222 protein-coding genes, 2 tRNA genes, 3 pseudogenes and 2 riboswitches (1 of these 229 running past the window's edge) are annotated in these 219,899 nt (G+C 66.3%); of the genes and pseudogenes, 141 read left to right on the forward strand and 86 right to left on the reverse strand.

Annotated elements, in window-relative coordinates:
• The 7 genes from AC3FNH_RS00005 to AC3FNH_RS00035 form a co-directional block, all read left to right on the forward strand.
• A partial coding sequence (locus AC3FNH_RS00005; RefSeq protein WP_488718663.1) for an acyl-CoA carboxylase biotin carboxyl carrier protein subunit occupies positions 1-826 on the forward strand: 826 nt, incomplete at its 5' end.
• Between the two features lie 100 nt (positions 827-926).
• Entirely contained in the window at positions 927-1,868 is a 942-nt protein-coding gene (locus AC3FNH_RS00010; protein ID WP_488718664.1) for a 2-hydroxyacid dehydrogenase, read from the forward strand.
• 40 nt (positions 1,869-1,908) lie between these two features.
• Complete coding sequence (locus tag AC3FNH_RS00015; protein ID WP_488718665.1) at positions 1,909-2,844, forward strand: hydroxymethylglutaryl-CoA lyase; 936 nt, start codon at positions 1,909-1,911, stop codon at positions 2,842-2,844.
• A 30-nt stretch (positions 2,845-2,874) separates the two neighbouring features.
• A complete protein-coding gene (locus AC3FNH_RS00020; protein WP_276099173.1) occupies positions 2,875-3,384 on the forward strand; it encodes a YbaK/EbsC family protein in 510 nt (169 codons plus the stop codon).
• The gene (locus AC3FNH_RS00025) at positions 3,381-3,809 is read left to right on the forward strand and encodes a thioesterase family protein (protein WP_488718666.1); all 429 of its coding nucleotides are present in this window, start codon (positions 3,381-3,383) and stop codon (positions 3,807-3,809) included. Before AC3FNH_RS00020 ends, AC3FNH_RS00025 begins: the two co-directional genes overlap by 4 nt.
• Before the next feature lie 4 nt (positions 3,810-3,813).
• On the forward strand, positions 3,814-4,050 hold the full coding sequence (locus AC3FNH_RS00030; protein ID WP_488718900.1) for a DUF1289 domain-containing protein: 237 nt from the start codon (positions 3,814-3,816) through the stop codon (positions 4,048-4,050).
• A 48-nt stretch (positions 4,051-4,098) separates the two neighbouring features.
• Positions 4,099-4,992: an MBL fold metallo-hydrolase gene (locus AC3FNH_RS00035; protein ID WP_488718901.1), complete on the forward strand. Its 894-nt coding sequence runs from the start codon at positions 4,099-4,101 to the stop codon at positions 4,990-4,992.
• 32 nt (positions 4,993-5,024) lie between these two features.
• Here the strand turns inward: AC3FNH_RS00035 and AC3FNH_RS00040 are convergent, their stop codons facing one another.
• The 6 genes from AC3FNH_RS00040 to AC3FNH_RS00065 all read right to left on the reverse strand — a co-directional run bounded on the left by AC3FNH_RS00040 (position 5,025) and on the right by AC3FNH_RS00065 (position 11,751).
• A complete protein-coding gene (locus AC3FNH_RS00040; RefSeq protein ID WP_488718667.1) occupies positions 5,025-7,154 on the reverse strand; it encodes a TonB-dependent receptor in 2,130 nt (709 codons plus the stop codon).
• 156 nt (positions 7,155-7,310) lie between these two features.
• On the reverse strand, positions 7,311-7,721 hold the full coding sequence (locus AC3FNH_RS00045) for a hypothetical protein (protein WP_488718668.1): 411 nt from the start codon (positions 7,719-7,721) through the stop codon (positions 7,311-7,313).
• Positions 7,711-8,910, reverse strand: a complete 1,200-nt coding sequence (locus AC3FNH_RS00050; RefSeq protein ID WP_488718669.1) for a GTP-binding protein — start codon at positions 8,908-8,910, stop codon at positions 7,711-7,713. The genes AC3FNH_RS00045 and AC3FNH_RS00050 overlap by 11 nt, the downstream gene beginning before the upstream one ends.
• Positions 8,911-9,106: 196 nt before the next feature.
• Entirely contained in the window at positions 9,107-9,793 is a 687-nt protein-coding gene (dksA, locus tag AC3FNH_RS00055; RefSeq protein WP_276099178.1) for an RNA polymerase-binding protein DksA, read from the reverse strand.
• A 316-nt stretch (positions 9,794-10,109) separates the two neighbouring features.
• The gene (locus AC3FNH_RS00060; protein ID WP_488718670.1) at positions 10,110-11,201 is read right to left on the reverse strand and encodes a CobW family GTP-binding protein; all 1,092 of its coding nucleotides are present in this window, start codon (positions 11,199-11,201) and stop codon (positions 10,110-10,112) included.
• A gap of 31 nt (positions 11,202-11,232) precedes the next feature.
• Complete coding sequence (locus tag AC3FNH_RS00065; RefSeq protein WP_488718671.1) at positions 11,233-11,751, reverse strand: Fur family transcriptional regulator; 519 nt, start codon at positions 11,749-11,751, stop codon at positions 11,233-11,235.
• A 184-nt stretch (positions 11,752-11,935) separates the two neighbouring features.
• On the opposite strand from AC3FNH_RS00065, the gene AC3FNH_RS00070 reads away from it, so the two are divergent.
• The 5 genes from AC3FNH_RS00070 (at position 11,936) to AC3FNH_RS00090 (ending at position 17,102) form a co-directional block, all read left to right on the forward strand.
• Complete coding sequence (locus AC3FNH_RS00070) at positions 11,936-12,835, forward strand: alpha/beta fold hydrolase (RefSeq protein WP_488718672.1); 900 nt, start codon at positions 11,936-11,938, stop codon at positions 12,833-12,835.
• Positions 12,836-13,084: 249 nt separating this feature from the next.
• Positions 13,085-14,071, forward strand: a complete 987-nt coding sequence (locus tag AC3FNH_RS00075; protein WP_276099182.1) for a tripartite tricarboxylate transporter substrate-binding protein — start codon at positions 13,085-13,087, stop codon at positions 14,069-14,071.
• Positions 14,072-14,307: 236 nt separating this feature from the next.
• Positions 14,308-14,844 carry an ATP-dependent protease subunit HslV gene (gene hslV / locus AC3FNH_RS00080; protein ID WP_211946918.1) on the forward strand — a complete coding sequence of 179 codons (537 nt, stop codon included), beginning with the start codon at positions 14,308-14,310 and terminating at the stop codon, positions 14,842-14,844.
• A gap of 50 nt (positions 14,845-14,894) precedes the next feature.
• On the forward strand, positions 14,895-16,226 hold the full coding sequence (hslU, locus tag AC3FNH_RS00085; protein WP_276099183.1) for an ATP-dependent protease ATPase subunit HslU: 1,332 nt from the start codon (positions 14,895-14,897) through the stop codon (positions 16,224-16,226).
• A 423-nt stretch (positions 16,227-16,649) separates the two neighbouring features.
• Positions 16,650-17,102, forward strand: coding sequence for a PA2169 family four-helix-bundle protein (locus AC3FNH_RS00090; RefSeq protein ID WP_276099184.1), 453 nt, complete (start codon positions 16,650-16,652; stop codon positions 17,100-17,102).
• Positions 17,103-17,239: 137 nt separating this feature from the next.
• On the opposite strand, the gene AC3FNH_RS00095 is transcribed toward AC3FNH_RS00090, so the two are convergent.
• The gene (locus AC3FNH_RS00095) at positions 17,240-17,737 is read right to left on the reverse strand and encodes a YcnI family copper-binding membrane protein (RefSeq protein WP_488718902.1); all 498 of its coding nucleotides are present in this window, start codon (positions 17,735-17,737) and stop codon (positions 17,240-17,242) included.
• A 330-nt stretch (positions 17,738-18,067) separates the two neighbouring features.
• Here AC3FNH_RS00095 and AC3FNH_RS00100 point away from each other — a divergent pair, with 330 nt between their 5' ends.
• Positions 18,068-18,364, forward strand: coding sequence for a hypothetical protein (locus AC3FNH_RS00100; RefSeq protein WP_276099186.1), 297 nt, complete (start codon positions 18,068-18,070; stop codon positions 18,362-18,364).
• A 15-nt stretch (positions 18,365-18,379) separates the two neighbouring features.
• Here AC3FNH_RS00100 and AC3FNH_RS00105 read toward each other — a convergent pair whose 3' ends face one another.
• The gene (locus tag AC3FNH_RS00105; RefSeq protein WP_276099187.1) at positions 18,380-18,991 is read right to left on the reverse strand and encodes a response regulator transcription factor; all 612 of its coding nucleotides are present in this window, start codon (positions 18,989-18,991) and stop codon (positions 18,380-18,382) included.
• Positions 18,988-20,343 carry an ATP-binding protein gene (locus tag AC3FNH_RS00110; RefSeq protein ID WP_276099188.1) on the reverse strand — a complete coding sequence of 452 codons (1,356 nt, stop codon included), beginning with the start codon at positions 20,341-20,343 and terminating at the stop codon, positions 18,988-18,990. The genes AC3FNH_RS00105 and AC3FNH_RS00110 overlap by 4 nt, the downstream gene beginning before the upstream one ends.
• A gap of 158 nt (positions 20,344-20,501) precedes the next feature.
• Here AC3FNH_RS00110 and AC3FNH_RS00115 point away from each other — a divergent pair, with 158 nt between their 5' ends.
• Both AC3FNH_RS00115 and AC3FNH_RS00120 read left to right on the forward strand, forming a co-directional pair.
• Positions 20,502-20,978 carry a copper chaperone PCu(A)C gene (locus AC3FNH_RS00115; protein WP_488718673.1) on the forward strand — a complete coding sequence of 159 codons (477 nt, stop codon included), beginning with the start codon at positions 20,502-20,504 and terminating at the stop codon, positions 20,976-20,978.
• 24 nt (positions 20,979-21,002) lie between these two features.
• Positions 21,003-21,185, forward strand: a complete 183-nt coding sequence (locus AC3FNH_RS00120; protein ID WP_276099190.1) for a hypothetical protein — start codon at positions 21,003-21,005, stop codon at positions 21,183-21,185.
• On the opposite strand, the gene AC3FNH_RS00125 is transcribed toward AC3FNH_RS00120, so the two are convergent.
• On the reverse strand, positions 21,149-22,084 hold the full coding sequence (locus AC3FNH_RS00125) for a LysR family transcriptional regulator (protein ID WP_276099191.1): 936 nt from the start codon (positions 22,082-22,084) through the stop codon (positions 21,149-21,151). The two genes, AC3FNH_RS00120 and AC3FNH_RS00125, sit on opposite strands and share 37 nt — an antisense overlap.
• Before the next feature lie 94 nt (positions 22,085-22,178).
• Between AC3FNH_RS00125 and AC3FNH_RS00130 the strand changes: the two genes are divergently transcribed.
• On the forward strand, positions 22,179-22,697 hold the full coding sequence (locus AC3FNH_RS00130; RefSeq protein WP_488718674.1) for a DMT family transporter: 519 nt from the start codon (positions 22,179-22,181) through the stop codon (positions 22,695-22,697).
• On the opposite strand, the gene AC3FNH_RS00135 is transcribed toward AC3FNH_RS00130, so the two are convergent.
• The 3 genes from AC3FNH_RS00135 to AC3FNH_RS00145 are packed head-to-tail and all read right to left on the reverse strand — an operon-like array spanning position 22,682 to position 23,739.
• Positions 22,682-22,900: a cysteine-rich CWC family protein gene (locus AC3FNH_RS00135; protein WP_488718675.1), complete on the reverse strand. Its 219-nt coding sequence runs from the start codon at positions 22,898-22,900 to the stop codon at positions 22,682-22,684. The two genes, AC3FNH_RS00130 and AC3FNH_RS00135, sit on opposite strands and share 16 nt — an antisense overlap.
• Positions 22,897-23,127: a zf-HC2 domain-containing protein gene (locus AC3FNH_RS00140; protein ID WP_488718676.1), complete on the reverse strand. Its 231-nt coding sequence runs from the start codon at positions 23,125-23,127 to the stop codon at positions 22,897-22,899. The genes AC3FNH_RS00135 and AC3FNH_RS00140 overlap by 4 nt, the downstream gene beginning before the upstream one ends.
• A gap of 18 nt (positions 23,128-23,145) precedes the next feature.
• Positions 23,146-23,739, reverse strand: coding sequence for a sigma-70 family RNA polymerase sigma factor (locus AC3FNH_RS00145; RefSeq protein WP_488718677.1), 594 nt, complete (start codon positions 23,737-23,739; stop codon positions 23,146-23,148).
• A gap of 257 nt (positions 23,740-23,996) precedes the next feature.
• On the opposite strand from AC3FNH_RS00145, the gene argB reads away from it, so the two are divergent.
• The 5 genes from argB (at position 23,997) to metW (ending at position 28,684) form a co-directional block, all read left to right on the forward strand.
• Complete coding sequence (gene argB, locus AC3FNH_RS00150; RefSeq protein WP_039008462.1) at positions 23,997-24,914, forward strand: acetylglutamate kinase; 918 nt, start codon at positions 23,997-23,999, stop codon at positions 24,912-24,914.
• 38 nt (positions 24,915-24,952) lie between these two features.
• The gene (locus AC3FNH_RS00155; protein WP_488718678.1) at positions 24,953-25,957 is read left to right on the forward strand and encodes a pyrimidine 5'-nucleotidase; all 1,005 of its coding nucleotides are present in this window, start codon (positions 24,953-24,955) and stop codon (positions 25,955-25,957) included.
• On the forward strand, positions 25,954-26,619 hold the full coding sequence (gene slmA, locus AC3FNH_RS00160; protein WP_488718679.1) for a nucleoid occlusion factor SlmA: 666 nt from the start codon (positions 25,954-25,956) through the stop codon (positions 26,617-26,619). Before AC3FNH_RS00155 ends, slmA begins: the two co-directional genes overlap by 4 nt.
• A gap of 284 nt (positions 26,620-26,903) precedes the next feature.
• Entirely contained in the window at positions 26,904-28,076 is a 1,173-nt protein-coding gene (metX, locus tag AC3FNH_RS00165; protein WP_488718680.1) for a homoserine O-succinyltransferase MetX, read from the forward strand.
• Positions 28,073-28,684, forward strand: a complete 612-nt coding sequence (gene metW, locus AC3FNH_RS00170) for a methionine biosynthesis protein MetW (protein WP_276099199.1) — start codon at positions 28,073-28,075, stop codon at positions 28,682-28,684. The genes metX and metW overlap by 4 nt, the downstream gene beginning before the upstream one ends.
• Before the next feature lie 11 nt (positions 28,685-28,695).
• On the opposite strand, the gene AC3FNH_RS00175 is transcribed toward metW, so the two are convergent.
• Positions 28,696-29,604, reverse strand: coding sequence for a LysR family transcriptional regulator (locus tag AC3FNH_RS00175; RefSeq protein WP_276099200.1), 909 nt, complete (start codon positions 29,602-29,604; stop codon positions 28,696-28,698).
• A gap of 110 nt (positions 29,605-29,714) precedes the next feature.
• Between AC3FNH_RS00175 and AC3FNH_RS00180 the strand changes: the two genes are divergently transcribed.
• Positions 29,715-30,602: a DMT family transporter gene (locus AC3FNH_RS00180; RefSeq protein ID WP_488718681.1), complete on the forward strand. Its 888-nt coding sequence runs from the start codon at positions 29,715-29,717 to the stop codon at positions 30,600-30,602.
• 73 nt (positions 30,603-30,675) lie between these two features.
• Complete coding sequence (locus AC3FNH_RS00185; RefSeq protein WP_488718682.1) at positions 30,676-31,527, forward strand: acyl-CoA thioesterase; 852 nt, start codon at positions 30,676-30,678, stop codon at positions 31,525-31,527.
• Between the two features lie 13 nt (positions 31,528-31,540).
• Here AC3FNH_RS00185 and AC3FNH_RS00190 read toward each other — a convergent pair whose 3' ends face one another.
• Positions 31,541-32,800, reverse strand: a complete 1,260-nt coding sequence (locus tag AC3FNH_RS00190; RefSeq protein WP_488718903.1) for a muropeptide transporter — start codon at positions 32,798-32,800, stop codon at positions 31,541-31,543.
• 121 nt (positions 32,801-32,921) lie between these two features.
• On the opposite strand from AC3FNH_RS00190, the gene AC3FNH_RS00195 reads away from it, so the two are divergent.
• A complete protein-coding gene (locus AC3FNH_RS00195; protein ID WP_488718683.1) occupies positions 32,922-33,887 on the forward strand; it encodes a M48 family metallopeptidase in 966 nt (321 codons plus the stop codon).
• 63 nt (positions 33,888-33,950) lie between these two features.
• Here the strand turns inward: AC3FNH_RS00195 and argC are convergent, their stop codons facing one another.
• Positions 33,951-34,898: an N-acetyl-gamma-glutamyl-phosphate reductase gene (gene argC, locus AC3FNH_RS00200; protein WP_276099204.1), complete on the reverse strand. Its 948-nt coding sequence runs from the start codon at positions 34,896-34,898 to the stop codon at positions 33,951-33,953.
• 214 nt (positions 34,899-35,112) lie between these two features.
• Entirely contained in the window at positions 35,113-35,889 is a 777-nt protein-coding gene (locus AC3FNH_RS00205) for an exodeoxyribonuclease III (protein ID WP_276099206.1), read from the reverse strand.
• Positions 35,890-35,919: 30 nt separating this feature from the next.
• Here AC3FNH_RS00205 and pyrE point away from each other — a divergent pair, with 30 nt between their 5' ends.
• Entirely contained in the window at positions 35,920-36,621 is a 702-nt protein-coding gene (pyrE, locus tag AC3FNH_RS00210; RefSeq protein WP_276099207.1) for an orotate phosphoribosyltransferase, read from the forward strand.
• 165 nt (positions 36,622-36,786) lie between these two features.
• Entirely contained in the window at positions 36,787-37,968 is a 1,182-nt protein-coding gene (locus tag AC3FNH_RS00215; protein WP_488718904.1) for a patatin-like phospholipase family protein, read from the forward strand.
• A 30-nt stretch (positions 37,969-37,998) separates the two neighbouring features.
• Here the strand turns inward: AC3FNH_RS00215 and AC3FNH_RS00220 are convergent, their stop codons facing one another.
• From AC3FNH_RS00220 to AC3FNH_RS00235, 4 genes are all read right to left on the reverse strand, one after another.
• The gene (locus AC3FNH_RS00220) at positions 37,999-38,808 is read right to left on the reverse strand and encodes a polyphosphate kinase 2 family protein (RefSeq protein WP_488718684.1); all 810 of its coding nucleotides are present in this window, start codon (positions 38,806-38,808) and stop codon (positions 37,999-38,001) included.
• Between the two features lie 106 nt (positions 38,809-38,914).
• Positions 38,915-39,781: a diaminopimelate epimerase gene (dapF, locus tag AC3FNH_RS00225; protein WP_276099210.1), complete on the reverse strand. Its 867-nt coding sequence runs from the start codon at positions 39,779-39,781 to the stop codon at positions 38,915-38,917.
• A gap of 43 nt (positions 39,782-39,824) precedes the next feature.
• On the reverse strand, positions 39,825-40,718 hold the full coding sequence (locus tag AC3FNH_RS00230; RefSeq protein WP_488718685.1) for a lipid A biosynthesis lauroyl acyltransferase: 894 nt from the start codon (positions 40,716-40,718) through the stop codon (positions 39,825-39,827).
• Positions 40,715-41,602 carry a lysophospholipid acyltransferase family protein gene (locus tag AC3FNH_RS00235; protein ID WP_488718686.1) on the reverse strand — a complete coding sequence of 296 codons (888 nt, stop codon included), beginning with the start codon at positions 41,600-41,602 and terminating at the stop codon, positions 40,715-40,717. The genes AC3FNH_RS00230 and AC3FNH_RS00235 overlap by 4 nt, the downstream gene beginning before the upstream one ends.
• 287 nt (positions 41,603-41,889) lie before the next feature.
• On the opposite strand from AC3FNH_RS00235, the gene metK reads away from it, so the two are divergent.
• The 3 genes from metK (at position 41,890) to AC3FNH_RS00250 (ending at position 45,987) form a co-directional block, all read left to right on the forward strand.
• The gene (gene metK, locus AC3FNH_RS00240) at positions 41,890-43,053 is read left to right on the forward strand and encodes a methionine adenosyltransferase (RefSeq protein ID WP_276099213.1); all 1,164 of its coding nucleotides are present in this window, start codon (positions 41,890-41,892) and stop codon (positions 43,051-43,053) included.
• A 191-nt stretch (positions 43,054-43,244) separates the two neighbouring features.
• Positions 43,245-44,156 (forward strand): Kdo hydroxylase KdoO, encoded by a 912-nt coding sequence (kdoO, locus tag AC3FNH_RS00245; RefSeq protein ID WP_488718687.1) that lies wholly within the window; start codon positions 43,245-43,247, stop codon positions 44,154-44,156.
• A 151-nt stretch (positions 44,157-44,307) separates the two neighbouring features.
• On the forward strand, positions 44,308-45,987 hold the full coding sequence (locus AC3FNH_RS00250) for a GMC family oxidoreductase (protein ID WP_488718688.1): 1,680 nt from the start codon (positions 44,308-44,310) through the stop codon (positions 45,985-45,987).
• A 27-nt stretch (positions 45,988-46,014) separates the two neighbouring features.
• Here the strand turns inward: AC3FNH_RS00250 and AC3FNH_RS00255 are convergent, their stop codons facing one another.
• Entirely contained in the window at positions 46,015-47,676 is a 1,662-nt protein-coding gene (locus AC3FNH_RS00255) for an acyl-CoA dehydrogenase family protein (protein WP_488718689.1), read from the reverse strand.
• Between the two features lie 198 nt (positions 47,677-47,874).
• Positions 47,875-47,977, forward strand: a riboswitch (TPP riboswitch).
• Between the two features lie 98 nt (positions 47,978-48,075).
• Between AC3FNH_RS00255 and thiC the strand changes: the two genes are divergently transcribed.
• From thiC to AC3FNH_RS00285, 6 genes are all read left to right on the forward strand, one after another.
• Positions 48,076-49,956 (forward strand): phosphomethylpyrimidine synthase ThiC, encoded by a 1,881-nt coding sequence (gene thiC, locus AC3FNH_RS00260; protein ID WP_276099217.1) that lies wholly within the window; start codon positions 48,076-48,078, stop codon positions 49,954-49,956.
• Between the two features lie 131 nt (positions 49,957-50,087).
• Positions 50,088-51,296 (forward strand): FAD-dependent oxidoreductase, encoded by a 1,209-nt coding sequence (locus tag AC3FNH_RS00265; protein WP_488718690.1) that lies wholly within the window; start codon positions 50,088-50,090, stop codon positions 51,294-51,296.
• A 10-nt stretch (positions 51,297-51,306) separates the two neighbouring features.
• Positions 51,307-51,504 (forward strand): sulfur carrier protein ThiS, encoded by a 198-nt coding sequence (gene thiS / locus AC3FNH_RS00270; protein ID WP_488718691.1) that lies wholly within the window; start codon positions 51,307-51,309, stop codon positions 51,502-51,504.
• 3 nt (positions 51,505-51,507) lie between these two features.
• Positions 51,508-52,344, forward strand: a complete 837-nt coding sequence (locus tag AC3FNH_RS00275) for a thiazole synthase (protein WP_276099220.1) — start codon at positions 51,508-51,510, stop codon at positions 52,342-52,344.
• Positions 52,341-53,477, forward strand: a complete 1,137-nt coding sequence (locus AC3FNH_RS00280; protein WP_488718692.1) for a thiamine phosphate synthase — start codon at positions 52,341-52,343, stop codon at positions 53,475-53,477. The genes AC3FNH_RS00275 and AC3FNH_RS00280 overlap by 4 nt, the downstream gene beginning before the upstream one ends.
• Positions 53,478-53,629: 152 nt before the next feature.
• Positions 53,630-54,082: a PaaI family thioesterase gene (locus AC3FNH_RS00285; protein WP_488718693.1), complete on the forward strand. Its 453-nt coding sequence runs from the start codon at positions 53,630-53,632 to the stop codon at positions 54,080-54,082.
• A gap of 1 nt (position 54,083) precedes the next feature.
• On the opposite strand, the gene AC3FNH_RS00290 is transcribed toward AC3FNH_RS00285, so the two are convergent.
• A complete protein-coding gene (locus AC3FNH_RS00290; protein ID WP_488718694.1) occupies positions 54,084-54,518 on the reverse strand; it encodes a PGDYG domain-containing protein in 435 nt (144 codons plus the stop codon).
• Between the two features lie 11 nt (positions 54,519-54,529).
• Complete coding sequence (thiD, locus tag AC3FNH_RS00295; RefSeq protein ID WP_488718695.1) at positions 54,530-55,366, reverse strand: bifunctional hydroxymethylpyrimidine kinase/phosphomethylpyrimidine kinase; 837 nt, start codon at positions 55,364-55,366, stop codon at positions 54,530-54,532.
• A gap of 70 nt (positions 55,367-55,436) precedes the next feature.
• A riboswitch (S-adenosyl-L-homocysteine riboswitch) is annotated at positions 55,437-55,518 on the forward strand.
• 119 nt (positions 55,519-55,637) lie between these two features.
• Here thiD and ahcY point away from each other — a divergent pair.
• The 5 genes from ahcY to AC3FNH_RS00320 all read left to right on the forward strand — a co-directional run bounded on the left by ahcY (position 55,638) and on the right by AC3FNH_RS00320 (position 59,535).
• Positions 55,638-57,071, forward strand: a complete 1,434-nt coding sequence (gene ahcY, locus AC3FNH_RS00300; protein ID WP_488718696.1) for an adenosylhomocysteinase — start codon at positions 55,638-55,640, stop codon at positions 57,069-57,071.
• Between the two features lie 76 nt (positions 57,072-57,147).
• Positions 57,148-57,498, forward strand: a complete 351-nt coding sequence (locus AC3FNH_RS00305; RefSeq protein WP_211954285.1) for a phage holin family protein — start codon at positions 57,148-57,150, stop codon at positions 57,496-57,498.
• A 60-nt stretch (positions 57,499-57,558) separates the two neighbouring features.
• Positions 57,559-58,389: a methylenetetrahydrofolate reductase [NAD(P)H] gene (gene metF, locus AC3FNH_RS00310; RefSeq protein WP_276100621.1), complete on the forward strand. Its 831-nt coding sequence runs from the start codon at positions 57,559-57,561 to the stop codon at positions 58,387-58,389.
• A gap of 2 nt (positions 58,390-58,391) precedes the next feature.
• Complete coding sequence (locus AC3FNH_RS00315; RefSeq protein ID WP_488718697.1) at positions 58,392-58,754, forward strand: TfoX/Sxy family protein; 363 nt, start codon at positions 58,392-58,394, stop codon at positions 58,752-58,754.
• Between the two features lie 37 nt (positions 58,755-58,791).
• On the forward strand, positions 58,792-59,535 hold the full coding sequence (locus AC3FNH_RS00320) for a Mut7-C RNAse domain-containing protein (protein ID WP_488718698.1): 744 nt from the start codon (positions 58,792-58,794) through the stop codon (positions 59,533-59,535).
• A 58-nt stretch (positions 59,536-59,593) separates the two neighbouring features.
• Here the strand turns inward: AC3FNH_RS00320 and AC3FNH_RS00325 are convergent, their stop codons facing one another.
• Positions 59,594-60,184, reverse strand: coding sequence for a 5-formyltetrahydrofolate cyclo-ligase (locus AC3FNH_RS00325; protein ID WP_276099229.1), 591 nt, complete (start codon positions 60,182-60,184; stop codon positions 59,594-59,596).
• 112 nt (positions 60,185-60,296) lie between these two features.
• On the opposite strand from AC3FNH_RS00325, the gene AC3FNH_RS00330 reads away from it, so the two are divergent.
• The 4 genes from AC3FNH_RS00330 to AC3FNH_RS00345 all read left to right on the forward strand — a co-directional run bounded on the left by AC3FNH_RS00330 (position 60,297) and on the right by AC3FNH_RS00345 (position 65,518).
• Entirely contained in the window at positions 60,297-62,255 is a 1,959-nt protein-coding gene (locus AC3FNH_RS00330; protein WP_488718699.1) for a lytic transglycosylase domain-containing protein, read from the forward strand.
• Between the two features lie 82 nt (positions 62,256-62,337).
• Complete coding sequence (locus tag AC3FNH_RS00335) at positions 62,338-63,360, forward strand: complex I NDUFA9 subunit family protein (RefSeq protein ID WP_276099231.1); 1,023 nt, start codon at positions 62,338-62,340, stop codon at positions 63,358-63,360.
• Positions 63,361-63,542: 182 nt separating this feature from the next.
• A complete protein-coding gene (locus AC3FNH_RS00340; protein WP_488718700.1) occupies positions 63,543-64,232 on the forward strand; it encodes a glutathione S-transferase family protein in 690 nt (229 codons plus the stop codon).
• A 38-nt stretch (positions 64,233-64,270) separates the two neighbouring features.
• Positions 64,271-65,518 (forward strand): multifunctional CCA addition/repair protein, encoded by a 1,248-nt coding sequence (locus AC3FNH_RS00345; protein ID WP_488718701.1) that lies wholly within the window; start codon positions 64,271-64,273, stop codon positions 65,516-65,518.
• Here AC3FNH_RS00345 and AC3FNH_RS00350 read toward each other — a convergent pair.
• Together AC3FNH_RS00350 and AC3FNH_RS00355 are read right to left on the reverse strand one after the other, a co-directional pair.
• The gene (locus tag AC3FNH_RS00350; protein WP_276099234.1) at positions 65,495-65,689 is read right to left on the reverse strand and encodes a DUF2905 domain-containing protein; all 195 of its coding nucleotides are present in this window, start codon (positions 65,687-65,689) and stop codon (positions 65,495-65,497) included. The two genes, AC3FNH_RS00345 and AC3FNH_RS00350, sit on opposite strands and share 24 nt — an antisense overlap.
• A 12-nt stretch (positions 65,690-65,701) precedes the next feature.
• Positions 65,702-66,904: a class I SAM-dependent methyltransferase gene (locus tag AC3FNH_RS00355; RefSeq protein WP_276099235.1), complete on the reverse strand. Its 1,203-nt coding sequence runs from the start codon at positions 66,902-66,904 to the stop codon at positions 65,702-65,704.
• Between the two features lie 15 nt (positions 66,905-66,919).
• Between AC3FNH_RS00355 and AC3FNH_RS00360 the strand changes: the two genes are divergently transcribed.
• The 3 genes from AC3FNH_RS00360 (at position 66,920) to ttcA (ending at position 69,235) form a co-directional block, all read left to right on the forward strand.
• On the forward strand, positions 66,920-67,744 hold the full coding sequence (locus AC3FNH_RS00360; protein WP_276099236.1) for an SDR family oxidoreductase: 825 nt from the start codon (positions 66,920-66,922) through the stop codon (positions 67,742-67,744).
• Positions 67,745-67,814: 70 nt separating this feature from the next.
• Positions 67,815-68,216 carry a dihydroneopterin aldolase gene (locus AC3FNH_RS00365; RefSeq protein WP_276099237.1) on the forward strand — a complete coding sequence of 134 codons (402 nt, stop codon included), beginning with the start codon at positions 67,815-67,817 and terminating at the stop codon, positions 68,214-68,216.
• Between the two features lie 80 nt (positions 68,217-68,296).
• Entirely contained in the window at positions 68,297-69,235 is a 939-nt protein-coding gene (gene ttcA / locus AC3FNH_RS00370; protein WP_488718702.1) for a tRNA 2-thiocytidine(32) synthetase TtcA, read from the forward strand.
• A gap of 68 nt (positions 69,236-69,303) precedes the next feature.
• On the opposite strand, the gene AC3FNH_RS00375 is transcribed toward ttcA, so the two are convergent.
• A complete protein-coding gene (locus AC3FNH_RS00375) occupies positions 69,304-70,131 on the reverse strand; it encodes a DUF6279 family lipoprotein (RefSeq protein WP_488718703.1) in 828 nt (275 codons plus the stop codon).
• A 318-nt stretch (positions 70,132-70,449) separates the two neighbouring features.
• Between AC3FNH_RS00375 and glmU the strand changes: the two genes are divergently transcribed.
• Together glmU and glmS are read left to right on the forward strand one after the other, a co-directional pair.
• Entirely contained in the window at positions 70,450-71,814 is a 1,365-nt protein-coding gene (gene glmU, locus AC3FNH_RS00380; RefSeq protein ID WP_488718704.1) for a bifunctional UDP-N-acetylglucosamine diphosphorylase/glucosamine-1-phosphate N-acetyltransferase GlmU, read from the forward strand.
• A 146-nt stretch (positions 71,815-71,960) separates the two neighbouring features.
• Positions 71,961-73,799, forward strand: coding sequence for a glutamine--fructose-6-phosphate transaminase (isomerizing) (glmS, locus tag AC3FNH_RS00385; RefSeq protein ID WP_276099241.1), 1,839 nt, complete (start codon positions 71,961-71,963; stop codon positions 73,797-73,799).
• 126 nt (positions 73,800-73,925) lie between these two features.
• On the opposite strand, the gene AC3FNH_RS00390 is transcribed toward glmS, so the two are convergent.
• From AC3FNH_RS00390 to AC3FNH_RS00405, 4 genes are all read right to left on the reverse strand, one after another.
• Positions 73,926-74,129 (reverse strand): YgaP family membrane protein, encoded by a 204-nt coding sequence (locus tag AC3FNH_RS00390; RefSeq protein ID WP_276099242.1) that lies wholly within the window; start codon positions 74,127-74,129, stop codon positions 73,926-73,928.
• 161 nt (positions 74,130-74,290) lie between these two features.
• The gene (locus AC3FNH_RS00395) at positions 74,291-74,722 is read right to left on the reverse strand and encodes a YeeE/YedE family protein (RefSeq protein ID WP_276099243.1); all 432 of its coding nucleotides are present in this window, start codon (positions 74,720-74,722) and stop codon (positions 74,291-74,293) included.
• A gap of 1 nt (position 74,723) precedes the next feature.
• The gene (locus AC3FNH_RS00400) at positions 74,724-75,158 is read right to left on the reverse strand and encodes a YeeE/YedE family protein (RefSeq protein ID WP_488718705.1); all 435 of its coding nucleotides are present in this window, start codon (positions 75,156-75,158) and stop codon (positions 74,724-74,726) included.
• Positions 75,152-75,490, reverse strand: coding sequence for an ArsR/SmtB family transcription factor (locus tag AC3FNH_RS00405; RefSeq protein ID WP_488718706.1), 339 nt, complete (start codon positions 75,488-75,490; stop codon positions 75,152-75,154). The genes AC3FNH_RS00400 and AC3FNH_RS00405 overlap by 7 nt, the downstream gene beginning before the upstream one ends.
• Before the next feature lie 177 nt (positions 75,491-75,667).
• Between AC3FNH_RS00405 and AC3FNH_RS00410 the strand changes: the two genes are divergently transcribed.
• A complete protein-coding gene (locus tag AC3FNH_RS00410) occupies positions 75,668-76,171 on the forward strand; it encodes a winged helix-turn-helix transcriptional regulator (RefSeq protein ID WP_488718707.1) in 504 nt (167 codons plus the stop codon).
• Between the two features lie 27 nt (positions 76,172-76,198).
• Here the strand turns inward: AC3FNH_RS00410 and AC3FNH_RS00415 are convergent, their stop codons facing one another.
• Entirely contained in the window at positions 76,199-77,665 is a 1,467-nt protein-coding gene (locus AC3FNH_RS00415; RefSeq protein ID WP_488718708.1) for an efflux transporter outer membrane subunit, read from the reverse strand.
• Positions 77,666-77,787: 122 nt separating this feature from the next.
• On the opposite strand from AC3FNH_RS00415, the gene AC3FNH_RS00420 reads away from it, so the two are divergent.
• From AC3FNH_RS00420 to AC3FNH_RS00435, 4 genes are read left to right on the forward strand one after another with little or no spacing between them, the layout of a single operon-like run.
• Positions 77,788-78,336, forward strand: coding sequence for a winged helix-turn-helix transcriptional regulator (locus AC3FNH_RS00420; protein WP_488718709.1), 549 nt, complete (start codon positions 77,788-77,790; stop codon positions 78,334-78,336).
• A complete protein-coding gene (locus tag AC3FNH_RS00425) occupies positions 78,333-79,439 on the forward strand; it encodes an HlyD family secretion protein (RefSeq protein WP_488718710.1) in 1,107 nt (368 codons plus the stop codon). Before AC3FNH_RS00420 ends, AC3FNH_RS00425 begins: the two co-directional genes overlap by 4 nt.
• A complete protein-coding gene (locus AC3FNH_RS00430) occupies positions 79,439-81,049 on the forward strand; it encodes a DHA2 family efflux MFS transporter permease subunit (RefSeq protein WP_276100622.1) in 1,611 nt (536 codons plus the stop codon). The genes AC3FNH_RS00425 and AC3FNH_RS00430 overlap by 1 nt, the downstream gene beginning before the upstream one ends.
• A gap of 29 nt (positions 81,050-81,078) precedes the next feature.
• A complete protein-coding gene (locus AC3FNH_RS00435; protein WP_276099250.1) occupies positions 81,079-81,282 on the forward strand; it encodes a hypothetical protein in 204 nt (67 codons plus the stop codon).
• A gap of 36 nt (positions 81,283-81,318) precedes the next feature.
• Here AC3FNH_RS00435 and AC3FNH_RS00440 read toward each other — a convergent pair whose 3' ends face one another.
• A complete protein-coding gene (locus AC3FNH_RS00440; protein WP_488718711.1) occupies positions 81,319-82,320 on the reverse strand; it encodes a LysR family transcriptional regulator in 1,002 nt (333 codons plus the stop codon).
• Positions 82,321-82,437: 117 nt separating this feature from the next.
• Between AC3FNH_RS00440 and AC3FNH_RS00445 the strand changes: the two genes are divergently transcribed.
• From AC3FNH_RS00445 to AC3FNH_RS00465, 5 genes and pseudogenes are all read left to right on the forward strand, one after another.
• On the forward strand, positions 82,438-83,418 hold the full coding sequence (locus AC3FNH_RS00445; protein ID WP_488718712.1) for a Bug family tripartite tricarboxylate transporter substrate binding protein: 981 nt from the start codon (positions 82,438-82,440) through the stop codon (positions 83,416-83,418).
• A 1-nt stretch (position 83,419) separates the two neighbouring features.
• Positions 83,420-83,671: a hypothetical protein gene (locus tag AC3FNH_RS00450; protein WP_488718713.1), complete on the forward strand. Its 252-nt coding sequence runs from the start codon at positions 83,420-83,422 to the stop codon at positions 83,669-83,671.
• A 77-nt stretch (positions 83,672-83,748) separates the two neighbouring features.
• The gene (gene bfr / locus AC3FNH_RS00455; protein WP_276099254.1) at positions 83,749-84,225 is read left to right on the forward strand and encodes a bacterioferritin; all 477 of its coding nucleotides are present in this window, start codon (positions 83,749-83,751) and stop codon (positions 84,223-84,225) included.
• Positions 84,226-84,314: 89 nt separating this feature from the next.
• Positions 84,315-84,389, forward strand: a tRNA-Cys gene (locus AC3FNH_RS00460).
• A 292-nt stretch (positions 84,390-84,681) separates the two neighbouring features.
• A pseudogene (locus AC3FNH_RS00465) lies at positions 84,682-85,126 on the forward strand (GNAT family N-acetyltransferase).
• A 47-nt stretch (positions 85,127-85,173) separates the two neighbouring features.
• Here AC3FNH_RS00465 and dmeF read toward each other — a convergent pair.
• Both dmeF and AC3FNH_RS00475 read right to left on the reverse strand, forming a co-directional pair.
• Positions 85,174-86,202 (reverse strand): CDF family Co(II)/Ni(II) efflux transporter DmeF, encoded by a 1,029-nt coding sequence (dmeF, locus tag AC3FNH_RS00470; RefSeq protein ID WP_488718714.1) that lies wholly within the window; start codon positions 86,200-86,202, stop codon positions 85,174-85,176.
• 339 nt (positions 86,203-86,541) lie between these two features.
• Positions 86,542-87,990 (reverse strand): aminotransferase-like domain-containing protein, encoded by a 1,449-nt coding sequence (locus tag AC3FNH_RS00475; RefSeq protein ID WP_488718715.1) that lies wholly within the window; start codon positions 87,988-87,990, stop codon positions 86,542-86,544.
• Between the two features lie 330 nt (positions 87,991-88,320).
• Between AC3FNH_RS00475 and aptA the strand changes: the two genes are divergently transcribed.
• The 3 genes from aptA (at position 88,321) to bcaP (ending at position 92,764) form a co-directional block, all read left to right on the forward strand.
• Positions 88,321-89,652 carry an omega-aminotransferase AptA gene (aptA, locus tag AC3FNH_RS00480; protein WP_488718716.1) on the forward strand — a complete coding sequence of 444 codons (1,332 nt, stop codon included), beginning with the start codon at positions 88,321-88,323 and terminating at the stop codon, positions 89,650-89,652.
• Positions 89,653-89,662: 10 nt separating this feature from the next.
• Positions 89,663-91,180 carry a CoA-acylating methylmalonate-semialdehyde dehydrogenase gene (locus tag AC3FNH_RS00485; RefSeq protein ID WP_276099259.1) on the forward strand — a complete coding sequence of 506 codons (1,518 nt, stop codon included), beginning with the start codon at positions 89,663-89,665 and terminating at the stop codon, positions 91,178-91,180.
• A 186-nt stretch (positions 91,181-91,366) separates the two neighbouring features.
• Positions 91,367-92,764 carry a branched-chain amino acid transporter BcaP gene (gene bcaP, locus AC3FNH_RS00490; RefSeq protein ID WP_276099260.1) on the forward strand — a complete coding sequence of 466 codons (1,398 nt, stop codon included), beginning with the start codon at positions 91,367-91,369 and terminating at the stop codon, positions 92,762-92,764.
• A gap of 13 nt (positions 92,765-92,777) precedes the next feature.
• On the opposite strand, the gene AC3FNH_RS00495 is transcribed toward bcaP, so the two are convergent.
• Positions 92,778-94,181, reverse strand: a complete 1,404-nt coding sequence (locus AC3FNH_RS00495) for an aminotransferase-like domain-containing protein (protein WP_276099261.1) — start codon at positions 94,179-94,181, stop codon at positions 92,778-92,780.
• Between the two features lie 140 nt (positions 94,182-94,321).
• Here AC3FNH_RS00495 and AC3FNH_RS00500 point away from each other — a divergent pair, with 140 nt between their 5' ends.
• Positions 94,322-94,660, forward strand: coding sequence for a DUF2917 domain-containing protein (locus AC3FNH_RS00500; RefSeq protein ID WP_276099262.1), 339 nt, complete (start codon positions 94,322-94,324; stop codon positions 94,658-94,660).
• A gap of 55 nt (positions 94,661-94,715) precedes the next feature.
• Here AC3FNH_RS00500 and AC3FNH_RS00505 read toward each other — a convergent pair whose 3' ends face one another.
• Together AC3FNH_RS00505 and AC3FNH_RS00510 are read right to left on the reverse strand one after the other, a co-directional pair.
• On the reverse strand, positions 94,716-95,018 hold the full coding sequence (locus tag AC3FNH_RS00505) for a HigA family addiction module antitoxin (RefSeq protein ID WP_211947004.1): 303 nt from the start codon (positions 95,016-95,018) through the stop codon (positions 94,716-94,718).
• A gap of 19 nt (positions 95,019-95,037) precedes the next feature.
• Complete coding sequence (locus AC3FNH_RS00510; protein ID WP_488718717.1) at positions 95,038-95,316, reverse strand: type II toxin-antitoxin system RelE/ParE family toxin; 279 nt, start codon at positions 95,314-95,316, stop codon at positions 95,038-95,040.
• A 227-nt stretch (positions 95,317-95,543) separates the two neighbouring features.
• Between AC3FNH_RS00510 and icmF the strand changes: the two genes are divergently transcribed.
• The 4 genes from icmF (at position 95,544) to AC3FNH_RS00530 (ending at position 100,861) form a co-directional block, all read left to right on the forward strand.
• The gene (gene icmF / locus AC3FNH_RS00515) at positions 95,544-98,825 is read left to right on the forward strand and encodes a fused isobutyryl-CoA mutase/GTPase IcmF (protein ID WP_488718718.1); all 3,282 of its coding nucleotides are present in this window, start codon (positions 95,544-95,546) and stop codon (positions 98,823-98,825) included.
• A gap of 122 nt (positions 98,826-98,947) precedes the next feature.
• Complete coding sequence (locus AC3FNH_RS00520) at positions 98,948-99,385, forward strand: HIT family protein (RefSeq protein ID WP_276099265.1); 438 nt, start codon at positions 98,948-98,950, stop codon at positions 99,383-99,385.
• 46 nt (positions 99,386-99,431) lie between these two features.
• Entirely contained in the window at positions 99,432-100,286 is an 855-nt protein-coding gene (locus AC3FNH_RS00525) for a 3-hydroxybutyryl-CoA dehydrogenase (RefSeq protein ID WP_488718719.1), read from the forward strand.
• Positions 100,287-100,489: 203 nt separating this feature from the next.
• Positions 100,490-100,861 carry a hypothetical protein gene (locus tag AC3FNH_RS00530; protein ID WP_488718720.1) on the forward strand — a complete coding sequence of 124 codons (372 nt, stop codon included), beginning with the start codon at positions 100,490-100,492 and terminating at the stop codon, positions 100,859-100,861.
• Between the two features lie 236 nt (positions 100,862-101,097).
• Here AC3FNH_RS00530 and AC3FNH_RS00535 read toward each other — a convergent pair whose 3' ends face one another.
• The 3 genes from AC3FNH_RS00535 to AC3FNH_RS00545 all read right to left on the reverse strand — a co-directional run bounded on the left by AC3FNH_RS00535 (position 101,098) and on the right by AC3FNH_RS00545 (position 102,876).
• Positions 101,098-101,652 carry a DUF2459 domain-containing protein gene (locus AC3FNH_RS00535; protein ID WP_488718721.1) on the reverse strand — a complete coding sequence of 185 codons (555 nt, stop codon included), beginning with the start codon at positions 101,650-101,652 and terminating at the stop codon, positions 101,098-101,100.
• A gap of 122 nt (positions 101,653-101,774) precedes the next feature.
• Positions 101,775-102,203, reverse strand: coding sequence for a DUF3293 domain-containing protein (locus AC3FNH_RS00540; protein ID WP_488718722.1), 429 nt, complete (start codon positions 102,201-102,203; stop codon positions 101,775-101,777).
• 4 nt (positions 102,204-102,207) lie between these two features.
• Positions 102,208-102,876 carry a Crp/Fnr family transcriptional regulator gene (locus tag AC3FNH_RS00545; protein WP_276099270.1) on the reverse strand — a complete coding sequence of 223 codons (669 nt, stop codon included), beginning with the start codon at positions 102,874-102,876 and terminating at the stop codon, positions 102,208-102,210.
• A 237-nt stretch (positions 102,877-103,113) separates the two neighbouring features.
• Between AC3FNH_RS00545 and AC3FNH_RS00550 the strand changes: the two genes are divergently transcribed.
• The 7 genes from AC3FNH_RS00550 to AC3FNH_RS00580 all read left to right on the forward strand — a co-directional run bounded on the left by AC3FNH_RS00550 (position 103,114) and on the right by AC3FNH_RS00580 (position 111,827).
• Positions 103,114-105,072: an AMP-dependent synthetase/ligase gene (locus AC3FNH_RS00550; protein ID WP_488718723.1), complete on the forward strand. Its 1,959-nt coding sequence runs from the start codon at positions 103,114-103,116 to the stop codon at positions 105,070-105,072.
• 16 nt (positions 105,073-105,088) lie between these two features.
• Positions 105,089-106,081 carry an ABC transporter ATP-binding protein gene (locus AC3FNH_RS00555; RefSeq protein WP_276099272.1) on the forward strand — a complete coding sequence of 331 codons (993 nt, stop codon included), beginning with the start codon at positions 105,089-105,091 and terminating at the stop codon, positions 106,079-106,081.
• A gap of 47 nt (positions 106,082-106,128) precedes the next feature.
• Complete coding sequence (locus AC3FNH_RS00560) at positions 106,129-107,043, forward strand: branched-chain amino acid ABC transporter permease (protein ID WP_276099273.1); 915 nt, start codon at positions 106,129-106,131, stop codon at positions 107,041-107,043.
• Between the two features lie 26 nt (positions 107,044-107,069).
• Positions 107,070-108,146, forward strand: coding sequence for a branched-chain amino acid ABC transporter permease (locus AC3FNH_RS00565; protein WP_276099274.1), 1,077 nt, complete (start codon positions 107,070-107,072; stop codon positions 108,144-108,146).
• Positions 108,147-108,229: 83 nt separating this feature from the next.
• On the forward strand, positions 108,230-109,567 hold the full coding sequence (locus AC3FNH_RS00570; RefSeq protein WP_488718724.1) for an ABC transporter substrate-binding protein: 1,338 nt from the start codon (positions 108,230-108,232) through the stop codon (positions 109,565-109,567).
• Between the two features lie 106 nt (positions 109,568-109,673).
• On the forward strand, positions 109,674-110,489 hold the full coding sequence (locus tag AC3FNH_RS00575; protein WP_488718725.1) for an ABC transporter ATP-binding protein: 816 nt from the start codon (positions 109,674-109,676) through the stop codon (positions 110,487-110,489).
• Between the two features lie 87 nt (positions 110,490-110,576).
• Positions 110,577-111,827, forward strand: coding sequence for a phenylacetate--CoA ligase family protein (locus tag AC3FNH_RS00580; protein WP_488718726.1), 1,251 nt, complete (start codon positions 110,577-110,579; stop codon positions 111,825-111,827).
• A 47-nt stretch (positions 111,828-111,874) separates the two neighbouring features.
• Here the strand turns inward: AC3FNH_RS00580 and AC3FNH_RS00585 are convergent, their stop codons facing one another.
• From AC3FNH_RS00585 to AC3FNH_RS00600, 4 genes are all read right to left on the reverse strand, one after another.
• Positions 111,875-112,774, reverse strand: coding sequence for a T6SS immunity protein Tli4 family protein (locus AC3FNH_RS00585; protein WP_488718727.1), 900 nt, complete (start codon positions 112,772-112,774; stop codon positions 111,875-111,877).
• Positions 112,771-114,561: a lipase family alpha/beta hydrolase gene (locus AC3FNH_RS00590; RefSeq protein ID WP_488718728.1), complete on the reverse strand. Its 1,791-nt coding sequence runs from the start codon at positions 114,559-114,561 to the stop codon at positions 112,771-112,773. Before AC3FNH_RS00590 ends, AC3FNH_RS00585 begins: the two co-directional genes overlap by 4 nt.
• Positions 114,562-114,832: 271 nt before the next feature.
• The gene (locus AC3FNH_RS00595; RefSeq protein WP_488718905.1) at positions 114,833-115,231 is read right to left on the reverse strand and encodes a YbaN family protein; all 399 of its coding nucleotides are present in this window, start codon (positions 115,229-115,231) and stop codon (positions 114,833-114,835) included.
• 63 nt (positions 115,232-115,294) lie between these two features.
• Positions 115,295-116,272: an NAD(P)H-dependent flavin oxidoreductase gene (locus tag AC3FNH_RS00600; protein WP_276099278.1), complete on the reverse strand. Its 978-nt coding sequence runs from the start codon at positions 116,270-116,272 to the stop codon at positions 115,295-115,297.
• Between the two features lie 224 nt (positions 116,273-116,496).
• Here AC3FNH_RS00600 and AC3FNH_RS00605 point away from each other — a divergent pair, with 224 nt between their 5' ends.
• Positions 116,497-117,495 carry a Bug family tripartite tricarboxylate transporter substrate binding protein gene (locus tag AC3FNH_RS00605; RefSeq protein ID WP_488718729.1) on the forward strand — a complete coding sequence of 333 codons (999 nt, stop codon included), beginning with the start codon at positions 116,497-116,499 and terminating at the stop codon, positions 117,493-117,495.
• Positions 117,496-117,516: 21 nt separating this feature from the next.
• Here the strand turns inward: AC3FNH_RS00605 and hcaD are convergent, their stop codons facing one another.
• The 5 genes from hcaD to hcaE are packed head-to-tail and all read right to left on the reverse strand — an operon-like array spanning position 117,517 to position 121,800.
• The gene (gene hcaD / locus AC3FNH_RS00610; protein ID WP_488718730.1) at positions 117,517-118,740 is read right to left on the reverse strand and encodes a 3-phenylpropionate/cinnamic acid dioxygenase ferredoxin--NAD(+) reductase subunit; all 1,224 of its coding nucleotides are present in this window, start codon (positions 118,738-118,740) and stop codon (positions 117,517-117,519) included.
• 15 nt (positions 118,741-118,755) lie between these two features.
• Positions 118,756-119,577: a 3-phenylpropionate-dihydrodiol/cinnamic acid-dihydrodiol dehydrogenase gene (hcaB, locus tag AC3FNH_RS00615; protein WP_276099281.1), complete on the reverse strand. Its 822-nt coding sequence runs from the start codon at positions 119,575-119,577 to the stop codon at positions 118,756-118,758.
• Entirely contained in the window at positions 119,574-119,894 is a 321-nt protein-coding gene (gene hcaC / locus AC3FNH_RS00620; RefSeq protein WP_488718731.1) for a 3-phenylpropionate/cinnamic acid dioxygenase ferredoxin subunit, read from the reverse strand. The genes hcaB and hcaC overlap by 4 nt, the downstream gene beginning before the upstream one ends.
• 2 nt (positions 119,895-119,896) lie before the next feature.
• Positions 119,897-120,448 (reverse strand): 3-phenylpropionate/cinnamic acid dioxygenase subunit beta, encoded by a 552-nt coding sequence (hcaF, locus tag AC3FNH_RS00625; RefSeq protein ID WP_488718732.1) that lies wholly within the window; start codon positions 120,446-120,448, stop codon positions 119,897-119,899.
• Positions 120,445-121,800 carry a 3-phenylpropionate/cinnamic acid dioxygenase subunit alpha gene (gene hcaE / locus AC3FNH_RS00630; protein ID WP_488718733.1) on the reverse strand — a complete coding sequence of 452 codons (1,356 nt, stop codon included), beginning with the start codon at positions 121,798-121,800 and terminating at the stop codon, positions 120,445-120,447. Before hcaE ends, hcaF begins: the two co-directional genes overlap by 4 nt.
• Before the next feature lie 121 nt (positions 121,801-121,921).
• Between hcaE and hcaR the strand changes: the two genes are divergently transcribed.
• The gene (gene hcaR, locus AC3FNH_RS00635; RefSeq protein WP_488718734.1) at positions 121,922-122,809 is read left to right on the forward strand and encodes a DNA-binding transcriptional regulator HcaR; all 888 of its coding nucleotides are present in this window, start codon (positions 121,922-121,924) and stop codon (positions 122,807-122,809) included.
• Positions 122,810-122,854: 45 nt separating this feature from the next.
• Here hcaR and AC3FNH_RS00640 read toward each other — a convergent pair whose 3' ends face one another.
• Positions 122,855-123,646 (reverse strand): DNA-binding transcriptional regulator, encoded by a 792-nt coding sequence (locus tag AC3FNH_RS00640; RefSeq protein WP_488718735.1) that lies wholly within the window; start codon positions 123,644-123,646, stop codon positions 122,855-122,857.
• A gap of 268 nt (positions 123,647-123,914) precedes the next feature.
• Here AC3FNH_RS00640 and AC3FNH_RS00645 point away from each other — a divergent pair, with 268 nt between their 5' ends.
• From AC3FNH_RS00645 to AC3FNH_RS00690, 10 genes are all read left to right on the forward strand, one after another.
• Positions 123,915-125,771, forward strand: a complete 1,857-nt coding sequence (locus AC3FNH_RS00645) for a bifunctional 3-(3-hydroxy-phenyl)propionate/3-hydroxycinnamic acid hydroxylase (protein ID WP_488718736.1) — start codon at positions 123,915-123,917, stop codon at positions 125,769-125,771.
• A 2-nt stretch (positions 125,772-125,773) separates the two neighbouring features.
• Positions 125,774-126,733, forward strand: coding sequence for a 3-carboxyethylcatechol 2,3-dioxygenase (locus AC3FNH_RS00650; protein WP_488718906.1), 960 nt, complete (start codon positions 125,774-125,776; stop codon positions 126,731-126,733).
• Positions 126,734-126,753: 20 nt separating this feature from the next.
• Positions 126,754-127,542 carry a 2-keto-4-pentenoate hydratase gene (gene mhpD, locus AC3FNH_RS00655; RefSeq protein WP_488718737.1) on the forward strand — a complete coding sequence of 263 codons (789 nt, stop codon included), beginning with the start codon at positions 126,754-126,756 and terminating at the stop codon, positions 127,540-127,542.
• A 159-nt stretch (positions 127,543-127,701) separates the two neighbouring features.
• Positions 127,702-128,967 carry a 3-(3-hydroxy-phenyl)propionate transporter MhpT gene (gene mhpT, locus AC3FNH_RS00660; RefSeq protein ID WP_488718738.1) on the forward strand — a complete coding sequence of 422 codons (1,266 nt, stop codon included), beginning with the start codon at positions 127,702-127,704 and terminating at the stop codon, positions 128,965-128,967.
• A 62-nt stretch (positions 128,968-129,029) separates the two neighbouring features.
• Positions 129,030-129,905 carry an alpha/beta fold hydrolase gene (locus AC3FNH_RS00665; RefSeq protein ID WP_276099290.1) on the forward strand — a complete coding sequence of 292 codons (876 nt, stop codon included), beginning with the start codon at positions 129,030-129,032 and terminating at the stop codon, positions 129,903-129,905.
• A gap of 166 nt (positions 129,906-130,071) precedes the next feature.
• Complete coding sequence (locus tag AC3FNH_RS00670) at positions 130,072-131,355, forward strand: amino acid ABC transporter substrate-binding protein (RefSeq protein WP_488718739.1); 1,284 nt, start codon at positions 130,072-130,074, stop codon at positions 131,353-131,355.
• A gap of 44 nt (positions 131,356-131,399) precedes the next feature.
• Positions 131,400-132,296 (forward strand): branched-chain amino acid ABC transporter permease, encoded by an 897-nt coding sequence (locus AC3FNH_RS00675; protein ID WP_276099292.1) that lies wholly within the window; start codon positions 131,400-131,402, stop codon positions 132,294-132,296.
• Positions 132,293-133,315, forward strand: coding sequence for a branched-chain amino acid ABC transporter permease (locus AC3FNH_RS00680; RefSeq protein ID WP_488718740.1), 1,023 nt, complete (start codon positions 132,293-132,295; stop codon positions 133,313-133,315). The genes AC3FNH_RS00675 and AC3FNH_RS00680 overlap by 4 nt, the downstream gene beginning before the upstream one ends.
• On the forward strand, positions 133,312-134,058 hold the full coding sequence (locus AC3FNH_RS00685) for an ABC transporter ATP-binding protein (protein WP_276099294.1): 747 nt from the start codon (positions 133,312-133,314) through the stop codon (positions 134,056-134,058). The genes AC3FNH_RS00680 and AC3FNH_RS00685 overlap by 4 nt, the downstream gene beginning before the upstream one ends.
• Positions 134,055-134,894 carry an ABC transporter ATP-binding protein gene (locus tag AC3FNH_RS00690; protein WP_488718741.1) on the forward strand — a complete coding sequence of 280 codons (840 nt, stop codon included), beginning with the start codon at positions 134,055-134,057 and terminating at the stop codon, positions 134,892-134,894. The genes AC3FNH_RS00685 and AC3FNH_RS00690 overlap by 4 nt, the downstream gene beginning before the upstream one ends.
• A 180-nt stretch (positions 134,895-135,074) precedes the next feature.
• Here the strand turns inward: AC3FNH_RS00690 and AC3FNH_RS00695 are convergent, their stop codons facing one another.
• From AC3FNH_RS00695 to AC3FNH_RS00705, 3 genes are all read right to left on the reverse strand, one after another.
• Positions 135,075-136,400 (reverse strand): sigma-54-dependent transcriptional regulator, encoded by a 1,326-nt coding sequence (locus tag AC3FNH_RS00695; protein WP_276099296.1) that lies wholly within the window; start codon positions 136,398-136,400, stop codon positions 135,075-135,077.
• Between the two features lie 8 nt (positions 136,401-136,408).
• Positions 136,409-138,388 carry a sensor histidine kinase gene (locus AC3FNH_RS00700; RefSeq protein ID WP_488718742.1) on the reverse strand — a complete coding sequence of 660 codons (1,980 nt, stop codon included), beginning with the start codon at positions 138,386-138,388 and terminating at the stop codon, positions 136,409-136,411.
• Positions 138,389-138,470: 82 nt separating this feature from the next.
• Positions 138,471-139,769 carry a dicarboxylate/amino acid:cation symporter gene (locus AC3FNH_RS00705; protein WP_488718743.1) on the reverse strand — a complete coding sequence of 433 codons (1,299 nt, stop codon included), beginning with the start codon at positions 139,767-139,769 and terminating at the stop codon, positions 138,471-138,473.
• Positions 139,770-140,174: 405 nt separating this feature from the next.
• Between AC3FNH_RS00705 and AC3FNH_RS00710 the strand changes: the two genes are divergently transcribed.
• From AC3FNH_RS00710 to AC3FNH_RS00730, 5 genes are all read left to right on the forward strand, one after another.
• Positions 140,175-140,495 carry a (2Fe-2S) ferredoxin domain-containing protein gene (locus AC3FNH_RS00710; protein ID WP_224081270.1) on the forward strand — a complete coding sequence of 107 codons (321 nt, stop codon included), beginning with the start codon at positions 140,175-140,177 and terminating at the stop codon, positions 140,493-140,495.
• Between the two features lie 140 nt (positions 140,496-140,635).
• Entirely contained in the window at positions 140,636-141,277 is a 642-nt protein-coding gene (locus AC3FNH_RS00715) for an alpha/beta hydrolase (protein WP_276099299.1), read from the forward strand.
• An 82-nt stretch (positions 141,278-141,359) separates the two neighbouring features.
• A complete protein-coding gene (locus AC3FNH_RS00720; protein ID WP_488718744.1) occupies positions 141,360-142,580 on the forward strand; it encodes a D-alanyl-D-alanine carboxypeptidase family protein in 1,221 nt (406 codons plus the stop codon).
• A 54-nt stretch (positions 142,581-142,634) separates the two neighbouring features.
• Positions 142,635-142,940, forward strand: coding sequence for a YbeD family protein (locus tag AC3FNH_RS00725; protein WP_276099301.1), 306 nt, complete (start codon positions 142,635-142,637; stop codon positions 142,938-142,940).
• Between the two features lie 214 nt (positions 142,941-143,154).
• On the forward strand, positions 143,155-144,351 hold the full coding sequence (locus AC3FNH_RS00730) for a class I SAM-dependent rRNA methyltransferase (RefSeq protein ID WP_488718745.1): 1,197 nt from the start codon (positions 143,155-143,157) through the stop codon (positions 144,349-144,351).
• 4 nt (positions 144,352-144,355) lie between these two features.
• Here AC3FNH_RS00730 and AC3FNH_RS00735 read toward each other — a convergent pair whose 3' ends face one another.
• The 3 genes from AC3FNH_RS00735 to AC3FNH_RS00745 form a co-directional block, all read right to left on the reverse strand.
• A complete protein-coding gene (locus AC3FNH_RS00735; RefSeq protein ID WP_488718746.1) occupies positions 144,356-146,473 on the reverse strand; it encodes an ATP-dependent helicase in 2,118 nt (705 codons plus the stop codon).
• Positions 146,474-146,636: 163 nt separating this feature from the next.
• Positions 146,637-147,173 carry a TlpA disulfide reductase family protein gene (locus AC3FNH_RS00740; RefSeq protein WP_276099304.1) on the reverse strand — a complete coding sequence of 179 codons (537 nt, stop codon included), beginning with the start codon at positions 147,171-147,173 and terminating at the stop codon, positions 146,637-146,639.
• 117 nt (positions 147,174-147,290) lie between these two features.
• The gene (locus AC3FNH_RS00745; protein ID WP_488718747.1) at positions 147,291-147,785 is read right to left on the reverse strand and encodes a SoxW family protein; all 495 of its coding nucleotides are present in this window, start codon (positions 147,783-147,785) and stop codon (positions 147,291-147,293) included.
• 130 nt (positions 147,786-147,915) lie between these two features.
• Here AC3FNH_RS00745 and AC3FNH_RS00750 point away from each other — a divergent pair, with 130 nt between their 5' ends.
• Both AC3FNH_RS00750 and AC3FNH_RS00755 read left to right on the forward strand, forming a co-directional pair.
• Positions 147,916-148,512, forward strand: a complete 597-nt coding sequence (locus AC3FNH_RS00750; RefSeq protein WP_276099306.1) for a hypothetical protein — start codon at positions 147,916-147,918, stop codon at positions 148,510-148,512.
• A 57-nt stretch (positions 148,513-148,569) separates the two neighbouring features.
• Positions 148,570-149,211 (forward strand): LysE family transporter, encoded by a 642-nt coding sequence (locus AC3FNH_RS00755; RefSeq protein WP_276100626.1) that lies wholly within the window; start codon positions 148,570-148,572, stop codon positions 149,209-149,211.
• Between the two features lie 231 nt (positions 149,212-149,442).
• Here AC3FNH_RS00755 and AC3FNH_RS00760 read toward each other — a convergent pair whose 3' ends face one another.
• On the reverse strand, positions 149,443-150,162 hold the full coding sequence (locus tag AC3FNH_RS00760; protein WP_276099308.1) for a GntR family transcriptional regulator: 720 nt from the start codon (positions 150,160-150,162) through the stop codon (positions 149,443-149,445).
• Here AC3FNH_RS00760 and AC3FNH_RS00765 point away from each other — a divergent pair.
• From AC3FNH_RS00765 to zwf, 5 genes are all read left to right on the forward strand, one after another.
• Entirely contained in the window at positions 150,152-150,481 is a 330-nt protein-coding gene (locus AC3FNH_RS00765) for a porin (RefSeq protein ID WP_488718748.1), read from the forward strand. The two genes, AC3FNH_RS00760 and AC3FNH_RS00765, sit on opposite strands and share 11 nt — an antisense overlap.
• Positions 150,408-150,866: a hypothetical protein gene (locus tag AC3FNH_RS00770; RefSeq protein ID WP_488718749.1), complete on the forward strand. Its 459-nt coding sequence runs from the start codon at positions 150,408-150,410 to the stop codon at positions 150,864-150,866. The genes AC3FNH_RS00765 and AC3FNH_RS00770 overlap by 74 nt, the downstream gene beginning before the upstream one ends.
• A gap of 30 nt (positions 150,867-150,896) precedes the next feature.
• Positions 150,897-152,000, forward strand: coding sequence for an N-acetylglucosamine-6-phosphate deacetylase (nagA, locus tag AC3FNH_RS00775; RefSeq protein WP_488718750.1), 1,104 nt, complete (start codon positions 150,897-150,899; stop codon positions 151,998-152,000).
• Positions 151,993-153,012, forward strand: coding sequence for an SIS domain-containing protein (locus tag AC3FNH_RS00780; RefSeq protein WP_488718907.1), 1,020 nt, complete (start codon positions 151,993-151,995; stop codon positions 153,010-153,012). The genes nagA and AC3FNH_RS00780 overlap by 8 nt, the downstream gene beginning before the upstream one ends.
• 83 nt (positions 153,013-153,095) lie before the next feature.
• Positions 153,096-154,583, forward strand: coding sequence for a glucose-6-phosphate dehydrogenase (zwf, locus tag AC3FNH_RS00785; protein ID WP_276099311.1), 1,488 nt, complete (start codon positions 153,096-153,098; stop codon positions 154,581-154,583).
• A gap of 40 nt (positions 154,584-154,623) precedes the next feature.
• Here the strand turns inward: zwf and AC3FNH_RS00790 are convergent.
• Positions 154,624-155,496, reverse strand: a pseudogene (locus AC3FNH_RS00790) (YifB family Mg chelatase-like AAA ATPase); the annotation flags it as partial.
• Between the two features lie 139 nt (positions 155,497-155,635).
• Here AC3FNH_RS00790 and AC3FNH_RS00795 point away from each other — a divergent pair.
• On the forward strand, positions 155,636-156,622 hold the full coding sequence (locus AC3FNH_RS00795) for a DUF2806 domain-containing protein (RefSeq protein WP_488718751.1): 987 nt from the start codon (positions 155,636-155,638) through the stop codon (positions 156,620-156,622).
• 182 nt (positions 156,623-156,804) lie between these two features.
• Here the strand turns inward: AC3FNH_RS00795 and AC3FNH_RS00800 are convergent, their stop codons facing one another.
• Positions 156,805-157,461, reverse strand: a complete 657-nt coding sequence (locus tag AC3FNH_RS00800; RefSeq protein WP_488718752.1) for a recombinase family protein — start codon at positions 157,459-157,461, stop codon at positions 156,805-156,807.
• Between the two features lie 167 nt (positions 157,462-157,628).
• Here AC3FNH_RS00800 and AC3FNH_RS00805 point away from each other — a divergent pair, with 167 nt between their 5' ends.
• Both AC3FNH_RS00805 and AC3FNH_RS00810 read left to right on the forward strand, forming a co-directional pair.
• Entirely contained in the window at positions 157,629-158,324 is a 696-nt protein-coding gene (locus tag AC3FNH_RS00805) for a hypothetical protein (protein WP_488718753.1), read from the forward strand.
• Positions 158,314-158,694 (forward strand): hypothetical protein, encoded by a 381-nt coding sequence (locus tag AC3FNH_RS00810; RefSeq protein WP_488718754.1) that lies wholly within the window; start codon positions 158,314-158,316, stop codon positions 158,692-158,694. The genes AC3FNH_RS00805 and AC3FNH_RS00810 overlap by 11 nt, the downstream gene beginning before the upstream one ends.
• Before the next feature lie 114 nt (positions 158,695-158,808).
• Here the strand turns inward: AC3FNH_RS00810 and AC3FNH_RS00815 are convergent, their stop codons facing one another.
• The 4 genes and pseudogenes from AC3FNH_RS00815 to AC3FNH_RS00830 form a co-directional block, all read right to left on the reverse strand.
• Positions 158,809-159,450 carry a YagK/YfjJ domain-containing protein gene (locus AC3FNH_RS00815; RefSeq protein ID WP_488718755.1) on the reverse strand — a complete coding sequence of 214 codons (642 nt, stop codon included), beginning with the start codon at positions 159,448-159,450 and terminating at the stop codon, positions 158,809-158,811.
• 589 nt (positions 159,451-160,039) lie between these two features.
• Positions 160,040-161,773 carry a recombinase family protein gene (locus AC3FNH_RS00820; protein WP_488718756.1) on the reverse strand — a complete coding sequence of 578 codons (1,734 nt, stop codon included), beginning with the start codon at positions 161,771-161,773 and terminating at the stop codon, positions 160,040-160,042.
• Positions 161,739-162,476: pseudogene (locus AC3FNH_RS00825) on the reverse strand (magnesium chelatase domain-containing protein); the annotation flags it as partial. The pseudogene AC3FNH_RS00825 and the gene AC3FNH_RS00820, both read right to left, overlap by 35 nt.
• Positions 162,477-162,579: 103 nt before the next feature.
• Positions 162,580-162,858: an accessory factor UbiK family protein gene (locus AC3FNH_RS00830; RefSeq protein WP_276099313.1), complete on the reverse strand. Its 279-nt coding sequence runs from the start codon at positions 162,856-162,858 to the stop codon at positions 162,580-162,582.
• 380 nt (positions 162,859-163,238) lie between these two features.
• Here AC3FNH_RS00830 and AC3FNH_RS00835 point away from each other — a divergent pair, with 380 nt between their 5' ends.
• From AC3FNH_RS00835 to mnmH, 11 genes are all read left to right on the forward strand, one after another.
• A complete protein-coding gene (locus AC3FNH_RS00835; RefSeq protein ID WP_276099314.1) occupies positions 163,239-164,042 on the forward strand; it encodes a TorF family putative porin in 804 nt (267 codons plus the stop codon).
• Between the two features lie 50 nt (positions 164,043-164,092).
• Positions 164,093-164,431, forward strand: coding sequence for a P-II family nitrogen regulator (locus AC3FNH_RS00840; RefSeq protein ID WP_276099315.1), 339 nt, complete (start codon positions 164,093-164,095; stop codon positions 164,429-164,431).
• Between the two features lie 26 nt (positions 164,432-164,457).
• Positions 164,458-166,008 carry an ammonium transporter gene (locus tag AC3FNH_RS00845; RefSeq protein ID WP_276099316.1) on the forward strand — a complete coding sequence of 517 codons (1,551 nt, stop codon included), beginning with the start codon at positions 164,458-164,460 and terminating at the stop codon, positions 166,006-166,008.
• A 471-nt stretch (positions 166,009-166,479) separates the two neighbouring features.
• The gene (gene gshA, locus AC3FNH_RS00850; RefSeq protein WP_276099317.1) at positions 166,480-167,775 is read left to right on the forward strand and encodes a glutamate--cysteine ligase; all 1,296 of its coding nucleotides are present in this window, start codon (positions 166,480-166,482) and stop codon (positions 167,773-167,775) included.
• 9 nt (positions 167,776-167,784) lie between these two features.
• Positions 167,785-168,738 carry a glutathione synthase gene (gshB, locus tag AC3FNH_RS00855; RefSeq protein WP_488718757.1) on the forward strand — a complete coding sequence of 318 codons (954 nt, stop codon included), beginning with the start codon at positions 167,785-167,787 and terminating at the stop codon, positions 168,736-168,738.
• A 126-nt stretch (positions 168,739-168,864) separates the two neighbouring features.
• Positions 168,865-169,320 (forward strand): PTS sugar transporter subunit IIA, encoded by a 456-nt coding sequence (locus AC3FNH_RS00860; protein WP_276099319.1) that lies wholly within the window; start codon positions 168,865-168,867, stop codon positions 169,318-169,320.
• Entirely contained in the window at positions 169,289-169,558 is a 270-nt protein-coding gene (locus AC3FNH_RS00865; protein WP_211958745.1) for an HPr family phosphocarrier protein, read from the forward strand. Before AC3FNH_RS00860 ends, AC3FNH_RS00865 begins: the two co-directional genes overlap by 32 nt.
• 49 nt (positions 169,559-169,607) lie before the next feature.
• Positions 169,608-171,368, forward strand: coding sequence for a phosphoenolpyruvate--protein phosphotransferase (gene ptsP / locus AC3FNH_RS00870; RefSeq protein WP_276099320.1), 1,761 nt, complete (start codon positions 169,608-169,610; stop codon positions 171,366-171,368).
• Positions 171,369-171,492: 124 nt separating this feature from the next.
• Positions 171,493-171,885 carry a (2Fe-2S)-binding protein gene (locus AC3FNH_RS00875; protein ID WP_488718758.1) on the forward strand — a complete coding sequence of 131 codons (393 nt, stop codon included), beginning with the start codon at positions 171,493-171,495 and terminating at the stop codon, positions 171,883-171,885.
• 125 nt (positions 171,886-172,010) lie between these two features.
• On the forward strand, positions 172,011-172,490 hold the full coding sequence (gene bfr / locus AC3FNH_RS00880) for a bacterioferritin (protein ID WP_010814835.1): 480 nt from the start codon (positions 172,011-172,013) through the stop codon (positions 172,488-172,490).
• A gap of 236 nt (positions 172,491-172,726) precedes the next feature.
• Positions 172,727-173,827, forward strand: coding sequence for a tRNA 2-selenouridine(34) synthase MnmH (gene mnmH, locus AC3FNH_RS00885; protein ID WP_488718759.1), 1,101 nt, complete (start codon positions 172,727-172,729; stop codon positions 173,825-173,827).
• Here mnmH and AC3FNH_RS00890 read toward each other — a convergent pair.
• The 3 genes from AC3FNH_RS00890 to gpmA all read right to left on the reverse strand — a co-directional run bounded on the left by AC3FNH_RS00890 (position 173,824) and on the right by gpmA (position 177,152).
• Positions 173,824-174,573: a HesA/MoeB/ThiF family protein gene (locus AC3FNH_RS00890; protein ID WP_276099323.1), complete on the reverse strand. Its 750-nt coding sequence runs from the start codon at positions 174,571-174,573 to the stop codon at positions 173,824-173,826. The two genes, mnmH and AC3FNH_RS00890, sit on opposite strands and share 4 nt — an antisense overlap.
• Positions 174,574-174,634: 61 nt before the next feature.
• Positions 174,635-176,233, reverse strand: coding sequence for a S41 family peptidase (locus AC3FNH_RS00895; protein WP_276099324.1), 1,599 nt, complete (start codon positions 176,231-176,233; stop codon positions 174,635-174,637).
• 172 nt (positions 176,234-176,405) lie between these two features.
• Positions 176,406-177,152 carry a 2,3-diphosphoglycerate-dependent phosphoglycerate mutase gene (gene gpmA / locus AC3FNH_RS00900; RefSeq protein WP_276099325.1) on the reverse strand — a complete coding sequence of 249 codons (747 nt, stop codon included), beginning with the start codon at positions 177,150-177,152 and terminating at the stop codon, positions 176,406-176,408.
• Positions 177,153-177,328: 176 nt separating this feature from the next.
• Here gpmA and AC3FNH_RS00905 point away from each other — a divergent pair, with 176 nt between their 5' ends.
• The 5 genes from AC3FNH_RS00905 (at position 177,329) to AC3FNH_RS00925 (ending at position 180,906) form a co-directional block, all read left to right on the forward strand.
• Entirely contained in the window at positions 177,329-177,742 is a 414-nt protein-coding gene (locus AC3FNH_RS00905) for a rhodanese-like domain-containing protein (RefSeq protein ID WP_276099326.1), read from the forward strand.
• A gap of 92 nt (positions 177,743-177,834) precedes the next feature.
• The gene (grxC, locus tag AC3FNH_RS00910) at positions 177,835-178,092 is read left to right on the forward strand and encodes a glutaredoxin 3 (RefSeq protein ID WP_276099327.1); all 258 of its coding nucleotides are present in this window, start codon (positions 177,835-177,837) and stop codon (positions 178,090-178,092) included.
• 151 nt (positions 178,093-178,243) lie between these two features.
• Complete coding sequence (gene secB, locus AC3FNH_RS00915) at positions 178,244-178,762, forward strand: protein-export chaperone SecB (protein ID WP_488718760.1); 519 nt, start codon at positions 178,244-178,246, stop codon at positions 178,760-178,762.
• 110 nt (positions 178,763-178,872) lie between these two features.
• A complete protein-coding gene (locus AC3FNH_RS00920; protein ID WP_488718761.1) occupies positions 178,873-179,889 on the forward strand; it encodes an NAD(P)H-dependent glycerol-3-phosphate dehydrogenase in 1,017 nt (338 codons plus the stop codon).
• Positions 179,890-179,931: 42 nt separating this feature from the next.
• Positions 179,932-180,906: a Bug family tripartite tricarboxylate transporter substrate binding protein gene (locus tag AC3FNH_RS00925; protein WP_488718762.1), complete on the forward strand. Its 975-nt coding sequence runs from the start codon at positions 179,932-179,934 to the stop codon at positions 180,904-180,906.
• A 9-nt stretch (positions 180,907-180,915) separates the two neighbouring features.
• Here the strand turns inward: AC3FNH_RS00925 and trmL are convergent, their stop codons facing one another.
• Both trmL and AC3FNH_RS00935 read right to left on the reverse strand, forming a co-directional pair.
• Positions 180,916-181,386: a tRNA (uridine(34)/cytosine(34)/5-carboxymethylaminomethyluridine(34)-2'-O)-methyltransferase TrmL gene (trmL, locus tag AC3FNH_RS00930; protein WP_488718763.1), complete on the reverse strand. Its 471-nt coding sequence runs from the start codon at positions 181,384-181,386 to the stop codon at positions 180,916-180,918.
• Positions 181,387-181,476: 90 nt separating this feature from the next.
• On the reverse strand, positions 181,477-182,166 hold the full coding sequence (locus AC3FNH_RS00935; protein ID WP_488718764.1) for a ComFC family protein: 690 nt from the start codon (positions 182,164-182,166) through the stop codon (positions 181,477-181,479).
• Between the two features lie 123 nt (positions 182,167-182,289).
• Between AC3FNH_RS00935 and AC3FNH_RS00940 the strand changes: the two genes are divergently transcribed.
• The 8 genes from AC3FNH_RS00940 to AC3FNH_RS00975 all read left to right on the forward strand — a co-directional run bounded on the left by AC3FNH_RS00940 (position 182,290) and on the right by AC3FNH_RS00975 (position 189,071).
• The gene (locus tag AC3FNH_RS00940) at positions 182,290-183,237 is read left to right on the forward strand and encodes a methyltransferase domain-containing protein (RefSeq protein WP_488718765.1); all 948 of its coding nucleotides are present in this window, start codon (positions 182,290-182,292) and stop codon (positions 183,235-183,237) included.
• Between the two features lie 292 nt (positions 183,238-183,529).
• On the forward strand, positions 183,530-184,039 hold the full coding sequence (locus tag AC3FNH_RS00945; protein WP_488718908.1) for a DUF2244 domain-containing protein: 510 nt from the start codon (positions 183,530-183,532) through the stop codon (positions 184,037-184,039).
• Positions 184,040-184,097: 58 nt separating this feature from the next.
• Positions 184,098-185,363, forward strand: a complete 1,266-nt coding sequence (gene coxB, locus AC3FNH_RS00950; protein WP_488718766.1) for a cytochrome c oxidase subunit II — start codon at positions 184,098-184,100, stop codon at positions 185,361-185,363.
• Positions 185,364-185,401: 38 nt separating this feature from the next.
• A complete protein-coding gene (ctaD, locus tag AC3FNH_RS00955; RefSeq protein WP_488718767.1) occupies positions 185,402-187,009 on the forward strand; it encodes a cytochrome c oxidase subunit I in 1,608 nt (535 codons plus the stop codon).
• A 63-nt stretch (positions 187,010-187,072) separates the two neighbouring features.
• Positions 187,073-187,216, forward strand: coding sequence for a cytochrome oxidase small assembly protein (locus AC3FNH_RS00960; protein ID WP_488718768.1), 144 nt, complete (start codon positions 187,073-187,075; stop codon positions 187,214-187,216).
• Positions 187,217-187,233: 17 nt separating this feature from the next.
• Entirely contained in the window at positions 187,234-187,860 is a 627-nt protein-coding gene (locus AC3FNH_RS00965; RefSeq protein WP_488718769.1) for a cytochrome c oxidase assembly protein, read from the forward strand.
• Between the two features lie 16 nt (positions 187,861-187,876).
• Positions 187,877-188,101 carry a DUF2970 domain-containing protein gene (locus tag AC3FNH_RS00970; protein ID WP_276099337.1) on the forward strand — a complete coding sequence of 75 codons (225 nt, stop codon included), beginning with the start codon at positions 187,877-187,879 and terminating at the stop codon, positions 188,099-188,101.
• Positions 188,102-188,210: 109 nt separating this feature from the next.
• Positions 188,211-189,071 (forward strand): cytochrome c oxidase subunit 3, encoded by an 861-nt coding sequence (locus AC3FNH_RS00975; RefSeq protein ID WP_276099338.1) that lies wholly within the window; start codon positions 188,211-188,213, stop codon positions 189,069-189,071.
• A gap of 127 nt (positions 189,072-189,198) precedes the next feature.
• On the opposite strand, the gene AC3FNH_RS00980 is transcribed toward AC3FNH_RS00975, so the two are convergent.
• On the reverse strand, positions 189,199-189,408 hold the full coding sequence (locus AC3FNH_RS00980; RefSeq protein ID WP_276099339.1) for a twin transmembrane helix small protein: 210 nt from the start codon (positions 189,406-189,408) through the stop codon (positions 189,199-189,201).
• 99 nt (positions 189,409-189,507) lie between these two features.
• Between AC3FNH_RS00980 and AC3FNH_RS00985 the strand changes: the two genes are divergently transcribed.
• From AC3FNH_RS00985 to AC3FNH_RS01005, 5 genes are all read left to right on the forward strand, one after another.
• A complete protein-coding gene (locus AC3FNH_RS00985; protein ID WP_276099340.1) occupies positions 189,508-190,263 on the forward strand; it encodes an SURF1 family protein in 756 nt (251 codons plus the stop codon).
• 76 nt (positions 190,264-190,339) lie between these two features.
• Positions 190,340-190,996 (forward strand): SCO family protein, encoded by a 657-nt coding sequence (locus AC3FNH_RS00990; RefSeq protein ID WP_488718770.1) that lies wholly within the window; start codon positions 190,340-190,342, stop codon positions 190,994-190,996.
• 12 nt (positions 190,997-191,008) lie between these two features.
• A complete protein-coding gene (locus AC3FNH_RS00995) occupies positions 191,009-192,112 on the forward strand; it encodes a COX15/CtaA family protein (RefSeq protein ID WP_488718771.1) in 1,104 nt (367 codons plus the stop codon).
• Positions 192,109-193,044, forward strand: a complete 936-nt coding sequence (gene cyoE / locus AC3FNH_RS01000; RefSeq protein WP_276099343.1) for a heme o synthase — start codon at positions 192,109-192,111, stop codon at positions 193,042-193,044. Before AC3FNH_RS00995 ends, cyoE begins: the two co-directional genes overlap by 4 nt.
• A 133-nt stretch (positions 193,045-193,177) precedes the next feature.
• Positions 193,178-193,798 (forward strand): SCO family protein, encoded by a 621-nt coding sequence (locus tag AC3FNH_RS01005; RefSeq protein ID WP_488718772.1) that lies wholly within the window; start codon positions 193,178-193,180, stop codon positions 193,796-193,798.
• Between the two features lie 160 nt (positions 193,799-193,958).
• On the opposite strand, the gene rpoH is transcribed toward AC3FNH_RS01005, so the two are convergent.
• Positions 193,959-194,888 carry an RNA polymerase sigma factor RpoH gene (gene rpoH / locus AC3FNH_RS01010; protein ID WP_488718773.1) on the reverse strand — a complete coding sequence of 310 codons (930 nt, stop codon included), beginning with the start codon at positions 194,886-194,888 and terminating at the stop codon, positions 193,959-193,961.
• A gap of 347 nt (positions 194,889-195,235) precedes the next feature.
• Here rpoH and AC3FNH_RS01015 point away from each other — a divergent pair, with 347 nt between their 5' ends.
• Entirely contained in the window at positions 195,236-196,111 is an 876-nt protein-coding gene (locus AC3FNH_RS01015; protein WP_276099346.1) for a pirin family protein, read from the forward strand.
• 7 nt (positions 196,112-196,118) lie between these two features.
• Here AC3FNH_RS01015 and ybiB read toward each other — a convergent pair whose 3' ends face one another.
• The 5 genes from ybiB to AC3FNH_RS01040 form a co-directional block, all read right to left on the reverse strand.
• The gene (gene ybiB / locus AC3FNH_RS01020; RefSeq protein ID WP_488718774.1) at positions 196,119-197,129 is read right to left on the reverse strand and encodes a DNA-binding protein YbiB; all 1,011 of its coding nucleotides are present in this window, start codon (positions 197,127-197,129) and stop codon (positions 196,119-196,121) included.
• A 90-nt stretch (positions 197,130-197,219) separates the two neighbouring features.
• Positions 197,220-198,023 (reverse strand): ABC transporter ATP-binding protein, encoded by an 804-nt coding sequence (locus AC3FNH_RS01025; RefSeq protein WP_488718775.1) that lies wholly within the window; start codon positions 198,021-198,023, stop codon positions 197,220-197,222.
• 32 nt (positions 198,024-198,055) lie between these two features.
• Complete coding sequence (gene ntrB / locus AC3FNH_RS01030) at positions 198,056-198,958, reverse strand: nitrate ABC transporter permease (RefSeq protein ID WP_488718776.1); 903 nt, start codon at positions 198,956-198,958, stop codon at positions 198,056-198,058.
• 61 nt (positions 198,959-199,019) lie between these two features.
• Positions 199,020-200,333, reverse strand: a complete 1,314-nt coding sequence (locus tag AC3FNH_RS01035) for a CmpA/NrtA family ABC transporter substrate-binding protein (RefSeq protein ID WP_276099350.1) — start codon at positions 200,331-200,333, stop codon at positions 199,020-199,022.
• Positions 200,334-200,690: 357 nt separating this feature from the next.
• On the reverse strand, positions 200,691-201,344 hold the full coding sequence (locus AC3FNH_RS01040) for an ANTAR domain-containing response regulator (protein ID WP_276099351.1): 654 nt from the start codon (positions 201,342-201,344) through the stop codon (positions 200,691-200,693).
• A gap of 216 nt (positions 201,345-201,560) precedes the next feature.
• On the opposite strand from AC3FNH_RS01040, the gene AC3FNH_RS01045 reads away from it, so the two are divergent.
• Complete coding sequence (locus AC3FNH_RS01045; protein ID WP_276099352.1) at positions 201,561-202,262, forward strand: fumarylacetoacetate hydrolase family protein; 702 nt, start codon at positions 201,561-201,563, stop codon at positions 202,260-202,262.
• A 4-nt stretch (positions 202,263-202,266) separates the two neighbouring features.
• Positions 202,267-202,914 carry a maleylacetoacetate isomerase gene (gene maiA / locus AC3FNH_RS01050; RefSeq protein ID WP_488718777.1) on the forward strand — a complete coding sequence of 216 codons (648 nt, stop codon included), beginning with the start codon at positions 202,267-202,269 and terminating at the stop codon, positions 202,912-202,914.
• Between the two features lie 67 nt (positions 202,915-202,981).
• Here the strand turns inward: maiA and ftsY are convergent, their stop codons facing one another.
• Complete coding sequence (ftsY, locus tag AC3FNH_RS01055) at positions 202,982-204,100, reverse strand: signal recognition particle-docking protein FtsY (protein WP_488718778.1); 1,119 nt, start codon at positions 204,098-204,100, stop codon at positions 202,982-202,984.
• Positions 204,101-204,294: 194 nt separating this feature from the next.
• Here ftsY and AC3FNH_RS01060 point away from each other — a divergent pair, with 194 nt between their 5' ends.
• The 5 genes from AC3FNH_RS01060 (at position 204,295) to AC3FNH_RS01080 (ending at position 208,985) form a co-directional block, all read left to right on the forward strand.
• Complete coding sequence (locus AC3FNH_RS01060) at positions 204,295-205,815, forward strand: M16 family metallopeptidase (protein WP_488718779.1); 1,521 nt, start codon at positions 204,295-204,297, stop codon at positions 205,813-205,815.
• 97 nt (positions 205,816-205,912) lie between these two features.
• A complete protein-coding gene (locus AC3FNH_RS01065) occupies positions 205,913-207,268 on the forward strand; it encodes a M16 family metallopeptidase (RefSeq protein ID WP_276100633.1) in 1,356 nt (451 codons plus the stop codon).
• Positions 207,269-207,350: 82 nt separating this feature from the next.
• A complete protein-coding gene (gene rsmD / locus AC3FNH_RS01070) occupies positions 207,351-207,995 on the forward strand; it encodes a 16S rRNA (guanine(966)-N(2))-methyltransferase RsmD (protein ID WP_276099356.1) in 645 nt (214 codons plus the stop codon).
• A gap of 174 nt (positions 207,996-208,169) precedes the next feature.
• Positions 208,170-208,655: a pantetheine-phosphate adenylyltransferase gene (gene coaD, locus AC3FNH_RS01075; RefSeq protein ID WP_276099357.1), complete on the forward strand. Its 486-nt coding sequence runs from the start codon at positions 208,170-208,172 to the stop codon at positions 208,653-208,655.
• Between the two features lie 69 nt (positions 208,656-208,724).
• Complete coding sequence (locus AC3FNH_RS01080) at positions 208,725-208,985, forward strand: YfhL family 4Fe-4S dicluster ferredoxin (RefSeq protein ID WP_011296529.1); 261 nt, start codon at positions 208,725-208,727, stop codon at positions 208,983-208,985.
• 68 nt (positions 208,986-209,053) lie between these two features.
• Here AC3FNH_RS01080 and pth read toward each other — a convergent pair whose 3' ends face one another.
• From pth to AC3FNH_RS01115, 7 genes are all read right to left on the reverse strand, one after another.
• On the reverse strand, positions 209,054-209,650 hold the full coding sequence (gene pth / locus AC3FNH_RS01085; RefSeq protein ID WP_276099358.1) for an aminoacyl-tRNA hydrolase: 597 nt from the start codon (positions 209,648-209,650) through the stop codon (positions 209,054-209,056).
• Positions 209,651-209,799: 149 nt separating this feature from the next.
• Positions 209,800-210,417 (reverse strand): 50S ribosomal protein L25/general stress protein Ctc, encoded by a 618-nt coding sequence (locus AC3FNH_RS01090; protein ID WP_276099359.1) that lies wholly within the window; start codon positions 210,415-210,417, stop codon positions 209,800-209,802.
• A gap of 132 nt (positions 210,418-210,549) precedes the next feature.
• A complete protein-coding gene (locus AC3FNH_RS01095; protein WP_276099360.1) occupies positions 210,550-211,503 on the reverse strand; it encodes a ribose-phosphate pyrophosphokinase in 954 nt (317 codons plus the stop codon).
• Positions 211,504-211,596: 93 nt separating this feature from the next.
• Positions 211,597-211,673 (reverse strand) — tRNA-Gln (locus AC3FNH_RS01100).
• 59 nt (positions 211,674-211,732) lie between these two features.
• A complete protein-coding gene (gene ispE, locus AC3FNH_RS01105) occupies positions 211,733-212,599 on the reverse strand; it encodes a 4-(cytidine 5'-diphospho)-2-C-methyl-D-erythritol kinase (protein ID WP_488718909.1) in 867 nt (288 codons plus the stop codon).
• 8 nt (positions 212,600-212,607) lie between these two features.
• Entirely contained in the window at positions 212,608-213,222 is a 615-nt protein-coding gene (gene lolB, locus AC3FNH_RS01110; RefSeq protein WP_488718780.1) for a lipoprotein insertase outer membrane protein LolB, read from the reverse strand.
• An 82-nt stretch (positions 213,223-213,304) separates the two neighbouring features.
• Entirely contained in the window at positions 213,305-215,149 is a 1,845-nt protein-coding gene (locus AC3FNH_RS01115; RefSeq protein WP_488718781.1) for a tetratricopeptide repeat protein, read from the reverse strand.
• A 139-nt stretch (positions 215,150-215,288) separates the two neighbouring features.
• Between AC3FNH_RS01115 and mutM the strand changes: the two genes are divergently transcribed.
• The 3 genes from mutM (at position 215,289) to mutY (ending at position 219,599) form a co-directional block, all read left to right on the forward strand.
• Positions 215,289-216,143 carry a bifunctional DNA-formamidopyrimidine glycosylase/DNA-(apurinic or apyrimidinic site) lyase gene (gene mutM, locus AC3FNH_RS01120; protein WP_488718782.1) on the forward strand — a complete coding sequence of 285 codons (855 nt, stop codon included), beginning with the start codon at positions 215,289-215,291 and terminating at the stop codon, positions 216,141-216,143.
• Between the two features lie 211 nt (positions 216,144-216,354).
• Positions 216,355-218,307: a dynamin family protein gene (locus tag AC3FNH_RS01125; RefSeq protein WP_276099365.1), complete on the forward strand. Its 1,953-nt coding sequence runs from the start codon at positions 216,355-216,357 to the stop codon at positions 218,305-218,307.
• A 113-nt stretch (positions 218,308-218,420) separates the two neighbouring features.
• Positions 218,421-219,599 carry an A/G-specific adenine glycosylase gene (gene mutY, locus AC3FNH_RS01130; RefSeq protein WP_488718783.1) on the forward strand — a complete coding sequence of 393 codons (1,179 nt, stop codon included), beginning with the start codon at positions 218,421-218,423 and terminating at the stop codon, positions 219,597-219,599.
• Positions 219,600-219,618: 19 nt separating this feature from the next.
• On the opposite strand, the gene AC3FNH_RS01135 is transcribed toward mutY, so the two are convergent.
• Positions 219,619-219,899, reverse strand: the final stretch of a protein-coding gene (locus AC3FNH_RS01135; protein WP_488718784.1) for an LON peptidase substrate-binding domain-containing protein. It continues 382 nt past the right edge of the window; the window shows 281 of its 663 coding nt (coding positions 383-663); the start codon falls outside the window, past its right edge; it ends in the stop codon at positions 219,619-219,621.

Raw genomic sequence — 219,899 nt, forward strand, 5'->3', positions numbered from 1 at the left:
GCTGATCGTGTGGGGCAAGGACCGCGACGAGGCGCTCGCGCGCATGCGCCAGGCGCTGGCGGCGTATCACGTGGTGGGCTTGTCGACCAACGTGGTGTTCCTGCAGCGACTGGTGAAATCCGAGGCGTTCCGCACGGCCGATCTCGACACGGGGCTGATCGAACGCAACGAGGCCACGCTGTTCCCGGCGCCCGCGCCGGTCGGCATGGAGATCATCGCGCTGGCGACTGCCGCGCTGCTCGACCGTGAAACGCGCGAGCGCCGCGTCGACGCGGCCGACCAGCATTCGCCGTGGACGCATGCCGGTGCGTGGCGCCTCAATAGCGGCGCCACGCGCACGCTGCGCTTCGCTTACGGCAGCCACACGCTGGACGTGATGCTGACCATGAACGAAAGGGGCAGCACGCTGATCTATGCCGACCAGGCGGCGCCGTTCCGGGCATCGTGCCATGCCGACGATGTCCGCGTGGACCTTGGCACGCGTCGCGCACATGGCCAGGTCCATGTGGAGGGCGATGATTTCCACATCTTCAACGCAGGACGCCACGCGGTGCTCGGCTGGCTCGACCCGCTCGCGCACGCGGGCGAGACCGAGGGCGAGGGCGGCAAGCTGACCGCGCCGATGCCGGGCAAGGTCATTGCCGTCATGGTCGAACCCGGTAGCACGGTCACGCGCGGCACGCCGCTGCTGGTGATGGAAGCAATGAAGATGGAGCACACCATCAGCGCGCCCGCCGACGGGGTCGTCAGCGAGATCCTGTACAGCGTGGGTGAGCAGGTGGCGGAAGGGGCGCAGTTGCTGGCGTTTGCAAGCGGGGAAGCCTGAGCCGGCGGCGGGCGCGGGGCGATTGCCGGCCACTGGCGGGCGCCGTCCCGCAACCTCTGCCAAAATGAACGATCCCGCCACGGAAGACCCGGAGTACCCCATGAAGTTGCAGTTGTACGTGCCAGACGGCCGCTATGAACCCTGGATCGAAGGCTTTGCGCAGGCGCTGCCCGAAGCCGAGTGCATCAAGTGGGAGGACAGCCAGGGGGAATCCGCCGACTACGCTGTGGTCTGGCGCCCGCCCGTGGAAATGCTGCGCGGCCGCACCGACCTGAAGGCGGTATTCAACCTTGGCGCCGGCGTGGACGGCATCCTGCGCCTGCGCGACCAGGACCCGGACGCGCTGCCGGCCGGCGTGCCGATCGTGCGGCTCGACGATGCGGGGATGGCCGCGCAGATGGCCGAGTACGTCACCTATGCCGTGCTGCGCTATTTCCGCCGGCTGGACGACTACGCCGCCCAGCAGCAGGCGGGCAACTGGAAGTTTCTCAAGCCGCACCGCCGCGCGGACTTCACCATTGGCGTGATGGGTGTCGGCACGCTGGGCACGCATATCGCGCAAACGCTGGCCGGGTTCGGCTTCCCGGTGCGTGGCTGGAGCCGCACCGCGCGCGCCGTCGAGGGCGTGGTGGGCTTTCATGGCGATGCCGGCCGCGCGCCGTTCCTGAGTGGCCTGCGCGTGCTGGTCAATGTCCTGCCGCTGACGCCGCAGACCGAAAACATCCTGAACGGCGAACTGTTCGGCAAGCTCGCGAAGGGCGCCTACGTGATCAATGTCGCGCGCGGCCAGCACCTGGTCGAAGCGGACCTGCTGGCGGCCGTGCAGGCCGGCCAGCTTGCCGGCGCGACGCTTGATGTTTTCCGTACCGAGCCGCTGCCCGCGGAGCACCCGTTCTGGCAGGAGCCGCGCATCACCCTCACGCCGCATATCTCGGCACTGACGCTGCGCGAGGACAGCATCGCGCAGATCGCTGGCAAGATCCGCGCGCTGCGGGCCGGCCAGCCGATCGCGGGCGTGGTCGACCTGCAGCGCGGCTACTGAACGGCCGCCACGCAAAGCACAACAGACATTGGAGACAGCCATGAACCTGCCCAACTACGTGAAGATCGTCGAGGTCGGGCCGCGCGACGGCCTGCAGAACGAAAAAGCCATGGTGCCGACCGACGTCAAGGTGGCATTGATCAACCAGCTGACCGAGGCCGGTTTCGTCAATATCGAGGCCGCGTCCTTTGTCTCGCCCAAGTGGGTGCCGCAGATGGCCGACGGCGCTGACGTGATGGCGCGTATCCAGCGCCGTCCCGGCACGCTGTATTCGGTGCTTACGCCCAATATGAAGGGCCTGGAGGGCGCGGTGGCGGCGGGGGCCGACGAGGTAGTGATCTTCGGCGCCGCCAGCGAGGCGTTCTCGCAGAAGAACATCAATTGCTCGATCGCTGAATCGATCGCGCGCTTCGAGCCCGTGGCCGCCGCCGCGAAGGACAAGAATATCCGGCTGCGCGGCAGCATCTCGTGCGCGCTCGGCTGCCCGTACCAGGGCGAGGTGCCGGTGAGCGCCGTGGTGGACGTGGTGCGCCGCATGCGCGCACTGGGCTGCGACGAGATCGATATTGCCGACACCATCGGCGTGGGCACGCCCGGCAAGGTGCAGGAGGTGATGCGCGCGGTCTCGGCGGAGTTTGCGCTCGACCGCCTGTCGGGGCATTTCCACGACACCTACGGCCAGGCGCTGTCGAACATCCTGGCCAGCATGGAAGTGGGCATCTCGATCTTCCATGCATCGGTGGCCGGCCTGGGCGGCTGCCCGTACGCCAAGGGCGCAACCGGCAACGTGGCCACCGAGGACGTGCTGTACATGCTGCACGGGCTGGGCATCCATACCGGCATCGACCTGGAGGCCGTGGTGCGGGCGGGCGACTACATCTCGCAGGCGATCGGCCGCGCCAACAACTCGCGCGTGGGCCGCGCGCTGCTGACCAAGTGGGCCGCTGCCAGCGACGCCGCGCCCATGTGCGCGTGAGCCAACGAAACGAATGACGAAGGAGCAAGAATGAGCCAGTCCGCTGACCAGGACGCCGTATTGCCGGAATCCGCACAGCGTGTCGCCGGCCTGCTGGCCGAACTCGGGCATGATCGCCCGGTGGTAATGCTGCCGGCCACCGGCAAGACATCTGCCGAGGCCGCCGCAGGCCTGGGCTGCAGCGTGGCGGAAATCGCCAAGTCGATCATCTTCCGGCGCGTCGAGGACGATGTGCCGGTGCTGGTGATCGCCAGTGGCAGCAATCGTGTCGATGAAGCCAAGGTGGCGGCGCGCGTTGGCGCGCTGGGCAAGGCCGACGCGAAGTTCGTGCGCGAGAAGACGGGCTATGCCATTGGCGGCGTCTGCCCGATCGGCCATGCGGTGGCGCCGGTCATGCTGCTCGACCAGGACCTGTTCCGCTATGACAGCCTGTGGGCCGCGGCCGGGCATCCGCACGCGGTGTTCAACCTGACGCCGCAGCAGCTGCAGCGGATGACCGGAGCGGAAGTGGCGGATGTCGCCCTGGGGGCGGCGGCATGAGCCCCGAACTGCGGCCCGGTTTTGAATTCTCGTGGCAGTACGTAGTACCGCGCAAGGCCACCGTGCCAAGCCTCTACGACGACATCCCGATGTGTACCGAGATGCCGGACGTGCTGGCCACCGGGTACATGGTCGGCATCATGGAGTGCGCCTGCCTGCAGGCACTGCGCGAGCACCTGGACTGGCCGCGCGAGCAGACGCTCGGCACGCTGGTCAGCTTTACGCACCTCGCCGCCACGCCGCCGGGCATGACCATCACGGTCAAGGGCCGGCTGGTGGAGGTGCACGGGCGCAGGCTGCGCTTTGAAGTCAGCGCCTGGGATGGCGAGGACAAGATCACCGAGGGCATGCACGAGCGCCACGTGATCGATGCCGCGCGCTTCAACCAGAAGATCGCCGCCAAGGCTGCCCGGGCGGCCGGCTGAAATGATGGAGCTGCCACCCTCCCTCATCAAGGACATTACGCGCCGGGCACGTTCGGCGCAGACCATGCAGCCGGTGCCTTCGCCATGCCGCAACGTGTGCCGCATGGACGCGGCCAGCGGCTATTGCGAAGGCTGCCTGCGCACCATCGACGAGATTGCCGGCTGGTCGGCCAGGACTGAGGACGACAAGCGCCGCATCTGGGCGCAGTTGCCTCAACGTGCCGCCTGGCTGGCCGGATAGGAGACCCTTGTCTTGAGCGACACCACGCCCCCGCCGTTGCCGGCCACCATGCGCGTCTTCGAGCGCGGCTGGCTGTCGGCCAACAACATCCTGTTCATCGATGGCGACGATACCGCGCTCGTGGACAGCGGCTACGTCACGCACGCGCCGCAGACGGTAGCGCTGGTTGAATCGGCGTTGCAGGGGCGCCCGCTGAAGCGGCTCATCAACACCCATCTGCATTCCGATCATTGCGGCGGCAATGCCGCGCTGCAGGCGCGCTGGCAGCCGCGGACGTCGATTCCCGCCGCCGAAGCGGCTGCCGTCGCGGCATGGGATGTCGATGCGCTGACCTACCAGGCCACCGGCCAGCAATGCGACCGCTTCACGTTCGATGCGCCGCTGCATGATGGGGACACGCTGTGTCTCGGCGGCATCGACTGGCAGGTCGTGGCCGCGCCGGGGCACGATCCGAATGCCGTGATGCTGTACGCGCCGCAGCCGCGCATCCTGATTGCCGGCGATGCGTTATGGAAAAACGGGTTCGGGGTGATCTTTCCCGAGCTGGAGGGGGAGAGCGGCTTTGCCGAACAGGCCGCCGTGCTCCAACGCATCGCGGAACTCGATGCGCGCGTGGTCATTCCGGGCCATGGCCGTCCTTTCACCGACGTGGCCGCGGCCGTCGAACGCGCGCGCGGCCGGCTGGCTTATCTCGGCGCCGATCCCCAGCGCAATGCGAGCCATGCGGTCAAGGTGCTGGTGAAGTTCAAGCTGCTCGAGGCGCAGCGTATGCATCGCGATGCCTTGCTGGCCTGGATGGAGGGGGCGCCGCTGATGGTGGCCATTCACCAACGGTTCATGGCGGGGCAGTCGATGGAGGGGATTCTGTCGCAGACGCTGCGGGCGTTGGCGGGGGTGAGGGCTCTGGCGGTTGAAGGGGAGGTTGTCGTGAATCTCGATTGAGAGGGGCGCCGGCGCCCCTCTCGACAGCATCCTCAGAACATCGTCCTGAATCCTACCTTCACACTTCTCCCCGGCAATGGCGCAATATCCCTGAGGATCGACGACGCATTGCGCGCCTCTTGGTTGGTCAGGTTGTCCCCGCGCAGGTAGACCAGCGTCTGCGTGCCGGAAGTCTTGAACTTGTAGGTGAGGGCCAGGCTCAGCAGCGTGTACGCGTCAGTGGGCGTGTCGTTGGCCGGCACGCGGGTCTGCTTCGCTGCATAAGTGACATCCACGCGCGCGCCCCAGGGGCCGGCGCCATAGACCAGCGCGCCGCCAAGGCGCAGTGGCGCCAGTCGCGGCAACGGTTCACCGGTATTGCGATTCTCGCCGCGCACGTAATCGGCCCGCGCCTCGAAATCCAGCGTATCGCTCGACGTCAGCATCTTCTGGAACAGCCGTGCCTTGCCTTCGGCCTCGAAGCCATATAGCGTGGCCGGCACGCCAAGGTACTGGAACTCGGGCAGCGAGCCGGGACTGCCCGGGGCGACGACATCGCCTGCATCGTCGCGCGCGCGGCCCGTGGACATCAGCGCCAGGTAGTTGGCGAAGCGGCTGTAGTAGCCCGATACGCTCGCGCTGTGCGGGCCGTACTTGTAGCGCATGCCTAGGTCGACGGAGGTGGCGCGCTCCTTGTTGGCGTTAGGGTCGCCCAGCTCCCATGCGCCGGTGGCCACGTGCGGCCCGTTGGCGTACAGCTCGTAGAAGGTCGGCGCGCGTTCGGTGTACGAGACATTGCTGGTCAGCGACCACAGCGAATTCAGCTTGTAGAGCAGGCCTGCCGAGGCACTGGTGGCGTTGAAGCTGCGGTTGGCATCGCTGAAGCGGTCATTGCCGTTGGCGCTGGCCCGGATGCCGCTGTGATCGAGCCGGCCACCGAAGTTGAGCTTGAAGTCGCCGGCGCTGTCGAGCGGCAGCTCTTCGAACACGAACAGCGCGGCGTTGTCGGTGTCGGTGCTCGGCACGAACGCTTCCTCGCCCAGGGCCGAAAACTGCGTGTGGCCAAACTGCGTGCCGACCACCCCGCTCATCCTGCCGATCTTGCCATGCTTGGCTTCGAAGCGCGCGTCCCAGCCCTGGTTCTTGAAGATGGTGCCGGTCTGGCCATCCTCGATTTCCTTGTGCTCGTAGTCCGTGTAGCTGAACTTGCCTTTGACCGATTCGATGATGCCGGAGGTGTTCGCTTGCAGGTTGCGTGCCTCGCCTTCGAGCGCAAAGCGGTCCTGCCGCATCTTCAGCCTTACGTCGTCCTCGGCCGGCGTGCCGTATTCGTTGCGGTAGGCGCTGTAGTTGGCGCCGATGAAGCCGTCGGCCCAGGTGTAGGAGCCGCCCAGCGAGCCGCCGTCCTGCTGCGCGCTGGTGTTGGGCAGGCGGCCGCTGGCCTCGGTCTCGCCCTCGGGCAGCGGCTGGCTGGCGCGCAGGCGGTCGCTGCGCGCGAAGCCGGGGATATGCAGGTCGCTGGTCTTGCGCGCGAACGCGTCGGCGTGGATCGCGAACTGGCCGTTGCCGGCCTCGACCAGCGCGCTGGCATTGCGCGCCACGTCGCCGCCGGCGGTGGCGCTCGCGTCGACCGCGCCGCCGATGCCTTCGATGGGCTCCTTTGGAATGCGGTTGTCGATCACGTTGACCACGCCGCCAATGGCATTGCCGCCATACATCAGCGCGGCCGGTCCGCGCACGACTTCAATGCGCTCGGCCACGAGCGGGTCGACCGGCACCGCGTGGTCATAGGACAGCGTCGAGGCATCGACCGTGGAGCCGCCGTTCTGCAGCACCTTGATGCGGTCGCCATCCAGGCCGCGGATCACCGGGCGGCTCGCGTTGGGACCGAAGTAGCTCGATGAAACGCCCGGCAGCTTGTCCAGCGTTTCGCCGAGCGTGCTGTTCTGGCGCAGCGACAGCGCATCGCCACTCAGCGAGGAGACTGGCGCGACCATGTCGTTCAGCTCGCTGCCGAGCGGGTTCGCGGTGACCACCACTTCCTTGAGGGTGGCGGCAGCGGGTGCGGTGCCGGTGGCGGGCTCGCTGGCGGTCTGGGCGAGCGCGCCGGTGGAGACAATCAGGGCAGCAATGGCTGCCAGCGGCGTGCGCCGCTGCATGGGGTGTTGCAGGGTAGAGAACATGGCTCGCGATTCGATGCGATGGCAATCGGGCGGACGGCCGCACCGGTGCCGGTATCGCGCGCGCCCCGCACGGCTGGGTGCGGGACCGGGCGCATGGCCGGCCGGCATGGGCGCACGCGTTCGTACTGTGGGCCGGCGGCATGGCCGCGGCCCGGATCAGGCGAAGGCGGGCGTATGCGCGGGCGGCGCGCGCGAGCGGAAGGGGTGGGCGGAAGGAAGGTCGGGCCAGCGCCAGGCCAGGTTGGCCGGCTTGACCGGTTTGCCGAAGGCCAACGTGAGCACCGGCAAATGGCCGCAATGGCTGTCGGCGACAGTGGCCCCGTCGAACAGTACGCACGAGTGGCCAGTCAGTTTCTGCGCGAACGGGCCGGCGTCGCCATGGTCGGCGGCGCTGGATTCGGCTGCCATGACCGACAGCCGCGTGCCCATCAGGCCACCGTGCACGACGCGGTGCGCGAGGCCGGCATGCTGCGCGCCCAGCAGGCACAGCACCAGCCACAGGGCGTGCCACGGCCCCGGGCCACGCGCGCGCAGTCGGTCGAGATGCCTGATGATCTCAGTGATCATGCGGGTGGCCACAGTCGCAGTCGCCATGCGCGTGGTCATGGCCGTGATGATGGCCGTGGTGATGGCCGTGGTCGTGATCGTGGTCCTTGTCGTCGAAGGCGTCTTCCCAGGCGGGGAACGGGTCGGCGTAAGTGGCCCAGGCATCGGCGCCGGCAGCCATCTCGGCGTCGGTCAGCAGGCAGGCGTCGAGGCACGCTTCCAGCGCGGCGCGGTCCAGGTCCAGGCCGACCAGCGCCAGTTCCTGGCGGCGGTCGCCGTAGGGGGCCGGCTGGCCATCGTCGAGCATGTCGGCCTCGAGCGCGGCGCGGTCCGCCGCGTCGGCTGGCCATTCGGACGGATCGAGCGCGGCCCACCATGCGCCCGCGGCGGCGGGACGGCATACGCCGCCTGACTGGGCCCAGTCACCGGCGATGCCCATGCGGCTGGCCAGCCAGAACAGGCCCTTGGAGCGCAGCACGCTGCCATGCTCGCGCATCCACTCGGTGTGGATCAGATCGGCAAAGCGGCCAGGGTGAAACGGCCGGCGGCGGCGGTAGACGAAGCCGCTGACGCCATGCGATTCGGGCAGCGGCTCGCCACGCTGCAGGGCCAGCCAGCCTGGCGCACCGGCGGTTTGCTCGAAATCGAAGCGGCCGGCGTCGAGCACGGTCGCGGCCGGGATCTTGCCGAAGCTTGCCGGGATAATTTCGGCGCGCGGATTGAACGCGCGCAGTATGGCTCCGAGCTGTGCGAGCGCGTCCGCGCTGACGAGGTCCGCCTTGTTCAGCACGATCACGTCGGCGAATTCGACCTGGGCGATCAGCACGTCGACCACGGTGCGGTCGTCCTCATCGCTGTCATCAGCATGCGGCCCGACGCGGTCACGCAGGAACTCGGCATCGTTGACGTCGCGCAGGAATGCCGACGCATCCACCACGGTGACCAGCGTGTCGAGACGCAGGGCCGTGCCGGCGCCGTGCTCGTCCTCGAACAGCACCGCCTCGGCGATTGCCATGGGATCTTCCGTGCCCGCGGTTTCGAGCAGCAAGAAGTCGAAGCTCCCGCTACCCGCCAGCCTGCTGGCCTCCGCCAGGTTGCCGGCCACACCCACGCGCTTGCCGACGTTGGCAGCCAGCAGGTGCTGCAGCAAGGTGGACTTGCCGGCACCAGTGAATCCGGACAGCACGGTAACGGGTAGGCGATCGGCCATGGGAATGAAAGAGGATGCGCGGGGCACGCAGTCAGGCGTGCCGGTTGTTATTGCAACAAAGTTGCGACTGTACCAGAAAGGCCCTGCCGCCGACAGCCGGCAGGCTTCCACCATGGTAGTGCCGTCACCGCGCCGCGACAAAGTAAAACGGCCCGGAGATCCGGGCCGTCAGGGGGGGCAGGAGCGGGCGCCCGGCTCAGTCGCCGAACAGCTTCTGGCGCAGTTCGCGGCGCTGCTGGGCTTCGAGCGACAGCGTGGCGGTCGGACGGGCGATCAGGCGCGGCACGCCGATGGGCTCGCCGGTTTCTTCGCACCAGCCGTAGTCGCCGGACTCGATGCGGGCGAGCGACTGCTCGACCTTCTTGAGCAGCTTGCGCTCGCGGTCGCGGGTGCGCAGCTCCAGCGCGTGCTCTTCCTCGATCGTGGCGCGGTCAGCCGGATCCGGCACGATGACCGTTTCGCGCAGGTGTTCCGTGGTCTGATCAGCGTTCTTCAGGATTTCGTCACGCAGCTGCTCAAGGCGATGCTTGAAGAAGGCGAGTTGCGCTTCGTTCATGTAATCCTTGTCGCTCATCTTCAGGATTTCAGCTTCAGTCAGAAGTTTGTTGCTGCTCATGGTTGCTGCTGATTCTCTTGTTGATCCGACCGGCGGCGTCTGGGTCCGCTCGGGTGCTGTGTCCGCGTGCTTGCGCGGGGCGGACGTTTCACTCTGGCTGGCTGCAGTCTTGCTGCTTCGCGGGCCTCCCTTGGCCTCGACCGCGCCGGCGTGAGCCTTACCGTCGCGGCGAGCTGGCGCAGCCTTCACAGACTGCGCCTTGAGCGTCTCTGCCGCGGCACTACCTGTCTTGCTGCGGCTTTCTTTCGTCTTTGTTGCGGCTGTCATGGGGACACCTCTCTCTCGCGTCGGTATGGAACGGCGCGTGCCGGGTACCCCAAGCGGAGGGCGGTCTCCGCACGAAGCCCTGCGACCGCACCTGCCGGCGACCTGCCTCGTGCTGACGACAACCGCCGCCCTGCAGACACTGGTGGCGGGAAAAAGGTGCGCCGCCAGTATCAAATCCGGCCTATTGTACTTGAACAAATTTTTCCAAGATACGGAAAAGGCCTAGCCATAACTTCGGTGTTTCCCCGGTACCCCGAACGGGGGACGTGCCGGAGACGACACGTAGCGAGGGGCCGCCATGGGGCGGCTGCCGCACTCAGGCCAGGCAGTTGGCCAGGCCCTTGAGAATGGCATCCCGGGGCAGGTCCACGCCGATGAACACCATCTTGGTGCCGGGAGTCTCCTCCTCCCACTTGGCGCCGACATCGCTGCCCATCAACTGGTGGACCCCCTGGAACACGACTTTCCGGTCCACACCCTCCATATATAGTACGCCCTTGTAGCGCAAGAGTTTTTCGCCGTAGACGGCCAGGATGCCGGACAGGAATTCCTCGAGCTTGCCATAGTGGAACGGCTTGTCGCTGCGGAAGACGAACGACGCGATGTGGTCGGTGTGGTGGTGGTGATTGTGGTGGTCGTGGCTGTGGTCATGGCCGCAGTCCGTGCCGCAGTGTTCGCCGTGCTCGTGGTCGTGGTCGTGGTCATGGCCATGATCGTGGTCATGGTCATGGTCATGGTCGTGGCCATCGGCGCTGAGGAACTCGGGGTCGATCTCCAGCTTGGCGTTCAGGTTGAAGCCGCGCAGGTCGAAGATCGTGTCGATCGGCGTTTCGCCGAAGTTGGCCTGGCGCATCGGCGCGCGCGGGTTCATGTGCAGCAGGCGGTGGCGCAGGTCGGCCACTTCGGCTTCGCTGACCAGGTCCGACTTGGTGATGAAGATGGCGTCGGCAAAGCCGACCTGGCGCTGGGCTTCTTCCTGCTTGTCGAGCTGCAGGTGGCCGTGCTTGGCGTCGACCAGCGTGATCACCGCGTCCAGCAGGTAGCGCGAGGCGATCTCGTCGTCCATGAAGAAGGTCTGCGCCACCGGACCGGGATTGGCCACGCCGGTGGTCTCGATGACGACGCGGTCGAAGTCGATCTCACCCGCGTCGCGCCGCGTCATCAGGTCCGACAGCGCCTGCACCAGGTCGCCCCGGATGGTGCAGCAGATGCAGCCGTTGCTCATCTGCACGATCTGCTCGCGGCCGTCCTGCACCAGGATCTCGTTGTCGATGTTTTCTTCGCCGAATTCGTTCTCGATGACGGCGATCTTCATGCCGTGCTGCTCGGTGAGGATGCGCTTGAGCAGCGTGGTCTTGCCGCTGCCGAGAAAGCCGGTCAGGATCGTGACCGGGATCAGTTTGGACATGGGTGGATTCTCCGGGGGAATAGGTGACGTCTCAGGACGTGCCGCCGGGGCGCCGCGTCATGCGCGCGCCGCAGTCGGCGCACACGCCGTTCACGGTCAGTTCGACATGTTCGATGGCAAAGCCGCTGGGTACGCGCGGTGCCGCGGGCTGGTCCGGCATGCTGGCGTCGTCAAGGCAGAACGTGCGGTCGCAGCGCGTGCAGTGGAAGTGGCTGTGCTGGCGATGCACCTCGGCGCGTGCCGCCTCGTGCTCGACCAGGCTGAAGCGGAACACGCGGTCGTTGCCGGCGCGCTTCTGCGCGACGCCTTGCTCCACCAGCCAGTCAAGGACTCGGTACACCGTTACGCGGTCGATGGCCTCGCCGTGTCCAGGCAGGTGGTCGATCACGGCCTGGTGGGTCAGGGGCTCGTCGCTGCCGATCAGGCAGGCGAGGATGCACAGCCGCGGCTGCGTCACGCGGGCGCCAAGCCGGCGCAGGCGTTCCTGGGCTGCTTCGAAGACGGCCGGCGCAGGCGGGGCGTCGGGCTGGCTCGGGGTGGGGCGGGTCATGCGGAGGATTTAACCATAGGCCCCGCGCTGTTGCAATTCAGTTGCGTGTGGCGTGCCGGCCCGGCGGCAGCGCATCGCGGGGTGGCCTGTGCCGGATACCCGATGCGGAGTTTGCGCCTATGATCGGCAAGGAGCGTACGGCTGCCACCAGCCCGCACCAGCGGGTACAGACCGGAGACAAGCGATGCTGAACGATGCAAGCGCGCTGCTGTTCCCCAACTTCGAACCCTTCCGGCGCCGGGTGGGTGACATCGAGATCGTCGGCGTAGAGGGCGGTTCGGGGCCGCCGCTGCTGCTGCTGCACGGGCACCCGCAGAGCCACCTGATCTGGCACAAGGTAGCGCCCGCGCTGGCCGATCATTTCACCGTCATCGCCACCGACCTGCGCGGCTACGGCAACAGCTCGGCGCCGGCCGGAAACGCCGGGCACGAGAATTACAGCAAGCGCGCCATGGCCCAGGACCAGGTCGACATCATGGCCGCGTTCGGCTTCCACCGCTTCGCGCTGTGCGGCCACGACCGCGGCGCGCGCGTGGCGCACCGCCTTGCCGTGGACCATCCGCAGGCGGTCGAGCGGCTGATGCTGCTCGACATCGCTCCGACGCTGGACATGTACGAGCGCACCAGCATGATGTTCGCCGCGGCGTACTGGCACTGGTTCTTCCTGATCCAGCCCGCGCCGTTCCCCGAGACGCTGCTCAACGCGGAACCCGATCTCTATCTGAACAAGCTGCTCGGGTTGCGCCATGCCGGCGTGTCGCCGTTCTCGCCGGATGCCATGGCGGCCTATGCCGCGGCCATGCGCGAGCCGGCGCGCGTGCACGCCATGTGCGAGGACTATCGCGCGGCAGCCACCATTGACCTCGAGCACGACCGCGCCGACCGCGAAGCCGGGCGCAACCTGGAGATGCCGTTGCGCGTGCTGTGGGGCGAACACGGCGTGGTGACGCGCTGCTTCGAGCCGCTGGCGCTGTGGGAAGCGCTCGGCACCCGCGTCAGCGGCAAGGCACTGGACTGCGGCCATTACATTCCGGAGGAATCGCCACAGCCGCTGCTGGAGGAAATGCTCGCCTTCTTCCGCTAGCGGGACCCCTCTTCTTTCTCCCAGTGGTATAGGGGCGCAGGCGGGTTAGCCCTGATTACGCCTGGATGTCTGCAATTGCTAACATCGACCCCCGGCCCGGGCCGCCATACAGGCGAAAGGGTCGCGCTGCCAACAGCCATGGTCGATCGCGCCACGGGACTACCCCACCTGATTGCGCACGGACCGCGTCACGACACGCGGCATCCGGCACCGGCAGCGCTTTGCAGACGGAAGGAACAGGAGAGCACTATGAAACGAGTTGCAAAGTTGGTCGCCGCGGTCGCGGCAATGGGCGCAATGGCCACACATGCCGGCGCGCAGGCACAGGAGTTTCCGGGCGGCAAGCCGATCTCGGCCGTGGTGCCGTTCTCGGCTGGCGGTCCGACCGACAAGGTAGCGCGCGAGCTGACTGCGATCATGTCCAAGCATCTGGGCACAACCGTCGTGATCGAGAACCTTGGTGGTGCGGGCGGAACCATCGGCGCCAAGAAGGTGGCCCAGTCCAAGAACGACGGCCACACGGTGCTGATCCACCATATCGGCATGGCCACGGCCCCCGCGCTGTACCGCAACCTGGGCTTCGATCCGCTCAAGGACTTCGAGATGATCGGCGAGATCGCCGACGTGCCGATGATCATGGTCGGCAACAAGCAGCTGCCGCCGAACAACTTCAAGGACCTGTTGCCGTACATCAAGGCCAACGCCAGCAAGCTGTCGCTGGCCAATGCCGGCATTGGTTCGGCCTCGCACCTGTGCGGCCTGCTGTTTCAGAGCGCGATCCAGACCGAGCTGACCACCGTACCGTACAAGGGTGCGGCGCCGGCGCTGACCGATATCCTGGGCGGCCAGGTCAACCTGCTGTGCGACCAGACCACCAACCTGGCCGGTCACCTCAAGGCCAACTCGGTCAAGCCGTACGCGGCCATGCAGGCACGCCGCGTGGAAGCGTTCAAGGATGTGCCGACCGCGCAGGAACAAGGCTTGCCGGGCATCGAAGTGAAGGTCTGGCACGCCATGTACGCGCCGAAGGGCACGCCGAAGCCGGTGATCGACAAGCTGTCGGCCGCGCTGCAGAAGTCCGTGACCGACCCGGCGTTCCGCGCCAAGATGGCCGAACTAGGTGCCGAAGCGGTGCCGGCGCAGCGCGCCACGCCGGATTCGCTGCGCAACTACCTGACCGCCGAGATCAACAAGTGGACCCCGGTGATCAAGAAGGCCGGCGTCTATGCCGACTGAGTGATGCGAGAGCCCCCGGGGCGCCCGTCCGTGCCCCGGTTCTTGCAAGCAAAAGGCCATGCCGCTGCGCATGGCCTTTTTGTTTTCGGCGTGCCGCCGAACGGCGCCGGGCGCGGTGGCGTCCTATATTGGTCTGATCGCGCGTCAGTCGGGCCGGCGATGCGGCGGCCGGCTGGCCCTTGAAACCGGCCCGGTGCGTCGCCACCTACCGTCCTGACATATTCACGGAAGCCACCATGGAACAGTATCACGGCACTACCATCGTCAGCGTCCGTCGCGGCAATCAGGTCGCGCTCGGCGGTGATGGTCAGGTCACACTCGGCAATATCGTGATGAAGGGCACCGCGCGCAAGGTGCGCCGCATCTACAACGGCAAGGTGCTGGTGGGGTTTGCCGGCAGCACGGCCGACGCGTTCTCGCTGCTGGACCGCTTCGAGGCCAAGCTGGAAAAGTACCAGGGCAACCTGACCCGCGCCGCGGTCGACCTCGCCAAGGACTGGCGTTCGGACCGCGCGCTGCGCCGGCTCGAGGCCATGCTGATTACCGCTGACCGCGACACCACGCTGGTCATCACGGGCAACGGCGACGTGCTCGATCCCGAGGGCGGCATCGCCGCGATCGGCTCGGGTGGCGCGTACGCGCAATCGGCCGCCAAGGCGCTGGTGGAAAACACCGAGCTCGCGCCCAAGGACGTGGTCGAGAAGGCGCTCACTATTGCCGGCGAACTCTGCATCTACACCAACACCAACTTCGTCATCGAAACGCTGGAATGAGCGCCGGCCGGCCCGCGCATGGGCCGGCCCGCCCCCACTGAACGGATACCATGTCGCATACCATGACCCCGTCGGAAATCGTTTCCGAACTCGACAAGCACATCATCGGCCAGAACAAGGCCAAGAAGGCCGTGGCCGTGGCGCTGCGCAACCGCTGGCGCCGCCAGCAGGTCGCGGAGCCGCTGCGCCAGGAAATCACGCCCAAGAACATCCTGATGATCGGCCCGACCGGCGTCGGCAAGACCGAGATCGCGCGCCGCCTGGCCAAGCTGGCCGACGCGCCCTTCATCAAGATCGAGGCGACCAAGTTCACGGAAGTCGGTTACGTCGGCCGCGACGTCGACACCATCGTGCGCGACCTGGCCGAGATGGCCATCAAGCAGACGCGCGAGTCCGAGATGAAGAAGGTGCGCACCAAGGCCGAGGACGCGGCCGAGGACCGCCTGCTCGACGTGCTGCTGCCGCCGCCGCGCGACATCGGCTTCTCGCAGCCCGAAGAGAAGGATTCCAACACGCGCCAGGTGTTCCGCAAGAAGCTGCGCGAAGGCCAGCTTGACGACAAGGACATCGAGCTCGAAGTTGCCGCCGGGCTGCCGAGCATGGACATCATGGGCCCGCCGGGCATGGAGGAAATGACCGAGCAGATCCGCTCGATGTTCGCCGGCATGGGGCAGGGCAAGAAGCATCGCCGCAAGATGAAGGTGAAGGAAGCCTTCAAGCTGCTGATCGATGAAGAGGCCGCCAAGCTCGTCAATGACGAAGAGCTCAAGCACAAGGCCATCGCCAACGTCGAGCAGAACGGCATCGTGTTCCTGGACGAGATCGACAAGATCGCCAACCGCAGCGAACTGGGTGGCGGCGAGGTGTCGCGCCAGGGCGTGCAGCGCGACCTGCTGCCGCTGGTGGAAGGCACCACGGTCAGCACGAAGTACGGGATGATCAAGACCGACCACATCCTGTTCATCGCGTCGGGCGCGTTCCACCTGTCCAAGCCGAGCGACCTGATCCCGGAACTGCAGGGCCGCTTCCCGATCCGCGTCGAGCTGGAGTCGCTGTCCGTGCAGGACTTCGAGGCCATCCTGACGCAGACCGACGCGAGCCTGACCAAGCAGTACCAGGCGCTGCTGAAGACCGAAGAGGTCGAGCTGCAGTTCGCGCCGGACGGCATCCGCCGGCTGGCCGAGATCGCGTTCTCGGTCAACGAGAAGGTCGAAAACATCGGCGCGCGCCGTCTGTACACGGTGATGGAGCGGCTGCTGGAAGACCTGTCGTTCCATGCGAGCAAGTCGTCGGGCGAGACTGTGACGATCGATGAAGCTTACGTGAATGATCGGCTGGGCGACCTTGCTGTCAACGAGGATCTGTCTCGATACGTGCTCTAAGCGGGTAGGCGGGTCGTGATCGGAGAGGGGTGTACCGGAGTGCGCCCTTTTTTGATCCTTCGCCGGATTGCGGGAATGGGGAAGGGTGGGGTTGAGCGCGCTTTTTGGTTACTTTTTGTCGCTCGGACAAAAAGTGACTCGCCGGCTACGCCGGCGAAACAGCAGCGCCTGCCAAGCACCCACATTACCCATTCCCCAAACCCTTGCCCTCATCCCCCCGCCATGCATTTCCTATCATGAAAAGGCGCCCGATCTCCGACGCAGTGACGGCGCAGGCAATCGGGTCCAGCGGTACACGGTCCATCGGTAGCGTCGGGGTTCACGAACGATGCACCCAGGGTCGGCCACACCGCGTGGCTCCTTTTCTTGCGAAGCCTGGAAAATGACGGAAAGGCCGTTCTCCGGGCGTGTTGGGAGAATTCCATGGACGTCAACCAGAAACAAACCGTGATCGCCCTGAACCAGCTGATCGAGGTCGACAGGGACAGCGAACTGGCCTGCATGGCCGGTGCCCGCGACGTACGCAATGCGGAGCTTCGCGACATCCTGGCCAGTACCGCGGAAACCTGCCGCGCCTCGGCCAAGGAGCTGCAATCGATGGTCAGCGCCATGGGCGGCGAACCATCGGACCGGGGCAGCATGAACGGCATGTTCGCGCGTAGCTGGATGGCCTTGCGCCATATGCTCTCGCCGAACGATGACGATGCGCTGCTGGGGCTGTGCGAGCGTGAGGAAGAAACAGCCAGGCGCCAGTACCAGTCCGTTCTGATGAAGCCGCTTCCGCCGGAGACTACGGCCGCGGTCCAGCGCCAGTATGACGCGCTGCGCCTGCACCACGAGCGGCTTCATGCCATGCGCGGCATGCAGATCCACTAGCACCAGCGCTACCAGCGGATACGGTCGTTCTAGATCCGTATCGGGATGAAGAAGGGGCAGCCGGATGCCGCGGCTGCCCCTTCTTCTTTTCGCCTCGGGCCCAAGCCGGAGGACCCGTTCACAGCGATGAGCCGACCCTAGTGCGAGTGCCCGTGCTCGTGTCCCGCAGGCGCCGCCACCTCCAGCTCCGCCGCCGGTGATTTCAGGTCGCGCGTGGTCTGGCCATCTGCCGGCACCTGGGTCCATTCGGTCGTGCCGTTCTCGCACTCCTGCACCACCGGGAAGTACAGTTTGCCGCCCTGTTCGGGCAGTTTCATCAGCATCACGAACTCGTCGAAATGCGCGTCGGCCAGCGTGCCGCCGAACCAGCGCAGCGTGCGCACGTCCTCAGTCATCAGCTTGCCGTGGGATTGGACGGGTTTGGCCAGCGGCGCGCGCCTGACCTCCAGTTGCCAGCCGGCCTTGGGCTGCGGGTGCGCTCCCTGCACGCCTTCGGGAACGGTGACGGTGATGGCGCGCGTGGCGCTGCCGTTGCAGCCATGGCCGACCATCAGCGCGCCCTTGAAGTAGCTGCCTGCCGCGGCCTGCTTCTGTTCAAAGACGATATGGGCCGATGCCGTGGCGGACAGCGCCATCAGCGTGGCCGGCACCAGCCACAGGCGCGCGTGCCGCCACCGGGAAAGCGGGAAATGCATGGAGTCCTCCTTGTCAGCCCGCCAGTCTAGCGTTGCGCGCGGCGCCGCGCGCCGGCGCCCGATGCGGCGTAGTGCCGCAGCCGGCCAGGCCGGTCCCTATGTCAGCGCCTCATGTCAGGGCGTATCGGCGTGCCACTTGCCGGTAAGGTTGGTAAGCATTGGTAAGCACGCTGGCGCACACCGGCCCGGCGATGCGACCCTTGCGCACCTTGAGCCGAATGGCAAATGCGGTAGCCGCCGCATGCGAACAACCTACTGGCAGGAGGAAACATGGTGAAGACTCAATTCAGCCGCGTGGTGGTGGTAACCACCGGGCTGCTGACCGCACTCGCAGCAGCGACTGCCTTTCTGTGCGTGCGTCCGGCGGACGCAGCCGCAGGCGCGCCGAAGCACGGCACCCTGGGCGCCGCGGCCGTCGCCGCAGCTACGCTTGCACTGCAATCCGGGGAGCTTTTCACGCTGGCGGACCGCCACGCGAGCGACGCCTTGCGCGTCGTTGCGCAGGGCGACGGTCCCGACGGCGCCGGCGATGCGCTCGAGTGGGACTACGTGCAGCTTCGCCTGTAAGGGATCGCCGCGGGCTCAGCGCGACACCGGGCGCTTGCCCAGCTTGCGCTGCAATGTGCGCCGATGCATGTTGAGCGCGCGCGCGGTCGCGGAGATATTGCCGCCGTGTTCGTTCAGGACGCGCTGGATATGCTCCCATTCGAGCCTGGCCACCGACAGCGGCACCGGCTCTTCCAGCGCGGCTTCCGCCGCATCCTCCGAGATGCCTGCCATCAGAGCCGTGAGGATCGAGTCCACATTCGCGGGTTTGGCCAGGTATTCATCCGCCCCTTGCTTGACCGCGGCGACCGCGGTGGCAATGCTCGCGTAGCCGGTCAGGACCAGGATGCGCGCATCCGGCAGCGCCTGGCGCAGCGGCCCCACCAGCTGCAGCCCGGATTCGGCCGCGGCCGTGCTGCCTGCTTCAGGCGGCGGGCCCAGGTGCAGGTCCAGCGTGACATACGCGAACGCCGTGCGCGCGGCCAGCGCCAGCGCCGTGCTGCCGTTGTGCGCGACCTGCACGGCGTAGCCGCGGCGTGTCAGCGCGCGGGCCAGCGTGCCGGAAAAGACGGCGTCATCGTCGATCACCAGAAAGGGCGAGCCTGCCGGCGCGGTCGCTTCGGGAACCGGGTGGTGGGTAACGGTCATGACGGATTGACTGCAAGAGAAGGAGAGGCCGGCACGCGCAGCTCGGCGATGGTGCCGCCGCCGGGGCGGTCCTGCCACGCGAGCCCGCCGCCCATCTGACGCGCACCGCTCTGCGCCAGGTACAGGCCAATGCCCTGGCCGCCATGCGGGCTGGCCACGGGCGCCTCGCCCAATTGCGCGCGCAGCGCGGGCGGAATGCCGTCGCCGTGGTCGCTGACGCGGAACGCGAGGCTGCCCTGCTCGAGGTCAATATCCAGTCGCAGCGGCATCTGTGCATGGCCGGCCGACTGCTGGCTGCGCGCGGCGTTGTCGAGCAGGATGGTCAGGATCTGTCCCACGCGGGCGGGCTCGATGGCGAGTTCGCCAGCCTGCGGCGAGGCACTGGCCTGCAGCGTGGCATTGGGATGGCGCAGCTGCCAGCGCTCGGCGAAGCTGCCCAGCCAGGCATCGATACACTGCGGCTCCAGCGTGGCCGGATCCTCGCGCAGGCGCGCCAGGATCGTGCGGCACAGCTCCAGTTGCTGCTCGACCGTCAGCAGGTCCGGCAGGTAGTCGGCCACTGGCGTGGCGCCGCGCGCGCGGTCCGAGGCATCGCCGCGCAGTTCACCGGCGATGACCGCCAGCGTCGCCAGCGGCGTGCCGATCTCGTGCGCAACGGCTGCCGCCTGGGCGTTGAGGTCTTCCACGCGCGCTTCGCGCAGCAATTGCTCGCGTGCCAGGTGCAGTTGCGCCTCGCGCTGTCGCAGCACGCCGGAAAGCCGTGCCACGAACAGCGCGATCATCACCGCGCTGGCCACGAAGTTCAGCCACATGCCGGCGAGGTGGTAGTTCACCGCCTTGTCCGGGTCGTGCAGGTCCAGCGGCAGGTATTCGAACAGTAGCACCGTGTAGCAGGCCAGCGCGTAGCACGCGAGCGCCACCACCTGCCGCCACGGCAGGATGGCCGCGGCGATGGCCAGCCCCGGCAGGTAGAACGAGACAAAGGGGTTGGTGGCGCCGCCGGTATAGAACAGGATCGCCGACAGCGCGGTCAGGTCTACGAGGAACTGTCCCATCAGCTCGGCTTCGCGGGGCGCCGAGCCGTGGCGGGTGTGCAGCCGCAGGCGCAGGCCGGTCAGCACGTTGAACAGTGCCTGCAGCGCGAAGACCACCAGCAGGGGGCTGGTCGGCAGGGCGACGCCGATAATCGGCTCGCACGACATCAGGCCCAGTGCCTGCCCGGCCAGCAGCGCCCAGCGCAGCCAGAACAGCCGGCGCAGGCTTACCAGGCTGGGGCGCGCGGCCGGGGTCGCCGGAAGCGGCGGCGAGCTGGTCAGGACTGGCGGGTGGGTCGCGGCGGAGACGGCATGCATGCCGCGAGTGTATCAATGCGGCCCCCGGGCACCGCCAAGTGCGACACCTTGCCGCATTGGTTGCCCGGTCCCGGCGCTGCCAGACTATCGGGTTATCCGCGTCGCCGGCACCAGCCGTCGGCGGCATGGTCTAATGTCTGCTTTCGGGAGAGCCTCACATGCAAGCCAAATTCCGCGCGGCCACGCTGGCCGCTTCGTTCGCTATGCTGGCCTCGGGCACCGCGCTCGCGCAGGTCGACGTCAGCAATGCCTGGGTGCGCGGCACGGTCCCGACCCAGACCGCATCGGGCGCCTTCATGGTGCTGCATGCGCATGAGAATGCAAAGCTGATCGGCGTGTCGTCGCCGGTCGGCGCGGCCGAGCTGCACGAGATGAAGATGGAAGGCAACGTCATGCGCATGCGCCAGGTCCAGTCGCTGGACCTGCCGAAGATGCAGGACGTGGAACTCAAGCCCGGCGGCTACCACGTGATGCTGACGGACCTGAAAGGCCAGCTCAAGAAGGGCGACACCGTGCCCATCACGCTGAAGATCGAGCAAGGCGGCAAGGTGATCGAGCAGAAGGTCAACGCCGAAGTGCGCGACATGGCCGCCAGCACGGCCAGCCAGGGCGGCCACGGCGATCACAAAAACTAAGCACGTCTGGACGGCGAGGTAGCAATGGCCAACAAGCAGCTTGGTACCCGCCAGAAGATGGTGTTCCGCGGCGGCACGGGCGCGCCGCCACCGCTGCGTGACAAGGGCGCCGGCCGCAAGCCGGGTCCGCCGCAAACGGTCAGCGCGGCAGGCAAGGCGCCGGTGCGGCGTCAGCCGCGCAAGCTGATTGGTTCGTCCGATTCCTGACTGGCCGCGGCAGCCTGCACGCGTTCGCGCAGCCAGGTATGGCCCGGATCGGCGTCCGTGCGGTCGTGCCAGATCATGCTGAAGGTGAAGTTCTCGAGCGCGAACGGCGGATCGAACACCGCGTAGCGCGGGTCTGCCTCCAGCGCCGCCAGGCTGCGGCGCGCCGTGGTCAGGACCAGGTTGGTACCCGCGATCAGCGCCGGCGCCACGCTCCAGTGCGGCACTACGCAGGCGATCTTGCGCCGTCCGCCAATTTTGGCCACGGCCGCGTCGATGGCATCGACGCGCTCGCTGTGCGTGGCTACCAGCACATGCGAACGCGCCAGGTAGGCCACCTGGTCCAGCCGGCCTGCGTCGCGCACTGTGGCCGCATCGACCGCGCACGCATAGCTTTCCTCGAACAGCGCGGCCGCGTGCACGTCTTCCGGCTGATGCGTGAAGACCCCCAGCGCCATGTCGATCTCGCCATCGGCCACCTGCGCGGTCATGGCTTCGCGGCTGGCCTGGGTCACCACCAGGTCGATATTCGGCGCCGCCTTGCGCACCGCGCGCAGCAGCCGCGGCAGCACCACCAGCGCGCCATAGTCCGACATGGCCAGGCGGAAGCTGCGGCGCGCCGTGGCCGGCTGGAATCCGCCCGGCCCGAGCAGGATGCGAACCTGCGCGAGCGCTTCGGCCAGTGGCCCGGCGATTTCATGGGCGCGCGCGCTCGGCACCAGGCCGCCTTTGCCGCGTACCAGGATGGGATCGTCGAGCAACTGGCGCAGGCGCCCGAGCGCGTGGCTGACCGCGGGCTGGCTCAGGTGCAGGCGCAGCGCGGCGCGCGAGATATGGCGTTCGGCCAGCAGTGCTTCCAGCACCACCAGCAGGTTCAGGTCGATTCCGCGTAGGCTATTCATTCTGCGAATAATAAACGTATGAAAGCAGAATTGGAAATTCATTCTGCGATATCTCACACTGTCAGGTATCGAATCTTGCCTTACGGAGTGCGCCATGCCTGGCACGACCTTACCCGCAAACCCGCTTCTCCCTCTTGCCACCGCCATGCTGGCTGGTGCCGCGATCCCGTTCCAGGCGGGCGCTAACGCCACGCTCGGCCGTGGGCTCGGGCATCCGCTCTGGGCCACCGTAGTGTCCCTGCTGGTCAGCCTTGCGGCGATCCTGCCGCTGCTGTGGTTCCTCAAGGTGCCGCTGCCCGCGCTGCCGCAGGCGGTTCGCCAGCCGCCGTGGATGTGGACCGGCGGCGTGCTCGGCGTGTTCTATATCACGACGGCGCTGCTCATGGCACCGCGTCTGGGAGCGGGGGGCTTTATTGCCGCGGTGGTCGCGGGTCAGGTGGCGGCGGCGCTGCTGGCCGATCACTTCGGGCTGGCTGGCTTTGCGGTGCGCGCGCTGACGCCGGCGCGCCTGGCCGGCGCGGCGCTGATCGTCGCCGGCATGGTGGTGATGCAGTGGAGTTCGGCGCACGACGCGCGGCCGCATGCGGCGCCGCCGCTTCAGTCCGGCGCCTGAGTTTCCGCCTGCCGCTTTTTCAGGCAGGCCGGGCACAGGCAATGCCGATCCGGCACGATCCTGCGCGCGGGCAGCAGCGGCTGGCTGGCGCACCAGCACTGGGGCAGTCCGGCCACGAAGCCGCACACGAAGCCCGCGCCGCACTCGCTGCAGTGTTCGACAGGACGAAGCTGGCCGGTGAGGACGGTGGATGGGTCGGTCATGACGGGTTCTCTGGCGGCTCATCGCCGTCCTGGCCCATGCGACGCATGGCCGTGCGCATCAGCCGCATCTGCGCGTCGAAGCGCGTGCAGGCCGCGCAGATCAGCAGATGGCCGCGCATGCGCAGGCGTTCCACCCAGCCTAACGGACGGTCCATGGCCTTCATGGTGAGGTGGTGGACCTCCTCGCAATCGGGCAGCAGGCGGTGAGGGCGTGGCGAGTCGGACATGGGTTCCTTGCGGGCGGGTCAGCGCGCCTTGCCGGCCTTGGGTGGCAGCCCGAACCAGTTCAGTTCCAGGCATTCGCGCAGGCGCATCCGGGCGCGGTACAGGATGACCCATACATTGGTCGCGCTGAGCTGCAGATCCTGACAGATTTCTTCGGTCTCGAGCTCCAGCCACTCGCGCATCATGAAAACGCGCGCTGTCTTCGCTGGCAGGCGATCGACGCAGGCCTGCAGCACCTCGAAGAACTCGCGCCGCTCCAACGTCCGGTCGGGGTCGCCCCAGTCGGACGGCATGTCCTGGTAGTGGCCGTTGCGGTTGAAGAGCGCGTCGAAGGCATCCTGCTCGGAGCGGGCCTCGCCGTCCTCGTCCGTGGCCAGGGCCAGGCGCACCTCGCGCCGGCCGCTGCGCAGCAGGTCGATGAGCTTGTGCTTGAGGATGCCGATCACGTAGGTCTTCAGCGCCGACTGGCCGGCAAAGCGCTCCGGATGTTCCAGCACGGCCAGCAGGGTGTCGGACACCGCATCCTCGGCCAGCGCCTCGTCGCGCAGCTGCAGCCGGGCAAAGCGCAGCAGGTGGGGGCGCAGGGACTCCAGGTCGGCGGTGTCGTGAGGCATCGGGGCGGCGTGGCGCGTGGGATTGGAGAGCTGTTGCGCAAAGATGACGCCGGCGCGCCGTGTCGTGCCCCACGCGGCGCATCGGGCCGGCTCGTGCGGGGCCTCCGGGGCCGGCTGTCCGCGCGCCGCGCGGATTCTTGTAAAATCGGCGCCTGCCGTGGTCCTATGGCGCACTTTCGGGCGATCCCCGCGAGTTTCCCACAGGTTTGCGGCAGATTTGCCATCATACCTGTTGAATCTCACGGATGTCCCAAGCCATGAACGCCGACAACCCCGGACCTGCCGCGACTGCGGTGGCCGCCATTGCCCCCGCCCTCAAAGCCGAGATCCTCGCCGAGGCGCTGCCCTATATCCGCAAGTTCCACGGCAAGACCATCGTGGTCAAGTACGGCGGCAATGCCATGACCGAGGAAAAGCTCAAGCACGGCTTCGCGCGCGACGTGATCCTGCTGAAGCTGGTCGGCATGAACCCGGTGGTGGTGCACGGCGGCGGTCCGCAGATCGATGAAGCGCTGAAGAAGGTCGGCAAGGTCGGCACCTTCGTGCAGGGCATGCGCGTCACCGACGAAGAGACCATGGAAGTGGTCGAGTGGGTGCTCGGCGGCGAAGTCCAGCAGGACATCGTGATGCTGATCAACCAGTACGGCGGCCAGGCCGTGGGCCTGACCGGCAAGGACGGCGGCCTGATCCGCGCCAAGCGCCTGCAGATGCCGGACCGCGAAAACCCGGGCGCCTTCATCGACATCGGCTACGTGGGCGACATCGAGGCGATCAACCCGGCCGTGGTCAAGGCGCTGCAGGACGACGCCTTCATCCCGGTGATCTCGCCGATCGGCTTCTCCGACGACGGCCAGGCCTACAACATCAACGCCGACGTGGTCGCCGGCAAGATGGCCGAGATCCTCAAGGCCGAGAAGCTGGTGATGATGACCAACATCCCGGGCGTGATGGACAAGAAGGGCAACCTGCTGACCGACCTGTCCGCGCGCGAGATCGAGGAACTGTTTGCCGACGGCACCATCTCGGGCGGCATGCTGCCGAAGATTTCGTCGGCGCTCGATGCCGCCAAGAGCGGCGTGCATTCGGTGCACATCATCGACGGCCGCATCGAGCATTCGCTGCTGCTGGAAATCCTGACCGAGCAGGCGTTCGGCACGATGATCCGCTCGCACTGAGCGGCATCCACGGGGTGGCGCCTGCCCGGCGCCGCCCGATGTCTTCCCCCCCATTGCAATTCCACCAGTCCGGCGTGTCATCCAGTCTTCCCAATCCGCGCCGCGTCAGGGCGCGCCTGCGCCGGCAACCGGCTGGCGACCAGTCCGGCGGCACGGTGTGGCTGTTCGACCTGGACAACACGCTGCACGATGCCTCGCATGCGATCTTCCCGGCGATCAACCGGCTGATGACCGCCTACGTGGCGCGCGTGCTCGGCTGCGACGAGGCCACCGCCAGCCGCGTGCGCGTCGACTACTGGCAGCGCTACGGGGCGACGCTGCTCGGCATGATCCGCCACCACGGCGTGGACCCGGCGGATTTCCTGCGCGCCGCGCACGAGTTCCCGGAACTGGCCGACATGGTGCGCGTGCGGCCCGGGCTGGCCGCGCACCTGCGCCGGCTGCCGGGGCGCAAGATCCTCGTCACCAACGCGCCGCAGGACTATGCGCGCGCGGTGCTGGACATTGCCGGCATCGGCCATTGCTTCGAGCGCGTGGTGGCCATCGAGCAGATGTGGGTGCACGGGCACCTGCGCCCCAAGCCCGACCGGCGCATGCTGCGCCGACTGCTGGCGCAGGCCGGCATTGCGCCGCACCGCGCCGTGCTGGTGGAAGACACGTTGTCACACCTCAAGCGCTACGCCGGCATGGGCATCCGCACCGCGTGGGTGACGGGCTACCTGCGCACGATCGCGCCTTCGCGCCCGCACGCGGCGCCCGCGCCCGAGACGGCCGGCAACCGCCGCGACGCCGCGGTGCGCTCGACGCTGGAGGCGGAAGACCGCCAGCACGCCAGCCATGCCGCGCAGGAGCACTCGGTGACGCTGGTCGCGGCCGAATCCCAGGTACCCCCCGCTGCCGGCGGCACGGCGCTGGCCCCGCAGTCACAGCCGGACCATGTCCCGCGCGTGCGGGCACGCGTGCCGAACCGGCCGGCCTTTGTGGACATAAAAGTACAATCGATGCACCAACTACAACGCAGATTGCGGAGAACCGGGTCATGATGGAAAGCAACGGAACACCGCCGGAGGCGGTCCTGCCGGACGGGCAGGACGCCGCGCAGGCCGCCGAGACCGCGCCGCCGGCGCGCAAGCGCCCGCGTCCGGGCGAGCGTCGTGTCCAGATCCTGCAGACGCTGGCCGCCATGCTCGAGCATCCGCGCGGGGAAAAGATCACCACCGCCGCGCTGGCCGCGCGCCTGAGCGTGTCGGAGGCGGCGCTGTACCGCCATTTCGCCAGCAAGGCGCAGATGTATGAAGGGCTGATCGCCTTCATCGAGCAGACCGTGTTCGGCCTGATCAACCAGATCACGACCAACGAAGAACACGGCCTGCGCCAGGTGCAGGCGATCGTGCGCATGCTGCTGTCGTTCGCCGAGAAGAACCCCGGCATGACGCGCGTGCTGACGGGCGAGGCGCTGGTGGGCGAGCACGAGCGCCTGCAGGAGCGCATCAACCAGATGGTCGACCGGATCGAGGCGTCGCTGCGCCAGTGCCTGAAGATCGCCGTGACGCAGGGTGCGTTCCCGGCCGATGCCGACATCGCGCTGCGCGGCGCGCTGGTCATGGCCTACGTGCAGGGCCAGTGGCACCGCTATGCCAAGAGCGGCTTCCGAAAGTCGCCCGGCGAGCGCGCGGAAGCGCAGCTGCGCGTGCTGCTTGGGTAGTTCGCGTCACGCCGCGCCGTTTGCTCCGTGGTTTGCTCTATAATCTGCCGGTCGCGCCGATTTGATGACTGGCTTGCGGGCGCGCTGCAGCCGGATGGTCCTGGAAAATCCTGGATTCTCCGTCTGCGAATATAAATGCGGCTAAAGAGGTTGGGTCGGCGCCCCCAGGCAGTATCGGGATTCACGCCGGCACGCGGAATACCGCGAACGCCCGACTTGGCTGCGACGCTTCATACGCACTGCCGGTCGGGTTTTTTTATGCCTGCTTTATGTGGGCCGATTCCATGACTGATGTCGCCTTGCCGCCTGCCGCGCTCACGCTGCCGAATGATTCCGTCGGCGTCGTCACGCCGCAGCGCATGCATTTCCAGGAGCCGCTGAAGCTGCGCAACGGCTCGTCGATCGCCGGCTATGACCTGATGGTCGAGACCTACGGCACGCTCAACGCCGACCGCTCCAATGCCGTGCTGGTCTGCCACGCGCTCAACGCGTCGCACCACGTGGCCGGCGTCTATGCGGACGATCCGCGTGACGTGGGCTGGTGGGACAACATGGTGGGCCCGGGCAAGCCGCTCGACACCAACCGCTTCTTCGTCATCGGCGTGAACAACCTGGGCTCGTGCTTCGGCTCCACGGGGCCGATGAGCACCAACCCCGCCACGGGCGTGCCCTATGGCGCGATGTTCCCGGTGGTGACGGTGGAGGACTGGGTCAACGCGCAGGCGCGCGTGGCCGACGCGTTCGGCATCACGCAGTTCGCCGCGGTCATGGGCGGCAGCCTCGGCGGCATGCAGGCGGTGGCCTGGAGCCTGATGTACCCGCAGCGCCTGCGCCACTGCATCGTGATCGCGTCCACGCCCAAGCTGTCGGCGCAGAACATCGCCTTCAACGAGGTGGCGCGCAGCTCGATCCTGTCGGACCCCGATTTCCACGGCGGCAACTACTACGCGCATGGCGTGAAGCCCAAGCGCGGCCTGCGCGTGGCGCGCATGATCGGTCATATCACCTACCTGTCGGATGAGGACATGGCCGAGAAATTCGGCCGCGAGCTGAAGTCCGAAGACATCCGCTTCTCGTTCGACGTCGAGTTCCAGGTGGAAAGCTACCTGCGCTACCAGGGCGACAAGTTCGCCGAGTACTTCGACGCCAACACCTATCTGCTGATCACGCGCGCGCTCGATTATTTCGACCCGGCGCTGGCCTACGGCGGCGACCTGACGCGCGCAATGGCGCAGACGCAGGCGAGCTTCCTCGTGGCGAGCTTCAGCACCGACTGGCGCTTCGCGCCGAACCGCAGCCGCGAGCTGGTCAAGGCGCTGCTCGACAACAAGCGCCCGGTCTCGTACGCCGAGATCGACGCGCCGCATGGCCACGACGCCTTCCTGCTGGACGATCCGCGCTACCACAACCTGATGCGTGCCTACTACGACCGCATCGCAGAGGAGATCGGCGCATGAACGCCCTGGCCAATCCGAACATCCTGGCGCTGCGGCCCGATTTCCGCGCGATTGCCCGCTGGGTCGAACCCAAGTCCACCGTGCTCGACCTCGGCTGCGGCGACGGCAGCCTGCTGCGCGTGCTGCAGGACGAACTCGAAGTGCAGGCCTACGGCATCGAGATCCGCGACGAAGGCGTGCTGTCCTGCGCGCAGAAGGGCGTCCATGTCATCCAGCAGAACCTGGAAGGCGGCCTGGCGCTGTTCGAGGACAAGAGCTTCGACACGGTGATCCTGTCGCAGACGCTGCAGACCATCCACAATACCGCGCAGGTGCTGCGCGACACGCTGCGCGTCGGGCGGGAGTGCATTGTCTCGTTCCCGAACTTTGGCTACTGGCCGCACCGACTGTCGGTGTTCCGCGGGCGCATGCCGGTGTCGGAATCGCTGCCGTACCAGTGGTACAACACGCCGAACGTGCGCGTGCTGACCATCAGCGACTTCGAGGCGCTGGCGCCCAAGGTGGGCCTGCGCGTGCTCGACCGCGTAGTCATGCACGAAGGCATCACCGTGAACTGGGGCGTGAACTGGCGCGGCAGCCTGGCGGTGTACCGGGTCTGCTCGGCCTGAGCGGACTGGCGTCAGGGAGCTGACGCCGTGTCGACCAGGTGGTCGACGAAGGCTCGCACCTTGGGCGGCACGTGCCGCGTGGGGGTGTACACCGCATAGGCGGTGCCGACATAGGGCTCCAGGATGTCCCAATCGTCTAGCACCGTGGCGAGCCGCCCGGCCGCCAGCCCGTCCGCGGCGGAAAAATCGGGCACCAGCCCGATGCCCGCGTCGCGTTCCACCATGGCAACGATCGCCACGCTGTTATTGAGCGTGAAGCGCGGCGGGATGCGCACGGTGACGTCATCGCCCGAGGCCCTGTGCCGCAGCGACCAGCGCTCGCCGAACGCGCCATAGCCCAGGTACAGGCAGCGCGCGTGCGGCAGGTCTTCGGGCCGCCCCGGCGCCCCGTGCTCGCGCACCCACGCCGGTGACGCCACCAGCCGGTAGCGCACCTCGCGCAATGGCCGCGCCACCAGGCCCGGCGGCAGTTCGCGCGCAATGCGGATCGCCACGTCCAGGCCTTCTTCCACCAGGTCCACCATGCGGTCGGCCAGCGTCACCTGCAGCTCCAGCGCCGGGTAGCGCGCCAGCAGCGCCGGCAGGCGCGGTGCCAGCCAGGTCTGCCCGAACACGACCGGGGCGCTGATGCGCAGCACGCCATGCGGCTCGCCGGCATGGTCGGTGCCAAGCGCGGAGACCTCGCGCGCGGCTGCCGTCATGCGCGCGCAGGCTGCATAGACGGCATGGCCGAGTTCGGTCAGGGCAAAGGCCCGCGTGGTGCGCTGCAGCAGGCTTGCGCCGAGCGTGGCTTCAAGCCGCGAGACATGGCGGCTGACGGCCGACGCAGTCATGCCCAGGTCCCGTGCGGCGGCGGAAAAGCTGCCGCATTCCACCACGCGTGCAAACACCGTCATCGCGTTCAGTGATGCAGCCTGCATAACGGGCTCCGCTTCTTGTGACTTGAAGTCAAATACTAATTGAGTTCCGGATGGATTGTTGACTGCCTGGCATGGTGGAACAATGCCGGCACGATTCACCGGAGCATTTCATGACATCTGAACAAGCGGGCGCCGGCGGCACCTGGCGCATGGTTGCCGCGATGGCGCTGTCGGGCACCATCGGCTGGTTCGTGGTCACCAGCGGCCAGCCAACCATCGACGTGGTGTTCTTCCGCTGCCTGTTCGGCGGCGCGTCGCTGCTCGGCGTGCTGACGCTGCAGCGCGGCTGGGTGCGGCTCGACAAGACGCGCCTGGGCTGGCTGGCGCTCGGCGGCGTGACGCTGATCCTCAACTGGCTGTGCCTGTTCTCGGCCTATGCCTACAGCGGGATCTCGATCGCCACCGTGGTCTATCACACCCAGCCGTTCTTCCTGCTTATCCTGACGGCCGTAGTCCAGCGCGAGCCGTTTCCGTTCGGCCGGCTGCCGTGGCTGCTGCTGGCATTCGCCGGCGTGATGCTGATCACGGGCCTGGAGCACGGCGCGCAGGGCCTGTCCATGCTGGCCGGGATCGGGCTGGCCATGCTCGCGGCGCTGCTGTACGCCATCACTACCATGGCGACGCGGCGGCTGCAGGGTATCCCGCCCGGCCAGATCGCCGGATTGCAGATGGTGATCGGCGTGCTTATGCTGGCGCCGCTGGCGCACCCGGCCTTGGCCAGCTTCGACGGGCGCGCATGGGGGGCGCTGCTGGCGCTTGGCCTGGTACATACCGGGTTCATGTACACGCTGCTCTATGGGGCCTTCCAGCGGCTGAACGTGGTGTCGATCGCGACGCTGTCGTTCGTCTACCCGCTGGTGGCCATCGTTATCGACGTGACGGTCTTCCATGTCGTGCTGGGCCCGCTGCAGCTCGCCGGCATGGGCCTGGTGCTGCTCGGCGTGATCGCGAACCAGCTTGGCTGGACGGTGCCGCTGCGGATCCGGGCCCGGGGCTGACGGCGGATTGGCATTGACGCGGACCCTGACTACGGCTAATGTAGGCAGCTATCGAACGACCGTGCTATTTGCCATGACTTCCGCGCCCCAGACTGTTACCGCCGCTGCCGCCGCCACGCTGCTGCACCCCTTTGACGACGCGCTCGTACTCGAGCCGGCCGGCGAGCATCGCTTCCTGGGCCGCACCACGCCGGCCTACTGGAACATGATCGGGCCGTTCGGCGGCATCACGGCGGCGACCTTGCTGCAGGCGGCCCTGCAGCATCCGCAGCGCCTGGGCGATCCGCTCGCGCTGACAGTCAACTTCGCGGGGCCGATCGCCGAAGGGCCGTTCGAGATCGAGGCGCGCCCCACGCGTACCAACCGCTCGACCCAGCACTGGCAGATCGAACTGCGCCAGGGCGACGCGGTGGCCACCACGGCCACCGCGGTGTTCTCGCTGCGGCGCGAGACGTGGTGGTGCGCGGAGGCGGTGCGGCCGGAAGCGCCTGCGGCCGATGAAGTGCCGGCCATGGCCGGGTTTGCGCCCGTGCGCTGGCTCAAGTCCTATGACGTGCGCCCGTTCCGCGGCGCCAAGCCGACCACCGAGCCGGGCACGGAACACCCTGACAGCCTGACGCAATTCTGGCTGCGCGACGAGCCGGCCCGCACGCCGGACTTCGCCGCCGTGGCCGCATGGTGCGACAGCTTCTATCCGCGCATCTTTCTCAAGCGCGCCGGTTTCGTGCCGGCGGGCACGGTGTCGCTGACCACCTATTTCCATGCCGATGCGGCCACGCTGGCCGCGCTCGGCGACAGCCACGTGCTGTGCAGCGCGCGGGCCCAGGTATTCCGCCAGGGCTTCTTCGACCAGAGCGCGCAGGTCTGGAGCGCAGGTGGCGAGTTGCTCGCCACGTCGCACCAGATCGTGTACTACAAGGAATAAGTCAGGGCCGGGGTCAGGCGATCGCTTCGCGCGCCTGGGCCTCGTAGCGATGGACGGTGCGGCGCATGGCCCAGAGCAGCAGCACGCCGGGCAGCGCCACCAGCACTGTGCCGAGGTAGAAGGGCGCCCAGCCCCAAGCTTCGACCATGTAGCCGGAGGTCGGCCCGACGTAGACGCGGCCCACCGAAGCCAGCGCCGACAGCAGCGCGTACTGCGTGGCCGAGAACGAGCGGTTGCACAGCGTCATCAGCAGCGCCACGAATGCCGCCGTGCCCATGCCGCCGCACAGGTTCTCGATCGCGATGGTCGCGCCCATCGACCACAGGTGCGGCGGCGTCACGGCCAGGATCCAGTAGCCCAGGTTGGACACCGCCTGCAGCACGCCGAACAGCATCAGCGAGCGGTACAGTCCCAGGCGCACCATCAGCGTACCGCCGAACAGCGCGCCGACGATGGTCGCGGCCAGCCCCAGCGTCTTGTTGACGATGCCGACTTCGCCGGCGGAAAAACCGACGCCGCGGATCAGGAAGGTCGTGGACAGGCTGCCGGCAAACGCATCCCCCAGCTTGTACAACACGATCAGCAGCAACAGCGACCACGCGCCGGGGCGTGAAAAGAAATCGCGCAGCGGGCCCACGATGGCTTCTTCGAGCGAGCGCGGCGCGCGCGCCGGCACGTCGGGCTCGGGCGCCCACAGCAGCGTGACGATGCCGACGCCCATCAGCGCGGCCATCAGCAGGTACATCTGCGGCCAGCCCATCACGCGGTCCGCGAGCCACAGCGCGAGCCCGCCGGAGACCAGCATCGCCAGCCGGTAGCCCAGCACCTTGACGGCGGCGCCGGCGCCGCGCTCGGCCGGGCGCAGCACGTCGGTGCTGTAGGCGTCGAACACGATGTCCTGCGACGCGGACAGGAAGGCCACCAGCGTGGCCAGGGCCGCCAGCGTCCAGAGCGCTTCACGCGGCGGGCAGAACGCCATGGCGGCGATGCCGAGCACCAGGCCGATCTGCGTGACCAGCAGCCAGCCCTTGCGCCGGCCCAGGAGCGGCGGCGTGTAGCGATCCATCAGCGGTGCCCACAGGAACTTGAAGATATAGGCCTGGCCGACCAGCGAGAAGAAGCCGATGGTCTTGATGTCGAGCCCTTCCACCGTCATCCACGCCTGCAGCGTGCCGGACGTGAGCGCCAGCGGCAGCCCGGAGGCGAAGCCCAGCGCCAGCATGGCGCCGATGCGGCGGTTGCGGAAGATGTCGAGGTAGTCCTGGAAAGTCATGGATGGCATGGGCGGATGGCGCCGCGCGGCTGCGTGGGCGCCGTGTATTATTGCATCACCCGTTTGCCCGCTCCTTGCCCGACTGCTCCCGGCTTTCCCTACTGCCCCCCAGGAACCAAACATGTCCCGCCGCCCGCCAGGTGTTCTGCGCCCTGTCCTGTCCCGCATGGCCTGCGCGCTGTCCGTTGGTGCGGCGATGACGGCGATGACGGTTGCGCCGCTGGCGCTGGCCCAGCAGGACGGACAGGAGGACGGCATTCGCTTGCGGCGCGGCGGCTCCGAGGTGCGCAAGATCGTGCCGGTCGAGGTGATCGAGCAGCAGGCCGCGCAGGAGTACGAGCAGATCAAGCAGGAGGCGATCGCCAAGCATGCGCTGGCCGGCGAGAGCAATCCGCAGCTGCAGCGCCTGCGCGCGATCGGCAAGCGATTGCTGCCGGAAACCGCGCGCTGGAACGAGCGCGCGCGCCAGTGGCAGTGGGAGATCAACCTGATCGGCTCGAAACAGGTCAATGCCTTCTGCATGCCGGGCGGCAAGATCGCGTTCTATACCGGCCTGCTCGACCAGCTCAAGCTGACCGACGACGAGATCGCCATGGCCATGGGCCACGAGATCGCGCACGCGCTGCAGGAACACGCGCGCGAGCGCGCCGCCAAGTCGGAAATCACCAACCTTGGCGCCAATGTCGTCTCGCAGCTGTTCGGCTTCGGCAATCTCGGCAATATGGCGCTCGGCACCGGCGCGCAACTGCTGACGCTGCGCTTCTCGCGCGCGGACGAGAGCGAGGCCGACCTGATCGGCATGGATATCGCGGCGCGGGCGGGCTATGACCCGCGCGCTGCCGTGACGCTGTGGCAGAAGATGGCCAAGGTCACGCAGTCCGGCTCCGAATTCCTGTCGACGCACCCATCCGGGCGCAGCCGCATTGCCGACCTGGAGAAGCACATGCCAGAGGTACTGCCGCTCTACGCGCGGGCCATCAACACCACCGTGGACCGCCTGCCGCCATATCGTGCCAACATGGCCAACCTTGGCGATGCGCCGGTCGATTCCGGCGACGACGACCGCCAGCGTCCGCTGAAACGCTGACCCCTTTCGCAGACAGCAAAAAAGCCGGCAATGCCGGCTTTTTTGATGGAGCGGGAAGAGCGGTCAGGCCTGCAGACCGGTCGCCTCGTCGGCGCCCACATGCACGTTCATGCATTGCACCGCCGCGCCGGCCGCGCCCTTGCCCAGGTTGTCCAGGCGCGCGACCAGGTTCAGGCGCTCGGGCGTGCCGAACACGAACAGGTCGACACGGTTGGTGTCGTTGTTGGCCTGCACGTCGAGGAAACCGTCGTCGAGGTTGTCGGCGCCGTTGTACGGCAGCACACGCACGAACTGCTCGCCTTCATAGTGTTGGCGATAGATGTCGACGATCTGCTCGGGGCTGACCTTGCGCGCCAGGCGGTCGGCATAGACCGGCACCGTCACGGCGAGGCCCTTGAAGAAGTTGCCGACGATCGGGTTGAAGATCGGTTCGGTCGCCAGGCCGCCCTGCACGCGCATCTCGGGCAGGTGCTTGTGCTGCAGGCCGAGCGCGTACGGGCGCGGGCTGTTCAGCTTCGGGTTACCGCCGGCCTCGAAGTCGGCAATCATCTTCTTGCCGCCGCCGCTGTAGCCGGTCAGCGAGAACGCCGAGACCGGATAGTCGCGCGGCAGCACGCCGGCATCCACCAGCGGGCGCACCGCCAGCACGAAGGCGCTGGCGTGGCAGCCCGGCACCGCGATGCGCTTGCTCGCGCGGATCTTCTCGCGCTGGCCGCGCACCAGTTCCGGCAGGCCGTAGGCCCAGCTGTCGGTGGTGCGGAACGCCGTGCTGGCGTCGATCACACAGGTATTCGGGTTGGTCACCAGCGACACGGCCTCGCGCGAGGCCACGTCCGGCAGGCACAGGAAGGCGACGTCGGCGGCGTTCAGGAAGCGTGCTCGCTCGGCCGGATCCTTGCGCTTGTCATCAGCAATGCGCAGCAGGTCCACGTCGGAACGACCGGAAAGATAGTCAAGCAACCGGAGACCGGTAGTGCCTTCCTGACCATCGACGAACACTTTGAAAACCATGGCGAACTCGCTCTTTGAAATGCGGGAATGCGAAACGTCTCCTGCCGGGCGCAGGGGCGAACCTGCATTGTAGCGGGCTTGGGGGCCAGTCGCAGGGGTTTGTACCGATTGGATTATTGCGATCTGGCGTGTTTCGCGACTTGTGAAATTTAACCTAACAGGTGACCGCCACCCCGAACTCCTGGCGGAAGTCCGGGCGGCCTGAAGCCCGCTGTCAGAGCGGATAGTTGTAATCAATAGACAGCGGCGCGTGATCGCTGAACTTCTCATCTTTATAGATCGAGCACACATGCGCTGTGGTGGCAATTTTCGGGGTCGCCAGGTGGTAATCGATACGCCACCCGACGTTCTTGGCATAGGCCTGCCCGCGGTTGCTCCACCAGGTGTATTGCTCGGGGCGCGGGTCGAGCTGGCGGAATACGTCGACATAGCCGTGCGTATCGAATAGCGCACCGATCCACGCGCGTTCTTCCGGCAGGAAGCCCGAGTTCTTCAGGTTGCCCTTCCAGTTCTTGATGTCGATTTCCTTGTGCGCGATGTTCACGTCGCCGCACAGCACAATTTCGCGCCCGCTGGCCTTCAGCTGCAGCAAGTGCGGCAGAAAAGCCTCCATGAAGCGGAACTTCGCTTGCTGGCGCTCCTCAGAACTCGAGCCGGATGGCACATAGACAGAGATTACGGCAAGGTGCGGGTACTGCACTTCGACGTAGCGGCCCTCGCCGTCGAACTCAGGGTTGCCGAAGCCGGTGACCACGCGCTCGGGCTTGTGTCGTGTGTAGAGGCCGACACCGCTGTAGCCCTTCTTCTCGGCGTAGTGGAAATATCCGTGGTAACCATGTGGCGCCAGGAACGCTTCAGTCATGTCGGCGGCCTGTGCCTTGAGTTCCTGTACACAGACCATGTCCGCGTCCTGCTTGCCCATCCACTCGAAAAAGCCCTTCTTGGACGCGGAGCGGATGCCGTTGAGGTTGGCGCTGATAATCCGTAACATGCGGGAAATTTTTGAATTCAGAGAGAAAAGATGACGCAGCAGACCACGCCTTCGACTACGCAGCAAGCGGGCCAGCCGGACCTCAGCCAGACCTTCATCCGCTTCGCGCTGGACGCCGGCGTGCTGTCCTTTGGCGAGTTCGTCACCAAGGCGGGCCGCAAGTCGCCGTACTTCTTCAATGCCGGCTTGTTCAACCAGGGCGCCATGCTGGGCCAGGTGGCGCAATTCTATGCGAAAACCCTGCTGGCCTCGGGCGTGCAATTCGACGTGCTGTTCGGGCCGGCCTACAAGGGCATCACGCTGGCCTCGGCCACCGCGGTGGCGCTGGCCGGCCTGGGCCGCGATGTCGGCTTCGCCTACAACCGCAAGGAAGCCAAGGACCATGGCGAGGGCGGCACCCTGGTCGGCGCGAAGCTCCAGGGCAAGGTCGTCATCATCGATGACGTGATCTCCGCGGGCACCTCGGTACGCGAATCGATGCAGCTGATCCGTGCCGCGGGTGCCGAACCCGCCGCCGTGCTGATTGCGCTGGACCGCATGGAAAAGAGCGGGACCGCCGAGCAGATCGGCACGCACTCGGCGGTGCAGGACGTGCAGCGCGAATACGGCGTGCCCGTGATCGCCATTGCCAGCCTGAAGGACTTGCTGGCCTACCTCGACGCATCGAACAATCCGTCGCTGTCGGCCTCGCGCGAGGCGGTGGCTGCCTACCGGCAGCGCTACGGCGTCTGACGGAAATCGCGGCGCCGGGCGCCGCGGCAGGACTCTTCACTCGGCAAGGAGCATGGCGTGGCGGGCAAGGAACGGCAGGAAACCCAGGAAGCCGTGAAGCGGCGAGCAACACCCGCGCGGACGCGCAAGGCGACGCCGGTACAACAGTGCGGGCCTGAGGAAGACCTGCCCAAAGGCCCCGAACCGGGCCGTCCGCCCCATGAGGCCTACGCCGTGCGCGCGCTGGTGCTGCAGGGCGGCGGGGCGCTCGGTGCCTATCAGGCGGGCGTCTACCAGGGGCTTGCGGAAGGCGGCATTTACCCGAACTGGGTCGCAGGCATCTCCATCGGTGCATTGAATGCGGCGATCATTGCCGGCAATCCGCCGGAGCGGCGCGTGGAGCAACTGCGCGCGTTCTGGGAGTACATCTGCGCACAGCCCTGGCTGCCAAGCCTTTCGCATTCGGCAATGTTCGAAAACGCGGAGTCCTGGCCCGAGCCGCTGCGCGTCTGGTTTGACGGCCTGCACGCCGCGCGCGCAATGTTTGAAGGCCAGCGCGGATTCTTCCTGCCGCGCAACTGGCTGGAGCTGGTCACGCGCTACTCCGACCCGACGCGCGCGAGCTACTACGACACTACGCCGCTCAAGGCCACGCTCGAGCGCTTTGCCGATTTCGACCTGATCAACCGGCCCAAGGAGATGCGGGTGTCGGTGGGCGCCGTCAATGTCCGCACCGGCAACTTCGCCTATTTCGACAATACGCGCGACACCCTGCGCCCCGAGCACTTCATGGCGTCCGGCGCGCTGCCGCCGGGCTTCCCGGCGGTGGAGATCGACGGCGAGTACTACTGGGACGGCGGCCTGGTCTCCAACACGCCGCTGGCCGAGGTGCTGACGGCCCAGCCGCGCCGCGACGCGCTGATCTTCCAGGTAGATCTCTGGAGCGCACGCGGCAAGCTGCCGCACGATCTCAGCGACGTGGCCGAGCGCCAGAAGGATATCCAGTACTCTAGCCGCACGCGCACGATCACCGACTATATGCGCGAGCAGCAGAACTTCCGGCGCATGCTCAGTGAAGTGATGGCGCTGGTGCCGCCTTCGAAGCGTGACGACGCCTGGTACCGGCGCGCGGCCGAGCATGCGTGCGACGCGCGCCGCAATGTGATCCAGCTGATCTATCGCGACAAGTCGTTCGAGAACAGCGCCAAGGACTACCAGTTCGGCTCGCTCGCCATGCACGAGCACTGGTCCAGCGGACTCGACGATATCCGCGAAACGCTGCGCCATCCGCACTGGCTGGCAATGCCGAGCCGCGAACACCCGTTCGCCACCCACGACGTGCACCGCGGCAACGGCGACCGCGAGTGATGACGCGGCGGCAGCGCTGCCGCGATCGCGCTACTCGATCCTGACCTTGGCCAGGTCGGCCTGCGGTGGCGGATAGGCCGGCCTTAGCTGGCGGAACACCTCGGACAGGATTTCGGCCACCATCAGGTTGCGGTGGGTCTTGGAGTCCGCCGGCACGATATACCACGGGCATTCCGGCGTGCTGGTGGCCGCGATGGCCGCCTCGTAGGCGTCCATGTAGGCCTTCCAGTGCTTGCGCTCGGCCAGGTCGACCGTATCGAATTTCCACTGCTTCTGCGGATCGGCCAGGCGCGCTTCCAGTCGCGCCTTCTGCTCGTCTTTCGAGATGTGCAGGAAGCATTTCACGATGGTGGTGCCGGTCTCGGTCAGCAGCGTCTCGAACGCGCGGATCTGCCGGTAACGCCGCTCGCATTCATCGTCATCGATCCAGCCATGCACGCGCGTGATCAGCACGTCTTCGTAGTGGCTGCGGTTGAACAGCACGATCTCGCCTGCCCTGGGCACCTGCAGGTGCACGCGCCACAGGTAGTCGCGCGCGAGTTCTTCCGGGGTCGGGGCCTTGAAGCTGGCCACGCGGATGCCAAGCGGATCAAAGCTGCGGAACACCGAACGCACGGTGCCGTCCTTGCCGCTGGTGTCCATGCCCTGCAGCACCACCAGGATCTTGCGCCGGTGTTCGGCGTAGAAGATGTCCTGTTCGAGATCCAGTTCCGTGCTCAGCTGCGCGATGCGGGCCTGATCGACTTCCTTGTCGCCCTGCGTGAAGGGCTTGCTGCCCGGGTCGAAGCCGGCAAGGCTGAAGCGCTTGCCCGAAGTGATGCGGAAGTCGTGCAGCGGCATGGGTGCTCCATCGTTTGGCCGGCGGCAGGGTGCCCGGCAGTTTGTTGGGGAGCCCCGCCGCATGGATGCAGCGATAAAGCGAAGCGGGGCGCACAGGCCCCTATGGTCACGCCGGCAGGGCGGCCAGGTCAATGGTGCCTTCGAACACCGTTGTGGCCGGGCCGGTCATGCGCACGGGGGCCGCGCCACCATCCCAGGCGATGCTCAGGTCGCCGCCGTGCGTGTGGACCTTCACCGGGGAATCGAGCAGGCCCCGGCGGATGCCGGCCACGACAGCCGCGCAGGCACCAGTGCCGCATGCAAGGGTTTCGCCTGCGCCGCGCTCGTACACGCGCAGGCGGGCGGTATGACGGTCGACCACCTGCAGGAACCCGGCGTTGACGCGGTTCGGGAAGGTCGCGTGATGTTCGATCAGCGGGCCGTCCTGCAGCACGGGGAAGTTCTCGACGTCGTCCACAACCTGCACGGCGTGCGGGTTGCCCATCGACACGGGGGAAATCCATGCAGTGCGGCCGTTGACCTCAAGCCCGTAGAGGGTGTCGTCGGCTTGCGTGCGAGTCGGCAGGCCCTCGGGGCGGAATGGCACGCGGGACGGTTCCAGTTCGGGCGCGCCCATGTCCACGGTGACCTGGCCGTCATCCTGCAGCGTCAGCGTGATCACGCCGTTCATGACTTCGACGCGCACCGAACGCTTGTCGGTCATGCCCTTGTCGGTGACGAAGCGCACGAAGCAGCGTGCGCCGTTGCCGCAGTGCTCCACCTCGCTGCCGTCGGCATTGAAGATGCGGTAGCGGAAATCCACGTCGTCGCGCGTGGGCTTTTCCACGATGAGCATCTGGTCGGCGCCCACGCCGAAATGCCGGCTGGCGAGCGCGCGCCACTGCTCGGTGGTCAGGTCGAGCTTCTGGTGGATGCCGTCGAGCACGACGAAGTCGTTGCCGGCACCGTGCATCTTGGTGAACTGGAGTTTCATGGTGCGAATTGTAGCCGCGCGAGGCCGGGCCTGCCGGCTGCGTTCAGTAGATCGGTGGTTCGCCGGGCGGGCGATTCTTGAAGCGCTTGTGCACCCAGTAGTACTCGGCCACGCGCGGACGGATGCAGTCCTCGAAGAAGGCGTTCATGCGGCGCGTATCCTCGGCCACGCTGTCGCCGGGGTAGCTTTCCCACGCCGGCAGGATGCGCAGCACATAGCCCTGGTAGTCGGGCAGCATCTCGGTGTAGATCGGCACCACCCTGGCCCCGGTCATGCGCGCCAGGCGCGAGACTGAAGTCAGTGTCAGCGCCTGCACGCCGAAGAAGGGCGCGTATTCTGAATCGCGCTCGCCGAAATCCATGTCGGCAATCAGCTGCAGCGCCTCGCCCTTCTTCAGGCAGCGCAGGATGTCGCGCGCGCTGTCGTTACGCGAGATCATCTTCGCGCCGAAGCGGCCGCGCGCATGTTTGAGGAAGCCGTCGAACAGCTTGTTCTTCTGCGCGGTGTACAGCGAGGCACCGGAACGGCCCACGTGTTCGCGCAGGTGGATGGTCAGGCGGATGGCGCCGGCTTCCACGCCGGACAGGTGCAGCGTGACCAGGATATGCGGGGTGCCGTCCATGGCGACCAGGTCCGCCTGGTCGTCGATCTGCACCCAGCGGCGCATCTGCGCTTCGCTGCCGGTCCAGAAAATGCCGCGCTCGGCAAAGCTGCGGAACACGGTGCGGAACGACTGGCGCGACAGGGCGTCGATCTCGGCTTCGTTCTTGTCGGGAAAGCAGGCGCGCAGGTTGGCCTGCACGATCCGCCGCCGGCTGCTGGGTACAAGATATAGCAGGCCGCCCAGCCCTTCGCCGAAACGGGCAACGAGTGGATAAGGCAGCTTGCCCAGCACGGTCAGCAGGCCGATGCCGAGCCAGGTAAAGATACGGCTCATGAGTGGGAGGTTTCGGTAGCCGCCAGCGTGTCCCGCGTCGGATGCTGCACGCCGGACGGGGTCTTGTAGCGGTTGTAGCCCCAGAGGTATTGCGTCGGCGCGATGGCGACCAGTTCCTCCACGGTACGGTTGATGACAGCGGCAGCTTCGGCGGGATCTTCCGGCAACATGCCGCCATCGTTGATGACGCGCAGATGGCCGCAATAGCCGGCGCCGCGCGGCAGGCGTTCGCCGAAGATGGCGACCACCGGGGCGTTCGTGAGTTGCTGCAGCCGGTGAACCAGCGCCATCGTATAGGCCGGTTGGCCGAAGAAGGGCGCCCAGTTGCCTTCGCCGCCGCTAGGTACCTGGTCGGGCAGGATGCCGACGGCCTGCCCGCGCTTGAGCGCCTTGACCAGCATGCGCACGCCGCGCGGCGTAGCCGGTGCCATGGCCATGTTGGGACGCGTGCGCATGCGCTCGATCCAGTCGCGCAGCCAGGGCTGGTGTGGTGGCTTGAACAGGGCCGTGACCGGGCGCAGCAGCGCGTGCGATTGCGGCAGCACTTCGAAACAGCCGAGATGCGGTGTCAGGATGATGATGCCGTTACCGCGCGACTGCAGCTTTTCCAGCTCCGGCCACAGGTAGTCATCGAAACCATACAGCCGGGCACCGATCTGCTTGCGGCTCCAGAAGTACGGCATTTCCAGGATCATGCGGCCGCCCGAGCGGGCCGCTTCGGCAATCATTGACTCGGTGGCATCGGGAAAAGCCAGCAGGAAGTTCTCCCGCAGGCGGCGCCCGTAACGGCCCGGCAGGCGGGCCGCCAGCAGGCCGAGCGCGCCGCCCATGGCCTGGAGCAGGTGCAGCGGCAAGCGGGAGAGCAGCCAGAACAGGAAAGTCATCGGTTGTGGCGTTGGTGAAGCGGCCTGAGATATTCGTATGCAGGGCTCAGGATCCGGGCGGTTTCTGCCGTAACCCTGTATCGGACCGGCGGTGCGCCGGTGCACGGTGGCCTTGGGGCCACCGGCTGCATTGTGCCGGCAGGCGCGTATAATAGCGTGTATCGCCGAGTTAACTGACAACTTGCGGGGCGATACCGCTCTAACCGAGCGGCCTCAAAATACCGCTAAAGCGTCGCCGCCATGACCCGACAGGCTGGCACGCAATAGCCAACCTGGAGAACAAGTTCGTGGCAAACGACTTCCTTTTCACTTCGGAATCTGTATCCGAAGGCCATCCCGACAAGGTCGCAGACCAGATTTCCGACGCGGTCCTCGACGCCATCCTGGCGCAGGACAAATACGCGCGCGTGGCTGCCGAGACGCTCTGCAACACCGGGCTGGTCGTGCTGGCCGGGGAAATCACCACCACGGCCAACGTCGACTATATCCAGGTCGCACGCGACACCATCAAGCGTATCGGTTATGACAACACCGACTACGGCATCGACTACAAGGGCTGCGCGGTGCTGGTGGCCTACGACAAGCAATCGCCCGACATCGCCCAGGGCGTGGACCGTGCCTCCGACGATTACCTGAACCAGGGTGCCGGCGACCAGGGCCTGATGTTCGGCTACGCCTGCGACGAGACTCCGGAACTGATGCCGTTCCCGATCTATTACTCGCACCGCCTGGTCGAGCGCCAGTCGCAACTGCGCCGCGACGGCCGCCTGCCCTGGCTGCGTCCGGACGCCAAATCGCAGGTCACGGTGCGCTATGTCGACGGCCGTCCGCACAGCGTGGACACCGTGGTCCTGTCGACTCAGCATGCCCCCGACATCACCCAGGCCCAGATCCGCGAAGCCGTGATCGAGGAAATCATCAAGCCGGTGCTGCCGCCGGAGATGCTCAAGGACACCAAGTACCTGGTCAACCCGACCGGGCGCTTCGTGATCGGCGGCCCGCAGGGCGATTGCGGCCTGACCGGCCGCAAGATCATCGTCGATACCTACGGCGGCGCCTCGCCGCACGGCGGTGGCGCATTCTCGGGCAAGGATCCGTCGAAGGTCGACCGCTCGGCCGCCTACGCCGCCCGCTACGTGGCCAAGAACGTGGTCGCCGCCGGCCTGGCGCGCCAGTGCCAGGTGCAGGTGAGCTACGCCATCGGCGTGGCGCGTCCGATCAACGTGACCGTCTACACGGAAGGCACCGGCAAGATTCCTGACGCGAAGATCGCCGAGCTGGTGCAGGAGCACTTCGACCTGCGTCCGAAGGGCATTGTGCAGATGCTGGACTTGCTGCGCCCGATCTACGAGAAGACCGCGGCTTACGGCCACTTCGGCCGCGAAGAGCCGGAATTCTCGTGGGAAGCGACCGACAAGGCCGCCGCCCTGCGCGCCGCCGCCGGCCTGTAAGTCGCTGCCGCTCTGGCACGAAGCCCCGCCGGCCGCTGGCCCGCGGGGTTTTTTGCGGGTGTTACTTCCGCTCCGCGATGCGCGTGCCTTGATATCCATCAAGAACAAATCCCGGGGCCATCCTATCCTGTGCGGCGGCCGTCACCCCAGCAGCGCGTAAAATGCGTGCATTCGGCAAACCGAGAACGCCCATGCCATCCGCTTCCACTTCGTCAGCCCAGCTCGACCTGATCCGCCCGCAGCCGTACACCGACTGGTCGCCCACGGTGGATGCCGAGACGCGGGCGGACCTGCGCCGCCAGCTCGAACAAGGCGCGGTGCTGTATTTTCCCGACCTGCACTTCCGCTTCGAGCCGGGCGAGGAGCGTTTCCTCGACAACCGTTATTCGGATGGCAAGTCCAAGAACATCAACCTGCGCGCCACTGACACCGCCGTGCGCGGCGCGCAGGGTACTGCGCAGGATCTTGCCGACCTGTACCGGCTGATCCGCCGCTATGCCGAATTCAGCGAAAAGCTGGTGCTGTCGCTGTTCCCGGAATACGGCCCGTACATGACGCGCGCCGGCACGTCGCTGCGCCCGAGCGAGATTGCCGGCCGCCCGGTGAGCTGGCGCAAGGACGACACCCGCCTGCATGTCGATTCCTTCCCGTCGAACCCGCTGCTGGGCCAGCGCCTGTTGCGCGTGTTCCACAACATCGATCCTGCCGCGCCGCGCGTCTGGCGCGTTGGCGAGCCGTTCGCCGATTTTGCGCAGCGTTTCGTGCCGAAGACCCATGGCATGTGGCCGGGACAGGCGTGGCTGATGAAGCAGCTCCACATCACCAAGCGCAAGCGCTCGGAATACGACCACCGCATGCTGCAGCTGCACGACCTTGCCAAGGCCGACCTGGACTATCAGGCCAACGTGCCGCAGCAGGAATTCCAGTTTCCGCCGGGATCGACGTGGATTGTCTTCAGTGACCAGCTGCTGCACGCGGCCATGCGTGGCCGCTCGATGATGGAGCAGACCATCTACCTGGACCCGAAGGCCATCTCCGACCATACCCATTCGCCGGAAGCAGTGCTGTCACGCATGCTGGGCCGGCCGATGCTGGTCTCCTGACCGTCCGGACGTTCCGCACAGCCGCATCGGCGGCCGCCGGGCTTCACTTCCCGCCGGGCCAGCGCCTACACTGGTCTTCAGGCTTGCCATCCTCCGGGAGCGGGCAGAGGGCGCACGCCCCGCCGCGGTCTCCGGAGTCGCGGGGAGACAGATGGAAACCACGTATGACTATGTCGTTGTCGGCGCGGGTTCGGCCGGATGTGCGCTGGCCGGGCGCCTGGCCGATAGCGGCAGCGACAGTATCGCGCTGATCGAGGCAGGCCATCACGACCACCATGTGCTGGTGCGCACACCCGCGGGTGCCGCGCTGATGCTGCCGCATGCCGGCGCGCGCAACTACGCCTACGAGACCGTGCCGCAGCCTGGCCTGAATGGCAGGCGCGGCTTCCAGCCGAGGGGGCGCGGGCTCGGCGGCAGCTCGTCGATCAATGCCATGATCTACACGCGCGGCCGGCCGGCGGACTACGACGCGTGGGCCGCCGCGGGCTGCGACGGCTGGTCCTGGGATGATGTGCTGCCGTACTTCCGCCGTGCCGAGTGCAATGCGCGCGTGGCCGGCAGCGACGACGATCCGTTGCATGGCGGCACGGGCCCGCTCCATGTGGCGGACCTGCGCACGCCCAACCCATTTGGCCAGCATTTCATCGACGCCGCGCAGCAGGCCGGCTATGCGCGCAACGACGACTTCAACGGCGAGGAGCAGGAAGGTGTCGGCTGGTACCAGGTCACGCAGCACGAAGGCGAGCGCTGGAACGCCGCGCGTGCCTACCTGCATGGCGGCAATGCACGCGACAAGGCCTGTAACGGCGGACGTGCCGGCCTGCACGTGCTGACCGGCATGCAGGTGCTGCGCATTGTGTTCGAAGGCAGGCATGCGGCAGGCGTACTGGCTGTGCGCAACGGCCGCCAGCACCTGCTGCGCGCGCGCCGCGACGTGATCCTGTCGGCCGGCACCTTCGGCTCGCCACAACTGCTGATGGCTTCGGGCATCGGGCCGGCGGCGCACCTGCGCGAGCTTGGCATACCGGTCGTGCATGATTTGCCGGGCGTGGGCGGCAACCTGCAGGACCACCTCGACATCATCCTGCAGAAGCGCCTGGTTGCGCCCGAGTTGTTCGGCCTTTCGCTGGGCGGCGCCATGCGCTTGTTGTCGGAGATGCTGCGCTACCGGCGCGAGCGCGCGGGCATGATGAGTTCGAACTTTGCCGAGGCGGGCGCGTTTATCCGCAGCCGCCCGGGGCTGGCCGAGCCCGACCTGCAGCTCCATTTCGTGGTGGGCATGGCGGATGACCATATGCGCACGCTTCGCTTCGGCCATGGCTATTCGTGCCACGTATGCGTGCTGCGCCCGCGCAGCCGTGGCGAAGTGCGGCTCGATTCGCCCGATATGCGGCGCCCGCCGCGCATCGACCCCGGCTATCTGTCGGATCCACGGGACCTGGACGACATGGTGGCCGGCGTGAAGATCGTGCGTGGCATTTTCGCCCAGCCGCAGCTTGCCTGCTTCGGCGGCCGCGAGCTGTATTCCGCGCACCTGCATGCCGACGGCAGCGACGACGCGGCCGTGCGCGAGATGATCCGCGAACGCGCGGACACCATCTACCACCCGGTGGGCACGTGCCGCATGGGCATGGATGCGCTCGCGGTGGTGGATCCGCAACTGCGCGTGCGCGGGGTCGAGGGTCTGCGCGTGGTCGATGCCTCGATCATGCCGACGCTGATCGGCGGCAATACCAACGCGCCCGCCATCATGATCGGCGAGCGCGCGCACGACCTGATCCGCTATGCGCCGCGCGTGCTGCTGCGGATCCGGGAGACGATGGAAGCCTGAGGGCCGCCTGAGAACCGCATACCGGCCTCAGGCGCTCCAGCCGCGCTCGAATATCCGTTTGAGACTCTCGGCTTCCAGGTCGAGCGTGCCGAACACGCGCCCGTGCTGGCGGCCCAGCCGGCTCGCGACGAAGGCCTCGGCATTCTCCGCGTCGGCATGCACCAGCATCAGCGCGGCCTGCGCGGTCAGCACCAGTCCCTGCGCGAAGCGCCGTGCGCTGGCTTCGAGCTGTTCCGCCGGCTCGCGCAGCATGGCCTGCAGCGAGGCCAGTTCCGCCCGCACGGCGGGATGGGCCGTGGCGCGGCGCGACAGGTCCTGAAGCAGCAGCGCGGCGTCATCTGGCGTGCGCTGGAGCGCACGCAGTACGTCCAGGCACATGATGTTGCCCGAGCCTTCCCAGATCGAGTTGACCGGTGCCTCGCGATAGAGGCGCGCCATCGGGCCGTCTTCGACATAGCCGTTGCCGCCCCAGACTTCCATGGCCTCGCCGGTGGCTTCAATGGCCCGCTTGCAGATCCAGAACTTGGCCGCGGGCGTCACCACGCGTTTCCATGCCGCGGCGAGCGGGTCGTCGTCCGCGTGCTCGAAGGCATGGGCCAGTTCCATCATCAGCAGCGTGGCAGCTTCGCTTTCGAGTGCCAGGTCGGCCAGTACGTTGCGCATCAACGGCTGATCGGCCAGCAGGCGGCCAAAGGCGCTGCGGTGGCGCGTATGGTGCAGGGCCTGCACATAGGCGGCACGGAGGATCGCGGCACTGCCAATCACGCAGTCGAGCCGCGTGCTCGTCGCCATCTCGATGATGGTAGGGATGCCGCGGCCTTCCTCGCCAATCAGGATGCCGCTGGCCTCGCGGAACTCGACTTCGCTGCTGCTGTTGGAGCGGTTGCCGAGCTTGTCCTTCAGGCGCTGGATCAGGACCGGGTTCTTGCTGCCGTCGTCGCGAAAGCGCGGCACGAAGAAGCACGACAGCGGTCCGTCCTCGGCGCCCATGCGCGCGACCACGAGGTGCGCGTCGCACATCGGCGCGGAGAAGAACCATTTGTGGCCGGTCAGCAGGTATTCGGCGCCACGGCCCTCGCCGCCCACGGGGCGGGCCACCGTGGTATTGGCGCGCACATCGGAGCCGCCTTGCTTCTCGGTCATGCCCATGCCGATCATGATCGCGGTCTTGTCGCGCCAGGGCAGGTCGCGCGCATCATGTTCCTTCGCATACAGGCGCGGCTCCAGTTCGGCGAACAGGGCGGTTTCCTTGCGCAGCACGGGAATGCTCGCGAAGGTCATGGTGGTCGGGCACAGTGATCCCGACTCGACCTGCGCCTGCAGAAAGTAGCCCGCGGTACGCGCCATCCACGCGCCCGCTCGCGGCTCGGCGAACGGCAGCGCCTGCAACTGCTGGCTGCGCAGCAGCGACAGCAGCGCATGCCAGCTCGGGTGGAACGTGACCTGGTCGATGCGCTCGCCGGTGCGGCTGTATGCGTGCAGTTCGGGCGCATACCGGTTGGCATCGGCGCCCCAGGCCAGCACTTCGGGCTCGCCCAGGCGCGCGCCATAGCCGCTCAGCGCGGTGGCGTGCCAGCCGCCGCCTAGTCGCTCCAGCGCGTCACCGACGATCGGATCGCAGCCAAAGAGGTTGTAGTGCGCGAGGTCCGGCACCTGGTTGAAGACGCGGTGCGTGGCGGCGTCGGTCATGATGTCTCCTGGATCGGCTTGCCTTGGATTGCATGGTAGTGCACGTAGCGGCCTGCAGAGTGCGCCGTCGTGCCCCTGTCGACGATTCTTGCGGTGCAGCATGGGGGATTCGATACTCCTGCGCACAGCTGTGGCACCACCAATGACCGGGATCTGGCACTGGCGCCGGCCGGGGGCTTGTGCTTAAATTCACCCCGTTGGATGAAACAGGGGTGCCGTACGGATGGGCCGTGCGAGCTGAGAGAGTCCCTTCGAACCCGATCCGGTTAGTACCGGCGTGGGAAGTTTCTAGCAAGACCAAGTCTCTTGTCCCTCCGGGACTCGCCCCAGGCCCCAGGCCCCGGCGGCGCTCACAGGGCTCCTGGTTTCGTCCACCCCGCAAGAGAGAGGACGACACCCATGGCCCGTACTGCCCCCGCAGCTTCCTTCGAATCGCTCGAGAGCGATCTCGACCAGAAATTTGCCTACCCGGCTTCCAGCAAGACCTACCTGACCGGCAGCCGTCCGGACATTCGCGTGCCGCTGCGTACCATCCTGCAGACGTCCACGCGCACCGAGAAGGGCGAGATGCCCAACCCGCCGATCCCCGTGTACGACACCTCGGGCCCGTACAGCGACCCGGACGTGCACATCGACCTGAAGGCTGGCCTGCCGGCACTGCGCGCGAAGTGGATCGACGAGCGCGGCGACACGGAAGTGCTGCCCGGCCTGTCCTCGGAATACGGCCGCGACCGCGCCAACGACCCGGCCACAGCGCACCTGCGCTTTGCCCAGCTGACCAATCCGCGCCGCGCCAAGGCCGGTGCCAACGTGTCGCAGATGCACTATGCGCGCAAGGGCATCATCACGCCGGAAATGGAATACGTGGCGCTGCGCGAATCGCTGAACCTGCAGGCGCTGTATGACAAGCCGGAATACAAGGCGCTGCTGCGCCAGCATCCGGGCAACGCGCTGGGCGCGGGCCTGCCGCTGCGTCCGGAAGACATCACGCCGGAATTCGTGCGCCAGGAAATCGCCTCGGGCCGCGCCATCATTCCCGCCAACATCAACCACACCGAGCTGGAGCCGATGGCGATCGGGCGCAATTTCCGCGTCAAGATCAACGGCAACCTCGGCAACTCGGCGGTGACCTCGTCACTGGCCGAGGAAGTGGAGAAGATGGTGTGGTCGATCCGCTGGGGCGCCGACACCATCATGGACCTGTCGACCGGCAAGCACATCCACGAAACGCGTGAATGGATCCTGCGCAACTCGCCGGTGCCCATCGGCACGGTGCCGATCTATCAGGCGCTCGACAAGACCGGCGGCATCGCCGAGGACCTGACCTGGGAGATGTTCCGCGACACGCTGATCGAGCAGGCCGAGCAGGGCGTGGACTACTTCACGATCCACGCCGGCGTGCTGCTGCGCTACGTGCCGCTGACGGCGGACCGCGTGACGGGCATCGTCTCGCGTGGCGGCTCGATCATGGCCAAGTGGTGCCTGGCTCACCACAAGGAAAACTTCCTGTACACGCACTTCGACGAGATCTGCGAAATCATGAAGGCGTACGACGTGTCGTTCAGCCTCGGCGACGGCCTGCGTCCGGGCTGCATCGCCGACTCGAACGACGACGCCCAGTTCGGCGAGCTGCGCACGCTCGGCGAGCTGACCGCCAAGGCATGGAAGCATGACGTGCAGGTCATGATCGAAGGCCCGGGCCACGTGCCGCTGCAGCGCATCCAGGCCAATATGGATGAAGAGCTGAAGCACTGCTACGAAGCGCCGTTCTATACGCTCGGACCGCTCGTGACCGACATCGCCCCCGGCTACGACCACATCACCAGCGGCATCGGCGCGGCCAACATCGGCTGGATGGGCACCGCCATGCTGTGCTACGTCACGCCGAAGGAGCACCTGGGCCTGCCGGACAAGGAAGACGTGCGCGAGGGCATCATCACCTACAAGATCGCCGCCCACGCCGCTGACCTCGCCAAGGGCTGGCCGGGCGCGCAGCTGCGCGACAACGCGCTGTCCAAGGCGCGCTTCGAGTTCCGCTGGGAAGACCAGTTCAACCTGGGGCTGGACCCGGAGCGCGCGCGTTCGTACCACGACGCCACGCTGCCGGCCGAAGGCGCCAAGATCGCCCACTTCTGCTCGATGTGCGGGCCGAAGTTCTGCTCGATGAAGATCACGCAGGAAGTGCGCGACTACGCGGCCTCGCTGTCGCCGGACATGCAGAAGGGCATGGAAGAAAAGTCGATCGAGTTCCTCAAGAAGGGCAGCAAGATCTACTCGTAAGGCAGTACGGGCATGGTTCGCAGCCATGCCCGCGTTTTTTCGCCTGTCGCGCAGCGCCCCGCGCGCGGGCAATCGGATAACAGGAGGCCGGCAGGCGGCGCATCGCTGCGCGCGCTGCCGGCACGCAACCCATGACAGCAGTGCAGTCCTTTGATGTCGCCATCCTCGGTGCCGGCCTGGCCGGGCGCCTGGCCGCGTGGCTACTGGTGCGCCAAGGCGCGCGCGTGGCGCTGGTCGAGCGCGGCAGCCCCGATGGCTCGGGCTCCGCCGCGCACGTGGCCGCCGCCATGCTGGCGCCGCTGGCAGAGTCCGCCATTGCCGAGCGCCGCATCGTCGATCTCGGCATCGCCAGCGTCGACCTGTGGCGCGCGTGGCTCGCGCAGTTGCCGGAGCCGGTGTTCTTCCAGGAGGACGGCACGCTGGTGGTCTGGCATGCGCGCGACCGTGCCGAGGTGTCGCTGTTCACCAGCCGTGTGCGGGCGGTGTCGCCGCCGGAGCTGGTGGCGCAGCGCATGCGCGCGCTCGACGGCAAGGGCGTGGGCGATGTGGAGCCCGCGCTGGCAGGCCGCTTCACGCAGGGCCTGCTGCTGGCCGGCGAAGGCCAGCTCGACAACCGCGGCGCGCTGCGCGCGCTGCTGTCGTGCGCGGTCAGCGAAGGCGTGCATTGCGTCTGGGAAGCGGGCGAGATCGACGCCGCTTGCCTGCCGTCGCTCGGCATCCGCGCGAGCGTGGTGCTCGATTGCCGCGGCCTGGGCGCGCGCGCCGCGTGGCCGGCCGAGCCGGGCAGGGACGGGCACGGCGCGATGCCGGGCCTGCGCGGGCTGCGTGGCGAAGTCGTGCGCGTGCATGCGCCCGACGTGAAGCTGCACCGCCCGGTGCGGATGCTGCATCCGCGCTATCCGATCTATATCGCGCCCAAGCCCAACGACCTGTATGTGATCGGCGCCACCGAACTGGAAAGCGAGGACGATTCGCCGGTAAGCGTGCGTTCCGCACTGGAGCTGCTGTCGGCGGCGCACTCGCTGCACCCGGCGTTCGGCGAGGCGCGCGTGCTTGAACTGAATGTGCAGCGCCGGCCCACGCGCCCCGACCACCTGCCTGCGATCCGCGTGGACCAGCAGGCGCGCGTGGTGCGCGTGAACGGCCTGTACCGGCACGGCTTCCTGATCGCGCCGGCAGTCACGGAGGCGGCGTGTGCCGTGGTGACTGCGCTGCTCAACGACGACCCGGCCGCGCATGCGGTGCCAGCCGCCCTGCGCTGGCCCGGCATGATCGAGGCCGTGACGGAAACACCCGCGCTCGCCGAGGCCCCCGTGGGCCACACCGGCCTGCTGCACTGATGCTGAACCCATGGATATCCTGCTGAACGGCCGCCCTCTCGTCATCGCCGACGCCGCCACGCTGGCGGACGCGGTGATCGCGGCCAAGATTGCCCCGCCGTTCGCCGCGGCGGTCAACGGCCAGTTCGTGCCGCGCGCGGCGCACGCGGCCACGCCCCTCGCGGCCGGCGACCGCATCGACCTCGTCCAACCCGTGACGGGAGGCTGACCCATGACATTCGAACCGACAGAAACCCTGCGCGACCCGTTCGTGCTCTATGGCGAGTCCTTCGGCTCGCGCCTGCTGCTGGGCACGGCCCGCTATCCGTCGCCGGCCACGCTGCAGGCGGCCGTGGAAATCTCGCGCCCGGCCATGGTGACCGTGGCGCTGCGCCGCCAGGGCGCAGTGGGGGAAGGCGAGGGCGGCCAGGCCTTCTGGCAGATGCTCAAGGGGCTGGGCGTGCCGGTGCTACCCAACACCGCCGGCTGCTTTGCGCCGCAGGAGGTCATCACCACCGCCATGATGGCGCGCGAGGTGTTCGAGACCGACTGGATCAAGCTGGAGCTGATCGGCGACGACTACACGCTGCAGCCCGACACGCTGAACCTGCCCGCCGTTGCCGAAACCCTGATCAAGGAAGGCTTCAAGGTGCTGCCGTACTGCACCGAAGACCTGGTGCTGTGCCGCCGCCTGCTCGACGTCGGCTGCCAGGCGCTGATGCCGTGGGCCGCGCCGATCGGCACCGGCCGTGGCGCCATCAACCCGCATGCGATGCGCGTGCTGCGCGAGCGCCTGCCCGACACGCCCCTGATCGTCGACGCCGGTCTGGGCCTGCCGTCGCATGCGGCGCAAGTGCTGGAGTGGGGCTATGACGGCGTGCTGCTGAATACCGCCGTGGCGCAGGCCGCCTACCCGGTCAACATGGCACGCGCATTCGCGCAGGCCGTGGAAGCGGGCCGAACCGCCTACCTGGCGGGGCCGATGCCCGAGCGCGAAGTCGCGCAGGCCAGCACCCCGGTGGTCGGCATGCCGTTCTGGCACGCCGAAGGCGCGGAGCATCGCGCATGACCCGCCACGCGGTGCATGCCGCCAGCGACGGCCCGCTGCGCCAGGCCGTGCTGGAGCACTACGGCGAGACTTTTGGCGTGTCCGACCAACCGTGGCAGGCATGGCGGCTCGCCGACGCGCCCGCCGCTCCCTGCGCGCACGATGTGCTGCTGTCCGATGGCGAGGCCGATGCCGATGTGATCGCGCGCGCGGCCGCCGCCGGCGCTACGCTGGTCGAGACCGAGCGCGAAGGCGGGCACTGGATCGATACCGTACGCTCGCCGATGGGCACGTGGGTGCTTTGCGTTCGTGCGGACGATGACCATGCGCATTCGCCGGCGTTCGTCGCGGTGCTGCTGGCCAGCCTGTCGCTGCATTTCCCCGCGCATGACGCGCTGTGCCTGGCGCGCGCGTGGCGTCCGGGCTCGGCCGAGTGGCCGACGGAGTTCGAGCGCTTCCCGCGCGTGCGCCATGCCGCGCTGGTGGCCCCGGAAGCCGCCGTGCCGGCCTTTGCACCGTGCCCGCCGGCGCTCGGCCTTTACGCCGTGGTGCCCAGCGCTGAATGGATCGAAAGGCTGGTGCCGCTGGGCGTGCCCACGGTGCAGTTGCGGTTCAAGTCGGATGACCCGGCCGCTGTGCGAGCTGAAGTGGCGCGGGCCGCGCAGGCCGCAAAGGGCTCGCAGTCGCGGCTGTTCATCAATGACCACTGGCAGGTTGCCATCGAACTGCACGCCGCCAGCGGCGGCGACAGTGGCATCTACGGCATCCACCTTGGCCAGGAAGACCTGGATGAGGCCGATCTCGATGCATTGCGCGCCTCGGGCCTGCGCCTGGGCGTGTCGACGCACGGGTATGCCGAGATGCTGCGCGTGGCGGCGATACGGCCGAGCTACCTCGCGCTGGGGGCGATCTTTCCGACTACCACCAAGGTCATGCCGACGGCTCCGCAAGGGATGGGGCGCTTCCGGGCGTATGTGCAGTTGATGCAGCCGGTGATTCCTTCTCTGGTGGGCATTGGCGGCGTGAATGCCTCCAACCTGAGCCAGGTACTGGCGGTCGGCGTCGGGAGTGCTGCAGTTGTTCGGGCGATTACTGAGGCGGATGACGTAGCGGTTGCAGTTGAGGAACTGAAGCGGCTATTTGTGCAAGGCTAAAGGCCGGGTGGGCCGCGACGTCTACGCACTGAGCGATCCCCACCCGCCCCAAGATTTGTGCGACATTCGCCCAGCCGCGGGAACCAAATCCGACCCCGCCGCTATCATGTCGTGCAGCTTTCCCGGCCAACTACCAGCGTTCCAGCTCCATCATGTCCAGCCCTGCCGTCCCCGAAATCATCCCCGCCGCGCCCGGCACGCCCGAAAAGCCCTACTTCGGCATCGACGTCCCGCTGATGCGCTATTTCGGCCTGCAGCCGGAGTTGATTGAGGAGGACTATTGCCGCACGCGCCTGCCGGCGCACCCGCAGCTCGTGAACAGCCGCGGCGACGTGCATGGCGGTACGCTGATGGCGACGCTGGACTTCACGCTGAGCGGCGCGGCGCGCTCGCACGCGCCCACGGAAACCGGCGTGATCACGATCGATATGTCCACGCATTTCCTGGCCGCGGCGCGTGGCGAGCTGACGCTCGAGGCACGCTGCATGCGCCGTGGCGCGCGCATTGCCTTCTGTGAAGGCGAAGTGAAGGACGCTGCCGGCACGGTGGTGTGCGTCGCGCGCGCGGCGTTCAAGCTGGTGCCGCTGTCCAGCGGCGGCAACTGATTCAGTCCGGCAGGCGGCGGTACACCGCCGCGAAACGCGCCTGCTCGGTGATGCCGTAGTCGCCGGGCGCGTATTGCATCAGCCAGTCGCCCGGCTTGCCGTGCAGCACGTCGCCGCCGTCTGAGCGGGCGATGCTGAACGCCTCTTCCATGCGCCGGGCCAGTACCGGCACCGGCTTGTTGCGGTAGGGGCCGTTCTCGCCGTGCGCGGCCGGCGGCAACGCCACATACTTCGGGTCGAAGCGTTCACGCGACACGACCCAGCGGTCGCCGGTCGCGCCGGTGACGATGGCGTCGCCAATGCCGTAGCGATTGGGTCCTTCGCGGCTCGCCAGTTCGCCGGCTTCCGCGGCAAACACCACCTGTACTTCTTCGTCCTTGACGTAGCGCGCGGCGGCGGGGTCCTCGCGCAGGTCGATGTCGTTCAGTTGCGCCATGTCGGCTCCGTTCAGCCCAGCACGCGCGGTGCGAAGGCGTGGTTGAGCGGGCCGTTGCCCGCCCCGAGTTTCAGGCTGGCGCCGGCGGCAATCGCATGCGCCACATAGTCCAGCCCCTTGCCAACGGCGTCTTGCAGCGCGTCGCCGCGCGCCAGTTGGGCAGCGATGGCGGCAGCCAGCGTGCAGCCGGTGCCATGCAGGTTCTTCGTGTCGATGCGCGCATGCGTGAACACGCGCACGGTGCCATCGGCGAGCATCAGCAGGTCGTCCAGCGCGCCGTTCGCGCTCGCCGGACCGTCATCGTCGAGGTGTCCGCCCTTGAGCAGCACCGCGGGACAACCCATCACGATCAGGTCGGCGGCGGCCTGTTCCATCTCGGCGCGCCTCGAGATCGTCCGGCCCAGCAGGTAGGAGGCCTCGGGCAGGTTGGGCGTTACCAGCACGGCGCGCGGGAACAGCAGGCGCACCATGGCCTGGCTGGTCGCGTCATCCGACAGCGTCGCGCCCGAGGTGGAAATCATCACCGGATCGACCACCAGCTTGCGGATGCCGTGGCGATCCGCCGCGGCGGCGACGGCCTCGACAATGGCCGCGGTGCCCAGCATGCCGGTCTTGGCCGCATCGACGCCAAGATCGCTCGCCACCGCGTCGATCTGCGCCGCCACCATCGCGGCGGGAATCGCATGCACGCCGGTGACGCCCAGCGTGTTCTGGGCGGTGATGGCGGTGATGGCGCTCATGCCGAAGCAGCCGAGCGCCGCGAACGTCTTGAGGTCGGCCTGGATGCCGGCGCCGCCGCCCGAGTCGGAACCTGCGATGGTGAGGGTGCGGGGTGGTGTCGGAGTCATGTCGAAAAGTGGGCCGAAAAAAAGCCGGCGGCGCTTGTGCGAGTGGACGCCGGGCAGGCTACAATACCGCCACTCCGAGGAGCGTTGCAACGGATCGTGGCGTAACATGCCCTCCGCCAGGCTCGGACTGTCTTCAACGGCGCTCGCTGATCCGTGGTTCGCACGGTGGCGAGTCGACCTATCCGCCCGCTTCATGCAGCATCCTGCATATCGGGAGCGCGGCCTGATTTCCCGCCCGTCACCGTCGTCCACTCTTCACCGGGAGTGATACATGAACGCCGTGACCGACCTCAAGCAAGACTACCTCGTCGCCGACATCAATCTGGCCGGCTGGGGCCGCAAGGAAATCGCCATTGCCGAGACCGAGATGCCCGGCCTGATGGCGATCCGCGACGAATTCGCCGCCGCGCAGCCGCTCAAGGGCGCTCGCATCGCCGGCTCGCTGCACATGACGATCCAGACCGCCGTGCTGATCGAGACGCTCCAGGCGCTCGGCGCCGACGTGCGCTGGGCCTCGTGCAATATCTTCTCGACGCAGGACCACGCCGCTGCCGCGATCGCCGCGGGCGGCACGCCCGTGTTCGCGTTCAAGGGCGAGTCGCTCAAGGAATACTGGGACTTCACGCACCGCATCTTCGACTGGGCCGACGGCGGCACCCCGAACATGATCCTGGACGACGGCGGCGATGCCACGCTGCTGCTGCACCTGGGCGCCAAGGCCGAGAAGGACGCCTCGGTGATCGCCAACCCGGGCAGCGAAGAAGAGACCTTCCTGTTCGCCGCGATCAAGGAAAAGCTGGCCAGGGACCCGAGCTGGTACAGCCGCAACCTGGCCGCCATCCGCGGCGTGACCGAGGAAACCACCACGGGCGTGCACCGCCTGTACCAGATGGCGCAGAAGGGCGACCTCAAGTTCCCGGCCATCAACGTCAACGACTCGGTCACCAAGAGCAAGTTCGACAACCTGTATGGCTGCCGCGAATCGCTGGTGGACGGCATCAAGCGCGCCACCGACGTGATGATCGCCGGCAAGATCGCCGTGGTCGCCGGCTACGGCGACGTGGGCAAGGGCAGCGCCCAGGCGCTGCGCGCGCTGTCGGCCCAGGTGTGGGTGACCGAGATCGACCCGATCTGCGCGCTGCAGGCCGCCATGGAAGGCTACCGCGTGGTGACCATGGACTACGCCGCCGAGCACGGCGATATCTTCGTCACCTGCACCGGCAACTACCACGTCATCACGCATGAGCACATGGCCAAGATGAAGGACCAGGCCATCGTCTGCAATATCGGCCACTTTGACAACGAGATCGACATCGCCTCGATCGAGAAGTACGAGTGGGACGAGATCAAGCCGCAGGTCGACCACGTCAAGTTCCCCGCAGTTGGCGACAAGCCGAGCAAGAAGCTGATCATCCTGGCCAAGGGCCGCCTGGTGAACCTGGGCTGCGCCACGGGCCACCCGTCGTACGTGATGAGCAGCTCGTTCGCCAACCAGACCATCGCCCAGATCGAGCTCTGGCAGGAACGCGACAGCGGCAAGTACCCGGTGGGCGTCTACACGCTGCCCAAGCACCTGGACGAGAAGGTCGCGCGCCTGCAGCTCAGGAAGCTGAACGCGCAACTGACCGAACTGACCGAGCAGCAGGCCGCCTACATCGGCGTGAAGAAGGAAGGCCCGTACAAGGCCGACCACTACCGTTACTGATCGCAGGGAGACTTCCCTCTCCCGCTTGCGGAAGAGGGAAGGTACACCGCCAACAGAGTCCGTTCAAGGAGCCGTTATGAGACTGCTGATCGTCTGGATCATCAACGCCGTGTCGCTGTTCGTGCTGCCGTATATCCTGCCGTCGATCCACCTCAAGAGCTTCGGCTCGGCGATGCTGGCGGCACTGGTGCTGGGCCTGGTCAATACGCTGATCCGGCCGATCCTGGTGATCCTGACGCTGCCGGTAACGGTGCTGACGCTGGGGCTCTTCATTTTCGTGATCAACGCGCTGCTGTTCCTGTTCGTCGGCAACCTGCTGTCGGGCTTCTCGGTCGGCGGCTTCGGGGCGGCCCTGCTGGGCTCCATCCTGTACAGCGTGATCTCGTGGCTGCTGTCCAGCCTGCTGCTGGGCGAGCGCACGGCCTGACGGCCATCCGCTGCCACGGGTCCTACCATGCGCGCCGCGCCAACGCGGCGCGCCACCATCATGCAAGACCGCTACTACAGCTTTGAATTCTTCCCGCCGAAGACGGCGGAGGGCGTCGAGAAGCTGCGCAACACGCGCGCCCAGCTCGCTCCGCTCAACCCGAAGTACATCTCGGTGACGTTCGGCGCCGGCGGCACCACGCAGCAAGGCACGCTCGATACCGTGCTGGAAATCCAGCGCGAAGGCATCGAGGCCGCGCCGCACCTGTCGTGTGTCGGCTCCTCGCGCGAGAGCATCCGCGCGATCCTGCAGCAGTACCGCGACGGCGGCATCCGCCATATCGTCGCGCTGCGCGGCGATATGCCGTCGGGCATGGGCGAGATCGGCGAATTCCGCTACGCCAACGAGCTGGTCGAGTTCATCCGCGCCGAGACCGGCGACTGGTTCCAGATCGAAGTGGCGGCCTACCCGGAATACCATCCGCAGGCCAAGTCGCCGCGCCACGACCTGGAGAACTTCGTGCGCAAGGTGAAGGCCGGCGCGAACTCCGCCATCACACAGTACTTCTTCAACGCCGACGCGTACTTCCGCTTCGTCGATGACGCACGCGCGCTGGGCGTGGACGTGCCGATCGTGCCGGGCATCATGCCGATCACGAACTACTCGCAGCTGATGCGCTTCTCCGAGATGTGCGGCGCCGAAGTGCCGCGCTGGGTGGCCAAGCGGCTCGAGGGCTTTGGCGACGACCGCGAGTCGATCCGCGCGTTCGGCCTGGACGTGGTCACGGCGCTGTGCGAGCGCCTGCTGGCCGGCGGCGTGCCGGGCCTGCATTTCTATACGCTCAACGCGGCCGGCGCCACCAAGGCGATCTGGCAGCGCCTGAAGCTCTGAGCGTGGCCGCGCGCCGTCCCGATCCTTTCGTCGAGCACCTGCTCGAACTGATGGGGCCGCTGGCGGCGCGCATCGGCACGATCTCCGCGCGCCGCATGTTCGGCGGGCACGGCCTGTTCTACGACGGGCTGATGTTCGCACTCGTCAGCGACGGGCAGTGCTATCTCAAGGCCGACGACAAGACCCTGGCGCGCTTCGAGGCCGAGGGCAGCCGTGCATTCCGCTATGCCTCGTCAAGAGGCGAGGTGACCTTGCGCCACTACCTGGCGCTCCCGCCGGAATGCCTGGAATCTCCGGCGGCGATGACGCCATGGGCGCAGATGGCGGTGGAAGCGGCGCTGCGGCTCGCGAACCAGATGCGCTGAGTGCCGACACGGTGCCAACGGTGTCATACTCACCGCCATGGTCACCGCCACCTTCCGCTTCTATGAGGAGCTGAACGACTTCCTTGCGCCGGACCAGCGCGGGCGTGACCTGTCGTGCCCGTGCGCGCGCGCCGCCACGGTCAAGCACATGATCGAGGCGCTCGGCGTGCCGCATACCGAGGTGGAACTCATCCTCGTCAATGGCGAATCGTCCGGCTTCGACCGCATGCTCGGCGATGGCGACCGCGTTTCGGTCTATCCCAAGTTCGAATGCCTTGATGTCTCCCCGCTGCTGCGGGTACGCGCCTACCCGCTGCGGGTCATGCGTTTCGTGGCCGATGCGCACCTGGGCGGCCTGGCACACCTGCTGCGCATGATGGGTTTCGATACCCTCTACGACAACCACTTCGAAGACAGCGAGATCGAGCGCATCGCCGCGCAGGAAGACCGCATCGTGCTGACGCGCGACCGCGAGCTGCTCAAGCGCCGTGGCATTACCCATGGCTGCTACGTGCGCGCCATCAAGTCCACGCCCCAGGTGCGCGAGATCTTCAGCCGGCTCGACCTCGCCCGCAGCGCGCGGCCATTCTCGCTATGCCTGGACTGCAACGTGCCGCTGCAGCGTGTGGCGCGCGAGGCCGTGGCGGGGCGCGTGCCGCCGGCCGTGCTTGAGCGCCATGAGCGCTTTGTCACCTGCGATCGGTGCCGGCGCGTGTTCTGGGAAGGTTCGCACTGGCGCTGCATGCGCACGCTCGTGGACGAGCTGGTGCGCGCGGAATGAGGCGGAATGGGTGGAACAGGGCCTCAAGGCTCGCGCGATTTCACCGTTAGTCCTGACGTCAGAACACGCCGGCTTCGCTGACGATCCAGTCCATCGGCAAGTCATGCTCTTGGGCTCGCAGCGCGATGCGGCAGGCCTCGAAGCCGATGCCGATGGCGACTGGAGGCGTCGGCAGCGCGGCCAGCGTGCGGTCGTAGAAGCCGCCGCCGTAGCCGAGGCGGAACTTCTCGGGGCTGAAACCGACACAGGGAATCAGCAAGGCATCGGGCTGCGCCGCGTCGGTGCCGTCCGGTACCGGAATGCCGTAGTGCCCCTTGGTCATCGGCGTCTGCGGGGTCCACAGATGGAAGTCGAGCGGCACGCCGGGGCGGCTGACTGCCGGCAGCGCGGCGTGGCGGCCGGGGTCCGCCGCCAGCCACCGCGTCACGACGGCGCGCGCATCGAATTCCTGCTGGATGGGCCAGTAAAAACCCAGGCAGCGGATCGCCAGCCGTTCGAGCAGCGGCAGCAGGCTGGCGGCGATGCGGGCCTCGGCGCCGGTGCGATCGGGCACAGAGGCCCGCTGCGTGAGCAAGCGCGTGCGCAGGGCCCGGCGGTCTTCTTCGGCGCCGGTGCCAGGTGGTGGCGAAGGCGGATGAGCGGCTGACATGGCGTGGGATAATGTCTGCGAACAAACCAACACTGACGGCGGCTGCGCGGATGCGGGGCGATGTCCCCGGCATGGGCGGCGCGGCCTGGCGTCAACGACAAGGAAGCAAAGAATGCTGAAGGGAGTATATCTGCGGCGTGCCGGCCGGGCCGCATGGGTCGCCGTGGCGTGTGCCTTGCTTGCCACCCCCGCGCTGGCGCAAAAGCGCGCGCAGCCGGCGGCTGCGCGCGCGCCCCAGCCGCCGGTCATTCCGTCCGACCCGGACGACGCGTTCACCGCGCTGCGCGAAGCGGCGCGCAGGAACGATGCGGACCGCGCCTATGCGATCTCGGCGACGCTGGTGGATTACACGATCCCGTCGTACGTCGAGTATTTCCGCATCAAGCCGCAGATGTTCGACAGCAGCGGCCTGGCGCGCATCGACGCGCCCGACGACCAGGTGCGCGCCTTCCTGCAGCGCTACAAGGGCGACGCCATTGCCGATCGCATGCGCAACGACTGGCTGCTGGTGCTGGGCAAGCGGCGCGACTGGGGCAGCTTCGACGCGGAGTACCCGCAGTTCGTGCTCAAGGACGACACGCAGGTCGAGTGCTACGCGCTGCTGTCGCGCGCGCTCAAGGGCCAGAACGTGGCGGCCGACTCGCGCAACGTGCTCAATGATGTGCGCTACTACGGCGAAGGCTGTGTCGACCTGATCGGCTACCTGGTGCAGAGCCAGCAGATCCAGCGCAGCGATGTCGCTTTCCAGGCGCGCCAGGCGCTGGAGCAGAACCTGGTCACGCTGGCCGGCCGGATCGCGGCCACGGTGCCCGATGCGCGCATGGACGGCGACACACTGGCGACCATCGTCAAGATGGCGCGCAATGACCCGTCGCAGGCCGCGGCTTACCTGAGCGCCAGCGCCGGCACCCTGTCGCGCGACGAGCAGGGCGCGGCCTGGGGCGTGATCGGCCAGTATGCGGCCAAGAAGCTGTTGCCGGAAGCCGCCGGCTACTACCGCCGCCAGATGGACCTGGGCGGCAACCAGTGGCTGTCCGACGAATCGCAGGAATGGCGCGTGCGCGCGGCGCTGCGCCAGGGCGACTGGATGCAGGTGCGGCAGGCCATCGAGATGATGCGCCCCGAGCTGCGCGCCAAGGACCCGGCCTGGACGTACTGGTACGGCCGCTCGCTGAAGGCTGACGGCCGCGACGCCGAGGCCCAGCAGCAGTACCAGCAGATCGCCGGCCAGTTCAACTTCTACGGCCAGCTGGCCAGCGAAGAGCTGGGCAACCGCATTACGCTGCCGGCGCGCACCACGGTGAGCGATGCCGAGGCCATGGCCATGCGCAGCCGCGCGGGCTTCCAGCGCGCGCAGAAGCTCTACAACCTGAACCTGCGTTTCGAGGGCACGCGTGAATGGAACTGGGAACTGCGCGGCATGAACGACCGCGAGCTGCTGGCAGCGGCCGAGTACGCGCGCCGGATCGAGCTGCTGGACCGCACTGTCAATACCGCGGACCGCACGCGCGCCGAGCATGACTTCACGCTGCGCTTCCCGATGCCCTACCGCGACATCATGCAGCGCGCCACCGACGACGTCGGCCTCGACATGGCGTGGGCCTACGGCCTGATCCGCCAGGAATCGCGCTTCATCATGGGCGCGCGTTCGTCGGCCGGAGCGCATGGCCTGATGCAGGTGATGCCGGCCACGGCCAAGTACGTCGCGCGCAAGATCGGCATGGCGGACTTCTCGCCGTCGATGATGGGTGACCCCAACATCAACATCCTGCTCGGCACCAACTACCTGAGCATGGTGCTGACCGACCTGGACAGCTCCTGGACGCTCGCGTCGGCGGCCTACAACGCCGGCCCGGGACGACCCAAGGCCTGGCGCAGCACGCTGTCGCGCCCGGTCGAAGGCGCCATCTTCGCCGAGACCATTCCGTTCAACGAAACGCGCACGTATGTGAAGAATGTGCTTTCCAACGCTACGTACTATGCTGCATTGATGAGTGGCCGGCCCCAGTCGCTGAAGGCGCGCCTGGGCCAGGTTGCACCGTCGGCGGTGACTACCACCAGCCTGCCCTGACCGGGTGCGCGCCCCGTCTCTTCGGGGCGCGTGCCATGACTGGCCTGCCGCCGCGTGCCGTTTTCCTTGCACGGAGGCATCCATGCAGACCAGCAATGTCCTGATCGTCGGCGGCGCCGGCTTTATCGGCAGCCATCTTGCTTCCCGGCTGGCCGGCGCAGCCTCGGCCTCCGGCGCGCCGCTGGAGCCCGGCTCCAATCCGGATTCCCCCATCGCGCCCGAGCGCATCGTGATCGGCACCCGCAACGTGGAGCATGCGCAGCACCTGCTGCTGTTGCCGCGTGTCGAGGTGGCCGAACTGGGGCTGGCCGACAATGCGGCGCTCGACGATGCGATCGGCCCGCTCGGCACGGACGGCATCGTCGTCAACCTCGTCGGCGTGCTGCACGGCGAGCGCGGCGATCCGTATGGCCCGGAATTCGCGGCGGCCCATGTGGAGATGGTGAGGCAGGTGGTTGCCTCGTGCCTGAGTACGGGCGTCCGCCGCCTGGTGCATATGAGCGCGCTGGGGGCCGACAGCAACGGTCCATCGATGTACCTACGGAGCAAGGGGGACGGCGAGCGCATCGTGCGCAGCAGCGGCCTGGACTGGACGATCATGCGGCCCTCCGTGGTCTTCGGCCCGGACGATCACTTCCTCAACCTGTTCGCACACATGCAGGAAATGGCCCCAGTGGTGCCGCTGGCCTGCGCGCACGCGCGCTTCCAGCCCATCTACGTGCAGGATGTGGTGCAGGCCTTCGTCAATGCCATGGTCACGCCGGCGACCATCGGCCGCGGCTATGACCTGGGCGGACCGCAGGTCTACACGCTGGAAGAGCTGGTGCGCTTTGCCGGGCGCGCGTCGGGCCACCCGCGCCCAGTGATTGCGCTGCCCGACGCGTTGGCGCGGGTGCAGGCCGCGGTGATGGAGCACATGCCCGGCGACACGCTGCTCTCGCGCGACAACCTCGATTCGATGCAGCTCGACAATGTGCTGCACGAACCGATGGCCGGCGAGCTTGGCCTGCAACCTGTCGGACTGGAAGCCGTGATGACCGACGTACTGTCCGGCCGCAACCGGGACGCGCAGCTCACGGTCATGCGGGCAAGCGTGCATCGCTGATCCGCGCTGGCGCTTGTGACCAGGATTCACAGCGGTTGCGAGCGCTTTTCGCTTTGAGGCGCATCACTGCGCTGGCAGAATGACTGATTCGGCGCCGCAGCATGCTGGCGCGCCGGTTCCCGGGCAAGCGGCGCCATGCTGTCCGGCAACCTCTTCCCATCCCGCCCCCCAAGGATCCTGCGATGAAGCTTGTCATCGGCAACAAGAATTACTCGTCCTGGTCGCTGCGCCCGTGGCTGCTGATGCGCCATGCCGGCATTGATTTCGAAGAAGTGCAGGTACGGCTGTTCGTCGGCAGCTTCGCCGCCGAGATCGCGCGGTATTCACTGGCTGGCAAGGTGCCGGTGCTGGTGGACGGCGACATTCAGGTGTGGGACAGCCTGTCGATCGCCGAATACCTGGCCGAGCGCTTTCCGGAAAAGGCGCTATGGCCCGCCGGCCGCGCCGAGCGCGCCTATGCGCGCTCGATCTGCGCCGAGATGCATGCCGGCTTCACGAACCTGCGCAACCAGTTGCCGATGAACGTGACCGCGGTACTGCCCGGGCGCGGCTGGAACGTGGCGGTGCAGCGCGAGGTGGACCGCATCGCGCAGATCTGGACCGACCTGCGCGCGCGCCATGGCGATGCCGGGCCGTTCCTGTTCGGCGCCTTTACGATCGCCGACGCGTATTTCGCGCCGGTGGTCAGCCGGTTTGCGACGTATGGCATCCACCTGCCCGATGCGGCCAAGGCGTATGCGGACTTCATGCTGGCGCTGCCGGCCATGCAGGAATGGGTCGCCGGTGCGCACGAAGAACGCGACTTCCTGGCTGACGACGAGCCATATCGGCTGGCGCCCGAGCGCGCCGACGCGATTATCATCAACCACTGAGCGCCGCATCGGCGGCGCACCATAGCGAGACCAAGACAATGCAGGTGTACGCCGTCGGCGGCGCAATCCGCGACGAACTGCTGGGCAAGCCCAGCCAGGACCGCGACTATGTCGTGGTGGGGGCCACCCCGGCCGCGATGGAAGCCGCCGGCTACAAGCCGGTCGGCAAGGACTTCCCGGTGTTCCTGCATCCGCGCACGAAAGAGGAGTACGCGCTGGCGCGCACCGAGCGCAAGACCGCCATGGGCTACAAGGGCTTTGCGTTCTACTGCGAGCCCGATGTCACGCTCGAGGACGACCTGGTCCGGCGCGACCTGACCATCAACGCGATGGCGCGCGCGGTCGATGCCGATGGCAACCTGGTCGGCCCCGTCATCGATCCGCACGGTGGGCAGCGCGACCTGGCGGCGCGGCAGTTCCGCCATGTCTCCGATGCGTTTGCCGAAGATCCGGTGCGCATCCTGCGCGTGGCGCGCTTCGCCGCACGCTTCCACGAGTTCACGGTCGCACCCGAGACCGTGGCGTTGATGCGCAGGATGGTGGACGCCGGCGAGGTCGATGCGCTGGTGTCCGAGCGCGTCTGGCAGGAACTCGCGCGCGGGCTGATGGAGGCGCGGCCGTCGCGCATGTTCGAGGTGCTGCGCGAGTGCGGCGCGCTCGCGCGCCTGCTGCCCGAGCTGGACCGGCTGTGGGGCGTGCCGCAGCGCGCCGACTACCATCCCGAAGTCGATACCGGTGTGCATGTAATGATGGTGATCGACTGCGCCGCCGCCATGGGTACGCCGCTTGCCGTGCGCTTCGCCGCGCTGGTCCATGACCTGGGCAAGGGAACGACGCCTGAAGACGTGCTGCCGCGTCATCTGGGGCACGAGGGCCGCAGCGTCGAGCTGCTCGAAGAGGTCTGCAAACGCCTGCGCGTGCCTAACGACTGCCGTGACCTGGCGGTGGTGGTGGCGCGCGAGCACGGCAATATCCACCGCTGCCTGGAATTCGGCGCTGCCGCGGTGACGCGCCTGCTCGAGCGCTGCGATGCACTGCGCAAGCCCGCTCGCTTTGCCGATGCGCTGCTTGCGTGCGAGGCGGACAAGCGTGGCCGCAAGGGCTTCGAGTCCGACACCTACCCGCAGCGCAGGTGGTTGCTGGCCGCGCTGGAAGCAGCCGCCGGCGTCGACGCCGGAGCCATCGCGAAGGCGGCGGCCAATGACGTCAGCCAGATCAGGGAGCGTGTGCACGCGGCGCGCGTGCAGGCCGTCGCGGCGCGCCTAGATCAGCTTGCCGATCACTAGCGCCAGCAGCGACAGCAGGATCGTCGAGGCGAACGGCAGCATGTAGTCGCGCCCGAACAGGCGGAAGCGCACATCGCCGGGCAGCCGGCCGATGCCGAGCTTCTGCAGCCATGGCAGCGCTGCCGACAGCACGACCACGCACAGGAAGATGGTGAGTGTCCAGCGCAGCATGGCGGCAATGGCTCAGAGCGTGTGGCAGCGGTCGCCGCGGGCAAAGCCGGCGAGCGGCTCGCTGTCGTCCAGGCCGCGGGTCAGCGCGATCACCTTGAACAGCTCGCCCATCTCGGCTTCGGACAGCAGCTTCTGCACGGCGTTGGCGGCCGGCAGGAAGGCGCGCGTGTCGGACGGGTCCAGCGTCATCAGCAGGTCGGTGATACCGGCGTTCATCAGGAAGCGCGCCTGCGAGGTGAAGCCCGCCACGGCCAGGCCGGCATCGACGGCGGCATGCGCGATGGCGCTGAAGTTGACGTGCGCCGTGATGTCCTGCAGCCCCGGATACAGGAACGGGTCCGGATGCGCGTGATGGCGGTAGTGGCACATCAGCGTGCCGCCGCTGCGCTGCGGGTGGTAGTACTCGCCGGACGGGAAGCCGTAGTCGATGAAGAACGCTGCCCCGCGTGCCAGCATGGCGCCCACGGCGCGCACGAAGCCGTCGGCCTCGGCATGGGTTTCGGTGACGATGTCGTGGTCGCCCGGCATGGCGTGCAGCGCATCGGGGATGTCGTGCGCGGGAACCAGCCGGTCTTCGAACGTGAAGGCATGCGCGGCGGTGCTGTCATCGCCCGTGACGGAGCGGGCCGCGCCGCGTTCATGCCACCGGCCGCCCGTGCGCGCGAACAGGCGCACCGGCATCGCGTCCAGCACTTCGTTGCCGACGATGATGCCCTCGAAGCGCTCGGGCAGCGTGTCCAGCCACTGCACGCGCGGCGCCAGGTGCGGCGCGTGCCGGGCCAGCGTGTCCTGCTGGCGCGCGCGCAGTTCGCCCGACAGTTCGACGATGCCGTAGGACTCGGGCAGTTGGCCTTCCTGTTCCAGCGCCAGCAGCAGGTCGGCCGCCAGGCGGCCGGTGCCGGCGCCGAATTCGAGCATGCGCGGCAGGCCCTGGGCCAGCAGCGGCGCGAACTGGCGCGCGAGCGTGCGGGCGAAGAACGGGGTCAGTTCCGGCGCGGTGATGAAATCGCTGCCGTCGCGCGCATCGCGCCCGAATTTGGCGGCGCCGCCGCTGTAGTAGCCCAGCCCGGGCGCGTACAGCGCCAGCGACATGTAGCGGTCGAAGCCGATCCAGCCGCCGGCCGCATCGATGCTTTCGCCGATCAGGGTGGCCAGCGAGTCGGAGGCGGCCAGCGCATCGGCGGGGGGAAGGGGTAAACTAACGGCTTTCTGCATGCCTCGATTGTAGCAATGCCCGAATCGAATCAACCTGCCGGCGCACCGGCCCGGACGCAAGCCGCAGCGGCGCATGGCGTGGCCATCGTCACCGGCGGCGCGCGCCGGCTTGGCCGTGCCATCGCGCTCGAACTGGCCGCACAAGGCTGGGACGTGGCCGTGCACTGCCACCGCTCGCGCGACGAGGCCGAAGCGCTGGCTGCCCGGATCCGCACCATCGGCCGCCGCGCGGCGGTGCTGCAGGCCGACCTGGCCGACGAAGCCGCCACCGCGAAGCTGATCGCTGACTGCACCGCCGAGATTGGCGTGCCGATCTGCCTCGTCAACAACGCTTCGCTGTTCCAGTACGACGTTGCCACCAGCTTCTCATATGCGTCGCTGGACACGCATATGCGCACCAACGTGGCGGCGCCGCTGCTGCTGGCGCGTGAGATGTACAAGGCACTGAGCGCCGATGCGGCCGCCGCCGATCCGCGTGGCGTGGTGATCAACCTGCTCGACCAGAAGCTGGACAACCTGAACCCGGATTTCCTGTCGTACACGCTGTCCAAGGCCGCGCTGCAGACCGCCACGGTGCAGCTGGCGCAGGCCTTCGCCCCGCGCCTGCGCGTGGTGGGCGTGGCGCCCGGCATCACGCTGGTGTCGGGCGAGCAGTCGGAACAGAGCTTCCGCCGCGCCCACCGTGTCACGCCGCTGGGCAAGTCGTCGACCCCCGAGGACATTGCCCAGGCCGTTGCCTACCTCGCGCGCGCGAACGCCGTGACCGGCACCACGCTGTACGTCGACGGTGGCCAGCACCTGATGCCGCTGGCGCGCGACGTGATGTTCCTGACCGAATGATGTGACCCAGCTGCCGCGCCATCGCACTGGCGCGGCAGACCTCCCTCCCGAATTACCTTTCCCGCCTGCCATGACCATGCTCGCCGCCCTTACCCATCCCAGCCTGCAAGACTGCCGCCGCATGTTCTTGCGTAATTACGAAGTCCAGATCAATATCGGCGTGCACGAATTCGAGAAGAAGGGCGAGCAGCGCGTGCTGATCAATATCGACCTGTTCGTGCCGCTGGCCGCGAGCACGCCGCAGGCCGACAAGCTCGAGGAAGTGGTCGACTACGATTTCATGCGCAACACCGTGGCCGAGCGCATGGCGCAGGGCCACGTGCACCTGCAGGAAACGCTGTGCGACGACGTGGCCCGTGCCATGCTCAAGCACCCGAAGGTGCGCGCCGTGCGCGTGTCGACCGAGAAGCCGGATGTCTACCCGGACTGCGATTCGGTCGGCGTGGAAGTTTTCCACATCAAGCAGGGCTGATCCGTCCCCGGGTAAAATCTTGGCCCTTCCGAGCCGTCCGGCCATTTCATCCGGGCGGCCGCAATGATCAGGTATGTCTCATGAGCCACTCCAATAACTTCTACCGCCTCGAGACGAGGCTGCAATCGCAAACCGGCAAGGCCATCGGCGACTTCGGCATGATCGAGGACGGCGACACCGTGCTGGTCTGCATGAGTGGCGGCAAGGACTCGTACACCATGCTGTCGGTCCTGATGGCGCTGCAAAAGCGCGCGCCGATCCGCTTCAAGCTGATCGCGATGAACCTGGACCAGAAGCAGCCCGGTTTTCCCGAGCATGTCTTGCCGGAGTACCTGAAGAAGCTGGGCGTGGAATACGTGATCGTCGAGGCCGACACCTACTCGATCGTCAAGGAGAAGGTGCCCGAGGGCAAGACCACCTGTTCGCTGTGCTCGCGCCTGCGCCGCGGCGTGATCTACCGCACGGCCAAGGAGCTCGGCGCCAACAAGATCGCGCTGGGCCACCACCGCGACGATATCGTCAACACCTTCTTCCTGAACATGTTCTTCGGCGGCAAGATGAAAGCCATGCCGCCGAAGCTGGCCACGGACGATGGCGCGCACGTCGTGATCCGCCCGCTGGCGTACTGCGCCGAGAAGGACATCGCCGCCTATGCGCGCGCGATGGAATTCCCGATCATCCCGTGCAACCTGTGCGGCTCGCAGGAAAACCTGCAGCGCAAGAAGGTCAGCGAGATGCTGCAAGGCTGGGAGCGCGAGAACCCCGGCCGTATCGACAACATCTTCGCGTCCCTGCGCAACGTGGTGCCGTCGCACCTGGCCGACACCGACCTGTTCCCGTTCACCGGGCTGGCCACGGGCCTGGCCAAGGTGGACGAGGCTTCGCTGTTCGGTGAGACCACCTTCACGCAGCAGCCGCTGGTGTTTGCAGGCAGCAGCGACGAGAACCGGATGGAGTTCGTGCGCTTCGAGCGCCCTGGGCAGGCACCCGCGGCCGCCCCGCAGGCCAGCGCCCAGTAATCCTGCCAGCGGCGAGCGAACGCCCGCGTTCTCACGCGGGCGTTTTGCCTTGGGGCTTCGGGCGCGCGCTATGGATTGGCCGCCTGAGCCGTGTTGCCCTGGCGCTCGCGCATCAGGCTGTGGGTGTCGTCGATCCATTTCTGGAAGCGGTCCACGGCATGCGCCTTCTGCCTGGGGGTGGTGAGGTTGGCGATCGTCATGGCCAGCGCCACGCCGGCCTGGTTGTTGGCATCGTAGCTCGCTGCGCGAGTCTGGCCCGGCGGGTGTTGCCACTGGTCGCCATAGCGGCGCAGCAGTTCGACCACCTGCGCCTTGGGCGGACGCGTCTGCTGGACCTGGCGCGCCAGCGCCAGCCATTCCTCCTGTCGCCGCAGCCGCTCCGCGTAGCGCGCCTGGACGCCTTGCATCAGCGGGCCCATGGCAGCATGGATGGCCTTTTGCTGCTCATCGGAGAAGCTTCCGTAGATCAGCTTCGCGTAGTCCATCACCTTGTTGAAGCGCGCCGCTTCACGGTCCTCGGCGCTGCCGCTCAGGAACTTCTTGCGGTATTTGGTGTTGCCCTCATCGAACTTCCTTTCAATCCGGTCGATTTGCGCTGGCGTCAGCGTGAGCAGCAGGTCCGCCACGTCCGGGATGGCCTGGTCGAATGACTGACGGGCCAGAAGCAGGCCGGATTCCCGGAGCTGCGCTATGGCCGGCGCGCTGACCGGCTGCTGGACCTGGTCGCGGGCCTGGGTCAGCAGCGCCGAAATTTCAGGCAGTTGAGCCTGCCGGTGCCAGGCAAAGAAGCGTGCAATGGCATCGCGCGTGGACGGCTCCTGGGCACCACTGACGTCGACATAGTGGTCGATCCACCAATAGGCCAGCCGGTCGCCCTGCTGGTACCCGGTCTTCATCGCGCTGCAGGCGCAAAGGATCGCCGTGGCAAATATTGCCAATAAGCGGCATAGCCAACGATTGTGAAAATCGGAAACAGGGGCGTATTGGGCAGAAATCGTCATGTTAAAATCGCCGCGCATCTTGCCAGGGTTGCCCGACCGCCCGCAAGCCCAGTCCTAGCAACGGTTTGGGCGGCTCCGCTAAAGGCGAAAGCCAGCGGGCGAAAGCCAGCGGGCGAAAGCCAGCGCCGCCGGGCTCGCGAAGGCCGGTTGTCGAACATACGGCTGGTGCTTTAAAGAATATATTTCCCGATACACGCGCCAAGGGGTCTCCTTGTGAATATCGTCATTCTCGCCGCTGGCATGGGCAAGCGGATGCATTCCGATTTGCCCAAGGTCCTGCATCCGGTTGCCGGGCGGCCGATGCTCGCTCATGTCATCGATACGGCACGCACCTTGTCGCCGTCGCGGCTGGTTGTCGTGGTCGGTCACGGCGCGGACCACGTGCGCGAGGCCGTGGCTGCCGACGACGTTACCTTTGCCGAGCAGGCCCGGCAGCTCGGGACCGGACATGCGGTGATGCAGGCACTTCCTCAATTGGACGACAGCCTGCCCACATTGGTTCTCTACGGCGACGTGCCGCTGACCACGGCGGCGACGCTCAAGTCGCTGGTCGATGAAGCCGGCGATTCCCGCTTCGGCGTCCTGACGGTCGAGATGCCGGATCCCACCGGCTACGGCCGCATCGTGCGCGATGCGGCGGGCAGCATCGTCCGGATCATCGAGCAGAAGGACGCCAGCGAGGCCGTCCGCGCGATTCGCGAGATCAATACCGGCATCATCGTGTGTCCGACCGGCCACCTGCGCCGCTGGCTGTCCACGTTGCGCAATGACAATGCCCAGGGCGAGTACTACCTGACCGATACCGTCGAGCGCGCGGCGGCCGAAGGCGTCGAAATCGTCTCGGCACAGCCCGCGGCGCTGTGGGAGACGCTTGGTGTCAACAGCAAGGTCCAGCTTGCCGAGGTGGAGCGCATCCACCAGCGCAACCAGGCCCAGCGCCTGCTCGAAGCCGGCGTGACGCTGGCGGACCCGGCGCGCATCGACGTGCGCGGCGAGCTCAGCTGCGGCCGCGACGTCACGATCGACGTCGGCTGCGTGTTCGAAGGCCGTGTGCACCTGGGCGACGGCGTGCAGGTCGGCGCCAACTGCGTGATCCGCAATGCCACCATCGGTGCCGGCGCGCAGGTTCAGCCGTTCTGCCATATCGACAGCGCGAAGATCGGCGCGGATGGCCGCATCGGCCCTTATGCGCGGCTGCGTCCGGGTACCGAACTCGGCGAGGACGTGCATATCGGCAACTTCGTCGAAGTGAAGAACTCGCAGGTCGCGGCGCACAGCAAGGCCAACCATCTGGCCTATGTGGGCGATGCCACGGTGGGCTCGCGCGTGAATATTGGCGCCGGGACCATCACCTGCAACTATGACGGTGCGAACAAGTTCCGCACGGTGATCGAGGATGATGTCTTTATCGGCTCCGATACGCAGCTGGTGGCGCCCGTGACGGTGCGCCGCGGCGCGACCATCGGTGCGGGCACCACGCTGACCAAGGAAGCGCCGGCCGACAAGCTGACGCTGTCGCGCGCCAAGCAGATGACGGTCGCGACCTGGCAGCGGCCGGTCAAGCAGCCGAAGCAGTAAGCAGTGAGTGCGGCCGCCGCGCAAGGCGGCCATCGGGCAACACAAGACGGGGCCGCAGCGGTTGCGGCCGTACCAGCGCGGCAGCAACGGCTGCCGCCGGGATTGAAAACAGGCGCCGGTGTCGGCGCCGACCACGGGGGTACAGCATGTGTGGCATCGTCGGCGCGGTTTCCACGCGCAATATCGTTCCGGTCCTGATCGAAGGCCTGCGCCGCCTGGAATACCGCGGCTATGACTCCTGCGGCGTGGCCGTGGTGCGCGAGGCCTCTGTCGAGCGCGCACGCACCGTGTCGCGCGTGGCGGATCTGGATGCCCAGACGCAGGCATCGGGCCTGGCCGGCACCACCGGCGTGGCGCATACGCGCTGGGCCACGCACGGCAAGCCCGACACCGTCAACGCGCACCCGCACCTGTCCGGCGAGACCATCGCGCTGGTGCACAACGGCATCATCGAGAACTACGAGCCGCTGCGCGAGGAACTTCGCGCGGTTGGCTATGGCTTCGAGTCGCAGACCGACACCGAGGTCGTGGCCCACCTGATCCACCAGGCCTACAGCTACCCGAGCAGCGCCACACGCGGCGACCTGTTCGCGTCGGTGCGGGCCGTGACCAAGCGCCTGCACGGCGCCTACGCCATCGCCGTGTTCGCCAAGGACCAGCCCGAGCGCGTGGTCGGCGCGCGCGCCGGCTCGCCGCTGGTGGTGGCGCTGGGGGACGGCGAGGCCTTCCTGGCGTCCGACGCGCTGGCCGTGGCCGGCACCGCCAACCGCATCATCTACCTGGAAGAGGGCGATGTCGTCGAAGTCACGCGTGAGGGCGTGACCATTCGCGATGGCCACGACCACCTGGTCGAGCGCGAGGTGCGCGTGGTCGAGGCGCATGCCGCCACGGTCGACCTTGGTCCGTACCGCCACTTCATGCAGAAGGAAATCTTCGAGCAGCCGCGCGCACTCGGCGACACGCTCGAAGGGATCGATGGCATTTCGCCGGCGCTGTTCGGCGACCGGGCGGCGGAGGTCTTCCCCGACATCGACAGCGTGCTGATCCTGGCCTGCGGCACCAGCTACTACTCGGGCTGCACGGCCAAGTACTGGCTCGAAAGCATCGCCAAGATCCCGACGCAGGTCGAAGTGGCCAGCGAGTACCGCTACCGCGAGACCGTACCGAATCCGCGCGCGCTGGTGGTTGTGATTTCCCAGTCCGGCGAGACCGCCGACACCATGGCCGCGCTGCGTCATGCGCGCGCGCTGGGCCATACCCACACGCTCTCGATCTGCAACGTGGCGACCAGCGCCATGGTGCGCGAGACCGAAATGCGTTTCCTCACGCGCGCCGGCACGGAAATCGGCGTGGCCTCGACCAAGGCCTTCACCACGCAGCTCGCGGCGCTGTACATGCTGACGCTGGCGCTGGCCAAGGTGCGCGGCTTCCTTTCCGAAGAGGCCGAGGCCAAGGACATGGCCAACCTGCGTCACCTGCCCGCCGCGCTGCATGGAGTGCTGGCGCTCGAGCCGCAGATCATCGCGTGGTCCGAGGAGTTCGCGCGCCGCGAGAACGCGCTGTTCCTGGGCCGCGGCAAGCATTACCCGATTGCGCTCGAAGGCGCGCTCAAGCTCAAGGAGATCTCGTACATCCATGCCGAGGCCTATCCCGCGGGCGAACTCAAGCACGGGCCGCTGGCGCTCGTGACCGAGGCGATGCCGGTGGTGACCGTGGCCCCGAACGACGCGCTGCTGGAAAAGCTCAAGTCCAACATCCAGGAAGTTCGCGCGCGTGGCGGGCGCCTGTATGTGTTCGCCGACAGCGACACGCACATCCAGTCGACGGACGGCATCCAGGTGATCCGCATGCCCGAGCACTATGGCGACCTGTCGCCGATCCTGCACGTGGTGCCGCTGCAGCTGCTGGCGTACCACACCGCATGCGCGCGCGGCACCGATGTGGACAAGCCCCGGAATCTGGCGAAGTCGGTGACGGTGGAGTAAGCCGGGGCAGCGTCCTTTCAGCAGCAGGAAGCTGCCGCTAAATGTTCAGGGGCCCCGCTTGCGCGGGGCCCCTGTTGTTTTTTGTCCGGGACTTTCAGGATTTCCCGAAGGCCAACAGGCGCGAACCTACCTGGCGTCGGGCCGGGATGCCCGGCATGTCTTCACGCCCAGAAGGCTGTAGGCCGGGCAGATGCGCGCGATGCCCGTCACGAGCGGCAGGATGCCAATCCATCCCCAGGCACCTATGCTCCCGGTTGCGGCAAGGACAATCAAGGCCAGGCCAATGACAATCCGGAGAACCCGGTCGACGGTTCCAACATTTGCTTGCATGGCAGGCTCCAGGACAATGTGAGATCGGTGGGTGAGTTGCGGGATGTTTCCGCCGCCCGGCACGCGTTCGCCAGTGAGGCGGAGGTTGTTGAACCACTATCGTCCCTTGCCGGCCATCGGCTCTTGATCTGGCGCAATCACCAGGCAAGGTCAGGGCGCGCTCAGGCTCGCCGCAGGCTGGATGCTGTCCTCTCGGCGATCTCGAACACGGCCATGCCGGCCACCATCGCGGCCACGAAGCCAACGGCCTTCGGATAACCAGCCCCAAGCGCCACCAGCGCCGGCCCCGGGCAAAAGCCGGCCAGGCCCCAGCCGACGCCAAACGCCGCGCTGCCAAGCACCAGGCGCAGTGTCACGGCCGTGCTGGCCGGCAACTGCATGGGCAGCCCGAGCAACGAGCGCTTGCGGCGCCTGGCCACCAGGAAGGCGACCGAGCCGATGACGATTGCGCCCGCCATCACAAAGGCCAGCGACGGATCCCAGCTTCCCGCGAGGTCCAGAAAGCCCAGCACCTTGGCCGGATTGGCCATGCCGGAAACCATCAGGCCAATGCCGAAGAGCAGGCCTGCCAGCAATGCGGTAACGACTGTCATCTCAGCCTCCGATCAGGTGCCGTTGCACGAAGACGGTCAGGAATCCCGCCGCCATGAAGGTCAGCGTGGCGACCAGCGAGCGGACCGAGCCGCGCGAGATGCCGCACACGCCATGGCCGCTGGTGCAGCCGCTGGCATAGCGGGTGCCAAGGCCCACGAGGAAACCGGCGATCATGATCTCGCCCCAGCGCGCATGAATGTCCGCGACGGCCGGCCTGCCAAGCAGACCGGCCAGTACCGGGGCAGCGAAGAGGCCGGCAAGGAAGGCAAGGCGCCATGCCATGTCGCGGCGCGGCAGGTTCAGCAGGCCGCCAAGGATGCCGCTGATGCCCGCGATGCGTCCGTTGCATAGCGCCAGCACGGCTGCCGCCGCCCCTATGATGAGTCCGCCGGCCAGCGACAGGCCGGGCGTGAAGCTGGCAAGGTCAATCAACATGTTGGCTCCGGATCGGGATTGGCACAGAACTGTTCATAGAGGACACCCATGACGGCAAGTGCCTGCGCACTCGCCACCGAGTAGTAGATGTTCTTGCCGTCGCGGCGCGTGGCCACCAGGCCGTTCTCGCGCAGCACGCCAAGCTGTTGCGACAGCGTTGGCTGCCGGATGCCGAGTTGCGCCTCCAGGTCGCCAACGGGCAGTTCGCCCTGGGACAGACGACACATCAGCAGCAGGCGATCGGGATTGGCCAGCACCTTGAGCAAGGCACACGCCTGGGTCGCGGCGGCTTGCATGATGCTGAGGTCGATATCGGGATGGGGCTGGTTCATAGGATGGCTACAGTTGCGTGGCTTATATTATATGAAAACATAAACTATGTATAGATAGATTGAGCCGTCCGCCGGTCGCTTGCATGATTAAAGTGGCGGCAGTAGGATCAATCGGACCGGGGCAGCTGCCTGCCCGCCAGTGATTCCAGCCTTATGCAAAGAAAGACATTCCGGGACATGCAATGCCCGATCGCGCGCAGCCTCGAGCGGGTCGGGGAGTGGTGGAGCATCCTGATCCTGCGCGAGGCGTTCTACGGCGCCACACGCTTCGATACGTTCCAGAAGAACCTCGATATCGCCCCGAACATGCTGACGCGCCGCCTGAACGGGCTCGTGGAGGAGGGGCTGCTTGAGCGGCGCCAGTATTCCGAGCGGCCGCCGCGCTACGAATACGTGCTGACCGACTGCGGGCGTGATTTCCAGCCCGTGATGCTGGCGATGCTTGCCTGGGGCAACAAGCATTTCGCGCCTGAGGGCGTGAGCGTGCAGCTTGTCGACAAGGCGACCGGGCAGCCGGTCGAGCCCGTGCTGGTCGATGCCGCCAGTGGTGCGCCGGTAGACCTGGCGCGCCATGCCATTGCCCCGGGGCCGGCCGCCGGCGAAGGCGTGCGCCGGCGCCTGGCGGATGCTGCGGCATACCTTTCGTCGCAGCCCGCCGCAGAGCAGGCGGAGAGCAGCTGACCTGGCCGGCCGTCACGCTCCCGGCGGTTACCAGCCACCGCCCAGCGCGCGGAACGCGGCCACCGCGGCGCGTGCGTTGTCGGCGCTCACGCGTGCCTGCTGGTCGCGCGCGGCCAGCAGCTGGCGGTCTTCTTCAAGCACTTCGAACAGGCTGACTGCGCCGCCTTTGTAGGCGTCTTCCGCCGCGCCGCGTGACCGTGCCTGCGCATCGACCTCCACGGCCAGGTCCTGGCTCTGCAGTCCCAGCTGGGTCAGCGTGACGATGGCGTTTTCCACATCCTCGGTGGCACGCAGCATCGCCTTACGATAGACGGCGAGCGCCTCGGCATTGGCGCCGCGCGCCTGGGCCACTTCGGCATCGACGCGGCCGAAATCGAACAGGCGCCAGCGCAGGCCCGCCATGGCCGCCGGCTGGAACGTGGCCGCGGTGAACATCTTGCCCGCCGACAGGCTTTCAAAACCGAGCAGCGCCGACAGCGAGAGCTTGGGGTAATACTCCGCCGTGGCCACGCCGATGCGCGCGCTCGACGCCGCCAGCCGGCGTTCGGCCGCGATGACGTCGGGTCGGCGCTCCAGCAGCGCTGCCGGGCCCTGCGCCAGCGGAATCTGCGGCACCACAGTGCGTGGACCCAACGCAGCCAGTTCCGCGGCATACGTGCCGGGCACCGCGCCCATCAGCACGTCGAGGCGGTTGAGTTGCGTGTCGAGCTCGATCTGCAGGGGCGGGATGGTCACCCGGGTTTGCGCGAGCCGCGCTTCGGCCTGTGCCCGTTCGCGCTCGGCGCCGATGCCGTCGGCCAGGCGCAGCTTCACCAGCTCCAGCAGCCGCGCATTGGTCTGGACCTGCTGCTGCGCAATGGCGATGCGCTGCTGCGCGCCGCGCACGCGGAAGTAGGCGTCGGCGGCTTCGGCGGCCACCAGTACGCGCACGCCCATGTGTTCGGCCTCGGCGGCCTGGGCTTCGGCGCCGGCGGCCTCCGAGCCGCGCCGCAGGCCGCCGGCGACGTCGATCTCCCAACTCGCGCCCGCGCCCACGTTATAGAGCGTGTTGTTGCGCTCGAAGCCGGGGTGGGCGCTGGCCAGCTTGCCGAGCGGGCTTTCCAGCGACTGGCGCTGCCGCGCGACGCTGGCCGATAGCGATCCTTCCGGCAGCAGCGCGGCGCCAGCGAAATCAGCCGCCGCCCGCGCCTGGTCGACGCGCGCCACCGACGCGGCCAGGTCCAGGTTCTGCGCAAGCGCGCGCTCGATGATCCGGGTCAATTCGGGATCGTCGAATCCTTTCCACCAGCTATCCAGCGCGGGGGCTGCCGGCGCCGCGTCGCGCGTCTGAAAGTCGACGGCATGCGCGTACTTGGCCGGCAGGTCTGCCGGCGGCGTGCGGTAGTCGGGACCGACCGCGCAGGCGGCCAGGCTGGCGGCCATGGCCGCGGCGGCCAACGCCGCGAGGCCGCGCCCGAAGCGCCGTGCCGGTGGGAAGGGATGCCCTTGCGTCATTTCATACACCTCTCGTTCGTGACCTTTGCGACACAATGCAAAATTAACTTGCATGATGCTAGTGACAACTCTAGACTAACTTTCAAGTTGATAGCAACCCCCGATTGCAGGGACTGACGAACATGCGGAAGAAGCCACTGGACAACGCGCCTTGCCCGATCGCCCGGACCGTGGCGCGTATCGGCGACGCGTGGAGCGTCCTGATCCTGCGCGAAGCGTTCTACGGTACGGCGCGCTTCGACGAGTTCGAGAAGAGCCTCGGCATCGCGCCGAACATGCTTGCCCGCCGGCTTGGCGCCCTGGTCGAAGAAGGGCTGCTGGAGCGGCGCAGCTACTGCGAGCGGCCGCCGCGTTTCGAATACGTACTGACGCCGCGCGGCCGCGATTTCCGTCCCGTGCTGCTGACCTTGCTGGCCTGGGGCAATCGCCATTTCGCGCCCGAAGGCGAAAGCATCCAGCTCATCGAACGCGAGACCGGCGCGCGCGCCGAGCCGATGCTGGTCGACGCCGCCAGCGGGCGCGCGATCACCGAGACCACCCATGTGCTGTTGCCCGGCCCCGCCGCCAGCGAGCGCATGCGCGAGCGACTGTGCCGCGCGGCCGGTGAGCGGCCCATGCCCCCGGTCAATTCGAATACCCCCGACCCTGAGTGCAGAAAGGAAGTGCGATGACGAGCAACACCATGACCGAACGCGCGGGCGAGCAGCCCGTACCCGCCGTCAGGACGCGGCCCAATCCGAAGCGGCTGCTCGCGGCCGGTGCACTGCTGGTCGCGGGACTGGCTGGCATCGGCTACGGCTATCACTGGTGGACGTCCGCGCGCTTCGTGCAAAGTACCGACGATGCTTATGTAGGTGGTGACGTCACCGTGATCGGTGCCAAGGTCGGCGGCTATATCGCCGAGGTCGCGGTGACGGACAACCAGCAGGTGCATGCGGGCGACGTGCTGGTGCGCATCGATGACCGCGACTATCGCGCCGCGCTGGCCAAGGCCGAGGGCGCGGTAGCCGCGCAGCAGGCGCTGCTGGAAAACCTGGACGCCACGCAACGGTTGCAGGAAGCCGTCATCGGACAGGCCCGGGCCGGGATCTCGTCCGTCAACGCCGATACCGTGCGCGCGCGCCAGGACCAGGTGCGCTATGCCAGCCTGGTCGAGAAAGCGGCGGTATCGATCCAGAGTTCGCAGAAGGCCGACGCCGACTACAAGCAGGCGGTGGCCAACGGCGAGAAGGCGCAGGCCGCGCTGCTGGCGGCGCAGCGTCAGCTCGAGGTGATCGGCACGCAGAAGCTGCAGGCCAGGGCGGCGCTGGCGCAGGCGATTGCCGAGCGCGACATTGCCAGGCTCAACCTCAGCTATACCGAGTTGCGTGCGCCCGTGGATGGCACGGTCGGCAACCGTCGCGCGCGCGTGGGCGCCTACGCCGGCAACGGCAGCCAGCTGCTCTCCATCGTGCCGGCCAGTGGACTGTGGGTGGATGCGAATTTCAAGGAAGGCCAGCTCGCGCACATGCGCGCCGGCATGCCGGTCACGATCGAGGCCGACGTGCTGCCGGGGCGCGTCTTCCACGGCCATGTGACCAGCCTGGCGCCGGCCACCGGCGCGCAGTTCAGCGTCCTGCCGCCGGAGAACGCCACCGGCAACTTCACGAAGATCGTCCAGCGCGTGCCGGTGCGCATCGAGCTCGACGACAAGGATGCCAGGCTCGGCACCTTGCGCCCGGGCCTGTCCGTGATCGCGCAGGTCGATACGCGCGCGCCGAAGCAGGTGCAATGATGAGCACCGCCACCCTGGACCGGCCGGCCGCCGCGCCAGCTGCCGTACTGCCGTCGCCCGCCGCGCTATCCACATCGGCCAAGGTCTTCGCCTTTGCCACCATGTGCGTGGGCATGTTTATCGCGCTGCTCGATATCCAGATCGTTTCCGCGTCGCTGCGCGATATCGGTGGCGGCCTCTCGGCGGGCGCCGACGAGACGGTCTGGGTACAGACCAGCTACCTGATCGCGGAGATCATCGTCATCCCGCTGTCCGGATGGCTGGCGCGCGTGATGTCGACGCGCTGGCTGTTCGCCGTCTCCGCTGCGGGCTTCACGGTGACCAGCCTGCTGTGCGGCGTGGCGTGGAATATCCAGAGCATGATCGCGTTCCGCGCGATGCAGGGCTTCCTGGGCGGCTCGATGATCCCGCTGGTGTTCACCACCGCGTTCGCGTTCTTCGCCGGGCCGCAACGCGTGATCGCCGCGGCGACCATCGGCGCGCTGGCCTCGCTGGCGCCCACGCTCGGCCCGACCATCGGCGGCTGGATTACCGACAACTTCTCGTGGCACTGGCTGTTCTTCATCAACCTGGTGCCTGGCGTCTTCGTCACGGTGGCGGTACCGATGCTGGTCAAGGTCGATCAACCCAACTGGAAATTGCTGCGCGGTGCGGACTATCTCGGCATGACGCTGATGGCCCTGTTCCTGGGCTGCCTGGAATACACGCTCGAGGAAGGGCCGCGCTGGGACTGGTTTGGCGACGAGGTGATCCTGGCCACGGCGTGGATTGCGGGCCTGTCAGGGATCGCTTTCCTGTGGCGATCGCTGACCTATGCCAATCCCGTGGTAGACCTGCGCGCGCTGCGCGACCGAAATTTCGCGCTTGGCTGCTTCTTCTCATTCGTCACCGGCATCGGCATCTTTGCCACCATCTACCTCACGCCGCTGTTCCTGGGGCGCGTGCGGGGCTTCAGCGCGCTGGACATCGGCCTTGCCATCTTCTCGACCGGCGTGTTCCAGGTTGCGTCGATTCCGTTCTATGCGTTCCTGGCCAACCGGGTCGACCTGCGCTGGCTGATGATGTTCGGTCTCGGGTTGTTCGCGCTGTCGATGTGGTTCTTCGCCCCGATCACGCACGACTGGGGTGGTGCGGAACTGCTGTTGCCGCAGGCGCTGCGCGGCATGGCGCAGCAGTTCGCGGTGGCACCGACGGTCACGCTGACACTGGGCAGCCTGCCGCCGGAGCGGCTCAAGCTGGCGTCCGGGCTGTTCAACCTGATGCGCAATCTTGGTGGGGCCATCGGCATCGCGGCCTGCGCCACGGTGCTCAATGACCGCGGCAATCTGCATTTCCTGCGCGAGGCGGAACACCTGAATATCCGCAATGAGGCGATGGGGGCGTTGCTGCAGGGTGTCGGCAACCAGATGCTCGCGGCAGGCCACGATTTCGCCGACGCGCAGAGCGCGGCGCTCCGGCAATTGTGGGCACTGGCCTGGCGCGAAGCGCAGACGCAGACGTTCAGTGACGCGTTCCTGATCGTCATGGCGTGCTTCGTGATCGCCACGGCGATGGCGCCGCTGATGCGCAAGGTCGCGCCGCCGAAGGCGCCATCGGCCGATGCGCACTGAGACTGAGCGACAAGACCCGGAGTCCCGCCATGAAGCCTTACCGCATGATGCAATTGACCTGTGCAGCAATGCTGGCCTTGTCCGCCTTCACCATGGCGCGTGCCGACACTGACCGGCCGCGCCAGACCGGCGTGTCCTGCGCGCACGCCGGCAATACCTACTGCTCGGCGCCGCAGCCGGCTGCCGATGCCGCGTCGCAAACGGCGCGGACTGGCACGCGGGCGGAAGACTGACGAATCGCTTGCGTGCAGGAATCCGATCCCAAAAAATCATACGTGGACCTCGCCGCGCGGGTGGCGGATTGCCTGACAGGCGGCGTCTGCGACTTGTGACTTGCGCGCGCCGCGGCGCAACGCCGGGTGCCCGTCCAGCACTTCGTGCACGAGCGTCACGAAGGCTCGTGCGGCCGGCGACAACGAGTGGCCGGCAAGCGACACCACGCCATAGGGCGCGCGCAGATCCGTGGCGGGACGCAGCGGCAGTGCGACCGCCTGCCGGTCTGCCTGCAGGCCTGCCATCATGGCGCGCGGCACCAGTACCACGGTGTCGGTCGATAACATCAGCGTGCGCAGCGCATGCATGTCGTCGCACGTGACGGTCAGCATGCTGCCGGGCGCGCCTTGCGCATTGCGCTGGTCTTCGGCGAGCCTGCGGCTGAAGAAGTCGCTGACGCCGTGGGGCAGGCGCGGCCCTGCCACCGGGTATGCGGTCAGCGCGGCCAGGTTGACTGCGCGGCGGCGGGCAAGCGGGTGCGTGCCGCGCACGAAGAACGCCGTCTGCAGCGCAGGCAAGCGCTCGATCTGCAGGTGTGGCAGTTGCGCCAGGCTCTGGCTCTCGCCGACGAAGACATCAAGCCGCTCCGCCTCCAGCGATTTCAGCATGGTGCGCGTGTCGGCGGTTTCCAGGTCGATGCGCAGCGTGGGGTGGCGCGCGACCAGCGCCGCGAGCACCGGCTCCAGCAGGAACGAGGCCGCGAAAGGCCCGAAGCCGATGCGGATCTCACCGATCTCGACGTCCTGCAGCATCTGCAGGTCGCGCCTGAGTTCGCGGCCTTCACGCAGCATGCGCCGCGCGCGTTCGAGCACCATCGTGCCAGCCGCTGTCGGCCGGGCCTTGCCGTAGCCGCGGTCCACCAGCGCACCCAGGTCGGCTTCGAGCGTCTGGATGCTGCGTGTCAGCGCCGGTTGCGACAGGTGCAGTGCATCGGCCGCGCGCGCGAAGCTGCCTTGCTCGATCAGCGTGACGAAGTGATGGAGTTGGCGCAAGCTCATGAAATTCAGTATTTATGCATGGAAATCTGAAAAATATTGCATTGGACGTATTTTCTCAAGCCGCGTAGCTTGTCTCCAGACCAAGAAAACCAAGTACATCCATACCGGAGACAAGGCATGAACCGACGTACGCTGCTGGCGTTCACCCTGAGTGGCAGCATCACCCTTTTCGCCGCCCCGGCGCATGCGCAAAACTATCCCGCCAAGCCGATCCGCATCGTGGTGCCCTATGTCGCGGGCGGCGGGACCGATACGGTGGCGCGCGCGCTCGCCGAGAAGCTCGGCAAGCGGCTCGGCCAGCCGGTGGTGGTGGACAACAAGGCCGGCGCCTCGGGCATCATCGGCACGGACGCCGTGGCCAAGGCCACGCCGGACGGCTACACACTGCTGGTGACCATCACCCAGACCGTCCTGACCAACCAGTTCCTGTTTGCCAAGCTGCCCTACGATCCGCGCAAGGACCTGTCGATGGTCAGCGTGCTGGCGGATGCGCAGCTCGTGCTGGTGACGAATCCGTCCTTGCCGGCGCGCACGCCGCGCGAGCTGGGCAACTATGCGCGCACGCGGCCGGGCAAGGTGAGCTATGCATCGTGGGGCGTGGGATCCTATTCGCATCTGAGCGGCGCGTACTTCAGCAAGCTTACGCATGCCGAGTCCACGCACGTGCCCTACAAGGGCGAGGCGCCGATGCTGCAGGACCTGTTGGGCGGCCAGGTCCAGTTCGGCTTCGCGAGCATCCTCACGGCCAAGCCCTATATCCAGAGCGGCAAGCTCAAGGCGCTCGCGGTGACGGGCACGCAACGCAGCGGCGTATTGCCCGACCTGCCTACCTTCGCGGAACTGGGCATGAACGACAGTGCGTTCAAGACGGTGGGCTGGATCGGCATGGCCGCACCCGTCGGCGTGCCGCCGGCGATCACCGCGAAGCTGGAGGAAGAAGTGCGCGCGATCCTGCGGACACCGGACATGCAGTCGCGCATGGTGTCGCTGGGCCTGCGCCCGCTGGGCAGCACGCCGGCCGAGGCACAGGCGATCTTCGCGCGCGACTGGCCCGTGCTGAAGATGCTGGTAGCGGACTCGGGGGCGAAGCTCGACTGATATGAAGCCTGAAGCGCCTTGTCTGCTGCATGACTTCGCCATCTTCTCGTCGAAAAGAGCTGACGTTGCGGCCGGTCTTTTCGATGGCATGGGCCGGCTGATTCGCAGTTACGGTGCCTCACGTAATTTCTGCGGATTGATAATCGCGGCGAAAATCAGAACCATACGCATTCTCGATAATCGTGCGGCAAATGGCGATTCCCCGCGCATTTTGTCGTGCCGCTTGATGTCGCGCCAATCATGGCTACCATGAAAATAGACCGGCGCCCAAGCCGGAATGATGGAACAAGGAGAAACAGGATTTTCAGCCCCGGGGGATGGGAATAAGCCATGAAAACGGACAAGAAGGTCATCCAGCTCCTCAACGCCCAGCTCAAGCATGAACTGACCGCGATCAACCAGTATTTCCTGCACGCGCGCATGTACCGGCACTGGGGCATCAATGCGCTCGGCAAGCACGAATACGAGGAATCGATCGAGGAAATGAAGCATGCCGACAAGCTGATCGAGCGCATCCTGCTGCTCGACGGCCTGCCGAATCTGCAGGACCTCGACAAACTGCTGCTCGGCGAAAACACCGAGGAAATGCTGGCCTGCGACCTCAAGCTGGAACAGGTTTCACAGGCCAGCTGCAAGGATGCGATCAAGTACTTCGAATCGGTGGGCGATTACGTTTCGCGCGAGGTCGTGGTCGACATCCTGGAAGCGACCGAAGCGCATATCGACTGGATCGAATCGCAGATCGAACTGATCGGCAAGGTAGGCATCCAGAACTACATCCAGTCCGGCATGGGCGGCGTCGAGTAGCCGCGCCGCGCGCACGACGCCTGCAGACTTTCCGATTTCCCGCTACACTGCGCCCCGCAACACGATTTGTCCCCGGACCTTTCGTCCACGGCGGGGTGGCAGAGTGGTGATGCAACGGCCTGCAAAGCCGTTTACGACGGTTCGATTCCGTATCCCCGCCTCCAGTTTCCTTCGGCGCGCTTCAACGCCGGATGCTCGCGGTGCCGTGAAGCGGCGCCCGCACTCTTTTTTCCCCTTTGCATATCACCTCTCCGGGAGCCATGCCTGTACCTCGCATCGATTGCAGGCGACCGGTTTACGCGTTGTTCCCGTCTGGAACAACGCCGCTGTTTGAGGTACTGTGACGGCGCGGCCGCGCGTCGACGCACGAAGTGCGCTTCACGCTGCGACAGTGACAACCATGCAGGGCTTCCGTGGTGTTGCCGTATTCAAGTGACGCAAAAATAGAGGCTCCAGATGATTCAGAATCTGCGAATCCGGGCGGCGCTGCCACCGGATGCGCCAGCGGTTGGTGCGGTGCTGGAACGCTGCAGCCAGCCAACCGATGATGTGTCTCCGGTTGCTGGAGCACTTCCACGTTGCCGTGCATGAAGCGCAGATTGTCGGCTGCGGTGCCGGCGAGCGCTTTGGCGACACCGTGGTGATCCGCTCGGTCGCGGTGCTGCCGGAATTTCGCGACCAGGGCGTGGCCACCCACGTGGTGCGCGCCGTGTTGATGCGCGCGCGGGCCAACGGCGTCAGGCGCGCGGTGCTGCTGACCCCGACCTGCCCGAGCTATTTCGCACGCTACGGCTTCACGCTGATCTCCGCAGCGAACCTGCCGGCCGAGGTGCTGTCGTCCAGGGAGTTCCACCGTCATACCGACACGCCGCCGCTTTGCATGTGCTGCGAGCTGACCTGAAGCCGGGCGCGTAAGCGTCCGGCAAGTTTTTCCCAGAACCCGGAATATCAGGCGCGCCGCGCGGCGGGCACGCCAGGATGGTCCTCGTCGCGGCAGACGCTGATCTCCACGGTCACGTGCACGAGTTCCTCATGCACGGACAGCGTCTTGCGCACGCGCTGCGGCGTCAGCGCAGTGTCATGCGTGACCAGGCAGACGATGCACGCGAACTGCTGCTTGCCGACGCGCCAGACATGGAGATCGGTGACGCGCGTGGCATCGCGGTCATCCTCGGCGTGCTCGAATTCCGCCAGCACCTCGCGCACTTCGTCGACCACCGGGTGATCCATCTCGCGATCCAGCAGTACGGTGCCGCTCTGGCGCAGCAGCCCGAGCGCCCAGCGGCCTACCAGTGCGGCGCCGACCAGGCCCATCACCGGGTCCAGCCAGCTCCAGCCCAGCCACCAGCCGCCGGCCAGCGCGATGATGGCCAGCACCGATGTGGCGGCATCCGCCAGCACGTGCAGGTAGGCGGAGCGCAGGTTGATGTCGTGATGGTGCCTCTGCCCATGCCCATGCCCATGCCCATGCGTGTGGTCGTGATCATGGTGGTGTCCGTGCCCGTGATGGTCATGATCATGATGTGCGCCGCCGAGAATCAGCGCGCAACCCAGGTTCACCAGCAGCCCCAGCGCCGTGATGGCCATGGCTTCGCGATAGTGGATGGCTTGCGGACTGAACAGCCGCTCCACCGAGCCGATCGCCATCAGCGCAGCCACGCCCAGCAGGAACACGGCACTGGCGAAGCCGGCGAGCACTTCGATCTTCCATGTGCCAAAGGCAAAGCGCGCATCCGACGCATAGCGGCGGGCGGCCGCGTAGGCAAACGCCGTCATGCCGATGGCCAAGGCATGCGAGCTCATGTGCCAGCCATCGGCCAGCAGTGCCATGGAGTTGAACCACCATCCGGCGGCGATTTCCACGACCATGGTGACGGCCGTGATCAGCATGACCAGCCGGGTGCCGCGCTCGGCGGCATGGTTGCCGGTGTCGAAGACGTGGCTGTGGGTCCACGAGGAGAGATTTTCTGTATGCATGGTCGTGCGAAAGCGGTCGGGCAAGGCAGGGAACGCGGGGAAGCGTGGCAGACTGCGGAGCCGGGACAGGGGCTTCCCTGCTGGCCGGAACGGAATGAAGCGGGCTAATCATCACCTAAAGCGTTATCGCCTTCGGTGAAGAGGCTTCGCCTTATACATACATTCATGGATGCATGTATAATTTCGCGAAATATTCACATTTCTGCCTCACTTTTCTTGTTGATCCCGATATGAACTACCGTTTCATTGCCGTCTGCATGGCAGTCTGGCTTGGCGTCTGCGCCACGGCTGGCTGGGTGGTCGAGCGTCTCTGGAGCTGATTCCCGCCAGAGGGTCGGGTCAGGCCGCGCGTACCGTCGGCTGCCGGCCCGTGAGGCTTTCAAAGAACTCCCACAACTGTGGCGCGTCACCGGTTGCCACATTGAAACGGATCCACGGCGAATCCGTTTCCTCAGGCTCGAAATAGGATCCTGGTGCCAGCCAGATGCCATGTTCGAGCGCCAGCGTGGCGAGCCGGTTGCCGGTCACCGGCACGCCATCAGGCCACGCATCGCGCACACGGGCCCACGCGAACATGCCGCCTTCCGGCCGCAGCAGGACTTCCAGGCCGTGCGTTTCCATCTTCTCTGTCACGCGGTCCTGCTGGGCGCGCAGGCGTTCGGCCAGCGCCGCCACGTGGCGGCCATAGTGCCCGCTGGTGAGTACTGAATACACCAGCCGCTCCGTCACTTCCGAAGACGTCAGCCCGACCGCCATCTTGGTCCGCGCAAAGGCCTTGGCCAGGTCCGCGCCGGCGGCCAGATAGCCCACGCGCAGCGAAGGCGTGATGGTCTTGGAAAAGCCGTTGACATAGACCACCTGCGACAGCCCGTCCATGGCGGCCAGCATGGGCGAGCCGGCGGGCGCGAGTTCGCGGTAGATATCGTCTTCCACCACCAGCAGCCGGTGCTGCTCGGCGAGCTGCAGTACGCGAAACGCGTTCATGCTGGTCAGGCTGGCGCCGGTGGGGTTCTGCAGCACGGTATTGACGAAGAGCGCGCGCGGAGCGTGGCTGCGGATGGCGTCTTCCAGCGCATCGGTATCGAGGCCGGCCGCAGTGCGCGGCACGCCCACCACGCGCAACCCGGCGAGCCGCAGGATCTGCAGTAGGTTGCAGTAACAGGGCGCTTCGACCAGCACGGTGTCGCCCGCGCGCAGCAGCGTGCGCACGACGAGGTCCAGCGCCTGCGTGGCACCCTGGGTCAGCACCACCTGTTGTGCCTGCACCGGGATGCCGTACTGGCCGAGACCGGCTGCAATATGCTCACGCAGCGGCGCATAGCCATAGGGATGGCCGTAGCCCGAGACCTGTGCGGCCGGTACGCGCGCCGCGGCGCGCATGGCCTGATGCAGGCCCTCCTCGTTGAGCCAGTCGCCCGGCAGCCAGCCGGCGCCGGCCTTGATCGGCACCGAGTGATCCGCGAACACGTCCGACAGCAGCCAGGCCGCATTGAGCCCGGGCGCTTCCCATTGCGGCGTGCGCGCGCCACCGGCCGGCGCGTGGCGATGGGCCACGGTGTAGCCGGAACCGGCGCGCGCGGCCAGGTAGCCCAGCGCGGTGAGCCGGCCGTAGGCCTCGGCCACCGTGAAGGTGCTGATGCCGTGCTGCTGGGCAAAGCGGCGCACAGACGGCAGCGGCGAGCCGGCGCGCAGCGCGCGGCGGTCCACCAGCGCGGCAATGCCGGCCACGATCTGTTCGGTCAGGGTTTCGCCTGCGCGGCGGCTGCGGGTCAGGTCAAGGGTCAGCATGCGGCACTTCAATAGGAGCCAACCTGTACAGTTTAGCGGTTGCGCGACCCTGTCCGGACGGGTTCTCGACCAACGCGCCAGAAATGATGCGGTGCAATGTGTGACGCCGCACGGCGCCGTATGGCCGGTCCTGCCAGACTGCCTGGATGCCGCTGCTGCAACGGCACAATCCTGTACGGTTTGACTTGCCTAAACTGTACGGTAAGGGGACGTTGTCCGGACCGTATATTTTGTCGCCATTGGGCCGCCGGTAGAGTGGCCGACATCCCTGCCGCTGCACGCGATCCGCCGTGACAGCGCGCGCCAACCAGACTGCCCGGAGGAGGACATATGGACGCCGCCAAGACCGTGATTCCCGATCTCGATGCCCTGTGGATGCCCTTTACCGCGAACCGCCAGTACAAGGCGGCGCCGCGACTGCTGGCCTCGGCCAGCGGCATGTACTACACGACCCACGACGGACACCAGATCCTGGACGGTTGCGCGGGCCTCTGGTGCGTGGCTGCCGGCCACTGCCGCAAGGAGATTGCCGAGGCCGTGGCGCGCCAGGCCGCTACGCTGGACTACGCGCCGCCGTTCCAGATGGGCCATCCGCTGTCGTTCGAAGCGGCCACCAAGGTGGCGGCCATCATGCCGCAGGGGCTGGACCGCATCTTCTTCACCAATTCCGGCTCGGAGTCGGTCGATACCGCGCTGAAGATCGCGCTTGCCTACCACCGCGCGCGCGGCGAGGGCCAGCGCACTCGTTTCATCGGACGCGAGCGCGGCTACCACGGCGTGGGCTTCGGCGGCATGGCGGTGGGCGGCATCGGGCCGAACCGCAAGGCGTTCTCCGCCAACCTGATGCCCGGTACCGACCACCTGCCTGCCACCCTGAACATCGCCGAAGCGGCGTTCTCGAAGGGCCAGCCGCAATGGGGCGCGCACCTCGCCGACGAACTCGAGCGCATCGTCGCGCTGCATGACCCGTCGACCATCGCCGCCGTCATCGTCGAGCCGCTGGCCGGTTCCGCCGGTGTGCTGGTGCCGCCGGTCGGCTACCTGGAAAAGCTGCGCGCAATCACGAGCAAGCACGGCATCCTGCTGATCTTCGACGAGGTCATCACCGCGTTCGGCCGCCTGGGCGCCGCCACCGCGGCGGAGCGCTTCAAGGTCACGCCGGACCTGATCACCATGGCCAAGGCCATCAACAACGCCGCCGTGCCGATGGGCGCCGTGGCCGTGCGCCGCGAAGTGCATGACACCGTGATCAACTCGGCCGCGCCGGGCGCGATCGAGCTGGCGCATGGCTACACTTACTCGGGCCACCCGCTGGCCGCCGCCGCCGCGGTCGCCACGCTGGACCTGTACCAGCGCGAGAACCTGTTCGGCCGTGCCGCCGAGCTGTCGCCGGTGTTCGAAGCCGCCGCGCACAGCGTACGCGAGGCGCCGCACGTGAAGGACATCCGCAACCTCGGCATGGTCGCCGGCATCGAACTGGAGCCGCGTCCCGGCCAGCCCGGCGCGCGTGGCTACGAAGCCTTCCTCAAGTGCCTGGAGCGCGGCGTGCTGGTGCGCTACACCGGCGACATCCTTGCGTTCTCGCCGCCGCTGATCATCAGCGAGGCGCAGATCGCCGAGCTGTTCGATATCGTCAAGCAGGCGCTGCGGGAAGTGCAATAAGGACGCCGAAGTGAACATCGCAGAGAACCGGCAGATCGCCGAAATCCGCCACTACATCGGTGGCACGGTCCGGCAGGGCGCGTCCGCGCGCTTTGCCGATGTCTTCAACCCGGCCACCGGCGAGGTGGCCGCACGCGTGGCGCTGGGCTCGGCGCAGGACGTATCCGATGCCGTCGCGGCGGCGAAGGCCGCGTTCCCGGCCTGGGCCGACACACCGCCGCTGCGTCGCGCGCGCATCCTGTTCAGGTTCAAGGAGTTGCTCGACCAGCACCACGACGACCTGGCCGCGCTGATCACGCGCGAGCACGGCAAGGTGTTCAGCGACGCCAAGGGCGAAGTCACGCGCGGCATCGAGGTGGTGGAGTTCGCGTGCGGCATCCCGAACCTGCTCAAGACCGATTTCACCGACAACGTCGGCGGCGGCATCGACAACTGGAACCTGCGCCAGCCGCTCGGCGTGGTGGCCGGCATCACGCCCTTCAACTTCCCGGTGATGGTGCCGATGTGGATGTTCCCGGTGGCGTTGGCCTGCGGCAATACCTTCGTGCTCAAGCCGTCCGAGCGCGATCCGTCGCCGAGCCTGCTGATTGCCGACCTGCTCAAGCAGGCCGGCTTGCCCGATGGCGTGTTCAACGTCGTGCAGGGCGACAAGGCCGCCGTTGACGCGCTGCTCGCCCACCCGGACGTGCAGGCGCTGTCGTTCGTGGGCTCGACGCCGATTGCGGAATACATCTACACGGAAGGCACCAGGCACGGCAAGCGTGTACAGGCGCTTGGCGGCGCCAAGAACCACCTGGTGGTGATGCCCGATGCGGATCTCGATCAGGCCGTGGATGCACTGGTCGGCGCGGCCTACGGCTCGGCCGGCGAGCGCTGCATGGCGATCTCGGTCGCGGTGGCCGTGGGCGGCGTGGCCGACAAGCTCGTGCCGCGCCTGGCCGAACGCGCCGCCGCGCTGAAGATCCGCAACGGCATGGAGGCCGACGCCGAGATGGGCCCGCTCGTAACCGGCGCGCACAAGGCGAAGGTGGAGGGCTATATCGAGAAGGGCGTGCAGGAGGGCGCCAAGCTCGTGACCGATGGCCGCGGCCACAAGGTCGCGGGCCACGAGAACGGCTTCTATGTGGGCGGCACGCTGTTCGACCACGTCACGCCGGACATGACGATCTACAAGGAAGAGATCTTTGGCCCGGTGCTGTCGGTGGTGCGCGTGCACGACTTTGCCGAAGCGGTGGCGCTGATCAATGCGCACGAGTATGGCAATGGCGTGTCGTGCTACACCAGCGACGGCGGCATCGCGCGCGCGTTCGCGCGCCAGATCCAGGTGGGCATGGTGGGCATCAACGTGCCGATCCCGGTGCCGATGGCATGGCATTCGTTCGGCGGCTGGAAGCGCTCGCTGTTCGGCGACCATCACGCCTACGGCGAAGAGGGCGTGCGCTTCTACACGCGCTACAAGAGCGTGATGCAGCGCTGGCCGGACTCGATCGCGAAGGGCGCCGAGTTCACGATGCCGGTGGCGAAGTAACCCCGCTCGCGCAGGGATGATCCGCGCCCGCGGTTCATCCCCGCGCGACCCAATTCGGCGCCTTGTGTCGCAAATGTCCCCAGCGACCTCCATAGTGACTTTGGCCGCACCCTCAAAAGAGTAAACTCCCGTCCTTTCCAGGAAAGGCGAAGCCATCCACAAGACGGCATTCGCGGGAGTGTTCTGATGAGTCTGTTCCGCACCAAGAATATCGACGCCATGCTCGCCGTGGCGCATGACGACGGCCTGAAGAAGGTGCTTGGCCCGATCGATCTCGTGATGATGGGCATCGGCGCCATCATCGGCACCGGCATCTTCGTGCTGACCGGCACCGGCGCGCTGACTGCCGGGCCGGCGCTGACGGTGTCGTTCGTGATTGCCGCCATGGCGTGCGGGTTTGCCGCGCTCTGCTATGCCGAGTTCGCCTCGGCCATTCCCGTATCGGGATCGATCTATACCTACAGCTACGCCACGCTCGGCGAGATCATTGCGTGGATGATCGGCTGGGACCTGCTGCTTGAGTACGGGCTCGCCACGTCGGCGGTGTCGGTGGGTTGGTCGGGCTACTTCCAGTCGCTCGTGGCCGGCTTCGGGCTGAAGCTGCCGGCGGCGCTTACGGCAGCGCCGGGCGCCGTGCCCGGTGTCGAGACCATGGTGAACCTGCCAGCCATGCTGATCATGCTGGCGATCACATGGGTGGTGTCGTATGGCGTGAAGGAATCGGCGCGCCTGAACAACGTGATGGTGGCGATCAAGGTCAGCGTGGTGCTGTTGTTTATCGCCGTGGGCGTGTGGCACGTGAAGCCGCTGAACTGGCAGCCGTTCGCGCCATTCGGCATGAGCGGCGTGTTCAATGCGGCGGCGCTGGTGTTCTTCGCGTTCATCGGCTTCGACGCCGTGACCTCGGCGGCGGAAGAAGTACGAAACCCGAGCCGCGACCTGCCCGTCGGCATCATCGGCTCGCTGGCGGTCTGCACGGTGCTGTACGTGGTGGTGGCCGCGATCATGACCGGCATCGTGCCGTTCGCCAAATTCGCGGGCGTGGACCACCCCGTGTCGCTGGCGCTGCAGTTCGCGGGGCAGAACTGGGTGGCGGGCTTTGTCGACCTGGGGGCCATCCTCGGCATGACCACGGTGATCCTGGTGATGACCTACGGCCAGACCCGCATCATCTTCGCGATGTCGCGCGATGGACTGCTGCCCGAGCGGCTCTCGTCGGTGCACCCCGTGCATGCCACGCCGTACTTCGCCACCTGGACGGTGGGCATCGTCTTTGCCGCAATTGCCGGCTTCGTGCCGCTCAACGTGCTGGCCGAGCTGATCAATATCGGCACGCTCGCGGCCTTCACGCTGATCTCGATCGCCGTGCTGGTGTTGCGCCGCACGCGCCCTGACCTGCCGCGCGCGTTCCGCTGCCCCGGCGTGCCCGTGGTGCCGCTGCTGTCCGCGGGCTTCTGCCTGTTCCTGATGGCCCACCTGCAGGTGCTGACGTGGATCGCGTTCCTGGTGTGGCTGGCGATCGGCCTGGCGATCTATTTCCTCTACGCGCGGCGCAACGCCGTGCTGCACAACCACGGCGGCTGAAGCTCGGCCCTGTTCACGCCCTGGCGGCGGCCTCGCGCAGGAAGGCCACGGCGCGGGGCTCGTTGACATACGCGGTGTTGATGCGAATCCATGCCGAGGTCTCGCCGCCCGGCCGGAAGTAGTTTCCCGGCGCCAGCGTCACGCCGAACTGCTCGCCCAGCGTGACCAGCTCGCGCGAATCCTCTACCCCCGGCGGGCGCGCCCACAGGAAGTTGCCGCCCGCCGGTTCGCAGAACACCTCCCATCCGCATGCCGTCAGCTGCCGCACGGCGTTGGCCGAGGACTCGCGCACGCGCAGGCGCAGCCGCTCTACATACTTGCGATAGCCGCCGCGCTCCAGCAGCGTGGCGATGACCGCCTCGGCAAAGTGCGAGCCGGCTATGCTGGTCAGTACCTTCACATCCACCAGGTCTTTCACCAGCGCCTTGTCGGCGACCAGGTAGCCGACGCGCAGCGACGCCGACACCGTCTTGGAAAACCCGCCGATGTAGATCACATGCTCGAGTTGGTCCAGCGTGGCGAGCCGGTCGGTGAATTGCGTCTGGAAGTCCGAGAAGATGTCGTCCTCGACAAAGCGGAAGCCGTGCCTGCGGGCCAGTTCCAGCAAGCGGAAGGCGACCGGCGGCGCCAGCGTGGAGCCAGTCGGGTTCTGCAGCACGCTGTTGGTGAAGAAGAGCTTTGGCTTGTGCTCGCGCAGCAGCGCTTCCGTGGCATCCGGATCCGGGCCGGAAGGTGTATGCGGCACGCCCACCAGCTGCACGCCATGCAGGCGCAGCAGGCCGAACAGGTTGTAGTAGCCTGGGTCTTCCACGAACACGGTATCGCCAGGCTTGAGCAGGTGCCGCACCACCAGGTCCAGGGCCTGGCTGGCACCGGTAGTGATCAACACCTGCGGCAGCTCCGCCGCGATGCCGAGCTGCCGTACGCGGTGAAGCACCTGCCTGCGCAGCTCGGGGTGCCCCATCGGCGTCGCGTAATGGATCACGCTGTCAACCTCATTGCGCGAGACCGCGCGGACGGCCTGCGTCAGCCCCTCCACATCACGCCAGGTTTCAGGCACGAAACCGCCAGCCAGCTTGAGCGTGCTGCTGGGGTGGTTGAACTGCTCCAGGATATGGTCGGACAGGTCCTCGGCCAGGCTGGGGTCGGACCAGCCACGTGCGGACCGGCTGGCAAGCGGGCTGTCCGCGACGTAGAAGCCGGAGCCCTGGCGCGAATCCAGCAGCCCCTGCGACACCAGCCGGTCATAGGCTTCGATCACCGGGAAGCGGCTGATGCCGTTGTTGGTCGCCAGTTGCCGGATCGACGGCAGCCGCGCGCCGGGGCGCGCCTCGCTCGAGCTGATCCATGCCTTCACGCCCTGGATGATCTGCTCGGTCAGGGGGATGCCCGTGGAGTGGTCAATGATCAGCTTCATGGTGGCGTCGAACTGTCAGGAAAAACTACTGAACAGTTCATCAAAAACTGTTCACAACTGTACATGGGATTCTAGTCGCTGATGCGAATAATGGAAGCATGGCGGAGACAGGTGCCGCCGGGCAGACGAGGAGCGGCGACATGCGTGAACTGAGGGTGTTTGAACTGGATGAACCGGAGCAGCCGGTGAGCCTGCGCGCGGGCTACGGGCAAAACGTGAAGGTGACGGAAGGCCGGGTGTGGATCACGATGGAAGGCTGTGCGGCCGACTTCTGGCTGCAGCCGGGCGAGGTCCTTGCGCTGGCCGAGGGTGAGCGTTACTGGCTGTCGGGCGAGGGCGGCCCGGCGCGCTTCGCGCTGGCCGCGGTGTCGGCGCCGCTGTCGTGGCGGCTAGCTGCCGGGCTGCGCGTACTGGCGCACCGTTGGGGCGAATGGAAGACCGATGCGTTCGGGGAATGCCCGCGGCTGGGCGTGCGGTGATGGCGCCTTCCGCCGAGTAAAGGCCGCCCTCGGGCGGCCTTCATCATTCTGTTGCTCAGGCTGCGACCGAGTGCCGCTTGATTTCCGCCAGCTTGGCGGCACCGATCTTTTCTTTCGCCATTTCGGTGTCGTAGTAGGTCTGCAAGTTCATCCAGCTTTGCGCATCAGTGCCGAAGAAGGCCGCTAGGCGCACTGCCGTGTCCGCGGTGATCGCGCGTTCGCCCTTGACGATCTCGTTGATGCGACGCGGCGGCACATCGATGGCCTTCGCCAAGGCGTATTGGGACAAGCCGAGCGGTTCGAGCCAATCCGCCTGGAGGATCTCACCAGGGGTGGCCAGAGGAACTTCGCGAGCCATTACCTGCTCCTTTCAATGCTTAGTGATAGTCGACGATCTCGACGTCGCTTGCGTTGCCGTTGGCGAACCGGAAGCAGATGCGCCATTGGTCGTTGATCCGTATGCTGAATTGGCCTGCCCGATCGCCCTTGAGCGCCTCCAGCCGGTTGTTTGGCGGGACGCGGAGGAAGCTCAGACTATCGGCCGCATGGACTTGCTGCAGTTTCCGGATCGCGGCTCGCTCGATGTTCGCGAACCTTGCGATCCGGGTGCCTCCGAAAAGCAGGGCAGTGTCACGGCAATTGAACGAGGTGATCATGTGTATGATAACGTCTTGCGTTAATAACGCAAGACGTTATTAGTCTTGGTGAGATGATTGGCGCACCTCGTACGGTAGCCGACTTGCCTTACGTTAACGTTAACGTCATATAATCGACAGGCCCCCGCCGCGACGGGGGCTGTCCGCATGCATGGCCAAGCCGACACCGGATCGGCATACCAGGCTGGCAAGCGGCCGCCAGCCAATCCCAGCCAGCGGTGGAGACAATGACCGACCTTTCCGATGTGCGCGATGTCCGTCGCGACGCGCTCCAGGCCCAGGCGCGCGGCCCCGTCAACAAGGTACGTTTCGTCACGGCGGCTTCGCTGTTCGACGGCCACGACGCCTCGATCAACATCATGCGGCGCATCCTGCAGTCCCAGGGCTGCGAGGTGATCCACCTTGGCCACAACCGCTCGGTCGACGAGGTGGTGACGGCCGCGCTGCAAGAAGACGCACAGGGCATCGCCGTATCCAGCTACCAGGGCGGGCACGTCGAGTACTTCAAGTACATGGTCGATCTGCTGCGCGAGAAGGGCGGCGAGCATGTCCAGGTGTTCGGCGGCGGTGGTGGCGTGATCGTGCCGGATGAGATCCGTGAACTGCAGGCCTACGGCGTGACCCGCATTTTCAGTCCTGAGGATGGCCAGCGCATGGGCCTGGCCGGCATGATTGCCGACATGGTGCAGCGCTGCGACATCGACCTGAGCCGCTATGCGCCGACCACGCTCGATGCCGTCACGGCAGGCGACCGCCGCGCACTCGCCCAGCTCATGACCGCGCTCGAGAACGGCAAGGCTGATCCGGGACTGGTGGCCGATCTGCATGCGCGCGCAGGCAAGGCCACGGTGCCCGTGCTCGGCATCACGGGCACCGGCGGCGCCGGCAAGTCGTCGCTGACCGACGAGCTGATCCGCCGCATCCGGCTGGACCAGCAGGACACCTTGCGCATCGCGGTAATCTCGATCGACCCGTCGCGGCGCAAGTCCGGCGGCGCGCTGCTCGGCGACCGCATCCGCATGAACGCGATCAACCATCCGAACATCTTCATGCGTTCGCTTGCCACGCGCGAAGCGGGCAGCGAGATCTCGCAGGCGCTGCCCGATGTCATCGCCGCGTGCAAGGTGGCCGGGTTCGACCTGGTCATGGTCGAGACCTCGGGCATCGGCCAGGGCGATGCAGCGATCGTGCCGCACGCGGACCTGTCGCTCTACGTCATGACGCCCGAGTTCGGCGCCGCGAGCCAGCTCGAGAAGATCGACATGCTCGACTTCGCCGATTTCGTCGCGATCAACAAGTTCGACCGCAAGGGCGCGCAGGACGCCTGGCGCGATGTGGCCAGGCAGGTGCAGCGCAACCGCGAGCAATGGCATGGCAAGCCCGAGGACATGCCCGTGTATGGCACCCAGGCGTCGCGCTTCAACGACGACGGCGTGACCATGCTCTACCAGGGCCTGCGCGAGGCGCTCGCAGGCAAGGGGCTCCAGTTGCAGCCCGGCATCCTGCCGGCGCTGACCGGCCGCATTTCCACGGGGCAGAACGTCATCGTGCCGCCGCAGCGCAGCCGCTACCTGGCGGAGCTGGCCGACACGGTGCGCGGCTACCACCGGCGCGTGGCGGAACAGAGCCGCATTGCGCGCGAGCGCCAGCAGTTGCGTGCGTCCAGCCGGATGCTCGCGCAGGCGCAGGGCGAAGGCGTCGCTGCGCTGGACCATCTCGCCGCGCAGCGCGACACCGCGCTTGGCGCGCTGGAGCACAAGCTGCTGGCCATGTGGCCGCAGATGCGGGAGGCGTACAGCGGCGACGACTACGTGGTGAAGATCCGCGACAAGGAATTGCGCACGCGCCTGGTGACCACCACGCTGTCCGGCACCAAGGTGCGCAAGGTGGTGCTGCCGCGCTTCGAGGACGATGGCGAGATCCTGAAGTGGCTGATGCGCGAGAGCGTGCCCGGCAGCTTCCCGTACACCTCGGGTGTGTTCGCGTTCAAGCGCGAGAACGAGGACCCGACTCGCATGTTCGCGGGCGAGGGCGATGCCTTCCGCACCAACCGGCGCTTCAAGCTGGTGTCGGAGGGCATGGACGCCAAGCGGCTCTCGACCGCCTTCGACTCGGTCACGCTGTACGGCGAGGACCCGCATGTGCGGCCGGACATCTACGGCAAGGTCGGCAATTCCGGCGTGTCGATTGCCACGCTTGACGACATGAAGGTGCTCTATGACGGCTTCGACCTGACCAGCCCGAGCACCTCGGTGTCGATGACGATCAACGGCCCGGCGCCGACCATCCTGGCGATGTTCATGAACACCGCCATCGACCAGAACCTGGACAAGTTCCGCGCCGACAACGGCCGCGAGCCGACGGTCGACGAAGAGGCCAAGATCCGCGCATGGGTGCTGCAGAACGTACGCGGCACGGTGCAGGCCGACATCCTCAAGGAAGACCAGGGCCAGAACACCTGCATCTTCTCGACCGAGTTCTCGCTCAAGGTGATGGGGGATATCGCCGAGTACTTCGTGCACCACCAGGTGCGCAACTTCTATTCGGTGTCGATCTCGGGCTACCACATCGCCGAGGCCGGCGCGAACCCGATCTCGCAGCTCGCCTTCACGCTGGCCAACGGCTTCACCTATGTCGAGGCATACGTGGCGCGCGGCATGCATATCGATGATTTCGCGCCCAACCTGTCGTTTTTCTTCTCGAACGGCATGGACCCCGAGTACAGCGTGCTGGGCCGCGTGGCGCGCCGCATCTGGGCGGTGACGATGCGCGACAAGTACGGCGCCAACGAGCGCAGCCAGAAGCTCAAGTACCACATCCAGACCTCGGGCCGCTCGCTGCATGCGCAGGAGATCGATTTCAACGATATCCGCACCACGCTGCAGGCGCTGATCGCGATCTACGACAACTGCAACTCGCTCCATACCAACGCCTACGACGAGGCCATCACCACGCCCACCGGCGAATCCGTGCGCCGTGCGCTGGCGATCCAGCTGATCATCAACCGCGAGTGGGGCGTGGCCAGGTGCGAGAATCCGAACCAGGGCAGCTTCCTGATCGAGGAGCTGACCGACCTGGTGGAAGAAGCCGTGCTGCAGGAGTTCGAGCGCATTGCCGAGCGTGGCGGCGTGCTCGGCGCGATGGAGACCGGCTACCAGCGCGGCAAGATCCAGGAGGAGTCGCTGTACTACGAGCAGCGCAAGCACGACGGCACGCTGCCCATCATCGGCGTGAACACGTTCCGCAATCCGGCCGGCGATCCGATTCCGCAGAAGCTGGAACTGGCGCGCTCCAGCGAAGCCGAGAAGCAGAGCCAGCTCGCGCGCCTGGCCGCGTTCCAGCAGGCGCATGCGGAACAGGCGCCAGCCATGCTGCAGCGGCTGCGCCAGGCCGTGATCGACAACGAGAATGTGTTCGCGGTGCTGATGGATGCGGTGCGCGTGTGCTCCCTGGGGCAGATTACACACGCGCTGTTCGAGGTCGGAGGCCAGTACCGCCGCAATATGTGAAACAAAAGGCAGCAGAACAGCCCTGAAATCGGGGGCGGAGGGGGGGCTGTCACGGCCACGGCCGCGCGCGTGCGTTAAACTCGAAGGCTCGCCGAATTCCGGAACGACCGCCGCACCAGACCATGAACAGCCAGTACGATACGAACAACGTTTTTGCGAAGATCCTGCGCGGGGAAATTCCGTGCAACAAGGTCTATGAAGATGCCGAGACCATCGCTTTCATGGACATCATGCCGCAATCCGACGGCCATACCCTGGTGGTGCCGAAGGAAGCCGCGGTCAACCTGTTCGACTTGTCGGAAGCCGGCGCCGAAGCCGCGATCCGCACCACGCAGCGCGTCGCGCGCGCGGTGCGCCAGGCGTTCAACCCGGACGGGCTTTCGATTGGCCAGTTCAACGGTGCCGCGGCGGGCCAGACCGTGCCGCACGTGCATTTCCATATCGTGCCGCGCTACGCCGACCAGACGCTGCGCGGCCACGCGCGCGACATGCAGGATCCGGACCTGCTCAAGGCCCACGCGGATCGCGTCATCGCCGCACTGCGCGAACAGGCGGCCTGAGCATCCGCGAAGAACGAATATATAACCAGCAAAGAGGAAGATAGAGATGGCAATCAGGACAGTGGGCATCGTCGGTGCCGGCACCATGGGCAACGGCATCGCGCAGGCCTGCGCGGTAGTTGGCCTGGACGTGGTGATGGTGGACATCAGCGACGCAGCGGTGCAGAAGGGCATCGCCACCGTCGCCGGCAGCCTGGACCGCCTCATCAAGAAGGACAAGATCAGCGAAGCCGACAAGACCGCCGCGCTCGCGCACATCCAGGGCTCGACCGCGTATGAGGACCTGAAGAAGGCCGACATCGTGATCGAGGCCGCCACCGAGAACTATGACCTGAAGGTCAAGATCCTCAAGCAGATCGACGGCATCGTCGGCGCGAACGTCATCATCGCTTCGAACACCTCGTCGATCTCGATCACCAAGCTGGCCGCCGTGACCAGCCGCCCCGACCGCTTTATCGGCATGCACTTCTTCAACCCGGTGCCGGTGATGGCGCTGGTGGAACTGATCCGCGGCCTGCAGACCAGCGACGCCACCCACGCCGACGTCGAGGCGCTGGCCAAGGAACTGGGCAAGTACCCGATCACCGTGAAGAACAGCCCGGGCTTCGTGGTCAACCGCATCCTGTGCCCGATGATCAACGAGGCCTTCTGCGTGCTGGGCGAAGGCCTGGCCTCGCCGGAAGAAATCGACGAAGGCATGAAGCTCGGCTGCAACCACCCGATCGGGCCGCTGGCACTGGCCGACATGATCGGCCTGGACACCATGCTGGCCGTGATGGAAGTGCTGTATACGGAATTTGCCGATCCGAAGTACCGTCCGGCCATGCTGATGCGCGAGATGGTGGCCGCGGGCTATCTGGGCCGCAAGACTGGACGTGGCGTGTACGTCTACAGCAAGTAAGAAGGCACTGCTCTCCGCGCAGCAGCGCGGTGTGCAGTAATCGCCGGCCGCCATTGAGGCGGCCGGTTCTTTTTTCGGCGTGTCCGGCTTTGCGCCGTGAAAGCCCCTTACACGGCTTTAACTGCCGAAACAATTCCCTTTCACCGGTTACGCGGCTCTCGCGTTAGAGTGAAACCATGCATCGAAGAAACAAGAGGAACCTCATGATCCGCCCCGTTCTTTCTGCCCTGGCGTTTGGCGCATTGTCGCTGGCGGTGGTCAGTCCAGCCATGGCACATGTTGATGTCGGCGTGAGTATCGGGGTGCCCGCGCCCGTGTATGTGGCTCCGGCCCCGGTCTATGTGGCGCCCCCGCCGCCCCCACCGGTCTATGTGGCGCCGCCGCCTCCCGTGGTTTACGGTCCGCCGCCCGTGGCCTATGGCCCGGCGCCGGTGGTGGTTGCCCCGGCCGTCGTGATCGGCTGGCATGGCGACCGCTATTGGGACGGCCGGCGCTGGTACGGTCGCAATGAATGGTACGGCCGTGGCCACGGTCATGGCCACGGTCATGGCCACCACGGCCACGACGACGATTGATGACGGTGTGATCTGAGGGACAGCCTTTGGTGCCGTTTCAGCTATAACTCTGAAATGCGGATCCACCACGGGAGAACGGCAATGCAAAAGTCCTGTCTGGCTGTCCTGCTTCTGACCCTGTCGCTCACTGGCTGTGTTTCCGTCAGCAGCAGCGACCCCAATCCCCCGGCCAACAATGCCGGGGCGAGACCGTCGTCCACCTGTCAGCAGCCTCCCTGCTCTAGCTACTAGCCACGTCAGGGCGCAGGACCGGTGCCAGACTGCTCAGCGGCGATCCGCCGGACCTGCGTCATGATGTCGTCCGCGAACACCGCGACCGGAGCCAGCGGCAGCCCCGCGTGGCGCAACGCGTCGGCCGTCCAGGTATTGCACGTGTAGAGCAGGCTATAGGCGGCGGTCGCCGACAGGTAAGCACCGCTTTCATAGGGGCCGGCACCAAGGCTGATGGGGGCGCCGTCCGCATTCCTCTGGACCCCATTGCGCAGATAGGCACGCAATCCTTCCAGCCCCGGCCGGCTGACCGCCAGGCCGACCACATTCCCGGCGCCGAATGCTTCGGCCGGCGGCGCGCGCAGCGCGGTCATCAGCACCACGCCGCGCCCCGGCACCAGCGCCAGCAGCATGGTCACCACGCCATGGTTGCCCCGTACCACGTAAGAACGATCGCCGAAGCCGAAGCAGAGGTAGCGCACATCCTCGAATCCGGCGGCGAGACTGCGCACGCCCGGGTCCGCGTCCTCGCTGCGCAGGCAGACATCCGTATGCCAGTCGCGCGCCACCACGTCGATCATGGCAACAGCCGGAACGGCTGGCGTGGTGGATGGTGCCGGTGGAAGCGGCGCGCATGCTGCGGCTGCCAATGCGGTCGAGCAGGTCAGCAGTCGGACGGCAGCGGAGAAGGCGCGGCACACGTTCAACGCAGCAGGATCAGCCGCGGCACGGCATCGGCACCGCTCCAGACGATGGCGTTCTGGCCATGCTTCGTGCCGAGCGCGCGGGCGGCGTCGAGCGATATTCCCGGCACCAGGAAACTCGGCTCGCCGGGCCAGCCGTTGTCCGGATGCTGCCCTGTACCCGGCATGGCCGCAAAGCCGAGTCGCGCGAGTTCATCGGCCAGCGCCTGTTGCCGCGCCTCGTTGCGCAACGGATCGGACGGCTGGCTGAACGGATTGGCGGCGGTGATGAACGCGCTCGATGCCACGTGCAGGCGCTCGTGCAAGGCTGCCAGCGGCGCGCTTGGCTGGTCGATCTTCAGCGTGATCGGCGCATCGCCATGCACGCGGTAATCGGTCTCGCGATAAGCCCGCAGCGTGGCGTCGTCGATCGCGGTGCGCCCCGGCATGGTGTCACTCGCCGTACTGGCGCAGGCCGTCCAGGTCCAGCACTTCGATCACGCCATAGTCCACGCGCACCAGGCCCTGCTGTTCGAGCACCTTGAGCGCCTGGTTGGCGCGCTGGCGCGAAATGCCGGCGAGCAGGCCGATCTCTTCCTGCGAGATCTCGAGCGTCTTGCCGATGCCGGGATAGAGCTGCTCGTTGAGCAGCGACGACACCGCCCGCGCCACGCGCGAGTCGATGTCGAGCAGGCGCTCGTACTCGACCGCGGCGATGAACTGGCCAAGCCGCTCGTTGAACTGCGTGAGCAGGAAGCGCGTGAACGGCAGGCTGGTATCCAGCAGCCACTGAAAAGTCTCGCGCGGCAGGAAGGCGATGGTCGAGCGGCGCAGCGCCATCACGTCGTACTTGCGGATCTCCGACTTGAGCACCGCGCCTTCGCCGAACCAGCCGCCGGTCGGCACGCCCGTGAAGGTCACGGACTTGCCCGACGGCGACACGGTAGTGATCTTGACGATGCCTTCGAGCACCCCCAGCCAGTGCTCGGCCAATTCACCCTTGTGGCAGACGTAGTCGCCCTGCGTGTACTCGCGCACGAACATCGCGCGGCGCACGCGATCCCGCTGCTCCGGACTGAGGTCCGCGGCCCATACGCAGCGGTCGACGAAATCGTTCAGCATGGCCTGAAAGGATCCTGTAGGGATTAACCCCGAATTGTCACCGGCGTGACAACCCGGGGGGAAGGCATCGGCTATCTTACGATCACCACGGAGCCGGCAGGTGCCACCAGACAAGGCACAACGGGCTTGATGCGCTGCGGCATGACGGCCGCCAGGCAAAACAGGCCAAGTATAACGACCCGGACCGGCGCTTGACACCGCGCGTGGACCCCCACCGCGGAGGGACAGGAGACAGCGATGCAGGAATCGTCGGCGACGACCTTTCCGCGATTGCTGCTGGAGCACGCCCGGCAACGGCCGGCGCATCCGGCGTATCGCGAAAAGGATCTCGGCATCTGGCAGACATACAGCTGGGCACAGGCGGCGCAGGAGGTCAGGGCGCTCGCATGCGGTCTCGCTGCACTGGGATTCACGCGCGGCATGAACCTGGCGGTGGTGGGCGACAACCGTCCGCGCCTGTACTGGGCCATGACCGCGGCGCAGGCGCTTGGCGGCGTGCCAGTGCCGCTGTACCAGGATGCCATTGCCAATGAAATGGTCTACGTGCTCAACGATGCGGAGATCGACTTCGCCATCGTCGAAGATCAGGAGCAGGTGGACAAGCTGCTCGAAGTGGAAGCGCAGCTCGCCGAATCCGGCCGCAGCGTGCGCCACGTCATCTATGAAGATCCGCGCGGGCTGCGCGACTACGATCATCCGTCGCTGATGTCGTACCAGCGCCTGCAGGAGATCGGCCGCGAATATGACCAGGCGCATCCGGGCTTCTATGACGAGGCGGTTGCCGCGGGCTCGCCCGAAGACACGGCCATCATCCTCTATACGTCCGGCACCACCGGCAAGCCCAAGGGCGTGTGCCACGCGCACCGCGGCCTGATCGGCTCGGCGCGCAACGGTTGCGGCTTCGACGGCCTGACGGCGAAGGACGACGTGCTGTCCTACCTGCCGATGGCATGGGTCGGCGACAACCTGTTCTCTTACGCGCAGGCCATGGTGGCGGGCTTCACCGTGAACTGCCCGGAATCGCGCGAGACCGTCATGACGGATCTGCGCGAGATCGGCCCGACCTACTACTTCGCGCCGCCGCGCATCTATGAAGGCCTCCTGACCCAGGTGATGATCCGCATGGAGGACGCGGGCTGGATCAAACGCAAGCTGTTCCAATGGGCCATGGACGTGGCGCGGCGTTGCGGTGCGGACATCCTCGACGGCAAGCCCGTGGGCCTCGCCGACAGGCTGCACTATGCCGCCGGCGAGTTGCTGGTCTACGGCCCGCTGCGCAACGTGCTCGGCATGAGCCGCATACGCGTGGGCTACACCGCCGGCGAGGCGATCGGCCCGGACCTGTTCCGCTTCTATCGCTCGATCGGCGTGAACCTCAAGCAGTTCTATGGCCAGACCGAAACCTGCGCCTACGTTTGCCTGCAGCCTGACGGTCAGGTGAAGTTCGACTCGGTTGGTCCGGCGGCGCCCGGCATGGAAATCCGTATCGCCGACAACGGCGAGGTGCTGGTGCGCGGCGTGGGCCTGCTCAAATCCTACTACAAGCGCGACGACGCCACGCGCGAGGCCATCAACGACGAGGGCTACTTCATGACCGGCGATGCCGGCGTGATCGATGCCGACGGCCACCTGAAGATCATCGACCGCGCCAAGGACGTGGGCAAGCTGGCCGATGGGTCGATGTTCGCGCCCAAGTACATCGAGAACAAGCTCAAGTTCTTCCCGTACATCAAGGAGGCGGTGGCCTTCGGCACCGGCCGCGAGCAGGTCTGTGCGTTTATCAACATCGATTTCGATGCGGTGGGCAACTGGGCCGAGCGCCGCCACCTGCCGTACGCCGGCTATGTCGACCTCGCGGGCCAGCCCGACGTGATCGCGATGATTGGCGAATGCGTCGAGCAGGTGAACGCCGACCTGGCCAACGACGGCATGCTGGCCGGCTCGCAGATTTCGCGCTTCCTGATCCTGCACAAGGAGCTGGACCCGGACGACGACGAGCTGACCCGCACGCGCAAGGTGCGGCGCGGCTTCATCGCGGAGAAGTACGCGGTACTGGTCGACGCGCTGTATGCGGGCAAGACCGAGCAGTTCATCGAGACGCGCGTCAAGTTCGAGGACGGGCGCGAGGGCAGCGTGTCGGCCACGCTGAAGCTGGTGGATGCCAAACGCCTGCCGCCGTCGGCACGCGCGGCGTGAGCAGGGGAGCAAGAGCATGACGCAAGTGGCCTGGCAAGGATCGGACCGCGCGCCCGTGGGGCAGCGCGGCGGACAACCCGAATGGAACGGCATGGCGCGCACCGATGCATCGGGTGCCATCCCCGGCGGCGGCGCCATTGCGCCGGCTGGCCCGATGGCGCCCGGCGCGCCGCTGGCCGACATCGGCCTGCAGACCGGCGCGCAGCGTTCGCAGCAGACGCATGAACAGGTGCGTACCGGCGGCGAGGTGATCCTGGACCTGCAGCACATCTCGCTGTCGTTCGGCGGCGTGAAGGCGCTGACCGACATCTCGTTCGATGTGTGCGAGCACGAGATCCGCGCCATCATCGGCCCCAACGGCGCGGGCAAGAGTTCGATGCTGAACGTGATCAACGGCGTGTACCACCCGCAGCAGGGGCGCATCGTGTTTCGCGGCGAGGAGCGCCGCCAGATGCATCCGACGGCGGCCGCGCGCCAGGGCATTGCGCGTACGTTCCAGAACATCGCGCTGTTCAAGGGCATGACGGTGCTCGACAACATCATGACCGGCCGCAACACGCAGTTCCGCACCGGCTTTCTCGCGCACGCGCTGTGGTGGGGGCCGGCGCGCAACGAGGAGATGCGGCACCGGCAGAAGGTCGAGGAGGTGATCGATTTCCTGGAGATCCAGTCGATCCGCAAGACGCCGGTGGGACGCCTGCCGTACGGCTTGCAGAAGCGCGTCGAACTGGCGCGCGCGCTCGCGGCCGAGCCGTCGATGCTGCTGCTGGACGAGCCGATGGCCGGCATGAACGTGGAAGAGAAGCAGGACATGTGCCGCTTCATCCTGGACGTGAACCGGCAGTTCGGCACCACCATCGTGCTGATCGAGCACGACATGGGCGTGGTGATGGATATCTCGGACCGCGTGGTGGTGCTGGATTACGGCAAGAAGATCGGCGACGGCACGCCGGACGAGGTCAAGGCCAATCCGGATGTGATCAGGGCCTACCTGGGCACCTCGCACTGAGCCCGCGCGCGGGCTCTCCCTTCAACCGATTCCACCGGAACGCAGCCATGACGTTCTTCATTGAAATCCTGCTCGGCGGCCTGCTGTCGGGCCTGATGTACTCGCTGGTGGCGCTGGGCTTCGTGCTGATCTACAAGGCCTCGGGCGTGTTCAACTTCGCGCAGGGCGCGATGGTCTACTTCGCCGCGCTGGCCGTGGTGGGCCTGATGGACAAGGGCCTGCCGATGTGGGCCGCCGTGATCGGCGCCTTCGTCGTGATGATCGTGGTAGGCATGAGCACCGAGCGCTTCGTGCTGCGCAAGCTGGTCAACCAGCCGCCCATCACGCTGTTCATGGCCACCATCGGCCTGTCGTTCTTCCTGGAAGGACTGGGGCCGCTGCTGTTCGGCAACGAAGTGCGCCCGATCAACCTCGGCATCGTCGATGAGCCGATCGAGGCGATCCTGACGCGCTTCAATATCGTCCTCTCGAAGTTCGATCTGGCCGCGGCCGCAATCGCGGGCGTGCTGGTCGGCTCGCTCGCACTGTTCTTCCAGTACACCAAGGTGGGCCGCGCGCTGCGCGCGGTGGCCGACGACCACCAGGCCGCGCTGTCGCTGGGCATTCCGCTGCAGCATATCTGGGCGATCGTGTGGGGCGTGGCGGGTTTCGTCGCGCTGGTGGCCGGCATGCTGTGGGGCTCGCGCAATGGCGTGCAGTTCGCGCTCACGCTGACGGCGCTGAAGGCGCTGCCGGTGCTGATCCTCGGCGGCTTCACCTCGGTGCCGGGCGCCATTGTCGGCGGCCTGATCATCGGCGCCTCGGAGAAGCTGGCCGAGATCTACATCCCGCCGGTGTTCCAGTCGGCGTTCGGCGGCAACTTCGGCGGCATCGAAGGCTGGTTCCCGTATGTGTTCGCGCTGCTGTTCCTGCTGGTCAGGCCCGAAGGCCTGTTCGGCGAGAAGCATATCGACCGCGTCTGAACCGACTTCGCTCCAGGAGACTTTCCATGTTCTATCGTGAAGCCGGCCAGTTCAAGACGAGCTACGTCGCCGACAGCCAGATCTTCCCCATCCGCCAGGACCGCATCGGCTTTGCGGTACTGATGGCGCTGGCCTTCCTGGTGATTCCGTTCGTTGGCTCGGAATACTGGTTCTCGGCCATCCTGATCCCGTTCCTGATCTTCGCGCTCGCGGCGCTGGGCCTGAACATCCTGACCGGCTATGCCGGACAGCTTTCGCTGGGCACCGCGGCCTTCATGGCGGTGGGCGCTTACGCGGCCTACAACTTCCAGCTGCGTGTCGAAGGCTTGCCGGTGCTGCTGACGTTCGTCCTGGCGGGGCTTTCCGCCGCCGTGGTGGGCGTGGCATTCGGCCTGCCGTCGCTGCGCATCAAGGGCTTCTACCTGGCGGTGGCCACGCTCGCCGCGCAGTTCTTCGTGGTGTGGGCGCTGACCAAGTTCCCCTGGTTCTCCAACAACAGTTCGTCGGGCGTGATCACCGCGCAGCGGCTGGACCTGTTCGGCATCGCCATCGACACGCCGGTGAAGAAGTACCTGTTCGTGCTGACCTTCGTCACGGTGCTGGCGTTCATTGCCAAGAACCTGGTGCGCTCGGCCACCGGCCGCGCCTGGATGTCGGTGCGCGACATGGACGTGGCGGCCGAGGTGATCGGCATTCCGCTGATGCGCACCAAGCTGCTGGCCTTTGCCGTCAGCTCGTTCTACTGCGGCGTGGCCGGCGCGCTGTACGCGTTCTGCTACCTGGGCTCGGTGGAGCCGGACGGTTTCTCGCTGGACCTGTCGTTCCGCGTGCTGTTCATGATCATCATCGGCGGCGTGGGCAGCATCCTGGGCTCGTTCCTGGGCGCGGCCTTCATCCTGTTGCTGCCGATCTTCCTGGACAACGTGCTGCCGCCGCTGGCATCGCTTCTGCACCTGCCGTTCACGAATGCCACGGTGTCGCATATCCAGCTGATGGTATTCGGCGGCCTGATCATCTTCTTCCTGATCGTGGAGCCGCACGGGCTCGCGCGGCTGTGGCAGATCGCCAAGGAGAAGCTGAGGCTGTGGCCGTTCCCGCACTGATCGTATTCCCTGCTTTCCGACGTAGCGTTCCATCAAACGGGTACCCCATAACAAACGCACCTGCCAAGGTGAAGGAGACTGTCATGACAACCCTGATTCGCAATGTGCAGCGTGCCGTGCTGGCCGTGAGCGCCGCGGCCGCGCTGATGGCGCCGGCGGCCTCCGCGCTGGCGCAGGCCAGCGAGCAGTTCGTGGCGCTGCCGAGCTACCGCGTGGGCCCGTATGGCGCCAACGGGCAGTCCTGGTATGGCGGCTTCGTCGACTACCTGAACTACGTCAACCTCAAGGACGGTGGCGTCAATGGCGTCAAGCTGAGCTGGGAAGAGTGCGAAACCGAATACAACAACGCCAAGGGCGTGGAGTGCTATGAACGCCTGAAGGCGAAGAACACCACCACCAAGGGCACGGCCTATCACTCGATGTCGACGGGCATCTCGTACGCGCTGGTCGACAAGACGGCCGCCGACAAGGTGCCGCTGGTGATGATGGGCTACGGCCGCACCGATGCGGTGGACGGCTCGGTGTTTCCCTATGCCTTCCCGCTGGTGACGACCTACCAGATGCAGGTGTCGGCCATCGTGAAGTACCTGGCCGGCAAGAACGGCGGCTCGCTCGCCGGCAAGAAGATCGTCTACCTGTACCACGACTCGGCCTATGGCAAGGAGCCGATCGTGGCGCTGCAGGCCGAGGCCAGGCTCGGCAAGTTCAACCTGGTCGAGATCCCGGTGGCGCACCCGGGCAACGAGCAGGGCGCGCAGTGGCTGAAGATCCGCCAGGAGAACCCGGACTACGTGATCTTCTGGGGCTGGGGCGTGATGAACCAGACCGCGCTGAAGGCGGCGCAGAAGGTGGGCTTCCCGCGTGACAAGATGATTGGCTCGTGGTGGGCAGGCTCGGAAGAAGACACCGTGCCCGCCGGCGAAGCCGCGAAGGGCTATATGAGCGCCACCTGGAACGTGGCGGGCCGCAGCGTGCCGCTGATCGCCGACATCGACAAGGTGGTGTACGGCGCGGGCAAGGGCAACATGCAGGACAAGAACAAGGTGGGCTCGGTGCTCTACAACCGCGGTGTTTCGGCGGCTGTCGTGACCGTGGAAGCCATCCGCGTGGCGCAGGAGAAGTTCGGCAAGGGCAAGCCGATGACCGGCGACCAGATGCGCTGGGCCTTCGAGAACCTGAACCTGACCAACGCGCGCCTGCAGCAGCTTGGCGCAACCGGCCTGCTGCCGGAGATCAAGACGAGCTGCGACAACCACGAGGGCTCGGGCAAGGTGAAGATCCAGCAGTGGGACGGCACCAAGTGGGTCGTGGTGTCCGACTGGATCGAAGGCAACAAGAACCTGATCCACCCGCTGTTCAAGGCGACCGCCGCGCAGTATGCGAAGGAAAAGGGGATCACGCCGGGGTGCATGAAGTCGTGATGCTGTATGCGTCCTGATGGTGGTCTCTCCTCTCACTCAGGGGAGGAGAGACCACTGAATGGGACGCGAAGTCCAGAGTTATCGCAACGCCAACACGAGCCGTACCATGACCCTCCTCTGCGTCAACAACATCGAAGTCATCTACGATCACGTGATCCTGGTGCTCAAGGGCGTGTCGCTCGAAGTGCCGGAGGGCAAGATCGTGGCCCTGCTGGGGGCCAACGGCGCGGGCAAGACCACCACGCTCAAGGCCATCTCCAACCTGCTGCACGCGGAGCGCGGCGACGTCACCAAGGGCTCGGTCGAATACCGCGGCGACCGCGTCGACCAGCTCACGCCGAACGATCTCGTCAGGCGAGGCGTGATCCAGGTGATGGAGGGCCGGCACTGCTTCGCCCACCTCACCATCGAGGAAAACCTGCTGACCGGCGCCTATACGCGCGGCCTGTCGCGCGGCGAGACGCGTGAGGAGCTGGAGAAGATCTATAACTACTTCCCGCGCCTGAAGACGCGCCGCAAATCGCAGGCGGGCTACACCTCGGGCGGCGAGCAGCAGATGTGCGCGATCGGCCGGGCCATGATGGCCAAGCCCGCGATGATCCTGCTGGACGAGCCGTCGATGGGTCTCGCGCCGCAGATCGTTGAGGAGATCTTCGAGATCGTGCGCGACCTCAACACGCGCGAGAAGGTCAGCTTCCTGCTGGCCGAGCAGAACACCATGGTGGCGCTGCGCTATGCCGACTATGGCTATATCCTCGAGAACGGCCGCGTGGTGATGGACGGCGACGCCGAGTCGCTGCGCACCAACGAGGACGTCAAGGAGTTCTACCTTGGCGTAGCCGCCAATGATGCGGACGGCGCGGCGCGCAAGTCGTTCCGGGATGTGAAGAGCTATCGCCGAAGAAAGCGCTGGCTCGCATAAGAGATGCCGATTGTGTTCCCTCTCCCATCATGGGGAGAGTGGAGCAGTGCGCGCTGTATCCACCGACCTTATTCGTCGTATCCAACCATGCCCGAATACTTCGATTCGCTCGAAACCCGTGCGCCGGAAATCCGCGAGCAGGCGCTGCTGGCCGCGCTCGCGCGCCAGGTCGCCCATGCCAGGACGCACGCGCCATACTTTGCCGAGGCGCTGCGCGACGCAGACCCGGCCGCGCTGACTTCGCGCGACGCGCTGGCCGCATTGCCGGTGACGCGCAAGTCGGACCTGAGCGCGCGGCAGAAGGCCATGCCGCCGCTGGGCGGACTCAATGCCACGCCGGTCGGCGGGCTGCGCCACATCTTCCAGTCGCCGGGCCCGATCCACGAACCGGACGGCCACGCTGCCGACTGGTGGCGCATCGCCCGCGCCATGTTCGCCGCCGGCTTCCGCTCGGGCGAGCTGGTTTACAACACCTTTTCCTATCACTTCACGCCGGCCGGCATGATGATGGAGACCGGTGCGCACAAGCTGGGCTGCTGTGTGTTCCCGGCAGGCGTCGGGCAGACCGAGTCGCAGGTGCAGGCGCTGGCCAGCCTGCAGCCATCGGCCTACGCGGGCACGCCGTCGTTCCTCAAGCTGCTGCTCGAGCGCGGCGCGGAAATGGGCCTGCCATGCCACAGCCTGTCCAAGGCGCTGGTCTCGGGCGAGGCGCTGCCGCCTTCGCTGCGCGGCTGGTTCCAGGAGCGCGGCATCCGCGTGCAGCAGATGTATGGCACGGCCGATGTCGGCCTGATCGCCTATGAAACCGAAGGCGGCGACGGCTGGGTCGTCGACGAAGGCGTGCTGGTCGAGATCGTCGAGCCGGGCGGCACGCGGCCGATGCCGGAAGGCGAGACCGGCGAGGTGGTGGTCACGGTGCTCGGCAACGGCGACTATCCGCTGATCCGCTTCGGCACCGGCGACCTGTCGGCCATCGTCACCGATTCCTCGCACCGCGCCAGCCCCTGCGGGCGCACCAATATCCGCCTCAAGGGCTGGCTGGGCCGCGCCGACCAGACCACCAAGGTCAAGGGCATGTTCGTGCATCCGGGCCAGGTGGCCGATGTGCTGCGCCGCCATCCGGAGATCCGCGCCGCGCGGCTGGTGGTGACCGGCGCCATGGGCGCCGACGTGATGACGCTGCATTGCGATGCCGCGCGCGATGATGATGGCCTGCGCCAGGCCGTGGCGGAGTCGCTGCGTGAGGTGATGCGCCTGCGCGGCGAGGTGGCCTTCGTGGCGTCGGGGTCGCTGCCGCAGGACGGCAAGGTGATCGAGGACGCGCGCCGCTACGACTGAGATTTGGGGGCGACGATGGCCGCCGGTGCTTTACGCCCCCTCTGGCGTCATACGGCCCCGGGCCGCAACCGAATTGAGGCAACCACGGCGTCCCAAACGTCCAGGGCCTCTTCGTCTGTGGCAAATGATTCCCTGTTGGTCGTGTAGGCACTTTCAACGACCTGAAGGGATATGTTGAGGTTGGGTTCCGCCAGGGAGTAAGCCTTGCCAGGTGCCTCCCATTTGAATGCGTAGAGGCGCTTTCCATCCTGTGTGGCAGCCATAAGGATCTCATCGGCCTCGATCGGGCCGACAGGTCGTGAGCGATTGCGTATTTGATGCAATCCAGCCACAGCGCTGAGCAGGCTGACCAGAAAGCCGCCGGCGCGACCACGCAAACCAGGACTGGCCTTCTCTTTCGTGTAAGCCGCGATGCCGAATGATACGTCTGGCTTGCCTGCCAGCCTGATCCCCAGGCTCCAGCTTTCATCGTTGAAGAGGTTTCGGAGAAGAATCGTGTTGGCAACCACAAAGCCGGGGCTCTGCGGAATCGAGTCCTGGGGAAACTCGTGCCAGTCACGTGCGAGTTCTCCGCACAGAGACAGCGCGCCATCTTTTCGATCGGCCGACACAGGTCCCGAATATTGAAGCGTATGCGAGCCCACACGGTAGTACGTATCGAACTGGAGCGATTTGTCGTCCGTCGGCCAATCCCAGGATATCAGCGTCGATGATCCATTGGCGTGTTGCACACGATCGACAAACATCGTTCCAAATTTCTCGTGCTTCGCCGTTCGCAAGATCCGCTCTCGTTCTGCAACCACCCGATCGAATTCGCTTTGGCTATTGATGTCGGGTAGCAGCCCGATGGGAACATTGTTGTACTTGTAGCTTTCCAGTGTCGTCGCGTCTGCGGGGACATCTACCAGATGTCTGCCAATGGCAAGGGTCTTTGATTCCAGCTTCATGTCGGCTCCCTCTTCTTGTGCCAGGTTGCGCGTTGAGCGATCTTCACGATGGCGTACATAGTGGCGTAGAGCGATCGCTGGTGCTCATCGCCGTAGCTTCCCTGATGGTCGTAGCCAAAATGAAGGTTGTGTTGTCCCGGCTGACCATGTCCATGCGCGAAGCTCATGACAATGCCGGCATTGCCTGGGGCCGCGCCGGAGATAGCCGGTACCGTTCCATCGCCAGCACAGTCAGGGTCGCTAATGGAGAGTTGGATGCCAGAGGCCGTTCTTAGTGAGCCATTGCCGTCGTCATTGACGATATTGATCTGCATTGGCTCATTCGTGCCGATGCCTCGTCCTTCCCAGGCTACCTCGCCCCAAGCAAACCGATTCTGGGCCGCGAGCAGTCCCGTGCCAAGAATTCCAGCAGAGCCCTTGTCAGCGTCACGCTTCCCTTGCGCGCCATAGTGTGCATAAGTGGGATCCTTGTAGCGCCTCTCAATATCCCTATGAAAGTCTTTAACTCGGACCAGCGCTCGATTCAGCTTTTCTCGTGGAGACAGGCGTCTTCGTTCGGATCCCGACTGGACATCAGTTTGGCTTTGCTGTCCGACGCGTAGCAAGACGTTGTTGCCATCGGGCACAAGCCCATACCAAGCAGTCGACTGGTAGATCTCTCCGTAAGGATCGCCATGCTCTGGCAGCGCCAGAATCGGCTCACTCCCCTTCTTCTCCCGCACAAAAAGCCATGGCTTCCCGTCGTTGTAGTCCGCAGTCGGCAACAATTCCAACCCGCCAGGGGCCTGCGAGAGAACGGCAACAACGTCCGCAGCATTCCGTCCCAGAAATACCTGTTCCACACTCTCGAAGCCGGCACGCATGCGCTTGTATGTAGCCGGCGCACCCGTGGCAGGCTGAACGCCATGCGAAACGCCCAGCACGGCTTCGCAGTGGTGGACTTCCGTCAAGGCGCGGCTGACCAGGCCACCCATCGAATGCGTGACGATGATTACTTTTTCGGCCATTGGCCGATTAGGCATCCTGCGCTGGATGGTGCATTGATTGTTGCCTTCTCCGTCGGGAGTATCCGCGATCACGACCTGCTTGCCCTCGTTGTAAAAGGGGAGAATCGTGTTCTCGATCAGATCCTGAATGGCGGCGCCAGAGTCTCGATTGCTCTGCAACCAGTTGTAGCCGCCTGCCCAGACATCGAACTGGTAATTGGCGGCATGAAGGATTTCCTCTCGCGTAAGCGGCTCTCCCCCTTGAGCTCCCCATTCCGATGGCGCATCCAGGCCGGCCTCTGCAGCCCATTGCTTGAGATTTGCTTCGCAACGCTCGAAGTCGTATTGAGCCAGATCGTTCAACAGGCATTGCAGCTTAGCCATGAAGGGGTGATAGCTCGAACGCATCAGCGCTCCCCAACCGCGCGCAACCAGAACGTTCCTGGGTAGTCCGCATTCTCCGGCGTCTATCGGTCCGCGGGGGTCTATCTCCACTGACTGTGTCGCAAGCTCCGCAGCACGCTGCTCGGTCGATTTAAAGAGATAGTTGATGAGTTGCAGGAGCGCATCGCCGAGGCCTTGCATGTCTGTGTTCGGCGGGCGCCAGGCGATGGCTTTGTCCGAGGTCTTCCTGAGATTAGTCCCCATGATTCCGGGAAGAAAAACTACAGGAATGACATACGGTTTGGCGAGAATGACCTTTTCACGCTGATCTTCCGCAGGCGTGAGCGTTGTCTGGAAGTACTGATCGCCGCTCTTGTCGACAACGGCGTGCAAGAAGACTGTGTTTGATTCCGCCATGGAGGTCCTTGGAAGCTTGGTCTCTTGCGGATATCCGGAAGCCCAACCTGAAGTGGCTCTGGAGAAATCCCTTGGAGTCCGTTCAATCGTTCGCCGGCTCTCAAGGGCCAACGCGTTGTTCGCGTCGCACGTTATATGGCCTGCACTGGGGAAAGTGCAAAAAGAGGAAGTCTTCTGATCTGCATCAGATTGGGTGGCAAATCAGAAACAGCCGATGGACGCACCAAAGGTTTGGTGACCTACGGTTCTGCCGCCGCCAAAAGAAGGTTCCTTAGCTCCCGTGCCCGCCCGGCGGCCGGGTAGGCAGGCGCAGCATCCAGATACTGACCGCAGCCGCACAGGCAATCAGCGCGGCCGACGCCAGCGGCCGCGCGCGCATGAACCAGGCGGTGGCGCCCATCGACGTCCACATCATCACCAGCGCCAGGCACTTCGCGCGCAGCGGGATGCTGTGATGGCGCTGCCAGTCGCTGACCAGCGGGCCGAAGCGCGGATGCTCGAGCAGCCAGCCGTGGAAGCGTTCGGAGCCGCGCGCGAAACAGCCCGCCGCGAGCAGCACGAACGGCGTGGTTGGCAGCACCGGCAGGAAGATGCCGATGATGCCGAGCAAAAGACTGATCGCCCCCAGTGTGACCCATATCGCGCGCAGCAGCCGCTGCCGGCGGCTCAGTACGACCGTGGCGGCGGGCTCGGAAGTGTCACGCTGCAGGGACGTCAACGGCGGCAAGCGCGCTTAGCGCGCGATACCCAGCCGCGCCTTGGCCGCGTCGTACTCGCCCTTCATGCGCGCGATGATCTCGCCGGCGGGCACGATATCGTGGATCTGGCCCACACCTTGCCCGGCACCCCAGATGTCCTTCCACGCCTTGGTCTTGGAGCTGCCGCTGGAGAAGTCCATCTTGCTCTTGTCGGCCACGGGCAGGTTCTCCGGGTCCAGGCCCGCACCCACGATGCTTTCGCGGATGTAATTGCCGTGCACGCCGGTGAACAGGTTGGTGTAGATGATGTCGGCGGCTGCCGAGTCGGTGATCGAGCGCTTGTACGACTCGCTCGCGTGCGCTTCCTGCGTGGCGATGAAGCGCGTGCCCACGTAGGCGAAGTCGGCGCCCATGGCCTGCGCGGCCAGCACGGCGTCGCCGGTGGCGATCGAGCCCGACAGCGCGATGGGACCGTCGAAGATCTTGCGGACCTCGCCGACCAGCGCGAACGGCGACAGCATGCCGGCATGGCCGCCTGCGCCGGCAGCCACCAGGATCAGGCCGTCCACGCCGGCTTCCAGCGCCTTCTCGGCGTGGCGCAGGCTGATCACGTCGTGCAGCACGATGCCGCCGTAGCTGTGCACGGCGTCGATCATCTCCTTCATCGGCGCGCGCAGCGAGGTGATGAAGATAGGCACCTTGTGGTCGACGCAGACCTTGATGTCATGTTCGAGCCGCGCGTTCGACGCATGCACGATCTGGTTCACCGCGATCGGGCCGACCGGCTTGCCGGGATTCGCGGCCTTGAAGCTGGCCAAGTCTTCCTGCATCTGCGTGAGCCATTCGTCGAGCAGCTCCGCCGGCCGTGCGTTCAGCGCCGGGAACGAGCCGACGATGCCGGCCTTGCACTGCGCCAGAACCAGTTCCGGGTAGCTGACGATGAACATCGGCGAGGCGATGACGGGAAGAGCCAGGTTTTGCAAAACCTGAGGCAGTTGTCGGGCGGCGGGCATGGTGTCTCCTGAACCACGTGCGGGCGCCGGTGGCGCCCTGAAATGAACGGTCGTTCGATTATAGGGATTTTCAGATTGACGAGGCTAGAGCCGTCAATCTACGCCATTTCCGGGAATCGTCGGTTCCGACGAGGCCTGTCGGACGAGTCGGCCGCAAGAATCGCGTCAGGTACGCAAGCGGCTGCCGCTTCGCACGGCGGCCCGACAACCTCATGGAGACAGTCATGCCCGCAGCCAGCCGCCGCACTTTTGCCATCCGATCAGCCGTCCTCTGCCTTGCCGGCATGCTGCCGTGCCTGGCCGGCGCGCAGTCCGCGGGCAGCTATCCCGCGCGGCCGGTCCGGCTGGTGGTGCCGTATCCGCCGGGCGGGCCGACCGACACCGGGTCGCGCATCATCGGCCAGAAGCTGAGCGAGGCGCTGGGCCAGCCGGTGGTGATCGACAACCGGCCCGGAGCATCGGGCACTATCGGCGCGGAAGCGGTGGCGCGCAGCGCGCCAGATGGCTACACGCTGCTGGTCATGACCAACCCCACGCTGCTGGCGCCGCATCTCACGCATCGCAAGAGCTACGACCTGTTCAAGGATTTCACGCCGGTGGCGTCGGCCTATGACCTGCCCATCGTCATGGTGGTCAATCCGAAGGCCCTGCCGGACGTGACCACGCTGCCGCAATACATCGCCTACGCCAAGGCCCACCCCGGCTCCAACAATTACACCAGCGCCAGCAACGGCAGCTTCGGCCATATCTCGACGGAGCTGCTCAAGAGCCTGGGCCATTTCGATGCGCAGCACGTGCCGTACAAGGGCAGCGCGCCGGCCATGGCGGATGTACTGGCGGGACAGGTGCCGATGATGTTCTCTGACATGACCGCGGCGCTGCCCCATATCAAGGCCGGCAAGCTGCGGCCGCTCGCGGTGGGCTCGGCGCGGCGCGTGAGCTTTGCGCCGGATGTGAAGACCATCGCGGAACAGGGGTTTCCCGGATTCGACGCGACTTCGTGGGCCGGCATCGTGGCGCCGGCCGGGACGCCGCCGGAGATCGTCGCGAAGCTCAACGGTGACCTGAAACGGGTGCTGGCCGATCCGGCCGTGCAGGAGAAGCTGCAAGCTGCCGGGACGCTGGCTGCCTATATGCCGCCCGAGCAGTTTTCCGCGCGGATGCGCGACGAGTACAGGAAGTGGGGAAAGGTCATCGAGGACAACGGTATCCGTGCCGACTGACCGCCCCACCCGGCGCGGCGTTCAGGCGTCACGCGCCAGCGTGCGCAGGTTCTGCGCCGGATCGGCCAGCACGTCGCGTGCAATGCGCGCGCGCTTGCCGATCAACGTCTTCGCATTGCGGATATCGCGCCCCTGGTTGACCGCAATCGCCGCGGCCAGCGCGCCTTCGGCGTCCAGGCCGAACAGCATGCATGGCGGCTGTTCCAGCGTACCGCGTACGACCCATTCCTGTGCCGCAGGATCCCCGGCGAACTGGATATTGAGACCGCACTGGTCGGTCCAGAACCACGGCGCGGCGGACTCGACGGGCGCCAGGCCAAGCATTGCGCGCGCGGCCGTCACGGCCTGCTGGTTCGCGTTTTCCCACGTCTCGCGGCGCACATAGTATTCGCCGTCCGCATGCCATTGGCTGGCGACATCACCGGCCGCGTAGATCCCCAGGGCAGAGGTACGGCATTGCGCATCGATCACGATGCCATTATCGACGGCAAGGCCGGCGGCTTGCGCGAGCGTGGTCTCCGGTTCGACGCCGATGCCATAGACCACGGCATCGCCGGCGATGCGCGTGCCGTCCTGCAGCGTGAGGACAATATCGCCGTCTTCGCGCGCTGCCTGCGCAAGCGGCACGCCAAGATGCAGCACCACGCCCCGCGCGCGGTGAACCTCGCACAGGTGGCGGTTCAGCATGGGCGGCGAGCACCGCATCATCGCAAGCGGCGCCTGTTCGATCACCGTTGCCTGCGCGCCCAGGTCGGTGGCGCTCGATGCAAGCTCCAGGCCGATCACGCCGGCGCCCACCAGCAGCACGCGCTGGCCGGGACGCAGTACCGGCAGCAGCCGGCGCGCATCGTCGAGCGTGCGCAGCGTGTGGACGCCGTCGCCCAGCGCATCCAGCATTGGCAGCCGGCGCACGCGCGCGCCGGTGGCCAGCAGCAGGCTGTCGAACACGATCGTCTCGCCGTTGCCTAGCGTGACGGTGCGCGCGTCCTTGTCTATCGACGTGACGGCGATGCCAAGCCGCAGCTCGATACCGTGCTGCGCATAGAAGCCGTCGGCGTGGATCGCACAGCGGGCGGTATCCGGCTGCAGCAGGACGTCCTTTGACAGCGGCGGACGCTCGTATGGGGCATGCGGCTCTTCCCCGATGAGGACAACCCGGCCTTCGAAGCCTTGTTGCCGCAGCTCGGCAGCCGCGACCGCGCCGGCCTGTCCGGCGCCGACGATGACGATGGTGGAAGCCGTCATGGCGCTTTGCCTCCGTTACAGGTGCAGGCCGCCCGCCGCGTGGCGGATGCCGCGGATGCCGAGCCCCGCGTCGGCGTTGATCATCACGCCGCTCAGCACGCGGTTGTTGGCGCGCGACGCGAGCAGCACGAACGGGCCGGTGAAGTCCGACGGTTCGGGGAAAAACTGCAGCGGCAGAATGCTGGCGATGGCCTGCGGCGTACGCGAGTCCATGATGCGCAGCGTGTCCTGGCCGAGCGCGGCGGGGCCGCGCAGGTCGCTGGCCATGCCGCACGGGCCCACGCCGTTGACGCGCACCTTGGGCGCGAGCTCATACGCCAGCTGCCGGATCAGCCCGACTGCCGCGTGCTTGCTCGCGGTATAGAGGGGGCCGCCGCCACCCGGGTAGAAGGAAGAGTTCGACAGCGTGAAGATCATGCTGCCTTCGGAAGCAATCAACGCCCGCGACGCTGCCTTGGCGCCGAGCAGGTAGCCTTTCACATTGATCGAGAACAGTTCGCCGAAGCCGCTGTCGAGCTGTTCGGGCGACAGGTCGACCAGCGTGGAAGCGTGATCCCAGACGGCGGCATTGCCGATGAAAGTGTCGAGCTTGCCGAAGGCTTCCAGCGCCGCGGAAACGGCACGTTCATTGTCGGTGTACGAGGTCACGTCACCCTGGACTGCGACAACCTTCGAGCCGAAGCGCTCGCGCAGCGCGGCAACCTTTTCCGCCGAGCGTTCCAGCACGGCGACACGAGCGCCTTCGCCGATGAAGCGCTCGACCAGCGCGTGGCCCAGCCCCGAGCCGCCGCCGGTGATCAGCGCGACCTGGTCTTCCAGCCAGCGGGGATTCGTCATGCCGCCTCCCGCACGTCGACATAGACCGCCCCGTCGACCAGCGTGACGGGAAAGGTCCGCAGCGGCTCCGTGGCGGGCTGGCACAGCGCGGTGCCTGTCTTCAGGCAGAAGCGCGCGGCATGCAGCGGGCATTCCACGGTGGCGTCATCCTCGACGTAGCCTTCTGACATCGAGGCATTGCCGTGGCTGCAGCGGTCGTTCAGCGCGTACAGCTCGCCACCGACACGGAATACCGCGATGGCGGCTTCCGGGCCATCGACCTTGATGGCTTCGCCGTCGGACAGGTCTTCGTCCTGGCACACAAAGATACGGGGCATGATCAGAACAGCACGCTAAGGTTGTGGGACGACAGCACCGCCTGGTCGAGCGTGATCTCGCGGCGGCAGACCTGCCAGCCGGCGGGGCCGCCGGCGCGGCGCACACGGTCGACGCGGCTGCCGACGTAGAAGGTTTCATCGCGCTCCTTCTGCGAGCGATAGAGCAGATAGCTCAGGCGGACCTCGTACTCGTCCGCGGTATCGGCCTGGTCGGCTGGCCGTACCTGCAGGTTCGCGATGATGTGCCGCGTGCGCGACGGCGGCTCTTCGGCCCACGCCATGCCGGTTTCGAGCCGCGCGATGCGGCGTTCGAGCTGGGCATGCGTGTCATTGAAGATCCACGTCGTCGGCGGCTGCACGCCGCGGCGGCGGTCGCGCGTCTGCGCATTGACGGTGGTGCGCATGGTGTAGCGGATGTCTTCCGACAGCAGCGCAAGCCAGCCGCGGAACTGCCAGTCGTCGAGCAGGGCGGCCTCGTGGTAGAGGAACTGCGCGATCTCGTGATGGAGTTCCAGCGGGACGGAGAAACGGCGGACTTCTGCGACGGCATTCATTTCAGCACCTCGGCTTCATACTGCGCGGTGCGCGACTGCACTTCGTCCCAGGTGTCCGACCTCAGCAGGTCGGCCCAGCGCCGGTACATGCCGCGCGCGGCGGTCTCCGAGAAGATGTAGTTGGTCATGCCCGGAATGCCGTCTTCACGCACGCGCTCGTTGCCGAGTCCCATTTCCAGGCACAGGCGGGTCTTCTTTGCGCGCGAGCCGCGCAGCACTTTCTGCACCTCGACCCAGTTCTCGGAGTCGTCCTGCTCCAGGAAGCCGGCCGGGCCGAACGCCCGCGTCGCGCTGCGCTCGAACGCGGCCTTCACTTCGTCGGACGCGTCCTTGTCGGCAATGCAGAACGCCCACACCTCGACCTGGTTCGGGCCGCGCGGATGCCACACGCGCAGCGTCGCGGTGCCGTTGAGCCACGACATGGTCGGGAACAGGTTGTTGTGACCCGCGAGCCGCAGCGCGCGCACCTTGCCGAGCCGCGCTTCGGCTTCCGGGTACGTGTCGCGGAAGTACTGGGACACCGCACCGTCGACCCACACGTTCGCATCGGGCTGCTCGGTGAAGAAGAAGCCGCTGCCGTGGCCCGCCTGGCCATACTGCAGAGCGTCCTTTGCGGTTTCCCACACGGGGCGTGCGGTCTGTCCGGCGCCCAGCGCCTTGTCGTCGCTGTCGCCCTTCGCGCCAAGCACCTGCACTGCCGACGCGTGCGAGAACAGCGCGTGGTACTGGTCGCTGGCGAACTGCTCGGCGGGGAACTTCCAGTTGCAGTCGATCACCCACTTGTGCACGCCGCCGATGATCTCGGTGCCGCCCTCGCGACGGTCGAGCACGCCGTCGAGATACCAGGCGATATCGCCCATATAGGTATCGAGGTCCGGCGCGGACGCGTCCCAGTTACCGAACACCAGGCCCTTGTACACCGCCACGCGCGTGACTTCCTGCAGGCCCCATTTTTCCTTGCACAGGCCGTGCGGATAGGCGCGCGGCTCGAGCGGGACTTCGATCAGCGCGCCATCGACGCCATAGGACCAGCCGTGGTAAGGGCAGGTGAAGGCGCGCGTGTTGCCGGAATCGGCAAAGCTCACGCGCATCGAGCGGTGCCGGCACTGGTTGAGGAAGGCCTTGATCGAGCCATCCTTCTGGCGCACCACCACCACCGGGTCTTCGCCCATATAGGTGTTGAAGAAATCGCCGGCCTTGGGGATCTGGCTGACGTGCGCGAGGAACAGCCAGCAACGGCCGAAGATCCGTTCCAGCTCCAGTTCGTAGATGTCGGGGTCGGTGTAGATGGATGACGCGACGCGGCCATTGCGCGCGTCCACCAGCGCATCGAAATCGATGTTCGCGGACATGAATGTCTCCTTTCTGGTAGGCATCCCGTTGCGGGAATTTCCGCAAATAATCGTTGCCCGTGCCCGCGAAGTGAAATATTTTGTTTGTTGGCTATAAGACGTCAGAGCAATAACTCAGAGCATGGAACTCCGACACCTGCGCTACTTCATCGCCGTTGCGGATGAACTCAGTTTCACCCGGGCGGCGGAACGGCTGCATACCGCGCAGCCGTCGCTGAGCCAGCAGATCCGCAATCTGGAGGACGAAATCGGCACCCCGCTGCTGGAGCGCACGCGGCGCAAGGTGGAGCTGACTGAAGCCGGCCGGGTCTTCCTGGCCGAGGCGCGGCTGATCGTCGCGCACGCCGACCGCGCGGTCGAGCGCGCACGCCAGGCGGGCCAGCAGGCCGGGGCGACGGTGACGATCGGCTTCGTGCCCGCGGCGGAGATACGGGTATTTCCGGCCATCCTGCCGCGGCTGCGGCTGCAGTTCCCGAACGTGAATGTCGAGCTGCGCAGCATGCCGACGCATGAACTTGAGCAGGCCTTGCTGCAGGGAGAGGTCGATGTCGCCTTCATGCGCGATCCGGTGCATTCGGCTGCGCTGACGCGCGAGGTCGTGCTGGTCGAGCCGCTGATCGTGCTGCTGCCGTCCGCACATCCGCTTGCGAAACTGGATCGCATTCCCCCGGCGAAGCTAGCCGGCGAGCCGTTCATCAGCACGCATCCGCAGTACTCGGGGCAAGTCCATACGGCGGCACAGGGCTTCTTCATCCAACACAAGCTGCAGTGCAACGTCGCGCAGGTTGCGACCAATATCCTGCTGAACCTGAATCTTGTCGGGATGGGGTTGGGCTATGCGCTGTTGCCGGAATACGCGGCTTCACTGACCAGCAACGCGATCTGCGCCCGCCCGCTGGAGGGGGCGCCGCCGCATGTCGAACTGCTGATGGTGTCGCGCGCGGAACCGCATTCGGCGGAACTCGACGGGCTGCTTGCGCTCGTGCGGCAGCATGTGGCGTTGATGTGAGGGGGTGGGGGCTCTGGGCTTTGTCGTGCAGGTCTGGCCGGCGGCCTACCTGCCGCTGGCCTCCAGCGCCTCGACCATCTCCCTTGCCGCCTGCTGCAACTCCGGAACAAAGCGCCGCGTCGCCTCCGCCGCACTGATTGCCTGCTGCAGGTAAATCACATTGAGGCTCGCCAGTACACGACCCTCGGCCTCGATGGCGACGGCCACGGCGCCGATCTTGCGCTGGTCGGACCAGTCGCCCTGATTGGAGCCAAAGCCGTCCTTGCGCGTCTGCCGGATGAGGTTGCGGATAAAGGCATCGTCATGCGCGAGCTTGAACTGCTGTTCGCCGCCAGCGCCGGAACGCAGGACTTCGAGAATGTCTTCGCGCTCGGCATCCGGGCACATCGAGAAATACACGCGACCGGCGGCGGTCAGCAGCATCGGCAGGCGCCGGCCCACCATGGAACGGTGAAACGACAGCGGGCTGAACCGGTGCGTGGTCTCGCGGATGATCATGGCGTCGCCGTCGGGCGTGGTCAGGTCGGATGGCCAGACCACGCGCTGCATCAGCCGCCCCATGATCGGCGGCGCGACGGTGGCGATGCGTTCGTCGTCGGTGAAGCCTTCGCTGAGCGCCCGTACTTCCAGCGTCAGGCGAAAGCTGTCGTCGGACGTACTGCGCCGCACGAACCCTTCTTCGACCAGCGTCTCCAGCAAACGTCGCACCGTGGTCCGGTGCAGGCCAGTCGCCTCGCTGAGCTGCTGGCTGGTGGCGCGGCCATTTTCCATGGCGTTGAGTGCCCGCAGCACCTGCAGGCCACGTGACAGCCCTCGCACGTTCGCGTATTTGCTCACGAAAAATCCTTATAAATCAAAGATGTGCATTCTTTGCACATTTTAGAGAAAATTTTGAGCGCGCGCCGCCCGATGCCTAGACTCCTCTCAAAATCGCAAATTCAACGGAGACGCCCCCCATGTCCTGCCTGATCCGTCGCCAGCGCCACCGCTGCGGCGCCTGACCGGCAGCCGGCTGCGCCGGCCGCCCACTTCCATTTCATCGCGGCACAGCCAGCACGCGCCGTTCCGGCGCGGGGGGCACTCATGCCTTGCAAGTAGGAGACCTATGAACACCACGGCTACGCAGACGGCGCACACAGACCGTCTTCCCGATGTCGAAACCGACGTCGCCATCATCGGCGCCGGCCCGGTGGGGCTGATGATCGCCAATATTCTCGGCCTCCAGGGCGTGCGCGTCACGATCGTCGAGAAGCTGGACCAGCTCATCGACTATCCGCGCGCCATCGGCCTCGACGATGAAGCGCTGCGCGTGTTCCAGGCCGTAGGGCTCGCCGACACGCTGCTGCCGCACACCACGCCCGACCACTGGATGCGCTTTGTCACGAAGGACGGCCATTGCTTCGCGTCGATCGAACCGCGCACCGACGAGTTCGGCTGGTCGCGCCGCAACGCGTTCATCCAGCCGCTGGCGGACCGGGTGCTGTACGAGGGGCTGCAACGCTTCGGGCACGTCCAGGTCCTGTTCGGCCATGGCGTCGATGCCTTCACGCAGGACAGCGCCGGCGTGAGCATCGAGGTGACTACCAGCGGCGGCCAGTGCCGCACGATCCGCGCGGCCTACATGGTCGGCGCGGATGGCGGCAACAGCCTGGTGCGCCGCGTGCTGCAGGTGCCTTTCGAAGGCCGCACCAAGCCGAACCAGTGGATCGTCGTCGACGTGCGCAACGACCCGGTAGGCTCGCCGCACATCTACCTGCACTGCGATCACGAGCGCCCCTATGTCTCGGCCGCGCTGCCGCACGGCATCCGCCGCTTCGAGTTCATGGTGATGCCGGGCGAGACCGAAGAGGCGCTGTCGAAGCCGGAGAATATGGCCGCGCTGATCCGCAAGGTGGTGGCCGATCCGGACAAGGTCGACTACATCCGCAAGCGTGTCTATACGCACAACGCGCGGCTCGCCTCGACTTTCCGTGTCGAACGCGTGCTGCTGGCCGGCGATGCCGCGCACATCATGCCGGTGTGGCAGGGGCAGGGCTACAACAGCGGCATCCGCGATGCCAACAACCTCGGCTGGAAGCTGGCGATGGTCGCCAAGGGCCAGGCCGATGCGCGCCTGCTCGACACCTACACCGCCGAGCGCCGCGCCCATGCGCGTTCGATGATCCACCTGTCCGAAGTGGCTGGCGACATCTTCGCCCCGACCACGCGCTTCGGCGCGCGCTTCCGCGATGCCTTCGTGCGCAGCTTCAACCTGCTGCCGTCGGTCAAGCGCTACTTCGTCGAGATGCGCTTCAAGCCGATGCCGCGCTACGAGGAGGGCGTGGTGCTGCAGCCGCCGCCGCAGGCGCGCGGCGGCTGGCTGGCACGAGTGCTGGAACGCTCCGGCAATTCCGCGCCGGGCCGCCTGCTCGGCCTGATGAGCGAGAAGCGCGATTCGTTCCTCGGCCGCCTGGTCTATGGCGAGGATCCGCTGGCCGGTTCTCCCGTGGGCCGCATGTTTATCCAGCCGCGCGTGCGCACCAGCGATGACCGCCTGACCCTGCTCGACGACGCGATCGGCAACCACTTTGCCGTGATCGGCTGGGGCACCGACCCGACCTTTGGCCTGACGCCGCAGGCCCGCGCCATTGCCGAGCAGGCTGGCATGCGCTTCGTGCTCGCCAAGCCCGACGTGCAGCTGCGCCATGCCGGCGACGTGCCCGAGGGCGTGATCGCGATCGGCGATGCCGGCGGCCGCCTGAAGGAGTGGTTCAGCCGCCTGCCGCAATCGGTGGTGCTGCTGCGCCCGGACCGCTTTGTCGCCGGTGTGTGCTCGCCGCAGGAGGTATCGGCAGCCATCACCGAACTGGCCGGCAAGCTCGGCATGAGCCAGGTGCCGCCGTATGCGGGCGCCTCCAGTCCTTCCACGGCGTCGCGCCCGGCACGCGAGCCCATCACCGTTACCCAAGCAGCAGGAGCATGAGGATGCCGATTCACCTGGAATGTCTGTCGCACACGCCGTTGCACGGCTATGTCGACCCCGCGCCCGAAGTCGTCGCCGAGGTCGGGCGCGTACAGGCCGCGGCGCGCGAGCGCATACGCGCGTTCGATCCCGAACTGGTCGTCGTGTTTGCGCCGGACCACTTCAACGGCTTCTTCTATGACGTCATGCCGCCGTTCTGCGTCGGTGCGGCAGCCACGGCCATCGGCGACTTCAGGAGCCTGGCCGGCAAGTTGCCGGTGCCCGCGGACCTGGCGCAGTCGCTGGCCGAAAGCGTGATGGCCGCGGAGATCGATGTCGCGCTGTCGTACCGGATGCAGGTCGACCACGGCTGCGCCGATGCGCTCGCCGTGCTCACTGGCGGGCTGGACCGCTACCCGGTCATCCCCGTGTTCATCAACTCGGTGGCGCCGCCGATGGCCACGCTGCGCCGCGCGCGCCTGCTCGGCGACGCGGTCGGCCGCTTCCTGTCGCGCACCGGCAAGCGCGTGCTGGTGGTCGGCTCCGGCGGCATCTCGCACGAACCGCCGGTGCCGGAACTGGCTGGCGCCAGCGAGGAAGTCGCGGAGCGGCTGATCGCCGGGCGCAACCCGTCGGCCGAATCGCGCGCCGCGCGCCAGGCGCGTACCGTTGCTGCCGCCAGGGCGTTCGTCGCCGGCGACAGCCACCTGCATCCGCTCAATCCGGAGTGGGACCGCGCCTTCCTGGCCTTGCTCGCCTCGGGCGAACTCACGGCTGTCGACGGCATGACCAACGACGCCATTACGCGCGACGGTGGCAAATCGGCACACGAGATCCGCACGTGGGTAGCAGCGTTCGGCGCGCTGGCCGCGTACGGACCGTACCGCGCATCGCTCGACTTCTACCGCGCCATTCCCGAGTGGATCGCGGGCTTCGCCACCATGCATGCCGAGCCGCGCGCCGCGCTCGCGGCGGCCGCCTGACCCGATCAAGGAGAAAACCGATGACAGACCGGAACCTCGTCAACGACATCGCCGCGCGCCTGCGCGGCGCCGAGGCCTCGCGCCAGACCATTGCGCCGGTGCGCGGGGAGATCGCGCTCGAAGACATTGCCACGGCCTATGCCGTGCAGCAGGCCAACGTCGACGCGCGCCTCGCCCAGGGCGAGCGCATCGTCGGCCGCAAGATCGGCCTGACCTCGCTGGCGGTGCAGAAGCAACTCGGCGTCGACCAGCCGGACTTCGGCGCATTGTTCGCGAGCATGGCCTATGGCGACAGCCAGCCGATGCCGCTGTCGCGCCTGATCCAGCCGAAAGTCGAAGCGGAAATCGCGCTGGTGCTGGAGCGCGACCTGACGCAAGAGCGGCATACCTTTGCCGACATCCTTCGTGCCAGCGCCTATGCGCTCGCGGCCATCGAGGTGGTCGACAGCCGCATCGATGGCTGGAACATCCGCTTTGTCGACACCGTGGCCGACAACGCGTCGAGCGCGCTGTTCGTGCTCGGCAGCCGCCCGGTGCCGCTCTCCGGAATCGACCTGGCCGCGTGCGCGATGACGCTCTCGCGCGAAGGCGAAGTGCTGTCGCGCGGAAACGGCGCGGCCTGCCTCGGCAATCCGCTCAACGCGGCGGTATGGCTAGCGGACCGCATGGTGCAGCTCGGCACGCCGCTGCGCGCGGGTGACGTGGTGCTGACCGGCGCGCTCGGCCCGATGGTTGCCGTCACCGAGCCCGGCACCTACACGGCAGAGATCGAAGGACTGGGCAGCGTGCGCGCGACGTTCGCCGCATAAGCCGGGACATCACACGGCTTGCGCGCTGGATATGAAGGCGCGCGCGGCCTGAGCATGCTGTAAGACCGGCTGGCGGCGTGCGTTGCCACGCCATCGAACTTGCCTGCCTGCGCAAGGGCCGCCGCGAAGAGCGGCTCGCAGGGTGACTGGAGACTACCAATGAACACGTTTCAAACTCACGGCGCCGACGCGCGCGGCACGAAAGGCAGCATCGCCACGATTGGCCTGTGCCTGGCCATCGCCTTGCTGGAAGGACTCGACCTGCAGTCGGCCGGCGTGGCCGCACCGCGCATCGCGAAGGAGTTCTCGCTGTCGGTGGCACAGATGGGCTGGGCCTTCAGTGCCGGCGCCATCGGCCTGCTGCCGGGCGCCGCGCTTGGCGGGCGCCTGGCTGACCGCCTCGGCCGCAAGCGCGTGCTGATGCTGTCGGTGGCGCTGTTCGGCGCATTCTCGCTGGCGACGACCACGGTGTGGAGCTTCGAAAGCCTGCTGGTCGCGCGCCTGCTGACGGGCCTGGGCCTGGGCGCCGCCATGCCGAACCTGATCGCGCTGTGCTCGGAAGCGGCGTCGCCCGCGCAGCGCAGCACCGCCGTGGGCGCGATGTACTGCGGCATGCCGTTTGGCGCCGCACTGGCTGCCGCCATCGGCATCGTCAGTCCGGGCGACGAGGGCTGGCGGCACATCTTCTATGTGGGCGGGTTCGGGCCGCTGCTGATGGTCCCGCTGCTTGCGCTGTGGCTGCCCGAGTCGGCGCAGTTCGTCGAGGCGAAGGCGCAAGTGACCAGGCGCGCGGAGCCTGGCTTTGTCGAAGCACTCTGTGGCAGCAGCCGTACGCGCACCACGCTCGCGCTGTGGATCAGCTACCTGGGCACGCTCATCGTGCTGTATTTCCTGATGAACTGGCTGCCGTCGATGGTGCTGTCCAATGGCCTGACGCGCGTGCAGGCCGGCGTCGCCATGATGATGTTCAACCTCGGCGGCGGCATCGGCGCGGTCGGCATCGCCAGCGTGATGGACCGCTTCAGCCCGCGCCTTACGGTGGTGGGCATGTACGTGGGGATCGCGGCCGCGCTGGCCGGGCTCGCCGGGGCGGGCGGCAGCCTGTCGATGGCATGGGGCGCGTTCTTCTGCGGCCTGTTCCTGGTGGGCGGCCAGTCGGTGCTGTATGCGCTGGCCGGGCAGGCGTATCCGACCGAAGTGCGCGGCACCGGCGTGGGCGCGGCGGTCGCGGTCGGCCGGCTTGGCTCGATCCTCGGGCCGCTCGTTGCCGGGCAGCTGTTCGCGCTGGGCCAGAGCGCATCGATGCTGGTCGCAGCCAGCATTCCGCTGATCGTCGTCGCGGCAGTCGCCGCGCTGGCGGTGGTGGGTTCATTCACGCCGCGCCGGACGACCGGTGCGGCCGTGCCGGGCGGTCGCCGCGCCTGAGCGTGCGCACGGTCGGCACACATTCCATTCAGTACAGATTCAGTCGAGCAAGGAAGATCATCATGCAAGCCACTGCACAAGCCATCACCGAAGCCAGCACGAGCCGGTTCGTCACCGTGAAGGATGGCGACACCGAGTTCCGCATCCACTGCAACGACACCGGCTCCGGCTCCGGTGCCGAGACCGTCGTCATGCTGCACGGCTCGGGTCCGGGCGCGACCGGCTGGGCCAACTTCAACCGCAACGTCGAGCCGCTGGTTGCAGCAGGCTACCGCGTGCTGCTGGTCGACTGCCCGGGCTGGGGCAAGAGCGACCCGGTGGTCAACACGGGTTCGCGCTCGGAACTCAACGCCCGCGTGCTCAAGGGCGTGCTCGATGCGCTCGACATCGAGCGCGTGCATATCCTCGGCAACTCGATGGGCGGCCACAGCGCGGTGGCGTTCGCGTTGGCCAATCCGCAGCGCGTCGGCAAGCTCGTGCTGATGGGCGGCGGCACCGGCGGCCCGAGCCTGTTCGCGCCGATGCCGACCGAAGGCATCAAGCTGCTCAACGGCCTGTACCGCGAGCCGACCATCGAGAACCTGAAGCGCATGATGAATGTGTTCGTCTATGACGCCAGCTCGCTGACAGACGACCTGATGCAGGCGCGGCTGGACAATATGCTCGCGCGGCGGGATCACCTGGAGAACTTCGTCAAGAGCCTGGCGGCGAATCCGAAGCAGTTCACGGACTACGGTCCGCGCCTCGGCGAGATCGCGGCGCCGACGCTGGTGATCTGGGGGCGTGATGACCGGTTCGTGCCGATGGACGTCGGCTTGCGGCTGATCGCCGGTATCCCGAATGCGCAGATGCATATCTTCGGCCGCTGCGGGCACTGGGCGCAGTGGGAGCATGCGGAGGCGTTCAATCGGATGGTGGTGGATTTCCTGGGGGAGTGAGCTGAGTTCCCCGGGATCCGGACCGCCTTCTCCGGACTCCCTCGTCGAACCTCATTGCATGAACAGGGGATGCTGAAACACGTCATGAAGTGCTGAAATCGAGACGTTAGGCACTTCCCCATTCGGAAACGAGTCATACGTGGGAGAGAGAGTGTGAGGAGGCGATATGACGCGCGCATCCCCCCAAGGCTGCCCAGCCAATGCCAGGTCCGTTATCAGTTTGCGCCACGCCACCGTTTGCGCACTCGCCGGCATGGGGCTGGCCGTCTCGGTCCCCGCTGCCGCCAAGGTGGAAGGCGACACCATCATCCTCGGGGCTGCGGTCTCGCTGACGGGCAAGTACTCTACCAACGGCAAGAACACGCAGGATGGCTACAACCTTGCCGTGAAGCGCGTCAACGAGATGGGCGGGGTCAAGGTCGGCAGCAAGGCCTACCAGCTGAAAGTCCTCTACTACGATGACGAATCGACCTCGGCACGGGGCGCGCAGCTGGCCGAGCGGCTGATCCGCCAGGACGGCGTGAAGTTCGTGCTGGGGCCCTACAGTTCCGGGCTGACCAAGGCCATGGCCCCGGTCACGGAGAAGTACAAGATTCCGATGGTCGAGGGCAACGGCGCGGACCGCAACCTGTTCACGCAGGGCTACCGCTATATGTTCGCGGTGCTCAATACCTCCGACTACTACCTGCGCGCCGCCATCAACCTTGCCGCGGAACAGGCACAACGCGCCGGCAAGTCGCCGAAGGGCCTGAAGGTTGCCATCGCCGTCGAGAACGACAACTTCTCGCAGGACGTGCGCGATGGCGTGGCCGAGGATGCGAAACGCCTGGGCATGCAGGTGGTGATCGACGAGAAGCTGCCGCCCGAACTGAACGACATGTCAGTCACGCTGGCCAAGGTGAAGGCGCTCAAGCCCGACATCCTGGTGGTATCAGGCCATGAAAAGGGCGCGGCGCTGGCAGTGCGCCAGGTGTCCGAGATGCGCATCGACGTGCCGATGCTGGCGCTGACCCACTGCGATTCCGCGCAGATCATCGAGAAGTTCGGCAAGCGTGCGGAGTACGCGGTGTGCGGTTCGCAATGGGACCGCGCGCTGGGTTACAAGGACCGCTGGTTCGGCACGGCCGACCAGTACGCGCAGCGCTTCGAGAAGGAGTACCACTACGAGGCGCCATACCAGGCGGCCGAGTCCAGCGCCGCGGTGTTGACCTTCGTAGACGCCTTCGAGCACGCCGGCTCGTTCGATACCGAGAAGGTCCGCGATGCACTGGCAGGGACCGACCTGATGACGTTCTACGGCCCGCTCAAGTTCGACCAGAGCGGCAAGAACGTTGCCAAGTCGATGGTGCTGTACCAGGTGCAGGACGGCAAGTTCAAGGTGGTCGCGCCGGCCAAGTGGGCGTCGTCGAAAGTCATCTATCCGGCACCGCCCTGGGAAAAGCGCGAGTAGTGGAGTAGTGGAGTTGTGAGCCGCTGCGCAGCGGCCTGACGCAAATGACCGACCTGACGGTGCTGCTCCAGAGCCCCGAACTGAATGCACAGCTCGTGGTGGATGGCCTGCTGGCCGGCGCGGTCTTCGCGCTGGCCGCCTATGGCATGGCGCTGGTCTGGGGCGTGATGAATCTCATCAACGTGGCGCAGGGCGAGCTGGTGATGGTGGGCGGCTATATGGTGATCTGGCTCGTCGGCCGGGGCGTGCCCGTGGCGCTGGCTGTGCCGCTTGCCGCGGCGGCGATGTATGGCGTGGGCTGGGGGCTTTACCGCATCGTCATCTTCCGGCTGGTCGAGCGCGATCTTTTTGTCTCGGTGCTGGCCACCTTCGGCGTGAGCATCGTGCTGCAGCAGCTTGCCAACCTGGTCTTTGGCGCGAATGTGCGCACGCTCGACGCGGGCTTCGGCAGCCTGTTCCTGCCGGGCGGACTGGTGGTGCCGAAGATAAAACTCGCGGCGTTTGCCGCGGCGCTCGCGCTGGGCGCCGCGCTGATGCTGTTCCTGCGGCGCTCCCGCATGGGCCAGGCAATCCGCGCCACCGCGCAGAACGCGCGTGCCGCGCGCGTGCTGGGCGTGGACACGGATCGCATCTATGCCACTACCTTTGCCCTGAATGCCGCCATCTGCGGCGCGGCCGGCGGCCTTGTGGCAATGACCTGGATCATCCATCCGTACCTGGGCCTGCCCTATACCGTGCGCGCCTTCATGATCGTGGTGGTTGCCGGCCTGGGCAGCATGCTGCCCGTCCTTGGTGCCGCCGGCGGACTTGGCATCGCGGAGAACTACGCCGGCTTCCTGCTCGGCAGCCAGTACCAGACCGCCTTCCTGTATGCGCTGCTGGTAGCGATCCTGGTCGGCCGCAACCTGATGCTGCGCCGGCATCGAGGCTATCTGCGATGAAGCTGCATCTGCGCGGCGCACGCCGGCTCGAATCGGATGTCACGGTGACCTCGGTCTCTCCGCTCGCCTGGCTGGCCATGCTCGCGGGCTGCGTCGGTGCGCTCGCCGCGCCGTGGCTGTTCGCCGGCATCACCACGCAGCTGACCTTCCTGTGGCTGATGGTGCTGTTCGCGCTGACGTGGGACGTGATGGGCGGGCAGATGGGCTACAACTCGTTCGGCAACATCGTCTTCTTCGGCGTGGGCGCCTATGTGTGCGCGGTGGCGCAACGCGATCTCGGGCTTGGATACTTCGCCGGCCTGACGGCGGGTACCGGACTGGCGGCGCTGGCGGCGATCACGGTTGCGCTCGTGCTCGGGCCGGCGATCCTGGCGCTGCGCGGACACTATTTCGCCATCGGGACCCTGGGCCTGGGGGTCGCCTTTGCCGATGCCGCCGCCGGCTGGGATTTCATCGGCGCGGGATCGGGCATGGCGCTGCCCTTGTTCCCGGGCGCGGCCGGCAGCCGCGAGCCGTTCTACTACTACCTGATGCTGGCGCTGGCCATCGTTACGCTGCTGGCGCTGCGATGGCTCTACGCGCGTCCGTTCGGGCTCGCGCTCAACGCCATCCGTGACGACGAAGACAAGGCCGAGGCGCTAGGGCTGCATACCACGCGCTACAAGAACCTGGCCTGGTGCGTCTGCGCTCTCTTCCTCGGCATGGCGGGTGCACTGACGGGCAACCTGGTGGGCTTCATCGATCCGCGCGAGCTGGCGTTCGCCGGCGCCACGTTCGGGGTCTGGATGGTGGTGATGGCGATTCTGGGCGGCAAGGGTACGTTGTGGGGGCCGGTGATCGGCGCCGCGCTGTTCCACCTGACGCAGGAGCTGTTCTGGACGTACCTGCTGAACTGGCAGCGCGTGGCGCTGGGCGTGCTGATCGTGGTGATCGTGGTGCTGTTCCCGACCGGCATCATGGGCTGGCTGCGCGAGCTTGGCGTCAACCGCCGCCGCGTCAGGGGGAGTGCCGCGCCATGACCGACCTGCTCGCGGTGCGCGGTGTCACCAAGCGCTTCGGCGGCATCGTGGCCAACCATGGCATCTCCCTGGCGGTGCCGCAAGGCGGCATCGTGGGACTGATCGGGCCGAACGGCTCCGGCAAGACCACGCTTTTCAATTCCATCGTCGGCTACCACGCCATCGACGCAGGTTCGATCGTATTTGAGGGGCGCGAAATCTCGCGGCTGCGGGTACCGGAGATTGCGCGCCTGGGGCTGGTGCGCACGTTCCAGCAGACCCGGGTATTCGGCAAGATGAGCTGCCTGCAAAACCTGCTGGTCAGCGTGCCTCACGTGCACGAAGGCTTCGCCGCGATGTGCAGGCGGCAGCCGCCAGCGGTGAGGGAACGGGCCCGCGAGGTCCTGCTCCTGGCCGGCCTGCAGGACCATCAGGAACAGTGCGCCGCCGACCTGTCGTTCGGCCAGCAGAAGCTGCTGGAGATCGGCATGGCATTGATGAACGAACCGAAGCTGCTGCTGCTGGACGAACCGACCGCTGGCGTGAACCCGGTGATGATCGAGAGCCTGATCGCGCTGCTGCGCGACATCAATGCGCGGCTCGGCATCACGCTGCTGGTGATCGAGCACAATATGCGGGTCATGATGCAGCTGGCGGGCCACGTCTACTGCCTTGCGCACGGTGCGGTGCTGGCGCAGGGCTCGCCGGCGCGAATCACTGCCGACCGCGCGGTGATCGAGGCCTACCTGGGAACGCAACCGTGAACGCGATCCACGATACGGCCCCGCCTATCGCGCCGCTGCATGCGGCGGCCGCCACGCTCGCCACCGCCATATCGCGGCCACCGCCGACCGTCGCGCAGCTCGAGCAGTTGGCCGGCGGCGCGCCGATGGTCGCGGTCGACGGCCTCGTGGCCGGCTACGGCGGCATGGAGATCCTGCACGGCTTCAGCCTGCGCGTGGCGCGCGGCGGCTCGCTCTGCCTGATCGGCCCGAACGGCGCGGGCAAGTCGACGGTGCTGCGCGCCATCTACGGCCTGGCCCGGGTCATGGCGGGCACGATCAGCGTGGACGGCAAGCCGGTCACGCACCTGCGCGCAGAGCAGAAGCTACGGCATGCGGGCGTGGCTTACGTGCTGCAGGAAAGCTCGATCTTTCCCGATATGACGGTCGAGGAAAACCTGCTGATGGGCGGGTACCTGATGCGCGACCCGCGCGACGCCGCGGCGGCGGCGGAGCGCATCTTCCAGCGTCACGGCGCTTTGGCGCAGCGCCGCAGCCAGCGCGCCAGCGTGCTCTCCGGTGGAGAGCGCAGGCTGCTGGAGATTTCGCGCGCGCTGATGATGGGCCCCGCCGTGCTGTTGGTCGACGAACCCTCGATCGGGCTTGAGCCGCGCTACATCGAGATGGTGTTCGAACTGCTGCGCCAGCTGCAGCAAGAGGAAGGCAAGACCATCATCCTGGTCGAACAGAATGCCCGCAAGGGGCTCGCTTTTGCCGACCTTGGCTATGTCCTGGTGGCCGGGCAGCTCGCCATGGCTGGCAGCGGCGCGGAGCTGGGCCATGATCCCGAGGTCGGCCGGCTGTTTCTCGGGGCCTGACAACGCGGTAAAAAAAACGCCCCGCACAAGCGGGGCATCAACTACCACGAAGACTGATAAAAGAAGCAAGCAGCCAGGGCACCTGCCAATGCCGCAATCGCACACGAAATATAGTCGCCGATTGTGACGTTGCCATGGCAGTGTAGTGAAAACCCTAGGTCAAGCTATGCAGCAGGTTGCCTATAGCCCGTAGCGCTTGATCTTGTCGTACAGCGTGGCCTTGCCAACCTGCAGCAAGTCCGCGGCCTGACTGACGGCACCCCCCGTGCGGGCCAATGCATCGGCGATGACGGCGCGTTCGAAATGCTCCATGCGTTCGCGCAGCGGCGCGGTCTCGTCGGGTGCCGCCGCGGCCGCGCCAGCCTGGCCGCCTTCGGGCACGCCCAATACCAGCCGGTCCGCGGCATTGCGCAGCTCGCGCACATTGCCGGGCCACGGCCGCTGCGCCAGCGCCTGGCGTTGCGACTCGGACAGGATGGGCGCGGGCCGCTGGTACCGCACCGCCGCGATCAGCATGAAATGCTCGAACAGCGGCACGATATCTTCGCGCCGCTCGCGCAGCGGCGGCAGCGCAATGGTGACGACGTTGAGGCGGTAGTAGAGATCCTGCCGGAAGACGCCCTGCGCAACCAGTGCATCCATGTCGCCCTTGGCGGCGGCCACGATGCGCACGTCGATCTTCACCGATGCATTGGATCCGAGCCGTTCCAGCGTCCCTTCCTGCAGCACGCGCAGCAGCTTGACCTGCAGCGCGAGCGGCATGCTTTCGATCTCGTCGAGGAACAGCGTGCCGCCCGACGCATGCTCGAGCTTGCCGATGCGCCGCTTGCCGGCACCGGTGAACGCGCCGGCCTCATGGCCGAACATCTCGCTTTCGAAAATCGATTCCGGCACCGCACCGCAGTTGAGCGCGATGAACGGCCCGTCGGCGCGGTTGGACAGCGCATGCAGGCTGCGCGCCACCAGTTCCTTGCCGGTGCCGGTTTCACCGTTGATCATCACCGGCACGTCGGTCGCCGCGACGTTGGCCACCAGTGCACGCACCTGATCGATCGCATGCGAACGGCCGATGATGCGCGTGCCGGCCGCCGGGCCTGCCAGTTCGCGCCGCAACGCCTGGTTTTCCAGTTCGAGAGCGCGGCGTTCGATGGCGCGCCGCACGGTCTCGGTCAGGCGATCCGCGCCGAAGGGCTTTTCGATGAAGTCATAGGCACCCTCGCGCATGGCCTGCACGGCCATGGTGATGTCGCCATGCCCGGTCACCAGGATCACCGGCACGCCGGGCGCGACGTTGCGGCAGTGGTGCAGCAGGTCCAGCCCGCTGGCGCCGGGCAGGCGCACGTCCGTGACCAGCACGCCGGGAAAGCCGGCGCTCAGGTGGGGCAGGGCCGCTTCGGCCGAGGGCAGCGCCAGCACGGAAAAGCCGGCCAGCTCCAGGCTTTGCGCGGTGGCCTGGCGCACCAGCGGTTCGTCTTCGACGAAGAGGACGCGCAAACCGTCTTGCATGGGATGCCTCAATGTGTCTGGCTGGCCGCCGCGCCGGCTTCGGCCGGTGCGCGCGTCAGCACGATGGTGAATACCGCGCCGCCGCCATCGGCATTGGCGGCGCTCAGCTGCCCGCCGAATTCGCGCACGATCGACGACGTGATGGCCAGGCCGAGACCCAACCCCTGGCCGGTTTCCTTGGTGGTGAAGAATGGTTCGAACAGGCGCGGCAGGTCTTCCGGCGGGATGCCGGTGCCATTGTCGCGCACCTGGATCGTCACGGTGCCCGCCTCGGCGCGCACGGACAGGTCGATGCGGCCCCGCACGGGCGCGGCGCTGGCAATGGCGTCGAGCGCGTTGCCGACCAGGTTGAGCAGGACCTGCTCGAGCTTGAGTTCGTCGGCGCGCACGGCAATGCCGGGCAGCGCGTCCAGGCCATCGACATGCACCGCCACGGCGGACAGCCGTGGCGCCAGCAGTGCGAGGACATGTTCGATCGCGGCGCGCACCTGCACCGAGCGGCGCGGCGGCCGTGCCTTGCCGGCAAACAGCTTGAGCTGGCCGGTGATCTTGCCCATGCGTTCGGTCAGGTCGGCAATGGCCGACAGGTTGCCTTCGGCCGCGCCGAGCTGGCCGCGCTCCAGCAGCACGCGCGTGTTGTCCGAGAACGTGCGCAAGGCGGCCAGCGGCTGGTTCAGCTCATGCGTGATGCCGGCAGCCATCTGCCCGAGCGCGGCCAGCTTGCTGGCCTGCACGAGTTCGTCCTGGGCCGCGCGCAGCTCGCTTTCGGCGCGGGTGCGCTCGGCGACCTCTTCCTCGAGCTTTTCGTTGATGGCCATCAGGTCGGCCGTGCGCGCTTCCACGCGCCGCTCCAGCTCGTCATAGGCGGCTTCGAGCAGGCGGCGGCTGTACTGCATGTCGCGTGCGCGCTGGCGGCGCTGGCGCCAGTTGACCAGCAGCAGGCAGATGCAGGCGTAGGCCAGCGCCGCGGCCACGGTGGCGTTGCGCGCATTGGCCAGCACGGGATCGAGCGGCGCCATCACCTGCATGGTCCAGTCGGCCGGGCCCACCTTGCGGCCGAGCTCGAGGTAGCGGTCGGCGCGCTCGCTGCCGTCCGCGTTGGTGCCGGCGGCGCGCACGCGCACCAGGCGCGCGCCAGGGTCCAGCGCGGTGGCCGCCAGCCACTCGGTGACCGGCGAGGTCAGCGGCTCCAGCGGCAGCGGTGTCACGTCGCGGTCGTGGTACTGGCGGGTCTTGCCGAGTTCGTCGTGCAGTCCGGCCGGCAGCGGGCCGAGCGTGCGGTACTGCCAGGCCGGCACGGACGACAGGAAGATCACGCCGTGTTCGTCGCTGACCATGAGCGGCTCGGCGCTGCCGCCGCCGGCGCGCTGGAACCACTCGAGATTGAGCTTGACCACGGTCACGCCGATCACCTTGCCGCCGGACTCCACGGGCTGGGCGAGGTAGTAGCCCGGTTCGTCGCTGGTGACGCCGATGGCGTAGAAGCGCCCCATCTCGCCGCGCGCGGCAATCTGGAAATACGGGCGGAAGCGGTAGTCGGTCCCGACGAAGCTGCCGGGCTCGCCGGCGTTGCTGGCCGCAAGCGCGATGCCGTTGGCGGCGATCACGTAGGTGGCCGACGCGTGCGAGCGCCGGTTGACCTCGGCCAGGTAGTGGTTGGCCGCGGCCACGCGGGCCGGGTCGCCGGGCGCCTGCAGCAGGCCGCGCACGAACGGGTGCAGCGATACCAGCGCGGGCAGGAATTCGTAGCGGTCGAGGGTGCTTTCGAGCGTGGCGGCGTAGCGGTCGGCGCGCGTGGCGGTGGCTGCCTGCAGGGCCGCCAGGCCGCGCTGCACCGATACCAGCCAGGCCAGCGCGCACAGCAGCACCAGCCCGGCCGCCAGCACCACGGCAAAGCCCCACCAGCGGCGGTTCTCACTGCCGGGCTCGTGCGCCGCCTGGGCGGCGGCGGGGTCATGTACGGCGAGGAGGTCGTCGGAATGGGGCATCGGCGCGCGCGAAGGCTGTCGCGCCGATGATACTCGCTGCGGCGCGGCCGGCCCACCGGGCCGGCCGGCCTTGCGCGCGGTGTCAGACGTTCTGGCCGGCGTCGGCGAGATCTTCTGTGTCATCGTCAGTGCTCTGCTGCAGCGCCTGGCGGAGCTTGACGCGGTCGAGTTCGCGTTCCCAGGCCGAGACCACCACCGTGGCCACGCCGTTGCCGATGATGTTGGTCAGTGCGCGGCACTCGCTCATGAAGCGGTCGATGCCCAGGATCAGCACCATGCCGGCCACCGGAATGCTCGGCACCACCGCCAGCGTCGCGGCCAGCGTGATGAAGCCCGCGCCGGTCACGCCGCTCGCGCCCTTGGACGTGAGCATGGCGACCGCCAGGATCGTGAGCTGCTGCATCAGCGTCAGCTCGATGCCGGTGGCCTGCGCGATGAAGATCACCGCCATGGTCATGTAGATGTTGGTGCCGTCCAGGTTGAACGAGTACCCGGTCGGCACGACCAGGCCCACCACGGACTTGGAGCAGCCCAGCTCCTCAAGCTTTTCCATCAGGTGCGGCAGCGCGGCTTCCGAGGAGCTGGTGCCCAGCACGATCAGCAGCTCTTCCTTGATGTACGCAATGAAGCGCAGGATGTTGAAGCCGGTCAGGCGCGCGATCGTGCCGAGCACGAGCACCACGAAGAGGATGGCCGTGAAGTAGAACGTGCCGATCAGCTTGAGCAGCGGCACCAGCGAGCCCAGGCCGTACTTGCCGATGGTGAAGGCCATCGCGCCGAATGCGCCGATCGGGGCCACCTTGGTGATGACGTGCACGATGTGGAAGAACACCTTCGACACCTGCTCGATCAGCTGCACGACGATGCGCGCGCGCTCGCCGATGGCCGCCAGGGCCGCGCCGAAGAACAGCGAGACCAGCAGGATCTGCAGGATGTCGCCGTTGGCGAACGCGCTGAAGATCGTGTCCGGGATGATGTGCATCAGGAACTCGACCGTGCTCTGGCCGTGCGCCTTGGACACGTACTGCTCGATCGACTTGGTGTCGAGCGTCGACGGGTCGATGTTGAAGCCCACGCCCGGCTTGAGCAGGTGCGCGGCGCCCAGGCCGATCAGCAGCGCGAAGGTGGAGACGATCTCGAAGTACAGCAGCGCCTTGCCGCCGACGCGGCCGACCTTCTTCATGTCGCTCATGCCGGCAATGCCGGTCACCACGGTACAGAAGATGATCGGTCCGATGATCATCTTGATCAGCTTGATGAAGCCATCGCCCAGCGGCTTCATGGCCACGCCGGTGTCGGGCCAGAAATGGCCCAGCAGGATGCCGACAAAGATGGCGAACAGCACCTGCACGTACAGGATCTTGTAGAAGGGTTTTCTCATGATGTCGTCCTCGGTTTTTTGGCCATACCCACCAGCGTGGCGGGCGCACGCCGTCGCGGATGCGGCGTGTCTCGGACTCTGGAATTGCAATCGATGTGCCAGCGTGTGGAGTCCGGGTAACCCATTGATTTGAAAGGGAGGGCGCCAGCTGGGGCAGGGTCCGGCACTCCGGATTTCCGGAATTCCGGAAGCGCGCGCTCCGGGGATCCGGAACGGCGGCGCAGCCTGGGGTGCCCAATGTGGCACTTCAGGGCGCGGGTTCGGGCGCCGATGTCCGCCGGCAACCTCGCCGGAGCCCGGATTGCCATGGTCCGGCCCTCCACACACCGTATAATTCCGAGCTTCCACCAATGCCGCCGGACGCGAACCCCCGGGCCGGTGCGGCACGCCTTTTTCCCAGCACGCATGAGCAGCTACTACCAGCACCACGTCTTTTTCTGCCTCAACCAGCGCGAGGATGGCGAGAACTGCTGCGCCCAGCACAACGCCAAGGCCATGCAGGAATACGCCAAGAAGCGCTGCAAGGAACTCGGCATCGCCGGCGGGGAAGGCCGCGTGCGCATCAACAAGGCGGGCTGCCTGAACCGGTGTGAACTCGGACCGGTACTGGTGGTCTACCCCGAGGCCGTCTGGTACACCTACGTCGACGAGCACGATATCGACGAGATCATCGACAGCCATCTGCTGCACGGCAAGCCGGTCGAGCGGTTGATGGTTGATCGCTGAACACGATGCCGGTGGCCGTGCCACAGCCCGGCGTCACGGATGTCCCCGAGGTTTTCCAGGTTTTCCCGTAGCAGTGCCGCTGCAGCCCGAGCGCCGCGGCAGCGTTTTCCATTGCCCCCGTTGCATCGTCCATTGCCAACATGAACGCGCATACCCAGGTACTGACCATTGCCGGCCCGGCCGGCGCGATCGACCTCTCGGTCGACCTGCCGCAAGCGGCGCCGCGCGGCCTGGCGCTGGTGGCGCACCCGCATCCGCTGTTCGGCGGCACCAAGGACAACAAGGTCGCGCAGACCCTGGCGCGCAGCTTCGTGCAGCTTGGCTACGCCACGGTGCGCCCGAACTTCCGTGGCGTGGGTGACAGCGCCGGCGTGCATGACAACGGCGTGGGCGAGCAGGACGACCTGCTGGCGGTGGTCGCGTGGATGCGGGAACAGACCGCGTGGTCGCCCGATGCCGCGACCCTGCCGCTGGCCATGGGCGGCTTCTCGTTCGGCAGCTTCGTGACCACGCACGTCGCGAAGCGCCTGGCCGATGCCGGCACGCCCGCGCAGCGCCTGGTGCTGGTCGGCACCGCCGCGAGCCGCTGGCAGGTCGCCGACGTGCCCGCCGATACCATCGTCATCCACGGCGAGCAGGACGAGACCGTGCCGCTGCAAAGCGTGTTCGACTGGGCCCGCCCGCAGGAGCTGCCGGTGATCGTCATCCCCGGCGCCGATCATTTCTTTCATCGCAAGCTGCACCTGATCAAGCAGCTCGTCGTCAATGCGTGGGACCGGTGAGGCCAGACGGCACGCCGTCCGGGGTGCCATGCCGGCACCCGCAACCGTCCCTCGCGAAACTTATCTTGTCGGAAACTGAAACATGCTGAACAGAGCCACGCCGCGCCTAGCGTCCGTCCTTGCCTCCGCCGCCATCGTCGCGGCAGCCACGCTTGCTGCGGCACCCGTCGCGCTCGCTCAGGCGCCCGCCGTGGTGCTGACCCCGGGCGTGCCGATGCCGCAGGTGGCGGCCAAGTCCTGGATGCTCTACGACGTGACCAGCGGCCAGGCCCTGGCCTCGCAGAACGCCGACATGCGCATCGAGCCGGCGTCGCTGACCAAGCTGATGACCGCCTACCTGGCGTTCGAGGCCCTGAAGGAAAAGCGCCTGACACTGGACCAGGCCGTGGTGCCGACCAACGTGGTGCTGAAGGTCAAAAGCGATGAATCGCGCATGTTCATCGAGCCCAACAAGCCGGTCACCGTGCAGGACCTGCTGCTGGGCCTGATCGTGCAGTCGGGCAACGACGCCGCGCTGGCGCTGGCCGAGGCCGTGGGCGGCTCGGAAGAGGGCTTTGTCGCGATGATGAACCGCGAAGCCCAGCGCATGGGCATGAAGAACAGCCACTTCACCAACACCGATGGCATTCCCGACCCGAACCACTACACCACCGCAGTGGACCTGGCGACGCTGACCACGCGCCTGATCCAGGACTTCCCCGAGTACTACGCCATGTACTCGCAGAAGGAGTTCACCTATAACAAGATCAAGCAGCCCAACCGCAACCGCCTGCTGTACATCGACCCGACCGTGGACGGCGTCAAGACCGGCCACACCAAGTCGGCTGGCTACTGCCTGATCTCGTCGGCCAAGCGGCCCCTCGCAAACGTACCCAACGGCTCGCGCCGGCTGGTGTCGATCGTGATCGGCACCACCACCGAACAGGTGCGCACGCAGGAAAGCCTGAAGATCCTCAATTACGGCTTCCAGTTCTTCGATACGCTGCGCCTGTATGACAAGGGCCAGGTGCTGGCCACGCCCGACATCTACAAGGGCAAGGCCGGCACGGTCAAGATCGGCGTGCAGAACGAGACCTTCGTTACCGTGCCCAAGGGCACGGGCGGTCGCCTGAAGCCGGTGCTCGAGCGCCAGGAGCTGCTGATTGCCCCGATCGCCGCGGGCCAGCAGGTGGGCACGGTGAAGCTGATGGACGGCACCAGCAAGGTGGCGGAGTTCCCGGTGGTGGCGCTGGAAGAAGTGCCCGAGGCCGGCTTCTTCGGCCGCCTGTGGGACACCATCCGCCTGTGGTTCAAGCGCAAGTGATGTGATGGAGCAGCCCGGCACGCCATGCGTGCGCCGGGCTGCCGGAGAAACGAAATGACAGCCGATAACAATGGCGGCGGCAAGCCGGGCGATATCCCGCCCGAGCAGTCGCTGATCGAGTACCCCAGTGATTTTCCCATCAAGGTGATGGGCGCGATGCAGGATGGCTTTGCCGAAGCCATCGTGACGCTGGTGCAGGAGTTCGACCCTGGCTTCCACGCCGGCAAGATGGAAATGCGTCCGTCCAGCAAGGGCAACTACCTGGGCCTGACCGTCACGGTGTGGGTAACCAGCCGCGAGCAGCTCGACGATCTTTACCGCGCACTGACGGCGCATCCGATGGTGAAGGTGGTGCTGTAAGGCCGCACCTTTTCCATTCCAGCCGGTTTGCTCCCCTCTCCCGCGCGCGGGAGAGGGGCCGGGGGTGAGGGCAGGCGCTGGCATACCGATGCGCCTCACTTCGCTGACACGCTTACCCTCACCCCCAACCCCTCTCCCGCATGCGGGAGAGGGGAGCCACGCCGCGGAGCGCGCAGCGCCGTGGTCTTGGCACGCTTCTCTTCCCCATACCAACATGAACACCATCACCCTCAAGCCTGGCAAGGAAAAATCCCTGCTGCGCCGCCACCCGTGGATCTACGCCACCGGCATCGCCACCACTGAAGGCCGCTGCGAGCCGGGCGCGACCGTCATCGTGCGCGCCGCCGACGGCCGTTTCCTGGCCAAGGCCGCCTACAGCCCCGAATCGCAGATCCGCGCGCGCGTTTGGACCTTCGACGAGAACGAGCCGGTCGACCACGCGCTGTTCAAGCGCCGCGTGGCAGCGGCGATTGCCTATCGCCGGCAATGGGTGAAGGACAGCGATGCGGTGCGCCTGATCTTCGGCGAATCCGACCGCCTGCCGGGCCTGATCGTCGATTACTACGGCAACGGCGCCGATGGCCAGCTCGTGTGCCAGTTCAATGCCGCGGGCGTGGAGCACTGGAAGACCGCCATCGTGCAGGCGCTGGTCAAGGAAACCGGCTGCCCCAACGTGTACGAACGCTCCGATGCCGCCGTGCGCCAGCGCGAGGGACTGGAGCTGGTGACGGGCGTGCTGGCCGGCGCCGAGCCCGATCCCGCGCTGTCGGTGACCGAGCATGGCGTGCGCTACTACGTGGACGTGCGCAATGGCCACAAGACCGGCTTCTATGTCGACCAGCGCGACAACCGCAAGCTGGTGGGGGACCTGGCCGAAGGGCGCGAGGTGCTCAACTGCTTCTGCTACACCGGCGGCTTTTCGCTGGCGGCGCTGCGCGGTGGCGCGACGTCGGTGACGTCGATCGATTCCTCGGGCGAGGCGCTGAAGATTGCCGCCGGCAACGTCGCGCTCAATGGCTTCGACGAGAACCGTGCGACGTGGCTCGATGCCGACGTATTCAAGACCCTGCGCGAGTTCCGTGCGGAAGGGCGCCAGTTCGACCTGATCGTGCTCGATCCGCCCAAGTTCGCGCCGTCGGCCCAGCACATCGACCGCGCCGCGCGCGCCTACAAGGAAATCAATCTCGTCGGCACGCAGCTGTTGCGTCCGGGCGGGCTGCTGTTCACGTATTCGTGCTCGGGCGCGATCAGCATGGAGCTGTTCCAGAAGATCGTGGCCGGGGCGGTGACGGATGCCCGCGCCGATGCACGCATCCTGCGTCGGTTGTCGGCGGGCACGGACCATCCGATGCTGTCGGCCTTCCCGGAAGGGGAGTACCTGAAGGGGTTGCTGCTGGAAAAGGTGGCCTGACGACTCAGCGCCACATATTGCGCATGCGGCTGGCCAGGTCCACCGGTGCGAGCGTTGCCTTCGACGGTACCGCCCCCGGCATCGGCGGAGGCGGCCAAGAGCGGCTGTAGAAGTTCGGCATCACCCGGTTCGGCAGGAAGCGCGTGCGCGACGCGTACACGTGGCGATCGCCGAACCCCGGCTGCTGGTGCACGTAGAAGCGCTGCGGCACCACGACGTCCAGATGGTCCTTGGCGCGCGTCATCGCCACATACAGCAGCCGCCTTTCCTCTTCAATCTCTTCCGTGGTGCCCGTGGCCAGGTCGGACGGCATGCAGCCGTCCACGGCATTGAGCACATACACCGCCTTCCATTCCTGGCCCTTGGCCGAATGGATCGTCGACAGGATCAGGAAATCCTCGTCGCGCAGCGGCACGCCCGATTCGTCGCTGGACGCACTGGGCGGGTCCAGTGTCAGTTCCGTCAGGAAGCGCTCGCGCGAGGCGTAGGTCGCGGCAATGCGTTCGAGCTGCTGCAGGTCGGCCATGCGCGCGGCGGCATCGTCGTGGATGCGCTCCAGGTGCGGCTGGTACCAGGCGACGACCTGCTCGAACTCCGACGGCCACGGCGACGCCGGCCCCAGCAGCGTGCGGGCCAGCGCCAGCAGGTCGGCCCAGGCGGGCGCGGCGGCTGGCGGCGCCTCGAACGATTCGAGCGCGAACAGCGGCTCGGTGGCGACCGCGAGCGCATCGAGCACGCGCGCGGCGGTCTTGGGCCCGATCCCGGGCAGCAACTGGAGCGTGCGGAAACCGGCGATGCGGTCGAGCGGGTTCTGCAGCCAGCGCACCACGGCCATCGCATCTTTCACATGCGTGGATTCGAGGAACTTGAGGCCGCCAAACTTCACGAACGGAATATTGCGCCGGGCCAGTTCGATCTCGAGCTGCGCACTGTGGTCGGCGGCGCGGAACAGCACCGCCTGCGCCATCAGCGCGAGGCCCGCCTCGCGCCGCTCGAGCACGCGCTCGACCACGTAGCGGGCCTGGTCGGCTTCATCGTTGACGACGACCACGCCCGGCTTCTCGGCCGACGCGCGCTCGGACCACAGGTCCTTGGTGTAGCGCTCGGCGGCCAGCCCGATCACGGCGTTGGCGGCCTGCAGGATCGGCTGCGTCGAGCGGTAGTTCTGCGACAGCGTGACCTGCTGTGCCGGCGGCGCGAACTGCGCGGGGAAATCGAGGATGTTGCGCACGGTGGCGCCGCGGAACGCATAGATCGACTGCGCGTCGTCGCCGACCACCGTCAGGCCGCGGCCGTCGGGCCGCAGCGCCAGCAGGATCGACGCCTGCAGCGCATTGGTATCCTGGTATTCGTCGACAAGGATATGGTCGAAGCGCGCGCCCATGTCCTGCGCGATCGCGGGTTCGGTCAGCGCCTGCGCCCAGTAGAGCAGCAGGTCGTCATAGTCGAGCACCTGCTGCTTCTGCTTGGCTTCGACATAGCCGGCGAACAGCGCCCGCAGCGCGTCGACCCACATGGTGTAGCGCGGGAACCAGAGCTTGAGCACGTCCTCGAGCGGGGCCTGGGTGTTGACCACGCGCGAATAGATCGACAGGCAGGTTTCCTTCTTCGGGAAGCGGCTGGCCTGCTCGGACAGCCCCAGGTCGTGCCGCACCACGTGCATCAGGTCGGCGGCATCGCCGCGGTCGCAGATGGTGAAGGCCGGCGACAGGCCCAGCGTTTCCGCATATTCGCGCAGCAGGCGCGCGCCGATCGCGTGGAAGGTGCCCGACCACTGCAGCGCCGCGCGGCCGGCGCCGGTACTGGTGCCGAGCGCCTGGTCCACGATGCGCTCTACGCGCCGCCCCATCTCGGCCGCGGCGCGGCGCGAAAAGGTCAGCAGCAGGATGCGGCGCGGGTCGGCGCCGTTGAGCACCAGGTGCGCGACGCGATGCGCCAGCGTGTTGGTCTTGCCCGAGCCTGCGCCCGCGATGATCAGCAGCGGCCCGTCGCTGTGGTGCTCGACCGCCGCCCGCTGTTCCGGATTGAGCCGCGCCAGGTAGGCGGGAACGTCGGCGTCCGGCGAGGCTTGTTCGGCAAGGGCGGAAGGCGATTCCGCGAGAGGGGCAAGATCCAGTGACACGGGCGGTTCGGGATGTGGCCGCCGTCGATGGCGGGCAGGAAGACTGGCGCAAACTGTATATCCATACAGGCCGTGGGCGCAAGCCAGTCGAAGCGCGCGCGGCATCAGCCCAACAAAAAAGGTGCTCGATGAGCACCTTTTCGCAGCTGTTGCCGGGAATTCGTCAGGCGGCCTGGGCCAGCGCGCCGTCAAGCAGCTTGTGCAGCGCGTCCCATTCGGGCTCGCCGACATAGCGCTTCAGGATGCGGCCGTCCTTGTCGACGACGAAGGTGGTCGGCGTCAGCTGCACATTGCCGAAGGCCTTGGCCGCGGCGCCATCCGAGTCCATCGCGACCTTGAACGGCAGCCCGCGTGTCTTGGCGTAGTTCATCACGTACATCGGCGGATCGTAGTTCATGGCCACGGCGACGAACTCCAGGCCCTTGCCCTTGTACTGCTCGTAGGTGCGGACCATGTCCGGCATTTCCTTGACGCAGGTGGCGCAGCTCGTGGCCCAGAAGTTGATCAGGTAGACCTTGCCCTTGAGGTCGCCCGTGCTGACTTTCTCACCCGAAAGCAGCGTGAACGTGGCGGCGGGTACCTGGCTCGACGGCGACAGCGCGCGGTAGCCGAACCAGCCCAGTGCGGCGAGCACGACGACGACTATGGCGATGGGCCACAGCTTGCGGGGTTTGGAAGTGGCGGGAGCGGCGTTTGTCATGGCAATGCGGTCCGGCTTGGGCCGGGCCCGTTCAACTGGCAACAGGGCATTCTAAACCCGGCCGCCGCGCGTTGCTGCAATCCGTCGCCTGCGTCAATCCGCCGCAGTCCGCGCGGGTCAGCGCGCGGTGGCGATGGCGGCACGCGCCTGGCCCAGCGCCTGTTCCAGATAGGCGCCGTAGAAATCGGGCTGCAGGCCGCGCAGCGGGGCGGCTGCCTGCCGCCCGTCGCGATCGAGGAACAGCACTGTCGGGGCCACGCGCACCTGGTGCGCCCGCGCCCACGCGCGCGCGGTGGTCATGGTGCCGTCGGTGTCGCGCAGCGGCGTGTCGGCGGTCATGTCGACTTCGCGCACCGCGATTTCGCCGGCCGCCGCCTGCGGGCCGAGATAGCTCTTGCGTACGGTGTCGCAGTAGCCGCAATCGGGCAGCGAAACCAGGACCACTAACGGTTCTCCGCGGCGCGCCGCGTCGGCGGCGTGAGCGGCCAGGTCGGTCGCGGGTGGCAGGTGTGGCGTGCCGGCGCCCGCGGGACTGGCGAGCATGGCCAATGCCAGCAGCGCGGCTGCCGCAAGACGAACGGAGGGGCGACGGAGCAGAATGAGCGGGGGCATGGTGTGAAGCGCAGCAAGCACGGGCCGGCGGCTTCCCGGATAATACCGGTTTCCGCCCGGCGGCCAGGCGCCTGCCCGCCGCCGTCCCCGGTCCCGACAATACGCGCCGCACCGTACGGCCACGTCCCCGATGCCCCTTCTTCAGGTCTGTCAGTGGTTCTCCCGGCTTCGCCTGGTGCTGCCGGCCATGCTCGCCGTGGCCTGGCTTGGCGCGTGTTCGCCGCGCTATGACTGGCGCACGATCCAGTCGGGCGAGGGCGGCTATGCCGCGCTCTATCCGGGCAAGCCCACCAGCGCCGCGCGCGATGTCACCATTGCCGGGCACAAGCTGCCGATGACCATGGAAGCGGCGCGCGTCGACGACACGCTGTTCGCAGTCGGCGTGGTCACGCTGCCGGCCGACGACGCCGGTTTGCGGCGCGAAGCGCTGGCCGCGATGCAGTCGGGCCTGCTTGCCAATCTCGGCGTGCATGGCGGCGAACCGGCGCACACGCGCGCGGTGACGATCCAGTCGGCCGACCAGCCGGCGCGGCCGCTCGACGGCGTCGAACTGCAGGTCAGCGGCGTGTCGCCACAGGACCACTCGCCGCGCCGCCTGACCGCGCGGCTTGTCGCCGTCGGCACGCGCGCCTACCAGGCCGTGGTGCTGGAATCGGGCGACGGCGCGCGCGACCAGCGCAACGCCGAGCAGGTGGAGCAGTTCCTGGGCGGATTCCATCCGTACTGATGCGCTCCATAAGCGCCCCATAAGCGCCCCATAAGGTTTATCTGAAGGAGAGATATGATGCGTTGGGAAGTCTGGCTGGCCTATTTCGCCGCATGCTGGGTCATCGCGGTGTCGCCCGGTTCGGGCGCGGTGCTGTCGATGAGCCACGGGCTGTCGTATGGCGTGCGCAGGACATCGACCACGATCTTCGGCCTGCAGGCCGGGCTGGTGATTATCCTGCTGGTCGCCGGTGGCGGACTTGGGGCGCTGCTGCTGGCGTCGGAGCATGCGTTCGCCGCGGTCAAGACCGTGGGGGCCCTGTACCTGATCTACCTGGGCGTGCAGCAATGGCGCGCGCGGGTCGAAGAGGGGACGGCAGCGAACGGCGGCGCCGTGCGCATGACGCCCATGAGCCCCCGCCGGCGTTTCGCGACCGGGCTACTGACCAATGTGACCAACCCGAAGGGCATCATCTTCATGGTCGCCGTGCTGCCGCAGTTCATCGACCCGTCGCGGCCGCTGGCGCCGCAGCTCGCCATCCTGGCTGCGACCATGTGCGGCGTCGACCTGGTCGTCATGCACGGCTATGCGCTGCTGGCGTCGCGCATGCAGGGCCTGTTCCGTAACGCGCGTGCCGTGCGGTGGCAGAACCGCTTCTTCGGCAGCGTGCTGATGGCGGTGGGCGCGGCGCTGTTCTTCGTGCGGCGCCAGCACGCCTGAGCACCGGCACTGGCGCGTCCCGGCGGGGTTTGCTTCAATGAGGAGGAAACCCCGCCACGGAGACACCCGTATGCCAGCCTCGCTGATACCTCGCGCGCGCATGCTGCCGCGCCATACCGTGCCCCCGCTGGAGGAGCCATCGCCGCCGGGCGTGCCGCCCGACCTGCCGCTGCCGCCCGAGGAGGATCCGGTCCCGCCGCCAGTCGAGCCGCCGGTGATTGTCCCCCGGCGTTACTGTTTCAACTCGTAGAAGTCGTTCAGGCAATAGGCGTCGGTCAGTTCCACCGGCTGGTCGCCATGGCTGTAGCCGATCCGCCGGATATGCAGCAGCGGCTCGCCGGGTGCGATCGCCAGGTGCGCGGAGAGCGCCTCGTCGGCTACGACCGCGCGCAGCTTCTCGGTAATGCGCAGCACCGGCCGGCCGATCCGTTCCAGGTACGCATACAGCGATTCGCCGATGGCGCTGGCGTCGGGCAGCACCGCGAGCGCCAGCGTGGTGACGTCCATCCAGAAGGTCTGGCCATCGGCCTTGCGCAGCCGGGTCAGCCTGACGATCTCCTCGCCGGCCTGCAGCGCCAGCACGCCGGCTTCCTGCGCGGTGGCCTTGCGGCGCTCGAATGCGACCAGTTCGCTGGCGGGCGTCATGCCGCGCCGGCGCGCCAGTTCGCTGAAGTTGTCCAGCCGCGCCGCCTTCGGCTCCGGGCGCGGCGCGATAAAGGTGCCCGCGCCGCGGCTGCGCGTGATCGCGCCTTCCTCGGCCAGCACCTGTAGCGCGCGCCGCGCGGTGACACGCGAAATCCCCAGCGATTCCACCAGCGTGCGCTCCGAAGGCAGCGCATCGCCGACACGCCACTGTCCGTCGTGGATGGCCGTGCCCAGCCTGCGCGCCACCTGCAGGTAGATCGGCGTCGCGTCGGCTCCTTTCCTGGAGTTTTCGATCGTGAAACGCATTGCACTGACGGCGCTGCTCGCAGCGTCGGCCGGCGGCGCCTGTGCGCAATCCGCCAGCCCCGCCGGCATCACCCTGTACGGCCGCGCGGTGGCGGGCCTCGACTATGTCAACGGTATCGCCCGGCCTGGCGGCGACGCCGACACTTTCCGCTTTGGCAGCAACCAGTACGGTGTGAGCTTCTGGGGCATGCGCGGCACCGAAGACCTGGGCGGCGGCGTACGCGCGCTGGGTCAACATGGAGGGCATGATCACATCGGGCACCGGCGCCTCCGATCCGCTGTTCAATCGCCGTGCGCAGGTTGGCCTTGCCGGCAATGACTGGGGCACGCTGTTGCTTGGCCGCGGCATGAGCCTGACCGACGACGAAAGCGGGATGCTCGACCCGATGGGGATGCAGGCAAGTTCGGTGGCCACGCTGGTCTATGGCCGCAACTGGATCGGGGCCAACTACCGCCTGCTGCCCGCGCTGACGCTGATGTCGGGCCTGTACTACGCGTCGCTGAACCGGAATGCGGGCCATGGCACGCTTGTCACACTCGGCGCAAAGTATGACTTGTCGCGCCGCACCTCGCTGTACGGCACGGTCGCATCGGTATTCAACTCGCGAAATGCAAGCTTCTCGGTCGAAGCGTCGCCGGACACCAATCCGCACCCTGGCGTCACCCAGCAGGGTGCCTATGCCGGCATCATCCACCTGTTCTGAAGGCGGACCTGTAATGCGGAGAATTCTGCCATGAAGGGCAATATCCTGACCCCGGCCGGCTGGGTCCTCGGCGAAATCCACGTGGGACCCGACGGTCGCATCGCGCGCATCGAGGGCGTGCCGGCGGAGCCCGCGCACAATGATGCGCCCTATGTGGTGCCCGGCTTTGTCGACCTTCTCAACCACGGTGGCGGCGGCAAGGATTTCATGGATGGCGAGGCGGCGGTGCCTGTGATCCTGCGCGCGCATGCGCGCTTCGGCACCACCAGTCTGCTCGGCAGCACCATGACGGCCCCGCATGACGTGCTGCTGAACGCACTGCAGGCGCTCGGCCGCGCTTGTGCACGGCGCCCCGCGGGCGGTGCGCGCATGCTCGGCGTGCATCTCGAAGGACCGTACATCAACCCGGGCAAGCTTGGTGCGCAGCCCGATACGCCGGCCATCGCCACACCGCAGCAGATGTCGCAGTACCTCGGCGCCGCGCCCCTGAAGGTCGTGACGCTGGCGCCCGAACTGCCCGGGCACCTGGACATCATCCGCATGCTGGCCGCGCATGGCGTGCGCGTGCAGCTGGGCCATACGCTGGGCGGCTACGAGGATGCCGTGGCCGCGCTGGCGGCGGGCGCCACCGGCTTCACGCACCTGTTCAATGCCATGACGCCGCTGCAGCACCGCGCGCCCGGCGTGGTCGGCGCGGCGCTGGCGCATGCCGAGTACGCCGAACTGATTCCGGACCTGCTGCACGCGCATCCCGGTGCCATCCGTGCCGCGCTGCGCGCGATCCCGCGCCTGTATGCCGTGACCGACGCCACCGCCGCGGCCGGCATGCCGGACGGCGTCTATCACCTGGGCAGCCAGACCGTCTACAAGGCCGGCGGTAGTGTGCGGCTGGCCAACGGCACGCTGTCCGGCAGCGTGCTGACGATGGACCAGGCGCTGCGCAATTTTGTCGCGATCGGACTGGACCTGGCGGATGCCTCGCGGCGCGTGTCGCTGTATCCGGCGCAATACCTGGGCCTGGCCGATCGCGGGCAACTGGCGCCGGGCTGCTGGGCCGACGTGGTCGTGCTGGATCGCGCGCTGCACATCCGGACCGTTCATGTCGAAGGAGAACGTTGTGTCGAGAATGCTTGAAGAGGCATTGAGCGCGCCGGCCGTGGTGGCCGCGCAGCTCGAACATGCCGCGGAAGTGGCCGCGCTGGCCGAGGCGCTGGCCGCGCAGCCGTGGCCGGCGGTGCTGACGGTGGCGCGCGGCAGTTCGGACCATGCCGCGAGCTACTTTGCCGCGCTGGTCACGCGGCGGCTCGGCGTACCCGTGGCCTCGCTGCCGATGTCTACGGTGACGCTGCATGCAAGCGCGCTGCGCGTGGCCGGGCAGCTGGCCGTGGCGTTCTCGCAATCGGGGCGCAGTCCGGATCTGGTAGAGACCATGCGCGCACTGCGTGCCGGCGGCGCCCAAACGCTGGCGCTGGTCAACGCGCCGGGGTCGCCGCTGGCGCACGCGTGCGAGCACGCGCTGCCGCTGCGCGCCGGGGCGGAGCACAGCGTGGCCGCGACCAAGAGCTATATCGCCATGCTGTCGCAGTCGGCGCTGCTGGTCGGGCACCTGGAGCGCGCACGCACCGGCGCGGCGGCGCTGGCCGACGCGTGCGCAGCGCTGCCGCTCGCACTGCGCATGGCCGCGACGCTGGACTGGAGCGCGCTGGTGCCGGCGCTGCGTGGCGCGCGACAGATGCTGGTACTGGGCCGCGGCCCGGGCCTGGCGGTGGCGCAGGAAGCCGCGCTCAAGCTCAAGGAAACGTCCGGCATCCAGGCCGAGGCGTTTTCGGGCGCCGAAGTGAGGCACGGCCCGATGGAACTGATCGGCGCGGGCTATCCGCTGCTGGTGTTTGCCCCGCGCGGTCCGGAGCAGCAGGGGCTGCTGATGCTCGCGGCCGAGATGCGCGCGCGCGGCGCCCGCGTGCTGCTGGCAGCGCCGGCCGGCACGCCTGATGCGGAACTGCCGCTGGCCGAGGCCGCGCATCCGCTGCTCGACCCGATTGCCGCCATCCAGAGTTTCTACCTCGCCGCGGAAGCGCTGGCGCGTGCGCGTGGCCGTCATCCGGACCAGCCGCGGTACCTGAGCAAGGTCACTGAAACCCGGTGAGCCCGCTCACCGGGCAGGCAGCCAGCGACCCGAGCCCACCCCGCCATACCCCCGCCGACGATCGGCACGCAAGGAGATACGCCATGCCAAGCACACGATCCGCCCCGTTTTCCGCCGGCGCAGACGCCCGGCCACTGGACCTCGTCATCTTCGGCGGCACCGGCGACCTGTCGGCGCGCAAGCTGCTGCCGTCGCTGTACATGATCCACCGCGACGGCAACCTGCCCGAGCGCACGCGCATCCTCGGCGCAGGCCGGCATGCGTGGCAGCGCGAGGCCTTCATGCGCTTTGCCGACGAGCGCGCGCAGCCCTTCGTCGATGCGCGCTATCTCGACCCGGCGAAGTGGCAGAACTTCCTCCAGCGCCTCGACTACGTGCAGCTCGACGCAGGCGAGCCAGGCGATTACCCGGCCCTGGCGGCGGCATTGCGCGACGAGGCCTTGCGCGTCTACTACATGGCGATGCCGCCGGGGCTGTTCGCGGCCACCTGCGACAACCTCGCGAGCCACGGCCTGATCGCGGCCGACACGCGGCTCGTGCTGGAGAAGCCGCTGGGCGTGGACCTGGCGTCCGCCATCGCGATCAGCGACGTGGTGACGCGCTACTTCAGCGAGCCCCGCACCTACCGCATCGACCACTATCTCGGCAAGGAGACAGTGCAGAACCTGATGGCGCTGCGCTTCGGCAATTCCATCTTCGAGCCGCTGTGGCGCACGCCGTTTGTCTCGAGCGTGCAGATCACCGTGGCCGAGACCGTGGGCGTGGGCACGCGCGGCGGCTTCTACGACGAGGCTGGCGCCATGCGCGACATGGTGCAGAACCACCTGCTGCAACTGGTCAGCATCCTGGCGATGGAGCCGCCCGCGTCGCTCGATTCGGATGCCGTGCGCGACGAAAAGCTCAAGGTGCTGCGCTCGCTGCGGCCGATGTCGCCCGAGGACGTGCGCCGCAACACCGTGCGCGGCCGCTACACCGCGGGCGCGATCGCCGGCGAGCTGGTGCGCGGCTACCTGGAGGAAGACGGCATCCCGGCCGACAGCCGCACCGAGACCTTCGTTGCGATGCGCGCGGAACTCGGCACGTGGCGCTGGAACAAGGTGCCGTTCTACCTGCGCACCGGAAAACGCATGCAGGAGCGCGTGACCGAGGTGGTGGTCCATTTCGCCGAGGTGCCGCACTCCATTTTCGGCACCGGCAGCACGCTGAGGCCGAACCGCATGGTGATCCGGCTGCAGCCCGAAGAATCCGTGCAGCTGATGCTGATGGTCAAGCAGCCCGGCGAGGGCATGAAGCTCAAGCCGCTGAGCCTTGCGCTGAACCTCGATTCCGCTTTCACCACGCGTCGCGCCGAGGCCTACGAGCGCCTGCTGCTTGACGTGATCCGGGGGCGCCTGGCGCTATTCGTGCGGCGCGACGAACTGCAGGCCGCATGGACCTGGGTCGATCCGATTCTGGAAGCGTGGCGCCAGCAGGATGAAGGTCCGCGGCCCTACACGGCCGGCACCTGGGGCCCGGCGGCGTCGTCTGCGTTCATGGCGCGCGAGGGCGTGCAGTGGTCGGAGGAAGCATGAAGCGCACCGGACTGACCGGGGTTCCGAGGCGCCTCCGGGGCTAGCCTGGCGTCCGCAACGCGCGCCGGTACTGGATTGCCTCGCCGACATGCGCGCTGGTCAGGACTTCGGCGCCCTCGAGGTCGGCGATCGTGCGGGCCACCTTGAGCACCCGGAAATAGGAGCGGGCCGACCACGCCAGCCGGGCCATGGCCCCGCGCAGCAAGGCCTGGGCGGTCGGCTCCAGCGGGCAGTGCTGGTCGATCTCGCGGCCGGAGAGTTCGCTGTTGGGTTTGCCTTGCCGCGCAAGCTGACGCTCGCGCGCGGCCAGCACCCGCGCGCGCACCACTTCGCTGGGCTCGCCGGCGGGGCCGTCCAGCATCTCGCCCTGGTCCTGCGCGGGGACTTCGATCTGCAGGTCGATCCGGTCAAGCAGCGGCCCCGAGATCTTCGACTGGTAGCGCCGGATCTGGTCAGGCGTGCAGCGGCAAGCGCGCTCCGGATGGCCGAGGTAGCCGCAGGGGCACGGGTTCATGGCGGCCACGAACTGGAAGCAGGCCGGGAAGTCGGCATGGCCCGCGGCGCGGGCGATGGTGATGCGGCCGGATTCCAGCGGCTCGCGCAGCACTTCCAACACTTTGCGATCAAACTCGGGCAGCTCGTCGAGGAACAGCACGCCGTGGTGCGCGAGCGAGATCTCGCCGGGGCGCGGGTTGCCGCCGCCGCCGACCATGGCCGGCCCCGACGCCGTGTGATGGGGCGAGCGGCACGGCCGCATGCCCCATCGCGACGGCTTGAAGCCCCCCGGGGTCAGGCTCAGCACCGCGGCCGACTCCAGCGCCTCATCGAGGGACATGGGCGGCAGCAGCCCGGGCAGGCGCTGGGCCAGCATGGACTTGCCGGTGCCGGGCGGACCGACGAGCAGCATACTGTGGAGGAATACGCCATAGACTGTACAGCGATCCTACAAGTGGTAAAGTCTCCGCACATTTCGAGAACTCTAAAGTCGAAAGATGGACTATCCGGGTGAAAAACTTCTTAGCAAGATGTGGGACACGCTTGCGGAAAGAGGCATGGGCATGCTCTTGAAGCCATGGCAAACGCGGCGCGAGGCTCGGGCACAAGCTGACGCTACGGTTCTTCTAGCCCAAGCGGAGAAAGACGCAGAAGACATCCGAACCGGCAAGAAAGTGCTTAGCGGAGCTGGGCCAGCGGTGCGCTTGATCGAGGCAGCCCCGGCTGCTGCACCATCCCAAGAAATGAGCGATGGAAGGAAAGAACCGTCGCTGAGCCTTGAGTTCGTCATGCAAAACGCAACTCAGGCACAAACGGCTAAGGTCGTCCGCGAGGAAGTGAATGTGGCGCGTGCTGTTTTGCATGCGGAGGCAACGCTTGCTCAAGACCCGTCCCCCGCACCGGAAGCAAATGTGGATGGGGATTGGCTGTACCGTTGGCGTGATAACGCCGCGAATGTGTCATCTGAACAAATGCAGTCTCTTTGGGGAAGCGTACTTGCCGGAGAAGTAAAACAGCCAGGCCGGTTTTCGCTGCGCACACTTGATTTTCTCAGGAATCTCTCCGCAGACGAAGCACAGACGATCGAGCACTTTAGCCGCTACATCCTTGCCTCCTTTATGCCAAAGTATGGTGCACTGGCTGACGAAGGCGCCCTTAAAGGGGGGATTCGTGATTTACTCACGCTGCAGGAACTTGGTTTGATTAGCGGCGTAGGTGGACTTGGCCTAACACTGACAATGGAAAGCGACCAGTCCAACTTTATCCACCTGATTGGACGGGGCCGAGGTATGCGCCTGCACCATGACACCCCGGCACAGAAGATTGAGCTGGCTATCTACCGTGTGACTCCGCTAGGTCAGCAAGTTTTTGCGCTGCCGAATCATGACATCGACGCGGAACATTTCTTCGCGATTGCTGAAGCGTGTCAGAAACAGGGATTTACAGTAACTGTCTTTGATGCAATCCCGATTCCCGGCACAACCAATTTCCGCATGATGAATCAGGTCGTGCTTCCACTTCCAGCGCAAGCATCGGCGTCGTAGCTAAGCCAGCCCAAAATTTTTGGGCGGGGTAGCCTGCATTGCTTAGGAATGGATTCGCCCCAGCCAGGAATATCTGAGCGGGGGCGAGGGCGCTATCCAGCACGAAGAAAGGGTGGGGGGGCTTTCTGCCCAGCTTCTGCAAAGTATTTGAGAACGTCGCCAGCCGTCCAGGTGAAGGGTCCCTAGTCCTCAGCACGGAAGACGCTCCGCAGGGTTTGTAGAGCGTTCTGTGGGAGGGCGGCGCTGGCCTGTTCTGCGCAGTACCGCTTTACCGTGGCAGGGCTAATGCCGAACTCTTCTGCGGTGGCTGCGATGCTGGCCCCATGCTCACGGCGCCATGCCGCTACTGAGGCAGCGTCTGCTGCTCGGACACGACCTTGGTACTTCTCGGGGCTGGTGCGCTTGGCATTGGCGATACCGCGACGCTGCATCTCCCGACGATTCAGGTAGTCCGCTTCACCCTGAGCGGCCATGAAGGCAAGCACGGCGTCACGAGTGGCCTTGCTGATGGCGTCAGTCGCAGCACCATCGAAGACCATGCCATTCAGGGTGCACTCTACCCGTACACCATTAGCCATGAGGCGCTGCATGGTGGCATGTAGCTCATCGTAGCGGCGGCTGATACGGTCGAGCCAGCGAACCACTAAGACCCCGCCATTGGATAGCTTGTCCTCAACGCGCTTCCACTCGTCACGGTCCAGAGGCGCGACATGGTAGCCGCTGATACCTTCGTCAATGTGGACATGCTTGCGGTCTACACCGTGCTGCTTTGCGTCTTCGTACTGCGTGGCGCTGGTCTGGCCGTCCTGAGTCGAGATTCTTCCGTAGTACAGCTTCATGGTGGCTCAGTTGGCTCATTAGGATTGATGGCTCAATACTACTGACCGGCTCACATACTGTCAACCCTATTGAGCTATGCAAATTGGCTGTCTCCGGTAGCTCAGCAGGGCATACCCATATGCGCCAGATGGATTGTTCTACGCGGGAGGCGGATGCGAAGTCGGGTATGATCTACATGCAGACGAACGAATACAGAAACATGCCGCTTGAAACTCGGACCACCCGATTAGAGCTACAGGACGCTCAGAGGCACAAACTCTCCGACATGGGGGCAAACGCTACGCCCGCCATCGAAGTTCCATCGAACAAATGGTTCGAGTTACTCTCTGATTACCATATCGGCGACCATGTTGGGATTTTGGGGCTTTTCGTTTCAATTATTGGTCTGGCTTTGACCTACACAGAAGCCAGGAAATCAAGAACAGCCGCTGAGGCCGCTCGTGAAGCAGCGAAAGGTGCTAGACGGGCACGCCAACTGGTTGATGTGTCCTTGGAATTGGCGACGATCAGTGCGAATTTGAGTGATCTAAAGGACACAATAAGGAGCGAGGACTGGACTTTGGTCGATCAGCGGATTGACTTAGTCTGCCGCGCAATCGCTGTGGTAAGGGAGGATGTTGCTAACGACACGCCCGAAGGCTTTTTGGATGATGATGTTACGGCGCTTAAGGAAGCAACACCTATCCTGCGGCGTTTCCAAGCGAGACTTACGGCTAAAGATGTGAAACCGCCAGAGACTCGACAGAGCATTAAGAGATTCGAGGCAGAGGTCATTGAACCGTTGAGAGAATTGATCGATAAAATCGATGCAATTGGACTCAGAGCAAAAACGCTATCAGTGAGACGATCAGATGGAAGTTGAAAGGATTGTTAGTTTCCTAAAAGGGTTAGCAGCGCGAACCTCAAAAGGGACTGCGGAGTGGCATGAAAATGTCATTGACCCGACAGAGTTCATTACGGAAGTTAAGGATGTTAGCGTCCGCTTGGGTTACAGGGCAAACGACGATTCTTTTGGTGATGTCGATTATTACCTTAGACTTGTCGATGGAAATTCTGACGAGCTTATTTGCGAATACACCGACGTCGACCTAAAATCGTCGCTTCCTGGTGCATATAATTTCATGCGGAGGCTCTATCAGGACGCTCGACTTCAGGCAAAAGGCTTTAAGTCGAAGCTTGATGCCGCCTTTGATGAGGTTATTCCAGACGATCCAGACCACATCCCATTTTGATGAGGTTGAAGTCGAGCCAGAATCTCGCGGCCCTGAGGTGGGGGAGGCAGGGTTTATTTGGGATAGGCTTGTTTTTGTGAGCCCGCCTATCCCAGCATTGGTTCTTGCGCGATATTAGTAGTGCGCAGTGATCGCCCCGTCGTCCTGTCTGTCTGAGAAGTACACCGTTCCACTCTCAGGCTTGGAGCGGGCTTTGTAGATGTAACTCATCCACTCAACAGCATTGTCGAATTTTTCTTGGTTCGACTGGTTGAACTGGATGAATGGCAGGCCACCTTGGCTCTTTGGTACGTTCACGCTGTAGTCGAGGTGACTGCATTCGCTCCAAGTGTGCCGGACTGCTTTGCGTAGTGCGGATTCGCCTTCCATCTTCCCGGATTCATCCCGACCGGTGATGAATGGCCCTGTCTGCTTGTCTGTGCCTAGGACGATCATCACGTGGAAGTGCAAGCCTTTGGACTCGTCGTGCTCCAGCGCTGCCTTGTAGTGGTACTTGACCCCTTCAGCCTTCAATACCCTACAGAATCGGGTCATTACCAGTTCGTAGATATATAGATACGCCCCGGTGAAGCAGATGTGAAATAGTCTCGGGTTTCTGAAGTTGCGAGCACATTGCTCCAGCATCTCCACCCCCTTCTTGAACTCTTCTTGCTTATGAAGACCACCGTGGGGAAGGGTGACATCGGTGTACCACTTCCTACCTTGCTTCTTCGGTGTGTACTTTACAAATTGTTTTTCTACTACTTGAACTCCCATAGGTTTCGTTGACTCCTTGTTGTTGATTGATGATCCATTAACTTGTTCCCATACCGATATCTCTCTGTACTTCCACTAAGCCAAATACCTTTACTTACATAAGACGCAACTTTGCGCAGACGTGCAAACACGGCTGAAAACCCTGCGGAGCAAGGCTCAGAAGCGAATTGTGGGATGTAACGATTGGGGGGTGCTACGAGAGCACTTGGGACGCCCCAAACCCAGTAAAACAAAGGGTTTGTGGTTGCAATCTGATGCTTATTGCCGCTCCGTTGTAACTTTGGGAGTTAGGCTGATTGCATCACAAAGAGTGCCACGATCGATGTTGTTGGGTCAAGACCTTTTTACTTTCGTTGTAAATAGGCCACATAAGCCGTTCTAGGGCGATTATTTTTAGTGCATGTATCGGTACGGCTCCCATGAGCGGGAAACGCGCTGTAGGCCCCGTTAAATCGATTCTATGAGCATTTCTGTACTCGGAAGTGGTTTCGCTGCGAATCGCATGTCCGTGCTTGGCAAATACGGTATTTCTCTATCGAGAACTATTGAGACCTCAGAAATCGATGCTAGGGCCATAGCGCCTTTTCCGTCAGTATTCACCGGGTTGTAGTTCCTGGCCCTCGGCTGGTAGATCATCGTACCGAGCTTGGTCAGCGTCTTCCTCTATGGCGTATGCACTGCCGCCTGCCTGAGCGGGAGGGATGAAATGGACAGTGCTAATGGCCTTCAGAGCTTTCAGGGCTGCAACGTGGGGCTGGTCGTCTGGAGACGGGCGTTTCCAAGGGTTCAGTTCTAGGTAGCCTGCCCTTTCGTCCACGTACGCAACTCCAAAGCGGAGTCGGTCATCCTGACTGACCATGAGGCGCGCACGGGCGGCGAACACCTTCACATTCAGCCGCTTTAGAAGCCCGTTGGCCTTGTTGCGACCCGGCTTACTCTCCAAGTCAAGGCGCCGCATGAAGGTGTCGAAGCCTATAGCGTCCTCTGCGGCCAACTCGCCTTGCACATGCTCACGCTGCTTCTCTAGCTCGGCGATAGCGTCCTCCGCTTCCACGATCATCTTATAAAGGGTATCGGTGCGGCGTGCTTTGAACATTGGTGCGTAGTCCGCCAAAAGCTTTCGGTGCTCCGCTATACGTCCGTCCACTTCTGCCAAGTCGTGCGCCAGCTTGCCGCCCGAATCTTTCACCAGCGCCATGGAATCGAGGCGGGCCAGGATCAAGGGCAATAGCTGCTCAGAATGGTCGAGACGAAGGAGGGGGGCGGTGCAGGTGCCTTTGCGCTTGTTGGCGCAGCTAAGGTACTTGTGGCCTTTCGGCGGCTTGCCCTTGTCGGTCATGTGCAGGGCAGCGCCACAGAAGGCGCATCGCACGATCCCCTGCCATACATTGAAATTGCCGGATTGCTTGGTAGCCTTTGCTGTCCTTCGTGCCTCTATGGCCCCGCGTGCGGCGTAGAAGGTCTTTGAAGACACAATCTCCGGGAAGTAATTCTCCACTGCATCGCCTTTAGGCTCTAGCTTGCCGTCGCCACCATTGCGGGACTTCGGCTGATACAAGCCAAAGACAGCCTTGCTGGTCAGCACTTTGTCTACGCTACTGCCGCCCCAAGTGCCAGAGAACTTCCCCAAGCCTGCCTTGAAGGACTTGACGCCTTCGGCATTGAGGATCGCAGCAATACGGGCTTTGCCGTGGCCAGCTAGGGCAAGATCGAATATGCGCTGTACCGTCGCGGCGCGGTCTGGAATGATGTGGTATTGCCCATCCTTGTAGCAAAGCCACGATGGAAGGGTCTTGGCGACGGCAATGCCGTCTCTGGCCTTCTCCTGCTTGGCTTTCCACGCCTTCGCAACACGATCAGACTTCGTGCGGCTTTCCTCATGAGCGCGGGACATCATTACAACGCTAATGATGATGTCCAATTCGTTGGTCGAATCGTGCTCGAAGACCTTTGGCGGGTCTGTCAGCGTAACGATATTGATGCCAGCGTTCAGCAGCGCAAGGAAGCGGGTCAGGGCAATCCGTACTTGTTCCCGGCTGAGTCGGTCGAGACTTTCAACCAAGAGGTAGGAGTCTCGTTCAATTCTGCCCTCCTCTACCATGCGCAGGAAGCGAGCAAGTTGGCCCTTCTCGCTAACGTGGTCGCCCGAATAGGCTGAACGTCCTTCGTCAAAGAAGGAATACTCCGCCTCAGTGGCAAGCCGTAGACCGTGCTCGGCACAATAGTCCTTACAGGCATCCAACTGGCGTTGCTTGGAGTGCCCTGCCGCCTGCCGTGGCGAGCTAAAGCGGATGTAACTGTAGGCTTTGGGTTTGGGTTTCATTTGGGGGATTCTGCCACACCAGCAGGGCCGAGTGCTGGCCGGCGGCAGCCACCTCCAGGGCCCGCCGGGCCTGCGCCTGGCCGCGCACGTCGCGCAGGTCCGGGCCGGGTTCCGGCACCCGGGCGAGCATGGCCGGCACGGCGCGGGCAAGGCGCTTGTCGTGCGGCGGCGCGAAATGGCTGCAAACCTCTCGCAGCGTGGCGGCGCCATGGACGGCCAGGTTTTCGATCAGTGCCGCCTCGGCGCCATTGCCAGCCGCTACCAGGAACGCGCGCGGCGGGCTGCCGGATGCCTGGCGCGCAGCGTTTTCGCGTGCCAGGCGCATGGCCATGGCCAGCGCGCCGCGTACCGGCCGCAGGTCGCCCGACAGTGACAGCTCGGCGGCGAATTCATATTGATCGAACTCTGCCGACGGGATCTGCCCGCTTGCGGCAAGGATGCCCAGGGCGATAGCCAGGTCGAAGCGCCCAGACTCCTTTGGCAGGTCCGCCGGCGCGAGATTGACGGTGATCCGGCGGTTGGGGAACTCGAAGCCGCTGTTGAGGATGGCGGCGCGCACGCGCTCGCGGCTTTCGCGCACGCCGGTGTCGGCCAGGCCGACGATGGTGAAGACCGGCAGGCCATTGGCCAGGTGGGTTTCGACACGCACCGGCGGCGCTTCGATGCCGGTGAGCGCGCGGCTGTGCAGGACGGCAAGGCTCATGTCTCGATAACCGTTGTGACACGGTTGTGATGGAAGCGTTAACGAAAAAGGCCGCCGTGAAACGGCGGCCTTTCGGCAAAGGGGCGGGCCTGGGGCCGGGGCGTCATGCGCCCCCGGTGCTGTCCACCGCGCCGGGGCCGGGCGGAATGCCGGCGCGGCGCTCAAGCTCGGCCACGCGTTCTTCCAGTTCTTCGAGGCGCGCGCGCGTGCGTGCCAGCACCTGCGACTGCACATCGAATTCCTCGCGCGTGACCAGGTCCAGCCGGGCGAAGCCCTGGGTCATCATGCTGCGCACGTTCTTTTCGATGTCCCTTGCAGGCGAGTTGCGCAGTGCCTCGCTGACCTTGTTCTGCAGGTCGTTGAAGAGATCGGTCGGTTTCATGGTTTCTCCTTCGCGCACCTTGGTGGTGCCAATCCTGGGAACAACCTGCCGCATACCTCGCTTTCGCACAGGAATTGGGCGCCCTGATTGCGGGCGATCCGGTCCGCCGACGTGCTGGCAGGTCATCTTCAGGCTTCGATTATCGCCCTTCAGGCACGTGCATGAAAGCTCCTCCGCGCAGCCGTTCACACCTTTTGATGTCGATCCGGCTTTGCTGCAAGGCAGATTCAAGCCGGTTTTTGATCACCCTTCGCCCTGCGGGCATTCCTGATGTCCAAATTCCGCAAAGCTGGCACGGCTGTTGCAGTAGTGAGTTCGCCCGCATCACCGAAACCCTAATAAACGAAATCCGAGCCAAAAAGGAAAAGGAGAAGGAATCCATGAAGAAGTTGGCCCTTGCAGTCAGCGCGGTCGTTCTCTGTAGCTCCGCTGCCACCGCATTCGCCCAAAGCGCCGCCGACGCGCCAGCGGCAGCGCCAGCCCCGGCTGCCGCTGCCGCCGAGCCCGCGTCGCCGCATACGTTCACGGCGAACGTCGCGCTGGTGTCGGACTACCGCTATCGCGGTCTCAGCCAGTCCAACCGCCGTCCGGCCATCCAGGGCGGCTTCGACTATGCGCACGAGAGCGGCTTCTACATCGGCAACTGGAACTCCAGCATCAGCTGGATCTCGGACGCCGACAAGTCGGTGTCGGCACCGATCGAGATGGACTTCTACGGCGGCTTCAAGAACACCTTCAAGGCCAGCGACCTCGAGTTCAACTATGACGTCGGCGTGCTGCAGTACTTCTATCCGGGCGGCTACAGCCAGCCGCGTCCTTATACCACCGAGCTCTACGCCGGCATCGGCTACGGCCCGGTATTCCTGAAGTACTCGCAGGCGCTCACCAACCTGTTCGGCATTGCCAACAGCCAGTACAGCAGCTACATCGACCTGAGCTTCAATTACCCGCTGAATGTGTGGGACCTGACGCTGAATGCGCATGTCGGTTACCAGAACGTCCAGCACATCAGCGCGGCCTCTTACCTGGACTGGAAGCTTGGCCTGACCAAGGACCTGGGCAAGGGCTTCTCGGTGGCAGTGGCCTATATCGGCACCAACGCGAAGGACTCGTTCTACACCAACAGCTATAACCACAACGTCGGCAACAACACGGGGTGGGTGTCCCTTTCCAAGACTTTCTAATTGAGCTTCAGTCAGGGCACGCCGCGGCGGCGTGCCCACAGGAGAAATCGATGAAACTGATCATCGCAGTCATCAAGCCTTTCAAGCTGGACGAGGTGCGCGAAGCACTGTCTGACGTCGGCGTGTCGGGCATCACCGTGACCGAAGTCAAGGGCTTCGGCCGCCAGAAGGGCCACACCGAGCTGTACCGCGGCGCCGAGTACATCGTCGACTTCCTGCCCAAGGTGAAGATCGAGGTGGCAGTGCCCGACGACGTGGTCGACCGCGCCATCGAGGCCGTCGAAAAGTCGGCCCGCACCGGGAAGATCGGCGACGGCAAGATCTTCGTGGCGCCGATCGAGCAGGTCATCCGCATCCGCACCGGCGAGACCGGCAGCGATGCCCTGTGACAGTACAACGACAAGAGGCTAGACAAATGAAAACCTGGTTCAAGCGAATCCTGACGGCGGGCGCGATGGCGCTGGCCATCGGCACGGCCGGTGTTGGCCTGTCCACTCATGCCGTCGCGCAGGACAAGCCCGCGGCCGAGGCTTCCGCGCCGGCCGCTGCCGCCGCGCCAGCGGCGGCGCCTGCAGCCGCCGCCGCTCCCGCTGCCGCTCCCGCCGCCGCTGCCGCGGCTGCCCCGGCCGAAGCGGCTGCCGCGCCGGCCGCGCCCGTGCCCAACAAGGGCGACACCGCCTGGCTGCTGGTCAGCACGGCCTTCGTGATCCTGATGACGCTGCCGGGCCTGGCACTGTTCTACGGCGGCCTGGTGCGCTCCAAGAACATGCTGTCGGTGCTGATGCAGTGCCTGGTGATCTTCTCGCTGGTCGCGCTGCTATGGGCCGTCTATGGCTACAGCTTCGCCTTCACCGAGGGCAATGCCTTCTTCGGCGGCACCGACCGGCTGTTCATGAAGGGGCTCACGGTCGACGCCGTGGCGGCCACCTTCAGCAAGGGCGTGGCCGTGCCGGAGCTGGCCTACTTCGCCTTCCAGTGCGCCTTTGCCTGCATCACCTGTGGCCTGATCATCGGTGCCTTTGCCGAGCGCGCCAAGTTCTCGGCCGTGCTGGTGTTCGTGGCGCTGTGGTTCACCTTCTCTTACATCCCGATTTCCCACATGGTCTGGTTCTGGCCGGGTCCGGACTCGTTCACCGACGCCGCAGCGGGTACGGCCGCAACGGCCAAGTCCGGCTGGCTGTTCCAGAAGGGCGCGCTCGACTTCGCCGGCGGCACCGTGGTGCACATCAACGCCGCCGTGGCTGGCCTGGTGGGTGCCTTCATGTTCGGTAAGCGCATCGGCTTCGGCCGCGAGGCGATCCGTCCGCACAGCCTGACCTTCACCATGGTCGGTGCCTCGCTGCTGTGGTTCGGCTGGTTCGGCTTCAACGCCGGCTCGGCGCTGGAAGCCAACGGCTCGGCCGCGCTGGCCTTCGTCAACACGCTGCTGGCCACCTGCGCCGCGGTGCTGGCGTGGACCTTCGGCGAGTGGATCGGCAAGGGCAAGCCCTCGATGCTAGGTGGTGCCTCGGGTGCTGTGGCAGGCCTGGTGGCCATCACCCCGGCAGCCGGCTTCGTCGGCCCGATGGGTTCGATCGCAATCGGCCTGCTGGCTGGCCTGCTGTGCCTGTGGGGCGTGACCGGCCTGAAGCGCATGCTGGGCATGGACGACTCGCTCGACGTGTTCGGCGTGCACGGCGTTGGCGGCATCCTGGGTGCGCTGCTGACCGGCGTATTCGCCGCGCCGAGCCTCGGCGGCACCGGCATCTACGACTACGTGGCCAACAAGGTGGCGGACGACTACTCGATCGCCGGCCAGGTCTGGATCCAGTTCCAGGGCGTGCTGACCACCATCGTGTGGTCTGGCGTGGTGGCCTTCGTGGCCTACAAGCTGGTGGACATGCTGATCGGCCTGCGGGTGCCGGAAGAAGAAGAGCGCGAGGGCCTGGATATCACCTCGCACGGTGAAACCGCTTATGAGGTCTGATCGCAAAGGTGTTGTGCTGGAGAGCTGATTGGGAATCGACTCTCAGGAGTATTGCCCGGCCATGTGCCGGGCTTTTTTGTCTGGGGCAGGGCGATAGCCCAGCCGTCGCCACAACCGCTGCCATCGGCGAGAAAAAGACAACAACGCCTCCAGGGTTTTCGCCGGCTGCTTAAATCCGATCTTAAAAAGCTTCAGTTGTATTTGAGGGGTAGCGCACATACATTGCCATTGAGGCAGTTTCCTCCACCTGCAGAAACGCTCCCCGTATCTGTCAGGCCATTTGAAAGCGCGGCAATGCCGCGCTTCTTTTTTATGGTGCCGCCAGGGTTTACATCTGCGCTGGCGCCCTCATATCCACATCCCTTATGCTGCGTCGGGCATATCCTTATAAAGGGCATGCCAGCAGCCAATTGGCCGTTCCTCTACAATCTGGGCGAACGATTAAGACGATCAATAGATCACAGGATGGATATGGTCCCGCATCTCATCACCGCGCTGAACGGTCCGCTGCTCGAACTGGAGAAGAAAATCCTGGACGCCACGCCGTCCATCGAGCGCTGGTTCAGGCTGGAATGGCAGGAACATACGCCTCCGTTCTACTGCTCGGTCGACCTGCGCAATGCCGGTTTCAAGCTGGCGCCGGTCGACACCAACCTGTTCCCGGGCGGGTTCAACAACCTGGCGCCGGAAATGCTGCCGCTGGCGGTCCAGGCGGCGATGGCCGCGATCGAGAAGATCTGCCCGGATGCCAAGAACCTCCTGCTGATCCCCGAGCGTCATACCCGCAACATGTTCTACCTGCAGAACGTGGCGCGGCTGTCGCTGATCATGCGCCAGGCGGGCCTCAATGTGCGGCTCGGGTCGCTGTCGGAAGAGATCACGGAGCCGACGCCGATCGAACTGCCGGACGGGCAGACCCTGGTCGTCGAGCCGCTGGCGCGCCTGGGCACCAAGGGCCGACGGCTCGGGCTGAAGGATTTCGATCCCTGTTCGATCCTGCTGAACAACGACCTGTCGGCCGGCATTCCGCCGATCCTCGAGAACATCAACGAACAGTACCTGCTGCCGCCGCTGCATGCGGGCTGGTCGACGCGCCGCAAGACCAGCCACTTCGCCGCCTATGACGAGGTGGCGAAGAAGTTCGCCAAGCTGATCGATATCGACCAGTGGATGGTCAACCCGTACTTCGCGCGCTGTTCGGGCGTGAATTTCCACGAGCGCATCGGCGAGGAAGAACTGGCTGACTCGGTGGAGGCCGTGCTCAAGAAGGTGGCCAAGAAGTATCGCGAATACGGCATCAAGGAAACGCCGTACGTGGTGGTCAAGGCCGATGCGGGCACATATGGCATGGGCATCATGACCGTGCGCGACCCGTCCGAGGTCAAGGGCCTGAACCGCAAGGAACGCAACAAGATGAGCGTCGTGAAGGAAGGCCTTGAGGTCAGCGACGTCATCATCCAGGAAGGCGTGCATACCTTCGAGAAGGTCAACGAGGCGGTCGCCGAGCCGGTGGTTTACATGATCGACCGCTACGTGGTCGGCGGCTTCTACCGCGTGCATACCGGCCGCGGCAACGACGAGAACCTGAATGCGCCGGGCATGCATTTCGTGCCGCTGGCGTTCGCGCCCAACGGCATCCCGGACAGCCACGCCAAGCCGGGCGCGGCGGTGCCGAACCGCTTCTACATGTACGGCGTGGTGGCGCGGCTGGCGCTGCTGGCGGCCTCGGTCGAACTTGAAAAGACCGATCCGAACCCGATTCTCTGACGAGCCAACATGCGCATCCTCTTCATCACCGATCCGCTGGAGACCTTCAAGACCTACAAGGACTCCACCTACGCCATGATGACCGAGGCCGCCGCGCGCGGCCACCAGCTGTTCTGGTGCCTGCAGTCGCAGCTGTCGCTGTTCGGCGACCAGGTCGAGACGGTGGCGACGCCGCTGCAGCTCACCGGCGACAGCCATGACTGGTTCCGCGAGGGCACGCCGGCGCTCACGTCGCTGAAGGACTTCGACGCGGTGCTGATGCGCAAGGACCCGCCGTTCGACATGGAGTACGTCACCAGCACCTGGCTGCTGGAACTGGCCGAGTCCCAGGGCGCGCGCGTGTTCAACAAGCCGCGCGCGATCCGCGACCATTCCGAGAAGCTTGCCATCGGCCAGTTCCCGAAATTCATCACGCCGACGCTGGTGACGCGCGATATCGCGCGCATCCGCGACTTCCATGCCGAGCACCGCGACATCATCGTCAAGCCGCTGGACGGCATGGGCGGCATGGGCGTGTTCCGGGTTGGCGAGGACGGCATGAACCTCGGTGCCATTGTCGAAACGCTTGGCGAGGACGGCCGCCGCACGCTGATGGTGCAGCGCTATATTCCGGCGATCAAGGACGGCGACAAGCGCATCCTGCTGATCGGCGGCAAGCCCGTGCCGTACTCGCTGGCGCGTGTGCCGATGGCCGGCGAAGTGCGCGGCAACCTGGCAGCCGGCGGTACTGGCCGCGCACAGGAACTGAGCGTGCGCGACCGCGAGATTGCCGAAGCGCTGGCGCCGGGGCTGTGGGAGCAGGGCTTGCTGCTGGTGGGCCTCGATGTGATCGGCGACTACCTTACGGAAGTCAATGTGACGAGTCCGACCTGTTTCCAGGAGATCACCCAGCAGACCGGATTCCATGTGGCCGCAATGTTCATCGACGCGCTCGAACGTGCCGTGGGGGCGCCTGGCGCCTGATCGGCGGAAACCTGCCACGACGTAACGGCGAAGAAGCGTCCGAAAGCCGGCAGGAAGCGGTCAGGAGCCCGAAAAAACCGGGGAGTGCGCCTGCTACAATCGGGCCAGTCCAACGGATTCACCATCATGGCAGGAATTCTGATCATCGCGCATACCCCCCTGGCTTCGGCCTTGCGCGATTGCGCCACCCACGTCTACTGTGGCCAGCCGCAGCGGCTGGAGGCCATCGACGTCCTTCCCGACGCGGATCCTGCCGCCGTCCTTGCCGAAGCCAGGCAACGGCTCAATGCCGTCTGCGAAGACAACGGCGCGCTGGTGCTGACCGACATCTTCGGCGCCACGCCCGCAAATATCGCCGCCAAGCTGGCCGAACCCGGCCGCGTCAGGGTGCTGGCTGGCGTCAACCTGCCGATGCTGGTGCGCGCCATCTGCTATCGCGGGGAAAAGCTCGATCAGCTCGTGGCCAAGGCACTTGCCGGTGGTTCGCAGGGCGTGCTGCAGGTGGGCACTACAACCGTACAAAATCAAACAGCCAACCATCCCGACCGATATGCTGCAGAGGGACACCACCATCATCAATAAGCTCGGGCTGCACGCCCGCGCTTCCGCGAAGCTGACGCAACTGGCAGGCAGCTTCGCCAGCCAGGTCAAGATGTCCCGCAACGGGCGCCAGGTCGATGCCAAGAGCATCATGGGCGTGATGATGCTTGCGGCGGGAATTGGCTCCACGGTGACCATCGAGACCGACGGGCCGGACGAGCAGGAGGCGATGGACGCGCTGCTGGCGCTGATCGCCAACCGCTTTGGCGAGGGCGAGTGAGGTCCGCCGCGCCACATTGCTTTCCTGAACGTTCCTGACGGAGCGGCACATGTCATTTGCCCTGCACGGCATCCCGGTCTCCCGCGGCGTCGCTATCGGCCGCGCCCATCTGCTCGCGCCCGCGGCGCTGGACGTTTCGCACTACCTGGTCGATGAAGACCGGCTCGACGACGAGGTGGAGCGCCTGCGCTCGGCCCGCGCCGCGGTACGGGCCGAGCTGGCGGCGCTAAAGCGCGACCTGCCGCGCGAAGCACCCGAGGAGATGGGGGCCTTCCTGGACGTGCACGCGATGATCCTCGATGATGAGGCCCTGTCGCGCGAGCCGGAAGCGCTGATCCGCGGACGCCGCTATAACGCGGAGTGGGCGCTGACGACGCGGCTCGAAGAGCTGATGCGCCAGTTCGACGAGATCGAGGACGAGTACCTGCGCGAGCGCAAGGCCGACATCCAGCAAGTCGTGGAGCGGATCCTCAAGGTGCTGGCCGGCGCGCCGGTGCTGGCGCCCGCGCCCGTCCCGGCCCTGGCCGCCGATGGCGAGCCGGCACCGGGCGTGATCGTGGTGGCCCACGACATCGCGCCGGCCGACATGCTGCAATTCCGCCATACCGTCTTCCACGGCTTTGTGACCGATCTTGGCGGCCGCACCTCGCACACGGCGATTGTCGCGCGCAGCCTGGACATCCCGGCCGCGGTCGGCGTGCAGAGCGCCAGCGAGCTGATCCGGCAAGACGACTGGATCATCATCGACGGCGACGCCGGGCTGGTGATCGTCGATCCGTCGGCGATCATTCTCGAGGAATACCGCCACCGCCAGAGCGAACGCGCGCTGGAAAAGAAGCGCCTGCAGCGCCTGCGGCACACGCCGGCGGTCACGCTGGACGGCCAGGAGATTGACCTGCTGGCCAATATCGAGATGGCCGAGGACGCTGGCGCCGCGCTGGCAGCCGGCGCCGTGGGCGTTGGCCTGTTCCGCTCGGAATTCCTGTTCATGAACCGGCGCGGCGAGCTGCCCGGGGAGGAAGAGCAGTTCACCGCCTACCGCGCGGCCGTGGAGGCCATGCATGGCCTGCCGGTGACCATCCGCACGATCGATATCGGCGCCGACAAGCCGCTGGACGGGCGTGGCGACGACTTCGAGACCGCGCTGAACCCGGCACTCGGGCTGCGTGCGATCCGCTGGTCGCTGTCCGAGCCGGGCATGTTCCTGACGCAACTGCGCGCGTTGCTGCGTGCGTCGGCCTTTGGGCCGGTGCGCTTGCTGGTGCCGATGCTGTCGCATGCGCGCGAGATCGACCAGACGATGGAACTGATCGCGCAGGCCAAGCGCCAGCTTGACGAGCGTGGCGTGCCCTACGATCCTGGCCTGAAGGTCGGCGCCATGATCGAAATCCCGGCTGCGGTGCTGCTGCTGCCGCTGTTCCTGCGGCGCATGGACTTCCTGTCGATCGGCACCAATGACCTGACGCAATACACACTCGCCATCGACCGCGCCGACAACGCCGTGGCGCATCTGTTTGATCCCCTGCACCCCGCCGTGCTTCAGCTGATTGCCCGCACCATTCGCGAAGCCAACCATGTTGGCGTGCCGGTGGCTGTATGCGGCGAAATGGCGGGCGACCCCGGCATGACTCGCCTGCTGCTGGGCATGGGCCTGCGTGAATTCTCGATGCATCCGGCCCAGTTGCTGCGAGTCAAGCAGGAAGTTCTGCACGCCGATTGCACGCGGCTCGAGCCGATCGTCGACCAGGTGCTCAACGCCTATGAGCCCGAGGAGCAGGCAGCCGCGCTGCGGCTGCTCGCTAAGCCCTAGAATTTGAAGGGTTTTTCTGTCGATTTGCCGCACAATCATCACTTTTTCGGCATGCTTGTGCGGCAAAGCCATCTTTTGTTGCTTCGGCAGGTGACGCAAATCCCACCTCCGCGAATGTGGCTTAATGGGAATTGTTATCATTTTCGATCTTTGGTATTCTGACGTTCATTCGAGCGGCATGCCGGTGCCGCCAGCCCCCAAGGAGGGAGTTGTGTACGTCTGCATCTGCAACCAGATCACCGATCGTGAAATCCACGGTGCCGTTCAGCTTGGCGTCGAGACCCTCGACGAACTGGCCGAGACACTGGGCGTCGGGACCTGCTGCGGCCGGTGCCGCGAGTGCGCCCACCAGGTGTTGCAGGAAGGCGTGGCAGCCGCGCGCAATGCGGCTGCGGCCACGATCGCGGGCATCCAGGTTGTGGAGATTTCTACCTGTTCCGTGTCCACCACATGTACCATAATGGACACTCGGGACCCGGCAGTCGCGAACGACCGGCGTCAGGCGCTGGTGGCTTGACCGCGCACATGAACTGAGCACAGTTCACGGCGCGTTTTCGTGCCTTCGCATTTTCATTCGACTGCAAGCGGCGCCTCTGGCGCCGTTCGTGTTTTTGCGCGGGCCCGATGCAACCGGAGCCACCCATGAAAGGTGACAAGAAGGTCATCCAGCATCTGAATGCCCAGCTCAAGAACGAGCTCACCGCGATCAACCAGTATTTCCTGCACGCCCGCATGTACCGCCACTGGGGCCTCAAGAAGCTCGGCGACGTGGAGTACAAGGAATCGATCGGCGAAATGAAGCACGCCGACCGGCTGATCGAACGCATCCTGATGCTCGACGGCCTGCCCAACCTGCAGGACCTGCACAAGCTGCTGCTCGGTGAAGACACACCGGAAATGCTCAAGTGCGACCTGAAGCTGGAGCAGACTGCGCACGCCACCGTCAAGGAAGGCATTGCCTACTGCGAATCCGTCGGCGATTACGTCAGCCGCGAGATCCTGGTTGATATCCTCACCGACACCGAGGAGCATATCGAATACCTGGAGACGCAGCTGGACCTGATCGACAAGGTCGGCCTGCAGAACTACCTGCAGTCGCAGATGGAGCCGGGCGAGCAATAAGCCGCCGCTTCCTGCCGGGCTGCCCGCCGCGGGTGGCCGGCACCCCGCGTGGCGCATCCGGGCGCCGCCGATTTGCCTGTTCGCCTGCAGTAACCCTTCTCATTCCAATTCCTTTCTTCATCCAGACCGCCGTACAGGAGCCATGACCATGGCCGAATCCATCCGCCTGACGCAGTACAGCCACGGGGCCGGCTGTGGCTGCGAGATTTCCCCCAACGTGCTCGTGAGGTCGCCTGATGCGTGAGGATACTGGCGACTTCCGGCGGCTGTTCCTGAGCGGCGCACCGATGATGGATGTGCGCGCGCCACTGGAGTTCGCGCGCGGCGCCTTCCCGGGCACGGTCAACCTGCCGCTGATGGACGACGAGGAGCGGCACCAGGTCGGCCTCTGCTATGCCCAGAAGGGGCAGGAGGCGGCGATCGAGTTGGGTCACGATATCGTGTCGGGCGAGCTCAAGGCCGCGCGCATCGCCGCATGGGCCGCCTTTGCCCGTGCGCACCCGGATGGCTACCTGTACTGTTTTCGTGGCGGGCTGCGCTCGCAGATAGTGCAGCGGTGGCTGCGCGACGAGGCAGGCATCGACTATCCGCGCGTGACGGGCGGCTACAAGGCCATGCGCAGCTTCCTGATCGACGTGACCGAACAGGCCGCGGCCACGCCGGAGATCTTCGTGCTGGGCGGCATGACCGGCACCGGCAAGACCGACGTGATTGCCGACGTACCGGCTGCGGTCGACCTGGAAGGGCTGGCCCGTCACCGCGGTTCCGCATTCGGCCGCCGCGCGCTCGCGCAGCCGCCTCAGATCGATTTCGAGAATGCGCTGGCCATCGACCTGCTGCGGCGGGCCGACGCCGGCTACCGCGCGTTGGTGGTCGAGGATGAGGGCCGCTTTATCGGCGGCCGTGACGTCCCCAAGGCGCTGTGGCAGCGCATGCAGGCCAGCCCGCTGGTGTGGCTGGAAGCGCCATTCGAGGAACGCGTCGAGCGCGCGTTGCGCGATTACGTGCTGGGTCTGGCTGCCGAGCATATCGACCAGCTTGGTCCGGTCGCGGGGTTCGAGGCCTATGCGGCGCGTCTGCGCGAGGCGATGGCGGCAATCGCTCCGCGACTAGGCGGCGAGCGCTACGCGCGGCTGGCGGCGCTGCTCGAACAAGCGCTGGCGAGCCAGTCGGAACATGGCGATACCGGCCTGCACCGCGGCTGGATCGAAGTGCTGCTGCGCGACTACTATGACCCGATGTATGCCTACCAGCAGCAGAGCCGCGCATCGCGCATCGTGTTCCGCGGCGACCGTGCCGCGGTGACTGGGTGGCTGCGCGAGCGCTCCGCGCGCTAGTGTCCCGAGCAGACCGGGCAGTCCGGCGTGCGCGCGAGCTGCATCGTGGTCCACTCCATCGACATCGCATTGACCATCAGCAGCCGGCCGGCCAGGCTCTGGCCCACGCCGCTGAGCAGCTTGAGCGCTTCGGCCGCCTGCACGGTGCCGACCATGCCCACCAGCGGCGCGAACACGCCCATGGTGGCGCAGGCCACTTCGGGGGCCGGCTCTGACGGCGGGAACAGGCACGCGTAGCACGGCGCGTCGTCCTGGCGCCGGTCGAAGACGCTGATCTGGCCGTCAAAGCGCAGCGCCGCGCCGGACACCAGCGGCACGCGGTGCCGCACGCAGGCGCGGTTGACGGCCTGGCGCGTGGCAAAGTTGTCGCAGCAGTCGAGCACCACGTCGGCCTGCGCCACGAGCTGGTCCAGCTCCGCATCGCCGACGCGGGCGGCGATGACTTCCACTTGCACGCCGGGGTTGATGCGCAGCATCCCTTCGCGTGCCGACTCCACCTTCAGGCGGCCGACGTTTTCCGTGGTGTGGATGATCTGGCGCTGGAGGTTGGTCAGGTCCACATGGTCGTTGTCGACCACGCTGATCCGCCCGACGCCCGCCGACGCCAGGTAGGGTAGGGCCGCGGCGCCCAGGCCGCCGGCGCCGATCACCAGCGCACGGGCGCCGAGCAGGCGTTCCTGGCCTTCAATGCCGAGTTCATCGAGCAGGATATGGCGCGAGTAGCGCAGCAGTTGATCGTCGTTCATGGCGTAGGGGCGTCCAATGTAAAAAGCGGCCCCGCAGGGCCGCTTCAGGTCGAGGTGCCGCTCAGGGCGCCTTGCCGGTCGGTGTGCCCAGCGGCTCGCCGATCGGCGCGCTGGCTGGCGGCTGCTTGCCGGGGGCCGGCGCGGCGGGCTTGGCCGCCGGGGCGCTGGCGCCTTTCTTCGCCGGCGCGGCCTTGGCCGGCTTGTCGGCGGGCGGGTTGGTTTCGAGCTTCGACTTGGAACGCTTGACCGGCTGGCCGTCGAGCTGGGCGATGGCCTGCTGCAGCATGAAGTCGTCGGCCGAGCCGAATTCGATCGGCTTCTTGCGGCGTTCCTTTTCGCGCTCTTCCGGCGTCTTCTTCGCGTTTTCCTCTTCCAGGCGGCGCAGTTCGTCGACGCGGCGCTGTTCGCGCTCGTTCATTTCCGGCTCTTCCGATTCCTGCTTGTTGTGCAGGTGGCGCTCGGTGTCGATCTCGCGGGTGATTAGTGCGTCGTCCGGATCGCCTTCCGGATTCTGGTCGACCGGGATGTCCGGGCGGATGCCCTTGGCCTGGATCGACTTGCCCGTCGGCGTGTAGTAGTACGCGATGGTCAGCTTGATGCCGGTGTCATTGGTCAGCGGCCGCACCGTCTGCACCGAGCCCTTGCCGAACGTGGTCTTGCCCATGATCAGCGCGCGGTGATGATCCTGCAGCGCGCCGGCCACGATCTCGGACGCCGACGCCGAGTAGGCGTTGGTCAGCACGACCATCGGGACCTTCTTGTACAGCGCCGGCACTTCCTTGAGCGGATCGTCCTCGAGCGACGACAGGCGGTAGTTGTTGAACGTCGCCTTGTACACGCGCTTGGCGTCGGGCACCTGGCCGTTGGTGGAAACCACGGTCGAGTCTTCCGGCAGGAACGCGGCCGCCACGCCGACCGCGCCTTGCAGCACACCGCCGCCGTTGTTGCGCAGGTCCAGGATGATGCCCTTGAGGCCCGGGTTCTTCTGAGCCATCTCGTTCAGCCTGCGGCCCAGGTCCGATACCGTGCGCTCCTGGAAGCTGGTCAGGCGCACCCAGCCGATGGTGTTGTTGTCCAGCATCTTGGTCTTCACGGACTGGACGCGGATCTCGGCGCGGGTGATGGAAATCGGGAAGGTCCGCTCCTCGCTCTTGCGATAGATGGTCAGCGTGACCTTGGTGCCCGGCTCGCCGCGCATGCGCTTGACCGCCTGCTCCAGCGGCAGGCCGCGCACGGGCTTGTCGTCGATGCGGGTGATCAGGTCGCCGGGCTGGATGCCGGCGCGGAACGCGGGCGTGTCCTCGATCGGGTTGATGACCTTGACCAGGCCTTCTTCCTGCGAGATCTCGATGCCCAGGCCGGCGAAGCGGCCGCGCGTGCCTTCCTGCAGTTCCTTGAAGTCCTTCTCGTCCAGGTAGGCCGAGTGCGGGTCGAGGCTGGCAACCATGCCCTTGATGGCTTCGGTCAGCAGCTTCTTGTCATCGACCGGCTCCACATATTCGCGCTTGATTTGCCCGAAGATGTCGGCCATCAGCCGCAACTGGTCGAGCGGCAACGGACCAGATGAATTCTGCGCGGTTGCCGAAATCTGCAGCGTGGCCAGCACGCCGGCAACAAGTCCGACCGAGACGAGGCTGATGTTCTTGAGCGTCTTACGCATGAGGGCTGCCTGAACGTGTACGTAGAGGGATTATGCCGGCTGCGGCCGCCACGCGTGGGGGCGCGGGGCGGTTTGTCCGACAGTATAAGTGGGTGTGGAGAAAAAGGCCTGTCACGTACCGGCGGAGGGTGGGCGGCCGCACCATGGCCGGTGCTTGCCGCCCTGACGGCTTTCAGCGGGCCTTGCCCTGGCTGGCCACGGCCGCGAGCGAGGCGGCGATGGCTTCCTGGTCGCCCAGGTAGTAGTGGCGCAGGGGGCGCAGGTTGGCGTCCAGCTCATAGACGAGCGGGGTGCCGTTGGGGATGTTGAGGCCGACGATATCGTCATCCGAAATCTGATCCAGGTACTTCACGAGAGCGCGAATACTGTTGCCATGAGCGGCAATGACCACGCGCTTGCCCGATTGGATGTCGGGAGCAATGGATTCGTTCCACAGCGGCAGCACGCGGGCCACGGTGTCCTTCAGACATTCGGTGAGCGGGATTTGTTCGCGCGGCACGTTGGCGTAGCGCGGATCGTCGTAAGAGGCACGCGGATCGGTCGGTTCAAGTGCCGGCGGCGGGGTATCGTAGCTGCGGCGCCACACCAGCACCTGCTCGTCGCCGAACTTGGCGGCGGTTTCCGCCTTGTTCAGGCCGGCCAGCGCGCCGTAGTGGCGCTCGTTCAGGCGCCACTCGTTGCGTACCGGAATCCACATCTGATCCATCTCGTCCTGCACGTGCCACAGCGTGCGGATCGCGCGCTTGAGCACCGAGGTGTAGGCCATGTCGAAGGCGAAGCCGGCTTCCTTGAGCAGCTTGCCGGCCTGGCGCGCCTGGGCGGCACCCGTGTCGGTCAGGTCGACGTCGACCCAGCCGGTGAAGCGGTTTTCGAGGTTCCACGTCGATTCGCCGTGGCGGATGAGGACAAGCTTGTACATGCTGCTGCTTCCAGAGAGTAGGTAACCTGCGTGCGCCGGCGCCGCCGCTTCAGTGCCCCATGTGCCAGCAAGGCGACAAAGGAGGCGACAATGGCCGTCATCGACTGGCGGCGGAGGCCCGGACGCCAAACCGCGTATTTTATAATGCCGCCGACCCAACCCAACGGAATGCCAACGTGAATTTCTTCGCCGACTATAACAACCTCGCCCTGATCGCCCTTGCCGTGGTCTCGGGCGGACTGCTGGCCTGGCCCACGATTGCCCGCGGCACCGGCGGAAAAGCCGTCAATACGGCCGCCGCGACCCAGCTGATCAACAAGCGCGGCGCCGTGGTGGTCGACATTCGCGATGCCGCCGAGTATGCCAAGGGTCACCTGCCGCAGGCCAAGAGCGCCCCGCTGGCCGATCTGGCCTCGCGCGCGGCCGGCCTTGCAAAGGACAAGGCCGTCCCCATCATCGTGGTATCCCAGACCGGCCAGGGCCTCGGCAAGGCTCAGGCAGCGCTCAAGGAAGCCGGGTACAGTGAGACCTATGCGCTCGAAGGCGGCATCGCCGCCTGGCAGCAGGCCGGGCTCCCGGTCGTCAAGTAAGCCGCGCCAGCCTGGCCGGCTTGTCCGCTACATCGCGCCGGATCCCGCTTGCCGCGGGGCTGGCGGCATTTGAGTATCGAAGGAGATTCAGCATGGCCCGAGTCGTCATGTACAGCACGGTGGTGTGCCCTTACTGCCAGATGGCCGAGCGACTGCTCAAGGCCAAGGGCGTGGAGTCGATCGAGAAAATCCTGATCGACCGCGAGCCCGGCAAGCGCGAGGAAATGATGTCGCGTACCGGCCGCCGTACCGTGCCGCAGATCTATATCGACGACACCCATGTTGGCGGTTTCGACGACCTCTCCGCGCTGGATCGCCAGGGCGGCCTGACGCCACTGCTGGCCGCCTGAGCCAGCGCAATTGACGGCCCCGGCCCGGGTGATATTGGCACCCGGGTCATGTACCATATGCGTTTTCCAACCGGGCGCCGGCTCGTGCCGCAATAGGCCACAACAGGCCACAACAGGCCGCCACGCCCAACGCCCATCCCGGAAGCCTCTCATGAGCGACCAGCAAAACACCCAGCAGGAAGATCAACCGTTCTTCAACATCCAGCGCGTGTACCTCAAGGACATGTCGCTCGAGCAGCCCAACTCGCCGGCCATCTTCCTGGAATCGGAGGCGCCGTCGGTCGAAGTGCAGGTCAACGTGGCCGCTTCGCAGTTGCAGGAAGGCATCTTCGAAGTGGTGGTGACGGGCACCGTGACGACCAAGGTCCAGGAGAAGGTCGCCTTCCTCGTGGAAGCGCACCAGGCCGGCATCTTCGACATCCGCAACGTGCCGGTCGAGCAGCTTGACCCGCTGCTGGGCATTGCCTGCCCGACCATCCTGTATCCGTACCTGCGCGGCAATATCGCCGACGTGATCACGCGTGCCGGCTTCCAGGCCATCCACCTGTCGGAAATCAACTTCCAGGCGCTGTACGAACAGCGCCTGCAGGCTGCCATGGAAGAAGCGCAAGCCGCCGGCAGCGGCAACAGCGGCATCGTGATGCCCGACGGCAGCCAGGCTCGCCACTGATCCGGCAGCGCCGCACTGCCTGACGAAACGGGGCTGCGGCCCCGTTTTGCCTTTCCGGGGCCCGCGCACCGGATTACCATCGATTGCGCCGATCCACCGTTCGAGCCGCCATGAAACTGACCTTTCTCGGTGCGGGTGCCTGGGGCACCGCACTTGCCAGCCATGCAGCCGTCAACCATGACGTGATCCTGTGGGGGCGCGATCCTGCCCAGCTTGCCGCGATCGCGGCAAGCGGCAGCAACGAGGCCTACCTGCCGGGCGTACGGCTGTCCGAGCGCCTGCGCGTGGAAGCCGATTTCGAGAAGGCGGTCGCTCATGCCGCCGACGATCCCGATGGCCTCGTGGTGGTGGCCACGCCGGTATCGGGCCTGCGCGAGATGACCCGCAGGCTTGCCACGCGCGGCGATGGCCATGTGCGCATGCTGTGGCTGTGCAAGGGCTTCGAGGCCGGCACGCACGCGCTGCCGCACCAGATGGTGCGCGAGGAGCTCGATGCCGCAGGCCGTACCAGCGGATTCGACTACGGCGTCCTGACCGGGCCGAGCTTTGCCCGCGAAGTGGCGCTGGGTCTGCCGTGCGCGCTGACGGTGGCCGGCAGCGTGCCGGCGCTGGCCGACTTCGCGCAGACCGCTTTCCACCACCACGCCATGCGCATTTATGGCAGCGACGACCTGACCGGTGTCGAGGTCGGCGGCGCGGTCAAGAACGTGCTGGCGATCGCCACCGGCGCCAGCGATGGCCTGGGTCTGGGGCTCAACGCACGCGCCGCGCTGGTTACGCGCGGCCTGGCTGAAATGACGCGTCTGGGCCTGGCGCTCGGCGGCCGCGTGGAAACCTTCATGGGCCTGGCCGGCGTGGGCGACCTGATCCTGACCGCGACCGGCGACCTGTCGCGCAACCGCAAGGTCGGCCAGCAACTCGCGGCCGGGCAGAGCCTGGAGCAGGTCCTGGCGGGCCTCGGGCACGTCGCCGAAGGCGTGCGGTGCGCGCAGGCCGTGGCGGCGCTGGCGGCGGCCCACAAGGTCGAGATGCCGATCACGCGCGCCGTGTGCGCCGTGCTGTTCGAAGGCCTGGGCGCCGCCGATGCCGTTGAACAGCTCCTGCAGCGCGATGCGCGCGACGAATAGCCGCATTCACCGCATTCCACCGTTCCCCTAACCGGATTCCGCATGACTTCCCGCCGCCACGCGTTGATTGCGCTTGCCTGCGCCTGCGCCGCAGCAGTCTCCCCGGCCTGGGCCGACAACTGGCCGTCGCGGCCGCTGCGCATGGTGGTGCCGTTCCCGGCAGGATCGTCGCCGGACCTGATCGCGCGCATCCTCACGGAAAAGCTCGCAACCACGCTGGGCCAGCCGGTGGTGGTGGAAAACCGGCCCGGTGCCGGCGGCAATATCGGCACGGGCATGGTGGCCAAGGCCGCGCCCGACGGCTACACGCTGCTGTTCACGATCAACGGACCGCTGGTGACGGCGCCATCGCTGTCGCGCAACCTCGGCTACGACCCGTTCCGCCAGCTTGCTCCGGTCACGCTGGTGGCGACATCGCCCAATGTGCTGGTCGTCGATGCCAGGCTCCCCGTGCATAACGTGCGCGAGTTCGTGACGCTGGCGAAATCAAAGGCCGGCGCGCTCAACTATGGCTCGGTCGGCAACGGCAGCGCCGCACACCTGGCCATGGAGCAGCTCAAGGCCATGGCTGGCATCGACCTGCAGCACGTGCCGTATCCGGGCTTTCCGCAGGTCACCACGGCCATGGTCGGCGGGCAGATCCAGGCGGGCTTCATGGTGCCAGCGATTGCAATGCCGCTCGTCAATGCAGGCAAGCTGCGCATCCTGGCGGTGACGACCACCGGCCGCACGGCGGTGCTGCCATCGGTGCCGACCGTCGCCGAATCAGGCTATCCCGGTTTCGAAGCGATTTCGTGGCAGGCAGTGCTGGCGCCGGCGGGCACGCCGCCTGCGATCATCGACCGGCTCTACCGCGAGCTGGTCGCCATCATCGGCAGCGCCGACGTGCGCGAGAAGATGCGTGCGCAGTATTTCGTGCCGGCCGGTACGGCGCCGGCATCGCTGCGACAGACCATGGCGAGCGAGAAGGTGCGCTGGGACAAGGTGATCCGCGCCGCGGGCGTGCAGCCCGAATAACGGTGGCGCTCAGGCGCCGCCGGCAAAGCCGTTCTGGCGCCAGGCTTCGAATACGACCACCGCCACGGTGTTCGACAGGTTCAGGCTGCGGTTATTGGGCCGCATCGGCAGGCGGATGCGCTGCGATGCCGGAAACCACTCGCGCCGTTCGGGTGCGAGTCCGCGGGTCTCGGAGCCGAACACGAACCAGTCGCCGGGCTGGAAGCTGACCTGCGCGAACGGCGTCGAGCCATGCGTGGTGAGCGCGAACATGCGCGACGGGTCGGGCTGCTCGCTGGCCATCAGTGCGTCCCAGCTTTCGTGCACGCGCATGGTGGCGTACTCGTGATAGTCGAGTCCCGCGCGCCGCATGCGGGCATCTTCCAGCGGAAACCCCAGAGGCTTCACCAGGTGCAGTTGCGCACCTGTATTGGCGCACAGGCGGATCACATTGCCGGTATTGGGCGGGATCTCCGGTTCGACCAGGACGACGTGGAACATGGGGGGATTTCCTTGGCAGGGCGGGGCGGCAGGTCCCCGGCATCGAAAACGGTGCGCAGCTTACCGCGCGACTGCGGCGCTGTCATCCGCTCAGGGCGTGCGCAGCGCAACGATCACGCTGACCCGCGCTGCGCCGTGCGCCTTCAGCGTGCGGGCCGCTTCGTCCAGCGTGGCGCCCGTGGTCATCACATCGTCGACCAGGCCAATGTGCAGGCCCGCGAGCGGACGCGCACTGGCCACGCGGAACGCGCCGCGCACGTTCACCTGCCGATGCGGCAGGTCCAGCAGGTGCTGGGTGGCGATGTCGCGCGGGCGCTCAAGCAGCACGGGGTCGCTCGCCACGCCCAGGCGGCGCGCGAGCGGACGTGCGATCTCCCAGGCCTGGTTGAAGCCGCGCTCGGCCAGCCGTTGCGGCGATAGCGGAATCGGCGCGAGCAGGTCCGGCAGTGGCGCGCCGGAGCGGCACTCGCGCCGCATCCGGTCCGCAAGCGCGGCCGCGAGCCAGCTGGCCAGCGGCAGCACCTTGCCGTACTTGAGCGCCAACACCAGCGAATCCTGAGGAAAAGCGTAGTCGCCCAGCGTGATCGCCTGGTCAAAGTCCGGGCGATGCTGGGCACAGGCCGGACACGGCTGGCCGGGCGCACGGCCCATTGCACAGACCGGGCAGCGCGACACCGGGTAGAGCAGGTCGGTGACGCAGTCACGACAGACCACCTCGTCCTGCACGACGCCGCAGAGCGCGCAGGCGCACGGCAACAGCGCTCGCGCCAGCCCGCGCATGTGTCCGGCGGCTTTCGCGGTGCGCGCGTATACTTGCCGTCCAGCCGCCCGCCAAGGCGCGCGGCTGCCCCGCGCGGCGTGTGTTGCCGCGGCTTCCTCGTCTTCCTGTTGCCTGGTTTTCCCGTGTCTCTGCATGCCGCCGACTCTCCTGATGCCTTCCTGCCACCCACGCGGCTGACCCGGCTGGCCTTCGACCGGCGCAGCGCCGCGTTCGGCCAGCTCGACTTCCTGCTCGGCGAGATCGGCCGCCGCATGCAGGAACGCATGGAAGTGGTGCGCCTGTCGCCGCAGCGCGCGCTCGACATCGGCTGCGGGCATGGCCAGGGCCTGGCGGGCCTGCGTGCGCGCTTTCCCGACGCGCAGATCGCCGGCCTCGATATTTCCGGCGCGATGCTCGCCGAAGCAGGCCAGCGCGATCCGCAGCGACGGCCCGGATGGGTTGGCCGCCTGCTCGGCAAGCGGCCATTGTTCGACCTGGTCCAGGGCGATCTTGCCACACTGCCCTTTGCGCCCGGCAGCTTCGACCTGCTGTGGTCCAACCTGGCGCTGCACTGGCATCCGGAGCCGCACCGCGTGTTTCCGGAGTGGCACCGCGTCACGCGCGACGACGGCCTGGTGATGTTCTCGCTGTTCGGTCCCGACACGCTGCGCGAAGTGCGCGCGGCCTTCGCCGAGGTCGACAATGCGATGCATACGTTGCGCTTTGTCGACATGCATGACATTGGCGACATGCTGGTCCACAGCGGCTGGTCCACGCCGGTGATGGACATGGAAACGCTGACCGTGACCTACGAATCGCCAGAAAAGCTGTTAAGCGAGGTACAGGCCTTCGGCGGGCTGCGTGCGCACCCGGACGCGCGCCGGGCCGGCCTGCACGGCCGCCGCTGGCACGAGGCGGTCTGCGAAGCCCTGGCACGCCGTCGCAATGCCGATGGCGTGATCCCGCTGACTTTCGAGATCGTCTACGGCCACGCGTGGAAACTGCCCCCGCGTGGTGCGCAGCAGGTCGATGACCAGGGCCGCGCCGTCGTGCCGCTCGACAAGATCGGCCGTGCCCGTCCGCGGCGTTGAGCGGTTACGACTGAATTGACTTCCGTGTAGGGGCGAGCCGGGCCGATCGCCCGCAAAGCCGCGCCAGCGCTGGCTTTACGGACAATTTCATCGAAAGTTGATAAGCACAAATCCCTACGGCGCGCAAGCGCTTTGGTCAATGTGCGGCCTTGTCCGTGTATGCGAAGCGCCCTATAATGCGCCAGTTTGTCGCAGTGGTCCCCTGGCACAAGAACGTCCTGGAGTTGCACTCGCATGGTGCAATCCGGGCGCAATCGTCCCGGGTGTGCATCCAAATGCAGAGTGGTTGGCGATGCAAGACTTGGGTATCGCATTCCAGACGGCAAGTGGTGACTCCGGCGGAAATCTCGACGGACCTCCTCCCGCGCCCCACGACTGGCTGATGAAGCGGAATTGCTCGCTTTCCCCACGCCAGGTCGGCTGGTTTTACCTCTCGATCTTCACTGTCTCGCTTGCCATCGCGTTGTTTTTCGCGGTGCAAGGGTCCTGGCTCGTGCTGCCGTTTGCCGGCCTGGACCTGCTCGGACTGGGGATTGCTCTGCTTGTGTATGCGCGTCATGCGACGGACTATGAGCGTGTCAGCATCAACGATGACGTGCTGGTCGTGGAGACTGCCAGCGCGCAGCGGTTGACGCGCGAGGAATTCAACCCGCACTGGGTGCGGGTCGAACTGGGGGAATCGTCCAGCGCGCTGGTGACGCTGCGTTCGGGCGGGCGCGTTGTGCAGGTGGGGTGCTATCTGGACCAGCACAAGCGGCGCAAGTTCGCCCAGGAGCTCGCAGCGGCCCTGCGCCGCCTCTGAGAGGTGGCGGGGGCGGAGGCGGGGACAGATTTGAATCTGTAAATTGGGTAGATAACAAATGAAAATGTGGAAGAAGGCATCCGCAGTTTGTCTGGCGAGCGCATCCCTGCTTGCCAGCCAGGCGGCCCTGGCGGTCAGTGACATGCCCGGCGGTCCCGCCGTGCGTCAGCTGAACCTGACTGAGCCCGTCACCAAGATCGCCGAGCAGATTCACTGGCTGAACTGGATGATGCTGATCATCTGCACGGTGATCTTCGTTGCCGTGTTCAGCGTGATGTTCTATTCCGTGTTCACGCACCGCAAGGCCAAGGGTGCCAAGCCCGCCTCCTTCCACGAAAGCATCACGGTCGAAGTGGTCTGGACCATCGTCCCGTTCCTGATCGTGATCGCCATGGCCCTGCCGGCGACGAAGACCGTCGTGGCCATGAAGGACACCACCAATTCCGACGTCACCATCAAGGCCACCGGCTACCAGTGGAAGTGGGGCTACGACTACCTGAAGGGCGAGGGCGAAGGCATCTCCTTCGTGTCGACCCTGACCACCCCGCGCGAGCAGATCAACAACGAAGCGCCGAAGTCCAACACCTACCTGATGGAGGTGGACAACGAGCTGGTGGTGCCCGTCAACAAGAAGGTGCGCATCGTCACCACGGCCAATGACGTGATCCACGCCTGGATGATCCCGGCCTTCGGCGTCAAGCAGGATGCGATCCCCGGCTTCGTGCGCGACACCTGGTTCAAGGCCGAGAAGATCGGCGTGTACCGTGGCCAGTGCGCCGAACTCTGCGGCAAGGAGCACGCCTTCATGCCGATCGTCGTGCGCGTCGTGTCCGACGCCGACTACACCAAGTGGGTCGACGGCAAGAAGAAGGAAATGACCGCCAAGGCCGATGATCCGAACAAGACCTGGACGCTGGACGAAATGAAGGTCCGCGGCGAGAAGGTCTACAGCGCCAACTGCGCGGTCTGCCACCAGCCCAACGGCAAGGGCGGCGGCGCGTTCCCGGCGCTGGACGGTTCCAAGATCGTGAACGGCCCGAAGGCCGGCCAGATGCACATCATGCTGGAAGGCAAGAACGCCATGCCGTCGTGGAAGCAGCTGTCCGATACGGAACTGGCGGCGGCGATGACCTATGTGCGCAACAGCTGGAGCAACAAGACCGGCGAAGTGATCCAGCCCAGCGACTTCGTGAATGCCCGCGCCGGCAAGTTCCCCGAAGGCGGCGGCGCTGCTGGCGGCGAGGCACCGAAGGCGCAAGCGCAGCCCGCCAAGGAACAGGGCAGCAAGCAGGCCAGCATCGCGGGCAACCGCACCGCGGGCTGACCGGCTGAAGACAGGACAGGATTAGAGGAGCATTTGCGATGAGTACTGCTACCCCCGACGCAATCGGCCATCCGCACGATCACGCGCACGACGACCACGCGCATGATCACCCGCATGGCTGGCGCCGCTGGCTGTTTGCCACCAACCACAAGGACATCGGCACGCTGTACCTGCTGTTCTCGTTCATCATGCTGCTGAGCGGCGGCGTGCTGGCGCTGCTGATCCGCCTGGAGCTGTTCGAGCCGGGCCTGCAGTTCTTCCGCCCGGAACTGTTCAACCAGTTCACCACCATGCACGGCCTGGTCATGGTGTTCGGCGCGATCATGCCGGCTTTCGTGGGCTTCGCCAACTGGATGATCCCGCTGCAGGTCGGCGCGTCCGACATGGCGTTCGCGCGCATGAACAACTTCAGCTTCTGGCTGTTGCCGCCCGCGGCGCTGCTGCTGGCCGGCTCGTTCCTCGCCCCGGGCGGCGCCACCGCTGCCGGCTGGACGCTGTATGCGCCGCTGTCGGTGCAGATGGGTCCGGGCATGGACATGGCCATCTTCGCCATGCACATCATGGGCGCGTCGTCGATCATGGGCTCGATCAACATCATCGTGACCATCCTCAACATGCGTGCCCCGGGCATGACGCTGATGAAGATGCCGATGTTCTGCTGGACGTGGCTGATCACCGCCTACCTGCTGATCGCCGTGATGCCCGTGCTGGCCGGCGCGATCACCATGGTGCTGACCGACCGCCACTTCGGCACGAGCTTCTTCTCGGCCGCGGGCGGCGGCGACCCGGTGATGTACCAGCATATCTTCTGGTTCTTCGGCCACCCCGAGGTGTACATCATGATCCTGCCGGCATTCGGGATCATCTCGCACGTGGTGCCGGCCTTTGCCCGCAAGCGCCTGTTCGGCTACAGCTCGATGGTGTACGCGACGGCTTCGATCGCGATCCTGTCGTTCATCGTGTGGGCGCACCACATGTTCACCACCGGCATGCCGGTGACGGGCCAACTGTTCTTCATGTACGCGACCATGCTGATCGCGGTGCCGACGGCCGTGAAGATCTTCAACTGGATCGCCACCATGTGGCGCGGCTCGATGACCTTCGAGACCCCGATGCTGTTCGCGATCGGCTTCATCTTCGTGTTCACCATCGGCGGCTTCACCGGCCTGATGCCGGCCGTGGCGCCGATCGATATCCAGTTGCAGGACACCTACTTCATCGTGGCGCACTTCCACTATGTGCTGGTGGCCGGCTCGCTGTTCGCGCTGTTCGCCGGCTTCTACTACTGGGGTCCGAAGTGGAGCGGTTTCATGTACAACGAGACCCGCGGCCAGATTCACTTCTGGGGCTCGATCATCTTCTTCAACGTCACCTTCTTCCCGATGCACTTCCTGGGTCTGGCCGGCATGCCGCGTCGCTATGCCGACTACCCGACCCAGTTCGCGGACTTTAACGCGATCGCGTCGATCGGGGCACTGGGCTTCGGCCTTATGCAGGTGTACTTCTTCTTCTTCGTGGTGCTGCCGTCCTACCGTGGCGGCGAGAAGGCCGCGGACAAGCCCTGGGATGGTGCCGAAGGGCTGGAGTGGACCGTGCCGTCGCCGGCGCCGTTCCACACCTTTGAAGTGCCGCCGCAAGTTCGCTAAGCACTGAACGCAACAAGGCACGGAGGGCGCCAGCCGCCTTCCGTGCCGGCAGGTAAGACAACAATGCAGGCTCCACAAAAAAACCCATCGCAGGCAGAACGGAAGGCGGATCAGAAGGCAGCCAACCGGCGCCTCGGACTGATCCTGTTGTCGATCGTGGTGGTTTTCTTTCTGGGGTTCTTCGCCAAGATGGTGTTCCTTGGCTGAAGCTGCGGGGTAGCGGGATGAGCGTCGATCAGCAAGGGCAGGGGCGGGATCAAGGCCGGGAAGCCGACAAGCGGTTCAACCGCGGCATGATGCTGCGGCTCGTGGTGATCGTCGGCGTGATGTTCGGCTTCGGTTACGCGCTGGTGCCGCTGTACAAGAAGATCTGCGACCTCACCGGGCTGAACGTGGTGACCACGCGCGAGCTGTACGGCGGCTCGCTCAAGAATACGCAGGTCGACACGAGCCGCACCATCACGGTGGAGTTCGATTCGAACGCGCGCGGTCCCTTCGCCTTCCGTCCGGTGAAGAACAGCATGGAAGTGCATCCGGGCGAGATGGTGACGATCGTCTACGAGGTGGCCAACGGGCAGTCGCGCGACATCTCGGCGCAGGCGATCCCGAGCTACGCGCCCAAGCAGGCAACCGAGTACTTCAAGAAGCTCGAGTGCTTCTGCTTCAAGCAGCAGACGCTCAAGGCCAAGGAAGCACGCGAGATGCCGGTGGTATTCGTGATCGATCCGAAGCTGCCGAAGGATGTGAAGAACATCACGCTGTCGTACACCTTTTTTGAAGTGGGTACGCCGGTGGCGCAGGCACCGCAGGGCGAGCTGGAAAGCGCGCCCGCGGCGCGCAGTGGCGGCTGAAGCAGGAGGAAACGCCGTGGACGAATTGAAGGACGCGGTCAAGCGCAAGATGTCGTTCGCGCAGACCATGCGCGCGGTACTGTGGTCGTTCATCGGCCTGCGCAAGGGCGCGGAGCACGAGAGCGACATGGCCAGGTTGAACCCGGTGCATGTGATCATTGCCGGGCTGATCGCGGTGGCGGTGTTCATCGCGATCCTTATCACGATCGTACGTGCCGTGGTCGGTTCGGCCGCGGCATAGCAGGAAGTAGGGTAGACAAGAAAGCAGTGCGCGCCGGCAGCCAGGGAGGCAAGGCAAGCCGGACGCGCCGATAACGATTGAACCAAGACTCTGAGCTGGAGATAAAAGAATGAGTGCGAATCGCGCAAACGCTCCGTACTACTTCGTACCGGGACCGTCGCGCCACCCGATCACGGCAAGCTTCGGCCTGCTGCTGACCGGCGCCGGCGCTGCCGGCTGGGTGAACGGACAGCCCTGGGCGCCGTATCTGTGCGGCTTCGGCCTGCTGTGGTTCCTGTTCGTGCTCAAGAGCTGGTTCAGCGATGCCATCGGTGAATCCGAAGGGGGCATGTACGGCAAGAACATCGACCTGTCGTTCCGCTGGTCGATGGGCTGGTTCATCTTCTCCGAAGTGATGTTCTTCGCCGCCTTCTTCGGCGCGCTGTTCTACGCCCGCGCCATCGCCATGCCGTGGCTGGGCGACCTGGACAACAAGATCCTGTGGCCCGACTTCGCCGCCGTATGGCCCAACACCGGCCCGGCCGGCGTGGTCGAGACCTTCCAGACCATGGGCCCGTGGCCGATCCCGACCATCAACACCGCGCTGCTGCTGATGTCGGGCCTGACGCTGACCTGGGCGCACCACGCGCTGCTGGCCGGCAAGCGCAGCCAGGTGATCCAGGGCATGGTGCTGACCATCCTGCTGGGCGCGATCTTCATGTGCTTCCAGGCGTACGAGTACATGCACGCCTACTCGGAACTGAACCTGAAACTCACCTCGGGCGTCTATGGTTCGACGTTCTTCCTGCTGACCGGCTTTCACGGCTTCCACGTGACCATGGGCGCGATCATGCTGACCGTGGTGCTGATCCGCGTGCTCAAGGGCCACTTCACGCCCGAGCATCACTTCGCGTTCGAAGGCGCCGCCTGGTACTGGCACTTCGTTGACGTGGTGTGGCTGTTCCTCTACGTCGTGGTGTACTGGCTGTAAGCAGCAGTTTGTCGTACCCGGCGGAAGGCCTGCAGCGCCTTTCGCCGCGGAACCACAAAACAGAAGCGCCGCAGGAGGGGAACCAGCCTGCGGCGCTTGTTTTTTGCGGTTTCGGGAAGCCAGTCGGCTACGGATTCATGCGGATGCCCGTGCTGTGGATCCAGCCCATCCAGTTTGAGAACAGGATGAACAGGAACAGCGCCACAGAGAAGCCCACGCGGAACATCAGCGAGCGCATCATGTTCGGCGTTCTGCCGCGGTCGCGCATCATGAAGAACAGGGCCGAGGCCAGACTGCCGATGATCAGGAGAAAGGCGACGATGATGACAAAGCGCATGGCGGGGCAGGCTGGCCGCGATACGTGCCGCGGGCTCGTTGGCGGAAAGTGTCATTATCGCACCGCCGGCATGTTGCCGTACGCGCCGGGAGCGGGCCGATGAAGCCGTGGCGTGCCCTGAGCCCGGTGCCGACTGTCGCGGCCGCAGTGGTGATCGCGGTGACCTGCGCGCTCGGCAACTGGCAGCTCAACCGCGCGCACGAGAAGCTCGCGCGCGCCGAACGTTTGCAGGCGCTGGCCGCGCAACCACCGGTGACGCTGACCACGGCGCCCGCCCGGGGCGACGTGGCCGAGCGCACCGTGCGCGTCACGGGCCGTTTCGACGCGAACCGGACCGTCTTGTTGGATAATCGGCCCCACGGCAATGGCACCGACAGCCGCGCCGGCTTCCTGGTGCTAACGCCCCTGGCGATCCAAGGTGACGGTGGCGCCGCCCGCAGCGTGCTGGTCTTGCGTGGCTGGCTGCCGCGCGATGCCCAGGACCGCACGCGCATCGCGCCATTCGCGACGCCGGCCGGCGAGGTCACCATCGAAGGCACGGCACTTGCCGCCGTGCCCAAGGTCTATAGCCTCGGCCAGCCCGCCAGTGCCGAAGCCGGCCGCAGGATCCGCCAGAACGTGGACCTGGCCGCCTATGCAGCCGAGACCGGCGTGGCGTTGCAGCCGCTCGTGATCGAGCAGCGCACCGACACCGGCGACGGCCTCGCGCGCGACTGGGCGCCGGCCGATCTCGGGGCCGACCGGCACTACGGCTATGCCTTCCAGTGGTTCGGCCTGGCCGCGCTGACGCTGGTGCTGGTGATCGTGCTGGGCTGGCGCCGCGCGCGCCGGCTGGCGGCGGCGGGACAACCCTGACGGCCATCTTCTGGCCACGGACAACAGGCGCGCGCGATTGCGCGGGCGCCACGACAAACGAACGACAGACGTACGCATGCCACACCAAGACTCCGCCCCGGCCCCGGCCGGCAGGGCATCTCCGCCGGACTCGCGCATCGACGCGCGCACGCGCCGCGGCCGCCTCCAGATGCTGCTGCTGTTGCTGGTGTGCGCATCGCCGGTGATCGCGTCCTACCTGACCTTCTACGTGTTCAAGCCGGCCGGCGGCGCCACCAACTACGGCGCACTGATCGATCCGCAGCGTCCGATGCCGGCCGTGCGCGTCGCCAATGAGCGTGCCGAAGCCGTGCCGCTCGAGAGCTTTCGCGGCAAGTGGCTGCTGGTGACGACCGATCCGTCGGCCTGCGACGAGGCCTGCGCAAAGAAGCTGTTCACCATCCGCCAGATCCGTGCGGGCCAGGGCCAGGACCGGGAACGCATCGTGCCGGTCTGGCTGATCACGGATGAAGGCGCCGTCGATGAACGCCTGTCGGCGGCCTACAACGAGCCCTATGCCGGCGTGCGCTTCCTGCGCATGCCGCCTGACGTGGCACGGCAATGGCTGCCCGCGGCCGAGGGCGGCCGCATCGAAGACACCATCTTCCTGGTCGATCCGCTCGGCAACCTGATGATGCGCTTCCCGAAAGACCCCGATCCCAAGAAGATGAGCGGCGACCTCAAGAAGCTGCTCCGGGTCTCCCGCATCGGCTGAGGGGCGACACGCATGCTGCTTCAACTCGCCATCATCGGCGTCCTGATCGCGCTGTTCCCGATCTCGTACGTCCTGGTCCGCGGCGACCGCAACAAGTACCGCAAGCTGGTCTGGATCACCGCGTTCCTGACGCTGGACCTGATCATGTTCGGCAGCTTTACGCGGCTGACCGATTCCGGCCTCGGCTGCCCGGACTGGCCGGGCTGCTATGGCCATTCCAACCCGCACGCGGCCGTGGAGCCGATCCGCGCCGCCGAGACCGCGCTGCCGAGCGGCCCGGTCACGCTGGCCAAGGCGTGGATCGAGATGATCCACCGCTATTTCGCCATGGCGGTAGGCGTGCTGATCATCACGCTGATGGTGCTGGCGTGGGTCAAGCGCAGGGAGCTGAAGCAGTCGCCGTGGTTCGCCACTGGCGTGCTGCTGCTGGTGTGCGTGCAGGGCGCGTTCGGCGCCTTCACGGTGACCATGAAGCTGCAGCCCGTCATCGTCGTCACGCACCTGCTGCTCGGCATGAGCCTGCTGGCGGCGCTGATCTGGCTTGGGTCGCGCAATGACCCGCCGCATCCCGTGGCGCCGCAGGCCGGGGCACTGCGCTGGCCGGCGCGCGCGGCACTGCTGCTGCTGGTGATCCAGATCTTCCTGGGCGGATGGGTCAGCACCAACTACGCGGTGATGGCGTGCACCGATTTCCCGCTGTGCAATGGCCAGCTGGTGCCAGAGATGGATTTCACGCACGGCTTCACGCTATGGCGCCAGCTCGGCATGACGGCTGACGGCGACTACATCCCGCACGCGGCATTGGTGGCGATCCACTGGGTGCACCGCTGCTTCGCCGTGATCGTGCTGGCCTACCTGGCGTGGTTCGGCCTGCGCGCGCGCAGGCTGGAAGGGCTCGGCGGCGCGTCGCGCTGGCTGCTGGCCGCGCTGGCGCTGCAGCTTGCCACCGGCCTCTCGAACATCGTGCTCGACTGGCCGCTGGCGGCCGCCGTGCTCCATAACGGCGGCGCGGCGGTGCTCCTGCTGCTGTTGGTGCGACTCAACTACAATATAGGGCTCGCGACCCGACCCGCCGGCGCTGCCTCCAGCGTGCCGACTGCCGCTCGCGCCACATGAAAGACAAACTCCCTCCCGTGGTAACCGCAACACAATCCCATCCCGTGGGCCGGGTGCGTCACCTGGTCCGCCAATATGCCGCCCTGACCAAGCCGCGCGTGACGCAGCTCGCGGTGTTCTGCGCCATCATCGGCATGTTCCTGGCTACGCCGGGCATGGTGCCCTGGCGCGTGCTGATCGGCGGCGCCGCTGGCATCTGGCTGCTGGCCGGTGCCGCGTTCGCCATCAATTGCCTGGTCGAGCAGAAGATCGACGCGCTGATGCGCCGCACGGCCTGGCGCCCGTCCGCCACTGGCGAGATCACCACCACGCAGACGCTGATCTTCTCGGCCGTCCTCGGTGGCGCCGGCATGTGGCTGCTGCACGTGTTCGCCAACGACCTGACGATGTGGCTGACCTTCGCCACCTTCCTCGGCTATGCCGTCGTTTACACCATCCTGCTCAAGCCGGCCACGCCGCAGAACATCGTGATCGGCGGCTTGTCCGGCGCCATGCCCCCGGCGCTTGGCTGGGCGGCGGTGGCCAACGACGTGCCGGCCGAGGCCTGGTTCCTGGTGCTGATCATCTTCACCTGGACCCCGCCGCATTTCTGGGCGCTGGCGCTGTACCGCCGCGCCGACTACGCCAAGTCCGGGCTGCCGATGCTGCCGATCACGCACGGCGAAAAGTACACGCTGCTCAACATCCTGCTGTACACGCTGGTCATGATCGCCGCGACGCTGCTGCCTTTCGTCTACGGCATGAGCGGCTACATCTACCTGGCCAGCGCGCTGGTGCTGGGTGCGTGGTTCCTGAAGTACTCGTGGACGCTGTACCGCAACTATTCCGACGAACTGGCGCAGCGCACTTTCCGCTTCTCGATCCTGTATCTGTCCATCCTGTTCGCAGCGCTGCTGGTCGATCACTACTTCAAGTTCGTGCCGCAGCTCTGAGCGGTACCATGTCCGCGGCCTGCGACATCTTGTCGCGGCCGTGCTGCCGCGGAGCACGGATGGGCGATACTGTGTGCTGCCCTCGCCATCGCGGCACCGCAGCCTTGCCGGCGCCCCTGACCTCCAATCTCGCATGACCCAGCCAAGCCAATCCCAGGGGCTTCTTGCCTCGTTCCGCCGCCTTGCCGCGCTGGCCTTCCTGGCGCTGACCCTTGCCGCCTGCGGCCAGCAGAAGGCCTCGTTCCGCAATGTCGATATCAGCGGCGGGGCGGACTTCGGCAAGGATTTCTCGCTGACCGACCACAACGGCAAGGTCCGCACGATCGCGGACTTCAAGGGCAAGGTCGTGGTGATGTTCTTCGGCTACACGCATTGCCCCGATGTCTGCCCGACCACCATGGCCGAGCTGAAGGCGGTGATGGAACAGCTCGGCCCGGACGCCGACAAGGTGCAGGTGCTGTTCGTCACGGTGGACCCGGAGCGCGACACGCAGGCGCTGCTGGCGCAGTACGTGCCGGCATTCGATCCGCGCTTCCTGGGTATGCGCCCGGCCGATGATGCCGCGCTGCAGAAGTTGGCGAAGGATTTCAAGGTGTACTACGCGAAGGTGCCGGGTTCTTCGCCGAACAATTACACGATGGATCACTCGGCAGGCAGTTATGTGTTCGACACGGAAGGGCGGTTGCGCCTGTTCATCCGTCACGGGCAGGGGCCGGAGCCGATCGCTCACGATATCAAGCAGCTGTTGTCCTGAGTGGGTCAGGGATAGAGGGAAGACAGGGGTGGGTTTGTGGCTGTGACCGGCTCGACAACCCCAACCCCACCCCTTCATCCCCACAACCCGGCAAAAAAAAAGGCCAGTCCAGAGGACCGACCTTTCACATAGCACATCCGGTTAACCGACCGCCGGGCGCTCAGGCAAACGCCTGCAACGCCCCCTTCATCTTCTTCATCGCCGCTGCCTCGATCTGGCGAATCCGCTCGGCCGACACGCCGAATTCATCCGCCAGCTCATGCAGCGTGGCGCCGCCCGAGCCGTCGTCCTCGACGTTCAGCCAGCGCGCTTCGATGATGCGGCGGCTGCGCTCGTCCAGGCGTGCCAGCGCGTCTTCCAGGCCCTCGACCTGCATGCGGTCGTGGCGCTTGGCCTCCAGCACGCGCGTCGGCTCGTTGTGGTTGTCCGCCAGGTAGGCGATCGGGGCGAACTCTTCCTCGCCGTCGTCGACCTGGCCTTCCAGCGCGAGATCACCGCCCGACAGGCGGGTTTCCATCTCCATCACCTCTTCAGGCTTGACGTTGAGCTCGCGCGCAACGGCTTCGACCTGCTCCGGCGTGAAGGTATGGGCGCCCTGCTTGTGGCTGCGCAGGTTGAAGAACAGCTTGCGCTGGGCCTTGGTGGTCGCCACCTTGACCATGCGCCAGTTCTTCAGCACATATTCGTGGATCTCGGCCTTGATCCAGTGCATGGCGTACGACACCAGGCGCACGCCCTGGTCCGGGTTGAAGCGCTTCACGGCCTTCATCAGGCCGATATTGCCTTCCTGGATCAGGTCGGCGTGCGGCAAGCCATACCCAAGGTACTGGCGTGCGATCGACACCACCAGGCGCAGGTGGGACATCACCAGCTGGCGTGCGGCATCAACGGAATCATGGTCGCGCAATTCGCGCGCAAGGCGTTGCTCATCCTCGGCGGTGAGCAGCGGGACCCGGTGGACCGCCTGGATATAGCTTTCCAGGTTGCCCACGGTGGCCGGGAAGGTCAATGCAAAGCTTCCGGCCTGCTTGGGCGCCGTCGGCAGACGGCTGTTCATCAGGGTTCGGTCGGCAGACAAGACTGCGTTCACTATCAGTAGCTCCTTTCGCATCCGGCGTTTCGGTTGCCGGCGCGCCGCTCCGGGTAGGAGGGCACAGCATTGCAACACATCTTAGCACTCAAGCCGGGTGAGTGCTAATTGGAGTCCTTGAGGCCTTGATAGTTCCTGATGATTGTCATCTATCTTTGGATAGCATTGTTTGCATCAGGCTACTTAAGCTGCATATCGGCAGGCCGGATATCCTCAATTAGAGGCCTGTCGCGCCCCGGGGTTCGCACCGCCCGGCGGAATACTGTGTTGCGCGACCCGCTACACTGACAGTGCTGGCGCGAGCGCGCTACTGCCATCAAGAGCCTGCCCCACAATCCGGAGGACCTATGTCTGCCATCGAACACTTGCTCAAGCCCCATGTGCGGGACCTGGGCGATTTCACCGTGCGTCGCCTGCTTCCTGCCGGAGCGACCCAGACCGTCGGCCCGTTCATCTTCTTCGACCATATGGGCCCGGTGACGCTGCCTCCAGGCCATGGCGCCGATGTGCGCCCACATCCACATATCGGCCTCGCCACGGTGACCTACCTGTTCGATGGGGAGATCATGCACCGCGACAGCCTTGGCAGCGAGCAGGTCATCCGCCCCGGCGACGTCAACTGGATGACCGCGGGCCACGGCATTGTCCATTCGGAGCGTTCGCCCGAGTCCGTGCGTGAAGCCGGCGCGCGCTTGCATGGCATCCAGACCTGGGTGGCGCTGCCCAAGGATCACGAAACCGTGGCGCCGTCGTTCTTCCACCATCCAGGCGCCACGCTGCCGAAGATCGAGCAGCCGGGCGTGCGCATGACGGTGATTGCCGGAGATGCCTTTGGCCACACTTCCCCGGTCAAGGTATTCAGCCGCACGCTGTATGTGGCGATCGAACTGGATGCCGGTGCCAGCGTGGAGATCCCGCCCGAGCATGCCGAGCGGGGCATCTACCCGGTCGACGGCAGTGTGGCGCTCGACGGCGAGGTGCTGCCGGCGGAGCACATGGTCGTGCTGGCGCCAGGCCAGACGGTCATGCTGACCGCCACAGCGCCGTCGCGCGTGATGCTGCTCGGCGGCGATCCCACCGACGGCCACCGGTTCATCTTCTGGAACTTCGTGGCCAGCAGCAAGGAAGCGATCGAGTCCGCTTCGCAGCGTTGGGAGGACGACGCCTTCCCCCATGTTCCCGGCGAGACCGAGCGCATTCCGCTGCCGCCCCGCAAGCCATAGGCGCCGCTCAGAGCGGGCTGGCCCACGCCACGCGCGTTCCCTGGCGCAGGCATTCCTGGATCGCCCGCACCTGCGTGGCGATCGGGGCAGGTACCGGCACCGCACCGTCCATCACCTTGCGCGTCCAGGCTGTCGTGTTGGCCACGTCGCTGCCCTGCGGCAGGTCGGGCACATCGGCAATCGAGCCGCTGGTCGGGTTGACAAGGGTTTGCTGGTGTCCGTCATGCAGCCAGTCGATGCGGCTGCTGCGGCGCGCGTCGGCCACCACCTCGCCTTCGGTGCCGCGCGCCAGCAGTACATTGGCGGGCTCATGCGAGAAATAGTCGGTCAGCGTTTCGCGGTACTCGGGGTGCGTATAGCTGTACAGGCGCAGCGCCTGCGCCGGTGAATGCTCACCAACCGGTTGCAGCATCTTGGCCACCGTGTGGGACGAATTGCGCAGGCCGATGACATTGCGGCGATCCAGCAACTGCGCCAGCCCCGGCGACAGCACATCCACGGGCACTACCGCCAGCGGCCCGTTGATGCCATCACCATCGCGCAAGCGCGTGGCGGCTTCGTCGGTGGAGGCGCACAGCGATACGCCGAGCGCCTCGAACAGGGCCAGGCTGGTTACGCGGCCCTGGAAATCGCGGGAGCCATGCACCAGCACCGGGATCTCCTCGCGCGCCAGCAGCAGGGCCAGCAACGGCACCAGGTTGGGCTGCTTGCGCGCGCCGTTGTAGCTCGGGATGACCACGACCTGGCGGTCGCCCGGCGCGGCCAGCGGCAGGCAATGCGCGTGCGCGGCCTCGAGCATGCCGGCCAGTTCGTGCGGGGCTTCGCCCTTGATGCGGTAGGCCATCAACACCGCGCCCAGTTCCAGGTCCGATACCCGGCCGGCCAGCATGGCGTCGAACAGGGCTTGTGCGTCTTCACGCGGCAGCGCGCGGGCGCCATTCACGCCGCGGCCGATTTCCTTGATATAGCGGGCCGCTGAAAACGGGCCCGCGGCAGGTGTGGCGTTGGATGTGGTCATGGGCGAGCGGCGTGGGGTGATTGGAGGTATCGCTTCATGATAGCGGAGCGCCGCCGCCACGCCCATGGAGGCAGGCGCGTCCGTGGTTGGTCAGGCCGCTTCCTGCAGGGCCGGGTTGCGCTGCTTGCGGTAGAGGAAATCCAGCACCGCCGTGCGGCAGGCGTGGTAGTCCTTGTCCTCGGCCAGCGCCACGCGGTCGCGCGGACGCGGCAGGCCGACGCTGAGGATCTCGCCGATCGTGGCCGCCGGGCCATTGGTCATCATCACGATGCGATCGGCCAGCAGCACGGCCTCGTCCACGTCGTGCGTGACCATGACCACGGTGCTGCGGGTCTGCTCCACGATCTTCAGCAAGGCATCCTGCAGGTGCGCGCGCGTGAGCGCGTCGAGCGCGCCGAACGGCTCGTCCATCAGCAGCACCTTGGGCGCCATGGCCAGCGCGCGCGCAATGCCCACGCGCTGCTTCATGCCGCCCGAGATCTCGTGCGGGAACTTGCCCTCCGCGTGGGTCAGGCCCACCAGCGCCAGCGTGTCGTGCGTACGCGCCTTGAGCTGCGCCTTGCTTTCGCTCGCGCCGAACACGCGCTCCACGCCCAGATGGACATTGTCGAAGCAGGTCATCCACGGCAGCAGCGAGTGGTTCTGGAACACCACCGCGCGCTCCGGCCCGGGGCCGGCGATTTCTCTCCCTGCGCAGATCAGCGCACCGGTGGTCGGCGTGGCCAGGCCCGCGACCAGGTTCAGCAGCGTGGACTTGCCGCAGCCTGAATGGCCGATCAGCGTGATGAACTCCCCCTGCGCGATCTGCAGGTTGATGTCGCGCAGCGCCACGAACGGCCCCTTGCGCGTCCTGAAGGTCTGCCCGACGTTTTCGATGCTGACGAACTTTTCCATGGCGATTTCCGTTGGGTTTGCGCGCGGTGCAGTCAATGGTTGCCGTAGCTGAAGCGACGAGCCAGCGCAAGCAGCGCGTGCTCCAGCAGCAGGCCGATCACGCCGATCACGAAGATGGCGATGACGATGTGCTCGACCTTCAGGTTGTTCCACTCGTCCCACAGCCAGAAGCCGATGCCGGTACCGCCGGTCAGCATCTCCGCGGCGACGATGACCAGCCACGCCGTGCCGATCGACAGCCGTACGCCGGTCAGCATGTACGGCAGCACGGCCGGGAACAGCACGCGCGTGAACACCTTCCATTCGGACAGGTCCAGCACGCGCGCCACGTTCAGGTAGTCCTGCGGCACGCGCGTGACGCCCACGGCGGTGTTGATCACCATTGGCCAGATCGAGCAGATGAAGATGGCCCAGATCGCGGCCGGGTTGGCGGCCTTGAACAGCAGCAGCCCGATCGGCAGCCACGCCAGCGGCGACACCGGCCGCAGCAGGCTGATCACGGGCGATGCCATCGCGTTCAGGAAGGCGAAGCGCCCGAGGATGAAGCCGGCCGGAATACCAACCAGCGCCGCCAGCCCGAAGCCTGCAGCCACGCGCGCGAGCGATGCCAGCACGTTCCAGCCGATGCCCTGGTCATTGGGGCCGTTGCGGTAGAAAGGGTCGGTGAACAGCGGCACGGCGGCATGCCACGTGGCGCCCGGCGTCGGCAGCGCCGGGATCAGCATGGCGATACCGTGCCAGGACAGCACGAACAGTGCGAAGCCCATCAGCGGCGGCACGCCTTTGAGCACGAAGGCGCGCAGCGCCTCGCGGCGTTCGGCGCGGCGTGCCTGGGCTTCGATTTCCCGCGCGCGGCGCCGCGCGCGTTCGCTGACATCAGGGTCGGCCTGCAAGCCGGTGGCGCCTTCCGGCGCGGATCTGGCGATGGCATTCACGTCTGGCTCCTTGGTTAAGGGGCAATCGGGACAATCCGAATCGATGGCGGTGGCCTGCGCGTCAGGCCTTGATCTTGAAGCCGTCGGCGTAGGCTTTCGGATCCTTGGCGGCATCCCACACCACGCCGTCGATCAGTTTCGCGGTGCGGAAGTCGCTCTTGGGCAACGGCACCTGCGCCGCGGCGGCGGCCTGCTTGTAGACGTCGATGCGGTTGACCTGTTTCGCCACCGCGAGGTAGTCGGGGTGCGTCTTGAGCAGCCCCCAGCGCTTGTGCTGCGTCAGGAACCACATGCCATCCGACAGGAACGGGAAGTTGGCCGAGCCGTCCTGGTAGAACTTCATCGAGTCGGGGTCATCCCAGGTCTTCCCCAGGCCGTTGCTGTAGCGGCCGAGCATGCGGTCCAGGATGATGTCCATGTCGGTGTTGACATAGGACTTGGCGGCAATGGTCTCGGCGGTCTTGCGGCGGTTCGAAGCCGATGCGTCGATGAACTTGGAGGCGTCAAGGATCGCCGCCACCATCGCGCGCGCCGTGTTCGGGTACTTCTGCACGAATTCTGCGGTGGTGCCGAGCGTCTTCTCGGGGTGGTCCTTCCAGATCGCCTGCGTGGTTTCCACCGTGAAGCCGATCTTGTCGGCGATGGCGCGCGCGCCCCACGGCTCGCCGACGCAGAAGCCGTCCATATTGCCCACGCGCATATTGGCCACCATCTGCGGCGGCGGCACGGTGATCGCCTTGGCGTCCTGCATCGGATTGATGCCGTTGGCGGCCAGCCAGTAGTAGAGCCACATGGCATGCGTGCCGGTCGGGAAGGTCTGGGCGAAGGTGTAGTCGCGCTTTTCCTTGCTCATCAGCGCCTTCAGGCTGGCGCCGTCCTTCGCACCTTTCTCGGCCAGCTTGGACGACAGCGTGATGGCCTGCCCGTTGTGGTTCAGGTTCATCAGGACCGCCATGTCCTTCTTCGGGCCGCCGATGCCGAGCTGCACGCCATAGATCAGACCGTACAGCACGTGGGCAGCGTCGAGTTCGCCATTGACCAGCTTGTCGCGTACGCCGGCCCAGGAAGCCTCCTTGGTCGGCGTGATCTTGATGCCGTACTTCTTGTCCAGCCCCAGCGTGGCAGCCATGACCACCGAAGCGCAATCGGTCAGCGGAATGAAGCCGATCCGTACCTCCGGCTTCTCGGGCGCGTCCGAGCCTGCCGCCCAGGCGCCGGAGCGCACCAGCGGATCGACCAGCGTCATCACGCTGGCCCCGGCAATGGTGGCCAGTGCGCGGCGGCGTCCGCTGCTGGCTGGGGCCGTATCGGCGGTGGCGAGGTTGGCATCGACCGCAGCGGGCAGAGGCTTGGCATTCCTGAGGCGAGAGGGCATTGCTGGGCTCCAAGAAGAAAAGGCGTCCCGATCCGCAGCCCGCGTTCGCCAGAAGACGGGGTGCAGCTCAGGACGCCGTTGTCCGGGGCGTAGCGCGGCCCGCGTTGGCCGTGCCCGCCTGAATTGTGATCGGCCCTCGTTGGCCGATGTGCGAATAACGCAATCGCTATGCCAGGCGCTTGCGAGGCCTGGAAAGTCCGCCCAGCGGCCGAATCCGCGAATAAAAGTGGGGTTTGGGACGAGTCATGCCCCGCCGGCCACGCAAGCCGGGCCGGGCGGGAGCGCCATGGTTGAGGACCGGCGCCAGTTTTGTGCATTGCACCAGCCGCGTGCCGCGGCCGCACCGCGCGCGGATGCTCAGCCCATCACGTCGATCACGCGCTGGGCTGCGTCCACGAGCTTCAGTCCACGTTCCATGGCCATGCTGCGCAGGCGCTTGTAGGCTTCGTCCTCGCTGATGCCGCGCGCCTGCATCAGCAGCCCCTTGGCGCGTTCGACCACCTTGCGCTCGACGAGCTTGAGGCGCGTGGCGTCGAGCTCGGCGCGCAACTGCTGGTCGAGCTCGAAGCGGGCGTAGGCAACGTCCAGCACGGTCTTGACGCGTTCGGCGCGCAGGCCATCGACGATATAGGCCGTGATGCCGGCCGACAGCGCGGCCTTGATGCGCTGCGCGTCGTCGTTGTCGGTGAACAGCACGATCGGGCGCGGCGCGTGCTGCGTGGACACGCACACGTGCTCCACGGTGTCGCGCGCGGCGGACTCGGAAGCGATGATGATCAGGTCCGGCTGGCTCGCCGCGATGACGTCGGGCAGGCGCAGGTCGGCATCCACGGTCTGGATGTCGGTGAAGCCGGTGCTGATCAGCCCGCCGCGGATGGTCTCGACGTTGAGCGGGTCGGCATCATGCGGATCGCGCACCAGCAGGATGCGCAGCGTGCGGGTGCCCGCTGCGGAGCCCCGCGGGGGCTGGCTGGACTGGCTTGGCGAGGGGGGCGGATGGCGGCGAGTCATGGCTATCGTGGGTTGCCTCGCGTGACGCAAGATTCGCGCCGGGTATGCGTTCCGGCACGCCCGCTGGCACATTGCGGGCTTACCCGCATTCACTGTATGCCGTCGTACGCAGGCCGGCGGGCAGGTGTATGCTGTTGCCCTGCTGCGCCCGGGGGTGTCTGCTGGCGACGCCGCTCATCCGCGCGCAGGAATATCAGAACAAGTCTGGAGAGATGCATGACCGAATTCGTTTTTGCCCCGCCGGCACCTGTTGGCGTGCCCGTGCGCGGCAGCAACGCAAGCTTCCCCGTGCGCCGCGTGTACTGCGTGGGCCGCAACTATGCCGCCCACGCCCGCGAAATGGGCTCGGACCCGGACCGCGAGCCGCCGTTCTTCTTCTGCAAGCCGTCGGACGCAGTCAGCTACGTAGCGGATGGCACCGAGGGCACCTTCCCGTACCCGCCCGGCACCAGCAACGTCCACTATGAAGTGGAAATGGTCGTGGCGATCGGCAAGGGCGGCAAGGACATCCCGGTGGAACAGGCCGCCAGCCATGTGTTCGGCTACGCCGTGGGCCTGGATATGACGCGCCGCGACCTGCAGAACGAATCGAAGAAGACCGGCCGCCCCTGGGAGACCGGCAAGGCATTCGACCACTCGGCGCCGATCGGCCCGATCGTGCCGGTATCGGCCGTCGGCCATCCCGAAAAGGGCGAAGTCACGCTGTCCGTCAACGGCGTGGAAAAGCAGCGCGGCGACCTGGCCGACCTGATCTGGTCGGTGCCGGAAATGGTGTCGTACCTGTCGAAGCTGTTCGAGCTGCAGCCCGGCGACGTCATCTTCAGCGGCACGCCCGAGGGCGTGGGCCCGGTGGTCAAGGGCGATGTCATGCAGTGCCACGTCGGCGGCGTGGGCGACCTGACCATCAAGGTGGTCTGAGCCGATGAAGCTCTACAGTTACTTCCGCAGCTCGGCGTCCTACCGCGTGCGCATTGCGCTGGAGCTCAAGGGCCTGCCGTATGACTACGTGCCGGTGCACCTGCTCAAGGACGGCGGCCAGCAACTGCTGCCCGAGTTCCGCGCGGTGAACCCGGACGGGCTGGTGCCTGCGCTGGTGCTGGACGACGGCCAGGTGCTGCAGCAGTCCGTAGCCATGATCGAGTATCTGGACGAGGTCCATCCCGAACCGAAGCTGCTGCCCGGCAATGCCCTGGATCGCGCCTACGTGCGCGGCCTGGCGCTGGAGGTTGCCTGCGAGATCCATCCGCTGAACAACCTGCGCGTGCTGAAGTACATCAAGCGCACGCTGGGCGTCGCCGACGAGGCCAAGGACGCGTGGTACCGGCACTGGATCGAACTGGGCTTTGGCTCGGTCGAGGCCAACCTGGAACGCCAGGGCAAGGCCGGCCGCTTCTGCTTCGGCGACACGCCGACGCTGGCCGACCTCTGCCTGGTGCCGCAGGTCTTCAATGCGCAGCGCTTCAATATCGACGTGAGCCGCTACCCGACCATCGCGCGGATCCAGCAAGCGTGCATGGAACTGCCGGCGTTCCAGAAGGCGCAGCCGAAGGAGCAGCCGGACGCGGAGTGATGCGCCGGCTCCGCCATGAAAAACGCCCCGGTCTTGCCGGGGCGTTCTGTTATTGGGGGCGACGCAATCAGCCGAGCAGCGCGTCGGCGAATTCTTCGGCCTTGAACGGCTGCAGGTCTTCCACCTTCTCGCCGACACCGATGAAGTAGACCGGGACCGGGCGCTGGCGTGCAATCGCCGCCAGGATGCCGCCCTTGGCCGTACCGTCGAGCTTGGTCACGATCAGGCCGGTCAGCCCGAGCGCGTCGTCGAACGCGCGCGTCTGCGCCAGCGCGTTCTGGCCGGTGTTGGCATCGATCACCAGCAGGACCTCGTGCGGGGCCGTGGGCATGGCCTTGCTGATCACGCGCTTGACCTTCTTGAGTTCTTCCATCAGGTGCAGCTGCGTGGGCAGGCGTCCGGCGGTGTCGGCCATCACGATGTCGATCCCGCGCGCGCGCGCCGCATTGACCGCGTCGAAGATCACCGCGGCCGGGTCGCCGCTTTCCTGCGCCACCACGGTCACGTTGTTGCGCTCGCCCCAGATGGTGAGCTGCTCGCGCGCGGCGGCGCGGAAGGTATCGCCGGCGGCCAGCAGCACGGACTGGCCGTAGTGCTGGAAGTGCTTGCACAGCTTGCCGATGCTTGTGGTCTTGCCGGCGCCATTGACGCCCGCGATCATCATCACCAGCGGCTGCTCGCGGCCCAGCGCCATGGTCTTTTCCAGCGGGCGCAGCAGCTGGATCAGCAGGTCGCGCAGCGCGGCCTTGACGCCCTCGGCCGTTTCGATGCGCTCGTTGCGTACGCGCTTGCGCAGTTCGCCGAGCAGGTATTCGGTCGCTTCCACGCCGGCGTCGGCCATCAACAGGGCGGTTTCCAGCTCCTCGAACAGGGCTTCGTCGACCTTCATGCCGACAAACAGCGTGCTGATGTTGCGGCTGGTCTTGGACAGGCCGGTGCGCAGGCGCTGCATCCAGCCGCGGCGCGCTTCAGCCGTTTGCGCCGGCGCCGGGGTCAGCTCCAGGTCCTCGAGCGCGGCCGGGGCAGCAGTCACGACCGCTGCGGGAGCCGGGGCCAGGGACTGGGCCGGATCGGCGTTGGGGGAGGGTGCCGGGGTGGGAGCCGGGGTGGGAGCCGGGGCAGCAGCGGGCGGTTCTGCCGGCGCAGGAGCGGGCTCGGCCTTGCGCTTCTTCCAGAAACTAAACATTGGGGAAAGGGGTCAATACCCCGTCAGGATCGGCCGCCGTCCGGCGGCGTCGTTAATCATCAAGGTCTTACGCAATCTTCCGGCACGCCACCAGCCTCTCGTTGTGGTGCGCGCCTGCTATTGCGTATAGTTCGTAACACAGCGGATTCATGGATACATGAATCGATCGGCAAAATTCTAGCAGACGGGGTTGCATGGACCATTGCACAGTCGTGACCGGAACGGGCGGCGCCCGCCCTGAACCCTTCGCCACCCATGCCGGGGGCCGGGCGTCCCTGCTACGCCTGGCCAGACGGGCATTGCCCGTCTTGTTGCTGGCCGCAATGCCATGGTCGGCCAGCGCCGAGGCCGAGCGCACGGTCGCTTCGCCGATGCCGTCCGGGCAGACTGCCCCGGTCGGCGCTACGGCCCAGGGCACCACGGAATACCGCTTGTCCAACGGCTTGCGCCTGATCGTCAAGGAAGACCACCGGGCGCCCACGGTGGCGCACCAGATCTGGTACCGCGTCGGCGGCGTCGACGAAGTCAGCGGCACCACGGGCGTCGCCCACATGCTCGAGCACATGATGTTCAAGGGCACGCCCAAGGTCGGCGTGGGCGAGTTCTCCAAGCAGGTCGCGGCGCTTGGCGGGCGCGAGAACGCCATGACCAACCGCGACTTCACCCTGTACTACCAGCAGATCAGCAAGCAGTACCTGCCGAGGATGATGGAGCTGGAGGCCGACCGCATGGCCAACCTCATCTTCAACCAGGGCGAGTTCGATCGCGAGATGAAGGTCGTGATGGAGGAGCGCCGCCTGCGCACCGACGACTCGGCGCGCGGCACGGTCTACGAGCAGCTGCTCGCTGCCGTCTATGTCGCCGCGCCCTACCGGCATCCGGTGATCGGCTGGATGGACGACCTCGTCAATATGCGCCTGGACGACGTCCAGGCCTGGTACCGCAGCTGGTACGTGCCCAACAATGCCATCGTGATCGTCACCGGCGACGTCAACCCGGCCGAAGTCCGGGCCATGGCCGAACGCTACTACGGCAAGCTCAAGCCGCGCACGCTGCCGCTGCGCAAGGAACAGGCCGATCCGCCGCAGATCGGCATCAAGCGCATCTGGGTCAAGGCCCCGGCCGAGAACCCGTACATGGTGATGGCCTACAAGGTGCCGCGCCTGCGCGACGTGGAAAAGGATGTCGATCCGTACGCGCTGGAAGTGCTGGCCGCCGTCCTCAACGGCTACGACAACGCGCGCCTGACACGCGAGCTGGTGCGCGAGCAGCGCCTGGCCGACGACGTCAACGTCGGCTACGACAGCATCAACCGGGGCAATTCCCTGTTCGTGCTCGACGGCACGCCGGCCGATGGCCATACCACCGAGCAGATCGAGGCGGCGCTGCGCGAGGAGATCCAGCGCATCGCCAGGAACGGCGTCTCGCCCGAGGAGCTCAAGCGTGTCAAGGCGCAGGTCGTGGCCAGCCAGATCTACAAGCGCGATTCCGTGTTTGGCCAGGGCATGGAAATCGGCGTGGCGGAGATCTCCGACATCTCGTGGCGCAATATTGACAGGGTTCTCGACAAGGTCAAGGAAGTCACCCCGGCCCAAGTGCAGGCCGTTGCCGCGAAGTACTTCACGGACGACAACCTGACCGTGGCCACGCTGTTGCCGCAGCCGATCGATCCGAACAAGCCCAAGGCCAAGGCCCCCGAAGGCCTGCGCCACTGAAGATCCACGCATGTCTTTATCCAAGATGAGCGAGACGAGCGAGACGAGCGAGACGAGCGAGATGAGCGAGATGAGCGAGATGAGCGAGATGAGCGAGATGAGCGAGAAGACCATTGCTTCGCCGCGCGCGCTGCGCCGGCTGGCTGGCGCGGCCCTGGGCGCGCTGGTGCTCCTGGCCGCGCACGGCGCGCTGGCCGCTATTCCGATCGAACACTGGACTGCCTCAACCGGGGCGCAGGTGTTCTACGTGCACAGCCCGTCGATCCCGATGCTGGATATCAATGTCGACTTCGACGCCGGCAGCCGCTATGACCCTGCCGGCAAGGCCGGCCTGGCCACGCTCGCGGCGGCGCTGCTTGACAAGGGTGCGGCCGCGCGCAACGGCCAACCGGCGCGCGACGAGGCGCAGATTGCCGACGCCTTTGCCGACACCGGCGCCGTCTTCGGCGGCGCGGCTGGTGGTGACCGCGGCGGCATTGGCATGCGCACGCTGACCGCGCAGCCGGAGCTCGACCAGTCCGTGGCGCTGGCCATGCAGCTGGTGCAGGCGCCGACCTATCCGGACGCCGTAGTGGGCCGCGAGAAGCAGCGCCTGATCAGTGCCATCCGCGAAGCCGATGCCAAGCCAGGCGTGATCGCTGACAAGGCGCTGGCCAAGGCGATGTATCCGGGCCACCCGTACGGCGTGTCGGCCACGGCGGCCTCGGTGGAGTCGATCTCGCGCGATGACATCGTCAAGTTCTGGCGCGACAACTACGGCGCATCGCGCGCGGTGGTCACGCTGATCGGCGCGATCGACCGCAAGCAGGCCGAGGCGATTGCCGAGAAGCTGACCAGCGGACTGCCGCAGGGCAGCCCAGCCCCGACCATGCCGCAGGTACAGATGACGATCCCGGCCAGCGAGCAGCGGGTGCCGCACCCGGCCCAGCAGGCCGCGGTGGTGACCGGCCAGCCGTCCATGGCACGCGGCGACCCGGATTACTTTGCGCTGCTGGTGGGCAACTACGTGCTCGGCGGCGGTGGTTTCAGCTCGCGCCTGACGGATGAAGTGCGGGAGAAGCGCGGACTCACCTACGGCGTGGATAGCTACTTTGCGCCGTCCAAGCAGCCGGGGCCGTTCGGTATCAGCCTGCAGACCAAGAAGGAGCAGACCAGCGAGGCACTCGCGCTGGTGCGGCAGGTACTGGCCCGCTTCGTCGCCGAAGGCCCGACCGACGCGGAGCTCAAGGCCGCCAAGGACAACCTGGTCAACGGCTTTCCCCTGCGTATCGACAGCAACCGCAAGCTGCTTACCAATGTGGCCAATATCGGCTGGTATGGGCTGCCGCTCGACTACCTGGACACATGGACTGCTCAGGTCGGCAAGGTCACGCGTCAGCAGGTGAGGGCGGCATTCGGGCGCCACGTCCATCCAGACGCCATGGCTACGGTAATTGTCGGCGGCCCGGAATGAACTCGGGCCTTTTGGGGCCTGTCGCACCCGTTGTGCCCTGAACGGCACTGGCCGAACCGCCGACAGGCTCTACAATCACGGGATGAATTCGCGTTCCCGATCTCCATCGCCCGCCGCGAGCGGGCGATCGTCTTCTCCGGCGCCGCGCCAGGCGCCGTCCCAGGTCCGTATCATCGGTGGCCGCTGGAAGCGCACGCTGCTGCCGGTGCCCGACGCGCAGGGGCTGCGGCCCACGCCTGACCGCGTGCGTGAAACCCTGTTCAACTGGCTGGGGCAGGACTTGTCGGGGTTTGCATGCCTGGACATGTTCGCGGGTTCCGGCGCACTCGGCTTCGAGGCCGCCTCGCGCGGTGCCGAAGCCGTCACGCTGGTGGAGTTCAACCCGCGTGTCGCCAAGCAATTGCGAGACAACCAGTATCGGCTCGACGCCGCCCAGATGCGCGTGATGCAAGGTGATGCATTCGCCATTGCCGCCCAGATGCCGGACGCCAGCTTTGACGTGATCTTCCTGGACCCGCCCTTCGCCGAAGACTGGCTGCGGCCAGCGCTGGAGCATGCCGCGCGGTTGTTGAGACCCGGCGGCGCCGTGTACGTGGAGACGGACCGATCGCTGACCGGCGCGGATGCACCGGTGCCGGCGTCGCTGGAAATCGTCCGCCAGGCGCGTGCCGGCGCGGTGCATTTTCACCTGCTGCGGCATCGCGGCGCTGACGGCGCCGAGGCCTGACACAGGCGCGCGTTGCGGTAGCCGGCGAAAGCACACGTTGACGACTTCCAATTCACGGAATTAGCGTTACACTACGCCGCTGTTATAACGCTCGCGACGCATCAACCACCCGGCGCGGCCGGTAGGCAGGGCGGTCCGGAAAAGGACCGGCAGCGGGCAGATCAAGGAGGAAGTATGGCCATCGCGGTCTACCCCGGTACGTTTGATCCCATGACCCGGGGGCACGAGGATCTGGTCCGCCGTGCGTCGAATATTTTTGACGAGCTGGTGGTTGGCGTGGCGCACAGCCCCAACAAGCGTCCGTTTTTCTCGCTCGAAGAGCGCATCAGCATTGCTCGTGAAGTGCTGGGCCACTACCCCAACGTGCGTGTCGAGGGCTTTGCCGGGCTGCTCAAGGATTTTGTCCGCAAGAACAACGCGCGCGTAATCGTGCGCGGCCTGCGCGCCGTGTCGGATTTCGAGTATGAGTTCCAGATGGCGGGCATGAACCGCTACCTGCTGCCGGACGTGGAAACCATGTTCCTGACGCCGTCGGACCAGTACCAGTTCATCTCCGGCACCTTCGTGCGCGAGATTGCCGTGCTGGGTGGCGATGTCAGCAAGTTCGTGTTCCCGTCGGTGGAGCGCTGGCTGCAAGAGAAAATCGGCAAACCGGAATAAAATAACGGTTTGAGACGCGTCGATCCGCGGCCAGTTCGGGCGCGGGCGCGTCAGCTGGAAGGAAACATCATGGCGCTACTGATCACCGACGACTGCATCAACTGCGACGTTTGTGAACCCGAGTGCCCGAACGAAGCCATTTCGATGGGGCCCGAGATCTATGAAATCGACCCCAACAAGTGCACGGAATGCGTCGGGCATTTCGACGAGCCGCAATGCCAGCAGGTTTGCCCCGTCGCCTGCATCCCCAAGGATCCGAACCGCGTCGAGACCCACGAAGTCCTGATGCAGCGGTACCGGCTGCTGACCGCGGCCAAGCACGCGGCCTGACCCGTTGGCGCCTCGGCGCACTCGCAACAAAAAACCCGCCGGAAGGCGGGTTTTTTGTTGGCCGGGGATCAGCGCGTCGTGTGCAGCGCCATCATTGCGCGCTCGGACTCTCCGCGTGCCAGCAGGCCCAGCGGGTCAACGCAGCGGTCGATGGCTTCGTCGATCGCCTGCTGCTCTTCCTTGCGCGGTGGCTTGAGCACGAAGCTGACGACATCCTCGCGGCCTGCGCCGGCGCCGCCGGGCAGGTTGCGCGGATGGCCCACGCCCAGGCGCAGGCGCCAGAACTCCTGCGTGGTCAGGTGGGCGGCAATATCCTTCAGGCCGTTGTGGCCGCCCGCGCCGCCGCCGCGCTTGAGCTTGGCGGCGCCCGGCGGCAGGTCCATCTCATCGTGCGCGACGACAATCTCGTCGGGCAGGATTTTGTAGAAGCGGGCCAGCGAGACCACGGCCAGGCCGGACCGGTTCATGAACGTGGACGGCTTGAGCAGCCAGATGTCCTGGTCCCACAGGCGTGCGCGCCCGGCCAGGCCGTGAAAGCGGCCTTCGACGCGCAGCGTCGTGCCGCCCATGCGGGCAAGCTGGTCCACCAGCCAGAAGCCAGCGTTGTGGCGGGTAGCCTCGTATTCCGCGCCGGGATTGCCGAGGCCGACGATGAGCTTGATCATGCGATGAACTGGTTTGGATGGCGGCGCGGGCGCTGTCGCCCTGCAGGCGCCAAGCATACGCCAAAAAAAACCGCCGGCATGACCGGCGGTTCTTTCCGTCTTGCTGCCAGGCCGCGGTGCGGTCTGGCAACTCGGGCAGCTTAGGTTGCTTAGGCAGCCGGCGTTTCGCCTTCGCCTTCAGCAGCGCCTTCGGCAGCCGAAGCGGCACCAGCCGGCAGCGAGATGCTGGCGATGGCCGGGTTTTCGTCGCCGTGGGTCACGACGGTCACGCCCTTCGGCAGCTTCAGGTCAGCCAGGTGCAGGGTCTGGCCCAGTTCCATCGTGCCGACGTCCACTTCGATGAACTCAGGCAGGTCGGCCGGCAGGCACGACACTTCCAGGTCATTGACGATGTGGTTGACTAGGCCGTGGCCCAGCTTCACGCCAGGAGCGGTTTCCTGGTTCATGAAGTGCAGGGGCACCTTGACGTGGATCTTTTCCGAGGCCGACACGCGCTGGAAATCGACGTGCAGCACCATCGGCTTGAACGGGTGCATCTGGAATGCGCGCAGCAGGGCCTTTTCCGACTTGCCGGCAACTTCCAGGTCCAGGATCGACGAGTGGAAGGCTTCCTTCTTCAGGGCATGCCATAGCGCGTTGTGATCCAGTTCGATCATCTTCGGGTCGGCGGCGCCGCCGTAGATGATGCCGGGGGTCTTGCCCGAATTGCGCAGGCGGCGGCTCGCACCCGTTCCCTGTACGCTACGCTCGAAAGCGACTACTTTCATGATGACTCCAAAGTAAAGAAGGCTGTCCGCGACCAGACAGCCCTGTTGTGGCGCAATCGAAACCGATGCGCCGGCCACATCACGCCGGTCGTCGGAATATCCGCAACCGGCGTGGCAAAGCTGAAAATTCTATCAGGAACCCGCAAACAGCGACATGATCGAGTCGCCCTTGACGATACGCGTGAACGTCTCGGCCAGTAGGGGAGCCGTCGACAGCTGGCGGATCTTGCCGCACTTGGCCGCTTCTTCCGACAGCGGGATGGTGTCGCACACCACCACTTCGTCCAGTGCGGAGTCCGCGATGCGGGCAGCCGCGCCGCCGGACAGCACGGGGTGCGTGCAGTAGGCGAAGACCTTCAGCGCACCACGTTCCTTCAGCACTTGGGCCGCCTTGCACAGCGTGCCGCCGGTGTCGATCATGTCGTCCATGATCACGCAGTTGCGGCCATCGACTTCACCGATGATGTTCATCACCTCGGCCACGTTGGCCTTGGGACGACGCTTGTCGATGATCGCCAGGTCGCAGTTCAGTTCCTTGGCCAGCGCACGGGCGCGGACCACGCCGCCGACGTCCGGCGACACGACCAGCAGGTCGCCGTAGTTCTTCTCGCGCAGGTCGCCCAGCAGTACCGGGGATGCGTAGATATTGTCGACGGGGATATCGAAGAAGCCCTGGATCTGGTCAGCGTGCAGGTCCATGGTCAGGACGCGGTCCACGCCGGCCACTTCCAGCATGTTGGCCACGACCTTGGCCGAGATCGCCACGCGCGCCGAACGCGGGCGGCGGTCCTGGCGGGCGTAGCCGAAGTAGGGCATTGCGGCGGTGATGCTGCGTGCCGAGGCGCGCTTGAGCGCGTCGACCATCACCATCAGTTCCATCAGGTTGTCGTTGGTCGGCGCGCAGGTGGACTGCAGCACGATGACGTGCTTGCCGCGAACGTTTTCCTGGATATCGACCTGAACTTCTCCGTCGGAGAAACGGCCAACGAGCGCCTTGCCCAGCGGAATGCCGAGGTGCTGTACGACAGCCTCCGCGAGTTTGGGGTTGGCGTTGCCGGTAAATACCATCAAGCCTTCGCTGCTCATTCGGGGCACCTGTCTTGCTGCTGGGGGAGCTTGGTGTCACCGGCGAGGCCGGTGACTAATACTGAGTGTCGTAACGACACTATAGGAATGTAATGGCAGGGGAAGAAGGATTCGAACCTTCGAATGCCGGAATCAAAATCCGGTGCCTTGACCAACTTGGCGACTCCCCTACACAACCTTGCCGTTCTTCGTGGTACCTGACTGCAATACCGCGCCGAACGATAACTTGCTATGCGAACGCTGCGAGCGGGTGATGTGCCAGACTACGCACACACCTGCCATCCCACTCGGGAGGCAACCGCTTCAGGACCTGCTGCGCCGTCTGCTCGTCGGGAAAACGTGCAAACACGCAGGCTCCGGAACCGGTCATCCTTGCATGCTGATTGAACTGCTTCAGCCATTCAAGGGCTCGGGCAACTTCGCCGAACTTCGCTGTTGCTATCGCTTCCAGGTCGTTGCGACCGAAAGAGAATTTGTTTGTGCAAGCAGCGAAGACCGCAATTATGGAGAGGGGTGTGTCCCTTGTCAAGCACTCATCCGAAAAAATTTCAGCGGTCGGCACGTGTTGCTTCGGATGGACGATCACGAACCAGCTATCCGGCAGCTCCACGGGCGTCAGTTCTTCGCCCACGCCTTCGGCGAAGGCGTTCTCCCCGAATACGAAGACCGGCACGTCCGCACCCAGCGTCAGCCCGATTCGCATCAGCTCCGCGCGCGGCAGGCCAAGCCCCCACAGGCGGTTGAGCGCGAGCAGCGTGGTGGCCGCGTCGGATGAGCCGCCGCCGATGCCACCGCCCATCGGCAGGATCTTGTCGATTTCGATGTCGGCGCCGTAGCGCGTACCGGTCGCCTGCTGTAGCGCACGCGCGGCGCGTACGACGAGATCGGTCTGCGGCGGCACGCCCGGGATGTCGGTGACGCGCGTCACGATGCCGTCGTCGCGGCGCCGGAAATGCAGGGTGTCGCACCAGTCCACGAGTTGGAACACGGTCTGCAGCGTGTGGTAGCCATCCGGGCGCCGGCCCGTGACATGCAGGAACAGGTTGAGCTTGGCCGGGGCCGGGCAATCGCGCAGTTCCGGCGGCGGCAGCTTGATGGTTTCGGTCAAGGTGTTTCCTCCGGGTCGATCACGAGCTTGACCGACAGCGGCGTGGGGCCGCTGTCGCGCTCCAGGTCGATGCGGCGCGGCCGCGCCGCGGCTGTCTGCGTGCCGGGGGGCGCGTCCTGCCAGGCCACATAGCGCACGCTCCAGCCATCCTGGGCCAGTGTGGCAAGGCGGCCCTGGGCATCGCGCGTGGCGCTGGCCGGACGGCCGGCCGACGGGCGGCCGTGCAGCCAGTCGCGCATGCCGGCCACCGGCAGCGCAAAGCCGAGCGCCTCCTCGAGCAGGCTGTCGACTTCGGGCGCGTTGCGTGGCGGCTTGTTGGGCAGGTCGAGCGTCGCGCCCGATGGCGTGGCGGTGACGACGGCCAGCGTCTGGCCCAGCGGCGACAGTAGGTCAAGGCGCACGTTGCGGCCCTGTTCCTCCCAGCGGAAGTTGCCCTGTACGCCTTCGTCGCGGCCATAGCGGACGTAGTTTGCGGAAAAGCGGCCGGTGTAGTGACGGCTTGCGGCGGTCTCGCCCGCATCGAAGCTGCGCGAAGGCGCTACGCTGGCGCAGGCTGCCAGCAGCATGGGTGCGCCAAGGCATAGCAGGGCCAGGCGGCGGGATCGGTTCATGGTTGGCATTCAGGAAAGCGGGCTGCCCTGGTGGGGCAGCCCGCGACAGATGGCACGGCCAGTCGCACGGACAGGCCTGGGCCTATTTGGACAGCAGCACGTTGTAGCGGCGCAGGGTGTCGACCAGGGTTTCGTTCTCCGGCTCGATCTTGGCGGCTTCGGTCCATGTCTTGCGGGCTTCGTCGCGCTCGCCGAGCTGCCACAGCACTTCGCCCAGGTGCGCGCCGATCTCGGCCTCGGGGGCCTTGGCATAGGCGTTCTTGAGCAGTTCCGCCGCCGGCTGCAGCTCGCCCATACGGAATTTCACCCAGGCCAGGCTATCCATGATGTATGGATCATCGGGCCCGAGTTCGGAGGCGCGCTCGAGCAACTTGCGCGCTTCGGGCAGGCGCACGTTGCGGTCGGCCAGCGAGTAGCCGAGCGCGTTGTACCCCTGTTTCTGCTCAGGCTGCAGCGCGATCACGCGCCGCAGGCCCTTTTCCATGCTGTCGTAGCGCTTCAGGCGCTCGTCCAGCATGGCCAGCTCGTAGATCCAGTCCGCATTGTCCGGCTCGGCCGTGATGCGTTCGTCGAGCAGCTTGCGCGCGCGGTCGTAGGACTTGGTCTCCATCAGCGTGGCGACTTCGGCCTGGCGGATGGCCATCATGCGCTGCGCGCGCTGGGCCGGATCGGAGATGTCCTCGGCGTCGCTGAGCATGTCGCCGAAGATGGCCTGGGCATCGTCGAGCTTGCCCATGCGCGCGAGCAACTGCGCGCGCTTGGCCGCGGCGGCCGGAGCCAGGCGGCTGTCCTCGATGCGTTCCAGCCACTGGATCGCACCCGCGTAGTCCTTGCGCTCTTCGGCAATCTGCGCCAGGTACTGGAAGGCGATGTCCGGATTGGCCGTCGGCACCTTCTCGGCGAGCTGCAGGTACTCCTTCAGGTATTGCTCGGCTTCGCCAAACTCCCTGGCCTGGAGGCTGGTCAGGCCCAGTGCGAGCGGCACGCGCGGGTCGTTTGGCGCGACCTTGCGCAGCGTCTCGAACTCCTGGCGCGCCGCCGGCATGTCGTTGCGCATCAGGTACAGGCGCGCCAGCGTGATATGCCCGCTGACGGACCGCGGCGATTTGTCGAGGAAGCGCCGCAGGCCGGCAATGGCCTGAGCGGGCTCGTTCTCGGCGCGCAATTCGGCCGCCATCAGCGCCGCGGGCTCGAAGTCGGGGCGCAGCCGCAGCGCTTCGTCCAGCGCCGCGAGCGCGGCGGGCATGTTGCCGGCGATCTCCTGCGCCCGGGCAATCGCAAGCTGGGTTTCCGGCAAGCGCGCGTCGTCCCGGGTCAGGTCCTGCAGCAACGAAGCCGCGCCGGCCGGGTCGCTCGTGCGCGACATCTGCTGCTGAAGCTGGAGGATGCTCTCGGCACGATGGCTGGCGGGCACGCCGGCCAGTTGCTGGGCCAGCAGCGGCCGCGCTTCGGTCCAGCGGCCATTGAGCACCAGCAGGGTCGACAGCACCTGCCGCGCTGCCGGCGAGCCCGGCGCGATGTCGCTCCACAGCCGCGCGGCATCGAGCGCCTGCTGCGGGATGCGCGCATTGAAGGCGATCTCCGTCGCCCGCTGGGCGAAGCGCGGGTCGCGCGTGGAGCGCGCCAGTTCGACATAGGTACGGTAGGCCGGTCCCACCAGTCCGCGTTGCAGCGAGATTTCGGCGGCCATCACGCTGTACATGATGTCGCCAGTGAGCGGCACGTTCGGCAGCGCGACGCCGGCCGGTGCCTTGTCGGCCTGCGCCGGGGCGGCCTGGACCGCGCCGATCGCGGCAAGCGCCAGGCAGGCGGCCGCGGTCAGGGACCGGAGGTGGCGCCTGGCGCTGGCCTGCGCGGGAAAGTTCGCGCGGCCCGGGACAGCGTTCGCAGCGGGTCTCGCAACGGGATCCGGAAAAAGTTCCGACATGTGATGATTGCTCCGGCGCGCTCAGGTGTTCGAATGATAGGGGCATTGTAGCCTGCCGCTACAATGCGCTGCTTGCCGGCGCAGCCATGCGGGCGCGCTGCCGGCAGGAGTTTGGAGCGGTAACCAACGGAGAGGTTCGATGCCTGAATTGCCGGAGGTCGAAGTGACCCGGCGCGGCCTGCTGCCGCATGTGGTGGGGCGGCGTATTGCCGACGTGACGGTGCGCCACCGGGGCCTGCGCTGGCCGGTCGAGGACGACCTGGAGGCGCGCCTGGCCGGACGCCTGGTGCGGCGTATCGAACGGCGCGGCAAGTACCTGCTGCTGGAGTGTGTCGACGAAGTTACGGGCGATGCCGGCTGGCTGCTGGTTCACCTGGGCATGACCGGGACCTTGCGCGTGCTGCCGGATGCGCCGCCCGCCGGTGTCCACGACCACCTGGATCTGGTGCTGGATGACGCCGGCAGCAGCCGCATCGTGCTGCGCTTTCGCGATCCGCGCCGTTTCGGCGCGGTGCTCTGGAGCCCGTTGAGCGAGGCCATGCTGCCCGGGCACCCATTGCTGCGCGGGCTCGGCATTGAGCCGTTTGATCCGCATTTCGACGGTGGCTGGCTGCACCGGCATACGCGCGGGCGCTCCGCCGCGATCAAGACAGTATTGCTGGCCGGTACGATCGTGGTCGGCGTGGGCAACATCTACGCTTCGGAAAGCCTGTTCCGTGCGGGCATCCGCCCGACCACGCCGGCTGGCCGGCTGAGCCTGGCGCGCTGCGAGCGGCTGGCGCTGGCCGTGCGCGAAACCCTGGCGCAGGCGATCGAACGCGGTGGCAGTACGCTGCGCGACTTTGTCGGCAGCGACGGCGCCAGCGGCTATTTCCAGCTCGACTGCTTTGTCTACGACCGCGCCGGGGAGCCCTGTCGTGTCTGTGGCACGCCGGTACGGCAGATCGTCCAGGGTCAGCGTTCGACCTTCTACTGCACGCACTGCCAGCACTGAAACGCGGAGTCTCAGGGGAGGTCGGAAGGCCGCGCCGCTCCTGCGTCGATGGCTCGGCGCAACACTCTCCTGCCAAGGGACGCGAATTCCACAAAAGCGCCCCGGAAACCTGTATCTTGTGCGCAGACATAAAAAGTTACAAAAACGCACCCGCTTGCAAAGTCGGCACTTGCGCCAGATTGCCGGACAGGAACCCAGCCGAACCGCCGCCATGACAACGCTCGCACACCAATTTGAACAATACGGCGCCTGGAGAACCGGGGTACTCCAGGCGCTGGCCGAATTCCAGTCGTGGCTGCAGCAGCACGAGCTCTACGATGCGACGGCCGAAGAGCGCGTGCAGCGCATCCAGAACGTGCTGCGCAGCGACCGGCTCAAGGTCGCCTTTATTGCCGAGTTCTCGCGCGGCAAGAGCGAACTGATCAACGCTATCTTCTTCGCCGACTACGGGCGCCGCATCCTGCCGTCGTCGGCGGGACGCACCACCATGTGCCCGACGGAGCTGCGCTACGACGAGCACGAGCCGCCCAGCATCCGCCTGCTGCCGATCGAAACCCGGCTGCAGGAGGCCTCGACCGCGGATTTCCTCGAAGCGGGCACGTCCGCGTCGCACTGGCATTCGGTGCCGCTCGACCCATCGTCGCCCGAGGGGATGCTGGCCGCGTTCCAGCATGTGGTCGAGACCATCCGCGTGCCGCCGGCCCAGGCCGAAGCGCTGGGCCTGTACCACGAGGAAGATCCCGATGCCGCCTACGCGGTGGATGCCGAAGGCATGGTCGAGATCTCGCGCTGGCGCCACGCGGTCATCAATTTCCCGCATCCGCTGCTGCGCCAGGGGCTGGTCATTCTCGATACGCCGGGGCTGAACGCGATCGGCACCGAGCCTGAGCTGACGCTGCGCCTGATCCCGGATGCACACGTGGTGGTGTTCGTGCTGGCCGCGGACGCCGGCGTGACCAAGAGCGACCTGGAACTCTGGCGCGGGCACGTAGGCGCAGGCCATCGGCGCGGCTGCCTGGCCGTGCTCAACAAGATCGACGGCCTGTGGGACCCGCTGAAGTCGCAGGCCGAGATCGCGAAGGAGATCTCGGGCCAGGTCACCTCGACGGCGCAGGTGCTCGGCATCGAGCAGGGGCGCGTCTATCCGGTGTCGGCGCAGAAGGGCCTGGTGGCGAAGGTCACGCATGACCAGACGCTGCTGGCACGCAGTGGCCTGCCGCATTTCGAGCACGTGCTGTCCGACCAGCTGATCCCGCGCCGGCGCGAGATCGTGGCCGACCAGGTCCACCGCGCGGTGCAGGACATGTCGCGCGGCGCGCAGCAGCTGCTGCAGAGCCGCCGCCGCGACATCGTCGAGCAGCTGTTCGAGCTGCGCGGCCTGCGCGGCAAGAACCACGCGATGGTCAAGCACATGCTGCTGCGCGTGCAGAGCGAGAAGGAAGAGTTCGAGCAGAGCATCAGCAAGTTCCAGGCCTTGCGCCTGGTGTTCGGCCGCCACAGCGCCGACATCATCAAGAGCCTGCAACTGCGCGACGTGCGCCGCACCATGCGCACCGCGCGCGAGCAGATGAAGGAGCGATTCTTCTCGCGCGGCCTGCGCGAAGACATGGACGCGCTGTTCGCGCAGCTCACCACGCTGATCACCGACGCCGACAACAAGATCAGCCAGCTGCACCAGCTCATCGACAGCATGTACCGGCGCTTCAACGCCGAGCACGGCTTCACGCTGCCCGCGCCGATGCAGTTCGTGACCACGCGCTATGTCGCCGAACTCACCGAGATCCTGCAACTCGTCCAATCGCACTTCGGCGCGGTCAGCATGCTGACGCGTTCGCGGCCGAACCTGGTGCAGGGGGCGTTCGATACCATGGCCAGCCGCGTGCTGGAGAATTTCCGCGACCTGAACCGCGATATCGAAGTCTGGCTCAAGTCCGTGATGACGCCGCTGGAGGCGCAGGTGCGCGAGCACCAGAAGCAGCTGCGCCGCCGCGTGGATTCGATCGAACGCATCCACGAGGCTACCGACACGCTGGAAAGCCGCATCGCCGACCTGGAGGAGGTGCTCAATGGCCTGGATGAGCGCAGCGGGCGCATCGAGGCCCATGCCCTGCGCATCGTCCGTCCCGAGGCTGACACCGAAGGCGCGCAACTGGCTGTGGCCTGATCCCGGGCTGGCCGGTATATCATGTGGCGCCGCCTCTGTGCGGCGCTTTTTCTTTTGCGTGGCCCATTTGCCTGCCACGCCATCCACGCCATCCACGCGCCCGATTGTCCCCGATGCCCCGCAAGTCCGCCCCTGCAGTCTCGTCCGCCAACGCCGTCGCCGTGCCGCCCGACATCCAGGTTCCCGCCGGCTTCGGCGCGCGCGTGGTCGACTGGCAGCGCATGCACGGCCGGCATGACCTGCCTTGGCAGAACACGCGCGATCCATACCGGATCTGGCTTTCGGAGATCATGCTGCAGCAGACGCAGGTGAGCGCGGTCATCGACTACTTCCAGCGCTTCGTCGCGCAGCTACCGACGGTGCAGGCGCTGGCCGCCGCGCCGGCCGACCAGGTGATGGCGCTGTGGGCGGGGCTGGGCTACTACTCGCGCGCGCGCAACCTGCACCGCTGCGCCATGCAGGTCGTCAGCGACCATGGGGGCCGGTTTCCGACCGATCCCGCCGTGCTGGCCACGTTGCCGGGCATTGGCCGCTCCACCGCCGCGGCGGTCGCAGCCTTCAGTGCCGGCGTGCGGTCCCCGATCCTGGACGGCAACGTCAAGCGTGTCTTTGCGCGCTTCTTCGGCATTCACGGCCACCCGGGCGAGCGTGCCATCGAGAAACGCATGTGGGAGCTGGCCGAGGCCGCGCTGCCCGCAGCGGGGCCGCGCCAGGCTGACGATATGGTGGCCTACACGCAGGGCCTGATGGATCTTGGAGCGACCGTCTGTTCGCGCGGCAAGCCGGCATGTCTGGCCGATGGCGCGGCGTGCCCGCTGTCGGCGGACTGCGTGGCGCGCCGCGATGGCCTGACCGCTACGCTGCCGACCCCCAAGCCACGCGCAGCGGTGCCGGAGCGAAGCACCGTGATGGTCATGCTGCGCCATGGGCGCGACGTGCTGCTGCAGTTGCGCCCGGACAGCGGTGTCTGGGGCGGTTTGTGGAGCCTGCCGGAGATGCCGGTGGCAACGGTGCCGTTCGACGCGGAACTCGCGGAGGAGGACGCGCTGGGCTATGCGCGAGCGTTCGGCGAACCGTCGCGCGCCGACCTGGCCGGCGAGCTGGTCCATGTCTTCACGCATTTCCGGCTGCTGATCCGCGCGATCCGGGTCGACATGGCGGCGCTGTCGCTGCGCCAACCGGATTCCGGGCCGGCGCAACGATGGCTGTCGCTCGACGATCTCGACGTGCTTGGCACGCCAGCACCGGTGCGCAAGCTGCTCGAGACGCAGGCCCGCGGCGGCCTGTTCTGACGCCGCCGCAGCCAACTCGCTACACCATGTGGTGCTGCCGCATGTAGCGGTGCACGATCTCGATGCGCATGCCCGCATCGGGCAGCTCCATCAGCATCTGCTTGGCCTTGAGCGGCACCGGCAGCAGTTCGCACAGGCGGTTGGTGACCCAGCTCGGGTCGTCCCACAGGTAGGGTTCGGCGAACGGCATGCGGTCGGGCTGCTCGGCATGCAGCCGCGTGACGATCCGGCGCAGCACTGACAGGCATTCGCCCAGCAGTTCGAGCTTGCAGTCGATGATATCGGCGGGCAGCAGCTCGA

It is taken from the genome of Cupriavidus sp. 22TCCZM01-5 (genome assembly GCF_057798915.1).

Excerpts from the sequence above, each read along its gene's own strand:
- AC3FNH_RS00010 (WP_488718664.1), top strand. The coding sequence starts at position 927 with ATGAAGTTGCAGTTGTACGTGCCAGACGGCCGCTATGAACCCTGGATC.
- AC3FNH_RS00015 (WP_488718665.1), top strand. The coding sequence starts at position 1,909 with ATGAACCTGCCCAACTACGTGAAGATCGTCGAGGTCGGGCCGCGCGAC.
- AC3FNH_RS00020 (WP_276099173.1), top strand. The coding sequence starts at position 2,875 with ATGAGCCAGTCCGCTGACCAGGACGCCGTATTGCCGGAATCCGCACAG.
- AC3FNH_RS00025 (WP_488718666.1), top strand. The coding sequence starts at position 3,381 with ATGAGCCCCGAACTGCGGCCCGGTTTTGAATTCTCGTGGCAGTACGTA.
- AC3FNH_RS00030 (WP_488718900.1), top strand. The coding sequence starts at position 3,814 with ATGGAGCTGCCACCCTCCCTCATCAAGGACATTACGCGCCGGGCACGT.
- AC3FNH_RS00035 (WP_488718901.1), top strand. The coding sequence starts at position 4,099 with ATGCGCGTCTTCGAGCGCGGCTGGCTGTCGGCCAACAACATCCTGTTC.
- AC3FNH_RS00040 (WP_488718667.1), bottom strand. The coding sequence starts at position 7,154 with ATGTTCTCTACCCTGCAACACCCCATGCAGCGGCGCACGCCGCTGGCA.
- AC3FNH_RS00045 (WP_488718668.1), bottom strand. The coding sequence starts at position 7,721 with ATGATCACTGAGATCATCAGGCATCTCGACCGACTGCGCGCGCGTGGC.
- AC3FNH_RS00050 (WP_488718669.1), bottom strand. The coding sequence starts at position 8,910 with ATGGCCGATCGCCTACCCGTTACCGTGCTGTCCGGATTCACTGGTGCC.
- dksA (WP_276099178.1), bottom strand. The coding sequence starts at position 9,793 with ATGACAGCCGCAACAAAGACGAAAGAAAGCCGCAGCAAGACAGGTAGT.
- AC3FNH_RS00060 (WP_488718670.1), bottom strand. The coding sequence starts at position 11,201 with ATGTCCAAACTGATCCCGGTCACGATCCTGACCGGCTTTCTCGGCAGC.
- AC3FNH_RS00065 (WP_488718671.1), bottom strand. The coding sequence starts at position 11,751 with ATGACCCGCCCCACCCCGAGCCAGCCCGACGCCCCGCCTGCGCCGGCC.
- AC3FNH_RS00070 (WP_488718672.1), top strand. The coding sequence starts at position 11,936 with ATGCTGAACGATGCAAGCGCGCTGCTGTTCCCCAACTTCGAACCCTTC.
- AC3FNH_RS00075 (WP_276099182.1), top strand. The coding sequence starts at position 13,085 with ATGAAACGAGTTGCAAAGTTGGTCGCCGCGGTCGCGGCAATGGGCGCA.
- hslV (WP_211946918.1), top strand. The coding sequence starts at position 14,308 with ATGGAACAGTATCACGGCACTACCATCGTCAGCGTCCGTCGCGGCAAT.
- hslU (WP_276099183.1), top strand. The coding sequence starts at position 14,895 with ATGTCGCATACCATGACCCCGTCGGAAATCGTTTCCGAACTCGACAAG.
- AC3FNH_RS00090 (WP_276099184.1), top strand. The coding sequence starts at position 16,650 with ATGGACGTCAACCAGAAACAAACCGTGATCGCCCTGAACCAGCTGATC.
- AC3FNH_RS00095 (WP_488718902.1), bottom strand. The coding sequence starts at position 17,737 with ATGGCGCTGTCCGCCACGGCATCGGCCCATATCGTCTTTGAACAGAAG.
- AC3FNH_RS00100 (WP_276099186.1), top strand. The coding sequence starts at position 18,068 with ATGGTGAAGACTCAATTCAGCCGCGTGGTGGTGGTAACCACCGGGCTG.
- AC3FNH_RS00105 (WP_276099187.1), bottom strand. The coding sequence starts at position 18,991 with ATGACCGTTACCCACCACCCGGTTCCCGAAGCGACCGCGCCGGCAGGC.
- AC3FNH_RS00110 (WP_276099188.1), bottom strand. The coding sequence starts at position 20,343 with ATGCATGCCGTCTCCGCCGCGACCCACCCGCCAGTCCTGACCAGCTCG.
- AC3FNH_RS00115 (WP_488718673.1), top strand. The coding sequence starts at position 20,502 with ATGCAAGCCAAATTCCGCGCGGCCACGCTGGCCGCTTCGTTCGCTATG.
- AC3FNH_RS00120 (WP_276099190.1), top strand. The coding sequence starts at position 21,003 with ATGGCCAACAAGCAGCTTGGTACCCGCCAGAAGATGGTGTTCCGCGGC.
- AC3FNH_RS00125 (WP_276099191.1), bottom strand. The coding sequence starts at position 22,084 with ATGAATAGCCTACGCGGAATCGACCTGAACCTGCTGGTGGTGCTGGAA.
- AC3FNH_RS00130 (WP_488718674.1), top strand. The coding sequence starts at position 22,179 with ATGCCTGGCACGACCTTACCCGCAAACCCGCTTCTCCCTCTTGCCACC.
- AC3FNH_RS00135 (WP_488718675.1), bottom strand. The coding sequence starts at position 22,900 with ATGACCGACCCATCCACCGTCCTCACCGGCCAGCTTCGTCCTGTCGAA.
- AC3FNH_RS00140 (WP_488718676.1), bottom strand. The coding sequence starts at position 23,127 with ATGTCCGACTCGCCACGCCCTCACCGCCTGCTGCCCGATTGCGAGGAG.
- AC3FNH_RS00145 (WP_488718677.1), bottom strand. The coding sequence starts at position 23,739 with ATGCCTCACGACACCGCCGACCTGGAGTCCCTGCGCCCCCACCTGCTG.
- argB (WP_039008462.1), top strand. The coding sequence starts at position 23,997 with ATGAACGCCGACAACCCCGGACCTGCCGCGACTGCGGTGGCCGCCATT.
- AC3FNH_RS00155 (WP_488718678.1), top strand. The coding sequence starts at position 24,953 with ATGTCTTCCCCCCCATTGCAATTCCACCAGTCCGGCGTGTCATCCAGT.
- slmA (WP_488718679.1), top strand. The coding sequence starts at position 25,954 with ATGATGGAAAGCAACGGAACACCGCCGGAGGCGGTCCTGCCGGACGGG.
- metX (WP_488718680.1), top strand. The coding sequence starts at position 26,904 with ATGACTGATGTCGCCTTGCCGCCTGCCGCGCTCACGCTGCCGAATGAT.
- metW (WP_276099199.1), top strand. The coding sequence starts at position 28,073 with ATGAACGCCCTGGCCAATCCGAACATCCTGGCGCTGCGGCCCGATTTC.
- AC3FNH_RS00175 (WP_276099200.1), bottom strand. The coding sequence starts at position 29,604 with ATGCAGGCTGCATCACTGAACGCGATGACGGTGTTTGCACGCGTGGTG.
- AC3FNH_RS00180 (WP_488718681.1), top strand. The coding sequence starts at position 29,715 with ATGACATCTGAACAAGCGGGCGCCGGCGGCACCTGGCGCATGGTTGCC.
- AC3FNH_RS00185 (WP_488718682.1), top strand. The coding sequence starts at position 30,676 with ATGACTTCCGCGCCCCAGACTGTTACCGCCGCTGCCGCCGCCACGCTG.
- AC3FNH_RS00190 (WP_488718903.1), bottom strand. The coding sequence starts at position 32,800 with ATGACTTTCCAGGACTACCTCGACATCTTCCGCAACCGCCGCATCGGC.
- AC3FNH_RS00195 (WP_488718683.1), top strand. The coding sequence starts at position 32,922 with ATGTCCCGCCGCCCGCCAGGTGTTCTGCGCCCTGTCCTGTCCCGCATG.
- argC (WP_276099204.1), bottom strand. The coding sequence starts at position 34,898 with ATGGTTTTCAAAGTGTTCGTCGATGGTCAGGAAGGCACTACCGGTCTC.
- AC3FNH_RS00205 (WP_276099206.1), bottom strand. The coding sequence starts at position 35,889 with ATGTTACGGATTATCAGCGCCAACCTCAACGGCATCCGCTCCGCGTCC.
- pyrE (WP_276099207.1), top strand. The coding sequence starts at position 35,920 with ATGACGCAGCAGACCACGCCTTCGACTACGCAGCAAGCGGGCCAGCCG.
- AC3FNH_RS00220 (WP_488718684.1), bottom strand. The coding sequence starts at position 38,808 with ATGCCGCTGCACGACTTCCGCATCACTTCGGGCAAGCGCTTCAGCCTT.
- dapF (WP_276099210.1), bottom strand. The coding sequence starts at position 39,781 with ATGAAACTCCAGTTCACCAAGATGCACGGTGCCGGCAACGACTTCGTC.
- AC3FNH_RS00230 (WP_488718685.1), bottom strand. The coding sequence starts at position 40,718 with ATGAGCCGTATCTTTACCTGGCTCGGCATCGGCCTGCTGACCGTGCTG.
- AC3FNH_RS00235 (WP_488718686.1), bottom strand. The coding sequence starts at position 41,602 with ATGACTTTCCTGTTCTGGCTGCTCTCCCGCTTGCCGCTGCACCTGCTC.
- kdoO (WP_488718687.1), top strand. The coding sequence starts at position 43,245 with ATGCCATCCGCTTCCACTTCGTCAGCCCAGCTCGACCTGATCCGCCCG.
- AC3FNH_RS00250 (WP_488718688.1), top strand. The coding sequence starts at position 44,308 with ATGGAAACCACGTATGACTATGTCGTTGTCGGCGCGGGTTCGGCCGGA.
- AC3FNH_RS00255 (WP_488718689.1), bottom strand. The coding sequence starts at position 47,676 with ATGACCGACGCCGCCACGCACCGCGTCTTCAACCAGGTGCCGGACCTC.
- thiC (WP_276099217.1), top strand. The coding sequence starts at position 48,076 with ATGGCCCGTACTGCCCCCGCAGCTTCCTTCGAATCGCTCGAGAGCGAT.
- AC3FNH_RS00265 (WP_488718690.1), top strand. The coding sequence starts at position 50,088 with ATGACAGCAGTGCAGTCCTTTGATGTCGCCATCCTCGGTGCCGGCCTG.
- thiS (WP_488718691.1), top strand. The coding sequence starts at position 51,307 with ATGGATATCCTGCTGAACGGCCGCCCTCTCGTCATCGCCGACGCCGCC.
- AC3FNH_RS00275 (WP_276099220.1), top strand. The coding sequence starts at position 51,508 with ATGACATTCGAACCGACAGAAACCCTGCGCGACCCGTTCGTGCTCTAT.
- AC3FNH_RS00280 (WP_488718692.1), top strand. The coding sequence starts at position 52,341 with ATGACCCGCCACGCGGTGCATGCCGCCAGCGACGGCCCGCTGCGCCAG.
- AC3FNH_RS00285 (WP_488718693.1), top strand. The coding sequence starts at position 53,630 with ATGTCCAGCCCTGCCGTCCCCGAAATCATCCCCGCCGCGCCCGGCACG.
- AC3FNH_RS00290 (WP_488718694.1), bottom strand. The coding sequence starts at position 54,518 with ATGGCGCAACTGAACGACATCGACCTGCGCGAGGACCCCGCCGCCGCG.
- thiD (WP_488718695.1), bottom strand. The coding sequence starts at position 55,366 with ATGACTCCGACACCACCCCGCACCCTCACCATCGCAGGTTCCGACTCG.
- ahcY (WP_488718696.1), top strand. The coding sequence starts at position 55,638 with ATGAACGCCGTGACCGACCTCAAGCAAGACTACCTCGTCGCCGACATC.
- AC3FNH_RS00305 (WP_211954285.1), top strand. The coding sequence starts at position 57,148 with ATGAGACTGCTGATCGTCTGGATCATCAACGCCGTGTCGCTGTTCGTG.
- metF (WP_276100621.1), top strand. The coding sequence starts at position 57,559 with ATGCAAGACCGCTACTACAGCTTTGAATTCTTCCCGCCGAAGACGGCG.
- AC3FNH_RS00320 (WP_488718698.1), top strand. The coding sequence starts at position 58,792 with ATGGTCACCGCCACCTTCCGCTTCTATGAGGAGCTGAACGACTTCCTT.
- AC3FNH_RS00325 (WP_276099229.1), bottom strand. The coding sequence starts at position 60,184 with ATGTCAGCCGCTCATCCGCCTTCGCCACCACCTGGCACCGGCGCCGAA.
- AC3FNH_RS00330 (WP_488718699.1), top strand. The coding sequence starts at position 60,297 with ATGCTGAAGGGAGTATATCTGCGGCGTGCCGGCCGGGCCGCATGGGTC.
- AC3FNH_RS00335 (WP_276099231.1), top strand. The coding sequence starts at position 62,338 with ATGCAGACCAGCAATGTCCTGATCGTCGGCGGCGCCGGCTTTATCGGC.
- AC3FNH_RS00340 (WP_488718700.1), top strand. The coding sequence starts at position 63,543 with ATGAAGCTTGTCATCGGCAACAAGAATTACTCGTCCTGGTCGCTGCGC.
- AC3FNH_RS00345 (WP_488718701.1), top strand. The coding sequence starts at position 64,271 with ATGCAGGTGTACGCCGTCGGCGGCGCAATCCGCGACGAACTGCTGGGC.
- AC3FNH_RS00350 (WP_276099234.1), bottom strand. The coding sequence starts at position 65,689 with ATGCTGCGCTGGACACTCACCATCTTCCTGTGCGTGGTCGTGCTGTCG.
- AC3FNH_RS00355 (WP_276099235.1), bottom strand. The coding sequence starts at position 66,904 with ATGCAGAAAGCCGTTAGTTTACCCCTTCCCCCCGCCGATGCGCTGGCC.
- AC3FNH_RS00360 (WP_276099236.1), top strand. The coding sequence starts at position 66,920 with ATGCCCGAATCGAATCAACCTGCCGGCGCACCGGCCCGGACGCAAGCC.
- AC3FNH_RS00365 (WP_276099237.1), top strand. The coding sequence starts at position 67,815 with ATGACCATGCTCGCCGCCCTTACCCATCCCAGCCTGCAAGACTGCCGC.
- ttcA (WP_488718702.1), top strand. The coding sequence starts at position 68,297 with ATGAGCCACTCCAATAACTTCTACCGCCTCGAGACGAGGCTGCAATCG.
- AC3FNH_RS00375 (WP_488718703.1), bottom strand. The coding sequence starts at position 70,131 with ATGAAGACCGGGTACCAGCAGGGCGACCGGCTGGCCTATTGGTGGATC.
- glmS (WP_276099241.1), top strand. The coding sequence starts at position 71,961 with ATGTGTGGCATCGTCGGCGCGGTTTCCACGCGCAATATCGTTCCGGTC.
- AC3FNH_RS00390 (WP_276099242.1), bottom strand. The coding sequence starts at position 74,129 with ATGCAAGCAAATGTTGGAACCGTCGACCGGGTTCTCCGGATTGTCATT.
- AC3FNH_RS00395 (WP_276099243.1), bottom strand. The coding sequence starts at position 74,722 with ATGACAGTCGTTACCGCATTGCTGGCAGGCCTGCTCTTCGGCATTGGC.
- AC3FNH_RS00400 (WP_488718705.1), bottom strand. The coding sequence starts at position 75,158 with ATGTTGATTGACCTTGCCAGCTTCACGCCCGGCCTGTCGCTGGCCGGC.
- AC3FNH_RS00405 (WP_488718706.1), bottom strand. The coding sequence starts at position 75,490 with ATGAACCAGCCCCATCCCGATATCGACCTCAGCATCATGCAAGCCGCC.
- AC3FNH_RS00410 (WP_488718707.1), top strand. The coding sequence starts at position 75,668 with ATGCAATGCCCGATCGCGCGCAGCCTCGAGCGGGTCGGGGAGTGGTGG.
- AC3FNH_RS00415 (WP_488718708.1), bottom strand. The coding sequence starts at position 77,665 with ATGACGCAAGGGCATCCCTTCCCACCGGCACGGCGCTTCGGGCGCGGC.
- AC3FNH_RS00420 (WP_488718709.1), top strand. The coding sequence starts at position 77,788 with ATGCGGAAGAAGCCACTGGACAACGCGCCTTGCCCGATCGCCCGGACC.
- AC3FNH_RS00425 (WP_488718710.1), top strand. The coding sequence starts at position 78,333 with ATGACGAGCAACACCATGACCGAACGCGCGGGCGAGCAGCCCGTACCC.
- AC3FNH_RS00430 (WP_276100622.1), top strand. The coding sequence starts at position 79,439 with ATGAGCACCGCCACCCTGGACCGGCCGGCCGCCGCGCCAGCTGCCGTA.
- AC3FNH_RS00435 (WP_276099250.1), top strand. The coding sequence starts at position 81,079 with ATGAAGCCTTACCGCATGATGCAATTGACCTGTGCAGCAATGCTGGCC.
- AC3FNH_RS00440 (WP_488718711.1), bottom strand. The coding sequence starts at position 82,320 with ATGAGCTTGCGCCAACTCCATCACTTCGTCACGCTGATCGAGCAAGGC.
- AC3FNH_RS00445 (WP_488718712.1), top strand. The coding sequence starts at position 82,438 with ATGAACCGACGTACGCTGCTGGCGTTCACCCTGAGTGGCAGCATCACC.
- AC3FNH_RS00450 (WP_488718713.1), top strand. The coding sequence starts at position 83,420 with ATGAAGCCTGAAGCGCCTTGTCTGCTGCATGACTTCGCCATCTTCTCG.
- bfr (WP_276099254.1), top strand. The coding sequence starts at position 83,749 with ATGAAAACGGACAAGAAGGTCATCCAGCTCCTCAACGCCCAGCTCAAG.
- dmeF (WP_488718714.1), bottom strand. The coding sequence starts at position 86,202 with ATGCATACAGAAAATCTCTCCTCGTGGACCCACAGCCACGTCTTCGAC.
- AC3FNH_RS00475 (WP_488718715.1), bottom strand. The coding sequence starts at position 87,990 with ATGCTGACCCTTGACCTGACCCGCAGCCGCCGCGCAGGCGAAACCCTG.
- aptA (WP_488718716.1), top strand. The coding sequence starts at position 88,321 with ATGGACGCCGCCAAGACCGTGATTCCCGATCTCGATGCCCTGTGGATG.
- bcaP (WP_276099260.1), top strand. The coding sequence starts at position 91,367 with ATGAGTCTGTTCCGCACCAAGAATATCGACGCCATGCTCGCCGTGGCG.
- AC3FNH_RS00495 (WP_276099261.1), bottom strand. The coding sequence starts at position 94,181 with ATGAAGCTGATCATTGACCACTCCACGGGCATCCCCCTGACCGAGCAG.
- AC3FNH_RS00500 (WP_276099262.1), top strand. The coding sequence starts at position 94,322 with ATGCGTGAACTGAGGGTGTTTGAACTGGATGAACCGGAGCAGCCGGTG.
- AC3FNH_RS00505 (WP_211947004.1), bottom strand. The coding sequence starts at position 95,018 with ATGGCTCGCGAAGTTCCTCTGGCCACCCCTGGTGAGATCCTCCAGGCG.
- AC3FNH_RS00510 (WP_488718717.1), bottom strand. The coding sequence starts at position 95,316 with ATGATCACCTCGTTCAATTGCCGTGACACTGCCCTGCTTTTCGGAGGC.
- icmF (WP_488718718.1), top strand. The coding sequence starts at position 95,544 with ATGACCGACCTTTCCGATGTGCGCGATGTCCGTCGCGACGCGCTCCAG.
- AC3FNH_RS00520 (WP_276099265.1), top strand. The coding sequence starts at position 98,948 with ATGAACAGCCAGTACGATACGAACAACGTTTTTGCGAAGATCCTGCGC.
- AC3FNH_RS00525 (WP_488718719.1), top strand. The coding sequence starts at position 99,432 with ATGGCAATCAGGACAGTGGGCATCGTCGGTGCCGGCACCATGGGCAAC.
- AC3FNH_RS00530 (WP_488718720.1), top strand. The coding sequence starts at position 100,490 with ATGATCCGCCCCGTTCTTTCTGCCCTGGCGTTTGGCGCATTGTCGCTG.
- AC3FNH_RS00535 (WP_488718721.1), bottom strand. The coding sequence starts at position 101,652 with ATGATCGACGTGGTGGCGCGCGACTGGCATACGGATGTCTGCCTGCGC.
- AC3FNH_RS00540 (WP_488718722.1), bottom strand. The coding sequence starts at position 102,203 with ATGCCGGGGCGCACCGCGATCGACGACGCCACGCTGCGGGCTTATCGC.
- AC3FNH_RS00545 (WP_276099270.1), bottom strand. The coding sequence starts at position 102,876 with ATGCTGAACGATTTCGTCGACCGCTGCGTATGGGCCGCGGACCTCAGT.
- AC3FNH_RS00550 (WP_488718723.1), top strand. The coding sequence starts at position 103,114 with ATGCAGGAATCGTCGGCGACGACCTTTCCGCGATTGCTGCTGGAGCAC.
- AC3FNH_RS00555 (WP_276099272.1), top strand. The coding sequence starts at position 105,089 with ATGACGCAAGTGGCCTGGCAAGGATCGGACCGCGCGCCCGTGGGGCAG.
- AC3FNH_RS00560 (WP_276099273.1), top strand. The coding sequence starts at position 106,129 with ATGACGTTCTTCATTGAAATCCTGCTCGGCGGCCTGCTGTCGGGCCTG.
- AC3FNH_RS00565 (WP_276099274.1), top strand. The coding sequence starts at position 107,070 with ATGTTCTATCGTGAAGCCGGCCAGTTCAAGACGAGCTACGTCGCCGAC.
- AC3FNH_RS00570 (WP_488718724.1), top strand. The coding sequence starts at position 108,230 with ATGACAACCCTGATTCGCAATGTGCAGCGTGCCGTGCTGGCCGTGAGC.
- AC3FNH_RS00575 (WP_488718725.1), top strand. The coding sequence starts at position 109,674 with ATGACCCTCCTCTGCGTCAACAACATCGAAGTCATCTACGATCACGTG.
- AC3FNH_RS00580 (WP_488718726.1), top strand. The coding sequence starts at position 110,577 with ATGCCCGAATACTTCGATTCGCTCGAAACCCGTGCGCCGGAAATCCGC.
- AC3FNH_RS00585 (WP_488718727.1), bottom strand. The coding sequence starts at position 112,774 with ATGAAGCTGGAATCAAAGACCCTTGCCATTGGCAGACATCTGGTAGAT.
- AC3FNH_RS00590 (WP_488718728.1), bottom strand. The coding sequence starts at position 114,561 with ATGGCGGAATCAAACACAGTCTTCTTGCACGCCGTTGTCGACAAGAGC.
- AC3FNH_RS00600 (WP_276099278.1), bottom strand. The coding sequence starts at position 116,272 with ATGCCCGCCGCCCGACAACTGCCTCAGGTTTTGCAAAACCTGGCTCTT.
- AC3FNH_RS00605 (WP_488718729.1), top strand. The coding sequence starts at position 116,497 with ATGCCCGCAGCCAGCCGCCGCACTTTTGCCATCCGATCAGCCGTCCTC.
- hcaD (WP_488718730.1), bottom strand. The coding sequence starts at position 118,740 with ATGACGGCTTCCACCATCGTCATCGTCGGCGCCGGACAGGCCGGCGCG.
- hcaB (WP_276099281.1), bottom strand. The coding sequence starts at position 119,577 with ATGACGAATCCCCGCTGGCTGGAAGACCAGGTCGCGCTGATCACCGGC.
- hcaC (WP_488718731.1), bottom strand. The coding sequence starts at position 119,894 with ATGCCCCGTATCTTTGTGTGCCAGGACGAAGACCTGTCCGACGGCGAA.
- hcaF (WP_488718732.1), bottom strand. The coding sequence starts at position 120,448 with ATGAATGCCGTCGCAGAAGTCCGCCGTTTCTCCGTCCCGCTGGAACTC.
- hcaE (WP_488718733.1), bottom strand. The coding sequence starts at position 121,800 with ATGTCCGCGAACATCGATTTCGATGCGCTGGTGGACGCGCGCAATGGC.
- hcaR (WP_488718734.1), top strand. The coding sequence starts at position 121,922 with ATGGAACTCCGACACCTGCGCTACTTCATCGCCGTTGCGGATGAACTC.
- AC3FNH_RS00645 (WP_488718736.1), top strand. The coding sequence starts at position 123,915 with ATGAACACCACGGCTACGCAGACGGCGCACACAGACCGTCTTCCCGAT.
- AC3FNH_RS00650 (WP_488718906.1), top strand. The coding sequence starts at position 125,774 with ATGCCGATTCACCTGGAATGTCTGTCGCACACGCCGTTGCACGGCTAT.
- mhpD (WP_488718737.1), top strand. The coding sequence starts at position 126,754 with ATGACAGACCGGAACCTCGTCAACGACATCGCCGCGCGCCTGCGCGGC.
- mhpT (WP_488718738.1), top strand. The coding sequence starts at position 127,702 with ATGAACACGTTTCAAACTCACGGCGCCGACGCGCGCGGCACGAAAGGC.
- AC3FNH_RS00665 (WP_276099290.1), top strand. The coding sequence starts at position 129,030 with ATGCAAGCCACTGCACAAGCCATCACCGAAGCCAGCACGAGCCGGTTC.
- AC3FNH_RS00670 (WP_488718739.1), top strand. The coding sequence starts at position 130,072 with ATGACGCGCGCATCCCCCCAAGGCTGCCCAGCCAATGCCAGGTCCGTT.
- AC3FNH_RS00675 (WP_276099292.1), top strand. The coding sequence starts at position 131,400 with ATGACCGACCTGACGGTGCTGCTCCAGAGCCCCGAACTGAATGCACAG.
- AC3FNH_RS00680 (WP_488718740.1), top strand. The coding sequence starts at position 132,293 with ATGAAGCTGCATCTGCGCGGCGCACGCCGGCTCGAATCGGATGTCACG.
- AC3FNH_RS00685 (WP_276099294.1), top strand. The coding sequence starts at position 133,312 with ATGACCGACCTGCTCGCGGTGCGCGGTGTCACCAAGCGCTTCGGCGGC.
- AC3FNH_RS00695 (WP_276099296.1), bottom strand. The coding sequence starts at position 136,400 with ATGCAAGACGGTTTGCGCGTCCTCTTCGTCGAAGACGAACCGCTGGTG.
- AC3FNH_RS00700 (WP_488718742.1), bottom strand. The coding sequence starts at position 138,388 with ATGCCCCATTCCGACGACCTCCTCGCCGTACATGACCCCGCCGCCGCC.
- AC3FNH_RS00705 (WP_488718743.1), bottom strand. The coding sequence starts at position 139,769 with ATGAGAAAACCCTTCTACAAGATCCTGTACGTGCAGGTGCTGTTCGCC.
- AC3FNH_RS00710 (WP_224081270.1), top strand. The coding sequence starts at position 140,175 with ATGAGCAGCTACTACCAGCACCACGTCTTTTTCTGCCTCAACCAGCGC.
- AC3FNH_RS00715 (WP_276099299.1), top strand. The coding sequence starts at position 140,636 with ATGAACGCGCATACCCAGGTACTGACCATTGCCGGCCCGGCCGGCGCG.
- AC3FNH_RS00720 (WP_488718744.1), top strand. The coding sequence starts at position 141,360 with ATGCTGAACAGAGCCACGCCGCGCCTAGCGTCCGTCCTTGCCTCCGCC.
- AC3FNH_RS00725 (WP_276099301.1), top strand. The coding sequence starts at position 142,635 with ATGACAGCCGATAACAATGGCGGCGGCAAGCCGGGCGATATCCCGCCC.
- AC3FNH_RS00730 (WP_488718745.1), top strand. The coding sequence starts at position 143,155 with ATGAACACCATCACCCTCAAGCCTGGCAAGGAAAAATCCCTGCTGCGC.
- AC3FNH_RS00740 (WP_276099304.1), bottom strand. The coding sequence starts at position 147,173 with ATGACAAACGCCGCTCCCGCCACTTCCAAACCCCGCAAGCTGTGGCCC.
- AC3FNH_RS00745 (WP_488718747.1), bottom strand. The coding sequence starts at position 147,785 with ATGCCCCCGCTCATTCTGCTCCGTCGCCCCTCCGTTCGTCTTGCGGCA.
- AC3FNH_RS00750 (WP_276099306.1), top strand. The coding sequence starts at position 147,916 with ATGCCCCTTCTTCAGGTCTGTCAGTGGTTCTCCCGGCTTCGCCTGGTG.
- AC3FNH_RS00755 (WP_276100626.1), top strand. The coding sequence starts at position 148,570 with ATGCGTTGGGAAGTCTGGCTGGCCTATTTCGCCGCATGCTGGGTCATC.
- AC3FNH_RS00760 (WP_276099308.1), bottom strand. The coding sequence starts at position 150,162 with ATGCGTTTCACGATCGAAAACTCCAGGAAAGGAGCCGACGCGACGCCG.
- AC3FNH_RS00770 (WP_488718749.1), top strand. The coding sequence starts at position 150,408 with ATGATCACATCGGGCACCGGCGCCTCCGATCCGCTGTTCAATCGCCGT.
- nagA (WP_488718750.1), top strand. The coding sequence starts at position 150,897 with ATGAAGGGCAATATCCTGACCCCGGCCGGCTGGGTCCTCGGCGAAATC.
- AC3FNH_RS00780 (WP_488718907.1), top strand. The coding sequence starts at position 151,993 with ATGCTTGAAGAGGCATTGAGCGCGCCGGCCGTGGTGGCCGCGCAGCTC.
- zwf (WP_276099311.1), top strand. The coding sequence starts at position 153,096 with ATGCCAAGCACACGATCCGCCCCGTTTTCCGCCGGCGCAGACGCCCGG.
- AC3FNH_RS00795 (WP_488718751.1), top strand. The coding sequence starts at position 155,636 with ATGGGCATGCTCTTGAAGCCATGGCAAACGCGGCGCGAGGCTCGGGCA.
- AC3FNH_RS00800 (WP_488718752.1), bottom strand. The coding sequence starts at position 157,461 with ATGAAGCTGTACTACGGAAGAATCTCGACTCAGGACGGCCAGACCAGC.
- AC3FNH_RS00805 (WP_488718753.1), top strand. The coding sequence starts at position 157,629 with ATGATCTACATGCAGACGAACGAATACAGAAACATGCCGCTTGAAACT.
- AC3FNH_RS00810 (WP_488718754.1), top strand. The coding sequence starts at position 158,314 with ATGGAAGTTGAAAGGATTGTTAGTTTCCTAAAAGGGTTAGCAGCGCGA.
- AC3FNH_RS00815 (WP_488718755.1), bottom strand. The coding sequence starts at position 159,450 with ATGGGAGTTCAAGTAGTAGAAAAACAATTTGTAAAGTACACACCGAAG.
- AC3FNH_RS00820 (WP_488718756.1), bottom strand. The coding sequence starts at position 161,773 with ATGAAACCCAAACCCAAAGCCTACAGTTACATCCGCTTTAGCTCGCCA.
- AC3FNH_RS00830 (WP_276099313.1), bottom strand. The coding sequence starts at position 162,858 with ATGAAACCGACCGATCTCTTCAACGACCTGCAGAACAAGGTCAGCGAG.
- AC3FNH_RS00835 (WP_276099314.1), top strand. The coding sequence starts at position 163,239 with ATGAAGAAGTTGGCCCTTGCAGTCAGCGCGGTCGTTCTCTGTAGCTCC.
- AC3FNH_RS00840 (WP_276099315.1), top strand. The coding sequence starts at position 164,093 with ATGAAACTGATCATCGCAGTCATCAAGCCTTTCAAGCTGGACGAGGTG.
- AC3FNH_RS00845 (WP_276099316.1), top strand. The coding sequence starts at position 164,458 with ATGAAAACCTGGTTCAAGCGAATCCTGACGGCGGGCGCGATGGCGCTG.
- gshA (WP_276099317.1), top strand. The coding sequence starts at position 166,480 with ATGGTCCCGCATCTCATCACCGCGCTGAACGGTCCGCTGCTCGAACTG.
- gshB (WP_488718757.1), top strand. The coding sequence starts at position 167,785 with ATGCGCATCCTCTTCATCACCGATCCGCTGGAGACCTTCAAGACCTAC.
- AC3FNH_RS00860 (WP_276099319.1), top strand. The coding sequence starts at position 168,865 with ATGGCAGGAATTCTGATCATCGCGCATACCCCCCTGGCTTCGGCCTTG.
- AC3FNH_RS00865 (WP_211958745.1), top strand. The coding sequence starts at position 169,289 with ATGCTGCAGAGGGACACCACCATCATCAATAAGCTCGGGCTGCACGCC.
- ptsP (WP_276099320.1), top strand. The coding sequence starts at position 169,608 with ATGTCATTTGCCCTGCACGGCATCCCGGTCTCCCGCGGCGTCGCTATC.
- AC3FNH_RS00875 (WP_488718758.1), top strand. The coding sequence starts at position 171,493 with ATGGGAATTGTTATCATTTTCGATCTTTGGTATTCTGACGTTCATTCG.
- bfr (WP_010814835.1), top strand. The coding sequence starts at position 172,011 with ATGAAAGGTGACAAGAAGGTCATCCAGCATCTGAATGCCCAGCTCAAG.
- mnmH (WP_488718759.1), top strand. The coding sequence starts at position 172,727 with ATGCGTGAGGATACTGGCGACTTCCGGCGGCTGTTCCTGAGCGGCGCA.
- AC3FNH_RS00890 (WP_276099323.1), bottom strand. The coding sequence starts at position 174,573 with ATGAACGACGATCAACTGCTGCGCTACTCGCGCCATATCCTGCTCGAT.
- AC3FNH_RS00895 (WP_276099324.1), bottom strand. The coding sequence starts at position 176,233 with ATGCGTAAGACGCTCAAGAACATCAGCCTCGTCTCGGTCGGACTTGTT.
- gpmA (WP_276099325.1), bottom strand. The coding sequence starts at position 177,152 with ATGTACAAGCTTGTCCTCATCCGCCACGGCGAATCGACGTGGAACCTC.
- grxC (WP_276099327.1), top strand. The coding sequence starts at position 177,835 with ATGGCCCGAGTCGTCATGTACAGCACGGTGGTGTGCCCTTACTGCCAG.
- secB (WP_488718760.1), top strand. The coding sequence starts at position 178,244 with ATGAGCGACCAGCAAAACACCCAGCAGGAAGATCAACCGTTCTTCAAC.
- AC3FNH_RS00920 (WP_488718761.1), top strand. The coding sequence starts at position 178,873 with ATGAAACTGACCTTTCTCGGTGCGGGTGCCTGGGGCACCGCACTTGCC.
- AC3FNH_RS00925 (WP_488718762.1), top strand. The coding sequence starts at position 179,932 with ATGACTTCCCGCCGCCACGCGTTGATTGCGCTTGCCTGCGCCTGCGCC.
- trmL (WP_488718763.1), bottom strand. The coding sequence starts at position 181,386 with ATGTTCCACGTCGTCCTGGTCGAACCGGAGATCCCGCCCAATACCGGC.
- AC3FNH_RS00935 (WP_488718764.1), bottom strand. The coding sequence starts at position 182,166 with ATGCGCGGGCTGGCGCGAGCGCTGTTGCCGTGCGCCTGCGCGCTCTGC.
- AC3FNH_RS00945 (WP_488718908.1), top strand. The coding sequence starts at position 183,530 with ATGCAAGACTTGGGTATCGCATTCCAGACGGCAAGTGGTGACTCCGGC.
- coxB (WP_488718766.1), top strand. The coding sequence starts at position 184,098 with ATGAAAATGTGGAAGAAGGCATCCGCAGTTTGTCTGGCGAGCGCATCC.
- ctaD (WP_488718767.1), top strand. The coding sequence starts at position 185,402 with ATGAGTACTGCTACCCCCGACGCAATCGGCCATCCGCACGATCACGCG.
- AC3FNH_RS00960 (WP_488718768.1), top strand. The coding sequence starts at position 187,073 with ATGCAGGCTCCACAAAAAAACCCATCGCAGGCAGAACGGAAGGCGGAT.
- AC3FNH_RS00965 (WP_488718769.1), top strand. The coding sequence starts at position 187,234 with ATGAGCGTCGATCAGCAAGGGCAGGGGCGGGATCAAGGCCGGGAAGCC.
- AC3FNH_RS00975 (WP_276099338.1), top strand. The coding sequence starts at position 188,211 with ATGAGTGCGAATCGCGCAAACGCTCCGTACTACTTCGTACCGGGACCG.
- AC3FNH_RS00980 (WP_276099339.1), bottom strand. The coding sequence starts at position 189,408 with ATGCGCTTTGTCATCATCGTCGCCTTTCTCCTGATCATCGGCAGTCTG.
- AC3FNH_RS00985 (WP_276099340.1), top strand. The coding sequence starts at position 189,508 with ATGAAGCCGTGGCGTGCCCTGAGCCCGGTGCCGACTGTCGCGGCCGCA.
- AC3FNH_RS00990 (WP_488718770.1), top strand. The coding sequence starts at position 190,340 with ATGCCACACCAAGACTCCGCCCCGGCCCCGGCCGGCAGGGCATCTCCG.
- AC3FNH_RS00995 (WP_488718771.1), top strand. The coding sequence starts at position 191,009 with ATGCTGCTTCAACTCGCCATCATCGGCGTCCTGATCGCGCTGTTCCCG.
- cyoE (WP_276099343.1), top strand. The coding sequence starts at position 192,109 with ATGAAAGACAAACTCCCTCCCGTGGTAACCGCAACACAATCCCATCCC.
- AC3FNH_RS01005 (WP_488718772.1), top strand. The coding sequence starts at position 193,178 with ATGACCCAGCCAAGCCAATCCCAGGGGCTTCTTGCCTCGTTCCGCCGC.
- AC3FNH_RS01015 (WP_276099346.1), top strand. The coding sequence starts at position 195,236 with ATGTCTGCCATCGAACACTTGCTCAAGCCCCATGTGCGGGACCTGGGC.
- ybiB (WP_488718774.1), bottom strand. The coding sequence starts at position 197,129 with ATGACCACATCCAACGCCACACCTGCCGCGGGCCCGTTTTCAGCGGCC.
- AC3FNH_RS01025 (WP_488718775.1), bottom strand. The coding sequence starts at position 198,023 with ATGGAAAAGTTCGTCAGCATCGAAAACGTCGGGCAGACCTTCAGGACG.
- AC3FNH_RS01035 (WP_276099350.1), bottom strand. The coding sequence starts at position 200,333 with ATGCCCTCTCGCCTCAGGAATGCCAAGCCTCTGCCCGCTGCGGTCGAT.
- AC3FNH_RS01040 (WP_276099351.1), bottom strand. The coding sequence starts at position 201,344 with ATGACTCGCCGCCATCCGCCCCCCTCGCCAAGCCAGTCCAGCCAGCCC.
- AC3FNH_RS01045 (WP_276099352.1), top strand. The coding sequence starts at position 201,561 with ATGACCGAATTCGTTTTTGCCCCGCCGGCACCTGTTGGCGTGCCCGTG.
- maiA (WP_488718777.1), top strand. The coding sequence starts at position 202,267 with ATGAAGCTCTACAGTTACTTCCGCAGCTCGGCGTCCTACCGCGTGCGC.
- ftsY (WP_488718778.1), bottom strand. The coding sequence starts at position 204,100 with ATGTTTAGTTTCTGGAAGAAGCGCAAGGCCGAGCCCGCTCCTGCGCCG.
- AC3FNH_RS01060 (WP_488718779.1), top strand. The coding sequence starts at position 204,295 with ATGGACCATTGCACAGTCGTGACCGGAACGGGCGGCGCCCGCCCTGAA.
- AC3FNH_RS01065 (WP_276100633.1), top strand. The coding sequence starts at position 205,913 with ATGAGCGAGAAGACCATTGCTTCGCCGCGCGCGCTGCGCCGGCTGGCT.
- rsmD (WP_276099356.1), top strand. The coding sequence starts at position 207,351 with ATGAATTCGCGTTCCCGATCTCCATCGCCCGCCGCGAGCGGGCGATCG.
- coaD (WP_276099357.1), top strand. The coding sequence starts at position 208,170 with ATGGCCATCGCGGTCTACCCCGGTACGTTTGATCCCATGACCCGGGGG.
- AC3FNH_RS01080 (WP_011296529.1), top strand. The coding sequence starts at position 208,725 with ATGGCGCTACTGATCACCGACGACTGCATCAACTGCGACGTTTGTGAA.
- pth (WP_276099358.1), bottom strand. The coding sequence starts at position 209,650 with ATGATCAAGCTCATCGTCGGCCTCGGCAATCCCGGCGCGGAATACGAG.
- AC3FNH_RS01090 (WP_276099359.1), bottom strand. The coding sequence starts at position 210,417 with ATGAAAGTAGTCGCTTTCGAGCGTAGCGTACAGGGAACGGGTGCGAGC.
- AC3FNH_RS01095 (WP_276099360.1), bottom strand. The coding sequence starts at position 211,503 with ATGAGCAGCGAAGGCTTGATGGTATTTACCGGCAACGCCAACCCCAAA.
- lolB (WP_488718780.1), bottom strand. The coding sequence starts at position 213,222 with ATGAACCGATCCCGCCGCCTGGCCCTGCTATGCCTTGGCGCACCCATG.
- AC3FNH_RS01115 (WP_488718781.1), bottom strand. The coding sequence starts at position 215,149 with ATGTCGGAACTTTTTCCGGATCCCGTTGCGAGACCCGCTGCGAACGCT.
- mutM (WP_488718782.1), top strand. The coding sequence starts at position 215,289 with ATGCCTGAATTGCCGGAGGTCGAAGTGACCCGGCGCGGCCTGCTGCCG.
- AC3FNH_RS01125 (WP_276099365.1), top strand. The coding sequence starts at position 216,355 with ATGACAACGCTCGCACACCAATTTGAACAATACGGCGCCTGGAGAACC.
- mutY (WP_488718783.1), top strand. The coding sequence starts at position 218,421 with ATGCCCCGCAAGTCCGCCCCTGCAGTCTCGTCCGCCAACGCCGTCGCC.